Source organism: Listeria booriae, assembly GCF_000766865.1.
In the GTDB taxonomy this organism is placed as follows: Bacteria; Bacillota; Bacilli; order Lactobacillales; family Listeriaceae; genus Listeria_A; species Listeria_A booriae.
Map to the genome: position 1 here is coordinate 1 of NZ_JNFA01000029.1, position 191,146 is coordinate 191,146.

A 191,146-nucleotide genomic window follows, 5' to 3' on the forward strand; every position below is an offset into this window, starting at 1 on the left:
CTTTCTTATCTAGTTTTGAGAGAACAGCGTTCTTTCGAATCACATTGTCTGGTGATGATGGCGAAGAGGTCACACCCGTTCCCATCCCGAACACGGAAGTTAAGCTTTTCAGCGCCGATGGTAGTAGGGGGCTTCCCCCTGTGAGAGTAGGTCGTCGCCGGGCAGTGTACATATTTTTAGGGGGCTTAGCTCAGCTGGGAGAGCATCTGCCTTACAAGCAGAGGGTCAGCGGTTCGATCCCGTTAGCCCCCATTTATAGCAAGCCGGCTTAGCTCAGTTGGTAGAGCAACTGATTTGTAATCAGTAGGTCGCGAGTTCGACTCTTGCAGCCGGCACCATATTTCTCATAGTATAACCAATGTTTGTATTGTGAGCCGTTAGCTCAGTTGGTAGAGCATCTGACTTTTAATCAGAGGGTCGATGGTTCGAGCCCATCACGGCTCATTTTGCGGGTGTGGCGGAATTGGCAGACGCACCAGATTTAGGATCTGGCGCCGCGAGGCGTGAAGGTTCAAGTCCTTTCACCCGCACTCTTTATGCGGAAGTAGTTCAGTGGTAGAACATCACCTTGCCAAGGTGGGGGTCGCGGGTTCGAACCCCGTCTTCCGCTCCAAATAAACATGCCATTATAAAGTTTCTAACGCCGGGGTGGCGGAACTGGCAGACGCACAGGACTTAAAATCCTGCGGATAGTGATATCCGTACCGGTTCGATTCCGGTCCTCGGCACCATATACTTATATAATGCGCCCGTAGCTCAACTGGATAGAGTACTTGACTACGAATCAAGCGGTTAGAGGTTCGAATCCTCTCGGGCGCGCTTTTCGGGAAGTAGCTCAGCTTGGTAGAGCACTTGGTTTGGGACCAAGGGGTCGCAGGTTCGAATCCTGTCTTCCCGACCATTAAAAAGTTATCCTACTATTTTATTGGGGCCTTAGCTCAGCTGGGAGAGCGCCTGCTTTGCACGCAGGAGGTCAGCGGTTCGATCCCGCTAGGCTCCACCAATATGTTTTTATGAGATTTAAAGGTAACGTTGTATTTTAATATGGCGGTGTAGCTCAGATGGCTAGAGCATTCGGTTCATACCCGAAAGGTCGTGGGTTCGACTCCCTCCGCCGCTACCTTTAATTTGGACCTTTAGCTCAGTTGGTTAGAGCAGACGGCTCATAACCGTCCGGTCGCAGGTTCGAGTCCTGCAAGGTCCACCTATCACTATTATATTAATACCATGGAGGAATACCCAAGTCTGGCTGAAGGGATCGGTCTTGAAAACCGACAGGCGGGTAAGACCGCGCGGGGGTTCGAATCCCTCTTCCTCCTTTTTCTTCTTAGTGATTTGTGGATAATTTAATATCGTCGCGGGGTGGAGCAGTCTGGTAGCTCGTCGGGCTCATAACCCGAAGGTCGCAGGTTCAAATCCTGTCCCCGCAATTAGTGGTTCCGTGGTGTAGGGGTTAACATGCCTGCCTGTCACGCAGGAGATCGCGGGTTCAAATCCCGTCGGGACCGCTTTACTTATGGCTTGGTAGCTCAGTTGGTAGAGCACTTGATTGAAGCTCAAGGTGTCGGCAGTTCGATTCTGTCCCAAGCCACCATATGATTTTAATTAGTATCTTAAGCCGGCTTAGCTCAGTTGGTAGAGCAACTGATTTGTAATCAGTAGGTCGCGAGTTCGACTCTTGCAGCCGGCACCATATTTAGCGATAGCGGCGGCTATGGCGAAGTGGTTAACGCACCTGATTGTGGTTCAGGCACGCGTGGGTTCGATTCCCACTAGCCGCCTTTTTAGGTAGTTTTGGATGATGCGGGTGTAGTTTAGTGGTAAAACTACAGCCTTCCAAGCTGTTGTCGTGGGTTCGATTCCCATCACCCGCTCTTTATATTTTTCAATTGGGGCCTATAGCTCAGCTGGTTAGAGCGCACGCCTGATAAGCGTGAGGTCGATGGTTCGAGTCCATTTAGGCCCACCATATGATTATTCCACAGTAGCTCAGTTGGTAGAGCAATCGGCTGTTAACCGATCGGTCGCAAGTTCGAGTCTTGCCTGTGGAGCTTGTAAGTTTTTATATTGGGGAAGTACTCAAGTGGCTGAAGAGGCGCCCCTGCTAAGGGTGTAGGTCGTTAACGCGGCGCGAGGGTTCAAATCCCTCCTTCTCCGCCAGTATAAAAGATGCGATTAATATTTGTATAAAGGCCCGTTGGTCAAGCGGTTAAGACACCGCCCTTTCACGGCGGTAACACGGGTTCGAATCCCGTACGGGTCATCGCTGATTATAAAGAACAATGTCGATATTAGGCATTGTTCTTTTTAAAGGATCGGTTTAAGTTTTGGATTTTGACGGTGGTCGTTGCTATATCGGGATTGTCGCAAGGGCTATTGTTGCCGCTGATTTCGATTATATTTGAGGAGCATGGGATTTCTGCGGGGATTAATGGGTTTCATGCGACGGGGATTTATATTGGGGTGTTGTTGGTTTCGCCGTTTATTGAGGCGCCGCTACATCGCTTTGGTTATAAACCGATTATTATTGTTGGTGGCGGGATTGTAGCGCTGGCTTTATTGTTATTTTCGTTGTGGTTTAATTTGTACTTTTGGTTTGTGCTGCGGCTTTTGATTGGTGTGGGGGATCATATGCTGCATTTTTCTTCGCAGACTTGGATTGGAGCGATGAGTCATCCTTCGAAACGGGGACGGAATATGGCTGTTTATGGGTTATTCTTCTCGCTCGGATTTGCGATTGGGCCGCAGTTGGTAAACTTGATGGCGATTAATGTGAATTTGCCGTTCTTTATTTCGGGACTGATGGTCGTTATTGCTTGGGGACTTGTTTGGTTTTTGCGGAACGAGTTTGTGGCAGAGAGTGCTGTCATTCGGGAAATTTCGTTTTTTGGTAGTTTGAGACGGTTTTCGGATGTGTTTAAATTGGCTTGGATCGCGATGATTCCGCCATTTGTGTATGGGATACTGGAGACGGCGCTTAATGCGACTTTTCCGATTGTGGGGCTTCGGGACGGGATTCCGCAGGCCATGGTTGTGACGATTATTTCTTCTTTTTCGGTGGGGACGATTTTGTTTCAGGTACCGATTGGGATTTTGAGTGATAGAATGGGACGGGGGAAAGTTTTGCCGTTGTTTGTTGGTATCGGGGCTGTTGTATTTTTTGTGACGGCGTTTGTTTCGAATAGTTTTGTGTTAATCGGGATGTTTTTTGTGCTGGGGATTTTCTTGGGGTCGATGTATTCGTTGGGGCTTTCTTATATGACGGATTTGACACCGCTTGAGCTTTTGCCTGCGGGGAATATTTTGGTTGGGATGAGCTTTAGTTTGGGGAGCATTCTTGGTCCTTCGGCATCGGGAATTATGATTGGTTTGTTCGGGAACGATGTGTTTTATTTTGTTATTACTGGACTGCTGGTGTTGGCTTTTATAGCGCTGTTTTTCGGGAAAAAGGGGAGACAGGAAAAAATAGTTTAATTTTTTTAGTTGACAGGAATTTGGTGGGATGGTAATATAAATTCAATACATTCGAACTGGATGTAATTTCAATTTCATATGAAACTCTTATTGTGAGTGGTAGAGGGACTGGCCCTGTGAAACCCGGCAACCTTTCAATTTTTTGAAAAGGTGCTAAATCCTGCAAAGTGTGATGCTTTGAAAGATAAGAGAGTGCATGCATGTTCGTTCTTTCGGATATTCGTAACCTCTCTGGTCACTAGCTAGAGAGGTTTTTTGTATGAAAAATTAATAAGGGAATGGTGATGTGAAATGGCAAATGTTCAAAGTTCAAATTTAGGGTATCCGCGTCTTGGTGAGAAACGGGAGTGGAAGAAAGCGTTAGAGAATTACTGGAACAATAAGATTTCAGAAGAGCAATTACTTTCTGAAACTAAAGAATTGCGTTTACATGCTTTGAAGAAACAGCAGGACAAAGGGATTGATTTGATTCCTGTTGGGGATTTCTCATTTTACGATCATATTCTGGATACGAGTATTACATTTGGTATTGTGCCGAAGCGCTTTGCTTATGATGGCGGGAAGGTGCCGATTGATACATATTTTGAGATAGCGCGTGGTAAGGATGATGCGGTGGCTTCGGAGATGACGAAGTGGTTTAATACGAATTATCATTATATCGTGCCAGAGCTTGAGGGTGCGAAGCCGCAATTGACGGAGAATCGGGCGTTGTTTTATTACGAAGAGGCGAAACAGGAGCTTGGTATTGATGGGAAGCCAGTGCTTGTTGGGCCGATTACGTATTTGAAGCTGGCGAAGGGGAATGCTGATTTTAAAGGATTGCTCGATCAGTTGGTTCCGCTGTATGGTCAGGTTTTAAAGGAATTACAAGATGCTGGCGCGACGTGGGTGCAGATCGATGAGCCTTACTTAGCAACAAGTTTTGATAAGAGTGAGTTGGCGCTTTTTGAAGAGGTGTACGCGAATTTTGCTAAAGTTGCACCTGATTTGAAAATTGAATTGCAAACCTATTTCGAAAGTCTTGATTATTTTGAAGATGTTGTGAAACTTCCGGTTGCTGCGATTGGTGTCGATTTTGTGCATGATCATGGGGAATCGATTGAGGCGCTTGAGAGATTTGGCTTCCCGGCGGATAAGGTTTTGGCGGCTGGGGTAATTGATGGCAGGAACGTGTGGCGTGCGGATTTGGATGCGAAGTTAGCATTATTAGAGCGTATCGCAAAAGTAGTTCCTAAGGAGCGCTTGATTGTGCAGCCTTCTAGTTCGTTATTGCATGTGCCGGTGACGAAGCTGAGTGAGCCTGATTTGGACGGGGTTTTGCTTGGTGGGTTATCGTTTGCGGATGAGAAGTTAGTGGAATTGGTAGCTTTAGCAAAAGCGCTGAACGGGGAAGATGTGAAGGCTGTATTTGCGGATGCGAAGGCGGGGCTGGATGCGATTAATGGTTCGCATCACCGAAATAATGCGGAAGTGCAAGAGGCGATTCGGAATTTAGAAAACGTGGAAGTAAAACGTGATTTACCGTTTGCTGAGCGGATTAAGTTGCAGCATGAATGGTTGCAGTTGCCGTTATTGCCAACGACGACAATTGGTAGTTTTCCGCAGTCTCCTGAGGTTCGGAAAAAACGTTCGGACTGGTTGAAAAAGGTGATTACGGATGCGGAATATGAGAAGTTTATTGAGGAAGAAACGGAGCGCTGGATTCGAATTCAAGAGGACTTGGATTTGGATGTGTTGGTGCATGGTGAGTTTGAAAGAACGGACATGGTGGAGTATTTTGGCCAGAAGTTAGATGGGTTCCAAGCGACGAAGTTTGGCTGGGTGCAGTCTTATGGATCGCGTGCGGTGCGTCCGCCATTGGTTTACGGGGATGTGGCGTTTACGGAAGCTATCACGGTGAAGGAAAGCGTGTATGCGCAGTCGTTGACGGATCGTCCTGTGAAGGGGATGTTGACGGCGCCAGTGACGATTATCAATTGGTCGTTTGTGCGTGATGATGTGCCGGATTATGTGGTTGCAAATCAAGTTGGATTGGCATTGCGTAAAGAGGTAGAGGCGCTTGAGGCTGCTGGCATTCGAGTGATTCAAGTGGATGAGCCGGCGCTTCGTGAAGGGTTACCGCTAAAACGTTCGAGATGGCAAAAATACTTGGATGATGCGGTGTATTCCTTCAAGTTAACGACGACTTCCGTGAAAAATGATACGCAAATTCATACGCATATGTGTTATGCGGAGTTTGAAGATATTATTGATACGATTAGCGCGCTGGATGCGGATGTTATTTCGATTGAAACGTCTAGAAGTCATGGTGAAATTATTGAAACCTTTGAGAAAGTGGGATATGACAAAGAGATTGGCTTGGGTGTTTATGATATTCATAGCCCGCGTGTCCCAACGACTGGTGAGATTCAAGACAATATCCGCCGTGCGTTAAAAGTCATTGATGCGCGTCAGTTCTGGGTAAATCCAGACTGTGGTTTGAAAACGCGTAAGGAAAAAGAAACAGTGGCGGCGCTTCGTGACATGGTAAATGCGACGAAGGAAATTCGCGAAGAGTACAAAGTAACTAAATAAGTGAGAAACAGGCGCTAGGAACGGCATCATGTTGCTACTCCTAGCGCTTTTTAAATTATTGGAGGGGATTGGATTGACAAAATTACAAAAAGAAACGATTGTAGCGCAAATTGGAAATCGAAAAAGTGGAGCGACTGGTGCTGTCAATATGCCGATTTATTTGTCGACTGCATACCGTCATGAAGATCTTGGTGTGTCAACGGGATATGATTATACGAGAACGGGAAATCCGACGCGGGAAGTTTTGGAAGAGGCGCTTGCGACTTTGGAAAATGGGACGGCTGGTTTTGCGACAAGTTCAGGTATGAGTGCGATTCAGTTGATCTTTACGCTTTTTGGAAGTGGGGATCATATTATTTCTTCGCGGGATTTATATGGTGGTACATATCGTTATTTTGAGCTGATTGCGAAGAAGTATCGGGTTGACTTTTCGTATTGGGAGACAACAGATATTGCGGATTTGGAGAGTTTGCTGAAGCCGGAGACGAAGGCGGTGTTTATTGAGACGCCGACCAATCCGTTGATGGTGGAAACGGATCTTGTGGAAGTGGTTGCTTTTGCGAAGAAGCACGGGTTGCTTGTTATTGTGGATAATACGTTTTTGACGCCGGTTTTGCAGCAACCGCTTGATTTGGGTGTGGATATTGTGTTTCATAGTGCGACGAAGTATTTAGGTGGGCATAATGATGTGCTTGCGGGTGCTGTGATTGTGAAGGATGAGGCGTTAGCGGTGCAGTTGCGTGATTTCCATAATTCGATTGGGGCGGTGCTTTCGCCGTTTGATAGCTGGCTTTTGATTCGTGGATTGAAGACGCTTGTTTTGCGGGTAGAGCAACATCAGAAAAATGCGCGCAAAGTGGTGGCGTTTTTGGAAGGGCATGAGGCGGTCACAAAAGTGTTGTATCCTGGAAAAGGCGGGATGGTGAGCTTCTTGATTAAGGATGCTGGACTTGTTTCGCCGCTGTTGCGGAGTTTGGAACTGTTTACTTTTGCGGAGAGTCTTGGTGGTGTGGAGAGTTTGATTACGTATCCGGTGACGCAGACGCATGCGGACGTGCCGCGGGAGCTTCGGGAATCTTACGGTTTGACGGATGAGTTGTTGCGGATTTCTGTAGGAATTGAAAATAGTGATGATTTGATTGCAGATTTGGAGCAGGCTTTTGCGAGTGTTTTGAAGGAAGGGGTGAGCGTGCATGAGTGAGGAAATTTCTTTTCGGACGAAGGTTGTGCATGCGAGTTTGGGGATTGATGAGGCGACGGGGGCTTTGAATACGCCGCTGCATTTATCTTCGACGTTTCACCAGCCGGATTTTGATAATTATCATGCGTTTGATTATGCGAGATCGGGGAATCCGACGCGTCAGGCTGTGGAAGAAGCAATTGCAAAATTGGAAAATGGGACGCATGGTTTTGCGTTTGCGACTGGGATGGCGGCCATTTCGGCAGCGCTACTTACGTTGTCACAAGGAGATCATTTTATAATTTCGGGCGATGTGTATGGCGGGACGTTTCGGTTGACGGAGCAGGTTTTGCCGCGGTATGGGATTACGCATACGTTTGTTGATATGGGTGATTTGGATGCGGTGGCAGCGGCTTTTCAGGAGAATACGAAATTGGTTTATGTGGAGACGCCTTCGAATCCGTTGATGCGTGTGACGGATATTGCGGCGGTGGCGCGACTTGCGAAAGAGCATGATTGTTTGACGTTTGTGGATAATACGTTTTTGACGCCAGTTTTGCAACGGCCTTTGGATTTGGGCGCGGACTTGGTTGTGCATAGTGCGACGAAGTTTCTCGGTGGCCATAGTGATATTTTAGCGGGGCTTGTTGTGACGAATAATGAGGAGCTTGCCAAACAAGTATATTTCATGCAAAATTCGACGGGCGGTGTTCTCGGTGTGCAGGATTGTTGGTTGCTACTGCGTGGTTTGAAAACATTGGCAGTGAGGATGAATGTAGGCACGGAGTCGGCGCAGCGTGTGGCGGAATTTTTGGAAGCGGATGAGCGGGTTGCGGCGGTGTTTTATCCTGGTTTGTCGTCACATCCTGATTATGCGTTGCAGCAGGTTCAGGCAGAGGCGGCGGGCGCGGTATTGTCGTTTGACCTGGGTAGTGAAGAGGCGGCGCGCCAATTTGTGAATCATGTGCAGTTGCCAGTTTTTTCAGTGAGTTTGGGCGCGGTGGAGAGTATCTTGTCTTATCCTGCGCGGATGTCACATGCGGCGATTCCTGAGGCAGAACGGTTGAAACTTGGTATTACGCCAGGATTATTACGCTTTTCGGTGGGGCTTGAGGATGTGGATGATATCATTCAAGATTTCAAGCAGGCACTTGCGTATACGGTTGAAAGGAGTGCTCGTTGATGAATTTACGCCGCGATTTGAGTGAGAAGGTTTTAATTGCTGATGGTGCAATGGGTACACTGCTTTATTCTTACGGGGTTGATCGTTCCTTTGAAGAATTAAATTTATCGCATCCAGATGATATCGTTGCGATCCACCGGGCTTATATCGAGGCGGGTGCAGACATTATTCAAACAAACACGTATAGTGCGAATTATATTAAATTATCGCGCTACGGGTTGCAAGATGATATTAAAAAAATTAACCAAGCGGCTGTGCGCCATGCGAAAGAGGCAGCCCGCGGGACGGGTGTTTATATTTTTGGTACGATTGGCGGGATTAATGGCGCGAATGATGCGCGGATTTCGGCGCCCAGCATGGAGGAGATTAAGCGTAGTTTTAGAGAGCAGCTGTATTGTTTGTTGCTTGAGGGCGTGGATGCGATTTTGCTGGAGACGTATTATGATTTAGATGAACTGAAAACGGTGCTGAAAATTACGCGGGAAACGACGGACTTGCCGATTATTGCGAATGTGTCGATGCATGAACCGGGTTTGCTACAAAGTGGCCAGACGCTTGCCTCGGCTTTGCAGGAATTGGCGGATCTTGGTGCCGATGTTGTTGGCGGTAACTGTAGGTTGGGCCCGTATCATATGGCGAAGGCGCTAGAGAGTGTGCCGATTTTGGAAAATGCGTATTTGTCGGCGTACCCGAATGCAAGTTTGCCGCAGATGGATGAAGGAAAAGTGGTTTATCAGACGGAAACAGATTATTTTGAGCAATATGGTGAGATTTTCAGGCAGGAAGGTGTGCGCTTAATTGGTGGGTGCTGTGGCACGACGCCAGATCATATTCGAGCGTTACGCAAAGGCTTGAAATCGCTAGAGCCGGTTACTTCAAAAGTAGTGCATCCGATTTTGGAATTAGCGGAATTGGAGTCAGCAGAGGACGTTGGCGTGCGTTTGACTGACAAGGTGAAAGAGGCATTTACCGTGTTGGTAGAGCTTGATCCGCCGCGTACTTTTGATACGGATACGTTTTTTGAAGGAGCGAAAGCGCTGGATGATGCGGGGGTTGATGCGATTACGATTTCGGATAATTCGCTTGCGACACCGCGGATTAGTAATATGGCGCTGGCCGCGATTTTGAAGCAGGAATATAATATTAGACCGCTGATTCATTTGACGACGCGAGATCATAATTTGATTGGGATGCATTCGCATATTATGGGTTTTCATAAGTTGGGAATTCTGGATGTGTTGGCGGTGACGGGAGATCCGAGTAAGGTTGGTGATTTTCCGGGGGCGTCTTCGGTGTTTGATTTGCGCTCGGTGGAATTGGTGCAGCTGATTAAGAAGTTCAATGACGGGATTTCGTATACGGGGAAATCGTTGAAGGAGAAGGCGCGCTTCCAAGTAGCTGCGGCGTTTAATCCGAATGTGCTGAAGCTCGACAAAGCGGTCCGCCTGATTGAACGGAAAGTGGAATACGGCGCGGATTACATTATCACACAGCCAATTTATGATACGGAAAAAGCAGTACAGCTAAAAGAAGCGCTCGATGCGGCGGGAATTACGGTGCCGATTTTTGTTGGTGTAATGCCGTTACTTTCTAGCCGGAATGCGGAGTTCTTGCATAATGAGGTGCCTGGTATTCGGTTGACGGACGAGGTTCGTGAGAGGATGCGTGAGGCGGAGCAGGCGGGTACGGCGCGCGAAGAAGGAATGGCGATTGCGAAGGAAATTATCGATGCGATTTGCAAACATTTCAATGGTGTCTACATTATCACACCGTTCTTGCGCTACGACTTGTCGATTGAGTTGACGAAATATGTGCAGAGTAAACAAGAAGTTGCAGAACAAATCATATCGCAAAATTAAAAAAGTACCAGCGAGCCATTAACGGTTCACTGGTACTTTTTAATTATTAAAAATCAATCATATTCGCGCTTAGTAAGCTGATTAAGAAGGCGATGGCTAGTAGTAAGCCGAAGAACGTAAGCGCCTTGCTCGTTGCTTTCATCGCGGGGACCATTGTAATTGGTACGCTTTTGCCGATGAAGCGGCGAACGGCTTTGATAGCTTCGGGAACGCTTAGAAGAATGATTAAAATCCACGGCGTTGCTTCCACTGTGAAAATTAAGGCGATTTCCCATGCGTACGCGAAAATAAATGCGGCAGTGAATAAAACAAGTGCGCCTTTACGACCGAGTAGAATCGCTAACGTGAGGCGTCCGTTTGCTTTGTCGGGTTCTAAATCGCGGATACTGTTTGCGAGCAAGAGGTTGCCGACTAAGACCATCACTGGAATCGATACGTATACAATGAACGAACTAATAAATCCGGCTTGAATATAGAAGGAAATGTACGTAATGATTCCTCCCATGAAAAAACCTGCCATGATTTCGCCAAACGGTGTGTAGGCGATTGGATAAGGGCCGCCAGTGTATAAATAACCAACGAGCATCGATATAATACCGAGTAACCCGATCCACCAGTTATTTACGTCCATGCATAAGTAAACACCGCCAAGAATCGCTAGTACATATAGAAAAATGGCAAGGAATAAAATAAATCCTGGTTTCATCCCGTTCCTAACAATTGCGCCGCCGTTTCCTACTGTATGCTCATCATCTTGTCCTTTTTTGTAGTCATAATATTCATTGAAAAGATTTGCTGACGTTTGGATGAGGAAGCAGGAAATTAACATTACGAAAAAGCGCGTAAAATGAAAACTTTCATAGCTCATTGCGACAGTAGTTCCTAAAAATACAGGGACGAATGATGCGACCAGTGTGTGTGGACGGAGTAACATCCACCATTTATGGAAACCAGAGTGCCGTACAATGGCTGATTTTGTGCCGTGTGCCATTTGTTTCTCTCCTTTTTTTAAACCTTTATACTTGTTTAATTTTAGGGAAACTTGAGCCATTAGTCAATTAAATAGGATAATTCTTTTTGAAATGGCGGTTGTAGTTGTTTTGTAAAGTGTCTAAAGGTGTAAAAATAACGGGCTTTTGTTATAATGAGGAGGTGAGTTAAGGCAATGAAGGAGAGATGAGTAATATGGGACTAACATTGCCGGTAGAGCTATTTGAGCAGGCAAAGCGGACCATGGATTCGCAAAAAGAGCAGGTGTTGCTAAGTTGGGTAAGCGAACTGACAGACATGACTGCAAAGCAACTATTTGATCAGGCAGAGACTTTTAAGGGAGAACGATTCTTTTGGCAAAATAAAGAACGGTCCTTGCGACTTGCTGGATTTGGCGTGATGGATCAGTTACGAATGGAGCCCGGAGGCGATCGGTTTTCGGCATTACATACGAGAAAAGAGCAGGTGCTCCGCAGAACGGTGACGAACAGTGAGGAAAGCGCTTGTGGTGCGGTTTATTTTGGTGGATTTCGCTTTGATGCGCAAAGTGATGTGGCGCCGGAATGGGAATCGTTTGGGCAAGGACTTTTTTATTTGCCGCTGTTTCTGGTGACGGAAAAGGAAGGACATCGTTATTTGTCGGTGAATATTTGGTTATCGGCAGACGATGGGTATGATAAAGTAGAAGCTGTGATGGCGCAGTGGGAACGGATTTGTGACACGACGCCTAGCAGTGATGCGACCCCAGATTGTATTTTGGAGGAGCGATTGGCTGAGGATGCTTGGCTTGCGGCTGCGACGGACGTTGTGGCGTTACTGCAGGACACGGAACATTTGCAAAAAGTAGTACTGGCGCGGCGCATGCGACTGGGTTTTGATGGCTTTTTGTCGAGTAGTCGGATTATCGCGAATATGGAGGCGCAGCAGGGGAATAGTTATTGTTTCGTGTTGGAAAATGGGACGCGGACTTTCTTTGGGGCAACGCCGGAGCGGTTAGTATTGGCGGATGAAACGCGGATGGAGTCGGCTTGTGTGGCTGGTTCGATTGGACGCGGGACGACGGATGCCGAGGATGAGGCGCTCGGGGCAACGTTACTCAATGATGCGAAGAACTTAGCGGAACATCATTTTGTTGTGGAGATGATTGAGGAGACAATGGCGCGCTTTTGCGAGGATGTGGAAGTGTCGGCGAATCCGGAATTGCTTAAAAATCGGGATATTCAGCATCTGTATATGACGGTTGCTGGGAATCGGGGTTCGGCGAAGTTACTGGACGTGGTTCGGGCGCTTCATCCGACGCCAGCGCTTGGTGGTTGGCCGCAGGAAGATGCGATGACAGTGATTCGATTGAAGGAAGCGATGGATCGTGGGCTTTACGGGGCACCGATTGGCTGGATTGACGCGAAGGATCGTGGTGAGTTTGTGGTCGCGATTCGTTCGGCGCTTACGATAGATACGGATGCGTTATTGTATGCTGGATGCGGTATTGTGGCGGATTCAGTGCCAGTAGATGAACTTGCGGAGACGGCGATGAAATTCCAGCCGATGTTACGCGTATTAGGAGGTAAAGTACATGAACGATCATAGACAAGTCATGACGGAATATTTGGCAGCTTTTGTAGAGGAACTAGTACAGGCTGGCGTGAAGGAAGCGGTAATTAGCCCAGGCTCGCGCTCGACGCCGATTGCTTTACTTATGGCAGAACATCCGACGCTAAAAATTTATGTGGATGTGGATGAACGCTCGGCGGGATTTTTCGCGTTGGGAATTGCGAAGGCTTCGAAAAGACCGGTTGTTCTTTTGTGTACATCGGGAACGGCGGCGGCGAATTATTTTCCTGCGGTGGCAGAAAGCAATTTGTCACAGGTGCCGTTGCTTGTTTTGACGGCGGATCGGCCGCATGAATTGCGAAATGTTGGGGCGCCGCAAGCGATGGATCAGGTGCAGTTATTTGGGACGCATGTGAAGGACTTTACGGATATGGCGTTGCCGGAAAATTCGACGGAAATGTTGCGTTTTGCAAAATGGCACGGCTCGAAGGCTGTGGATATTGCGATGAATGCGCCACGTGGACCGGTACATTTGAACTTCCCGTTACGTGAGCCATTGATGCCAATTTTGGAGCCGTCGCCGTTTGCTGTAACGGATAAGAAGCGCCGACATGTGCATATTTATTATACGCATGAAGTGTTGGAAGACGCTGTCATTACACAGATTATTGAGGCGTGTGCTGGCAAGCGTGGTGTTTTTGTGGCGGGGCCTCTAGATAAGAAGGCTTTTTCGCCGAAAATTGTGGCGCTTGCAGAGCAGATTGGTTGGCCGATTTTGGCAGATCCGCTTTCGCAGTTGCGCAGTTACGGGGCGTATAGCGATGTCGTGATTGACCAGTATGATGCGATTTTGCAAGAGGAGGCGGTGCGCGTGGCGTTGCAACCGGAAGTCGTGATTCGTTTTGGTGCGATGCCGGTGTCGAAGTCGCTTTCGAAATGGTTGGAGGCATTGGAAGACGTGATGTTTTATGTGGTGGATCCTGGTGCTGCTTGGAAAGACCCGATTAAAGCGGTGACGAATATGATTCATTGTGATGAGCATTTCTTGGTGCAGGCATTGACGGAAGGCTGGCAGGAGAAGACGACGCCAAGTTGGACGAAGATGTGGCATGATTTGAATGGGAAAGTGCAAGCGGTGATGCGAGAACATATGGCGGAGCTTGAGCAATTGGATGAAGGTAAACTTGTGTATGAGCTGCGTGAATGGATTCCGGAACGTGCGGGACTGTTCATTGGGAATAGTATGCCGATTCGTGATGTGGATACGTATTTTGCGCAAATTAATAAGCAGGTACGGATGCTTGCGAATCGGGGCGCGAATGGGATTGATGGTGTGGTTTCTTCTGCGCTTGGTGCGAGTTTGACGGAACAGCCGATGTATTTGCTGATTGGTGATTTGTCGTTTTATCATGATATGAACGGACTTTTGATGGCGAAAAAGTATGGTCTGAACTTGACGATTATTGTGGTGAATAATAACGGCGGCGGGATTTTCTCGTTTTTACCGCAGGCAAAAGAACCGAAGTATTTTGAGACGTTGTTTGGAACGGGAGCGGATCTTGATTTCCGTTATGCGGCGGCGCTTTATGAAGGGGATTTCCATGAGGTGAAGGATTGGGATGAGTTGCATGATGCGCTAGATAAGGCGCAGTTCCACAAGGGACTCGATATTATTGAGGTGAAGACGAATCGGTATGAGAATGTTGACGGGCATCGGGCTTTGTGGGAGCGGATTGCAACGGAGATTCGTGAGGAGTTGGCTAAATGATGCGGATTCGTGATGTGGAATACCATGTCGTGGAGACGAATCGGGCGCTGATGGGACGCGGAACGTTGCTTTTGTTGCATGGCTTTACGGGTTCGCACGCGACGTATGATGGCGTTTTGCCGATGTTGGCTACGGATTGGCATTGTGTGACGGTGGATTTGTTGGGGCATGGGAAAACGGATGCTCCGCGGGACGCCGCGCGGTATGCGATGCGTGAACAGACGGCGGACTTGATTGCGATTTTGGACGGGCTTGGTGTAACGGAAGCCATGGTGTTAGGATACTCGATGGGAGGCCGTTTGGCGCTAGGCTTGGCGGTGGAATATCCGAATCGGGTGCGGACGCTAGTGCTTCAAAGTGCTTCGCCAGGTCTTGAGAATGCGCAAGATCGGCAACTGCGCGCGGCTCGTGATGCGGAACTTGCGATGCGGATTGAGACGGATGGTGTCGCCGATTTTGTTGCTGGGTGGGAACGATTGCCACTTTTTGCAACGCAGGCGAGTATTCCGGAGACACAACAAGTGAAAATTCGTGAGGAGCGCTTAAATCAGCGTGCTAGCGGGTTGGCAGGAAGTTTGCAAGGAATGGGGACGGGGGTTCAGCCTTCTTTTTGGGAGGATTTGCCGTCGCTTGCTATTCCGACCTTGCTTTTAGCGGGGCATGAGGACCAGAAATTTTGCGGGATTGCGCGGGATATGAAAGACGCGTTACCTGATGCAAAATATATAACATTTTCCAATGCGGGGCATACGATTCATCTGGAACAACCTGAATGTTTTGGCTATGCGGTGCGCAATTGGCTACGAATTAGAGGAGGAACGAAATAATGGGTTTTGATTGGAAGAAAGAGAAGGATTACGAGGAAATTAAGTACGAAACATACGAAGGTATCGCGAAAATTACGATTAACCGTCCGCAGGTTCACAATGCGTTTACTCCAAAAACAGTGATTGAAATGATTGATGCGTTTACGATTGCGCGTGAGGATGCACAAGTTGGCGTCATTATTTTAACAGGAGAAGGCGAGAAGGCGTTCTGTTCTGGTGGCGATCAGAAGGTTCGCGGAAACGGTGGTTATGTTGGCGATGACAATATTCCTCGTTTGAACGTGCTTGATTTGCAACGTTTGATTCGTGTGATTCCAAAACCGGTCATTGCGATGGTCGCTGGCTGGTCTATTGGTGGCGGAAATGTGTTGCAACTTGTGTGTGACTTGACGATTGCGGCGGACAACGCGAAATTTGGTCAAACAGGACCGAATGTTGGTAGCTTTGATGCGGGTTATGGTTCTGGTTACTTGGCGCGCGTTATCGGTCACAAAAAAGCGAAAGAAGTTTGGTTCATGTGTCGTCAATACACGGCGGCTGAAGCGCTTGAAATGGGCTGGATAAACACAGTTGTGCCGCTTGCCGAACTTGAAACAGAGACGGTTGCTTGGGCGAAAGAAATGTTGAAGAAAAGTCCGACGGCGCTTCGTTTTATTAAGGCTGCGTTCAACGCGGATACAGACGGTCTTGCCGGCATTCAACAACTAGCGGGCGATGCGACATTGCTTTATTATACGACGGATGAAGCGAAAGAAGGACGTGACGCGTTCAAAGAAAAACGTGATCCCGATTTCGACCAATTCCCGAAATTCCCTTGAGGTGACAATGATGGAACTAACCAATTGGTTGGAAAAACGAGTGCGGCTTTCTCCAAAGAGGACCGCGCTTGTTTTTGATGGTAAGCAAGAAACATTTTCAGAGATATATGACGCTGTGCAAAAAGTGGCTGGGCAACTGGCTTCTTTTGGTGTGCGTGACGGGATGTTCGTGGCATTGCTCGGTAAAAATGACCGCGATACTTTTCTGATGCTTCATGCGTTGCAGCAACTAGGGACCAAGACGGTGTTTTTGAATAACCGGCTGACCGCGACGGAAATGGGATACCAAATTCGAGATGCGCGGGTAGAACGGTGTTTGTATGCGGCGGATTTTGCGGATGTGATGGCGAATGCGGCAGGGGATGTGCGGGCAGTGGCTTTTACGGAAGTTATGATGGCGGAGTCTTCTGGCGTGACGCAAGCCGTTTCTCATTTTCCAATGGAGACGGTGGCTTCGATTATGTATACGTCAGGCACGACGGGCAAACCAAAAGGCGTGATGCAAACATTTGGCAACCATTGGTGGAGCGCAACGGGGTCGATGCTGAATCTCGGTTTACAAGAGGGCGACAGTTGGCTTTGCGCAGTACCAATTTTTCATATTAGCGGCTTGTCGATTTTAATGCGCTCGGTGATTTACGGAATACCTGTATACCTAGAGGAACATTTCGATGCAAAACGTGTCGATCAATTTCTGCGTAGTGGCGAAGTAACCATCATCTCCGTTGTAACAACGATGGTTCAGCGCCTGCTAGATACATACACAAAATCTTACCATCCGAAATTCCGTTGCATGTTGCTCGGCGGAGGCCCTGCTAGCAAAGCCATTTTAGAATCTTGTTTTGCAAAAGGCATCCCGCTCATTCAATCGTTCGGCATGACAGAAACCGCTTCGCAAATCGTAACACTACCACCAGAAGACGCACTACAAAAAATCGGCGCATCAGGCAAGCCTTTATTTCCTGCAGAAGTGAAAATCAGCGATCAAGATGAAATTTTGCTAAAAGGTCCTAATATAACGGCAGGCTATCTGCATAATGAAGCGGCGACACAGGCTGCCTTTGATGCTAACGGCTGGTTTCGAACGGGAGACATTGGCTACCTCGATCAAGATGGCTTCTTATTCGTCCAAGAACGGCGCTCGGATCTCATTATTTCGGGCGGTGAAAACATCTATCCTACAGAAATCGAGCACGTTCTGCTTGAATACCCAACTGTTCTAGAAGTAGCCGTTGTGGCAAAACAAGACGACAAATGGGGAGAAGTTCCCGTCGCCTTCCTGGTTACTACCAAAGAGACATCGGAAGAACAATTACATCAATTCTGTGAAGAAAGACTAGCCAAATATAAAATTCCGCACCAATTTCACTTTCTTGATGAATTACCAAAAACAGCTTCACAAAAAATTCAGCGACATAAATTAAAAAAACTATAATCAAGGCAACAAAAAGAATCCAAACAAAGGAGGTTTCCCTCTCATGTTTGGATCCTTTTTCATACATTTAATAATTCAACGCCGTCTTCAATGCCGCCAAGTTATCTTTCATAATCGACATATAATCACGTTTTGCATCTATATCTTTTTGTGTCAGTGTTTCTAAGTTATGCAGTTTCAATGTTTTCGTATCGGTTTCTTTCTGAATAACATCAGCGATTTTAGAGTTTGTGTTTTGTTCTAGTAAAATGTAAGGGATTTTCTCGCTTTTAATCGTGTTTACAATCGTAGTTAATTTCTTTTGGGAAGGCTCATCGCTTGTGGAGATGCCAGCAATCGGAATTTGTTTCAAGCCATATTCCTTTTCCCAGTAGCCATACGCTGCGTGTGCTGTTACGAAATCTTTATGTTTTGCTGTGTCTGCCATTGTTTTATAGTCTGTATTTAATGTTTTTAGCTGGGATACGACTTTTTCGTAGTTTTTGTTGAAGGTTTCTTTTTGGGCTGGGAGTTCTTTGCTAAGGTTGTCGCGAACGGTTGCGGCCATTGTGATCATATAGTTCGGGTCAAGCCAAACGTGGGGGTTAATATCGCCATGATCGTGCCCATCTTCGTCTTCCTCGTGCTCATGGTCTTCTTCTTCATGAGACATCGTTGGCAAATGCAAATTATCCGTTGTTACGACGAACTTCACGTTTTCATTTTTCAAAGATTGTTTCGCTTTATCGACAAAACCTTCCATGCCAAGACCGATATAGAAAAATAAATCGCTATCGGCAATGTTCATCATGTCTTTTTGTGTTGGGTCAAAGCTGTGGGCATCAGAGCCTGCGGGATAGACGGAATGCGCATCCACATATGTACCGCCAATTTGTGATGCTAAGTATTGTAAAGGATACACGGTTGTATATACTGTTAATTTGTCGTTGTCTTTCTTCTGCGCGTCGCTATTGTCACCGCATCCTGCCAGGAACACAGCCGTAACTAATAATGTACTAAGTAAAAAAGCTAATTTCTTCAAAAATGGAAACCTCCTAAATCGAAATGATTCTTATTTGATGTGTAAAAATAATAAATCGTAGTCGTTACGATTTAACATCAGAAATTTATAATACCGCATCTGGAATGAAAAAACAAGCCTTAGCATGAATTTTTTCAAAAAAAATAGGAGGGGTCTACGCGTTCCTTGCACCGACTCCTACTTTTCATTATAATGGTGATGATGGTGGTGAGCTTTGTCATCACATTTAAGAGGCACTAAATCAACGCCGCCTTTATGCAGTGGATGACATTTGGAAATTCGCTTAATAGTAAGCCAGCCGCCTTTTAGCGCACCGTGTTCTGTAATGGCTTCCATGCCGTATTGGGAACATGTCGGATAGAAGCGGCACGTACCGGGTTTTAGAGGCGAAATATATTTGCGATAAAGTTGAATACCGCCCAACATAATTTTCTTCATTTTGCTAATCACCTTCGTTAAATAGAATATAATTATCGTACCACAAATTTGAAAAAAAGAAAGGGAAGAAGCATGTATACGTATCAAGATTCGCTAGGTAATGCCGTTTCGATTCAATTTAATGCGACAAAAGAAGCAGATGATGTACTTGTCATTGCGCGATTTCATGATGCGTGGTTGTTTACGTCGCATAAAACGCGAGGTATTGAGTTTCCTGGTGGTAAGGGTGAGCGCGGGGAGACCAATGAGGTAGCTGCAAGACGTGAAACAATGGAAGAAACAGGCGCCAAATTGGACAAGTTACATCGAATAGCGCAATATGAAGTAAAGACGGCAGAACGTATTTTTAGCAAACGGGTCTTTTTTGCGAATGTGACGGGTTTTGTCAATCAGGTGGACTATATGGAAACGCATGGCCCGATTCTTATCGCTGGAGATTTAAGAGATATTGTAAAAGCCGAGTCATTTAGTTTTTTCATGCGTGATGAAGGAATGCAGGTCGTGATTCAGGAAGTTATGCGCCAAATGCAAATAAACAATTGGAGGTAGAAAAAGATGGGAATGCCATTAGAAGTCAATACAATGATCGTAACAAAGGGCAAGGAAAAGCGAATTGAAGGAAACTTTTTTGAATTGCAGAAAGAAGGCTATCGTATTTATCCGATTGATGTGCCGGTGGAAGTGCGAACGACGAAGGAAAGCGAAACAAATGGAATTGCTGTGCCATCGAAGCTGATTTGGGAAAATAATACGACGATTATTACATATGAGCTCGTGTCGCTAAATTCAAGCAACTAAGGAGGAAATGATTTGACTCGGAAAGTTGGAATTATTGGGGTTGGAAATGTTGGTTCGCAAGTGGCTTTTTCGCTTTGTACGCAGGGCATTTGCGATTCTCTTGTTTTAATTGACAAAAATGCAAAAAAAGCGCAGAGTGAGGCGTTTGATTTATTGGATATGGCGGCGTACACGCATCCGGTTTCGATTACAACGCAAGATTACGACGCGCTAGATGATGCAGATGTCGTTATTTTGGCGGCAGGTCCGGAAATGATGGCGCAGGAAGATCGACTCAGTGAGCTGGATGAAACGCTAGCGATTTTAGACGATGTTTTGCCAAAACTGCTGCACACGGCTTTTCGTGGGATTTTTGTAGTGATTACGAATCCTTGTGATGTGGTGACGCATTTTGTGCAGGAGCGGACTGGCTGGGATAAGCAGCGTGTGTTTGGAACGGGAACGGCGCTTGATACGGCGCGAATGAAGCGAATGGTTGGCTCTGTTTTGCATGTGTCGCCAAGCTCTGTGGAAGGCTTTGTCCTTGGGGAACATGGTGATTCGCAATTTGTGGCATGGTCGACGGTGAGTATTGCTGGAAAGGCTGTGACTGATTTTGCGGTTTTGGACGGAGATAAAATAGAGCAGGAAACGCGAGATGCGGGATGGGCCATTTTGCAAGGGAAAGGTTGCACGAGTTTCGGCATTGGAACAACGGCGGCTATGGTGATGCAAGCGATTTTGACGAATGAACAGCGAATAATTCCTGTGTCAACATTTGATGCGAAAACAGGCGTGTATATTGGCTTGCCTGCGCTCGTTGGACGTGATGGCGCAACAACGTACTATCCGAAGTTAAACAGCGCTGAGAAAGAGCGTTACGATGCTTCTGTAGCAGTGATTAAACAAGCAATCGAAAGTAAGTCCACCAAATTAAAAAGTTGAGCCCTTCATCAAGGACCCAACTTTTTTACGCTTCTTTATTTTTGGCGGATAATCGACGAATCCAGGCCACGATACTGATAATAAGTGAGAAAATGTATTCACCAAGCGTTGCGATAAAGATGGAAATCGCGATTTCGGCTTGAGAAACACCGCCACCATAAAAGCTAATAAAGAAAACAATAGCACTTGCAATCAAGCCCATTGTTGCTAGAAAATACTTGAACCAGCGCCATTTTAAAATAAATTCAAAAATGCACACAGCGACGATAAAAATCGCAAAAATAATCAAAGTTAACGTTGAAAATATCATAGTTTCTTCTCCTTTGGTGAACCGAGCGTTCGTGTAGTATGAGACAAATCCCAGACTATAAAAACATTCTACCATAGTTTTGTCAGAATGATAAGCGGGAAACGAGATTTTAGGAGGTAAGTTCTCATGAAAGATATTGTATTGTATGATGGTAATTGCCGTTTTTGTAAAGCCAGCAAACGTTTATTTGAAAAACTAGACTGGATGCATGTCGTGGATTGGCAAGCATTGCAGAGCGTGGATGTGCCAGGTTTTTCACAGGAAGAATTAATGCGGGAAATCCATCTGATTACGCCAAAAGGAGAGGTTAAAAAAGGCTTCTTCGCGATTCGGCGGATGTTGCTACGCTTTCCATTAACCGGCCTGATTGGTCTTATTTTACACTTGCCATTTCTAAAACCGGCTGGTCGATTCGGGTATAAAGTTGTCGCAGATAATCGAACGTGTACACTTCGTAAAAAATAATGTTTTTTTGTGCGTGACAAGGACGAGGAAACATGTTACAATAACGTGAAAACTAAATTAAACTCTTATCCAGAGCGGTAGAGGGACTGGCCCTTTGAAACCCGGCAACCTACAGTAATGTAAGGTGCTAACCTGTGGCAGGAAGTGATTTTCCTGATCGATGAGAGCGAAGGTATTGTAAATAGTAGCCTTTTCTCTAGTTCCGCGCGCAATTGGCAAATTAGAGGGAAGGCTTTTTGTTTTTGTTATTATTTTAACGAAACAAAGCCGCAACTTCGCGATGGAGAAGAATAAAGGAGGAAACAAGAAATGGCAAGAAATCGTCATTTATTCACATCAGAATCAGTTTCTGATGGACATCCAGATAAGATTGCGGATCAGATTTCTGACGCAATTTTAGATGCAATTTTAACAAAGGACCCAGATGCTAGGGTTGCCTGTGAAACGACGGTAACAACAGGACTAGTACTAGTAGCAGGGGAAATTACAACATCCACATACGTAGACATTCCGAAAATTGTGCGAGACACGATTAAAGAAATTGGTTATACGCGTGCAAAATATGGTTTTGATGCAGAAACATGTGCCGTTTTAACAGCGATTGATGAGCAGTCGCCTGATATCGCGCAAGGTGTAGATGTAGCGCTAGAATCTCGTGATAATGAAGATGCAGCGATTGACGCAATTGGCGCAGGAGACCAAGGCTTAATGTTCGGTTTTGCAACAGATGAAACGCAAGAATTAATGCCACTTCCAATCTCACTAGCACACGCCTTATCTCGCAAAATTGCCGAGCTACGCAAAAATAAAGTGTTAACATACCTACGCCCAGATGCGAAAACACAAGTGACAGTCGAATATGATGACAATAATCAACCAGTTCGTGTCGATACGATTGTCATTTCAACACAACATCACCCCGACGTTACCCAAGAACAAATTGCAGCAGATTTGCATCAATTAGTCATTGAAGAAGTAATCGATGCTAACTTGCTTGATTCTGAAACAAAATACTTCATCAATCCAACAGGACGCTTCGTTATCGGCGGACCTCAAGGTGATGCAGGTTTGACAGGTCGTAAAATCATCGTGGATACGTACGGAGGTTACGCACGTCATGGCGGCGGCGCATTTTCCGGTAAAGATCCAACAAAAGTCGATCGTTCAGGCGCTTACGCCGCGCGTTATGTGGCTAAAAACATCGTCGCAGCAGGACTTGCAAAAAAAGCAGAAGTCCAATTAGCGTACGCAATCGGTGTCGCCCATCCGGTATCCATTTCTATCGATACTTACGGCACGAGCGAATACAGCGAGCAAGACTTAATCAATGCTGTGAATCAATTTTTCGATTTACGTCCTGCAGGGATTATTCAAATGCTTGACTTGCGTCGCCCAATTTATCGCCAAACAGCGGCATTCGGTCATTTTGGACGTCTTGATTTAGACTTACCATGGGAACGCACAGATAAAGCCGCGCAAATGAAAACCTTTTTACAAGAAACAGCAAGCGTTAAATAAAGAAGGAGAAACTAGCTTTGGCAATTGTCAAGCTAGTTTTTTTGAGAAAAAGTAATATTTTTTAAGTGTTTATGGAAATTCCGTCACAAAAAATACACACACAAATGAACCGTTATGTAATATAATAATTAAGTTACTTAACGAAGGGAGTTTTCATCATGAAAACAAAATTATTAGCAGCATCAGCAATCGCGGCATCACTTGTTCTTGTAGCAGGATGTGGCAATAGCGACGCAAGCGATTCAAAAAAAGAAGAGAGCAAGAAAACAGAAACAGCAGCAAAACACGAAGATCACTTAGATTATCATGATCAAAAATCGTGGCAATTTGAAGCAGGAGACACACAATCACCAATTAACATCGAAACAGCGAAAACAACGAAGATGGAAGACGAAGGTGCTATTGAATTAAATTACAATCAAAAAGTAACAGACGAAGTTGATAATGGCCATAGCATCCAAGTTGATGACGGTGGTACAGCAGTTATTAACGGTCGTAACTTTGAATTAAACCAATTCCACTTCCATGCAGAGAGCGAGCACACAATTGATGGGAAACATTACCCAATCGAAGCTCACTTTGTAAATGAAAGCCAAGATAGCCGTTTAGCAGTTATCGGCGTGTTCTTTAAAGAAGGAAAAGCAAATCCAGCTTTTGAAACAATCCTATCTAACATTAAAAAAGGTGAAAAAACAACCGTTAGTGAGCCAATCAATGTTGCGGCACTACTTCCAACAAACAAAACATACTATCACTACCTAGGTTCATTAACAACACCACCACTATCTGAGAACGTAGAATGGTATGTCATGGCAAATCCAGTAGAAGTTTCTAAAGAACAAATCGCTGAATTCAACAAATACTACGACGGCAACAACCGTAAAGTACAACCATTGCATGATCGTCCAGTATTGAAACATACAGACTGATAAAGCTATTTAAAGAGAGTTTGGAGGCAACTTCAAACTCTTTTTTTGCGCGATGCTGTTCAAACAAACCCTATTTATGATATGATAGACGTTGTTGAAAAAGAGAACAAGACTAGTATAATAATAGAGGAGAAATGTGACGATGTGTGGATTTATTGGATGCGTGCATGACCGCATTGCTGAAATTACCGGCGAACAAAAAGAAACATTTAAACAAATGAATGATATGATTACCCACCGTGGCCCTGATGATGAAGGGTTTTTTACAGACGAGCATGTTCAGTTTGGTTTCCGTCGCCTAAGTATTATTGACGTAGAGAACGGTCATCAGCCACTGACTTATGAGAATGAGCGTTATTGGATAATTTTTAATGGTGAAGTGTATAACTATGTGGAGCTGCGCGAGAATTTAATCAAAGAAGGCATGACTTTCGAGACAAGCAGTGATACAGAAGTTATTATTGCTACATATGCCAAATATAAAGAAAAAACAGCGGAACAATTACGCGGTATGTTTGGTTTTGTCATTTGGGATAAAGAAGAACAGACCGTCTATGGCGCGCGCGATCCATTCGGTATCAAGCCATTTTTCTATGCAGAAGAAGATGGCAAACTGTACATGGGTTCCGAGAAGAAATCGATTTTACACGCGTTAAAATCAACAAAATTAGACGAAGTATCTTTACAAAACTACATGACATTCCAGTTCGTTCCAGAACCTGATTCCTTAACACAAGGCGTGAAACGTCTAGAACCAGGCCACTACTTCACGAAAAAAATCGGTGGAGAAATGCAAATTAGCCGATACTGGAAAGCGCAATTCCAACCTGTAAGTAAATCGGAAGATACATTCATTAAAGAAATTCGCGATGTTATGTATGATTCTGTGAAAATGCATATGCGCAGTGACGTGCCAGTTGGTTCGTTCCTGTCAGGCGGTATTGATTCTTCTATCATTGCAGCCATTGCAAAAGAGTATCATCCAGCAATTAAAACTTTCTCCGTAGGCTTTGAGCGCGATGGTTTCAGTGAAGTCGACGTTGCCAAAGAAACTGCCGAGAAATTAGGCGTAGAAAATATTAGTTATATCATTACACCGCAAGAATATATGGACGAATTACCGAAGATTGTTTGGCACATGGATGATCCGTTGGCTGATCCAGCTGCGATTCCGTTGTATTTCCTATCTCGCGAAGCACGAAAGCACGTAACAGTTGCTTTGTCCGGAGAGGGCGCTGACGAGCTGTTTGGCGGTTATAACATCTACAACGAGCCGAACTCGCTCTCCATGTTCAACAAGATGCCAGGCGCTTTAAAATCGATGCTACGCGGTGTTGCGAATGTAATGCCAGAAGGAATGCGCGGCAAGAGCTTCCTAGAACGCGGAACAACACCGATGGAAGAACGCTACATCGGAAATGCCAAAATGTTCACCGAAGCCGAGAAAAAGATTTTGCTACCAAAATATCAATCCGGCCACGACTATACAAAAATCACAGATCCACTATACGCAGAAACAGTTGGCTATAACCCTGTAGAACGCATGCAGTACATCGATATCCACACATGGATGCGTGGTGATATTTTACTAAAAGCAGACCGTATGACGATGGCAAACTCACTAGAAGTCCGCGTACCTTTCTTAGATAAAGAAGTATTCCGCGTGGCAAAAGATATCCCAGCATCTATGAAAACAACAAATGGCACAACGAAATATGTTTTGCGTAAAGCAGCAGAAAGCTTTGTACCAGATCACGTACTAAATCGCCGCAAATTAGGCTTCCCAGTACCGATTCGTCACTGGCTAAAAGATGAGATGAACCAGTGGGTGAAGGACTTAATCCGCGATTCAGGAACGGATCATCTTATCAATAAGAAATATGTATTACAATTATTAGAAGATCATTGTGCTGGTAAACATGATTATAGCCGTAAGATTTGGACGGTTGTTATCTTTATGATTTGGTATGATGTGTATGTAGATAATAAATATGATTTTGGCAAGTAGTCTAAAACGATTAAAATCCTTACATGGGTTTTAGTCGTTTTTTCTTCAATAACTGTTTTTATTCATATACCTGTTTTTTAATATAAGGAATATTCAGACCTAAGAAAGCGATTTCTCAAATCAAAATACGCAAGTTTGATAGATTTTTTCGCAAAAAAACATACTGAATATGTATATATTGTGAAATAAAATAGAAGGGGTTGTATGTATATAATCTTGAATGTATAATTGGTTTTAGAATTAAATGAGTCAGCCAGAACAATTGAATAATTAATGTTGGAGTGAGGAGGAACTTATTTTATACATACATCGGGATAATTATTAATTGTTGGCATCAATTAATTTCTGAATAAGATGATAAACTATTAATTACAAGTTTATGTAGTGGGGGGGAAAGCATTGATATTAACAACAGAGAATGAAGCAAAGGAGCCGCCATATAGGAGAATTGAAACGCTGTGGTCGCGCTTGCTATTTTTAGCAATTATTGCTATTTGTTGCATGTTTATTTTTTACATTTTTGTGGTGGTTTTTTCAAATTGGGGTGCAGTAGTAAGTATGTTAATGGCAATTCCGCTGTTGTATGTTTTGCTGAAATTATTTTTATCATTATTTTATAGACCATATCGTGATGAGTCAAAAACGGTGCAAAAGGTAAGTGTTATCATTCCATCCTTCAATGAGTCTGCCGAAAGTATTTCGAATTGTATTCATTCCATTTTGGCACAAGAATACAAAGTACATGAGATTATTTTTGTTGACGATGGTAGTTCGAAATCTGAAGGTTTTAAAAAGAGTGAAGAAATTGCGAATTATGTTAATAATAATCCACTTATCACAACAAAAATGATTGCACATCAATTTGAAAAGAATCAAGGAAAACGCGAGGCTCAGAAATGGGCATTTGAAAGAGCGACTGGTGATTTCGTGATGATAATTGACAGCGACAGTTATTTCTTTAAGTCAACCATCAAAGAAATAATGAAGCCGTTCGTAAAAGATGATATTTGGGGAGTAACTGGCCATGTCAGAGCTCGAAATAAAAATCGGAATATTTTGACTATGTATCAAGACGCGCTATATGATCGTGCTTTTTATGTGGGTCGCGGAGCTCAAAGTTTGTCTGGAGATGTACTAGTATGTTCAGGGGCATTAAGTGTTTTTCGGCGACATTTTATTATGGAAAATATCCAAGATTTCACACGGACGACATTTGGTAAGAAAAATTCGATTGGGGATGATCGTAGGCTAACCAACATGGCACATTCAGGCGGAGGCCGTATTGTGTACCAAGCAACTGCACAATGTTTAACAGACGTTCCGACGACTCCTAAGAAATTTTTGAAGCAACAAACAAGATGGTCAAAGTCATTCTTTATTGAGAGTATTCGAGCATATCAATTTGCCTGGAAGCGACCGATATTTTTATTTTGGCTAACATGTGAATTGTTGTTATGGTTGTATTTCTTGATTGCGCTGCTACTCCATATGGATAGCTTAATGAATTATTTTAGCTGGAACTTTCTTCTGTATCAGAGTCTTTATATTATTATGATTGGATTTATATGTAACGCGTACTATGCACGTCAGAATTTCTTATCATTTTGCTTATCACCAATTTATATTATTATGCACGCGATATGGCTTATACCTGTAAGGGTTTTTGCCTTGTGTACACTCAATAATGCAAATTGGGGTACACGCTAGTAAACTAAACGGGAATAGGAACTTAAAATATGGAAAAATTAGAAGAATTGAAATATAAATTAAATAATAAAAAAGCTATAATTGCGATTATGGGGCTTGGCTATGTGGGATTACCACTGGCTGTGTCATTCGCAGAAAAAGGTTTTCAAGTCATAGGCTATGATCCGAGTGAACGGAAAATCGATTTAGTCAATCGCGGGGAATCGGATATTATGGATATCTCCTCGGAGCGCCTGAAGCAATTAGTAGACGCGAAAAAATTAGAAGCAACATTGAATCCAGCGGAATTAAAACGTGCGGATGCCATCATTATTTGTGTACCGACGCCGCTAACGAAGTCATACGAACCCGATATTTCGTATATTGTTAGTGCCGTGGATACAATTCGGGAGAACATGTCTAGCAATACAATCGTCGTGTTGGAAAGCACCACGTATCCAGGAACATCAAAAGAACTCATCTATGCACCAATTGCGAGTGATGGTTGGAAGCTGGATGAAGATTTCTATGTTTGTTATTCACCAGAGCGCGTTGATCCAGGGAATCAGACATATCAAACCGTGAACACACCAAAAGTTTTAGGTGGTATGACACCACATGCTATGGATTTAGGAACTGCTTTGTACGGGCAAGTCATTGATCAAGTTATTCCAGTTGCATCGACAGAAGTGGCCGAAATGAGTAAACTGCTCGAAAATACGTTCCGCAGTGTCAATATTGCTTTTATAAATGAAATGGCGATGCTATGCGAAAAGCTGAATATCGATGTATGGGAAACAATTGAAGCTTCAAGCACAAAACCGTTCGGATTTATGCGATTTAATCCAGGTCCAGGTATTGGCGGGCATTGTATTCCACTTGACCCGATTTACTTGTCATGGAAAGCCAAGGAATCCAACTTTTTCAGCCGATTCATTGAGCTTGCACAAGAAACGAACCAACAGATGCCTGAAAACGTTGTAACGAAAGCGATGAAAACACTGAACGGTCAACAAAAATCGTTAAATGGGTCTCGTGTGTTACTTTTAGGGATGGCGTATAAGGAAAATATTGATGACTTGCGCGAATCGCCGAGCATTCCAGTGTTTGAAAATCTGCGAAAAGCTGGCGCAATTGTGTCCTTTTGCGACCCATTTGCCACGGCATATCGAGCGGAAGACGGCGAAATTCATAACACAATTCCACTCGTTTATGAGGATTTTGGCATGTATGATTTAGTTATTGTACTTACTTGTCATGATGTTTTTGATAAAGAGCAAATCATGACACATAGCCAACTTATTCTGGATACGAAAAATGTGATGGGGCAAAGTTCGAACAAAGTGGTGAGATTAGGCAGTGGAAACGGGTTGCATCAGTTAAAGGCAGAAAATTTGTTATTGGTATAAAAGGATATTTGAAGTGAGGTTGGGACAAAACTCAAGATAAAGCGAAATCATCTATCCCGTTACTTTGGGTAGGATGAAAAATTTCGCTTTACACAAATCGAGCGAAAGCGTTTGTATTCAGGGGATTTGGTGGAAGCCGGAAGCGGAGCATACTGGTGTATGTGAGAACCGGAAGTCCGCTAAATCCCCTGAATGCGAGCGCTTGTCGCCGATTTATTTGGGTTATGTCCCAAACTCCTTTTTTTGTGAATTAATGATGAACACCTTCCAAATTACAACTATTTTTTATTAATATGGATAAATATGTGTATAATCAGAAATTCCCTAAACGACCTAAAAAATGCATTGAATATGTATATATTGTGAAATAAAAGAGAAAGCCTTGTATTCATAAAAGAATGCTTGTATAATTTGTTTTGTATTAGGAGGTGCATTAACGGACAAGCTAATGAATTTTATCAGAAAAACAAGATTCTATTTTTATACAAAATGAAGTATAATTATGAATTTTGCGTTTTCACAATTTCAATTTATACAACTGACTCTTTCTTGAAAATATGTTTGTAAGATACATTAGAAATTCATCTTTGTTTCTAAAAACATCAAATACAAAGGATTTTCAAGAATATACGGCTACACAAGCTTCCATTCTATTGAATATTCTCAGCAAATAATTGTAAAATAAAATTCGTAAATCCGAGTAAAAGCATTGGGAATATGTATTTACTGTGAAATAAAAGAGAATCCCTTGTATTTGAAAAATATTGGTTGTATAATTTGTCATGTAATGGAGGCGTATTGCTAGGATAGCTAGTAAAACCTATTTGTGAAATAGAGAGTAGCTTTTGTGAAATTGTTTAGTTATTTTACGGATTTATGTAGCGAATTTTAAACAGCTGCTACATTTGTGAGATGCTTTTTTCATTTTTCTATCTGAATCTAGTTATTTTATACAAAATCGTTGGAAATGTGTAAATAAGGTGAAAGATGATAGAAACTATTGAATAAATAGATGTCGCTGTGCAATAATGAAAAGCGTGCAGTAGATATGTTAGTATGGCATTTCTTTACCGACTGGAGATAACTGAATAGATTGTCCAGGTTGTATGAAGGGCAGTAATAACATCGCTTGTGCTGTGACATAGCCGATAGTGTTTGATTTTACTTCTGCAGGTAGGTCTTTGCGGACTATACTAATCTCGCCTTGATATCGACCGAATAATACGTTATCAACTGTAATGGTGCCGGCTGATCTTGTGTTTTTGTTGATGGGTTGGATTTCTAAATGGCTTAGCGCTGGGCGTGAATTTTCTAGACGGATAAGATCACGAGCAGGGTCCATACGGTTCCTATCAAGTGAAGTGAGCTGTTTCATTAGTTCGGGTGCTAGTGTTTCTGTCACGACACACTCAAGCAAAATCGTACCATCTTTCGCGTAGGTCGCAAATTGCTGCGTTGTTTCAGGACGTAAAGCTGAATCACCAATATACACATGGTCCACGCCAAGGCTTTCTAATTCTAGAGCGGCGGTAAAAGGTTGGCAAGTGCGATGTTTCTCTAAGGTTGGTAGTCCTTCAAATAATGGTTGTCGAAGCTCTCCATCACCTGGAACGAAGGCTGCGATTTTCAAACCATACTCGTGAAGGAAATCATTCGTTTGCTTGAAAAATACCGTATCTAAACCAGTATGCGGTTTTGGATAGTAATTATGAAACGCCTCAACTTGCGCTATATCGACCCCGGCTTGCAAAAGTTCTTCTAAAAATGGTCGGTTAATCGTACTAGCGTTTAGAAAAACTTTAATTTTCGTTGCCAGTTCGGCGATTTCTAGTGTAGAGAGACCATAATCAACGCGCAGTCCTGTGACTCCGAGCGTTGTTAGTTGGTCAGCTTGGCTAATAGTTAGGTCAAGGTTTTCTAGTGATTTTGCGGAAATATCAAGAATGAGTTGCATATTGTTTTTCTTAGCGGCATTGGCAAGTCTCGTTAATAAATGCTTATAATTCGCTGGATTTTCTTCGGGAATATGTAGGGAACTGAAAATGAGTGAGAAATGATTTTTTGCAGCGCTTTCAATGGTTGCTTCGAAGTCGTTATTTTCGGAAAGATATATGGAAATACCAAACATAAGTAAAACACCTAACTTTCTTTTATTTTAACTTAATTATACCATCATGAAATTTTATTTCAAATAGTAGGTGAAATGATTTCATGTTCAATATAAGGGTTTTAACAATTCGGAAAATTAGTTTTATTTCCGTTTATTTTTAAAAGAGAAAAATCTAAATGTTAGTTTAATTATATTTTTCGGATATAACATTTTTTATTTTCGAAAATTTAATATAAAAACACTTTCATAATTTTTTTAAGTGTTATGAAAACGGGAAGGTGGAGATTTGATGGAAAAAGTTATTACTTACGGTACTTTTGATTTACTACACTGGGGGCATATTCGTTTGTTGGAACGAGCGAGGGCACTAGGAGATCATCTTACCGTTGTTTTGTCTACGGATGAATTCAATAAACTAAAAGGAAAAGAAGCTTTTCATAATTTTGAACAGCGTAAATATTTACTGGAAGCTATTAAGCATGTGGATGTAGTGATTCCTGAAACAGCATGGGATCAAAAAATAACGGATATTCAATCAAATGAGATTAATATTTTTGTGATGGGAGACGACTGGGAAGGGCAGTTTGATTTTTTGACGCCTTACTGTGATGTCTGCTATTTAGAGCGAACAAAAGATATATCAACAACCTATATCAAAGAACAATTAGCTCAAGCCTGACCTTTAGTCGACCCTATGAAAATATTTTTCTTGAGAAAGCAAGGAGCTATGAATCATGAAAGTTGGAATAATCGGATTTAATATTTTTTCGCCAGGTGGAACAAGTAGGAGTAATTTGAATTTAACAAAAGAGTTCAATCAAGAAAAGGTGGATGTTGTTATTTATAATGCGCGACCGTTTTCTGCAACTGATATACTTACGCTTCGCCATCAGGAAAAATTGAGTAATCGCGTAACTTTCCAGATGATTCAGGAAATAGGAAAAGATCAGACAATCGATGTGTTCATTATCACACGGGAAACTTTCTTTGTTTTAGGGCAGCTGATTAAACAACATTGTCCACACGCGATGGTAATTGGTGAAATTCACGCACCAATGAGCTTGCTTCCAGAAAATTTAGCACAAGATTTGTATGGCTTAGATTGGGTACGGGTTGCGACGGAATCTATTAAAAAAGAATTCGAGGCGAAATATAATTATTCGTCTATATTAGTGCATCACGTCAGCACGCATCATCTGACACTTCCTGAGAGCAAGATGCAAAATGAGACGAGTAATTTATATGTGCTTTCTCGTTTTGAAGATGATGTGAAAGATATTTCTTATGCGATTCGTCTGTTAGATTATTTGGTACATTATTGTGACGCGAAGCATATGAAGCTGTATATTGAGGGTTATGGTCCATCAGAGATGCTATACCGTAATTTGATTAATGATTATGGTTTGCACGCCAATGTTTTCTTTAATCAAGGGACGCCGGTGGATTATATTTATTTCTCTACATCGCGGTATGAAACGTTTGGCTATTCTATTATTGAAGCTTTAGCGAAAGGCAAGCGGGCGATTTTGTATCCGGGAGAGGACGGGGTGCTTCGAGAAATTTATGGTAACCCGAATAATATTCAATGGATTTCAAAAGATGTTCAAAAAGATGCGATGCGCATACTTCGCTTTGTCGATGCGGTGCAAAAAGTTAATTATCGTCAAGCGCTCTCGTTCATTGCTAACCCGAGAAACTATGTGGCACTTTATGAGCAAACATTGCAGCAATTTAAAACACAGAAGCAGCCAAGTTGGAAAGTTTTACGAAGTGAAGAAGAGATTTGGGCAAATGTCTTGGCGGATCAAGTAGAACGGATTCCGCTTATTTATAAACTTTATAACAACATGAAAGACAAGCCGTTTATCGGGCCGTTAGTGACTAGTGCGCCTGTCAAAAAAACGATGAAGTCATTTTTCGATTATATACAAGAACGAAAGGATAATCGGAAACAAAGCCTAGAAGTGCAAGAGGACATGTTTTTTATTGAATCATTTCATGGTAAATCTTTTTCGGGAGATCCGAAGTATATCGCGCTTTGGGTAAAGAAAAATAGACCAAATGCGAAGATTTTTGTTAGTTCGGTAAATCAGTTAGTCGATATGGAAGTTCGGCACTTTGGCATGGAATCGGTGCGTCTTGGTAGCTTGCGTTATCAACAAGTATTTCGCAAAAGTAAATACGTTATCGTCAATGGCAATACGCTAGACAAAGTCGGGAAGGCGCCAAATCAGGTCATTATTCAAACATGGCACGGCTTACCTTTGAAGAAAATGGTAGCAGATTTGGAAGATCCGAAGCATCGGAAGCAAGAACTGACCGCCTTTTTGCCGAGAATGAAGAAATGGGATTATCTTCTTAGCTCGTCTTCTTTCAACACGGAGCTATTTACCTCGGCGTTTGCGCTCTCAGAAAATCCAGAATTGAAAATACTAGAGTTAGGCGCACCACGAAATGCTTACCTCATTCAAAATAGAAGCTCATATGGAGAGAAATCACGAATTCATATGAAATATTTTAATCGTCCATTTAATCCGAAAAAGAAGTACATTTTGTTCTGTCCAACGTGGCGTAAGCAAGAGCGGGATGAGATAACAAGTGTGGATTTAAAGGAATTGATAAACTTGTTGCCAGAGGAATATGAAATCATCGTAAAATTGCATCCTTTAGAGACAAAATTACGCAGATTTTATAAGTCGTTAGATCCGAGAGTTCATTGTTTCTTTAATGAACTTGTAGATATTCAGGAGCTTTTTTTGCTGGCTGATGTATTAATTTCAGACTATTCTTCTGCGATTTTTGATTATGCGCATTTGAACAAACAGATTATCATTTTGCAAGAAGATTCGGAGAAATACGCTAAGAAGGTTGGCTGGTATTTTGATATGAAGCAAACCTGTCATTTAGAAGGCAAATCATATACGACAAAAACATTAGCAAACGTAATTTTGAAAAATGATTCGCAAGTGCTTAGTTATTGCCATGCGATTCAAAGACGTATGCTAAGTAATGATAGTGTCACGTTAAACGACATTTTACTACATCAATTATTTTCTTAAGAAGGGCTGTGAAGAGATTTGTCAACAAATAATGACATAGAATTTACGGATATTTATAAATTTCAATGTGGATTTGAAAAAATGAAAGTGGTTGTTAAAACGTTCTCCAATAAGAATATTTTGGAACTAGCACGGGAAACGCAACCTATTTTAGATATGTATAAAGAAATTTTAGCGCATGATTATGTACTTTACATGCATGTTGGGCAGTCTTCTTATTTCATTCGTCGCCAAGATGTGCACTCGATTTGGCAAAGAAAAGATTTAATTCAGTACGGCGATTTATTTTATTCGCTAAACTCGGTGCTTGCTGAAAAAGAGAACAAACTTGCGCCGAAGCGGTTAGTTGTTATTTTTTCGCCGATGCCAGGCAAGGATGAGTATCACAGCGCGAATGTTGCGCATCGTTGTTTTACGCCATCTTTTCCGAGTATTCAAAAGCATTTAGTGAAGAATACGCTGGTGATGCGAATAATGGACTTGAATTTATCGTATGGTAGTCATTATGTGAATACGTTTAACTATACGAATATGGAAGATGATATTCAAGGTGCGATTCGTTTTGTCATGGAATCAAATCATGTGGATGCGGATGATGTTGTGTTGTACGGCGGTTCTAAAGGTGGGACTGGGGCGCTATATCACAGCATGCTTGGGGATTATAACTCGGTAACTGTCGACCCGATTATTAGTACGGAGCAGTATAACCAAGAGAACGATCTTCATTTCTTACGAGATTTCCGTAAAAAGAGCCTCTTGAATGATTTGAAACGACTAGCAAATAAAGAAACGGTGCGCCGAAGAATTATTTTTGGTTGTCCGCTGATTTCTTTTAATTATAATTTATATACGCAAATTCCATCGGATTCTATCGAGATTCGCAATGTGTTTGATTCTGCCGTGCATAAACATGCGGATATTTCGAGGAATACGATTATTGAGCAAACAACATGTATCAACGAATTATTGCTTACATCGAAGAATTTAATTAACACGGTAGATCAAATAGCCGCATTGACGGAGTAGAGGAGACGAGTAAGATTACACTTACAAAAATCGCAATTGTAGGTTCCTGTATTACACGAGATAATTTTAATACATTGTTTAATCCGACGTATAAGGAGGATTTTGAATGTGTTTTGCATCAGCATCAATGTAGTATGCTGAGCCTGATGTCTCCTGTTTTATCCATACCAGAAGACGTAGCCATGGACCAGATGAACGCTTTTACGAGTTGGCACTATCGTACGGAGCACACAAAAGAATTTTTATCGCAGCTGCATGCACGTCAGCCAGAATATTTGTTGTTAGATTTATATGCGGACATTTATTTAGGGGTTGTGGAAACTGCAAATGGATATTTTACGTATAATCCAAAGTTTGCCGCGTTTCCTCCTGTTTCTAATCAGGAGGGCAGATTTACTTTAGATGGGGAGTTTGAACGATATTTGGCGGTTTGGAAAGAGCATGTGGGCCGATTTTTTGAGCATGTACAACAGGTTGCGCCATCGTGCCAAGTTATTCTTGTGAAAGCACGATTTGTCGATGTTTTTGCAGATGGTAGTTCGCTTAATGCTTGGCGAGAAAGCCGCAAGTATCCGACGGTGGATACGGAATTGTTGAACGCGCTTTGGAATGAACTCGATTGTTATATAGAAGAAAATTTTCCAGTGCGTGTATTAGACATGAGTAAAGACGCCTACACGCTAAACGCCGAACATCCTTGGGGTTCTTTTTACGTACATTATACAGCCGATTTTTATCATGATTTTTTAGCGCGACTGATTACGTTAACAAAATGAACAAAACAAAAACCAGTTCCGTTAATGAACGCGAGCTGGTTTTTGTGTGCGTTTTTCGATGGCAATGACGAACGGCGGGTTGTTGCGTTGGTTGGTGAAACGGTATTGTAGTACATGGAATTCGTCTTGTGGGAGTTGTTCGGTGTACGTTAAGATCGCGTTTTTTTCGGTTTGACCTTCTGGATGGCCGTGGTAGATGACTAGGATGACAATGCCCCCGACGGAAAGTAGGGATAGCGTTGCTGTGATGGCTTCGATGGTCGAATCGGCGAGTGTGGTGATTGTTTTGTCGCCTCCTGGTAAGTAACCAAGATTGAAAATGGCTGCCTTGATGACTTGGGAATCGAGTTTATTTGCTATATTGGCGTGTGATTCTTGAAAAAGCGTGACTTGTTGCTTTAGCTTCTTTTCGGTGAGGTTGCGTGTGGTTGCTTCTATCGCTTCTTGTTGAATATCAAAGCCGTAAACATGTCCGTTAACGCCGACTAGTTCTGCTAGAAAAGCTGTGTCATGGCCATTTCCGACGGTTGCATCGACGACCGTATCGCCAGGCATGACAATTCGTGTTAATAGATCATGACTAAATGGCAAAATTGCTTTTAAGTTCATGCTTGTTCACCAACTTTGGCTGTGTTGTAAAACTTGCCTTGCCAACTATCTCGGCGCACCAGTTCGGCGTCGATGGAATTGAGAACTTCCCATTTATTTAAGCTCCAAATGGGTCCGATTAAGTCGTCGATGGCACCGTCTCCTGTGATGCGATGAATCACCATTTCAGGTGGCAAAATCTCAAGCTGATCGCAAACAAGGCTCACATAATCGTCTTTTGTTAAAAATTTGAGTTCGCCGTTTTGGTACTGTTGCACCATTGGCGTGCCTTTTAGTAGATGCAATAGGTGAATCTTAATGCCCGCCACACTGCTTTCCACGACTTTTTGTACGGTTTGCATCATCATTTCTGGTGTTTCGCGAGGTAGGCCGTTAATGATATGCGTGCAGACCCGAATGCCACGAGCGTGTAGTTTTTCCACACCTTCGATATAGCAGTCATAATCGTGTGCGCGGTTAATTAAAACACCTGTCTCGTTGTGCGCGCTCTGAAGGCCTAATTCGACCCATAAATAAATTCGGTCGTTCAGCTCAGCTAAGTAGTCTACAACGTCGTCTGGCAAGCAATCTGGACGTGTAGCAATCGATAAACCGACAACGCCGGGTTCATTTAATACAGATTCGTATTTCTCGCGAAGTTCGGCGACAGGGGCATGTGTATTCGTAAATGCTTGGAAATAAGCCATGTACTTGCCATCTTTCCATTTCGTATGCATTTTTTCTTTAATCGTATGAAACTGGGTTTGCAAATCGTCCACGCGGTCCCCGGCGAAATCACCAGAACCCGCTGCACTGCAAAAAGTACAACCGCCATGTGCTACTGTACCATCACGATTCGGACAGTCAAAACCACCATCTAGCGCAACTTTAAATACTTTATAACCAAAATGGTCGCGCAGGCAGTAGTTCCAAGTGTGGTAACGTTTATTGTCATTGGAATATGGAAATGGATTCATCGTTTGTCAATCTCCTTCAATTATAAAAATCATCATCCTTGCTATTTTATCACATTTTTTCGGAGTTGCGGTGATGGATTCGTTGTGCTATGATATAAAAATACTTTAGTTTGGTAATGTGTTAAACTTATTTTGGAGGCAGAAGTGATGAGTAAAGCAAATAAGAAAATGGGCTATCTTGTATTAACGTCCCTTGTTGTAGGGAATATGATTGGATCGGGGATTTTCATGTTGCCGCGACAAATGGCAGCAGTGGCGAGTCCGCTTGGAATTATGTTGGCGTGGATTTTAACGGGAACAGGGGTGTTAATGATTGCTCTTGTATTCGGAAATTTGGCTGTGCGACGACCAGACTTGACAAGTGGTGCGCAAAGCCATGCATTCGAACTATTCCGTAATCCAAAATGGAAACGGCTTGCGGGATTTATCGCGGTTTGGAGTTATTGGGTCGCAAATTGGGCGGGTAATGTTTCGATTATCACGTCGTTTGCCGGTTATTTATCGGTGTTTTTCCCTGTTTTAAATAGTAAGCGAATTGTGTTTTCGCTAGGGTCTTATACGCTTGGGCTCGGGCAATTATTGACGTTTATCATTTGTTCGCTGCTACTTTGGGGCGTTTGTTTGATTATTATTCAAGGTGTCGGTGGTGCTGGACGGATTAATTTCGTTGCTACTGCTGCCAAAATTATCGGATTCTTTTTGTTTATCGTTGTCGGCTTGTTTGCTTTTCAGTCGTCGGTGATGGGGGAATGGTATCATCCGGTGGTCGACACGAGTGGTTTGGAACATGGCTTGTTGTCACAAGTGAACAGTGCGGCGATTGTGACATTGTGGGCGTTTATTGGGATTGAGTCGGCAATGATGTTTGCTGGACGTGCGAAATCTGGAAAAACGGTTCGGGCGGCTACGATTTCAGGGCTAATTATCTCGGTTTGTTTGTACACGACGATTACGATTTTGGCGTTGGGGCTTATTCCTAAGTCGAAGTTGCTACATTCGGCGAGTCCGCTTGCTGATGCGTTGAACGTTGTGACGGGGAGTGGTGGCTCGGCTGTGATGGCGTTGCTTGCGCTTGTCTGTTTGTTTGGTTCGGCGATTGGCTGGATTATGATGAGTTCAGAAGCACCGTATCAAGCGGCTAAAAATGGACTTTTCTTGCCGTTTCTGGCGAAGGTGAATAAGAATGGGACGCCGGTTCTTGTGTTGATTTTGACATGCTGTGCGTCGCAGTTGTTTATTTTGTCGACATTGTCGGGGAACATTGCGACGGCTTATGATTTCGTCGTGAAAGTGTCGACGCTTGCGTTTCTCGTGCAGTATTTCATTTCCCCACTTTTCCAATTGAAGCTAACGATCACTGGCGCAACGTATGAGGCCAATTCGGTTGCCAAACGATGGTTTGATGGTTTCATCGCTTCACTAGCGCTGACGTATGCGTGTTGGATTATAAAAAGTGGAACGGAAGATTGGCATGTTTTTGTGCTAAGTATTGGCTTATTTTTGTTAGGCTTCTTACTTTATCCTTTGATGAAGTATAAACGTGCATAATACGGCTTATTTTCGTTGCTTTATTCGCATAACTATGCTATTTTTTAAGAAGACTTTGGGAAATGTGAAAGAAGTGGGAGAATGATAATTTTATATCTGGTTTTGGCGATTCTTTGTTTGATGGTTGCCACTGCTTTTTACGGGAAATTTAATATGAAGAAACATTGGATTGGTGTCGCGGCACTTGTTTTGCTGGCGGGGCTAATGGCGGTGTTTTTTAGACAGACGTTTTTTGTGACCGGGAGTCCTTATTATGAGATTCATAAGCAAGTCGCGTCTACAGATCTTTCTTCGGAATCGGTGGAAGGGACGAAAGTGAATCAGGTATTGGATGAAAAGACGCAGAAAAAAGACTTTACTTCAAAGCCTGTGACGGATAAATCGCTTGCGAAACAGATTAAAGTTTTGGTGCCTAAAAAAGGAAAGAAAGCAACTTATTGGGTGTCGATAGAAGATGCGGATAAGAATCGTGTTATTCATATCGAGTATGCGAGTGATAATTTAAAAACGGGTCGCGGCGTTGGTTTTGGCGATTCGGTAGATCAGGTGACGAAAGCTTATGGTTCGGCGTATCGTGATTTAACGAAATCGGATCGGTTCGAGCAGGAACTCGTTTATGAAGATAAGGATAACAATATTGAATTACGTTTTGGTTTTTGGAATGACAAAGTGGAGATGATTTGGTTGACTTCACTTGATAAAGCGCCTATTTAAAGGGTTGTCAAAGCGGTTTTTATAGGCTACAATAGAGCTATTGATTCGCGAAGAAGAGGAGTAGTAGTGCGATGGATTCGTGTTTAGAGAGGTGACGGTTGCTGCAAGTCACACACGATGGCGCATGAACTTGCCTTGGAGCATAGATGTGGTTTTAGACCGCCGTATTATCTGCGTTAAAGATATTGAGTTGAGTGGACACACTAATTTGGGTGGTACCGCGGGAGCTGGATACTCTCGTCCCATGGCATTTTTTTGCTATGGGATTTTTTGTTTACCTCCTCATAGCACGATTACGAAAGGGAGTTTTGAATAATGACGTTTAATCACAAAGAGTTGGAGCCGAAATGGCAGAAGAAATGGGAATCTGAGAAGATTTTTAAAACAACGGAGGACGCGGATAAAGCGAATTTTTACGCACTCGATATGTTTCCTTATCCATCGGGAGCTGGGCTTCATGTAGGGCATCCGGAAGGCTATACGGCGACGGATATTTTGTCTCGTATGAAGCGGATGCAAGGCTACAACGTGCTTCACCCGATTGGCTGGGATGCGTTTGGTTTGCCTGCTGAGCAGTATGCGATTGATACGGGGAATGATCCTGCTGAATTTACGGCGCATAATATTGCGAACTTTACTCGCCAAATCAAGGCGCTAGGCTTCTCGTATGACTGGGATCGTGAAATTAATACGACCGACCCGAGTTACTATAAATGGACACAATGGATTTTTACAAAACTTTATGAAAAAGGCTTAGCGTATGAGGCCGAAGTTGCGGTGAACTGGTGTCCTGCGCTTGGAACGGTGCTTGCGAATGAGGAAGTTATCGACGGCAAAAGTGAGCGTGGCGGCTTCCCGGTTTTCCGTAAGCCAATGCGTCAATGGATGTTGAAAATTACGGCGTATGCGGATCGTTTGTTGGACGATTTGGATTTGGTAGACTGGCCGGAGAATATTAAAGATATGCAGCGCAACTGGATTGGGCGTTCGGAAGGTGCGGAAGTGTCTTTCCAAGTGAAGGATAGTGATGCGGACTTTACGGTGTTTACGACGCGTCCTGACACGCTTTTTGGGGCAACGTATGCGGTGCTTGCGCCGGAGCATGATTTGGTAGAAAAAATCGTGACGGCAGATCAAAAAGAAGCGGTTGCGGCGTACCAGAAACAAGTCGAGCTAAAGAGCGAGCTAGAACGGACGGACCTTGCGAAAGATAAGACGGGCGTATTTACGGGGGCGTATGCGATTAATCCAGCGAACGGGGAAAAAATGCCGATTTGGATTGCCGATTACGTGTTGATTCAATACGGAACTGGTGCGATTATGGCGGTACCTGCACATGATGAGCGCGATTACGATTTTGCGAAACAGTTCGGTTTGCCAATTAAAGCGGTACTTGCTGGTGGCAATGTGGACGAAGAAGCCTACACTGGCGACGGCGACCATATTAATTCTGCGTTTTTGGATGGACTAAATAAAGACGATGCGATTGCCAAAATGATCACTTGGCTAGAAGAAAACAAAGCCGGTACGCGCAAAATCAGTTTCCGTCTGCGCGATTGGTTATTTAGCCGCCAACGCTATTGGGGCGAGCCGATTCCTGTGATTCATTGGGAAGATGGCGAAACAACGACGATTCCAGAAGCGGAATTGCCACTACTGCTTCCAAAAGCAACGGAAATCAAGCCGTCTGGAACTGGTGAATCACCACTTGCTAACCTAACAGATTGGGTGAATGTGACGGATGCGAATGGCCGCAAAGGCGTGCGCGAAACCAATACAATGCCGCAATGGGCTGGCTCAAGCTGGTACTTCTTGCGCTATATCGACCCTGAAAACACAGAAGAACTTGCCGATAAAGCAAAATTGGAAAAATGGCTTCCAGTCGATGTGTATATCGGTGGCGCGGAGCATGCCGTATTGCACTTGCTTTACGCTCGTTTCTGGCATAAATTCCTATACGATATCGGCGTTGTTCCAACAAAAGAACCGTTCCAAAAACTGTTTAACCAAGGGATGATTTTGGGCGGCAACAATGAAAAAATGAGTAAATCTCGCGGCAATGTTGTCAATCCGGATGACGTTGTCGAACAATACGGTGCTGACACGCTACGCCTTTACGAAATGTTCATGGGTCCTCTAGAAGCGTCGATTCCGTGGAATGCCAATGGTCTAGAAGGAGCGCGGAAATTCTTGGATCGGGTTTGGCGTTTGTTCATTGAAGAAGAAACAGGCGAAATTAACGCGAAAATCACGCCAGAAGCCAATGTTGACCTTGAGAAATCGTATCACCAAATGGTTAAAATGGTTACCGAACACTACGAAAACCTGCGTTTCAATACGGGTATCTCGCAATTGATGATTTTTATTAATGATTCCTACAAAGCGACTACCGTGCCGAAAGCTTACGCAGAAGGATTCGTACAACTGCTTTCACCAATCGCGCCTCACTTGGCCGAAGAACTATGGCATCGTCTAGGTCACACGGAAACCATTACGTATGAAGCGTGGCCATCATTTGATGAGTCAAAACTAGTCGAAGATGAAGTAGAAATCGTCTTGCAAGTAAACGGCAAAGTAAGAGCGAAAGTCACAGTTGCTAAAGACCTAAGCCGCGAAGCTTTGGAAGAACTAGCACGTGATAACGATAAAATCAAAGAAGAAATCACTGGCAAAACAGTGCGTAAAGTCATTGCTGTGCCTGGAAAACTAGTCAATATTGTTGCGAACTAAGCAGCATACCGAACCACTTTTTCGCCTTGATGGGAGGAAGTGGTTTTTTTGATTTTTAAAGAATTCTTAAAGGTTTCGTTTTTGTCAATTTCACGTCACAAATGTATGATATGATAATGAAAACGATGCATTAGGATGATGAAGATGAATGTACTTATTGCCGATGATCAAAAAGACATGTTAAAAATATTATGTGCCTATTTTGAAAAAGAAGGTTTTACCGTCTTTCAAGCAGAAACTGGCGAGGAAGCATTAACGATATTTTATGAAGAAAAACTAGATTTAGCAGTACTTGACTGGATGATGCCGGGCATTAATGGTATCGAAGTTTGTAAGGAAATGAAGGCGTCAAGCGGACTGAAAATAATGATGTTGACCGCTAAAAGTGAAGGCGAAGATGAATATTTCGCGTTAGAAGCAGGTGCCGATGATTACGTGAAGAAACCGTTCTTCCCAAAAGCGTTACTTGCGCGGGCGAAGAATTTAACAGGATTTCATAATACGATTCAAATTGCGGACATCACCATTGATACATACGCCAAAAAGCTATACAAAAATAACAGTGATTTAAACGCAACGAAAACCGAATATGAATTGATGCGCGTTTTATGCCAAAATAAAGGCGGGATTTTAAATCGAACGCAGCTGTTAGATCTTGTTTGGGGCATTGATTATGAAGGCGAGGAACGGACTGTTGACACACATATTCGCAGGCTCCGTGAAAAAATAGGTGATTCGCTCATTAAAACACATCGCGGAATGGGGTATAGCCTCGAGGTTTCGGATGAGTAGGCTTGGCAGGAAGCTAACATGGCGAATTTCTGCTGTCGTGATTGGCGTCTTTGTGTTATCGATTCTTTTGAACCAATTCTTCTTGCCGAAATATTATTTTCATGAGATGAACCAGCGGGTGACACAGGCGATGAAAGATGTAGAGCGCTGGGATAAGCGGGAAATTGAGACAGATATGGCGCAGCTGGAGAAGAAGTATGATGTCACGATTGTTGCAGAACCGCTTGGTACGAGCGTCGATAGCCTCAATGAGATGCTAGGTCTAGCGTTGTCGCGCAAGCAAATCGCGTTGAACCGATTTTGGGTTACTGCCGAGACGGTGGAGCAGCTAAAAAACGGGGCAATCGTGAATAAATTGTACGATCAAGGGAAGCAGAAATCGAGCTTTCTTGTGAGTTTGAATGAGAAGGACGGTTTGCTTGTTTTGGCGGGTGTTTCGATCGCGGATTACAACGAAACGGCGAAAATCATTAATGAATTCAACTTCATGATTATGTTGTTTGGCACGATTTTAGTCGTCGCACTCACGGGTTTCTTTTCTCGGAAAATCACGAAGCCGCTGGAAGAACTTCGAATTGTCGCGGATCATATTTCGAAATTGAATTTTGAAAAAGTGGCGATTGATACGAAGGATGAGCTGGAGGACTTGGCGACGAGTATTAATGTGATGAGTGATGATTTGAAGACGGCGCATCATGAGCTGTTGCGGCGGAATAAAGATTTGAAGTATTTCATGGCGGATTTGACGCATGAATTGAAGACGCCGCTTGCTTTAATTAAGGCTTATAGTATGGGCATCGAGGACGGTTTGGACGACGGGACGTATATGAAAACGATTGTGAAGCAGACGGATCAGATTGGCTTAATCATCGAGGAGCTACTACGGTTTTCCAAAATGGAAGCAGACCCGTTAAATATCGAAAAGTTAGAGGTTCGGGCGTTATTTGACGGCTTACTCGCGAATTATCAAGATATGATGGACGTCGATGTGCGAATAAAATCAGAAGCAGACCCGAAAATCATGATTTTAGCGGATCGCGTGAAAATGGAAATGGTGTTCAATAATTTGCTGACAAACGCGATGAAATATGGTGTGACAAAGCAAATTAAAATAGAGTGGCAAGAGCAAGACGGCAAACTTTACTTTTTGATTCAAAATAAGACAACCATTCGTGATGCAGCTGTTTTAGAACACCTTTGGAAGCCGTTTTACGTACGCGAAGCATCGCGCAATAAGAATTTTTCTGGAACAGGGCTAGGCCTTGCGATTGTTCAGACTGTGATGGAGCAACATAAATATGACTTTGGCGCCACATTACAAGATGACTGGATTACATTTTATCTTATTTTTGATAAAGCTTGAATAAGGAGAGGGGAAGCAAGTATGAAAACAAAAAACATTATAACAAGCATGGTACTTGTGTTACTTGTCGCCATCGTACTGATGGTATGGATATGGAAACCAGAGGAAACAATGCAAGCTGCGAATTTACTACATTATCACTTGAGAGGTTAAGGTTATGAAAAGAGAGACATTTATTTTTATATTGGGTGTATTGGCTAGTTGCGCGCTCGTGTTTCACTTTTATCAAGTGCATCAGGAACGCGCGGAAATGATGACGATGATTACCGAAACAGCAAAAAAACATGATATTCCGGCGTGGATTCCACTATCCATTGCGGAAACAGAAAGTGGCTTTGATTCTAAAACAATCGGAGACCAAGGCAGCTCATTTGGCTTATTTCAACTACATCGCGGCGGTTTAGCTCCAGAAGAATGGAACGATGACGACTTACTAGATCCAGCAAAAAATATCGAAGTCGCAATTACAAACATGACGAGAGCTTACGAACGCGCACAAGGCAAAGGTTTAGAAGGCATTCAAATGCTAACCTATATCGCGAACACATCTGGCTGGCCAACGCAACGCGGCACAGATTGGACGGATCAAAACACGAATTATAATATAAAACTGGCAAAGAATTTTAAAAAACATATTAAAGTAAAAGAATTAGCAAATGAAGAATGGCTTAGCAACTGATGCTAGGCTGTTTTTTTGCTTGCTAATGAAATTTTATTTCAAAATATAAAAATAAATATTGAAATTTAATTCCGAGTGCGGTACAATGAACTCATGAAAGAGGTGTTCTTAAATGTTAGAGAATTTATCCACGGAAAAGCGAAATGAAAAAACGGCATCTTTAGATACGCTATCAGTAAAAGAAGCGTTGCACATTATGAATGATGAAGATGCGAAAGTGACAGGCGCGATCGCGACAAATCTTGCGTCAATTGAAACCGTTATCAAAGGTGTGATTGCAAGTTTTAAAAAAGGTGGCCGATTGGTTTATGTTGGTGCTGGAACGAGTGGCCGTCTTGGTGTACTTGATGCCGCAGAATGTGTTCCGACGTTCGGTGTTCCCGCGACAATGGTAGTTGGTTTAATTGCAGGGGGCGAGAAAGCGTTTTTACAAGCAATCGAAGGTGCTGAAGACTCGGTGATTTTGGGTAAAGAAGACTTGGAGGGCATTGCGCTAACGGCAGATGATTATGTGCTAGGCATTGCGGCAAGTGGTCGTACGCCTTACGTTATCGGTGCGCTAGATTATGCGAAAGAAGTCGGCGCCAAAACAGGCGCGTTGTCTTGTAATACAAATGCGGCGATTTCCGCGCATGCTGATACAGCCATTGAAGTGGATTGTGGCCCTGAAATTCTTACTGGTTCCACACGTTTGAAAGCGGGTACAGCTCAGAAGCTCGTGCTAAACATGATTTCCACAGTTTCGATGATCGGCATCGGCAAAGTCTACAAAAATTTGATGGTTGATGTGATGCCAACGAATGAAAAACTAGTGGAACGGTCGAAACGAATCATCATGGAAGCGACAGAATGCGATTACGATACAGCAGCAAACTATTACGAATTGGCAAATCAACATGTGAAAACGGCAATCGTCATGATTTTAACGAAAACAGACTTTGCGACAGCCACAGAAAAGTTAGCAGATGCAGACGGTTTCATCCGACGGACATTATAAGGGAGTGAACGAACATGACAAAAGAACAAGACTTAGGTCAAAAGATTTTTGAAGAAGTTGGCGGCATGGGAAACGTTTCTAAAATCGCGCATTGTATGACTCGCGTGCGTTTAGGAATTAAAGATACAAGTAAAGTGAATGTGGAAGGTCTTAAAAAAGCACCAGGCGTTCTAGGCGTAGTAGAAGACGATACACTGCAAATCATCGTTGGTCCAGGCTTTGTAAATAAAGTAGCTGGCGCGATGTGTGACATGGCTGGTGTGAAACTGGGCGAAGTGTTACCTGATAATCTTGACAGCGCGATAACAGGCGACGATACAACGAAAACAGGGAAACAACTCGTAGAAGAAAAAGCAGCAGCAACAAAAGCAAGCATGAAACAAAAACAAAATAATACATCAGGCTTTAAACGTTTATTAAAATCAGTAGCCAATATTTTTGTCCCATTAATTCCGGGTTTTGTTGGAGCGGGTCTGATTGCTGGTATCGCGGCGATTCTGTTTAACAATATTCAAGCAAAAAACCTAGACGCGGACACTTGGATGCAATATGTAACGATTTTAAATGTAATTAAAAATGGTATTTTCTCATATCTCGTTATTTATGTTGGTATTAATACAGCGCAAGAATTCGGTGGGACGCCAGTGCTTGGTGGCGCTATCGGTGGGGTTACCTTATTGATGGGTGTGACGCCTGAGACGCCGATTAAGAACATTTTTAATGGCAGTGATATGGTTGCAGGACAAGGCGGTATTATCGGGGTACTTTTAGCGGTTTACTTGCTTTGTGTATTGGAGAAATTTTTACGTAAATGGATTCCGAATTCGTTGGATATTATTTTAACTCCGATGATTGCGTTGCTTATTATTGGCTTGTTTACGATATTCATTATTATGCCGTTTGCCGGTGTTATTTCGACGAGTCTTGTTGGTAGCATCAACTGGATTATCGCAAAAGGTGGACTGTTCGCTGGATTCGTTCTGGGGACGCTGTTCTTGCCGATGGTAATGCTCGGGTTACACCAAGTATTAACGCCGATTCATGTCGAAATGATTGCGCAAAATGGGTATACAATCTTGCTTCCAATGCTTGCGATGGCAGGTGGCGGACAAGTCGGCGCGTCGGTTGCACTTTGGATGCGTTGTCGGAAAAATAAACCTTTAGTGAACATGATTAAAGGTGGCTTGCCTGTAGGTATTCTAGGTATTGGTGAGCCGTTAATCTACGGTGTTACAATTCCGCTAGGTCGTCCGTTCATTACGGCGTGTCTAGGCGGTGGTATTGGTGGGGCAGTCATTGGCTTCTTCGGAAACGTTGGCGCGATTGCTATTGGTCCATCTGGCGTGGCGTTAATTCCGCTTATCGCTAATAATACATGGTTGGAGTATGTCATTGGTTTACTTGCCGCTTACATCGGTGGTTTCATCCTTACGTATTTGTGGGGCACGCCAAAAGATGCAATGGAAGCAGTAGAAGAGTAACAAGAAGTGAAGTGGGGCGAGTTTTTCGTCTCACTTCTTTTTGCGATTCATGCTATAATTGAACTATGGAGTACATAATAACGGAGGTGGCAACGTATATAATGGGAAGTGTCATTAATCGCATTCAAGGGATGCTAGAAGAATTGCCGAAATCAGAGGCAAAAGTGGGACGCGCCATTTTGGACGACCCTAGCAAAATTGTAAAAATGTCCATTCATGAATTGGCGGAATGTTCTGGTGCTAGTGGAGCTGCGGTCATTCGGTTTTGCCATTCGATGGGGCTAGAAGGTTTTCCAGAGCTGAAAATGAAGCTTTCAGTGGAGCTTGTGAAGCCTGAGAAAACGGGCTATTACGATATCGAGCCAAATGAAGACTTTGAGGAAATTACGCGTAAACTAGTATCCAATACGGTTCAGACGTTGAATGATACAGTGGGACAATTGGATAAGGAAAAAGTATGGCTAGCTTGCGATATGTTGCAGCAGGCGGACACGATTTATGCGTACGGTGTCGGCGCTTCTTGGTTGATTGCCGAGGATATTGCACAGAAATGGATGCGCGCTGGGAAACACGCTGTGGCGATTGCTGACCCGCATATTTTAGCGATGGCTTTTGCCGCTGGTTCCAAAAATGCGTTGTTCTTCGCGATTTCAAATAGTGGCGAGACGAGCGCAGTGTTGCAATTGGCAGATGAAGCGCAAAATAATGGCTTGCAACTGATTAGCTTAACGCGTTTCGGTCAAAATAAACTAAAGCAAAAAGCAGATGTGGCATTGGAAACGTCGCGTGCGCCAGAAACAGAGTTGCGAAGTGCGGCGACAAGTTCCAGACAGGCACAATTTTTGGTGATTGATATTCTATTTTATTTCTACGCATCGCATCATTATGAGGATATGATTGAGCAAATCAGGGCATCACGCGCGGCAACAAACCGATTTAGAGAATCGTGAGTGACATAGGCTCGCTATTTTCTGAAAAGAAGTGCTTGACTTCTGGCGAAATATCCGCTATCATAAATCCTATATTAAATCTTGCGTTGATGAAGAGTAAGTAACATGATGGACGTTTTTTAGAGAGCTGATGGTTGGTGCGAATCAGTAGCGGAAATGATGTGAATGGACTTCGGAGCGACTAAGCTGAACGGGAATTCTCCTCAGTAGGAGTTAGCGATTAGGCCTTATCGTTACACAAGGCACCCCATAGTTATGTGGGATTGAGTGAATCGTTTTTTCGATTAATGAAGGTGGCACCACGGGTCTCCCGTCCTTATCTAATTTTATTAGGTATGGAGGGAGGCCCTTTTTTGTTGGGGGCGTTCGAACAAAGTGAGTTACGCCCCCAATATACATTCGAGCAAAGCGAGAATGTAGTAACGAAGCGTGGCAAGATGAAAACCAAGATCGACCATAAAACCAAAACATGAAGCAAGAAGAGTAAGCAAAAATGATTTTTCTAGAGAGTCAGTGGCTGGTGTGAACTGATAAAATCCTTTTGCCGAAGTGGTCCTTGCGCGTGTGGCTTTGAACGAAGAAGTAGGAGCTGCCGGGTTCTCCCGTTAACGAGATAGAGTATGAACGTGTACTCGAATGAGATGGAACTTTGTTAGTTCTAATATGAGGTGGTACCGCGAATTTTCGCCCTCTAAAGATACAGTGTAGGATGCTGTTGTCTTTAGGGGGCTTTTTGTATATCGAAATGGAGGAATGGAAGATGAGATTAGTGAAAAAAATGCAGGCTGATACGATTACGGCGATTTTGGCGTATGAACGTTTAGATGGGAAAAATAAAGCGTTGTTGGAAGGCGCGGCGCGGGATGCGGATGCGGGGCGTTATTCGATTATTGCGATGGACCCGGTACACGAGATTGCGATTCACGGGACGCGGTTTGTGATGGATGGTGTGGAGAGGGAAGTGACGGACCCGTTGTTGGAACTGGATCGGGTGATTCGGACGGATAGCGTGGCGGAGTCGGGTTTACCTTTTGAGGCTGGGGCGATTGGGTATGTTGGGTATGATACGATTGCGCTATATGAGGATTTGGGCGAGATGCCTAGTGAGACGCGTGCAGGATTAGCGGATAGCCATTTTATGTTGTATGAGTCATTTTTGATTATGGATCATCAAGCGGAGGAAATCATGCTGGTGCAGGATAATTGTTATACGGGGCGTGCGGAAAGTGAGATGGAGCGCGCGATGGTGTTGATGCGGGAGCAGTTGGTGACGCCGAATGAGCGGGAGTTGCGTGATTTGATGGTGGCGCCGATGGAATATTCGAGCAATACGACGAAATCTGAATACATGGCGTTGGTGGAACGTGCGAAGGCGCATATTCGTGACGGGGATTTCTTTCAAATTGTGTTGTCGCAACGTTTAGAGGCGAATTTTACGGGAGATGCGTTTGATTATTACCGGAAATTGCGATTGTTGAATCCGTCGCCGTACTTGTTTTTTGTGGATTTTGGTGAGACGAAGTTGATTGGGTCTTCGCCGGAGAGTTTGGTGAGTGTAACGGGGGACGTTGTGGTGACGAATCCGATTGCGGGGACGCGTAGACGGGGGGAGACGAAGCAGGAAGATGAGCGTTTGGCGGATGAGCTGCTACACGATGAGAAGGAGTTGGCGGAACATCGGATGCTTGTGGATCTTGGACGGAATGATATTGGGAAGGTTGCTGTGACGGGGACGGTGAGTGTTCCGGTGTACTTGACGATTGAGCGGTATCGCTTTTTGATGCATTTGGTGTCAGTCGTGGAAGGGCAGCTGAAACTGGGATTGACGGCAATGGATGCGCTGAAGTCGGTGTTGCCAGCTGGGACGGTCAGCGGGGCGCCTAAGATTCGCGCGATGGAGCGGATTTATGAATGGGAAAATGTAAAACGGGGGCCTTATGCGGGTGCTGTTGGCTATTTGACGCATCGTGGGGATTGTGATTTTGCGCTGGCGATTCGGACGATGGTGTTGCATAACGGAACGGCTTATGTGCAGGCGGGCGCGGGTGTCGTGTATGATTCGGACCCTGAGAGTGAGTATTTGGAGACGCTGCAAAAAGCAAAAGCGTTACTGGAGGTTGGAAAATGATTTTACTAGTGGATAATTATGATTCGTTTACGTATAACTTGGAGCAGTATTTGATGGAATATGCGAGTGAGGTCGTTGTGAGACGGAATGATGCGGCGGATTTGATGGAAGTGGCGGAGCGCGCGACGGGGATTGTGTTGTCACCGGGACCTGGGAAGCCGAGTGAGGCTGGGTTACTGGAAGAGGTTGTACGGGTGTTCGCGAACCAAAAGCCGATGTTAGGTATTTGTTTGGGACACCAAGCGATTGGCGAAGTGTTTGGTGGGACGGTGAGCCAAGCGGAGAAAATTAGACACGGTAAAGTTTCGATGATGAAACAGAGTGGTGGCGCGATTTTTGCTGGACTGGGTGAGGAACTGGAAATTATGCGGTATCATTCGCTTATTGTAGAGCAGGCAGATTTTCCGGAAGATTTAGAAGTTTTGGCACGATCGCTCGATGATGATGAAATTATGGCGATGCAGTTGCGTGATTACCCAGTTTATGGGTTGCAGTTTCATCCGGAATCGATTGGAACGCTTGACGGAAAACAAATGATGGCCAATTTTGTAGCGATAGTAGAGAAGGAGGGGAAGCATGATGGAAGCATATTTGCAAAAAGTATATGACCAACAAAATTTAACGCGAGAAGAAATGCGTGATGTAGCGACAGCCATTTTTGCAGGGGAATTGACGCAGGCACAGATGGCGGCTTTCCTGATGGCTTTGAAAATAAAAGGGGAAACGATTGAGGAAATGCAGGCAATCGCAGAAACGATGCAAGGAGTGGCGATGCAGTTGCCGATGGACGGCGCGAATACGATGGATAACTGCGGAACTGGCGGCGACAAGTCGATGAGTTTTAATGTGAGCACGACGTCTGCCTTTGTGTTGGCAGCAGCTGGTATTAAAGTCGCAAAACACGGCAATCGCAGCATTTCAAGCCGGTCGGGAAGCGCGGATGTGTGTCAGGAATTAGGCATAGATATTTCGCTTCAAGCAAGCGATATGGTATATTTACTGGAGAATGCTGGTATTGCTTTCTTATTCGCACCACATGTTCATCCAAATATGAAATACGTGATGGGCGTAAGACGCGAACTGAATACACCGACAATTTTTAATTTAATCGGACCGTTAACAAATCCTGTGCAACTTGAAACGCAGCTGATGGGCATTTACCGCCGTGATTTATTAGAACAAACGGCTACCGTTCTTGGGAAATTAGGTCGGAAACGCGCGGTTGTCGTGAACGGTGGGGGCTTTACAGACGAGGCCTCTCTTGCAGGTGAAAATCATTACGCACTACTCGAAAATGGCGAAGTGACGCTACACACGTTTACACCAGAAGATGTAGGTATGGAAAGTCGTGATTTGGAGGCAATCAAAGGCGGCGATGCGAAACGAAATGCAGAAATTTTGCTATCCGTTTTAAAAGCAGAACCAGGCGCTTATTACGATACCGTCGTTTTAAATGCAGGACTAGGTTTGCTCGCTCACGGAAAAGTCGCAACATTAGAAGCAGGACTGGCGATGGCAAAACAATTAATTGATAGCGGCACGGCATACGCCAAATTAACGAAATTACTAGAATGCCAAAAGGAGCGATTAGTAGGATGACATTTTTAGAAGAAATTTTAGCGAAAAAAGCGCAAGAGGTGGCGGATATGCCATTAGAAAAAGTCGAATTGGACCGCCAAAAACCGTATTTTTATAATTTTTTACAAGCGAATAAAGAGGCAGTCCAACTCATCGCGGAGGTAAAACGAGCATCTCCGTCCAAAGGTGCGATTAACTTGGATGTTGATCCGGTTGCACAGGCGAAAAGTTACGAAAAAGCAGGAGCTGGCGCGATTTCGGTTTTAACAGATCAGGCGTTTTTCAAAGGAGATATTGAGGATTTGCGAGCTGTTGCGGAAGCTGTGTCGATTCCTGTGTTATGCAAAGATTTTATCATCAGCGAAAAACAATTAATTCGTGCGAAAAATGCTGGGGCTTCTATCGTTTTGCTAATTGTCTCGGCGTTATCAGAAGACGACTTGGCAACGCTGTACAAACAGGCGGTTGCACTTGATTTGGAAGTACTTGTCGAGGTGCATAATGAGGTGGAATTGGAAGTTGCGGAACGTTTAGGCGCGAAATTAATCGGCGTGAACAATCGCGATTTACATAGTTTTGTCGTCGATATTGCGGTTAGTGAGCGCGTTGCCAAGCAATTTTCACGGACGGATGCTTGTTACATTAGTGAAAGTGGGATTCGCGAACCTGCGGATGTCGCCCGTGTTGCGAAGAACTACCAAGTGGTGCTAGTCGGCGAAGCGTTAATGCGTGCAGAAAACGTGGAGCAAGCAGCGAGTAAATTGAAGGTAAGTCGCGTATGACACAGGTCAAGATTTGCGGTTTGAAATACCGTACAGACGTCGACGTTGCAGTAGCCTATGGCGCGGATATGATCGGTTTTGTTTTCGCAAGAAGCAAGCGCCAAGTCACGGCAGATCAGGCACATATGCTCGCCAAAAACCTCCCAAGCACAGTCAAAAAAGTAGGCGTTTTTGTGAATGAAAGCCCGTCCGAAATCAATCGCATCGCAGCAACAGTACCACTTGATATCGTGCAATGCCATGGCCAAGAAACCCCAGAAGAAGTCGCTAAAATCAACTATCCAACCATCAAAGCCTTCCAAGTGAAAGATAGCAAAATCAGCGGTAACATCGAAGCGTACCCAAATAGCCTCTTGTTGCTTGACGCACCAGCTTCCGAATACGAAGGCGGCAGCGGTGAAACGTTTGACTGGGAAAGCCTCAACGATACCATTTTGCCACAAGAAAAAATCATCATCGCAGGCGGACTAAACGCAGAAAATGTCCAAACAGCAATCGCAAAATTTCATCCATTCGCCGTCGATATCTCATCTGGCGTCGAAACAAACGGCACGAAAGACCCTGAAAAAATCATCACATTCATCCAAAAAGCAAAGGAGACGAAATAAATATGAGTTACAATGCACCGAACAAAGCTGGATTTTACGGCAATTATGGCGGACAATTCGTCCCAGAAACATTAATGAAAGCAGTCACAGAACTAGAAGTAGCCTACGAGCAATCCAAAAAAGATGAGGCGTTCCAAAAAGAACTAAACTACTATTTACGCGATTACGTCGGTCGTGAGTCACCGCTTTATTTCGCGGAACAACTAACCAAACATGCAGGCGGCGCCAAAATTTACTTAAAACGCGAAGACCTCAATCACACGGGTGCACACAAAATCAATAACTGCATCGGCCAAGCCTTACTAACTCGCCAAATGGGCAAAAAGAAAGTCGTCGCAGAAACAGGCGCAGGCCAGCATGGCGTCGCAACAGCAACCGTAGCGGCTCTGTTCAATCTTGAATGTACGATTTTTATGGGAGAAGAAGACATTCGCCGTCAGCAGTTAAACGTTTTTCGAATGGAACTACTCGGCGCAAAAGTCGTCAGCGTTTCAGGTGGTAACGGCACGCTCAAAGACGCCGTCAACGAAGCTTTGCGTTATTGGGTTGCTAACGTGGAAGACACGCATTACATCATGGGTTCTGTCCTAGGGCCACATCCATTCCCGCAAATTGTCCGCGATTTCCAAAGCGTCATCGGCAAAGAAGCTCGCGCCCAACATCTTGAAAAAGAAAACCGCCTTCCAGAAGCAATCGTAGCTTGTATTGGCGGAGGCAGCAATGCGATGGGACTTTTCTATCCTTTCGTGAACGATAAAGCAGTCAAAATGTACGGCGTTGAAGCAGCAGGCTCCGGTCTTGATACTGCTTTTCACGCAGCGTCCTTAACGAAAGGCGAAATCGGCGTCCTGCATGGCGCAATGATGCACATTTTACAAGACGATGCCGGTCAAATCCAAGAAGCCTATTCGATTTCCGCAGGGCTTGATTATCCAGGAATCGGTCCAGAACATAGCCATTTCCGCGATGAAGGTCGCGCCGAATACGCCTCGGTAACAGACGATGAAGCCGTCGAAGCGTTTCAATTACTTTGCCGCACAGAAGGCATCATTCCAGCACTGGAGAGCTCGCATGCAATCGCTTTTGCCGTAAAACTAGCAGCCGCAATGAACTCTGAAGAAAGCATGATTGTTTGCCTGTCCGGCCGCGGAGATAAAGACGTGGATCAAATCCGCGCACGTTTGAAAGGAGATAACAAAAAATGAAATTACAACAAGCAATCGAAAATGCACATGTAGCCGTTGTCCCATACATGATGGCAGGCGACGGAGGCCTTGACCAATTAGAGTCTCAGATGCAGCTTCTAAGCGATGCAGGCGCGACAGCTATCGAAATCGGCATTCCTTTTTCCGATCCAGTAGCAGACGGCCCAGTGATTCAAAAAGCAGGCTCCCGCGCACTAGAAGCCAACATCAGCTTAGAACAAATTCTAAACCAACTAGCAACAAGCAAAATCGACATTCCACTCGTTGTTATGAGTTATTTCAACCCAATCTACCATTTAGGCGTAGAAAAATTCATCGAACTAGCACAAAAAACACCGATTAAGGGGTTAATTATCCCTGATTTACCATATGAACATCGCGACCTAGTCCAACCATACCTTGAAAACACAGATATCGCGCTCATTCCACTCATCTCACTAACCAGCCCGAAAGAACGTATCGAGCTCATCGCCAAACAAGCACAAGGCTTTATCTACGCAGTCACAGTAAACGGTACAACCGGAGAACGCGCTGTATTCGGAGACACGATTGACGAGACGTTAACTTTCTTAAAACAAGTCAGCCCAGTCCCCGTACTAGCCGGATTCGGAATTTCGAATTTAGACCACGTCGCTCGTTTTGCGAATGTTTGTGATGGTGTGATTGTTGGTAGTAAAGTGGTGCAGTTATTGCATGAAGGCAAACATGACGAGCTTAGCGAATTTATAACAGGAGCGAGTCAGCTCACAAGATAAAAAGCGAATATTTTCGCTTTTTTTTTGATATTTTTCAACTAATGATTGCAAGCTTGTGCAAGAAGGAGTAAACTAAAATTTAGTTGTGTTTTCTTTTTACACTAAAAACGGCTCCAATTTGAGCACTTTATAATAAAGGACGAGATCTATGTCTTCTTCAAAACTACTACGTGGCACATTTATTTTAACATTAGGAACGTTTATTTCTAAATTTCTAGGTCTATTCTATGTCATCCCTTTCTACTGGATTATGGGTGGCGCAGGTCCGATGACATTGTACAACTTCGGTTATGTACCGTATCAAATCTTTCTCGGAATAGCAACAGCAGGGGTTCCGCTTGCGGTCGCGAAATATGTCGCCAAATATAATGCTATTGGTGAATACGAGATTGGGCGTCGCTTGTTTAGAACGGGCGTGTACTTAATGCTTGTAACCGGTATTTTGAGTTTCATCGCGATGTATGCTTTAGCGCCAGTGCTTGCAGGCTTGCAATCTATCGAAGGCAGTGGGTATACAGTGGCGGATGTGACAACGGTTATTCGAGCGGTCAGCTTTGCTTTGATTGTTATTCCGGTCATGAGCTTGATTCGTGGCTTTTTCCAAGGCTATCAATCGATGGGGCCTTCTGCGGTTTCTCAAGTCATTGAACAAATCGTGCGCATCGCCTTCTTGCTTGCTGGTTCGGCTTTCGTCTTGTATGTCATTCATGGCACGATCGCGAGCGCTATTAGCTTGGCGACATTCGCTGCCTTTATCGGCGCGCTAGCCAGCCTTATCTGTTTGCTATGGTACTTCTTCAAACGCAAAAAAGGACTCGATGCCTTGCTGCGAACAAGTAAAGGAGAAGTCACCGTTTCGCTTCCTTCGATGTATAAAGATATTTTCATCACCGCGATTCCGTTCGTTGTCGTAGGGATTGCAAGTTCCCTGTATCAACAAATCGACCAATTCACATTCGGACGTATTTTAACATGGATTGGCTACAGCGGACATGAAGCCGAGAATTTACTCGGTATTGTTAACTTCAGTGCGCAAAAATTAGTTATCATCCCAGTCAGCTTGGCGACGGCATTCTCGATGACGATTGTGCCACTTGTTACAGCTGCCTACATGCGCGGCGAACAAGAAAATGTGAAAAAACAATTAAACGATGTTTTCCAAGTTTTACTTTTCATTACGCTACCGGCTTGTATCGGTATGTCACTTCTAGCTGAACCGCTTTACACCGTGTTTTACGAACATGATCCAGCAGGAATTCAGATTTTAGCGGCATATGCACCAGTTGCGATTTTACTATCTTTATTCAGTGTGACGGCTGCGATTCTACAAGGAATTGACCAACAGCGTTTCACGATTTTAAGTTTATTGCTCGGTTTGCTGACGAAATCCGTGTTCCAAATGCCACTAATGATGTGGATGGGCGCGCGCGGTTCTGTTATGGCAACCGGATTAGGTTACACGGTTTCCGTTATTTTCGCAATGATTATTATTCGGAAATACGCCAACTATAATTTCAGCGTTATTTTAAGAAGAACGGTACTTATGTTGATGTTAAACTTAGCAATGGCAATCGTTGTCTTGCTTGCTTACTACGGTTTCACATTCTTCATCAACCCAGAATCGAAATTTGGTTCCATGTTGTTGCTTATTCTCTGCGGCGGACTAGGAGCAATCGTCTATAGTTATCTAAGTCTGCGCCTACGGTTATTCGATAAAGTATTCGGACCAAGAGCAGCATCCATCAGGAGAAAACTGCATATTAAAGCCTAACGAAAAAAGTTTGCGAGCCAAAAATCGGCTTTGCAAACTTTTTTTGTTTAGAAAATGGCTTTTTCAGTAGAGGAAAAAATCAAATGGGTGGAAGATTTGCCGTATTTAATCGCATCATCAATAAACAGCTCCAAAGCTTCCATACTGACCGAACTGATTTTAACAAGGTAGCTAAATTGTCCAGCTAAACGATGACATTCCAACACATCCGGTTGTTTCACACAAAAATCGTAAAAAGCTTTGCAATCATGTGTTTCAAATAAGATGAAAGCAGTCATGATTCGTCCAAGTGCAGCAAGCGATATGTTAGCAGTATAGCCAGTAATAACCCCTTTTTCTTCTAATTTCGTGACCCGTTCTTTTGTGGCGGGAGGGGTTAGCATGACGAGCTCGGCTAGTTCTTTCATCGAAATCCGCGCATTTTTTTCTAGAATGGATAGGATTTTGATATCTGTATTGTCCATTTTATACCTCGTTTCATTAAATAAATATTTTGAGACGATAAACTTTGTTTTTAATAGTATAACATAGAAAATTGGTTAGATAATATATGTAAATTCGTTTTTCATTTCGTTAAAATAAGGATAGGAAAAGGAGGTTTTCGAGATGACAAAAAGAATTATGATGTTGCTTGCAGATGGGTTTGAGGCGGTAGAAGCCAGTGTTTTTACGGATGTACTTGGTTGGAATCAGTTCGAAGGAGCAGGGGGAACGGAGCTGGTGACGGTTGGTTTGCGTGAGCAATTGAGGTGTACGTGGAATTTCACAGTAGTTCCAGAGTATACGCTGGATCAAGTAGATCTTGCTAGTTTTGATGCGTTGGTGATTCCTGGTGGTTTTGAAGAAGCTGGGTTTTATGAAGATGCGTATGATGAGGCGTTTTTGGACGTGATTCGGTATTTTTATGCGCAGGATAAATGGATTGCTACGATTTGCGTTGCGGCGCTGGCACTTGGAAAAAGCGGGATTTTGCAAGGAAAGAAAGCGACGACGTATAACGGTGTTGGCAGTGTGCGACAAGCGCAGTTGCGGGAATTTGGCGCGGAAGTATTGCAAGACCCAATCGTAATGGACGGCAAAATTATCACATCTTACAATCCATCAACAGGCTTTGATGTGGCATTCTTGGTTTTGGAATTGCTGACGAATGCGGAAAACAGACAACATGTTGAACGGTTAATGGGATTTCGCGACTAAAAAAGAACTAAAAGGCATAAAAAACCTCTTAGTTCCAGTGATTAATAAGGATTGTCATCCGTTTCGCTGAATTTCTTCAAGTAATACGGAATTTGTTCAGCGACTTCGGTTGGCAAGACAACGTATTTCTTTTTCGCCAATGTTTCGCCAATATAACTGTGCAAAAATACAGCGGTTAAAACGGCATGTTTCGGCGTTTCAAGTTGACCGAGCAAGCCTGCAATCATGCCTGCCAATGTGTCTCCCATGCCACCAGTTGCCATCGCAGGTGTACCGTATATGTTTTGCCAAATATCATCCTCGATATAAACGCGCGTGCGATGATCCTTCAACACAACAATGGCATGCAATTCATCCGCGAAATCTTGATTTTTCGCGTCATCCAAGCTCTCCGTGTTCGTGTGCGTCAGCCGCTCCCATTCTTTGCGGTGCGGAGTGAAAATCAGCGTCGCGTCCGGCGTCGGGTACTCCCCATTCGCATACAACGTAATACCGTCACCATCCACAATCACGCGCTGCTGGGCATGCGTATGCTCACAAACAAGATGCAGTAACGTTTGCGCCGTCTCGTCCAAGCCAAGTCCTGGTCCAATCAAAATCGCATCAAACTGCGGCAAAACTTCCATCAAGTAATCCGTATCGCTCGAATCAATAAACATCGCTTCCGGAAGCCTAGCGTGAAGTGCAGATCGGTTCACATGATGCGTCGCCACAGAAACAAGTCCAGCACCACTATGAATCGCACCTTGCGCAGCCATAATAATCGCGCCACCTAACCGTTCATTGCCACCGATTAATAAAACACGTCCATAATCGCCTTTATTCGTCTCATCGTCCCGCTGTTTAATCCACGCACAAACCACTTTTGGCGTAATTTTTTTCATGATATATCGTCCTTTCTTCTATTTTTCGTATGTAATTGCGCTTTTTCTTGCTTAATTGTTCAATATAGTATAACCTATCCACAAAAGGAGTGAAAGTAATATGAAACCGATTTTTCCGGCAGTAAAAGCAGTTATTGTACATAAGGGTCATTTTCTTGCCTTAAAGAAGGCGGACGCGGACGGGGATGTCTGGGAGCTGCCTGGTGGCAAGATGAACTTTGGTGAGACAAAAGGTGAGGCGTTATTCCGCGAAGTGCTTGAAGAAACAGGCTTACAAGTCCAGCCATTTATTTTGTATGATACGTGGGAATTTTTCCAACCAGAGTATCAAATTACCGGCGTGATTTATTTGTGTGAAAAACCAGAAGGCGAAGTTCGAATTTCGAGTGAACATAAAGCGTACGAATGGTTTCCACTGGAAGCAAGCAGCCTGGAACGAATGGATGTCGTCTTTGCGTCGCGCATGGTTCGCTGGGATTTTGATGCGATTAAAGGATTTATGGCGTAATTCACCTCAAAATGCTTTCATGTCGCAACAAAAGAGTATACAATAGGGGAGTAAATATATAATTTGAAGGGATTGTTAGGAATATGAGTACAATCAATTGGCAAGAAGAAGCGGAAAAACGTCGCGAGGATTTCAAACGTGATTTATTCGCCATTTTAAGCATTCCAAGTGTTCGCGATGATTCCAAAGCGACAGAAGACGCACCATTTGGTCCAGACGTGAAAAAAGCATTGGATTTTGCTTTAGAATTGGCCGAAAAAGACGGCTTTGCGATTAAAGAAGTTGGCAATGTAGCGGGACACGCGGAGTTTGGACAAGGTGAAGAACTTGTGGCAGCGCTAGGTCACGTTGATGTTGTACCAGTTGGCGATGACTGGTCACACGATCCATTTGATCCAATTTTGAAAGATGGGAAAGTATTTGCCCGTGGCTCAGCGGACGATAAAGGCCCAGCAATGGCGGCATACTATGCGATGAAGATTATTAAAGAATTAGAGTTGCCATTATCACGCCGTGTGCGGATGATTTACGGTTCGGATGAAGAAAGCGGCATGTCTTGTGTGGAGCGTTATTTTGAAACAGAAGAACAACCAACAATGGGCTTTGTGCCAGATGCTGAATTCCCGATTATTCACGCGGAAAAAGGTATTTCTGAGTTGGATATTTCGTTCAAAGATGGCGAAAAAGACGGCAATGCAGACTTCCGTTTAATCAGTTTTGAATCTGGCGCACGTTACAACATGGTTCCAGACCACGCGAAAGCTGTTTTGGAAGATGTTAAAGATGTGGCCCAGCTTACAAAACAATTCGACGCTTACAAAAAAGAAACAAAGCTTGCTGGTGAACTTGTAGAATCTGGTAATCAAGTAACGGTTTCTCTTATCGGTAAAGCAGCGCATGCGATGGAGCCAAACAATGGGATTAACGCAGGTCTGCATTTAGTTGCGTTCCTTGGCAAATTCACATTGACTGGTGCGGCGAATGATTTCGTGATGTTCGGTAAAGATTACTTATACGGCGATTCACGTGCGATGAAACTAGGTATCCGTTACGAAGATGATGAAAGCGGCGAATTGACAATGAACGTCGGCGTGATTCGTTACAGCGTCAGCGAAGGCGGTCGTTACGGCCTCAACTTCCGTTACCCAGTGACAGCAAACATGGATAAGCTAAAACTAAAAATGGAAACAGTAGTAAACGAATACAGCGGTCAATACACGCACTACGATGATTCCAAACCACTATTCGTACCAAAAGACCATAAATTAATCAAAGTGTTGCAAGAAGTATACACAAGCCAAACAGGCGAAGAAGCAACATTGCTTGCTATCGGTGGCGGAACTTATGCGCGTCATATGGAGACAGGTGTTGCCTTTGGAGCCCTATTCCCAGGCCGCGAAGACACGATGCACCAAAAAGACGAATTCGCGTATTTCGACGATTTAGTAAAAACAATCGGAATTTACGCAGAAGCGCTTTACAAATTAGCGAAGTAAGGTATATAATTGAAAAAAATTAAATGAAAGCAGAGATGCGGAAAAAAGGAGGAACTTGCTGTCAAGCGACCCTTTTTTCCGTCACTGCTTTGATTTGAATTTTTAGATAGTTGCAAAAATAGGTAATAAAGGAGTGCTAACAATGAAAGTATTAGTAAACAATCAATTAATAGAACGCGTAGAAGCAAAAATTGATATAGAAGATCGGGGATATCAGTTCGGAGACGGTGTATACGAAGTTGTTCGTGCTTATAATGGCCAATTCTTTACATACGAGGAGCACATTGATCGCCTGTACGCCAGTGCGAATAAGATTGATCTTGTTATTCCTTTTGAAAAAGCAGAATTACGTGAATTACTGGAAGGGTTACTAAAAGCAAACAATATTGGGACAGGAAATGTGTATTTGCAAGTTACTCGCGGTATTCAATCGCCTCGAAACCACGTTGTTCCAGAACTTCCATTAGAAGGTGTGTTGACGGCTTCTGCAAGTGAAGTGCCGCGTGACACGACGCTATTTGAACAAGGACGCAAAGCGATTTTGGAAGAGGATGTTCGTTGGTTGCGTTGCGATATTAAGAGCCTGAACTTGCTTGGCAACACGATGGCGAAGAACAAGGCGCACCAAGCTGGGGCTTTTGAAGCGATTTTGCACCGCGGCGAGGAAGTGACGGAAGGCTCGGCGACCAATGCGTATATTATTAAGGACGGTACGTTGATGACACATGCAGCGGATAATCTGATTTTGAGCGGGATTACACGCCAAGTTATTCTACAAGTAGCGCGCGATATCGGTGTTCCGGTTGCGGAAACTGGCTTTACGCTTACGGATTTAGCGACGGCTGACGAGGTCTTCATCTCCAGCACGACGATTGAAGTAACGCCAATCATCGAAATTGATGGCAAACAAGTGCGCGACGGCAAACGTGGCCCAATTACGAAAAAAATTCACGACGCTTTCACAGCAGAAGTTCTAAAACAATGCGGCGAATTAGCATTTAGTTAAATTTTTAAAATCGGATGAGTCTTTTGCGGACTTGTCCGTTTTTTTTGGAGGTGTCTACGATGGATCAAGATTTAAAAGCGCTTTTGCAAAACCAAGAAGAACAGTTGCTTCGTCCAGAAATCCGAACATCGAAAGAGGCGCTTAGCCAATTGCTCGCTGCTGATTTCTTTGAATTTGGAAGTTCTGGTCGAGTTTTATATCGTGAGGAAGAAATAGATGAAACGGGGATTGGCGTTGTCGATATGCAACTCAGTGATTTTGAAATCAAGCCATTAGCTGCGGATGTTGTCCTTGCGACATATCGTATTTTCAACGTAGAACAAAAGCAGTCGTCCCTTCGAAGCTCTATTTGGAAATTCCAGAACAATCGCTGGCAACTTGTCTTTCATCAAGGTACAAAAACTATGTAACTAATTACATATAAAAAAATAATTGACGAATACGCCCAATGTTATCGTTTTCAGGAAAAAATAGGCTTGACAACGATAAAATTAGGCGTATAATTGCTATTGTTAATAGTTCGTATGCGAATCTTTCGCTCTTGAACATTAAAGGAGGGGAAGTAAATATGGATGAGAAGTTGATACGAGAAGTGGTGCTATCCTTTCGATCGGTACAGCGCAAAATACACCAATACTTGCAAGAAGAGGCCGCGAAACGTGACATCACAACGGTGCAACTTTTTTCATTAGGAACGTTAAAAAGGGAACCGCACTTAACGCTTGGCGAACTAGCTGAACGGGTGCAGGTGAACAAAAGTACGATGAGCGGTATTGTGGACCGTCTTGTCAAAGCCAATTACTTAACACGCGGACGTGAAGAAGGAAATCGTCGCGCGCTTAATTTACAACTAACTGCTGAAGGCTTGGCTAAAGTCGATGAAACATATGATTTGTTTTTCAATCGATTGGAGCGTGTTTTGGAAATTGAAACAGAAGAGCTAGAAGCGATGTTAGACACACACAAGAAAATGATTGCGTTATTGGAGCGAAAGGAGTAAGAAAGAATGAACATGAAAGCAGCAACGAGTGGTATTAAAACAAACGGTATCTTGATTGTTATGCTTATGGGAGCATTTGTTACGATTTTGAATCAAACATTGATGAACGTAGCACTGCCAAGCATTATGACGGATTTCAATATTACAGCAAGTCAAGGTCAATGGTTGACGACTGGATTTATGTTAGTCAACGGCGTCATGATCCCGATGACTGCTTTTTTAATTGAACGATTCACAACGAGACAACTTTATTTATTCGCGATGATTACATTTGCGATTGGAACAACAATTTCCGGTTTTGCTGGGGATTACACGGTATTAATTATTGGGCGGATGGTACAAGCGATAGGTGCAGGTATTGTTATGCCGCTTCTAACGGTCGTTGTACTGAACTTATTCCCTATGGAACGACGCGGACGGGCGATGGGGCTTATCGGGCTTGCCATGAACTTCGCGCCAGCAATTGGACCAACGCTATCTGGATGGATTGTCCAAGAATACGATTGGCGGAACTTATTTTATATTATTATTCCTTTTGCGATTTTGGACGTAGTAGTTGCCTTCTTCTTATTAAAAAATGTCGGCAAACGTACTTTTCCAAAATTGGACTTTCTCGGGGTTATTTTATCGACCATCGGGTTTGGTAGTTTATTACTAGGATTTAGTAACGCGGGAGATCATGATTTCTTATCCGCAAAAGTTATCGGTTTTGTCCTATTAGGATTCGTTGTATTAGCGGTATTTATTTGGTATCAAGGCCGTGCAAAAGCGCCTTTACTTAACTTCAAAGTTTTCCAACACCGCACGTTTACATTGACAACAACAATCAGCTTTTTCGTGATGATGGGGCTTTATGGCGGTATGCTATTATTCCCAATCTTCTTGCAAAGCGTACGGCACTTCACACCGCTAGAATCAGGGCTTGTCTTATTGCCGGGTGCAGTGATGACCGCAGCGCTTTCGCCAGTGACTGGTATACTATTTGACCGTTTTGGCGCTAAGTATTTGTCCTTGATTGGGCTTATTATCATGGCAGTAACGACGTTCATGTTTACAGACTTAACTGAAAGCACGACATTGACATATATCGTTATTGTGCAAACGGTTCGGGCAAGCGGTATGGCAATGGTAATGATGCCACTACAAACCGCAGCGCTCAACTCGTTGCCATTATCGATGGCAGCACACGGCTCGGCGATGTTCAATACCGTCCGGCAAATCGCAGGCTCACTTGGTACAGCTTTACTCATCACTACGATGTCAAAAAGCGCTTCAAGCTATGCTAAAAATATGGGAGCTGCCGATGTTGTTGGTAAAACAAAAGAACAAATCGCCAACCATGTCTTGATTCACGGAATTGAAACAGCGTTCCTCGTATCGTCTATCCTTTCCGTTATCGCGGTGATTCTAGCATTATTCATTAAGAAAAAACAACAATCACTAGCACCAGTCGTTAAGAAAACAGAAGTAATGGATAGCTAAAATGAGAAACTTTGTGCGCAGGATGAACTTCTTGTGTGCAAAGTTTTTTTCATGTTAAAAAATCCAAACAGAGCATGACAGTTTTGTACCAAATGTATTATTTCAAAACCGAACATATGTTGACTTGACGTAAGGCGGGAAGAGAAGTAAAATTTAAAAGGTAGCTATTGGTGTAATGGCTCTTTTTTTATCCATCTTTCTAACATACATAGAAGACAAGAAGACCAATTCGTCTTAAGCAAAAGATTGATGTAATAAAGGCGAGTTCCATACGAAGTGAAGAGTGATAGACGACGCAATGTAAGCGAAGGTGAATGTAGGATGAAAGATAATTTGTTTGGAGAAGATTGGGAAATAGAACCAGCTGGTGGCGAGACGGGGAAAGCCTTTGTAGCTGTTCATGAAGACGAGAAGTTCTTTTTAAAGAGAAATTCATCGCCTTTTTTAGCTGCGCTTTCTGTAGAAAATATCGTTCCTAAGCTTATCTGGACAAGACGTGTGGAAAATGGGGATGTTATTACCGCGCAGAAATGGATTGATGATAGCCAAACGCTCGATGCCGAAAATATGCGTGAACCGCGTGTTGCCAAGCTACTAGGGCGGATTCATCGCTCGGAACATTTGCGGGATATGTTAGGCCGAATTGAGAAAAAAGATTATTCCTGTGTGTATTTATTGGATCAAGTAACGACGGATATTCAAACGACGTCTTACAATGACGCTTTAATTTTAGAGGCGCAACGCTATTTAGCTGAAAATATGGATACGTTAGAGGAAGCGCGTCATGTTGTTTGTCACGGAGATGTCAATCATAACAATTGGTTGCTTTCAGGAGAGGATTCGCTTTATTTAGTCGATTGGGACGGGGCGATGCTTGCTGATCCGGCGAATGATGTCGGAGTTTTGTTATATCAATATGTTCCGTTTGCTGAATGGAAAAATTGGTTAGCAGAATATGGCCAGGAGTTGACACCCGCTTTTTACAAACGGCTGAAATGGTTTTCGATTTGTCAGGTTTTAATGGCAATGAATTGGCAATATGAACGCGGGCGCGAACCAGAACGCTTGCGCTTAGAACAACTTTTGAAAAAAATATTAAGAGATAATGAGGTGTACGCAACGTTATGCGAGTAAAACATAAACCGTGGGCGAGAGAGAAAATCTTGGCTCATCCAGAAGTGTGTGTGGCAAACCCCGAAGATTGGAAAGGGAAATGGCACGAACTATTTGGAAATGAAAATCCGATTCATATCGAAATCGGAACTGGAAAAGGGCAATTCGTCACTGGCATGGCAACAAAACATCCAGATATTAACTACATCGGCATTGAAGTGGTGGAGAGTGTCTTGATTACGGCGCTGGACAAAGCATTGACTGCGGGCATTCCGAACTTACGTTTACTATCGGTGGACGGAGCAGATTTATTAGAATATTTCGAGCCTGGTGAAGTGGCGCGCGTCTACTTGAACTTCTCCGATCCGTGGCCGAAGAAACGCCATACGAAACGTCGCTTAACGAATCCGCGTTTTTTAGATATTTATAAAGTATTGCTGCCAGCAGATGGCGAGATTCATTTTAAGACGGACAATCGTAGTTTGTTTGAATATTCATTAGTCGCATTTTCGGAGTATGGCATGTTGTTGCATTACTTGTCGCTTGATTTGCATCACAGTGATTACGAAGGCAATATCATGACAGAGTACGAAGAGAAATTTTCCGCACAAGGTTTTCCGATTTATCGTTTAGAAGCAACTTTTAAAGCATAACAAGAGGCTGGAGCATACATGGCTCTGGCTTTTTTTCATAAAGGAGGCAAAAATGATGGATACATTGCAAGTAGGGGAGATAAAAATTCATTGGTTACGAGGTGGAATCGCGCATTTCGATGGTGGCGCGATGTTCGGCGTGGTCCCCAAAGCCCTCTGGCAGAAAAAATACGAACCGAACGAAAAAAATCAGATTCGCTGTACGACAGATCCGATGTATTTCGAATATCAAGGTAAGCATTATTTAATCGATGCAGGAATTGGCGCTGGGCGTCTGACGGAAAAACAGCGTCGGAATTTCGGTGTGATAGAAGAATCCTTCGTGCTGGAAGATTTGGCGGAATTAGGCGTTGCTCCAGAAGCCATTGATGTGATTTTAATGTCACATATGCACTTCGATCACATTGTTGGTTTAACGGACACGAGTGGCGCGAGCTTGTTCCCGAATGCGACGATCTACACGACAGAAACCGAGTGGGAGGAAATACGCCGTCCTAATATTCGCTCCAAAGCAACTTACTGGCCGGAGAATTGGCAGGGGATTGCGAATCAAGTGAAGACCTACAAAGAGAAGTTAACATTAAACGATGCCATTTCTTTAGAGAAGACGGGCGGACATAGTAATGGCCATGCGGTAATTCGAATTGATAGTCTTGGCGAGTCGGCGATTCATATGGCTGACATCTTTCCAACACGCGCTCACCAAAACGTACTCTGGGTCACCGCATACGACGACTACCCAATGGACTCCATTTTTGCCAAAGAACGATTGCGCGATGAGTTAAATGGAACTGGAAAATGGTTACTGTTTTATCATGATTCATTTTACCGTGCTTTGCAGTTTGATAAGGATGGAAATACAACAAATTCGGTGCAGTTGAATCGCGAAAATTAATCATACCCCTATATGGTATTATGGTTTGTATCCCTATATGGGGGTTATATAAATGCTTTTATATAAACGTTACTTTCTATTTAATAAAATTTCATATTTTTTATAACAGGGGGTATAAGAATGTCAGAAGTTCGTAAAGCAGTTTCCAACAGGCTGGCTAAAATCGAAGGCCATGTCAAATCCATCAAAAAAATGACCGATGAAAATCGATCTTATGATGATATTATGCTACAAATGGCCGCCGTCAAAAAAGCGTTACAAAGTGCCGAAAAAGTCATTTTCAGCGAACAAATGAAAGAAATGGTGGAACAAGGAGAATTCAACCAAAAGCGCGTAGACAGCTATATTAAATAAATGAAAAATCGTACCACAGTCGCTACAGCTATCTGGTACGATTTTTTATCTTTCGGATAGGAAATTAAAAGCTAAGATGGAAATGCTTTGCATGGCTTTGACAGAAAGTGAACACATCGTTACTCAGCGTATAGCCTTTTTTGTCAAGTGTATTTTTATTGATATTTCGAATGTTATTGGGGCGCAGTGTGATAATATAAGGCTTATCTTCTTTATAAAAGATAGAAACCAGCGTGTCCGCCTCCAATTGATGGAGTGCTTTAAATAATATTTTTTCAGGTGTTTTAGGATATAATGTCGTAAAAGTGTCGATGAAAAATGAAGCATTGTTTTTTTGGAAGTAACTTAAAGACATGTGAATAAACATTTCGTTCGCTAATGTAGCTATTTGCATATATGTTTGCCTCCTTTTCTAGATTGTAGCAAGAAATGGAAAAATAAGCGGTGGACAAAAAATGTATTTTCAATAAAATAAATACATTAGATAGCGCTTACAATCTATTTTTGTAAGTTACTGCACGACAAATCACTTTACTTAGAGTGAGCTTCAAGGTTTATACTGATTTTATAGAAAAGGAGAGGAATATAAATGATTGAAAAAGACTTAAAACAAAGCGTTGTTTTCCCGGTTGGAGAAAAAATTGAGAACGATTATTTCGTGGGAGATGCTTACCTTTCGATGCTTACCGCGCAATCGAATCCAATCGGAAATGTTACTTTCGCGCCGAATGCAAGAAACAATTGGCATGTGCATGAAGGTGGTCAGATTTTACTTGTGACTGGCGGCGAAGGTTATTATCAAGAGGAAGGCAAAGTGGCGCAACGCTTGAAGGCGGGAGATGTCGTTGAAATCGCAGCGGAAATTAAACATTGGCATGGCGCTGCGTCAGATAGCTGGTTTGTTCATCTGGCGATTGTTCGTGATCCGAGCAAAGGGGAAACAAACTGGCTAGAACCAGTGTCCGAAAGCCAGTATCAAGAAGCGAATCAGTCGAAATAAAGTGCACAACGCGAAAAAACTGCAAGTCACAATTTATGCGACTTGCAGTTTTTTAATTTTAGGCTAAGTAAACATCGATAACCGTTCCGGTCGTGGCGTCTGCGATAAACTCGAATTGCTTGCGTTCGCCGTCACGAATGGCGGTAATTCCACCGTGATAAACGAATGTGTCCATCGCGAACTTCTTGTAATGTTGCTTTTTAAGTTGAATCCACGAGCCTTCGATTGGGCCTTCTTGTTTGAACGCTTCTTTCACGTTCTCTAAAATGACATCACCCGATATTGTTTTAGGCTCAAGTAGATAATGATTGATAAAATGACCTGCCGCAGCCCCTGCTACAACACCTGTAATAAATACTTTCCAGTTCATTGTTTGCCTCCCTAAATCTTACTTTTTATATCTTGAAAAACGTTTGTTGTGTTTTATTATAACGCTTAATCTGGAAATATAAAAGCCTTTACATGTTTTTATAGTTTTTTCTTAGGCGGATGCTTTTAAAAGTGATATAATGTGGGAGATATCTCGGGAAAAGGACGGGTGCTAAATGGAAAAAGAAACGTTAGAACTATTTAAAACATTAACGGAACTGCCAGGAACTTCTGGAAGCGAGCAGTTTGTGCGTGATTTTGTGAGACAAGAAATTACGCCGGTGTCAGATGAAGTTATTCAAGATGGATTGGGTGGTATTTTCGGTGTGCGTCATGGCGCAGAAGGTGGGCCGCGGATTTTGGTTGCTGGTCATTTGGATGAAGTTGGCTTTATGGTGACGCGCATTACGGATAACGGCATGATTGCTTTTCAAACGATCGGTGGTTGGAATCCGCAAGTGCTTCAGGCGCAACGTGTGCAAGTGATTACGGAGAATGGCCCGGTCATTGGTGTCGTTGCTTCTGTGCCGCCGCATTTGTTGACGGAAGCAGAACGTAGCAAGCCGACAGATCCGAAGAATTTACTCATCGATATCGGTGCGGACGACAAGAAGGACGCGCTGGCAATTGGTGTGAAACCTGGGCAACAAATCGTTCCTGTCACAGAATTCACGCCGCTAGCTAATCCGAAAAAAATTATGGCTAAAGCTTGGGATAACCGTTACGGTGTCGGGCTTGCGATTGAATTACTTAAAGCAGTAAAAGATGAGCAGTTACCGAACACGTTGTATGCAGGCGCCAATGTTCAAGAAGAAGTAGGGCTTCGTGGTGCGGGTGTGAGTGCGCATATGATTCAACCGGATATTTTCTTTGCGCTAGATGCTAGTCCTGCAAACGATACGACGGGAGACAAGACGCAGTTCGGTCAAATTGGGAATGGCTTCCTGATGCGTATTTTCGATCGGACGATGATTATGCATCGCGGTATGCGTGAATTCTTGCTAGATACAGCCGAATCTAATCAAATTCCGTATCAATATTTCACATCGCCAGGCGGAACGGATGCTGGAAAAGTGCACACATCTAATAGTGGGATTCCGAGTGCGGTCATTGGTGTGCCAGCGCGTTACATTCACTCATCCAACACGATTTTGCACGTAGATGATTACGCGGCGGCCAAAGAAATGATTACAACTGTGATTCGCAACCTTGATAAAACAACGTACGAGACGATTCGCGATAATGCGTAATTTATGGCGTTCCCCGGTAGTTTTGACGGGCAACATCATGGCGATTTCTGCATTGGTATTTTTGCTTGGCTATGTATTGCGAGTACCTTATTTCAAAAATGCAGAATTAGGCTGGATTATAACGACGTTCATTGGTGCTGCGATGGTTCTTGGTTTCGGTTACCTCTGGTCGTGGAAAGATAGTGTGAACACGAAGAAGCGCCTGAAATAGTCGGGCGCTTCTTTTTGAAATTTATGCGAAAATATAATCAATCACTTGTGCGGCTTGTTCAATCGTGTCCACCGTCACATTTGCCTTCTCGGACAGTTCTTTGAGCGGGTGGTGTAGCGCTTCTGGGCGGATGATGATAGTTGGTTTGCCGAGCGCGATGGCTGTGGCTGCATCTGTCGCTGTATTCCACTGTTTGAATTTCTCGCCGAATAAGGCGATAACCAAGTCTGCTTTTTTCAAATGTAATTCTGTGCGTAAGTTATTGATTTTTGATGCTTGTAAGTCTTTGTAAATCGCATTTGGTTGTTCGCCAAGGACGTGCTCGCCAATCGCATCGGAAAGGTCGTGATTTTCCTGCGGTCCCCAAAAATGAAAAGTGATACCAGGTTTGGCTTGGATGCTTGCTCGCAGCTGGTCGCGCCAATCCGAATGAATTTCTCCGGCTAAATAAATATGATACTCCATAAAAAAACGCCTCCTTGTCTGCAATGATAGAAGAAAATGACGGGAATGGCAACTTTTTTGAGCGTAATTCTTTACTAATTTTGGTGGGAGCTTTAGGATTGACTTAGGAACGAAGAAGGAGTCGAGAAATAATGAAACATTTAGAGTCAGTGGAAGAATTTAATGAACTAAAAGATAATGGAAGAACGATTTTTATGTTTAGTGCGGACTGGTGTGGTGATTGTAAATTTATCGAGCCGGTGATGCCTGAAATTGAAGCGGCGCATGAAGATTTTACTTTTTCGCATGTGGATCGTGACCAATTTATTGATTTGTGCGCGGATTTAGCGATTTTTGGCATTCCGAGTTTCTTGGCATTTGAAGATGGTGAGGAAATCGGGCGTTTTGTAAGCAAGGATCGCAAAACGAAAGAGGAAATTAATGATTTTATCGATGCGTTATAAGGAAGAGGGGAGGGCTTTGCTTTGAAAATGACAACGATGAAGATGAAAGAACGGCTGGAAAAAGAGCTTGGACACCCGAATCGTGCATTTAGTTATGATCGTGAGAAGGATACGTTGAAAGTGACGGAAGCTGGCAATTCTATCACGCTATCTATTCCGCAAATTATTGCGAATTGGGAAGAAAATGGCGATGTTGCGGTGGAGAAAATCGTGTATTATGTCGTGGAAGGTTTGAAGGCTTCGCAGCATACTTTGAATCTACGCGATAGTTTAGCGCAAGTTTATCCGGTCATTCGGGCGACTTCGTTTCCGCGTGAGACGAAGGACGGTAAGGCGTTGTTGGTGGAAGAGCATACGGCTGAGACGGCGATTTTTTATGTAGTGGATATTGGGTCGTCATACCGATTTATTGAAGAAGATGCGCTACAGGACGGTTTGACGCTAGATGATGTCCGGCTGGCGGCTTTAGCTAATTTACGGCAACGAAAGACGCCAACGAAGAAGGATTCGGTAGCGGGGAATGATTTTTATTTTGTGCGAACGAATGATGGTTATGACGCGAGTCGAATTTTGAATGAGGCGTTTTTGCAGGAAATGCGAGCGCAGCTAGAAGGCGAAATGGTGCTTGCAGTGCCGCATCAGGATGTTTTGATTGTGGCGGATATTCGAAATAATACGGGCTATGATGTGTTGGCGCACATGACGATGCAGTTTTTTGCAGACGGGCTTGCACCAATTACCTCTTTACCGCTAGTGTATAATGATGGTAAACTAGAACCGATCTTTATTATGGCCAAAAACAGACCAAAGGAGTAGTTAACGTGATTGTAAATGCATTTTATAACGAAAAAGGAGTAGGGGACACACTTTTAGTCCACCTAAATGATGTAGAAAAAACAAACAATGAATCAAAAGGCAATGTAACGCGTATTTTTGACGCAGAAACAGGCGAAACGGTAGCGATCAATATCTTCGAAGTTTCGAAAAAACGCCAATTCGATGCAAATGGTAAAGTGAATTTGACAGAAGAAGACGTAGCGTTCATTAATCAAGAATTAGCGGACAATGGCTTTGATTTCGTCGTGGAGGCAGATCTTTCGCCAAAATTCGTCGTTGGATATGTTGCTTCGAAAGAAAAACATCCAAACGCAGATAAACTAAATGTATGTCAAGTGGATTTAGGCGATAAAACCGTTCAAATCGTATGCGGCGCACCAAATGTAGAAGCGGGCCAAAAAGTCGTTGTCGCAAAAATCGGCGCGGTAATGCCAAGTGGTTTAATTATTAAGCCTTCTAACTTGCGCGGAGAAGACTCGTTCGGCATGATTTGTGCGGCACGTGAACTCGCGATTCCTGACGCGCCACAAGAAAAAGGCATCATGGTTTTAGATGATGGCTATGAGACTGGTGCGGTATACCCAGTAACATTTTAAGAAGGAGGCATCTCTTGGTAATCGAGAGATGTCTTATTTTTCTTGTTTTTAGTATACAATTACGTTTGGAATTGTACTTATAGAGGCTGTTTTCGTCGTCATAAGTTTAAGTTATAGCAGTTGAAACACTGATATAAAGCGATTTGCAAGACTTTCATAGTTCTTGATAGCTTTATCTAAAATTCTCTGTTAGAATCATTAAAAGACACGGTCAAAAAATAATTTAGGTAGTGATATAAATGGGATGGTTTAAAGATTTTTTCTTTGCCGATCGAGAAGAAGCATATGAGGAAGTACAAATAGCTAAGCCAAAAGAACAGGCACCAGCGCAAGTCCAGCCGATAAAAATAGTACCAGAACCGCAACCAAAACAAGTTGCAGTAAGGCGCCCAAGTCAAGCGTCAACGAAACAAGTACGCGAAATCCATACAAAGATGGTATACCAATATCCAAAGGGCGAATTCCGTTTTCCGCTCATTCCAGATCAACCGAGACAAGCGCAGAATCAAGTAACTATACATAGTGAACCAAAAAGAATCGTATCGCCAAAAAATTCTGTGACACAACCAGTTATCGAGAAGAAACGTCCGTTCAAACCGACAGATGTTCCGTCACCAGTTTTTGCATTCCAGAAAAGACCGAGCCGTTTTGAATTCGATGTCACAAAAGAACAAGAAGTGATGGAGCCAAGCCGTGATTTAGTAGGTGAGGCCATTGAGATTATTCAAGGCAATGTTTTGGTAGAAAGCGAACCTATTGTAGAGGAAGTCGCCCAACCAGAACCGGTAGTTGAGTTGGAAGAAGTAGTAGAAGAGCCAGAAAGCATGGAAGATGTGGCGGTAGTAGAAGAAGTAGTGGCAATCGAAGAACCACAAGTCGAAGAGATACCAGAAGAAATAGAGCCAGAGCAGACGCCCGCTCCCGAACGAATCACATTGATTCACGAAACACCGGAAGCAGAAGAATCACCTCGCGAAAGAAGTGCACCACCAAAGACGAGAATCCCATTCAACGTCATGATGGTAAATCAAGACAAAAAGCAACAAGCCAAGCCTGAAACTGTAAAACAAGAAGAAGTCGCAACAGAAAAACCAGCCACCATTGCACCCGTTTTCCAAAGCAACAAAACCGCAGACGAGTCCACTAATGGCTATTATTTCCCATCACTAAATTTACTCAAGCCGCCCGTTTTTGAAAATGAAGACGCTGAATGGCTAGAGTTCCAAGAAGAACTTTTAAACGAAACACTTACGAACTTCAATGTATCCGCAAAAGTGGTCAATGTTACGCAAGGCCCCGCTGTTACCAGATTCGAAGTACAACCAGAAAAAGGCGTCAAGGTCAGCAAAATCACTAATTTAACCGATGATATCAAGCTAAACTTAGCCGCAAAAGATATCCGTATTGAAGCGCCAATTCCAGGGAAAAGCACTATCGGCATCGAGATTCCAAACGAAACGAGTCGTCCAGTCATGCTTTCCGAAATTATGAACAGTCAAGCTTTTCAGTCCAGTAAATCACCGTTAACGGCAGCGCTTGGCCTTGATATTTCAGGCGTTCCAATCGTAACAGACCTCCAGACGATGCCTCACGGTTTAATTGCCGGGGCAACAGGTTCTGGTAAGAGTGTCTGCATCAATTCCTTGCTGATTAGTTTGCTATACAAAGCGACGCCGGACGAATTGAAATTACTACTTATCGATCCAAAAATGGTAGAATTAGCGCCGTATAATCGTATCCCACATCTTGTAAGCCCAGTTATCACCGATGCAAAAGCAGCAACAGCCGCGTTGAAATGGGCCGTCGACGAAATGGAACGCAGATACCAGCTATTTTCTCATGCGGGTGTTCGAAATATGGAGAAATTCAATGAATATTCTTCGCATCCTGAACATTCCGGTGAAAAACTGCCGTACATTTTAATTATCATTGACGAGTTAGCCGACTTAATGATGGTCGCGCCAAACGACGTAGAAGAAGCGATTAGCCGAATTGCGCAAAAAGCCCGGGCTTGTGGTATTCATATGATTGTAGCGACGCAGAGGCCGTCTGTGGACGTTATAACCGGTTTGATTAAGGCGAACATCCCGACGCGCGTTTCTTTCTCTGTGTCCTCGCAAATCGACTCTAGAACGATTATCGATACGGCAGGTGCCGAGAAACTACTTGGAAAAGGGGACATGCTCTTCTTACCGAGCGGTTCTTCCAAACCAGTCCGCCTGCAAGGAACGTATGTCGGTGACCAAGAGATTGACGCTGTTATCGCTCACGTTAGAAACCAAGCAGAGCCGAATTATCTTTTCAAACAAGAAGAACTGCTGGAACGTGAAATTGCTAAGGAAGACAAAGATGACCTTTTTGACGAGGCGTGTGATTTTGTTCTATCGCAAAATGGCGCGTCGACGTCACTTTTACAACGACATTTCCGCATTGGCTATAATCGTGCCGCCAGATTAATGGAGTCGCTAGAGCAACATAATATCGTCTCAGAAACGAATGGCTCGAGACCACGAGATGTCATTATTACGCGTGAGCAGCTAGAAAAGATACGTGATATATAATACACCCGTAGTTCCATTAGCGTACACAACGGCGCAAAAACATACGCAAAACCTTGAAAAACTAAGTCCTTAGATATAAATTTCCTATTGGCGATTTCTAAATAGCTCATAAAGTGGTATAATATCTTAGTGAGTTTTTACAACGAAGAATGAGAGTACAACAAACACATGGTTCAAAATTTAAGAAGATGTCTAGAAATAATAAAAATAATGAAAATGCTCGTTCCAAGAATTAGCAACACACTATTTTTTAGGCTACCTCTTCAAAGATTAAAATTCTGGGGGTTCAATTAATGACGACGTATCATTTTGTTGGGATTAAAGGAGCAGGCATGAGTGCACTGGCTCAAATTATGTTCGATAAAGGCTTTTGTGTGCAAGGTAGTGATGTTGAGAAATATTTCTTCACACAAAAAGCACTGGAAGATGACGGGATTACGATTCTACCTTTTTCTGAGGACAATATTAAAGAAGGTCTAACTGTTATTGCAGGGAATGCATTCAAAGACGACCATCCTGAAATTAAGAAAGCGATGGATATGGATTTACCAGTCATCCGCTATCACAAGTTTTTAGGTCAATTGATTGAAGGCTATACAAGTGTTGCTATTACTGGTTCGCATGGTAAGACATCGACTACTGGTTTACTTTCTCATGTGCTAGAAGAGTTGCGCCCGACATCTTTCTTAATCGGCGACGGAACTGGGAAAGGAAACCCCAACGCGGAGTATTTCGCTTTGGAAGCTTGTGAGTATCAACGCCATTTCCTTGCTTATTCACCAACATATGCCATCATGACAAATATTGATTGGGATCATCCGGATTACTTTAAGAGTGAGGATGACGTATTTAGTGCGTTTGAATCTTTCGGTAAACAAGTGAAGAAAGCCGTGTTTGCCTTAGGTGACGATCGACAATTGCGCCGTTTAGAGCTAGAAGTTCCTGTGATTTATTTCGGTTTTGACGAGGGCAACGAATTCCAAGCTAAGAATATCGTGAAAGAAACGACTGGTTCGACGTTTGATGTGTATCATAAAGGCGAGTTCCACGGTACTTTCATTATTCCAACATACGGTGACCATAATGTATTGAACGCGCTAAGTGTCATCGCATTGTGCCACTATGAAAGCATTCCAACTGCTGACGTTGCAAAAGAATTACGCACATTTGAAGGCGTTAAGCGCCGTTTCAGCATTACGGAGAAAAAAGACCAAGTGCTAGTAGACGATTACGCGCACCATCCATCAGAGATTCGCGCGACAATCAACGCAGCACGTCAAAAATACCCGAATCGCCAAGTTGTAGCAGTATTCCAACCGCATACATTTACGCGTACACAAGCCTTTTTACAAGGTTTTGCGGATAGTTTAAATTTAGCGGACGAAGTATATTTATGCGATATTTTCGGATCAGCCCGTGAAAACCGTGGCACGCTTACTATTCAAGACTTAGCAGCCAAAACAAAAGGCCAACACGTGATTCAAGAACAGCACACTGAAGCGCTACTCGACTACAAAGACGCTGTCATCCTATTCATGGGCGCAGGCGACGTACAAAAATTCCAAGCTGCATACGAAAATATTCTTGATATGGACGTAATTGAAGAAAAGCGAGCAGTAAATTAAATAAACCAAAATAACTACCAGCCGGTAGTTATTTTTTTGCGATGTTGGGACAAAACTCAAGATAAAGCAAAGCCGCCGAGCCATTTACTTTGGGTAAGACGAAAAATTTTGCTTTACACAAATCGAGCGAAAGCGTTTGCATTCAAGGAGTTTGGTGGAAGCCGGAAGCGGAGCATACTTGTGTATGTGAGAACCGGAAGTCTGCCAAACTCCTTGAATGCGAGCGCTTGTCGCCGATTTATTTAGGGTATGCCCCAGACTCTTTGTGCAAAAAAACCAGCAAGCTGACGCCAACTGGTTTCTCAATGCATTATTAAGCTAGATTTTCAGGGTTTAATTTCTCAAGTTCAGGCAGTACAAAGCGGCCGTCTTTGCGAATTAATACGTCATCAAAGTAAATTTCGCCGCCACCGTATTCAGGGCGTTGAATATTTACTAGATCCCAGTGAATCGCGGAATGGTTGCCGTTCGGCGCTTCGTCATAACTTTGACCAGGCGTGAAGTGGAAACTTCCTTCGATTTTTTCATCAAAAAGAATGTCTTGCATTGGTTCGTGAATGAACGGGTTTACCCCAATCGCAAATTCGCCAATGTAACGCGCACCTTCGTCTGTATCCAAAATTTTGTTAATGCGTTCTGTATCATTCGCTGTTGCCTTCACAATTTTACCATTTTCGAACGTAAACGACACATTTTCAAAAACAAAACCTTGGTAAGGTGATGGTGTGTTGTATGTGATTGTTCCGTTTACAGAGTCGCGTACTGGCGCTGTATACACTTCACCATCAGGAATATTTGCTTCACCGGCACATTTAATTGCAGGAATATCTTTAATCGAAAATTGCAAGTCTGTGCCAGGTCCAACGAGGCGAACGCGATCTGTTTGGTTCATCAAGTTCACTAAGTCTTCCATTGCCTCAGCCATTTTGCTGTAGTCCAGGTTACATACTTGGAAATAGAAGTCTTCAAAACCTACCGTACTCATTTTCGAAAGTTGCGCCATAGAAGCGCTTGGGTAGCGTAAGACAACCCATTTTGTTTGCTTCACGCGGATGTCTGTATGCATTTTACCAACAGATTCGCCGTTTATTTTCATTTTGTCAGCTGGAACATCGGAAAGTTCGTTGATGTTATCGCCAGCGCGAAGGCCGATGTAAGCATCCATTTCCTTCATGACGTTGCCTTCAAATTCCGCGATTTTCGCATATTGTTCGGCGCTAGCGCCAAGCAACATTTCACGGTCTACTTGAGGTTCTTTCAAAGATACGAACGGGAATCCGCCTGCTTTATAAGCTTCAGCAACAAGAGAAGTTACTAATTCTTTTTGTAAGCCAAAGTTTTCAATAAGTACTTTTTCGCCTGGTTGTAGTTTTACAGAGTAGTTGATTAAGTTATAGGCTAGTTTTTCAATACGTGGGTCTTTCAAGAAAATCACTCCATTTCGTTTTATCCGCTTGATTCGCGGCACCTATCTATTTTACTCCAAATTAGCGAAATATGCTTCCGAAAAGAGTTCCGATTGTTTTTTGCTTTCCTTTTTCGGCTAATATTGCTAAAATGAAGACAGCCCGTACTTTGTTAAATGGTCGTTTTACATAGACGCATTGGGGGTAAAGTGCTAGATATATGTGGAGGTGTAAAGAAGGTGGAAATAATTTTGTATATTGCGGCTCTAATCGCTGCAATCGCGTTACTTGTCATTGCGGTTTACCTTGGTATGACACTTCGGTCGACTTCTAAAACAATGGATGAAGTAGCCAAATCGCTAGAAGAAATGACGGGTGAGGTCAAAGGAATCACTGACCAAGCCGAGAAATTAATGGGCAAGACGAATGATCTTCTCGAAGATATTAACGGGAAGGTGGCTAAAGTAGATCCAGTATTCGATGCGGTAGGGGATATCGGCGTATCATTACTAGGACTTAGCCAATCGGTTCGCGAATTAGCAACACTTGCGACCAATAAAGTAACAGCCAATGAACAAAAGATTGTCCAAGCTGTATCATTCAGCAATTCTATTTTGTCGTTCCGCGATAAGATGAAAGCGAATAAAGCAGCGAAACAAGCTGCTGCAGAAGCACAAGAAGAAGCAGCGCAATTATAAAAAAACGAATGTGGAGGGAATATATATGTCTGAAAAAGATGGAATTAATGTAAAAGATTTTCTAATCGGTGGTCTAATTGGTGGAATCGTTGGTTCAGTAACAGCGCTTTTACTAGCTCCTAAATCAGGAAAAGAACTACGTGGTGACTTAAACGAACATGTGGATGTTCTAAAAGAAAAAGGCACACAATGGAAAGACGTTGCCTACGAAAAAGGAATCGAAATTGGCAATGTAGCCAAAGAAAAACGTGATTCTATCTTGGACTCAACATCTGGATTCGTAGACGTTGTTAAAGATAAATCAGGTCAATTATACGAAAGCGTTTCTAAACAAACAAAATCTGTGAAAGAAACTGCTAGCGCTGGCTTAGAAGCAACAAAACAAGCGGCACAAAAAGCTGGCGATACATTCAAATCAGAAGCGAAAGATGCGAAATCAGACGTAAAAGACGCTGCTGAAAAAACAAAAGAAGAAGTAAAAGAAGCTTCTAAAACCGCGAAAGACAAAACAGAAAAAATCGCAGACGACGCGAAAAAAGAATTGAAAAAATAAAATCTGTCTAAGAAAGATCCGGATGCAAGTTATGCGTGAAAATGCGTAGCTTGCGTCTTTTTTTGCAATAACTAGGTAAATGGAACGGTTATCATAAAAAAGAAGCTTGCAATTAGAAGCAAGTAATGTTAGTATTGTATTATTCACTTTAACACTTAAAAGCGCTTAAGTAGAAAAGCGACATGGTGACAAATAATTATTTTTCATCTATAATGAATAAATATACTGTACAAAGACAGGCAGAGAAATTGGAGAGGTGGCAAAAAACATGGGAAACCCAAATTTAGAAGAGTTGCGCGCACAAGTAGATGCTTTAAACATTGAGGTGTTAGAAGCAATCAACAAACGAGCGAACTTAGTGCAAGAAATCGGTAAAATTAAAGGAATGCAAGGCGTTATTCGTTTTGATCCAGTTCGTGAACGTCAAATGTTAAATGCGATTACGGATGCGAATAAAGGTCCTTTTGAAGATAGCACGATCGAAAAGCTATTTAAAGAAATTTTCAAAGCTGGTTTGGAATTACAAGAAGACGATAATTCAAAAGCATTGCTTGTTTCGCGTAAGAATAAGAAAGAGGATACAATTGTTCCAGTAAATGGCGTGCCAATCGGTAACGGAACTCCAACATTTGTATTCGGTCCATGTTCGGTAGAATCGTATGAACAAGTAGCAACGGTTGCTGGTGCGGTTCGTGATAAAGGCTTGAAATTACTTCGTGGCGGCGCGTTTAAACCACGTACAAGCCCATATGATTTCCAAGGCTTAGGTGTAGAAGGATTACAAATCTTGAAGCGCGTAGCAGACGAATTTGGTCTTGGCGTTATTAGTGAAATCGTAACACCACGCGATATTGAAGTGGCACTTGACCATATCGATGTTATCCAAATCGGTGCGCGTAACATGCAGAACTTCGAACTTCTAAAAGCTGTTGGACAAGTAGACAAGCCAATTCTATTAAAACGTGGCCTATCAGCAACGATTGAAGAATTTGTCGGTGCTGCGGAATACATTATGGCGCAAGGAAACAGCCAAATCATCCTTTGCGAACGCGGTATTCGTACGTACGAGAAAGCAACGCGGAATACACTAGATATCTCTGCTGTTCCAATTCTAAAACAAGAAACACATTTACCAGTGATGGTGGATGTAACGCATTCTACAGGACGTAAAGATTTACTACTTCCATGTGCCAAAGCAGCTCTTGCAATCGGTGCGGACGGCGTAATGGCAGAAGTACATCCAGATCCAGCAGTCGCTCTTTCTGACGCAGCACAACAAATGAACTTGAAAGAATTTGACGCTTTCTGGGAAGAAATTTTGAAATCAAAATTAGTACCAGAGAACATTCAATAAATGTATGAAAGAGAGTAGTTAGGAAATCATTTCTAGCTACTTTTTTTATGGCTATTTTTAGGTGAGTCACCATTTTGTTAAAAAAATGCACCCGTTTGGATTGTTGCTATGACTTGTTTTTGACGATTTTGACTGAATTTGACTCGATAAAACGTTTTCTTCTGAATTTTTAGTAATGTAAATAATAAGTGAAAACAATTGCATAACGAAAAAAACTATCGTATTATAAAGTGTAAGCACGAATGTGTACGTTTACAATAGTGGCATATGGCTAACTATTAAAAATAATTTAATTTTGGAGAGTGAAATAGATGAATGTGACAATTTATGATGTGGCGCGCGAAGCAAATGTATCGATGGCGACCGTTTCTCGTGTCGTTAACGGAAATCCGAACGTAAAACCAATTACTAGAAAAAAGGTACTTGATGTTATCAAACAATTGGGCTATCGTCCAAACGCGGTTGCCCGTGGTCTAGCAAGTAAGAAAACAACGACAGTCGGCGTAATGATTCCGGATATTTCGAACGTATTTTATGCAGAATTAGCACGTGGTATTGAAGATATCGCGACGATGTATAAATACAATATTATTTTGAGCAACTCCGATGAAAATGAAGACAAAGAGTTGCAAGTACTTAACACCTTGTTAGGCAAGCAAGTCGACGGTATTATTTACATGGGTGAACGCATTTCAGAACAGTTACAAGAAGAATTCGATCGTTCGCCAGCACCAGTCGTTTTGGCAGGCTCTGTAGACGCAGCAAACAAAATCGCATCGGTTAACATCGATTACAAACAAGCAAGCTACGAAGCAGTATCACGCTTTACAAAAAATGGCCGTAAGAAAATCGCCTTCATCAGCGGTTCTTTAGACGAGCCTGTAAACAGTGAATTGAAGCTTGGTGGTTATCGCGAAGCCTTGAAAGAAGCGAAAATCAAGTTCAACGAAGACTACGTATTAGAATCAGCGTATAATTACGAAGCTGGAGTGAAAGCTTGGGAGCAATTAAGCAGCTTGAAAGCAACACCAGACGCGATTTACGTAGCAGACGACGAACTAGCAATGGGCGTATTAAATGCCGCATTAGATGCAGGCGTGAAAGTACCCGAAGACTTGGAAATCGTTACATCTAACAATACAAAACTAACATTGATGGCGCGTCCGCAATTATCAACGGTCGTACAACCACTTTATGATATCGGCGCCGTAGCCATGCGTTTACTAACGAAATTGATGGCAAACGAAGAAGTCGAAGAAAAAACAGTTATCTTACCACACAGTGAAAAAATGCGCGGAACAACACGCTAAATTTTCAATTCCATTTGACAAACAATACAAACCTATGTTAAAAATAGAAATACAAGTTTATATCGAAAAGCTATGAACGGACGAAGTAGTCGCTTATCCCTGTATCAAGAGAGCTGGTGGGAGCTGAGAACCAGTACAAATAAGTGAGACGAATTACATCCCGGAGCATATTTGCATTTGCAAACGGTAGTATTTGCCGTTATCTTAATGAAGCGAGGAAGATTTTTTTCCTAAGTTGGGTGGTACCACGTATATTTTGCGTCCCTTCGTCTATGACGGGGGGACTTTTTGTTGGGGCTGTATGAAACAAAGTGAATTACAGCCCCAATATAAGCGTGAGCAAAGCGATGGGTTAATCCACTAAAAAGAAACATCGCGTTCCCACGTTATAAAGTACGGGCTGTAACTCAGTTGCTAGTTTTACAGTCCAATACAAGCATGAATCAATCCATCTAAAGCCCATCACATCAAAAAACACCAAATAATAATAAAAGTAAGGAGCCAAAAAAATGAATATTATCGATGAACTAGAATGGCGCGGCGCAATTTACCAACAAACAGACGAAGAAGGACTTCGCGAATTAACAAATAAAGAATCAATCTCACTATACTGCGGCATTGACCCAACAGGCGACTCGATGCATATCGGCCATTTAATCCCATTCATGATTTTACGCCGTTTTCAAAATGCAGGACATCGCCCAATCGTTGTCGTAGGCGGTGCAACAGGATCCATCGGTGACCCAAGTGGCAAGAAAGAAGAACGCCAACTGCAATCCATCGAACAAGTGAATAAAAACGTCGAAAGCTTACGTGGTCAGCTAGAAACGATTTTTGATTTTTCCGGTGAGAACGGTGCGATTATGGTGAACAACTATGATTGGACGAAGGATTTGACGGTGCTTGATTTCTTGCGCGATTACGGGAAGAACTTCAACGTGAACACAATGCTTGCAAAAGATATCGTCGCGAATCGTTTAGAAGTCGGAATTTCGTTTACAGAATTCGCATACCAAATTTTACAAGCGATGGATTACAATGAGTTGTATGAAAATCACAATTGTCGTTTGCAAATCGGTGGTAGCGATCAGTGGGGAAATATTACGGCGGGTCTTGACCTAATCCGCAAAAAACAAGGCGAAGGTGCAAAAGCTTTCGGTTTGACGATTCCGTTATTGACGAAAGCCGATGGAACAAAATTTGGTAAAACAGAAGGTGGCGCGATTTGGCTAAACGCTGAAAAAACAACGCCATATGAGTTTTACCAATTCTGGATCAATACAGATGACCGTGATGTTGTGAAATACTTGAAATACTTCACGTTCTTAAATCAAGATGAAATCAATGACTTGGAATCCGCGGTCAAACTAGAACCACATCGTCGCGCAGCGCAACGCTCTTTAGCAGCAGAAATGACGCGTTTTATTCATGGCCAAGAAGCATTAGACCAAGCGATCAAAATTTCCGAAGCATTGTTTAGCGGAGACGTAAAAGCGTTGACAGCAGACGAAATTGAGCAGGGTTTTAAAGATGTTCCAACGTTCACGGCAAGTCAAGACGAGGCGTTGCTAGTTGATTGGCTAGTAGAACTGGGTATCGAGCCTTCGAAACGCCAATCACGCGAGGATATCGGCAATGGCGCCATTTACATCAACGGAGAACGCGTCCAAGACTTAGAAAAAGTGGTGACAAGCGCGGATCGTGTCGAAAATCGTTTTACAATCGTGCGTCGTGGTAAGAAAAAATATTCCTTGGTGCGCTATGCCTAATGTGCATCTGGAATTGATGAAACAGGCAGATTTTGCGGCTTTCTCGGAAAATTTGAGTATTGCTTATGCGGAAGATAAAGTGGAGGCGGGGACATGGCTTGCTTCTGAAGCTTTGGCAAATGCGAAACAAAGCATGAGAGACACGCTTCCAAATGGCGTAAATACACCGAATCACTTTATTTGGGACGTTATACGTTCACATGAAAAAGTTGGCACGTTGTGGGTTTGTCAGGAGGAGCAATCTTATTTTATCTATGACATTATTATTTTCGAGGCGTTTCAGAATCAAGGGCTAGGTAGTGAGTTGTTAGCCGTGCTTGAAGAGGAAGCACAGGCGCAAGGGATTACGGAAATCAGTCTTCATGTGTTTGGGCATAATAAACGCGCGATTCATGTTTATGAGAAGATGGGTTTCGAAACAACCGATATTTCCATGCGGAAAAGGATCTAAAAAAGTTTGGCGAACAGTCGCCAAACTTTTTTGTTGCACAAAAAAAACCTCGAGTGCCCTGCACTCGAGGTTCTGATAGCAATGATTAACGTGAATAGAATTCTACGATAAATGCTTCGTTGATTTCAGCATGAAGTTCTGAACGTTCTGGCAGGCGGTTTAATGTACCTGTCAATTTTTCAGCGTCGAAAGTTAGGTATTCAGGCACGAATGCTGCTACATCTAAGCTTTCAGCGATTGCTGATAATTTTAGAGATTTTTCGCGAACGCTGATCACTTGGTTAGGTGATACTTGGTAAGATGGGATATCTACGCGTTTGCCGTCTACTAAAATGTGACCGTGGTTTACTAATTGACGTGCTGCACGACGTGTGCGAGCAAGACCTAAACGGTAAACCAAGTTGTCAAGGCGTTGTTCTAGTAAGATCATGAAGTTCTCACCGTGTTTACCTTGTAATTTACCAGCTTTAACGAACGTGTTTTTGAATTGACGTTCTGTTAAGCCGTACATGTGACGCAATTTTTGTTTCTCTGCTTGTTGTAAACCGTACTCAGAGATTTTCTTACGTTGTGTCGGACCGTGTTGCCCTGGAGCGTACGGACGACGTTCTAATTCTTTACCTGTTCCTGAAAGTGATAATCCCAAACGACGGGAAATCTTCCAGCTTGGACCTGTATAACGAGCCATTGATTGACTCCTCCTTTATATTTGTTTTGGCATAAAACAAACAAGTGTGAACAACCAAATACGTGCAGTTTATCTTCATGTATCTTCGCCCTTGCAGCAGCAGGTTACAGGATACACCACGAAAATTCGGGGATAAACAACGGTCATATTCATCATCACTCAAGCTGCATTTTACACGCTTTCTAGTATAGTACATTTGTAGTGCTGTTGTCAACTTAAATTATAATGTGTTTGTTAGTATCGAAACAACTTGTTCTAAGTAAGCTTGATCGGTTTCATCAAATCGGTCAAAAGAAGGGCTGTCCACATCTAGTACGCCGAGCAATTGTCCGTTGTGCACGATGGGTACGACGATTTCAGATTTTGATGCAGCGTCGCATGCGATATGTCCAGGGAACTCATTGACGTTTTTAACAAGGTAGGTGGTTTGTTCGGCAGCTGCAGAGCCACAGACGCCGCGTCCTAGTGGAATGCGAATACATGCGGGTAAGCCTTGGAATGGACCGAGAACGAGCTGATTCGAAGTTTCTTCATATAAATAAAAGCCAACCCAGTTAATATCAGTTAGGGCTTGATTTAATAACGCGGAAATGTTGCTCAAGTTGGCAATGAGATTCGGTTCGCCAGCAATCATTGCTTCGACTTGTTTGACGCATAATTGGTAATTTTCTGCTTTACTTCCTGTGAATTTTGGAATTTCAATCATTTTTTTCACCACTTTTTCATTATTTTTGGTTTTAAATAAGGCAAATACAGAAGAATCGTGTTAGAATGGTTTATGTGTATAATGAGTTAGTATAGCATGAAATTCTAATTTTTACTTAGATGCGTGTTTGAAAAATAGAGATATAAAGAATAGTAGGAGGTAACGATATGTTTGTTTGGTATTTACTCGGCTTTGTCGTGCTGGTAGCAGTGATATTTACAGTCGGATACATAATGAAGAAAAAGCATTATCAACGAATTAATGAATTAGAAGCGCAAAAAATTGAATTGATGGAACGCCCGGTTATTGACGAGTTAACGAAGGTGAAGAAATTGAAGCTAACTGGCCAAACAGAGGCTTTGTTTGAGTCATGGCGCGATTCATGGGATGAGATTGCGACGAAGCTGTTTCCCGATTTGGAAGAGTATATTTTAAATGCTGAGCAACACACGGATCGTTACCAGTTCCGCCAAGCAACGCAAATGGAAAACCAAGTCGAGCAAGTGATTCATGATATCGATACGCAAATGAAACAGATTTTGCGCGGGTTAAAAGAGTTGTTAGCTAGTGAAGAACGCAATGCCCAAGATATTCGTATGGCAAAAGATAAGTTCACGATGATTCGCCGCGATGTGCTCAGCAATGGTTATAAGTTAGGTGAGGCACTTGGTGGTGTGGAAGGTGAGCTTGATGCGATTGCAGAAAGCTTGAATCGCTTTGATATGTTGACGGATCAAGGAGATTACTTGGAAGCGCGGGAAACGGTGCTTAACGTGCAACACAATTTAGAGAAACTTGGCATGAAAATGGAGAAGATTCCTGGTTTGTTACGGGAAAGCGATATTATTTTGCCAGATGAAATGAGTAAATTGCAAGCGGGCTATGATGAAATGGTGCAACAGGGCTATTATTTAGAGCAATTGCAACTTGCGGCGGAATTAGAACGGATGAGCGAGCGCGTGGCGGACTTGAAAGTGAAGATAGTTGACGGCGAGCTTGAAGCTGTTGAAAATGGTGTGGCGGAGCTGCATACAGAAATTAATTTATTTTATGATACGCTGGAACATGAAGTGGAGGCGCGTCATTTTGTGAAGGAAAACCGGATTGTGGTGGAAGCGAAGTTGGAGAAACAAGTATCGGTTTCTGACGCGCTAGCCGAGCAAATCAAAGAAGTGAAGCAGACGTATCATGTGTCAGAAGACGAACTAGCGACGTATTTAAAAGTTGCGAGTCAATTAGAAACGCAGAAAGAGCAATTGGTATCCGTGACAGAGCGCTTATCAGAAGTGAAAATCGCGTATTCAGCGGCGGAAGATACGTTAAAAGAGATTGACGCGATTGTATCGAATATTTCGGTGGAGCAAGATACCTTTGCTGAAGAATTGCGTTCGCTACGAAAAGACGAGCTGGAGGCACGTGAAGATGCGGATAGAATGCGTCGTGCTGTTGTGAACTTAACTCGGAAATTAGACCGTGAGCGCCTTCCTGGCAAGCCAGAGGAGTATGTCGCGCTTAGTGAACATATGGAAGAATCGATTGTGAAGTTAGAAGAACGGCTGGAAGAAAAGCCGTTGAATATGAAAGCAATCAATCACGAATGGCGAGTTGCCAAAGAAAACCTCGATCATTTAACAGAGAAAGCGGAAGAAATGATTGTGAACGTGCATTTAGTGGAGCATGTGATTCAATATGCGAACCGTTACCGTTTGCGTAACCCAGAGCTTGCCGAGGAATTGCGCAAAGCAGAGGATCATTTTTATAAGGACTTTTTGTATAATAAGGCTTTGGAGATTGCTGTGACGGCTTTGGAGAAAGTGGAGCCGAGTGCGTTTAAGAAGATTGAGAAAGCGTATGAGATGCAAATTAATGTAGACGAAGTGGAATAAAAAAGTTTTTGAAAGCAGAAATTTTGTCTTAGGAAAGAGGAGACGCTATTTCTGCTTTTTTTGCTTGACATGTGTGGTAAAATGTTTAGGTAGAGAATTGGTAATGGAGGCTTTGAAGGATGATTTATTTTGATAATAGCGCGACGACGAAGCCGCTGGATGCTTGTATTGAAACGTACGGAAAAGTAGCGGCGAATTATTTTGCGAACCCGTCTTCGTTGCATCGTTATGGCACGAAAGTCAATGAATTGCATGAACAGGCGCGGACGCTTGTGGCGAATAAGATGGGCGTTTTGGCGGAGGAAGTTATTTTTACATCGGGTGGTACGGAAGGAAATAATATGGCGATTAAAGGTGTTGCGGGATTTTATAGCAACCGCGGGAAACATATTATTACGACGGCGATTGAACATCCTTCTGTGCAAAATACGATGGATGCTTTGGAGGCGCAAGGCTTTGAAGTGACGCGTTTGCCTGTCGATGCGACGGGTGTTGTTTCGGTGGATGTGCTGATGGAGGCGTTACGCCCGGACACGATTTTGGTGTCGGTGATGCATGTGAATAATGAGGTTGGATCGGTGCAGCCTATACGGGAAATTGCGGATGTGTTGGCAACGCGGAGTCAGACGTTTTTTCATGTGGACCATGTGCAGGGGTTAACGAAAGTGCCGCTGGATGTGACGGGGATTGACTTGGTGACGGTTTCGGGACATAAAATTCATGGCTTGAAAGGAACGGGCGTGCTGCTTAAGAAGAAGCATGTGTCGTTGATGCCGCTGTTAGATGGCGGTGGGCAGGAGTTTGGCTTGCGGAACGGGACGGAGAACACGGCGGGTGCTGTTGCTTTTGCGAAGGCGTTGCGGATTGGCTTTGAGGAGCAGTCGGCGAAACTTCCCGAGTTGCTTGCGATTCGTGATTATTTGCTAGAGACGCTTGGTGCGATGCCGGAAGTTTCGGTGCATACGGACAGAAGTCATGCGGCTCCGCACATTTGTTGTTTTTCGGTTGTGGGACATCGCGGGGAAGTGCTCGTGCATGCTTTGGAGGAGTATGATATTTATGTTTCGACGACCAGTGCTTGTTCTTCGCGTGCCAAACTTGCCAGTAGTACGTTAAAAGCGATGCAAGTAACGGATGACGAGGCAGTTGGCGCCGTTCGTGTCAGTTTATCATACCAAAATACGATGGCCGAAGCGCAGCGTTTTATAGAAGCAATTCGAGTTGTTATAAAAAATCTAAATGAAGTGGTGAAATAATGAAATATGATCGCATAGTCGTAAGATACGGCGAATTATCAACTAAAGGAAGAAATAGAAAACAATTTATTAAAAAGTTAGCGCATAACGTGAAGCGGGCCATTGCTGATTTTCCGGAAGTGAAGGTTTTTGGTGAGCGTGATCGGATGTACTTGTTACTAAATGGTGCGGATGACCAGGTAATTTTAGAACGGTTGCAGCCGATTTTTGGGATTCAGTCGTTTAGTCCTGCGGTTCGTGTGCCACAAGATGTGGAAGAAATGAAGCGGGCTGGCCTTGAGTTAGTGCGTGCGATGCATCAGCCTGGTGGTAGTTTTAAAGTGAATGCGCGTCGTTCGGATCGTTCGTTTGAACTGGATACGAATGGGGTGAATCACGAGCTTGGCGGTTATATTTTACAAAATATCGATGATTTGCATGTCAATGTGAAAACGCCGGATGTGAAGTTGCTCGTGGAAGTTCGGAGTGAGGGCGTGTTCTTGTCGTGTCAGACGATTCAAGGCGCAGGTGGTTTGCCGGTTAGTTCTTCTGGTCGCGCGATGTTGATGCTTTCTGGCGGGATTGATAGTCCTGTGGCGGGATATTTGGCGATGAAACGCGGAGTTGAAATTGAAGCTGTGCATTTTCATAGTCCGCCATATACGAGTGAGCGCGCGCGTCAAAAAGCTGTAGATTTGGCTGGGAAACTCGCGAAGTATAGCGGTCAGGTGCAAATGCATGTCGTGCCGTTTACCGCGATTCAAGAAATGATTAAAAAGCAGATTCCAGAAGGTTTTACGATGACAGTTACGCGGCGTTTAATGCTACGGGTTACAGATGAATTGCGCAAACGTCGGGAATGCTTGGCGATTGTGAATGGTGAAAGCTTAGGGCAAGTAGCGAGTCAAACGTTGGAAAGTATGCTTGCTATTAACGCGGTGACAACAACGCCGATTATTCGCCCGGTCGTATCAATGGATAAAAATGAGATTATTGATATTGCGCAACGTATTGATACGTATGAAATTTCTGTGCGTCCTTTCGAGGATTGTTGCACGATTTTCACACCACCATCTCCAAAAACACGTCCGAAATTGGAAAAAGTCGAGCATTATGAGAGTTTTGTTGATTTTGAGGCGATGGTACAAGAAGCGGTGAATATGACAGAGACGTTTTCCGTGGATATTGCAGATGTAAATAAAGTGCAGGATGAGTTTTCAGACCTGTTTTAATGAGAGAGACGATGCCGAATGTGGTGTCGTCTTTTTTATGTGAATTGATAGGTGTATAAAAAACGGCATTAATATACATGAATGGTGCATAAAATAGTTTTATAATTTATAAAAAACCATTTGACATTATAAATATACAAGTTTATAATAAGTTTTATCATTTAAAAATAAGAAGGGTGGGAAAATCATGAAAGTTTCGATTATTGGAGCAACGGGTTACGGAGGGCTTGAATTACTCCGATTATTGCATCAGCATCCGCACGTTGAGATTGCGTCATTGCACAGCTTTTCGGCACAGACGGAGGACATTTCACGTTTTTACCCACATTTACATACGGTGTATCATCAAGCGTTAGCTGAGATTGATGCGGTGAAAATTGCGGAGGAGAGCGAGGCGGTGTTTCTGGCGACGCCGAGCGGTGTGGCAAAGGATGCGGCGCAACCTTTTATTGATGCGGGAATGAAGGTCATTGATTTGTCGGGCGACTTCCGATTGTCAAAGGAAGGCTATGAGAAGTGGTATAACAAGGACGCGGCGCCGGATGCTTATTTGGAGCAGGCGGAATACGGATTGGCAGAGTGGCGAACGGGGACGGATGCGACGTTTATTTCGAATCCGGGGTGTTATGCGACGGCGACATTGCTTGGTTTAGCGCCACTTGTGATGCAGTATTTGGTTGTGGAGGATTCGATTATTGTAGACGCGAAATCGGGTATTTCTGGGGCGGGCAAGACGCCGAGTGAGAATACGCATTTTCCGGAGACGAATGAGAATATGACGCTGTATCGGATGAATAAGCATCAGCATATTCCGGAGATTATGAGACAGTTGCAGGTTTGGAATGAGAATATTGATGCGATTACGTTTTCGACGTCGCTGATTCCAGTGACGCGAGGCATTTTTGCAACGATTTATGCAAAGGCAAAAGCGGGGACAACGACGGAGGAACTTTTGGCATTATATCGGGAAAGTTATGACGGGAAGCCATTTGTGCGAATTCAGGCGCAGGATGTGTATCCGACGCTAAAACAAGTGACGGCTTCGAATTTTTGCGATATTGGGCTTTGCTACAATGAGCGCACGAATATGATTACGATTGTTGTCGTGATTGATAATTTGGTCAAAGGGGCTGCGGGACAAGCGATTCAGAATTTGAATTTGATGGCTGGGTTCGATGAAACGGCTGGGCTTGATTTTATACCAGTCTATCCGTAATTAGGGGGAATTAGGATGGAAAAAATATTGGAAAAAGAAGATTGGATAATGATTCCAGATGGTACGATTGCAACGCCGCTCGGTTTTTCAGCGGATGGCGCGCATTGCGGTCTCAAATATAAGAAGAAGGACATCGGCATTATTTTTTCGGAAGTTCCAGCACAAGCCGCGGCGGTTTACACGATGAACCAGATGCAGGCAGCACCGATTTTTGTAACAAAGGACAGCTTGGCGAACGAGCAAACGTTGCAAGCCATTGTCGTGAATAGTGGTGTAGCCAATGCGTGTACTGGGAAGCAAGGTTTGGAAGATGGCTTTGCAATGCGGACTTTAACGGCACAACATTTAGGTGTTGCGGAACAAAGCGTTGCGATTGCATCGACAGGCGTGATTGGCGAATATTTACCGATGGACAAAGTGACAGCAGGAATCGCAGAACTCGATTTACAATCAGGCATGAGCAGCTATTTTCACGAAGCTATTTTAACGACAGATACCGTTCAAAAAGAATTGACATTACAAGCCGAAATTGGCGGGAAAACCGTGACGATTTCAGGTGTCGCGAAGGGTTCAGGAATGATCCATCCAAATATGGCAACGATGCTATCTTTCATTACGACCGATGCAGATGTTCCAGCCACTCTATTGCAAAAATTGCTAAAACAAAAAGTAGACCAAACCTTCAATCAAATTACAGTAGACGGAGACACGTCCACGAATGATATGGTCGTTGTGATGGCGAATGGTTGTGCGGGGAACAACACGTTTTTAGAAGGTACACCGGAGTTTGGCCAATTTGCAAACATGTTTTACGCGGTTTGTCAGCATTTGGCGAAAAGCATTGCAAGAGATGGAGAAGGCGCGACGAAATTGATTGAAGCGCAAGTCAATGGCGCAACATCACGAGAAGATGCAAGAATGATTGCGAAACAAATCGTGTCCTCTAGCCTTGTGAAGACGGCAATGTTCGGGGAAGATGCCAACTGGGGACGGATTATTTGTGCCATCGGATATAGCGGCGGTCGTTTTTCACCAGACCATATTACGATAAAAATTGGCGACACGACGATTCTTGAAAAAAGCGAAACAGTAGCGTACGATGCGGTGGCGCTAGCCGATTATTTGCAGCAAGAAAAGATCGTGATTGCAGTTAATTTGCATAGCGGTTTAGAAACAGGAACAGCTTGGGGCTGCGATTTGAGCTATGATTACGTCAAAATAAACGCATGTTACCGGACGTAATAGAAAAGGGGGCGCAAAAAGATGAATGAAATCATTGTTGTCAAAATTGGTGGCGTCGCGGGAAGCCATTTACATGAAAGTTTTTTCAATCAAATCAAAGCGTGGCAGGAACAGGGCAAACAAGTCGTACTCGTCCACGGTGGCGGAGTTCAAATCAATAAAATGATGGAAGCCTTGCAAATTCCAGTTGAAACAAAAGCGGGCTTGCGCGTGACGACGAAAGAAACGCTCGCTGTGACGAAAATGGTTTTAATCGGTCAAGTACAGCCCGAAATCGTGACGGCGCTTGATCAAGAAGGCATTTCCGCTGTTGGTTTACACGCTGGTGATGCAGGATTGATGCACGCCGAACAACTCGCGGACAAAGAACTTGGTTTTGTAGGCGAAATTACGGAAGTACAAACCGATTTGATTCAGAGTTTAACGGAGCAACAAATCGTGCCAGTCATTGCACCACTCGGATTGACAACAACAGCACAATGGCTCAATGTAAACGCTGATTTAGCAGCTTGCGCGATTGCCGGAGCACTCGAAGCCGAGCAACTCATTTTACTCACGGATGTAGCAGGCGTTTTAGAAGAAGGCAAAGTCATGGCGCAAATCGATACAGCAGATCTCGAAACACTGTTCGCCAAAGAAATCATTACAGGTGGCATGATTCCAAAACTCGCAAGTGCCAAAAACGCGGTAACACAAGGTGTAGGCCAAGTCATTATCACAAACGAAATCACAAAGCAAGGAACAATAATAAGCGATGGGGTGAAAGTAGGATGAGCAATTTATTTCCAACATATGCAAAATTTCCAATCGAAATTGTCGAAGGAAAAGGAACAGTTGTCAAAGATGCAAACGGTAAAGAATATCTAGATTTCACCTCTGGCATTGCAGTTTGTAATCTCGGTCATTGCAACGAAGCCGTTTTGACCGCCGTACAACACCAACTCACACAAATTTGGCATACGTCCAACCTATTTGAAAGCAGTATCCAAGAACAAGTCGCCGACAAGTTAACCGCAGGCTCCAAACGTGCCGTTTTCTTTTGTAACAGTGGCGCAGAAGCGAACGAAGCGGCCTTAAAATTAGCAAAAAAACATACCGGATGCGATGAAATTATCACATTCCAGCAATCTTTTCACGGTCGAACTATCGCGACCATGACCGCAACAGGCCAAGGCAAAATTCACGATGGCTTCGGCACACTCCTTCCAGGTTTTACATACTTGCCATACAATGATTTGGAAGCTCTAGAACAAACCATTTCAGAACAAACTGCAGCGGTTATGCTAGAAGTCATTCAAGGCGAAGGCGGTGTAATCCCAGCAACGACAGAATTTTTACAAGGCGCTTCGGCATTATGTGCGAAATATGGCGCTCTGCTCATCATCGACGAAGTGCAAACTGGTATGGGACGCACAGGAAAGCGTTTTGCCTTTGAACACGCAGGAATCGAACCAGACATTTTTACCTTAGCAAAAGGGCTTGGCAATGGTTTACCAGTCGGGGCAATGATTGGCAAAGCAGAACTTGCCGAAAGTTTTGGACCAGGCGTGCACGGTTCTACATTTGGTGGTAATAAAATCGCGATGGCAGCAGCGGATGTCGTTATTGATCATATTTTTAAGGAAGCATTTTTAGCTGAAGTGACTGAGAAAGGCGCGTATTTCCAAGCTTTATTAGCGGAACAATTGCCAGGAGTCGTTATTCGAGGTAAGGGTTTAATGTTTGGCATTGAGCTGGAAACAGAAGCTGTGGAAGTCGTGAAGTCGCTCCAAGAAGCCGGCGTACTCACATTAACCGCAGGCCCGAACGTCTTGCGAATCCTACCGCCACTAACCGTAACGAAAACCGAACTCGAACAAGTCGCTGAAAAATTAGCAGTTGTACTGAAAAAACAAGAAATGGGGATGAAAATATGATGTACCATAAAGAAACAACTAAAGGGAAAGATATGCTTAGCTTACTAGAGTGGAGCAATGAAGAAATTGAAGAACTAGTGCAGTTAGCGCTTGCGATTAAGACGAATCCAGCGCATTATAGCCACACATTAAGCGGTCAAATTTTAGGAATGATTTTTGATAAGCCATCGACGCGGACACGTATTTCTTTTGAGGCAGGTATTTTGCAATTGGGTGGACAAGCGATTGTGATGTCGTCTAAAGAGTTGCAAATTGGGCGTGGGGAGCCGATTAAAGATACAGCGCATGTGCTGAGCGAGTATATTAATGCAGTGATGATTCGGACGTTCAGCCATGAAGGCGTTGAAGAACTAGCAGAGCACGCATCGATTCCGATTATTAACGGTTTGACAGACCTGCATCACCCTTGCCAAGCGCTCGCAGATTTATTAACCATTTTTGAAGTGAAAAATACATTTGAAGGCATCAAACTTGCCTATATCGGAGACGGAAACAATGTGTGTCACTCGCTGTTGCTAGCAGCTGCAATGGTTGGCCTCGATATTTCATGCGCAATGCCAGCGGGGTATGAGCCGGATGAAACGGTGCTAAAAGAAGCTCAACAAATCGCCGCAAAAACCGGAGCAAACATTCAAATCACGACAGATCCAGTTATTGCGGCAGCGGACGCTGATTTTGTGTATACAGACGTGTGGACAAGCATGGGACAAGAGGAAGAAAACGCGAAACGCTTTGCTGATTTTGAAGGCTACGCCGTGACGAGCGAATTAGTAGCACATGCCAAAGCTGATTATCACTTCCTGCATTGTTTACCAGCACACCGTGAAGAAGAAGTCACAACAGCCGTTATTGATGGGAAGCAGTCATTAGTCTACCAACAAGCAGGAAATAGACTCCACGCGCAGAAAGCATTACTCGTTATGATTTTAGGATAATAATTGGAAAAATTGTTTTCACACAAAATAAGCAGAAAGCCACAAGTCCCTTTTTTCGGGTAAGACGTGAATTCTGCTTTACACAAATCGAGCGAAAGCGTTTGTATTCAGGGAGTTTGGTGGAAGCCGGAAGCGGATCATACTATTGTATGTGATGACTGAAAGCAGGGAGGGAGTATTATCCCCGACCATGCGAGAAGTTAAGCGTAGCGTATGCGAAGCAGAACCGGAAGTCCGCCAAACTCCCTGAATGCGAGCGCTTGTCGCCGATTTATTAGAGCTATGTTCCAAACGTTTGTATATTATTTGACAGTGCTTACATTGCGCGGTAAGATGGAAATGGATGGAATTGTTGTTGTATCCTTTTAATTTTTAGAATGTTACAACGATAAAAGAAAGGTGGGACTTTGCATGGAGCGTATTGTAGCAGTTTTCAAACGCTTCCAAATACACACGAACTATTCTACTATTCTGAATGAAATTGGAAGTATCAGACTCAAAGTACAAGATGACAAGATACCTAGATTTATTCATACGATAAACACAGAAACAGACTGCAGGGCATCGCTTAGCCCAACGGCAGAGTATGTGGAGATTAAACGAAATGGGTGAGATATGGCCAGCAAAAATGATCTTGGGGAGTGGTAAACTTTCTAAGATTATTTTTATGGAGAAATTTTATGTTATCCTGGCCGAATTTATGGTACCATTAGCATATAAGAAAAGTATGTAGGAGCGTGTTGAAATGGAAATAAAAGTGAAATATGCAGCGAATCAAGAATCACGATTAAGCAAAATTGAACAAGGGGATTGGATTGATTTGCATGCCAACGAAGAAGTTCACCTAGCATCTGGAGACTACAAATTAATCGAACTAGGCTTAGCGATGGAATTACCGAAAGGCTATGAAGCGCATGTTGTCCCGCGTTCAAGTACATATAAACAATTCGGAGTTATCCAAGCAAACAGTATGGGCGTTATCGATGAAAGCTACTGCGGCGACAATGATTTCTGGAAATTCCCAGCCATTGCATTACGCGACACAGTCATTGAAAAAGGCGACCGCATTTGCCAATTCCGAATCATGGAAAAAATGCCTGAATTACAAATAACAGAAGTGGAGAGCTTAGGCAATGATGATCGCGGAGGATTTGGATCCACAGGGAAGAAATAAGCGAACTGCGAGGGGATTAGTGTATGAAAGGGAGACGCATTGTTTTTATAGCACTGGGTGTGGCACTGTTTCTATTAGCAGGATGTTCTACTAATAGCGACACTCCCAATCCAACTAAAGAAGACGCAAAAGTACTGTTTGAAAATCGAGACACATATGTTGGTGACAACAGCGCGGTTTCAACAATTTTACAACATCTCTATTTACAAAAATATAAGCAGGAATTGCAATTGCAAACACAGAAGCAACCGTATAGCATGAAGGTAACATATGGATTGCCAGATGCATATAAAACAGAAGATATACGTAACATGCTAGAAAAAAATGCTGCCGTCCTATTTGCATTGATTCCAAACGTAGATAAAGTCACATTCCAGTTTGATGCGTCCAGCAATGATTCTAGTTTGAACACAACGTATGAACGATCTACTATCGAAAAAGTCGTGTTGGCAAAACTAGCAGATATTACGAAAAGTCAGGATGATTTGGCTTCGTTTTTGAATGTTGGAAGTAAATAATTGATTTGAAGGATGGGAGAGACATCTATGGTGACTGCAGAAGAATGGATTTGGATTTTAATCATTATTTATGCAATCTTGCTTAGATACTGGATACGAAAGAAGGTACCTATTTCCAGAATCATTTTTAGCACTACGATGTATGTGTATCTAGCTTGCGTTGCGGGTTATACAATACTTCCTGTTAGAATAGATCCTGGGCTAACTGAGGGCGGAAATTGGTACTTAGGAATTAACTTAATTCCGTTCGCCAGTATTTATGATACGTATGTAAATACGGTTTATATGGGCATGAATATTCGTATTGGTATATCACAAATAGTAGGAAATATAATTATGTTTATCCCTCTAGGTTGTTTATATCCATTGTGTTCCAAGTATCATGTGACATGGAAACGAATGCTCTGCACTGCTTTCGTATTATCGTTATCTATTGAAATTTGTCAGCTGCTCCAAAATATATTCTATCAAGCGGCATACAGATCTGCAGATGTGGATGATCTCATATGGAACACAACTGGCGGACTTGTTGGATACGCGTTATTTTTACTATGCAAACCAATCTTCAAAAAACTCAAAGTTTATCATTTCTAACCACGCAAAAACAGGGACAAGCCAACCAGCTCATCCCTGTTTTTTCAATTCCTACAAGAAATTCCGTTTCACTTTATCCCAGAATGAATTATTATGCAGTTTAATAATATTTACAAAGCGATCGCCAACTTCTAACTTGATTTCTTCTACGTGTTGAATGCTAAGCGCCTCGGAGTCCATGCCCATAATTGGGAAATCATTCACGCCGTTTGCGCGCATATCTAAACGCAATTTACGTTTCGGGCTCAAAATGAATGATGAACCAAGCGTACGGAAACGGTTATTGTTAATAGAAGCAAGCTCACTCACTTGCATCGATGGCAACAATGGATCAACAATCGAGCCGTTAATCGATTTGTTATAAGCGGTACTTCCCGTCGGTGTTGAAATAACCATGCCATCCCCGCGGAACGTTTCAAACAGGCTGTCGTTAATATACACATCAATTTGCAATGTGCGGATAATCGACGAGCGAATATTAAATTCATTCAATACATAAAAAGCTTTCGAGTTGTTAACCGTCCCGTAAATCGTTGGGTAACGGCGAACAAGCCAGCGATCTTCTGCCGCAGCTTTAATAATTTCATCAATTTGGTGTACGTGGAAATCACAATATTGTCCAAGTTGCTCTGTTAACGCAATACCTGCATAAAGGCAATCCGAACGGAAACCAGTCTCACGTACAGATTTAAGGAAAGCCCCGTCTCCACCAATACTAATAATAGCAGTTGCTTTCGTAAAGTCATCCGTTACTTCAAAGCCATATTCCTTCGTTACTTTCTTTAGTTCGTCTGCATGTTTTTGTAACTCTTCTGTTTTACGATAGGAAAAATAAAAAATTGTTTCCGCCATACTTAAAACCTCCAGTGTTCTTAGTTAAATTCAATCTACCTCCTCATTATAACACGAATGCTCACCACTAATCTTGTGAAAATAATAATTTTTCATGTTTTACTGTAAAAAGGCACGATTTTCCGTTATGATAGTTCTATGGAATGAAAAAGGGGGAAACAATGTGAACGCAAAAAGATGGATTGCACTTGGGATTGTAGTAGCATTACTAGTCGTGAGTGGCATTACCAAAATTACGAGTACACTTTTAGCAAGTGATGAGGAAACGATGTCTCTGACTGACTCGCTAATGGCGATAGACTCGGATGTAACAGAAATGGTCTTAGAAGATGGAGATGTGAACAATCGAATTGCCGTCCTAACGATTAACGGCGCGATTCAAGATACAGGATCAAGTGACTCGTTGCTTGGTGGTAGTGAAGGGTATAACCATACGGATTTCATGGATCAATTGGAAATGATTCGCGAGGACGACACGGTTGCTGGTGTGCTGCTTAACGTGAATTCACCAGGCGGCGGTGTTGTCGAATCAGCACAAATCCGTGATAAAATTTTACAAATCAAAAAAGAGAAGAAGTTGCCGGTCTATGTTTCATTTGGTAGCATGGCAGCATCTGGCGGTTATTATGTGTCCGCGCCAGCCGATAAGATTTTTGCGAGTCCAGAGACGTTAACTGGTTCCATCGGTGTCATTATGCAAGGATACGATTTCAGCGAGTTGATGAAGAAGGTCGGCATTTCAGACAATACGATTAAAAGCGGCGAGTTCAAAGACATTATGAGCTCCACACGCCCAATGACCGCCGAAGAAAAAGCGATTATGCAGTCGATGATTGACGATTCCTACGGTCAATTCGTAAAAGTCGTGGCACAAGGTCGTCACATGACCGAAGCCGAGGTTCGCAAAATTGCCGATGGACGTATTTACGACGGACGCCAAGCCAAGGCAAACGGACTTATTGACGCATTTGGCTACGAAGAAAACGCACTCGATGCTTTGAAAAAAGACAAGAAGCTAAAAGATGCCGAAGTTTTTGAATATGATACATCAGGTGGTGGTCTTGCGTCGTTATTCTCATCCTCTGTAAGCCAAGTTATCGGCAAGAAGAGTGAAGCAGAACAAGCGATGCAACTCATGAACATGATGGGCGCACCACGCTTAATGTATATGTATGGGAAATAAAGGAGGAGTTCAAATGGAACAAGAAACAATGACGCCAACGCAGCGTCCCGTGTTTAAATATGAGCCTCCGACGGAAGAAAAGACCGGTTTTCCAGCACAATATTATGCAGGTTTTTGGATTCGTTTCATGGCTTACTTGATTGATTTAATCGTAACAACGGCGCTTTCAGGCATTTTAATAAGCCCAGTGTTCCGTTTAGCGAATTGGAAAATGGACAGCTCCTTTTTCGCCATATACGGCGCACTAGTCACGATTGTCTTTCTAGCCTATTTTATCATCATGACAAAATTCTGGAGCCAAACGCTTGGCAAAATGATCTTCGGAATCCGCGTCATTTCACTAAAAAACGACCGACTAACATGGCCCACCGTCATTTTCCGCGAAGGAGCACTTCGTTTCGTCACTTACATCGTTTGGGGACTCTACATCATCTGCGCTTTCACACCAAAAAAACAAGGCATCGCAGACCTGCTAGAAAGCACCGCTGTCGTCCACGAAGGCTATTTAAAACTCGACAACAACTGGCAATAAATTAAAATCTGAGCTTACAGGCATTGCTTGTAAGTTCTTTTTGATAGGCAAAAAAATAGAACAACGTGGCCGACTCCGATAGAATAGAGGATGTAGAAAGAAATCAAAGGAGGAAAAAACACATGGCAAATGTAACATTTAAAGGGAACCCAATGACGTTAATTGGGAAAGAGGTAAAAGTTGGCGACACAGCGCCAGATTTCACGGTGTTAAATCAAGGCTTAGAACCAGTAACATTAGCTGATTATGACGGGAAAGTAAAAATAATTAGTGTGATTCCATCGATTGATACAGGCGTTTGTTCTCAACAAACCCGCAAGTTCAATGAAGATGCTTCCGGTTTAGAAAATACAGCAATACTTACAATTTCTGTAGACCTACCATTCGCGCAAAAGAAATGGTGTGCTGCAGAAGGGTTACCAAATGTTATTACATTATCTGATCACCGCGACCTTTCATTTGGTGAGGCATACGGCGTGGTCATGAAAGAATTACGCTTACTAGCTCGTTCTGTATTCGTTGTCGATAGCACTAATAAAGTCGTACACGCAGAATACGTTGGGGAAGGCACAAACCACCCAGACTATGATACAGCTATTGCAAAAGCAAAAGAAGCTAAATAAGATAGAGTCTGGGACATAACCCGAATAAATCGGCGACAAGCGCTCGCATTCAGGAAGTTTGGCGGACTTCCGGTTCTCACATACACAAGTATGCTCCGCTTCCGGCTTCCGCCAAACTTCCTGAATACAAACGCTTTCGCTCGATTTGTGTCAAGCAAAATTTTTCGTCCTACCCAAACTGAATGGCTCGGCGGTTTTGCTTTATCTTGAGTTTTGTCCCAGTCTCAATAAGAGATAGAGGCTAGCGAATCATGAACGGTTCGCTAGTTTTTCACTGTTATAGTAACAGGACGACTGCTGAGTATAACAGTACATAGCGCAGTATGAAGCCATTGTTTCACAATCGATAATTATCATTTTTCCACAGTAGAAAATGCTATCATCTTAGCTGAAAATGCTGTATAATATTTAATTGGTGTTAGAAATGAAGGAATTCGAGGTGTTCACTTTTGACAAATGCAACAGTTGAGGAATTATTCCGTGTTCTCGATGATACAGCGATTATTATCCAAAACGCACTCGAGATGAGTTATTTGGAAGCAGTATACGAGACAGGCGAGAATTTATTTCAGAAAGAGGTACTTCAAAAGGATGAACTTTCTGCTGAAGCAGTTCTAAATCTGGAAGAACGGTATGGTTCGATTCAGTTGGACGAGTTTGCGAAAGAAGATATCCGTAAGAGTTATCAACTTGCACTCTTAAAAGGTATGAAGCATGGTATTCAAGTCAATCACCAAATGACGCCTGATTCGATTGGTTTTATTTTGGGCTATTTGGTCGATAAGGCTTTTTCTGGTGCGAAACAGATTCGTTTGCTAGATCCAGCATGCGGGACAGGTAATTTAATCGCAACGATTGTGAATCAATTGGAAGGCAAATTAGAACTCGATGCTACAGGTGTAGATGTTGATGATTTGCTCATTTCGCTTGCTTACGTCGGTGCCGATTTAGAGCGCCTGCCAATCAATCTTTTGCATCAAGATGGGTTAGGTAATTTGCTCGTAGACCCGGTGGACGTGGTTGTTAGTGACTTGCCGGTTGGATACTATCCGAACGATACGCGTGCTGCGGAATTTGAGTTGCATCGCGAAGACGGGCATTCTTTTGCGCACTATTTATTTATTGAACAAGGGATGCGCTACACGAAGGCAGGAGGCTATTTATTCTTCCTCGTACCAAGCGCCATGTTTGGAACGGCTGATTTTGCGAAAGTCGATCGCTTTATTAAAAAACATGGACATATTCAAGGCATTATTCAACTTCCAGAAACGCTTTTTGCTTCAGAGAGTGCTAGAAAAAGTATTCTTATTTTGCAAAAAGCAGCAGATAACGTCGTACCGCCAAAAGAAGTATTGCTTGCTAATTTGCCGAACTTAAACGAACCAAAGGCAACGGCAAACGTACTTGCCAAAATCGAAAACTGGTTTAACGAAAACAAGTAAGTGGAAGGGAATGGATTAAGAAACATGGAAAAAACAATTGCAATTAACGCTGGGAGCTCGTCACTTAAATTCCAACTTTATGATATGCCATCTGAAACTGTCATTACAGCAGGAATCGTAGAGCGTATCGGTTTGAAAGACTCAATCTTCACAATCTCTGTAGGCGATGAAAAAGTGAAAGAGGTAACAGATATTCCCGATCACGAAGTCGCAGTACAAATGTTACTTGATAAATTAATTTCGCATAACATCATTAAATCGTATGATGAAATTACAGGCGTTGGCCACCGTGTCGTACATGGCGGCGAAAAATTCACGGAGTCTGTTTACATTGACGATCAAGTTATCGCAGACATCGAAGCACTTTCTGAACTTGCGCCATTGCACAATCCAGCAAACGTAACTGGTATTCGCGCATTCCGTAAAGTTTTGCCAGATATCGTGTCTGTAGCCGTTTTTGATACAGCATTCCACCAAACAATGCCACAATCAAGCTACTTATACAGCTTGCCATACAACTACTACAAAGAATACGGCATCCGTAAATACGGTTTCCACGGCACAAGCCATAAATACGTATCTGAGCGCGCAGCAGATTTGCTAGGTCGTCCAGTTGACGAATTACGCTTAATCACGTGTCACTTAGGTAACGGAGCTAGTATCGCGGCTATCGAAAGCGGTAAATCAATGGATACATCGATGGGCTTCACACCACTAGCCGGCGTATCTATGGGAACTCGTTCAGGAAACATTGACCCTGCACTAGTACCATTCATCATGGAGAAAACAGGAAAATCTGCAGAACAAGTACTAGACGTTCTAAATAAAGAATCAGGTATGCTAGGCGTTTCTGGTATTTCCAGTGACCTTCGCGACCTCGAAAGTGAAGCTGCAAAAGGAAATGACCGTGCTGAACTAGCGCTGGACGTTTTCGTTGATGGCATCCACAAATACATCGGTTCGTATGCTGCTCGCATGAACGGCGTCGACGCGATTATTTTCACAGCCGGTATTGGCGAAAATAGTTCTTACATCCGCGAACGCGTACTTCGTGGCCTTGAGTTCATGGGCGTCTATTGGGACCCAGCATTGAACCAAGTGCGCGGCGTTGAAGCATTCTTGAACTATCCACATTCTCCAGTAAAAGTAATCATTATTCCAACAAACGAAGAATTAATGATTGCAAGAGACGTTGAAAAAATTCGTGCACAGCGATAAATAATAATATTAGAAAAGTAGGTTTCCTGAATAGAGGGGCCTACTTTTTTTTGCATAGAAAAACCCTTCCGAATCAGCGAATAGATTCGGAAGGGTTTCCACTATCTCTTATTTGTCGTCTTTATACACAGGGTCTTCATTTCTTACAACCAATACGTCGCATGGTGAATGACGGATGATGTACTCGGAAACACTACCGATAAGTAAGCGTTCCACGGCATTCAAACCAGTTGCACCACACATGATTAAGTCCGCTTTGAAAGCTTTGGCGGCTTCTTTTGTGATGGCTGTTTTTGGAGAGCCATATTCGATGTACGTTTCGACGTTTGTTACGCCTTGTTTTAATGCGTCGTCTTTGTAGCCGTTTAATAATTCATCCGCATATTCTGTAGCTTTGTCAGCCATTGATGTGTCGTAGTTAGCGACAGACGAGAATGCACGCGTATCAATAACATGGACAAGTCCAAGCGAACCTTCATTTCTTTTGGCGACTTGAATTGCTTTTTGGAATGCACTTTCTGCTTCTTTTGATCCATCAACTGCGACTAAAACTCTTTTGTATTGTTGTAACATACAAAATCCCTCCCATTTGGAATATCTTTTTATACTTTTATTGTACCCCTTTTTTGGAAAAACAACCATCAAAAGCATTGCGAAATTTTTCAACCCGTATATTTTTACAATTTGGGTCATATGTGGTATTCTTGTTTTGTAAGCGGATACTATATGTGTTTTTTGGGTAATAATACTTATAAAGGGGAGATTCATGTGTTAATAGGAGTACCGAAAGAGATTAAAAACAACGAAAATCGGGTAGCAATGACGCCAGCGAGTGTGTTATCTTACGTACACGCGGGTCACAAAGTCCTAGTGGAGCAAGGTGCTGGTATCGGATCGGCATTTCCAGATGAGGATTATGTCAAAGCAGGCGCAACGATTGTAGCAACGGCGGCAGAAGCATGGGCTGCTGACATGGTAGTCAAAGTTAAAGAACCAATTGCCTCAGAATATGGTTATTTCCGCGAAGGCTTATTATTATTCACGTACTTGCATTTAGCAAATGAGCCAGAACTGGCTAAAGCATTGACGGAGAATAAAGTGAACAGTGTGGCGTATGAAACGGTGGAATTAGACGATCGTTCGTTACCGCTACTTAGCCCAATGAGTGAGGTTGCTGGTCGAATGGCAGCGCAGATTGGGACGCAATTTTTACAACGGAATAACGGTGGTCGCGGTATTTTACTTAGCGGTGTGCCGGGCGTGGAACGTGGCGAAGTCGTGATTATTGGCGGTGGTATGGCAGGAACAAACGCGGCGAAAGTGGCGATTGGACTTGGTGCTAACGTGACAATTCTTGACTTGAATTTACATCGTTTACGCGAATTGGATGATATTTTTGGAAATCAAATTACGACATTGATGAGTAATGCTTTTAACATCGAAACTGCTGTGAAAAAAGCGGATCTAGTTGTTGGAGCTGTGCTAATTCCAGGTGCTCGTGCGCCGAAACTAGTGAAAGAAGACCTTGTGAAGCAAATGAAGCAGGGTGCAGTCATCGTGGACATCGCAATTGACCAAGGTGGTATTTTTGAAACAACGGATCGGGTAACAACGCATGATGATCCGACGTATGAAAAACATGGCGTGGTGCATTATGCCGTGGCGAATATGCCAGGTGCGGTGCCAAGAACTTCAACCATTGCGCTTACCAATGCGACATTGCAGTTCGGTCTGACGCTTGCTAATAAAGGGCTTGCAGATGCAGTACTTGGAAATCTGTCACTTTATAAAGGCGTGAATACAGTCGGTGGTTATGTGACGTACAAAGCGGTAGCAGACGATTTAGGCTACGAGTACAAAGCTGTCGAAGAAGCATTAGCATAATCGAAAAAAGAGCGGGGATTTAGTTCTCTGCTCTTTTTCATGTTATATTAGGATAAATAAAATTCCCAGCGGTGTCCGCGAAAAGAAGATTCTGATTGTAATATTGACCAGTGCTTTTCAAAATGAGGGCAGTTGTTTTAGGATTAAAATCGATGGTGAGCGCCTCTTCTAGAAAAACGGCGGTCCATTTCTTGATGAGAATTGGGCCGAGGTTGGATGTGAATTCGATGTCTTCTGAGGTGGGTTCAGTCACTAGTCGGAGTCTGAAAATGCCACTGTTTTCGCATACGCAGCCTTCTGTACTGTAGTCAAGATGGAGTCTGCCAGGTAAGTAGCCGCGAAGAAGTTCGATTCGGCGGATAGCTGCAGGGGTAAATGTTAAGTTCATGGGATTCACCTCTTTTCGTCTTTATTGTAAATCGGAAATAGGGTGTTTGGGAAATGTATTGCTCGTAATAAGGAGGTTTTTAGATGCAAGGATTGAGTCATATGACGTTTATTGTACATGATTTGGAAAAGGCAACGTTGTTTTTTGAGACGATTTTGGATGCGAAGGAAGTTTATGCGAGTAGGGATGAGACGTATTCGCTATCTCGAGAGAAGTTTTTCTTGATTGGGGATTTGTGGATTGCGATTATGGAAGGGGAAAGTTTGCCGAGTCGTACGTATAATCATATTGCTTTTAAAATTGAGAATGATGCGTATGATATGTATTTGGAGCGAATTGAGCGTTTAGGGTTAGAGGTGAAGGACGGGCGAGCAAGAGTAGATGGGGAGGCGAGGTCGATTTATTTTTATGATTTTGATAATCATTTGTTTGAGTTACATACTGGGACGCTTGCGGAAAGGTTGCGTGAATATGAAAAAGAGTAGTTCCGTGGTGTGTAGAACTACTCTTTTCCTTATGCTGTATTATTATGGTGTTACTCTCACTGTTTCACCTTGTGTGATGACTTTATTCGCTGAATTGAAGCCAATAAATTCTAAGCGGTCGCCTGCTTTGAATTTGCTAGGGTCAACGTAGTAGCGGAATTCAGTACCAGTAAACTCACCTCGTAGTGTTTCTGGGTTGCCATTAATTACGAGTAATCCTTTGGTAACAGCGCCAGTGAAAGTACCTCTGACATAGGAGCTACCTACTTTAATGGCGGATGGTGTAACGCTTCCAGTAACTCGGGGAGTTTCAAGGTGTTCACCGAAATAATGATGCTCTGTTCTGGCATGCATAAGTCCCATAGCATTAGATGTTTGAGCAACATCCATTCTAATTTCATAGTTGCCATTTGCATTAACGATAGCTTCTTCTCTTGCGTAGGTTGTGTAATCTCCAAGTTCAATCTTTTCGCCTGGAGAGCCGTTACCAAAGACAACAGCATGAGTATCCGTCTTGTAAACAATTGGAGTAGTCCATGTGGCGGGTGCAAGAACAGTTGTTTTTGTTTCTATGCTTGTTTCGTTATTTTTGGATTGTACAATACTGAGTATTGTACCTGATGTTTGTTTTGGTATTGTTAGCGCATACTGTCCCCATTGATTAACTAATACTTCACCTAGTGTTTGCGTCCCTTTTTTGAGTGTAATCTTCGCATCAGGTATGCCGTATCCTGTTACGACTGTACTATCGGTAGTTACTAGTTGGTTCATAATTGGGGCATACAGTTTTTTACCAATTGTAATCTCAAGACCTTCTTCTGTCCATAATTTCGAATCATTTGCAGTGGCAACATCGAGAGGATAATCAAATGATACTTTTCCCTGAGCATTAGTCCAGATGTTATGGGATTGTCCCCTTCCAAATGGGGGCATCAAACCAATAGGACTGCCCACCACAAAATTGCATACATCTACTTGCACACGCGTGAGTGAGTACCTCAACTCAGATATTACATAAGATGGAAAGAATTGCTTTGGTGTGACTTGAACTTGTGTTGCTGCACTAGCAGAATCAACGATAGGTGTGTATTGGCTAGCTATTGGAGAGAGAACAACTCCGGCAGATAGAGCTCCAATTAGTACTTTTCTTTTTTTCATATTTCTCAAATCCCTTCTTAATTTCTATTAGTCTTCACTTTCAGATTAAGTGTAGCAAGAAAACATTGGAATTGCTGTATACAAAAAAAGAATTTTCCGAAAAAATCCTCCCTTTTGAAAACGTTTTCAAAAAGATATATAAGGAATTTGTGGATGTAAATATACATGAAAAAGCAGCCCAGCTTGTTGGACTGCTTAGATAACTTATTTATTTCACGTGCACTAATTCTTTCGGATACTCTGTCAAAATCTCATAGCCATCTTTCGTTACGACAATATCATCTTCAATCCGCACGCCTGCAACGCCTGGGACGTAAATACCAGGTTCGATTGTGAAAACCATATTTTCTTGCAATGGCATGTCATTTGTTTCCGTAATCGACGGGAATTCGTGGACGCTTGCGCCTAGGCCGTGGCCGAGTCGATGTGGGAAATAGTCGCCGTAGCCCGCGTCTTTGATGATGTTTCGCGCAGTTAGGTCGACGTCTTTTGCTGGAACGCCGGCTTTTACTTGTTCGATAGCTGCGAGTTGGGCTTTTAGGACGGTGTTGTAGATTTTTTCTTGTTCGGCGTTGATTTCGCCGTATGCGACGGTGCGCGTGATGTCAGAGCAGTAGCCTTTATGGACAACGCCTAAGTCGAATAGGACAAGGTCGCCTTTTTTGATTTTTGTATCGCCTGGTGTGCCGTGTGGTAGGGCGCCGTTTGTTCCTGTTAATACCATGGTGGAGAAGGACATGTCGGACACGCCTTTTTTCTTCATTTCATATTCGATTTTCGCTACGATTTCGGCCTCGGTTTTGCCTTCTGCGATTTCGTCGACACCAACTTGGACGGCGTAATCAGCAAGTAAGGCTGCTTCTTTTAGAATGGCAAGTTCTTCTGGTGTTTTAATAAGGCGAATCATTTGGATTTTTTGTTCGATGGAAATGAATGTGGCGTCTGTTAAGTACTTGGAAAGGACTTCGAAACGATCAACGCTCATATGTGATTTCTCGATGGCGAATTTCTTCACGGTTGGGACGCGCTTTGTGATTTCGGTGACGATGATTTCCCAAGGGTTTTCAATGTCGCTGTAGCCATATGCTGGGTGCGCCCAATCACTGTTTTTTACGTCTTCCACTTCTAGTCCTGGTGTGAATAGGAATGGCTCTGCTTCGGCAAAAACGGCTAGGCCCAGTACGCGTTCGTGTGGATCGCTATGGTAGCCTGTGAAGTAGGCAATGTTTTCTGGATCGGTGATAAAAGCGACTTCTGCTTGTTGTTCTTTAAGCCAGCTTTGTAAAATATCGATATTTTTTTCCATCATACAACCTTCTTTCTTTGTCTCATCTGCTATATCATAACACGAAAGAGGGCGGAAATTAAATATTTACCACGGGATAATGCCGTCGCGATTAATAAAAGTACCAGTTGGCCCGTTGTGATCGATGGTAGCCATTTGAACGATAGCGTCGGTACCTTCTTGGACGGTTTGATGTCCTTGACCTGTTAGACCCGTTTTAGTTGGACCAGGATCAACGGCATTGATACGGATAGTTGGAAGTCCTTTCGCGTATTGCACTGTCAACATCGAAACCGCGGCTTTGGAAGAGCTGTAGACTAGTGGATTTAATTTGGATTCGATTTGTTCTGGGTTTAGCACTTGACCGAACGAGCCTAAGCCACTGCTCACATTGACGATAACGGGATGCGCGGATTTTTCTAGTAATGGTAAGAAGTGATGCGTAACGCGGACGACGCCAAAAACATTTACTTGAAAAACTTGTTCCATCATGTCTGGCGTAATTTCTTCTGGTGTGGCGAACGGACCTGAGATACCTGCGTTGTTAATGAGTACATCGAGATGGCCTTCTTGTTCGGCGATTATTTTAGCGGCTTGTGCAACGGTTGCTTCGTCGGTAACATCGAGTTTTACGAATTGTACGCCTAGTTCTGCGGCGGCTTCTTTGCCTCGTACTTCATCGCGAGCCCCGATATATACGTTATGTCCTAATGTTTTCAATCGTTTTGCGGTTTCAAAGCCCAATCCAGCGTTTCCGCCTGTAATGAATGTTGTTGTCATGATTTTTATTCCTCCTTTTAATAGTCGCCCTTACTAAGTTGCATCTTGTCGATTTTCTTCGCTTTTAAAAACCAGTATTGGTGGTAATCGCCTTTTAAAGCCGTGAAGGGAACTGCTGTTTTGCCTGATTTCTTGATTTGTTGTTCTAAAAATTCTTTGAGAATCCACGGGTCTTCGATGGATTGCTGTTCTAAATGTAAAATACGGTTGATTTTTTCTGAACTCGTTTGTAGTTCTGTGGCAATTTGGTCGACGCTCCATTCTGATATGGCTAGGTTTTGTTGGAATTCACGAATTGTATCGGTTACTTGTTGTTGTGTTAATGACATGGGATTGCCTCCTTGATATAGTTGTTTTTAATACAGTTGTAATTAAAACTATTTTTGATAAACTGAATTATACGCTTTTGCCAAATAGTTGTCAATTGAATTGTTTTAGATTAAACTGTTTAGGAGATGTGAAGGAGGGAAGGCCTGTGATTTTGGGTGAAAATGAGCTGTCTGAAAAAATTTATACGTTGAGTTTATTGCAACAAGACTATATTTCCAAGCGATTGAAGGGGATTCACTTAAATGTCCTGCAAGCGAAAAGTTTGAACTATGTTTCAGTAAATTCGGGGACAATTCAGAAAGACTTGGCGAATTATTTAGGAAAGCAAAATGCGACAGTGACGAATATTTTAAAAGAGTTAGAAAAGAAGCAATTGATTTACCGCGAAATTCCGAAAGATAATGAACGACAGAAGAAGATTTTCCTAACATCTGGTGGTGAGCAATTAGTAGGCGAGGTGCAGCAGGCTTTTGCGGATTTGAATCGGGAAATGGAACAGATTATTTCGGCAAAAGAGAAGGCGCAGATTGTTGCTGGACTGGAAAAATTGATTGCGGATTTCAAGTGAAACAGATGTATTACCAACGATTTGAATGTAAATAAAGTGCCAAAATAAATGGAATGCCTTATAATGAAAGTAGTTTATAAAGAGAAGGGAAGTCATAATATGAAAGTTTCATTTCACGGACAATCTTGTATAAAAGTAGTAACAGAGAAGGGTATTACGATTCTTGTGGACCCATTTATTTCGGGAAATGCGAAATGTGATTTAGTTGTTGCGGAGGAAAATCCGGATTATATTATTGTGACACACGGCCACGATGATCATGTTGGTGACACGGTAGCGATTGCGCAACAGTCTGGTGCGACGGTGATTGCGAATGTGGAGTTGGCGACTTTTTTAAGTATGCAAGGTGTGGAGAATTTAGCGCCGCTACATATTGGCGGGAAACGTCCGTTTGACTTTGGAACAGTGAAGTTAACGCAAGCGTTTCATGGTTCTTCAACAGTGCAGGACGGCAAAATTATTAATCTGGGGCTGCCGACGGGATTTGTTTTATCAGTGGATGGCAAGCATTTATACCATTCGGGAGACACGGGCTTGTTTTCAGATATGAAGTTAATCGGTCAGTTAAATCCGCTGGACATTGCGTTTTTACCAATTGGTGATAATTTCACGATGGGACCGGAAGATGCTGCGATTGCGGCGGAATTTTTACAGGCGAAGGTAGTTGTGCCAATGCATTACAATACATTTCCGTTAATCGCGCAGGACCCGCATGCGTTTGTGGCGAGCTTGAACCCAGAATTACGTGGAAAAGTGTTAGAAATTGGCGAATCAATGACAATTTAGAGGGATAGGTGAGTGGCTTGGCGACGAAGCATGAACAGATTTTGAAATATATTGAAGAGCTTGCGGTAGGCGAAAAAATTTCCGTTCGTAAAATTGCGAAAAACTTGCAGGTCAGCGAAGGAACGGCGTATCGGGCCATCAAGGACGCGGAGATTGTTGGTTTTGTGAGCACGATTAAGCGCGTTGGGACGATTCGAATTGAGCGGAAACAAAAAGACAGTATTGAGAAATTGACCTACGCTGAAATCGTGAATATGATTGATGGTCAGGTGTTAGGCGGCCGCGCTGGGCTTCATAAATCGCTAAATAAGTTCGTGATCGGAGCGATGACGCTTGAAGCGATGGAGCGCTACACCGATGCGGGGAACTTGGTAATTGTCGGGAACCGGGTTGGCGCGCAGGAATTGGCGCTAGAACGCGGCGCGGCGGTATTGATTACGGGTGGTTTTGATACGGATGACTCGGTGAAGCAGTTGGCGGATGAGAAGGAGTTGCCGATTTTATCGACGACTTATGATACGTTTACGGTGGCGACGATGATTAACCGGGCGATTTTTGACCAGTTAATTAAGAAGGAAGTCGTTTTTGTCGAGGATATTTTGACGCCGATTGAGAAGACGGCTTATTTAGTGAACTCGGATCGGGTGGAAGACTGGTATAAGAAGGAGACCTCGACGGGGCACAGCCGTTTTCCAGTAGTGAACAAGTCGATGCGTTTGCTTGGGATGATTACGAGCAAAGACGTGATTGATAAAAATTTATCGCTTTCGCTGGAACGGGTGATGACGAAAAATCCGCTAACCGTGGGGCCAAAAATGAGCGTTGCATCTGTGTCGCATATGATGATTTGGGAAGGTATCGAGGTTATTCCAGTTGTAAAGGATGACTTGACGCTCATCGGGATTGTGAGCCGGCAAGATATTTTGAAATCGCTACAAATGATTCAGCGACAGCCTCAAATCGGGGAGACGATTGATGATACGATTACAAATCAATTGCTGGAAAAGACGAATGATGACGCGGAACTCGATTTCCAGTTTACGGTAACACCACAAATGACAAACAATATCGGGACGCTGTCTTACGGCGTATTTACGCAAATTGTATGTGATGTGGTGCAACAAAAACTGTTTTCTATGAAAAAACGGAATGTCGCGATTGAAAATATTTCCATTTATTTCTTGAAACCGGTGCAAATGGACGCGACCATTGTGATTAAACCGCGGATTCTCGAAATGGGACGTAAAGCTGGTAAAATTGATGTGGAACTTTATTTAGAAGGTATTTTAGTCGGTAAAGCGATTGTAGCTTGCCAAATGATGGAACGTTAAAGATTGGTGGAGACATGATGAAACGAGCAATTTTAGATGTAATTAAGGAATATGAAACGATTGTTATACATCGGCACGTGCGGCCAGATCCGGATGCGTATGGTTCGCAAATGGGGCTTGCGGCAATTTTGAAAGGTAATTTTCCGGAGAAAAAAGTGTATTGTGTCGGGGAAGATGAGCCATCACTTCGTTTTTTAGGGGAGGTTGATGTGATTGCGGATTCGGTTTATGATGGGGCGCTTGTGATTGTTTGTGATACGGCGAACACGGAACGAATCGATGATGGGCGGTATGCGATGGGTGCGAAGTTGGTGAAAGTGGACCATCATCCGAATGAAGATGTGTACGGTGATTTGGCGTGGGTGGATACGGGTGCTTCGTCTTGTAGTGAGATGATTGCAGCATTTGTAGAAGCGTTTCCGAAAGAATTGATGCTAAATGAAACAGCAGCGCGATTGCTTTACGCAGGCATTGTTGGTGATACAGGGCGTTTCTTATTCCCGAATACGACGCCGAAAACATTGCGCTATGCAGCCGATTTAGTCACATTTCCATTTGACCGCACCGAAATTTTCACAAAAATGTATGAAACACCGCTGAATGCAGTAAAATTATCAGGTTATATTCTGCAAAACTTTCAAATGACGGAAAACGGCGCGGCGCATATTTATATTAATCAGGCCTTGTTGGAAGAATTTGAAGTGACTGCGCGTGATGCGTCACAATTGGTGAACCGAATAGATAGCGTTATCGGCATTAAAGCTTGGATATTGTTTGTCCAAGAAGGTGACATCATTCGTGCACGACTACGTTCTAAAGGTCCTGTTATCAATGGGTTAGCGAAAGAATATCGCGGCGGCGGACATCCTTTAGCATCTGGTGCGACACTTATTTCAGAGTCAGAAATTCCAGAAATGGTCGCGAAATTAGAACAATTATGTAACTAATAAAAAGAGCAGTAAACCGTTCTCGAAACAGCGGTTACTGCTCTTTTTTTAGGCCTTCAACCCGATATGAATGAAGATAGAACCATCTGGTAAATATTCCTCGTAATCAAATACATAACTACGATCAAACGGCAACTTCCAAATTTCCTGCCACGTAGCAAAAACATCATTTTCTACAGGGAAAACATGATATTGCTGTTGTGGGATAGCGATTGTATCTGCTCCGAGAAAAGCCTGATAATCCGTTGCAACGCGCACTGTATAATCTCCAGAAAAATCGCTTTCATAATCCATATAAATCCCATAAAACGCCTGATTTTCTTGTTGATATTGCTTCGCTTCCTCCCACAGCGCCCCGATTTTATCAGCGACTTGTGAATCATTAAAATTGTTCGTACGCACCTCGTTAACAATAAATAGTTGCTTCTCCATTTTAAAACCTCCATTTCTTAGTCTAGCTTACAATATTTCATTGACTACATCATGTCATATTTCATGCTATCATAAAAGAAAAAAAGGTGGTGCACTATGAAAATTGACCGTTTATTAGAAATTTTAATCCTATTGATGAATCGAAAACATATTCAAGCAAAAGAACTGGCAAGTCGTTTTGAGGTCTCCACGCGAACCATTTATCGGGACATTGAGACGCTATCACTTGCCGGGATACCAGTCCAAATGACTCGCGGCAGATCAGGTGGAATCAGCCTTATGTCACATTTTACCCTTGCCAAGATTCCCGTTACACCAAAAGAGAAACATGTGATTCAACTCGCACTGCAAAATCTAAAAACCACACATTTCCCAGAAATCAACCCCTTAATGCAGAAATTCACAGCACTTTGGGAAGCCGAAGAGCATGACTGGATTGTAATTGATCCCGCCGAATATGGCGCTCCGCCAGAACGAAATGAACTTTTTGACCTGATGAAATATTGTATTTTAGAGCAGCGGAAATTAGCTTTTACGTACCACAATAGCAACCGGGAAACGACAACACGGGAAATAGCCCCGATAAAGTTATGGTACCGAGGAAACGCTTGGTATGTCTTTGGTTATTGCTTCTTACGCCAAGCTTATCGGTTATTTCATGTTCACCGTATTTCTGATCCACATGTCACCACGCATTTTGAACCAATGAATGCAGAAAATATTTTTACGACATTTCGCGAGCAAGCAACTACTCCTGCACCAAAAATCGATGTCACTCTCGAATTTAGTAATGCGGTTTATTACCGCTTACTTCCCATTTTTCCAGTAGACATATTGGAGCAAAAATCCGGACACATTCAAGTCAAAACGAAGATACCAAAAACCGATTGGCTGTATTCTTTCCTGCTATCGTTTGGTCCCGACGTAAAAATCGTTGCGCCAGATGAACTTCGAGTAGAAATCCAAACTAATTTAGAAAAAGCCATTCAGAATTATCAATCATGAATGCGTTTAAAACATTGAATTAGTGCTCTTTTTCACAAGAATAATGCCAAACATAGCACAAATGTAAAAAGTATAAATAAACACTAAATCATTCGTAAAAAGCCAAATAAAACACATAAAAAATGAACATAAAACCAAAAATATAGCGATTTTGTGACTTTTCGACTTATCGCTAGACGACACGTTGCCGGAGTGCTAGAATTAGTCCCATTAATCGACAAATACTTTAGTCGGTTAAATTATTTTGAATGTAGAGAGGAAGTCTGGATCATGAATTTAACAGCCAAGGAACAAGAGAAATTACTCATTGTCGTTGCGGCGGATTTAGCTCGTAGAAGGCGAGATCGTGGGCTGAAGCTGAACTATCCAGAATCGATTGCGCTAATCACGTATGAAGTTCTAGAAGGAGCGCGTGACGGGAGAACCGTTGCAGAGTTGATGCAATACGGGGCAACAATTTTGACGGTAGATGATGTAATGGATGGTATCGCGGAGATGATTAGTGATATTCAGGTGGAAGCAACATTCCCAGATGGCACGAAGCTTGTCACAGTACACCAACCAATCCGCTAAGCGAAGGAGGAAAACAGCAAATGAAACCAGGAGAAATTATTTTATATGGTGAAGATATCGCATGTAACGTAGGACGCGATACGGTAGAAGTAGAAGTGACAAATACGGGAGATCGCCCAGTTCAGATTGGGTCGCATTATCATTTTTTTGAAATTAATAGTGAACTTGCTTTTGATCGTGATAAAGCATTCGGTTATCGCTTAAATATTCCAGCAGGAACGGCGGTGCGCTTTGAACCACAAGATAAGAAAACGGTGGAACTTGTTGCACTTGCAGGAGAACGTAAAGTATTCGGCTTAAACAATAAAACAAATGGATCACTAGACTAAGGAGCGATTAGGATGAGTTTAAACATACCTCGTAAACAATATACAGATTTATATGGACCAACTGTCGGTGATGTCGTGCGGTTGGCGGATACAGATTTACTTATCGAAATTGAAAAAGATTACACAAATTACGGCGATGAAGTCGTATTCGGTGGTGGGAAAGTCATTCGTGAAGGCATGGGCATGCATCCAACAGCAACACGCGATGAAGGAATTCCTGATTTAGTAATTACAAACGCTACGGTTATCGATTACACAGGTATTTTCAAAGCTGATATTTCCGTAAAAGATGGCAAAATTGCAGCGATTGGCAAAGCCGGAAACCCATTAGTAATGGACAATGTAACGATTCCAATTGGTGCTTCCACAGAAATCATCGCTGGTGAGAATAAAATTTTGACAGCTGGCGGTATTGATACACATATTCACTTTATTTCACCACAACAAATTGAAACAGCAGTGAACAGCGGTGTTACAACATTAATCGGTGGTGGAACAGGCCCAGCAGAAGGAACAAACGCAACAACCGTAACACCTGGTGCTTGGAATATTGAACGGATGTTACAAGCTGTAGACGGCTTACCAGTAAATGTAGGCCTACTTGGAAAAGGACATGCAGCGGCAAATGCTCCAATCGCAGAACAAATTGAAGCAGGAGCCATGGGTCTGAAAATACATGAAGACTGGGGTGCCACTTTTGCGTCTATCGATCATTCGTTGCAAGTAGCGGACGAGTACGATGTGCAAGTTGCTATCCATACAGATACACTAAATGAAACGGGATTTGTTGAACGCACAACCGAGGCGTTTAAAGATCGCGTTATTCATACGTACCATACAGAGGGTGCTGGGGGTGGACATGCGCCGGATATTATTCGTTTAGCAGGTCTTCCAAACGTTTTACCATCATCGACAAACCCAACATTGCCATTCACGGTAAACACGATTGATGAGCATTTGGACATGTTAATGGTTTGTCATCACTTGAACCCTGACATTCCGGAAGATTTAGCATTTGCTGATTCACGGATTCGCGAAGAAACGATTGCAGCAGAAGATGTTTTGCAAGATATGGGCGTTTTCAGTATGACAAGCTCAGATTCACAAGCAATGGGTCGGATTGGTGAGGTCATCATTCGTACGTGGCAAACGGCGGACAAAATGAAAGCACAACGCGGCGCACTTGCTGGCGATACAGAAAAAAGCGATAACACACGTGTGAAACGCTACATTTCTAAATATACAATTAATCCTGCGATTACGCATGGTATTGCGGATTATGTCGGTTCTATTGAAGTTGGCAAAATTGCAGACTTAGTACTTTGGGAACCAAAATTCTTCGGCGTAAAACCGGATAAGATTTTGAAAAACGGAATGATTTCGAATAGTGTCATGGGTGATCCGAATGGCTCGATTCCAACGCCACAACCAGCGCTTTATCGTCCAATGTTCGCATCCATCGGAACAGCACTTGCGAAAAGTTCTTTCACATTCGTTTCTCAAGCCGCACAAGACAATAACGTTCGCGAAAAATACGGCTTGCAAAAAGAAACATTGCCAGTCAAAGGTGTGCGTCATTTGACGAAAAAAGATATGAAGTGGAACGATGCAACACCTGAAATCGACGTCAATCCACAAACGTATGAAGTAAAAATTGACGGCGAATTAATTACGTGTGAAGCTGCGGACAAACTTCCGATGGCGCAACGCTACTTTTTATTCTGAGGTGACGATATGATTATAGAGAAAGTGATTGGCAATATAGACGATTTTACCGAACAACAACTAGGTACGTATCATATCGAGCGCATTTACATTGAAAATGAATCTTTAGCAAAACGGATGCATTTGGTGGAAACAGACCACGGGCGTGAAGTCCGCGTTCGCTTGGCACAAGGTGAGCATTTGCACGTTGGTGATATTTTAGTACAAGAAGACGGCAACCTTGTCGTCGTAGATGTGCTAAGTGAAGATGTGCTGACGATTATGCCGCGCTCGATTCATGAGATGGGCGAAATCGCACATGCCCTTGGAAATCGCCATTTACCAGCGCAATTTGTAGATGAGACGATGATTGTGCAATTTGATTATTTAGTGGAAAACTTGTTAAAAGAAGCAGGCATTCCGTTCAAACGTGAAAATCGTTATTTGAAAGAGGCATTCCGCCATATTGGTCACAGCCATGACGAATAAGATGCTAACTTTTTTTCAACTCTGTGATTCTAATTTTCCGACGGGGGCTTTTAGTCATTCGTTCGGGTTTGAAACGTATATGAATGAGGAAGTAATTCAAGATGCTTCCTCATTCGGAGCGTGGTTGAAAGTATTTTTACAAGAGCAGCTTGTGTATTCAGAAGGTTTGGCGGCGCGATTCGTGTATGATTCGTTGGAAAATGGTGATGAGACAGAACTGATTCACCGTTCGCAAGCATTGACGGCGCAGATTTTACCGCGTGAGATTCGTGTAGCTAATCAGAAAATGGGCGAACGATTCCTTGTCTTAGGCAGAGAATTATTCGATATTCATGCGCTAGACACATACCATCAAGCTGTGAAAAACAAAGAAACCGATGCGCATTCCGTCGTTGTTTTAACGATTATTGCGCATCATTTGACGCTCACAAAGCAAGAAGCGATTGAAGCTTTTTTGTATTCGACGATCTCGACGATGGTGCAAAATGCCGTTCGTGGTGTCCCAATTGGTCAGACAGCAGGGCAAAAATTATTGCTTGCTTTTCAGGCGGAAATTCATCAGGCATTTTTACGAATTGAGCAGTTGTCTGAGGCTGATTTTGGTTCCACGCCTCCAGGACTTGAAATTGCGCAAATGCGTCACGAGTTGTTGTTTGCACGGAACTTTATGTCGTAGTATTTTTGGATGAAAGAAGGAAATAGGATTATGGGAAATTCAATAAAAATTGGCGTTGGCGGCCCGGTTGGTGCTGGAAAAACGTTTCTTGTGGATCAGTTAACACGGATTTTGAAAGATGAAATCAGCATGGCGGTCGTAACGAATGATATTTATACGAAGGAAGACGCGAAATATTTAGTCGAAAATGGTGTATTGGACAAAAACCGGATTATCGGTGTGGAAACGGGTGGTTGCCCGCATACTGCGATTCGTGAAGATATTTCCATGAACGTTTCGGCGATTAATGAACTAGAAGAGCTTCATCCTGATGTGGAATTGATTTTTGTCGAAAGTGGTGGCGATAATTTGGCGGCTACGTTTAGTCCAGAATTAGTGGACTTGTCGATTTACATTATTGACGTGGCGCAAGGGGAAAAAATTCCGCGTAAAGGCGGTCAAGGCATGATTAAATCGGATTTATTTATTATTAATAAAATTGATTTGGCGCCCTATGTACATGCGGATTTAGACGTTATGGCGAGCGATACGAAGCAATTCCGTGGCGATAAAAAACCAACGATATTTACGAACTTACAAGATGGCACAGGCTTGAATGATGTTGTGGCGTGGATTCGAAAATATGCGTTTCTGGATGCGAAATAGATGGAGAAGTTAACGGGAACATTGGCGCTTGCGATTGCGGAAAGAGATGGGAAATCGGTGCCTGCGAATACGTATTTCCAAGGGGCACTCAAAGTGATGCGACCGCAGTATTTGGATGATTCGGGGCAAGTGGTTTACTTTATTTTGAATCCGGGTGGCGGTTATGTTGGCGGGGATGTCTACAAAATCAATGTGACGCTTGCGGATAATGCGGAGTTGCTTTTGACGACGCAATCAGCGACGAAAGTATATGAGACGCCGAACAATGAGGTGCGTCAGGAAACAGAGATTACGCTTGGGAAGAACAGTTTGCTGGAATTTATTTCGGACCCTGTCATTGCGTATGAGAAAGCGCGTTATGTGCAGCAACAGGTTGTGCATATGGATAAGACGGCGAGCCTGTTTTATAGTGAGATGATTACGCCGGGATGGGCGCGTGAGCAGGACGGATTTCGTTATGAGCAGTTGCTACTGAAAAATCAAGTGTATATCGACGGGAAACTTGCTGTGATTGACGCGTTTCGATTGACGCCGGCAGACGGTGTTTTGCACGATATTGGCATGTTGGAAAGCTTCTCGCATGTAGGTTCGTTACTTGTTGTGACGCCAAGCATTGATGAGACATTTGTGCATGATTTTCAAGAGGTGTTAAAGCAGGAATTTGCGGATTTACGATTCGGGATTTCGCTGCTTAATGTACACGGTTTTTCGGCACGTATTTTGGCGAATTCGACGCAGGAATTGGAGCAATTTATCGATTTTTGCCATCGCTATGTTCGCCAGCATTGTTTTGAAAAAAGCCCACTGCTACTGAGAAAATATTGAGGAGTGAAGATGTGTGGGGGAAAATAATATAACGGTTGCTTTGAAAAGTGTCTTAAAAGGCGTGTCGCAAGTGCTGTTGATTGATAACGCGTGGAGCGGGTTGCTGATTCTGATCGGACTTTCCTTAGCATCTTGGGACGTTGGTCTGACGGCATTTGTGGCGAGCTGTTTAGGAACGGCAACGGCTTATTATATCGGTGCAAATCGTGACAAAATCAAGCATGGTCTGTATGGCTTTAGTTCCGTTTTGACGGGCATTGCTTGTTTGTTATTTTTGGATGGGGATTCGAAGTATGTTGCGGCGTTGATTGGGGCGGTTATTGCAGTCTTTTTCACGATAGCCTTCAATCGATTAGCTGGACATTTCGGCTTGCCGTCACTTACTTTTCCATTTATTGCGGTGACCTGGTGCATTATTTTAGCGAGTTATGCGATGACGCACGTTCATTTGAGCGATGCTGTTGCAGTGACTCCTATTGAAAAATTAACAAGTGGCCAGCAGGATATTGACTTTTTCGGGGCGCTAATTAAAGATTTTGGCGAGGTATTTTTACAAGATAGTTATATTTGTTCGCTCTTTATTTTGGCGGCGATTGTCATTTCTGGGTGGCGCAACACAGTGATGGCAGGCGCGGGGGTAGTGATTAGTATTGCGGTCGTGTATATTTGCGGGCTGAACTTGCATAGTTTGGAGATGGGATTGTATTCGTATAATACGATTTTGACGATGATTGCACTTGGCTCAGCGTTTTACACGAAAGTTCGTGGTGGTTATGTTTATGTCGTGATCGGCGGGATTTTGACGGTATTGTTAACGCCTGTCGTGAAGATTGCGCTAGAACCGCTTGGCTTACCCGCCTTAACGATGCCTTTTGTCGCAGTGACATGGCTTTTCTTAGTCATTGCCGAAAGCATGAAAAAAGGAGAATATTAACATGAAAAAGGAACTGCTTTTCGAGATGAAAAGTGGTTCCTTTTTTAGCTTGTTTGTTTAAGGACATCGGATGGTGGAAAGCCGTAATATTTTTTGAAAAGTTTGCTGAAATAAAAGGCATCGTTGTATCCGACGAGTTTTGCGGCTTCTTTTACAGTGACGTCTTGGGAAGTTAGCAAGTCATGCGCGCGTGATAGACGGATTTTGATGAGGTAATTGATTGGTGATTCGCCTGTTTCTTCTTTGAAAACTTTGGAAATATAAGTTGGGCTGATGTACATCGTTTGCGATAGGCTGGATAGCGTGACGTCTTCGGTGTGATGTTTTTCCATGTAATGAATGATTTCGTTGACGAGTGTTTGTTTTTCTTGGGCTTCGGTGGAGAGCTTGAAGCCGTTGTTTTCGAGTTGTTCTGGGTCGGCGTCGCGCAGGATGTAGATGATAAGGTGCATGAGCAATGCTTTTAACATAAGATCGTAGCCGGGTTTTTCATGGTATTTCTCGGCGAGTAGTTGGGTGCAGGTTTCCATGAATTTGGTTTTGTTTTCGTGAAGGCGGATGACAGATGTTTTGAATGGGAATGTGTCGCGCGGATAGCCTTCTAGCGAGAAATGACGGAAGCCGATGTGTATTTGCGTGTTCTCGGTACCATCTTCGGAAAATTCGAAATGGTCGATGCCTGGGTTGAATAGTAGGACATCGCCGGCTTTTAGGTGGTAGATTTGGCTGTCGATGTTGTAGTTGACGCTTCCAGAATAGATGATGCTCATTTCGAGGAAGTCGTGGTGGTGTTTTGTGCCGGTGCTCGGTTCGTTTGTGTAGCAGTCGGCGATGTATAGGATTTGGGGGTTGAAGGTTGTTGTGTTGATTTTTAGCATGGTGGTGCCTCCTTTTTTTGTAAGCGTGTGCATTTTTGAGTTTTTTTGAAGTTAGATTGGTGGGTGTGGTGGGCCTTTTTTTGATTTTCCTTTGTTTGATTGGGTGGAAGCTGTGTTTTTTTGGTTTGGTTGCTGGTTCTGGGGTGGTGGTTTTTCTTTGTTGGGTGTGTCTTTGTTTCGCGATCCAGCTGAAACAGCCAGCCCTTCGGAAACTTCAGGCCCTCCACAAAAATCAAAAGAGGATTTTTATTGCGGCCACTCCAGTTTCTGTCAGGGTGATCGTGTTTGGCGGGAATACTTGGGTTTGATGCGTATCTTTGTTTCGCGATCCAGCTTCACGGGCTAGCTCCTCGAAAACTTCACGCCCTCCGCAAAAACCAAGAGCGGGTTTTTACTGCGGCCGCTCCAGTTTTTTTCGGAGCTGGGCGAGCCCGTTCAGCTTTTCATTCATTATACAACATTCTCCATCATAAACCCTAACATACACCATTCTTTTTTTTGTTGGGGGGAGTAAAATAGATGGGTGAATAGGTTGGAATGGGGTGGTATTGTGGGTAGTTTGCAGTGGATTTGGCAGTATACGAAGGGGAAGCGCGGGTTTGTTTGGGTTTCGGTATTTTTTATTGTTATTGCGTCGCTTCTTAGTGTGGTGTATCCAATTATTGGTGGTAAGGTGATCGATGATGTGATTCATCAAGGGAAAATGAATTGGTTATTGCCGCTTCTGTTCATTATGATTGGGACGACGGTTTTGCGGACGATTTTTCGTTATACGTATCAAATTATGTTTGAGCGTGTGGGGCAGAACGCGTTGTTTCAAATTCGGGAAGACTTGTATAAAAAATTGCAATCGCTTGATTTTGCGTTTTTTAATAATACGCGGGTCGGAGATATTATGGCGCGGATGACGGGGGACACGGATGCGATTCGGCATTTTGTTTCTTGGGTGGTCTATAATATTTTGGAAAATGCGTGCTTGTTCTTGTTTGCGATTATTGTGATGATGCGGATCGATTGGAAGTTGACGTTGGTATTGCTTATTGTGACGCCGTTTATTGCCTTTTTTACAATCAAAATGTCCAAGTATGCGCAACCGGTTTTTTATGAGATTCGGGAGAGCTTTTCGCGGCTGAATTCGATGGTGGAAGAGAATATTAGTGGAAACCGGGTTGTGAAGGCATTTGCGCGTGAGGATTATGAGATTGAAAAATTTAAGGCACATAATGAGGATTTTAAAAAGCGAAATATGGATTCTGCGGCGGTTTCGAAACGCTATTTACCTGTGTTAGATTCGCTTGCTGGGATTCTTGTTGTGATTACGCTGATCTATGGTGGCTTTCTGGTCATTAAAGGGCAGATGACATTGGGGGATTTAGTAGCTTTTAACGGATTTTTGTGGATGCTAAATGGGCCGATGCGGATGAGTGGCTGGTTGATTAATGATGCACAACGCTTTGTTGCTTCCTCTTTTAAAATTCGAGATATGCTCGGGACGGAGACGAAAATTCCGATTCAGGCGGAGAAGGCAGCGCCAGAGTTGAAGGGTTTTGTGGAGTTTCAGAATGTGTCGTTTTACTTTGAGGATGATCCGGACACGGCAGTTTTGACGGATATTACGTTTAAGGCTTCACCTGGTGAGACGGTCGCGATTCTTGGTGAGACGGGATCTGGGAAGTCGACGCTAGTGAACTTGATTTGCCGATTTTATGATCCGACGGCGGGCGTTGTGTTGATAGATGGTGTGGACGCGCGAAAATGGCATGTTCGGGAGTTGCGAAATCATATTGCGACGGTAATGCAAGATATTTTCTTGTTCTCGGATACGATTGAGGGCAATATTGCGTTCGGAGCGCCGGATGCGACGGCAGAGGATGTGCGGCGAATGGCGCGGATTGCGGATGCGGATCATTTTATCGAAACGATGCCAGAACGCTACGACACGATTGTGGGAGAGCGCGGTGTTGGTTTGTCTGGTGGACAGAAACAGCGGATTTCGCTAGCTCGGGCGTTGCTGAAAGACCCCGCAATTTTAATTTTGGATGATACGACTTCTGCGGTTGATATGGAAACGGAAGTGAAAATTCAAGAGGAATTAAACAAAATCACGCATGACAAGACGACTTTTATTATCGCGCACCGGATTTCTTCCGTGAAGGACGCGGATGAGATTTTAATTTTAGATCATGGAAAAATTATTGAGCGGGGTACGCATGAATCGTTACTTGCGGCGAAAGGTTATTATTATGACACGTATCGTAAACAGTTAGGGTTGGAGGTGGATATGGATGGCGCGCAATAAGTTCAATGTTGACGAGGAACTGGAAGCAGAATTTGATATGACGCATTTAAAACGCATTATGGTGTTTGTTAAACCGTATCAAAAATCGATTTATATCACGCTATTCGTTATTTTGCTGGCTAATGTAGCGACAATGTTAGGACCCTATTTGACAAAAGTAGTCATCGATACGGCGATTCCGCAAAAAGACATGACGTTACTCGCATGGCTTGGTGTTGCTTTCGTTGCTTCTGTTATTGTTACGGGGTTATGTATGTGGTACCGAATTGGTGCTATTACACGAATTGGGCAAGATATTTTAAAAGATATGCGCTTCTCTATATTCGAACATTTGCAAAAACTTCCATTCGCGTATTTTGATAGCCGCCCGCATGGTAAAATTCTTATTCGGGTGGTCAATTATATCAATACGTTAAGCGATTTGCTCTCAAATGGGCTAATTAACTTGATTTCGGATATTTTAAGTGTCGTTGTGACTTTAGCGTTTATGTTCGCCATTGATGTTAAAATGACACTTTACAGTTTAATCTTGATTCCTGTGTTATTCGTCATTGTTATGGTTATAAAAAATGCGCAACGACGCGCGTACCAACAATTGAGCAATAAGCAGTCGAATTTGAACGCGTATATTCATGAAAGTATCGCAGGTATTAAGGTGACGCAATCGTTTTCAAGAGAAACGGAGAATCATGAAATTTTTACAGAAGTGAGCGATGCTTACCGTGAATCTTGGATGAAGGCTGTTAAAATTCAGTTTTTGCTTTGGCCGGGTGTGCAGAACATCGCGGTTATTACGACCTGTTTAATTTATTTTGTCGGGATTAAAGGGCTCGGTGTCGAGGTTTCTACGGGTACACTTGTTGCTTTCGTTGGTTATGTCGGGAACTTCTGGAATCCGGTCATTAATATTGGGAATTTCTATAATTCGTTAATTACGGCGACGGCTTATTTAGAGCGGATTTTCGAAACGATGGATGTGGAGCCGGATATTATTGATGCACCGAACGCGCGTCAAATGCCGACAATTAAGGGGAATGTGCGCTTTGATAATGTGTATTTCCGCTATGAGGAAGGTAAAAACATTTTGAAAGGCATTTCTTTTGATGTGAAAGCTGGTGAAAGTATTGCGCTCGTTGGTCCGACGGGGGCTGGGAAAACGACAGTCATCAATTTGCTAAGTCGTTTTTATGATATCAATGAGGGCGAGATTTCGGTAGATGGCGAAAATATTGCGGAAGTGAAATTGCGATCTTTGCGTGAGCAGATGGGCGTGATGTTGCAGGATACGTTCATTTTTTCCGGGACGATTTTAGAAAATATTCGTTATGGTAAATTGGATGCGACGGAAGAAGAAGTTATCGCAGCGGCGAAAGTTGTGCGGGCGCATGATTTCATTTCTGCGTTAAAAGATGGCTATCATGCAGAAGTAAAGGAACGTGGCAGCACGCTTTCTGCGGGACAACGGCAACTCATTTCATTTGCAAGAGCGCTTTTAGCAGACCCGAAAATTCTGATTTTGGATGAGGCGACGTCAAGCATTGATACGCAAACGGAAATGTTGCTACAAGAAGGGCTGGAAAAATTGCTGGAAGGACGAACTTCATTTATTATCGCGCATCGACTTTCCACAATTAAGAACAGTTCGCGAATTTTTTATATCGATAATGGCCGCATTCAAGAATCGGGTAGTCATGATGAACTAATGGCAAAAAAAGGCTATTATTATCAGTTGTACCAATCTCAATTTGATATGCTCCAAGCGTTGTAATCGCAGGATTTAAGCGTATGTCTGGTTTTCTTCAAACAAAACCGAACATACGCTTTCTTTTTTGGAGAACAACCGATATAATAGAGAAGAGAATATTTAAAGGAGAGAAGGATAATGGGATTTGTTCATTTACAAGTGGCGAGTGCATACGATTTGCTTTCAAGTACCGCGGCCATCGACGGAATTATCGAGAAAGCACAACAATTTCATTATCCTGCTGTTGCTATTACCGATCATAATGTGATGTATGGCGTTATTGAGTTTTACCAGAAATGTAGAGCGGCGGGCATTAAGCCAATTATTGGCATGACGATTTCGGTGGAAGGCGTAACCCAGCCGTTAGAAACATTCGAACTGCTTTTACTAGCAAAAACAACCCAAGGCTACCGCAACCTGCTCAAAATTTCCAGTGCCATTGAAACGCGCGAAGAACAAGTATTGCCGCTAAAATGGTTGGAGTCCTATCAGGAAGGCTTGCTTTTCTTCTCACCAGGCGAAACGGGTGAAATCGAGCGCTTAATCCGTCAAGGCATGATAGAAGACGCTAGAATCGTTGTCTCCAAATGGCAAGAAATCGCTGGCGAATCTGGTTTTTATATGACGTTGCAGAAAGAAAATCCAGCGTATGAGGCGATTCGTGATTTCTGCGAGAACGAGCAATTGCCAGCAGTAGCTACGAAGAATGTGCAGTACTTGGAGCCAAAAGGGGTTCGGAGTACGGAGATTTTGCGTGCGATTCGAGATAATGAAACGGTTGCATGGCATAACTTACCGACGGCTGGTGGGGCTTATTTTGCTGGACCAGAGGAAATGGAACAGTTATTTGTGACGCCATTTGAGCAAGAGGCGTTGTATCGTGCCGGTGAAATCGCGGAGATGTGCCATGTGGATATCGCGATGGACCAACATTTATTACCGAAATTCCCACTAGCTCCTGGTTTTGAAGCAGGGCCGGTTTTGAAAGATTTATGTCATGAAGCGCTTCTAAAACGGGTGGCGAATCCTGATGCGGTTTATTGGGAGCGGCTGAATTATGAATTGAAGGTCATTCAAGATATGGGATTCTCTGATTATTTCTTGATTGTGTGGGACGTGATGAAATATTCGCGTGAGAACGGGATTTTGACGGGACCTGGGCGTGGTTCGGCGGCGGGCTCGCTCGTGTCTTATGTGCTACAGATTACAGATGTGGACCCGATTCAATACCAGCTTTTGTTTGAGCGGTTTTTGAACCCAGAGCGGATTACGATGCCGGATATTGACTTGGATTTTCCTGATAATCGGCGCGACGAAGTGATTTCTTATGTCGTTTCGAAGTATGGGACGCAACATGTGGCGCAAATTGGAACGTTCGGGACGCTAGCTGCGAAGGCTGCGGTTCGTGATACAGCGCGGACTTTTGGTTTAAATGCCACGCAACTTGCCGACTGGTCGAAATTGATTCCGCGTGAACTGGGCATTACGTTGACGCGTGCCCATGAGCAGTCTTCTGCGTTGCAACGCCATATTATTAGTTCCGAGCAGAACCAACTTATTTGGGAGATTGCGACGGAAATTGAAGGTTTGCCGCGCCATATTTCGACACATGCTGCCGGTGTGGTGATTAGTGATAGCCCACTTGTAGACCAGATTGCCCTTCAAAAAGGGAGTGGCGACGCGCTTTTGACGCAATTTGCGATGGGGGAATTAGAACAAATCGGCCTACTCAAAATGGATTTCTTGGGCTTGCGAAATTTGACATTGCTTGACCGGACTTTAAAAAATGTCAATTATACACGCAAAACATCGCTTACTTTACAAGACATTCCGTTAGACGACGCCAAGACGTTGCAAATTTTTCAAAAAGGGGACACAACGGGGATTTTCCAATTCGAATCAGACGGTATTCGGCGTGTGTTGAAACATTTGCGCCCGACTTCGTTTGAAGACATTGTCGCGACAAACGCCTTGTATCGCCCAGGTCCAATGGAACAAATCGACACGTTCATTGCGCGCAAACACGGCAAACAAGACATTGTTTATCCACATCCGGATTTAGAGCCAATTTTAGGTGTCACGTATGGCATTATCGTATATCAAGAACAAATTATTCAAGTCGCCTCACAAATGGCGGGTTTCTCACTTGGCGAAGCAGATTTATTGCGCCGAGCAGTGAGTAAGAAAAAGGCCGATGTTTTGGAGCAAGAACGCATTCATTTCGTGTCTGGTGCAAGTGCAAAAGGCTACACAGAGGCAAGCGCCAATCAAGTGTACGACCTCATTGTCCGCTTTGCGAATTACGGTTTTAACCGAAGCCATGCCGTAGCTTATTCCAAAATCGCCTTCCAATTAGCCTACTTAAAAGCCAACTATCCAGCAGCTTTCATGGCCTCACTTCTTAGCGCTGTTATTGGCAACGACGACAAAATCAGTCAATATATCACAGAAGCCAAGAATTATGGCATCAAAATGCGCGGCCCATCCATCAATCAAAGCTACTACCATTTCCAAGTGGAAGGCGATGCGATCCGCTTTAGCCTGCGCGTCATCCGCAAAATTCCAAGCAAGTTCGCGCTGGCCATCGTAAACGAACGCAAAAACGAGCCATTCCGTGATTTCTTCGATTTCTGCGAACGCATGCCACAAAAACAATTAACCAAACAAGTGCTTGAGGCACTCATTTATGCTGGCTGCTTCGACGAATTTGGCAAAGACCGCGCAACCTATATCGCCTCTATGGACGCGGCGCTTCAATACGTTAGCCTACTTGGCGATGACGAAAAAGGCATCAATTTATTCACAACCGACGACGAACTTTTCAGCAAAATGAAACCGAAGTACCGCGAATCAAGCCCGTTACCTCTTGATGAAAAATTGGAAAAAGAAAAAGAGTACGTTGGCCAATATGTATCCGCGCATCCCGTCACATTTTACCAAGAAAAGCTTCGCGCACTAGACATCACAGCTCTCTCACAAATCAAAGTCGGTAAAACCTATCAATTAGCCGTCTACGTGCACGCCATCAAAACAATCCGCACCAAAAAAGGCGAATCGATGTGTTTCCTAACCTTAAGTGACGACAGCCGCGAAATAAGCGCCGTCATGTTCCCTGAAACCTACCGAAAATACACAGACCTAGCACAAAAAGGTCTTATCCTACTCATTCAAGCCAAAGTCGACCAACGAAACGGCGAATTACAACTCGTCATCCATAAAGCAGAAAACGTAAAAGACGTTGAAACACCGAAGCGCGCCTTCCTACGCGTCAAAACAGCAAGCCAGTTCGAAACACTAAAACCAATCCTGCTCGCTAACAGAGGCGATATCAGCGTTATTTTACACGACGAAGCAACGAAAAAAACGACCCAACTCCAACCGAAGTTCAGCATTAACGGTAGCCCTGAAACCGCAAAAGCAATCACCGAACTTCTCGGCGAAGGTAATTTTATCATTCGTTAATCTTTTAAAAGTGTACCTAGATATGATATAGTAATGGGATGAGGCGGCTAGTTTTGCTATAGGCATAAAATAAATAAGACAAATGCGTTAAAAAATGCTACTATTGTTAAGCAAGAATATAAACTACCATAACAATGCGCACAAGTACGGCTATTATTTATTATTTTTTCGCGCTGGTAGGAAAAGAGATTGTGTTTTAAGGGGGTTCATCCTTTGTTAGGAGATCTATTTACAAAACCGAAAAAGAGGAAGTATGCAACAATTCCTTCAGATGGCACAAAGCCTGATGTTCCGGAAGGTATTATGACAAAATGTCCTTCATGTAAAAAAATTATGTACTCCAAAGAGTTACAGAAAAACTTGAAGGTATGTAGTTACTGTGGCTATCATCATTCACTTAGCGCGCAAGAACGTGTCGCTTATTTAGTTGACGAAGAATCATTCCACGAAATAGATGGGAACTTAACGACCGCAAACCCACTTCAATTTGAAGACTACATGGATCGCATTGCCAAAGATAAGAAGAAGACAGACCTAAACGAGGCGATTCTAACGGGAACTGCGACCATTGCGAAACTACCATTTGTCGTAGCAGTGATGGATTCACGTTTCCGCATGGCGAGTATGGGTTCCGTTGTCGGCGAGAAAATTTTGCGTGGCGTTGAAAAGGCGGACGAACTAGGCGTTCCATTCATTATTTTCACCGCATCAGGTGGTGCCAGAATGCAAGAAGGAATGGTTTCCTTAATGCAAATGGCGAAAACATCCGCAGCGTTCAAGCGCTTTAGTAATCACGGAGGTTTAGCGATTTCCATCATGACCCATCCTACAACAGGTGGCGTTTCTGCAAGTTTTGCGTCGCTAGGCGATTATAATTTTGCAGAACCAGGGGCGTTAATTGGCTTTGCAGGACGTCGCGTTATTGAACAAACGGTTCGCGAAGACTTACCAGAAGACTTCCAAACCTCAGAATTTCTGCTCAAACACGGCCAACTAGACGATGTTATCTCACGCCTCGATATGCGCGAAACATTGCGCTTCCTTCTAGACATCCACACCAAAAAGGAGGTCGCATCCGATGGCGAATGAACTCGAATTTGAAAAACCAATTTTAGAATTACAAACAAAAATTGCCGATCTCAAAGAATACAACGAGAAGTCTGACGTGGACTTAACGAAAGAAATTGTGAAACTAGAGATTCGTTTAGGCAAATTAGAAGACGCGATTTACGGCAATATGTCGGCTTGGGACAAGTTTCAAGTAGCGCGTCACCCAGAACGTCCAACGACACTCGACTATATTCCGCTGATTTTCGACCAGTTTATGGAGTTGCATGGCGATCGTTATTTTGGCGATGATGCAGCGATTGTTGCTGGAATAGCAACTTTTCATGGCACGCCAGTCACAGTTATCGGTCACCAACGCGGAAAAGATACGAAAGATAATTTACATCGTAATTTCGGCATGCCACATCCAGAAGGGTTTCGTAAAGCGCTACGCCTGATGAAACAAGCGAATAAATTTGGTCGCCCAATTATTTGTTTTATCGATACAAAAGGTGCGTATCCAGGTCGTGCTGCAGAAGAACGCGGACAAAGCGAAGCGATTGCACGTAATCTATACGAGATGAGCGATATGACCGTGCCGATTATTTCTGTAGTCATCGGTGAAGGCGGAAGTGGTGGTGCATTAGCTCTTGGTGTCGGAAACCAGATTTACATGCTGGAAAACGCGGTTTATTCCGTTATCTCACCAGAAGGCGCCGCAGCAATTCTATGGAAAGACGCGAGCCTTGCCAAACAAGCAGCCGAATCCATGAAAATTACCGCCGCTGACCTATTTGATTTAGGCATTACAGATGGCATTATTCCAGAAATCCGTGGTGGTGCACATCGCAATGTCGAAGAACAAGCAGCACTTATTTCAACGGTTATTCGTAAAGGCTTAAACGCTATGTCTGCACTTAGCGGCGAACAATTAGCCAATCAACGATACGAGAAGTTCAAAAAAATCGGTGTTTACGAGGAATTATAACCAAAAACCAGCTTTCAGGGCTGGTTTTTGTTTGCGTTTCATATGAATTCAGAGCGCTTTTTAAGATACATGCGACGTTCCTTGAATGTGTTATACATAAAAAATACCAAAAGCAATGAACAAAGACACTGCAATATATTTTGCCAAAATAGCGATATCCGAGAAAGCAAAAGCAAAAAATTTAACGAAGCCTGCTCTAATCGCGAACAAGAAATGATGCTGGGACAAACTCAAGATAAAGCAAAACCACCGAGCCATTTACCTTTGAGTAGGACGAAAAATTTTGCTTTACACAAATCGAGCGAAAGCGTTTGTATTCAGGAAGTTTGGTGGAAGCCGGAAGCGGAGTGTACGACTGTACATGAGAACTGGAAGTCCGCCAAACTTCCTGAATGCGAGCGCTTGTCGCCGATTTATTTGGGTTATGCCCCATATTATTCCAACTATGTTTGGTATACATCTTCATAGGGTAATAAACCAGTACCGATTCCGATTAAACGAGAATTGGTCTACACCATTTGAGCGCATAATTAATGAAAAGTTTCACAAAACATGAAGAAAGGACTAGATTCGTGCTTTCATTTTTGGGAAAAGTGATGTAGAATGTAACCATGTGATGAAAAATAATATTCATTGTTTGAGGTGGGATTTTGATGAAACGTATTGCAGTTTTAACAAGTGGTGGAGATGCACCAGGAATGAACGCCGCGGCTCGTGCCGTTGTTCGTAAAGGTATTTATGAAGGTCTAGAAGTATACGGTATTGACTATGGCTTCTTAGGTCTTGTCAATGGTGATATTCATAAATTGGACCTAGGTTCTGTTGGTGATTTACTTCATCGTGGAGGAACGTTCTTATATTCTGCGCGTTACCCTGAGTTCGCGACAGAAGAAGGACAACTGAAAGGTATCGAACAACTGAAGAAATTCGGTATTGAAGGTCTTGTTGTTATCGGTGGAGACGGTTCTTATCACGGCGCTGAAGCCCTTACAAAACGCGGCTTCCCAACAGTTGGTATTCCAGGAACAATCGATAATGATATTTCTGGTACTGATTTTACAATTGGCTTTGATACAGCATTAAACACTGTTTTAGACGCACTAGATAAAATTCGTGATACAGCGACAAGTCATGAACGTACTTTCATTATCGAAGTAATGGGTCGTGACGCTGGGGATATCGCGCTTTGGTCTGGTCTAGCAGGTGGTGCTGAAGCTATCATCGTTCCAGAACATAATTTCAAAATGGAAGATGTTGTGGATCGCTTGAACAAAGGTCTAGCACGCGGTAAGAAACATAGTATTATCGTTGTTGCAGAAGGTGTTATTTCAGGAAATGAATTTGCAACACAATTAGCGGAGTTTGGCGATTATCATGCACGCGTAACTGTTTTAGGTCACGTGCAACGTGGTGGTAGCCCAACAGCATTTGACCGCGTATTGGCAAGTCGTTTAGGCGCACGTGCCGTTGATTTATTAATCGAGAACCGCGGCGGACTTGCTGTAGGTATCAAGAATAATAAAATCGTTGAGAACGACATTACAGAAGTTTTGAAAGAAAAACACGTTATCGATAAAGAAATGTTCGATTTAGCAACGATTCTTTCGATTTAATACGACTATGACAGAGGTTTCTAATTCAATCATGTTAGAAGCCTCTTAATACGGATTAAAATGAAAATCAAGTGCTGTGTAACAACAAAAATGCTACATACACAATTGCCCAAAAAGACATCAAAAGTTTAGTCAACATGCATATGAATTCACAAGCCCCTTGTTTACTAGTGCAGTTACTGGTAAAATGGAGCCGATGAGTTTATAATAAATAACGAATGAATAGGTATTCTTAGGAGGAGTATAAAAAATGAAAAAAACAAAAATTATTTGTACAATCGGACCAGCAAGTGAAACGGTGGAAACATTAGTACAATTAATCGAATCAGGTATGAACGTTTGCCGTCTTAACTTTTCACATGGTGATTATGAAGAACATGGCGCGCGTATCAAAAATATTCGTGAAGCAGTTAAGATTACAGGAAAACAAGTAGCTATCTTACTTGATACAAAAGGTCCTGAAATTCGTACAAATGATATGGAAAACGGGAAATTAGAATTTGCTAAAGGTGACGTTGTTCGCGTAGCAATGCAAGAAGTTCTAGGAACGAAAGAGAAATTCTCCGTAACATATACAGAACTATTTGACGATGTTGAAATCGGATCTGTTATTCTTTTAGATGACGGACTAATCGGTCTTGAAGTAACAGAAAAAGACGCTGCAAACCGTGAACTAGTAACACTTGTTCAAAACCCAGGCGTACTTAAAAACAAAAAAGGCGTGAACGTACCAAACGTATCTATCAACCTACCAGGTATCACAGAAAAAGATGCCAATGATATTCGTTTTGGTCTAGAGCAAGGCATTGACTTCATCGCAGCATCATTCGTTCGTCGCGCAACAGACGTTCTTGAAATTACTAAAATCTTAGAAGAAAACAATGCAACACACGTTCAAATCATTCCTAAAATCGAAAACCAAGAAGGCGTGGACAACATCGATGAAATTTTACAAGTTTCTCACGGTTTAATGGTTGCTCGTGGAGATCTTGGTGTTGAAATCCCAGCAGAAGAAGTACCTATCGTTCAAAAAGAATTGATTAAGAAATGTAACAAGCTTGCGAAACCTGTTGTAACAGCGACGCAAATGCTTGATTCTATGCAACGCAACCCACGTCCAACACGTGCCGAAGCAAGTGACGTAGCCAATGCCATTTTTGATGGTACGGATGCAATCATGCTTTCTGGTGAAACAGCGGCTGGGGATTATCCTGTAGAATCTGTACAAATGATGTCTAAAATTGCACTACGTACAGAAGAAGCATTAGTTGCACAAGATAAATTTGCACTTAAAGCACACTCTAATTCTGATATGACAGAAGCAATCGGCCAAGCAGTAGGTCACACAGCGCGCAACCTTAACGTACACACAATCGTTGCAACAACGCAAAGTGGTCACACAGCACGCATGATCTCGAAATACCGTCCAAAATCACACATCTTAGCAGTGACATTCGACGAACAAGTATGTCGCGGATTATCTCTTGCATGGGGCGTATACCCACGTCTAGCAGAGCCAATCTCAAACACAGATGAAATGTTCGACCTTGCAGTAAAAGAATCACTAGCATCAGGCTTAGCAAAACAAGGCGACCTAATCATCATTACAGCTGGTGTACCAGTAACTGAATCCGGTACAACAAACTTAATGAAAATCCAATTAATCGGTGACAAAGCAGTATCAGGTCACGGTATTGGTTCAAGCTCCGTTATCGGAAAAGCAATCGTTGCGAAATCCAATAAAGAAGCTCTAGAAAAAGCAGAAGAAGGCGGCATCTTAGTTGTTAAAACAACAGACAAAGAAATGCTACCAGCTTTCGAAAAAAGCGCAGCAGTAGTCGTTGAAGAAGGCGGTCTAACAAGCCACGCAGCAGTAGTAGGCATCACACTAGGCATTCCAGTAATCGTAGGCGCAACAAACGCTACAGACCTAGTAAAAGACGGCGAAACAATCACAGTAGATGCTCGCCAAGGCAATGTCTACAACGGTAAAACAGCAACACATTAAGAAAAAAGCGAAACACACCTGTATAGCCCTGACAGAAACTGGAGCGGTCGCAGAAAAAGTCAAAAGAGGACTTTTTCTGCGGGTGTGTGCAACTAAATCGCGAAACAAGCTACACAATCAAAACCAATATTTAGGCTCGAACTCAGCAAACAAAGCTTCGTAAGACTCTAAACAAAACACCAGATCACTAATCCCGCCAAATTCATCGGAGGGACAGCATGATCTGGTTTTTTATCACATAAGAAAGGTGGCGACACCCCAATGCGAAAAATCACATACTACTGGGCCGCATACGGTCTCATCGAACTACTCACCTATATTTTGCTCTTTTTCTGGATCGGATTTTGGCCACTGTTCCTCATCCAAATCGCCTCCAGTCTTTTCGGTATTTTCATCGTAAAACGACTATGGCGCGGCATCGGCCAAAACCTAAACGAAGGCAGAACCATCACACCGTACTTGCTTGATATGTTCTGTTTCTTCTTAGCAGGAATCCTACTTATCATTCCTGGCATCATTACCTCCATCGCAGGTTTACTATTTTTTCTTCCATTCGTACGAACTTGGATCAAACCACGCCTCAGCAGGTGGGTACAACAACGAATCAATCAGGGGAACTTCACGTATTTTGATATGAAATAAAGAGTCATTGGGTTTTCTTATCTATTTTTAGATATACAATAAGTATCGCTTTACACACAGGGGTACAGGTGTGCTATAATAGTTCTACTGCGACCAAAATAGATAGAAGACAGCAACTGGCTCAAAAAAAGACGGTCATTCAGGCAGAAAGGTTGTGTCTTTTTGTTTACAGAAAGCATGCTATTTTTATTACTATTTCTTTTACTCGGGTTGCTAGCCAAGAATAATTCATTGATTATAGCAGTGGCAGTCGTTATCTTGCTAAAACTTTTCCATGTGGACGGAAAAATAATGGAAACGATTCAATCACGAGGCATCAATTGGGGCGTGACAGTCATTACTGTTGCGATTTTAATACCGATTGCGACGGGACAAATAGGTTTTAAAGACTTAATAGACTCCTTCAAGTCAGCGGCGGGCTGGATTGGTTTAGGCGCGGGAATCGCGGTTTCCATTTTGGCAAAGAAGGGCGTTGGCTACATGGCTGTTGATCCACAAGTAACGGTATCGCTTGTATTTGGTACCATTTTAGCGGTTGTGCTATTCCGTGGTGTGGCGGCTGGACCAGTCATTGCAGCGGGAATTGCGTACGTACTTATGCAAGGTGTCGCTCTATTCAAATAACTTACATAGCAAAAGATGCTAAATTCATATTGTTAGGGGGAAAACAGGATGACAGTTTCAAAAGGATTAGAGAATGTATATGTGGCGGAAACGTCCATTAGTTCGATTTTAGACGATATGTTAACGTATGTTGGCTACGGCATTGATGATTTAATGGAGAGTAACGCAACATTTGAAGAAGTTATTTATTTACTATGGCATTTACGTTTGCCAGATGCAGAAGAACTGGTGAAATTCACAGGAGAAATCCGCGAAAATATGGCCGTTTCAGAATCAATTATTACAAGTTTGCGCTTACAACACCACCAAAAATTACATCCGATGAGCGTTTTGCGAACAACCGTATCGATGCTTGGCGTTTTTGATACAGAAGCAGAAATGGATGACGGAGAAGCAGTGTACCGCAAAGGGATTCGCTTACAAGCCAAAATGCCAACCATTGTTGCTGCATTTTCACGGATTCGCCGTGGTTTAGATCCAATTCCGCCGCGTGATGATTTAAGTATGGCTTCTAATTTCTTGTACATGGTAACAGGAGAAGAAGCTGGCTATTTGGCGGAAGAAGCGATGAACAAAGCACTTGTCTTGCATGCTGATCATGAATTCAATGCTTCCACCTTCACAGCCCGCGTATGTGTTGCGACTTTATCCGATGTATATTCTGGCGTAACAGCTGCGATTGGCGCTCTTAAAGGCCCGTTACACGGTGGTGCGAACGAACGCGTCATTGACATGCTAGAAGAAATCAAAGAAAAAGGCAATGCCCGCGAATATATTCAAAACAAAATTGACCGCAAAGAAAAAATCATGGGCTTCGGACACCGCGTTTACCAAGGCGGCGACCCACGTGCTAGCCATCTGAAAGAAATGTCCGAGAAATTAACCGCAAAAAGTGGCGAACCAGAATACTATAACATTTCTGCAGAAGTAGAAGAAGCGGTGTGGGAGTTCAAGCATCTGAAACCAAATGTCGATTTTTATTCCGCATCTGTATACCATGCGTTAGGCATTGACCATGACTTATTCACGCTTGTTTTTGCGATGAGTCGTGTATCGGGCTGGTTGGCGCACATTTTTGAACAATATCGTGATAATCGATTGATTCGTCCACGTGCCATTTACGTTGGTCCAGAATCACGCGAATATATCCCTGTTACTGAACGGGACTAAAATAGAAGGAGGAAATTGATTTGACACAAGGTGAAAAAATTCAAGTTGTAGACGGCGTGTTACAAACACCAAACAATCCAGTGATTCCATTTATTGAAGGAGACGGCACAGGCCCAGATATTTGGCGTGCATCTAAGCGCGTACTAGACGAAGCTGTGAAAAAAGCATATAACGGCGAAAAAGCCATTGCCTGGAAAGAAGTTTTGGCGGGTGAAAAAGCATTTAATGAAACTGGAGAATGGTTGCCACAAGCGACTTTAGATACGATTGATGAATTTCTTATTGCTATCAAAGGACCACTGACAACACCAATCGGCGGCGGAATTCGTTCGCTTAATGTGGCGTTACGTCAAGAATTAGATTTATACGTGTGCTTGCGTCCAGTTCGCTATTTCACTGGTGTGCCTTCCCCTGTGAAGCGCCCAGAAGATACGGATATGGTGATTTTCCGTGAGAATACAGAAGATATTTACGCGGGAATCGAGTTCAAAGAAGGTAGCGACGAAGCGAAGAAATTAATCGACTTCCTAAAAACAGAATTTGGCGTAAATAAAATCCGTTTCCCAGAAACATCAGGAATCGGTGTGAAACCTGTTTCTAAAGAAGGAACAGAACGCCTCGTTCGCGCGGCGATTGAGTACGCAATCAAAGAAAACCGTAAATCCGTGACGCTTGTGCATAAAGGCAACATCATGAAATTCACGGAAGGCGCATTTAAAACATGGGGCTACGAGCTTGCAGAACGCGAATTTGGCGATCAAGTATTCACTTGGGCGGAATATGACCGTATTGTGGAAGCAGAAGGCGCAGACGCGGCGAACGCGAAACAAGACGCGGCCTTAGCTGCTGGGAAAATCCTTATCAAAGATTCCATCGCGGATATTTTCTTGCAACAAATTTTGACACGTCCTGCTGAATTTGATGTTGTCGCAACAATGAACTTGAACGGCGATTACATTTCCGATGCATTAGCTGCTCAAGTTGGCGGTATCGGTATCGCACCAGGCGCTAACATCAACTACCAAACAGGTCATGCTATTTTTGAAGCGACACATGGTACAGCACCAAAATATGCGAACCTCGACAAAGTAAACCCATCCTCCGTCATTCTTTCTGGTACATTATTGCTAGAACATATTGGCTGGGGCGAGGCAGCAGACCTTATTATCAAATCCATGGAAAAAACAATCGCTGACAAAACGGTCACATACGACTTTGCTCGTTTGATGGACGGCGCAACAGAAGTAAAATGTTCCGAATTTGCCGATGCGCTAATTCGTAATTTCTAAAAAGCAAAAACCGTGTTTTCGTTCCGACGAGACGCGGTTTTTATTTGTGCGGAATGCCTTCCTAAGTACGGGCGAATTCCAAGTAACTATGGTAAAATGGACATAATGAGCGCAAAATTTGGAGGAGGAATCCCTATGAATAAATTAGTATTAATCGATGGAAATAGTATCGCGAATCGTGCCTTTTACGCTTTGCCACTTTTGAGCAATGATAAAGGCGTGTACACGAATGCTGTGTACGGTTTTGCGATGATGTTAATGAACGTTTTAGAAAGAGAACAACCAGACCACGTATTAGTCGCTTTTGATGCGGGGAAAACGACTTTTAGACATAGCCAATATAAAGAATATAAAGGTGGCCGCCAAAAAACGCCGAGCGAGCTATCCGAACAATTCCCGTTCATTCGTGAACTTTTAGACGCGTATTCCATTCCGCGCTATGAACTTGTGAATTACGAAGCTGATGATATTATTGGTACGCTAACAAAAGAAGCCGAAAAAGCGGATTTAGAAGTCGTTGTCATTACCGGAGACCGCGATTTAACACAACTCGCGAGCCCCAAAACCACCGTTTTCATTACTAAAAAAGGGATTACTGACATGGAGGAAAACACACCAGCGAGCCTCAAAGAAAAATATGACCTAACTCCCGAGCAAATCATTGATATGAAAGGCTTGATGGGTGACTCATCGGATAACATTCCCGGCATTCCAGGCGTTGGCGAGAAAACAGCATTAAAACTATTACACCAATTCGGCACAGTGGAAGAAGTTTTGGCGAATGCGGACCAAATATCAGGCAAGAAACTCCAAGAAAAGGTACAAGACAACAAAGAATCAGCCATCATGAGTAAAGAATTAGCAACGATCAACACCGACTCACCACTAGAAATCAAGATTACCGATACGAAATATAACGGCTACGATACCGAAAAAGTCATTCCACTACTGAAAGAACTCGGTTTTGCGACACTGTTAAAAAATTTGCAAGGCGATGTTGCTGAGCCTGACAAAGCACTGGAAAATATCCCATTTGAAATCGTGCCAGAGATTACAGACGCACATTTAGAGGATACAATGGCGCTCTACGTAGAATTAGACAATGATAATTACCATACGGCGCCATTTATCGGCATCGCGGTTCATTCCAAAAAAGGAGTCTATTTTGCCAACGAAGAAGCTGTTAAACAATCACCAGCCTTCCAAACATGGCTAGAAGACGAATCAAAAGAAAAAACCGTCTATGACGCTAAAAAAACAATTGTCGGCCTGTCAAAATTCGATATTGCCGTTGCAGGAATAACATTCGACATCATGCTTGCTTCCTACTTACTAAACCCGTCAGACACTATCGATGACTTCGCAAGTGTAGCCATTAGCCACGATTATGACGCGGTGAACACAGACGAATCCATTTACGGCAAAGGTGCTAAACGAGCCATTCCAGCAGAAGAAATCGTCGCCGAACATCTTGCCAGAAAGGTAACCGCAGTCGCAGAACTCGAGAAGAAAATGCGCACGGAATTAGAAAATAACGAGCAATTAGCACTTTTTGAAGACCTAGAATTACCGTTATCCAAGGTCCTCGCGAAAATGGAAATGTACGGCGTAAAAGTCGATATTGCACGTTTAGAAGATATGAAAGTCGAACTCGCAGGCCGCCTGAGTGAACTGGAGAAAACCATTCACGAATATGCCGGCTCCGAATTCAACATTAATTCACCGAAACAATTAGGCGTTATCCTTTTTGAAAACCTCGGATTACCAGCAGAAAAGAAAACGAAGACGGGCTACTCTACATCCGCTGACGTCTTAGAAAAGCTTTCAGGCGCGCATCCAATTATCGAAAGCATCTTAATGTACCGCCAATTGGGCAAACTACAATCCACCTACATCGAAGGCTTGCTAAAAGTAACACATCAAGATACGCAAAAAGTCTACACACGTTTCAACCAAACATTGGCGCAAACAGGTCGTTTAAGCTCTGTAGACCCGAACTTGCAAAACATTCCAATCCGCCTAGAAGAAGGCCGCAAAATCCGTCAAGTATTCGTTCCATCTGAACCAGGTTGGAAAATCTTTTCCGCGGATTACTCGCAAGTCGAACTTCGCGTCCTAGCCCATATTTCTGGTGACGAGAACTTACAATACGCCTTCCAACACGATTATGATATTCATACAAAGACGGCAATGGATGTATTCCATGTGGAGCAAGAAGAAGTTGATTCTCTCATGCGCCGCCAAGCCAAAGCCGTGAACTTTGGAATCGTGTACGGCATCAGCGACTATGGCTTATCGCAGAATCTAGGCATCACCCGCAAAGACGCACGCGATTTCATCGATCGTTATTTTGCGAGTTATCCAGCCGTGAAAGAATACATGGAAGAAATTGTGCGCTCTGCCAAAGAGAAAGGCTATGTGGAAACGATTTTGCATCGCCGTCGTTACATTCCTGAAATCACAAGCCGTAACTTCAATGTGCGCGGATTTGCAGAACGGACAGCGATGAACACGCCAATCCAAGGTAGCGCCGCCGATATCATTAAGAAAGCGATGATTTTAATGAGCGACCGCCTCATCGAAGAGAAGCTCGAAGCACGCCTTTTATTGCAGGTGCATGATGAATTAATTTTTGAAGCACCAGAAGCTGAAATTGCAAAACTCGAAGAAATCGTGCCGGATGTCATGGAAAACGCCGTTAAACTCGCGGTTCCACTGAAAGTCGATAGTGCATTTGGCGATACATGGTACGACGCTAAATAACAGAAGCAAGGAGTTAAAAACATGCCTGAATTACCAGAAGTAGAAAACGTTCGCGCAACGCTAGCAGAACTCGTCATTGGTAAAAAAATCGACCGCGTTTCTGTCGGTGTTCCCAAAATGATTGTAGGAATGCCAGCCGAAGCATTTATAGATAACATGATAGACCAACAAATCGAAGCCGTACGCCGTCGCGGCAAATTCTTACTTATCGATACGACAGACGGCACGCTTTTATCACATCTACGAATGGAAGGGAAGTATCGTCTAAACAACGCAAGCGACCCTGTAGACAAGCATACCCATGTCATTTTCCATTTCACAGATGACACCGAACTGCGCTATCTCGACGTCCGCAAATTCGGCACGATGGAGCTCGTTCCAAAGCACCAAGAAGACACAACGAAATCGATTCAAAAATTAGGACCCGAACCACTTTCTTCAAACTTCGAAAAGAAAGCATTCGGCACAAAACTGCAAAAATCCGGACGCGCCGTCAAAACGGTATTATTGGATCAAAGCTTAGTAGCAGGCATCGGCAACATTTACGCGGATGAAATATGCTTCCAAGCCAAAGTCCTGCCAGAACGACCAGCGAACACGTTAAAACCAGCCGAAATCACAAGACTTTACGAAAGCACAAAAGCCATCATGACCGAAGCCGTCGCACTTGGCGGCTCCACCATCCGAACATACGTTAACTCACAAGGAAAAATCGGCGGTTACCAAGAGAAACTCCAAGTCTATGGCGAAAAAGGAAACCCATGCCCACGATGCGGCACACCGATTATAAAAATAAAACTAAACGGCAGGGGCACGCATTTTTGCCCGAAATGTCAAAAGTAGGTGAATCCCATATGGCAACAATTATAGGCCTCACAGGCGGCATTGCAAGCGGCAAGAGCACTGTTAGTAAAATGCTACAAGACGCAGGCTACCCAGTCGTAGATGCTGACATAGCCGCCCGTGAAGTTGTCAAAAAAGGCAGCCTCGGCGCACAACAAATCAAAGAAGCGTTCGGCACGGAAGTTTTTCAAGCAGACGGGGAGTTAGATCGCCCCAAATTAGGCAATATTATTTTCCATGACGCCGAGAAACGAGAAACATTAAATGCCATTGTACATCCGTTAGTAAAACAATGGATGCTCGCCGAACAAGAACGGCATATCGCAAATGGTGCCAAAACAATTATTTTAGACATCCCGCTCCTTTTTGAAAGCCAATTAGAAGACATGGTCCAGCAGATTATCGTTGTGTCCGTAGACGAGAACACCCAACTATCTCGCCTAATGGAGCGTAATAAGTTAACCAAAACCGACGCCAAAGCACGCATGGCAAGTCAAATGCCACTACATGAGAAAGCAAGGCGCGCCGATGTGGTCATTGATAATGCTGGCAGTTTAGCAGAAACAAAGCAGCAAGTAGAAGCGCTCGTGCAAACTTTTGAAAGTAGAAGCTAGCGTAGTAGTCGTGGTATACTAAGAAAAAGACGAATAAGGAGTGGATGAAAATGAGATGTCCATCATGTAAAGGCAACGGCTCACGTGTTGTTGATTCACGACCAGCTGATGACGGCAATTCCATTCGACGACGCAGAGAATGCGAAACATGTGGCTTTCGCTTTACCACTTTTGAAAAGGTAGAAGAAAGTCCGTTAATCGTCGTGAAAAAAGATGGTGTGCGCGAAGAATTTGCCAGAGATAAAATATTGCGCGGTCTTATTCGTGCTTGTGAAAAACGACCAGTTTCCGTCGAACAATTGGAAGGCGTCGTCAATGAAGTAGAACGCGAACTGCGAAGCATTGGAGAAAGTGAAGTTTCCTCGCATTTAATCGGTGAGAAATTGATGGATAAATTAGCAACATTAGACGAAGTTGCCTATGTCCGCTTTGCCTCCGTGTATCGCCAGTTTAAAGATATCAGTGTATTTGTAGAAGAACTAAAAGAACTCATGGATCGTACTAAAAACGACTAGAAAGGTGAGAAAACGTGGCAGAATTTTGGATGGAGTTACAGCCAGTAGATAGTTATCAAGTCAAAGCAAGCGGTATACTATCACCGAACGACCGCAAAATCTTGACATTTCTGTATCAGCCTTTGATGGGCGCAGAATGCTTGGCGCTATACGATACGCTGACAACAGAAGTCGAAGAAAATCGCCTTTGGTCGGAAAGTCATAGTCATACGCAGTTGCTAAATCTGCTCGGGATTAGTCTGTCCAACTTGTTTCAAGCACGTTTGAAGCTGGAGGGGCTAGGCTTGTTGCGCAGCTTTGTTCGCACAACCGGCGAGTCCCGCCATTACATATATGAAATCGCAGCACCACTTTCGCCAGAACAATTTTTCTCCGACGGCCTGCTAAACATTTATTTGTACAGCAAAATTGGGAACGCGCAGTATCAGCGTTTACGCCGTTTTTTCTCTGATGAACCGCGGGAAGAAATCGGTTTTGATGAAGTGACGCGATCATTTCAAGATGTTTTTGAGACATTTAACGGTAGCGAATTACCAGTGAGTGCCCCAGAAATCGGCGAGCCAGTAGGACGTGCGGCATCACAAGGCATTTCTTTGGACGATAAAAGCTTTGATTTCTCGGTAATGTTGCAAAGTTTGTCGCCGACGATGCTATCCCGACAAGCGATAAACGAGGAAGTACGCGCTTGTATCTTGAAATTGCATGCGATTTACGCGATAACAGAGCTTGATATGGTGCATTATTTATATCGTTCCGTGCAATCTGATGGCTCACTAGACCTAGATTACTTACGAAAAATCGTTCGTGATGGTTACCAATTGCAGAACCAACGCTTGCCAGAACTTAAAGTAAGAACCGAGAAACCCGTAGTAAACAAAGAGCAACCACACGTATCAAGACCAGAAGACACCGCTGACATTGAAGCACTTCAGGCTTACCTTGATACCATCACTCCTTATCAATTATTAGTCGACATAAGCGAGGGTGCAGTTCCCGCCGAAACTGATTTAAAAACGGTCGATGAAGTCATGACACAGCAAAACTTACCAATTCCAGTCATGAATGTCCTCATCGAATACGTCTTACTCCGCCTAGACGGGAAAATCGCCAAGAACTTCATGATGACCATAGCGGCTCATTGGAAACGCAAGAAAATCCAAACCGCAAAAGAAGCGATGGAACTTGCTTGGGCAGAACATGAGAAATACAAGAAACTCCAAGAAGAAGGCACAAAAGCAACCCCTGCAAACAATCGCAAATTTAATAAAACTGGAAGAAAAGAAGTGCTACCAGACTGGTTTGACAAAGAAGAAGTGGCTCCCGCACAGCAAGCGATGACAACGCGCGAGAAATCAACACTCGACAAACAAGTAGCCGAAATGAAAAAACGACTAAAAGAAGGTAGGTGACACGTATGGATAAAATCGAACGAACACTAGGCCAATTATTTCAAGGCCGCGACTTTGAAAAACAATACGAGGCGTTAAAACAGCAAGTTTTCGCCTATGAGCCAGTCAAAGCATTTTTACAAGAAAATCAGTCCGATTTAAATGAACAAATCGTCAACCAAAACCTATCCAAACTATATGAATTCATGACAGAACATCAAAAATATCAAGACAAACAAGATACCTTAATGCCTGGCTATGCACCAAGGCTTAGCTTGGACGGAGAATACATCACCGTGACATATTATCCAACAGAAGAAAAAATCCAAGCAGACCGCCAGCGTGCCATCGAAAAACGAATCCGTTCGCTATACATGCCAAAACAAATCATGGAAGCAACATTAGACGACTTCACAATCGATAACGAATCGCGTAGCGCTGCCTTTTTATCAGCCGGCGAATTTCTAAGCACATACCAACAAGGCGCGACAGGCATGCAAAAAGGGCTGTATATTCACGGTAGTTTCGGTACAGGAAAATCATTCTTACTTGGCGCTATAGCAAAAGATTTGGCACTAAAAGGCGTCTCTTCCACATTGGTGTATCTACCAGAATTCATGCGCGAAATCAAGCAGTCCATTGCAGATAACAGTGTCGGCGAGAAAATCCAATTTGCCAAAGAAACGGATATTTTGATGTTAGACGATATCGGTGCAGAATCCATGACAACATGGACCCGCGATGAAGTCCTTGGCGCGATTTTGCAATTTAGAATGCAAGAAGAACTACCCACATTTTTTTCTTCCAATTACAGCATGGAGCAACTAGAAACCCACTTGATGTTCTCCAATAACGGTAACGAAGAACGAATGAAAGCACGCCGAATCATGGAGCGAATTCGCTACTTGGCAACAGAAGTAGAATTGGACGGCAGAAATCGGCGCTATTAATTTTTTTAGTAGAAAAGCTTGCCATTTCACAAAATCCGTTTTATAATACTAGTAATGATGAAACAAGTATTGATAAGGACAACATTTTATTCGAGTCTGATTCACAGAGAAGGAGGCATTGCTGCGAACCTCCCAATTAGCCAATAAAGTGACCCCCTTTGAACTTTCCATTCGAAATTTGAGTAGTTTGGAACGGATCACACCGTTATATGTGACAAGAGTAGAACTTTTTTATCGTTCTTAAATCTTGGGTGGAACCACGTGTTGAAAGACTCGTCCCTTGCATAAGCTTGGGATGGGTCTTTTTTTGTTCCCGAGCCGTAAAGTCCGCGTTTCGTCAAAAAATTGAAGAAGGAGTCGAAAAAAATGAAAATTACATTTCCAGATGGTGCAGTAAAAGAATTTGAGGCCGGCGTCTCAACAGCAGACATTGCAGCATCAATCAGTCCAGGTCTTAAGAAAAAAGCGTTAGCAGGTAAAGTAAACGGAACGCTGGTAGACCTAGTGACACCAATCCATGAAGACGCAAAAATCGAAATTGTGACTCCCGACCATGAAGACGCATTACAGATTTTGCGACATAGTTCGGCGCATTTACTAGCCCAAGCACTAAAACGCTTATATCCAGACATCACTTTTGGCGTTGGTCCAGCAATCGATTCAGGTTTCTACTACGACGTGGATACAGAAGTAGCTATCAGCGAAGAAACATTCCCAGTCATCGAAAAAGAAATGCAAAAAATTATCCGCGAAAACTTACCAATCACTCGAGAAGAAGTATCGCGTGAAGAAGCTATCAAACGATTCAAAGCCATCGGTGACAACTACAAACTAGAGCTAATCGAAGCAATTCCAGCCGATGAAACAGTAACAATCTACACACAAGGCGAGTTCTTTGACTTATGTCGCGGTATTCACGTGCCATCTACAGGCAAAATTCAAGTATTCCAATTGCTAAGCGTTGCAGGAGCCTACTGGCGCGGCGATAGCAATAACAAGATGTTACAACGCATTTACGGTACTGCATTCTTCGACAAACAAGGCTTGAAAGAATTTTTGCGTATGCAACAAGAAGCGAAAGAACGCGATCACCGCAAATTAGGTAAAGAACTAGAACTATTTACAAACAGTCAAGAAGTTGGCCAAGGCTTGCCGCTGTGGCTTCCAAAAGGCGCGACAATCCGCCGCGTTATCGAGCGCTACATCGTGGATAAAGAAGAACGCCTAGGTTACAACCACGTCTACACACCAATCATGGCAAACGTAGAACTATACAAAACAAGCGGTCACTGGGATCACTATCACGAAGACATGTTCCCAACTATGAAAATGGACAATGAAGAACTAGTTTTGCGTCCAATGAACTGTCCGCACCACATGATGATTTACAAAAATGATATTCACAGCTATCGTGAATTACCAATCCGTATCGCCGAACTTGGCATGATGCACCGTTACGAAATGAGTGGCGCACTATCAGGCTTACAACGTGTTCGCGGCATGACTCTAAACGACGCACACGTATTCGTTCGTCCAGACCAAATCCAAGATGAATTCAAACGTGTAGTAGAGCTAGTCCTAGCAGTTTACAAGGATTTCGATATTACCGACTACAGCTTCCGTCTAAGCTACCGCGACCCAGAAAACACAGAGAAATATTTCGATGACGACGCGATGTGGGAAAAAGCACAAGGTATGCTAAAAGATGCCATGGACGATATGGGCTTAGAATACTACGAAGCAGACGGCGAAGCAGCTTTCTACGGACCAAAACTAGACGTTATGGTAAAAACAGCAATCGGCAAAGACGAAACATTATCTACTGTCCAACTTGACTTCCTATTACCAGAACGTTTCGACCTAACTTATATCGGCGAAGATGGCGAGAAACATCGTCCAGTCGTTATCCACCGTGGTGTCGTATCCACAATGGAACGCTTCGTTGCTTACTTGATTGAAGAGTACAAAGGCGCATTCCCAACATGGCTTGCTCCAGTACAAATGGAAATCATCCCAGTTAGCATTGACGCTCATTTAGAGCACAGCAAAGCCCTACAAGACAAACTGGTATACGCTGGTTTCCGTACAGAAATCGACGAACGCAATGAAAAATTAGGATACAAAATTCGTGAAGCACAAACTAAGAAAATCCCATATGCACTCGTAATTGGCGATCAAGAAGTAGAAAACAACACAGTCAATGTACGTAAATACGGCGAAAAAGATTCAGAAACATTACCATTAGACGAATTTATCGCTCGTGTACAAGCAGAAGTCTCCCAATTATAAGTAAAGAAGAAAGGTTCTCCCATTCACGGAGAGCCTTTTTGCTTAATTTGGCTAATTCCGTTATACTTAAAAAAGAATTATTTTAAATAAAGGTGGACAATAATGAATATAAATAATGTAGAACTTGTAATTAGCGCTGTTTGGAAAGAACAGTATCCAGAAGGAGATTTACCCGAATTTGCACTTGCTGGCCGATCGAACGTTGGGAAGTCATCATTTATCAATACGATGATTCGCCGCAAAAGCATGGCTCGCATTTCACAAAAGCCCGGCAAAACGCAAACATTGAACTTTTATAAAATCGAGGATTCCTTTTATTTTGTCGACGTTCCCGGTTACGGTTTTGCGAAAGTCTCGAAGAAAGAACGCGAGAAGTGGGGCGAAATGATCGAGACATATATGACAAGCCGTACTCAGTTAAAGGCAGTCATTCAAATTGTGGATTTGCGCCATAAACCAACAGAAGACGACTGCACCATGTACGAATTCTTGAAATACTACCAAATTCCAGTAATCGTCATTGCAACGAAAGCTGACAAAATCCCACGAAGCAAATGGCACAAAAACATGAAAGTTGTCAAAGAAACACTCGATTTTGATCCAGAAGACGGATTTGTCATGTTCTCATCCGAAACAAAGATGGGCAAAGAAGAAGCGTGGGAACTTATCGAAAAAGCAATGCAGTAACCAGCTAGAATTCACAAGCGAACAAGTTGGAACCACTCTAAAAAAGTGATAAAATGAACTTTGCATTCAATAAACAAGGAGGCATCTTAATGTACATTCTCTCTGTAGGGTTAAACCATACGAGCGCACCAATTGAAATTAGAGAACGACTTGCTTTCCATACCGAAGAAGAGGAAATGGCATTAGTTTCCTTGCATCAAGAAAAAAGCATTTTAGAAAACGTTATTATCTCAACCTGCAATCGGACGGAAATATTTGCGGTTGTGGACCAGCTTCACACCGGACGTTACTATATTAAACGATTTTTAGCTAATTGGTTCCAAATGGATATGCAATTATTGGAGCCTTATTTGCTGTTTTTTGAAGAAGAAGCGGCTGTAAAACATATTTATCGCGTAACGAGCGGACTCGATTCCCTTATTATCGGTGAAACACAAATTTTAGGCCAAGTAAAAGAGGCTTTCTTAAGTGCGCAAACCATTGGCACAACAGGAACAATTCTAAATCAACTACTTCGCGATGCAATCCATTTCGCCAAAAACATGCATCATACCACCAAAATTAATGAAAATGCCGTTTCCATCAGCTATGCAGCAGTGGAAGTCGTCAAGAAAACACATGCTGACGTTTCCAATAAAAAAACAGTTGTCATCGGTGCTGGGAAAATGGGGACTCTGGCTATTCAAAATATGACTGGCGCTAAAATCACAGATATCACGCTCGTAAACCGTACAGATCAGCGCGCCAAAGAAACAGCGCAACAGCTAGGCATTCAGTGGCGTTCCAATCAAGAACTAGCAGCAGAAATCCAAGAAGCAGAAATTATTATCACATCAACCTCAGCCGCAGCGCCGATTATTTCGAAAGAAGCCATTACGAACATCATGGCGACACGTGAGAAACCACTGACCCTTGTTGATATCGCTTTGCCGCGTAATATTGAAGCATCATGTGCAGACGTTCCCAATGTAACATTGTTTGATATTGACGACCTAGGCGACGTTATCCAAGAAAATACCGAGCAACGCCAAGCCCTAGTTGCAGAAATTGAGCAGCATCTAGATTTGGCCTGTGCGCAATTTTTTGAATGGGAAAAACAACTAGGCGTGGTACCAATCATCAAAGAATTACGCCAAAACGCGCTAGATATCCAAGCTGAAACAATGGTGAGCTTAACAAATAAACTACCAAATCTAACGGACCGCGAACAAGTCATCATTGGCAAGCACATGAAGAGCATCATTAATCAACTATTGAAACAGCCAGTCTCCGAACTAAAGGAAATGGCAACAAACGAAGATGCCGCATCCCAAATTGAACTGTTCCAAAAAATATTTCATTTAAAAGACAATGAGGAAGAAATAGCACCTCAAATAACGACAGAAAAAGTTGGTGAAAAAGCATGACTCGGAAAATAATCGTTGGTTCAAGACGTAGCCAACTTGCATTAACACAAACAAAATGGGTGATTTCTAAGCTTCAAGTACAGTTTCCAGAAGTGACTTTTGAGATTGAAGAAATCGTTACAAAAGGCGATCGAATTCTAGATGTAACATTAAGTAAAGTTGGTGGAAAGGGCTTATTTGTGTCGGAAGTCGAAGATGCCTTACTCGATAAACGCATTGACTTTGCTGTACATAGCATGAAAGACGTTCCATCCGAATTAGCAGCAGGTTTAGTAATTGGCGCAATTCCAAAACGTGAAAATCCACTGGACTGTCTTATTTTTAAAACAGCCACTGATTTAGAAAACCTGCCAGAAGGTGCGATTGTAGGAACGAGTAGCCTAAGGCGCGCTGCCCAGTTACTTCATATTCGTCCTGATTTGCAAATGAAGCCAATTCGCGGGAACATCGATACACGTCTACGAAAGCTTCAAGAAGAAGATTTTGACGCTATTGTTTTAGCTGTAGCAGGATTGAAACGAATGGATTGGCTAGATAAATTACAACACCCGTATGTCTTTTTAGACGAACAAACTTGTCTGCCGGCAGTTGGTCAAGGAGCGCTTGCAATCGAATGCCGCGACGGGGACACTTTTGTTCAAGAAATACTGCAAACACTGCAAGATGACGAAACAAGTAACGCGGTCATAGCCGAACGAACATTGCTAAAAGCACTAGACGGCGGTTGTGAAATCCCAATTGCAGGTTACGCGACTATCAAAAATAATGAAATAACACTAAGAGGCATTGTAAGCTCTGTAGACGGACAGATTTCTCATCAAATCAAAGAATCCGGCCAAAATCCCCATGAACTCGGCCTGAAAGTAGCTCAGAAACTGATTGACTTAGGAGCTAAAGAAATTATCCAAGGACTCCGTAATAATGGCTAAGCATGTCTTGTTGACACGTGAAAAAGCTAAAAACCAGCCATGGGCAGACATTCTGCGGGAAGCAGGATTTCAAGTTTCAGAAGTTCCAATGATTGAAACGGTGGCCAAGGAAATGAGCTGCGAAGCGGACGATTACGACTGGATTATTTTCACAAGCGCTAATACGGTTGATCACTTCTTGCGCACCAATCAGCTAAGCCCCAACATCCACATAGCCACGATAGGCGCAAAAACAACAGAAGCCCTGCAAAAAAGAAATTTCACAGCACACTTCCAACCGAGCGCATATACAACCGATGTTTTCATCGAAGAATGGCTAGACTTAAAATTACAAAATCAGAAAATCCTACTACCTAAAAGTGATAAATCCCGAAATGAAATTGCCCAACAGCTCACTAAGAAAGGGCATGAAGTCACAGAAATAATTAGTTACGAAACAAAATTACCAAATGAAGCCAAGCAAATGCTATCTCGTGCATCAAAGGAGCACCCAATTGATATTGCTATTTTTGCGAGTCCCTCTGCGTGGCATCATTTTTTAGCATGTTATACAAGAACTATTTCAGAGATAGAAATCGCCTCGATTGGACCTGTGACGACTCAAGCGATACATGATTCTGGATATGATGTATTTTATGAGGCAGAGGTTTATACGATGCAATCACTATGCGAGCAATTAATAAGGAGGAATTAAGATGTTAGACAAGCATTTTGACAGACACCGTCGTTTAAGAAGCAGCGCTACAATGCGTGACCTTGTACGCGAAACGGTGCTACATAAAGAAGATTTGATTTATCCAATTTTCGTGAAAGAAGAGAACACGCCAAAATCCGAAGTAACATCTATGCCAGGCGTTTACCAATATCCACTACATGAACTTGAAAGCGAAGTAAAAGAACTACTCGACTTAGGAATCAAGGCTGTGATCCTTTTCGGGCTCCCAGATGATAAAGATGACGTAGGTTCAGGAGCTTATCACCAACACGGGATTGTTCAAGAAGCAACGCGAGTTATAAAAAAATTGGCCCCAGAGATGCTCGTTATTGCAGATACATGCCTTTGTGAATTCACGGATCACGGACATTGCGGTGTTATCAAAGAAGGTTCTGTGCTAAACGACGAGTCACTAGAACTGCTTAAAAAAACTGCGGTTAGCCAAGCTGAAGCGGGTGCAGATATTATTGCCCCATCTAATATGATGGACGGTTTTGTAAAAGTTATCCGTGAAGGTCTAGACGAAGCCGGATTCTATGATATTCCAATAATGTCTTATGCGGTTAAATATGCCTCTGCTTTTTACGGACCATTCCGCGAAGCTGCCAATAGTGCCCCACAATTCGGCGATCGAAAAACATATCAAATGGATCCCGCTAACCGTCTAGAAGCACTCCGTGAAGCAGCAAGCGATGAAAAGGAAGGCGCCGATTTCTTAATCGTCAAACCATCACTTTCTTACATGGATATTATTCGTGACGTGCGCAATCAAACGAATCTCCCTGTAGTTGCATATAACGTAAGCGGTGAGTATGCCATGGTTAAAGCAGCAAGCGCTAACGGCTGGATTGACGAAAAACGCATAGTCTTAGAAATGTTAACAAGTATGAAACGTGCAGGTGTCAGCTTGATTATTACCTATTTTGCAAAAGATGTTGCGACTTATTTAAGGGAGGATGCATAAATATGAGACAGTTTTCCAACTCAATAAAAGCCTTTAAAGAAGCAAATAAAGTGCTACCTGGTGGCGTAAATAGCCCTGTACGAGCGTTTAAATCAGTAGATGCCGATCCTGTTTTTATGAAGCAAGGAAAAGGAGCATACTTAACAGATATTGACGGAAATGAATATATTGACTATGTCTTATCATGGGGGCCATTGATTTTAGGTCACGCAAATGAGAATGTCGTAAAAGCAGTAACCGATGCGGTAGCACTTGGAACGAGTTTTGGAACGCCAACAGAAATTGAAACAGAATTGGCGAAATTAGTCGTTGAACGCGTACCGTCTGTAGATATCGTTCGTATGGTTTCGTCTGGAACCGAGGCGACAATGAGTGCAATTAGACTAGCTCGTGGCTATACGAAACGAAATAAAATTCTAAAATTTGAAGGAAGTTACCATGGACACGGTGATTCACTTTTGATAAAAGCAGGTTCAGGCGTTGCTACACTAGGTTTACCAGACTCTCCAGGCGTTACGCCAGGTCTTGCAGCAGATACTATTGCCGTTCCATATAATGATTTAGAAACAGCTCAACTTGTATTTGAAAAATATGGCGAAGAAATCGCAGCTATTATTGTAGAACCAGTTGCCGGAAACATGGGTGTTGTTCCGCCAATCGAAGGCTTCTTAGAAGGGCTTCGCGAAGTGACAACGAAATATGGTAGTCTTCTAATTTTTGACGAAGTAATGACTGGATTCCGAGTTGATTTCTATAGTGCGCAAGGCCTTTACGTGGTTACTCCAGACATCACTTGCCTAGGAAAAGTAATCGGTGGCGGCTTGCCAGTTGGAGCCTATGGTGGTAAAAAAGAAATAATGGAACACATTGCACCAGCCGGAAATATATATCAAGCTGGAACACTATCTGGTAATCCAGTTGCGATGAACGCTGGTTTTGCAACATTAAGCCAATTAACACCACACCATTATGACGCTTTCAGAGCTCGCATCGACCAAATGGAAGAAGGTCTAACCATACTCTCAGAACAATATGAAGTTCCATTATCTATTAATCGCGCAGGGTCTATGTTCGGATTCTTCTTCACAGATCAAAAAGTAATCAATTATGACACAGCGAAAACATCAGATTTAGCTTATTTCGCTAACTACTACCGTGAAATGTTACAAAATGGTATCTTCTTACCACCTTCACAATTTGAAGGACTATTCATTTCAACAGAACACACAGAGGTAGAAATAGCGAAAACCCTAGAGGCAATCGAAACTTCTATGAAAGCACTACGTTGACGACTACCGCTTTATTTGATACAATAAACCCATTCTAATATTTGTAAACGTGAAGACGAGGAAGAGTAGAATATTTTTTCTTTCCAAGAGAAGAGACGGTTGGTGCAAGTCTCTAAGAAAAGTATTTGAACGTAGCCTCTGAGCAATATTCCTGAACTTAGAGTAAGGAATATCGGGAAACTTACTCTCGTTAAAAGAATGAAGTGCCGTATTTTTGCGTACGGTAAAAAGGTGGTACCGCGGAATACTCTTTTCGTCCTTTATTAGGATGAGAAGAGTTTTTTTGTATTCCAAAATCGATTTAGGAGGAAAAAAGATGACAGAATTAAATATGCCAACAAAATATAATCCCCAAGATATTGAAAAAAATCGCTATGATTGGTGGATTGAGCAAGAATTTTTCAAAGCAGACGGTAAAAATGAAAAGCCAGCATACTCTGTTGTAATCCCACCACCAAACGTAACTGGAAAGCTACATCTAGGTCACGCTTGGGATACAACATTACAAGATATTTTAACACGCATGAAACGGATGCAAGGTTACGACACATTGTATCTGCCAGGAATGGATCACGCAGGTATTGCAACCCAAGCTAAAGTAGAGGCGAAATTACGAGAAGACAACATTTCACGCTATGATTTAGGTCGCGAGAAATTCCTAAAACAAGCTTGGGACTGGAAAGAGGAATACGCAGCCGTCATCCGCGAGCAATGGAAAAAGATTGGCTTAGGATTAGACTATTCAAGAGAACGTTTTACATTAGATGAAGGTTTATCCGATGCTGTAAAAAAAGTGTTTGTCACTTTATATGAAAAAGATTTAATCTACAGAGGACAATATATCATTAACTGGGACCCCGTTGCGAAAACAGCGTTATCCGATATTGAAGTTATTCACCAAGACGTTGAAGGCCAGTTCTATCATTTAAAATACCCATTAACAGATGGTTCAGGTTTCTTAGAAGTTGCTACAACAAGACCTGAAACAATTCCAGGTGACACAGCGGTCGCAGTGCATCCTAAAGACGAGCGCTATCAAGAGTTTATTGGAAAAACAATTACCTTGCCAATCATCGGCCGAGAAATCCCAATTGTTGCCGATGATTATGTAGAACGCGAATTTGGTTCAGGTGTAGTAAAAATAACACCAGCCCACGATCCCAACGATTTTGAAGTAGGAAACCGTCACGACTTGCCACGAGTAATTGTAATGAATGAGGATGCGACAATGAACGAAGCCTCAGGCAAATACAATGGCATGGATCGTTTCGAGGCGCGAAAAGCAATTATAGAAGATTTCAAAGAACTAGGATTGTTCATCAAACAAGAACCACATTTGCATTCTGTTGGGCATTCAGAACGAACTGGCGCAGTGGTAGAACCATATCTTTCTATGCAGTGGTTTGTAAAAATGGCACCATTAGCAGAACAAGCCGTGAAACTACAAGAAAGTACAGACGATAAAGTAAGCTTCATTCCAGATCGTTTTGAAAAAACATACCTATCTTGGATGGAAAACATTCATGACTGGTGTATTTCACGCCAATTATGGTGGGGTCATCGTATCCCAGCTTGGTATCATAAGGAAACTGGTGAACTATACGTGGGCGAAGAAGCACCTTCTGATATCGAAAATTGGAATCAAGATGAAGATGTTCTGGATACATGGTTTAGTTCTGCATTATGGCCATTCTCTACTATGGGCTGGCCTGATGAAACAAATCCAGACTACAAGAAATTCTTCCCTACAAGTACATTGGTAACAGGTTATGATATCATCTTTTTCTGGGTATCTAGAATGATTTTCCAATCTGTTGAATTTACAGGAACAAGACCGTTTAAAGATACGTTAATACACGGATTAGTCCGAGATGCAGATGGTAAAAAAATGTCTAAATCTCTTGGAAATGGTGTCGACCCAATTGAAGTCGTAGAGAAATACGGAGCTGACTCATTACGCTATACATTATCTACAGGAACTTCCCCAGGACAAGATTTGAAATTCAGCTTTGAAAAAATAGAATCAACATGGAATTTCATCAATAAAATTTGGAATGCCTCTCGTTTTGCACTAATGAATATGGAAGGTATGCAATATGAAGCAATCAATTTAACAAATGTTACAGAAGTTAGCGACAAGTGGATATTGACTCGATTGAACGAAACAATTAACACTGTGACTAATTTAGCTGAGAAATACGAATTCGGTGAAGTAGGTCGGACACTTTACAACTTTATTTGGGATGATTTCTGTGACTGGTACATTGAAATTGCAAAAATATCATTGTACGGCGATGATATGGAAGCTAAACAAACAACGAGATCAGTTTTAGCTTATGTTTTAGATAATACAATGAGACTATTACATCCATTCATGCCTTTCGTAACAGAAGAAATTTGGCAAAACCTACCTCATGATGGTGTATCAATTACAGTTGCAGATTGGCCAACAGTAGATCCAAGTCAAGTAGATGAAGAAGCATCTGAATCAATGAAGCTGCTAGTAGAAGTTATACGCGCTGTTCGTAATATTCGCGCTGAAGTTAATACGCCACTAAGTAAACAAATCAAACTACAAATCAAGCCTAAATCAGATAGTCATAAAGCTATTTTAGAGAATAATATCTCTTACATCGAACGTTTCTGTAACCCCGAAACAACGACAATTTCATTTGATATAGTACCATCTAAAACAGCCATGACAGCAGTTGTATCAGGCGCAGAAATCTATTTGCCTTTAGAAGGATTAATCAATATTGACGAAGAAATTGAGCGTCTAGAAAAAGAACTTTCAAAATGGAAAAAAGAAGTTTCACGTGTACAAGGGAAATTATCCAATGAAAAATTCATGGCTAAAGCCCCGGAAAAAGTAATTGAAGAAGAACGAGCAAAAGAAAAAGACTACATGGAGAAAAAATCTTTAGTAGAAGAACGCATCCAATCTTTAAAAAATAATTAATAAAAAAGTGAGCGTGGATCTTCAATTGTGAGAGAAGCGCTTCATTTTATGGAGGTTTGTTATGGACTTCAAGGATTATGAAAGTGCTATATCATGGATTCACGGCACATTACGTATGGGTATTAAACCAGGACTTCAACGGATGGAGTGGATGCTTGCTAAACTAGACAATCCGCAAAACAAGAATAAATGGGTACATATAGCAGGGACAAATGGCAAAGGATCTACATTAACATTTATTCGCAATGTATTAGAGAATGCGGGATACAGAGTAGGGACATTCACTTCCCCATATATAGAGCAATTCAATGAACGCATCTGTATTGATGGAACTCCCATTTCAGATGAAGCTATTATTTCTTTATGCAATCAAATTAAACCGCTAGCTGACGAGCTTGGAAACGAGAGCATTGGGCATCCATCTGAATTTGAAATTATTACAGTTATGATGTTTCTTTACTTCGCTGAGTATGCATCAATAGACATAGGCATCGTGGAAGTTGGTTTGGGCGGCAGACTTGATTCTACAAATGTTATTACACCGCTAGTTTCTGTTATTACAACTATAGGAATGGATCATATGGAATTCTTAGGGAATACAATTGAAAGTATCGCATCTGAAAAAGCCGGAATCATGAAACCAGATGTCCCTGTGGTCAGCGGAGTGCTACAACCAGAAGTTCGGACATTGTACAAAAAACGAGCCGATGAAATGAATTTGAAGATATTCCAGCTAGAAGGAAATTTTCACGTAGAAATACTTGGTGGACAACAATTTAATTATTTGTCCTCTCACACCAATATAGATAATTTAGAAGTCGGATTAATCGGCGATCATCAGTTAAACAATGCAGCAGTGGCTATCCAGACAACAGAACTATTGAATCAAGTTGGATTTATAACGACTGCAGAAAATATCAGAATAGGGTTGAAGAATGCCAGCTGGCCTGGACGTATGGAAAATGTTCATGAAAAGCCAACGATATACTTAGATGGCGCGCATAACATAGAAGGAATCAAAGCTTTAGTTAATACAACAAAAAGATTCCCTGACCAACCAGTAAAGTTATTATTTACAGCAATGCGAGATAAAGAATTTGTAGATATGATAGCATTATTGAAACAAATAAATCATGCTGATATTTACATCACAACCTTTGACTATCCAAGGGCGCTAACAAAAGAGGAAGTACAGAAAATCGCTATAGAAAATAATATAAATGTGGTTTCTGATTGGGAGAAATGGTTAATTAGCGAGAGACAAAACTCAGACGTAATTATTTTGGTAACAGGTTCACTTTACTTTATCTCTGAAGTGAGAAAATTTTTATTATCTTAATACGTTTTACAAAACTGGGCTCATGTTGATGAGTCTTTTTTGTATGTTACCTTTTTTTGCGTAGATTGTAAAACAGCTAAAAAATAAATTTAGAACTAACTTTGTATAAGAAAATAGTTTTTTACCTAAAACTAAAAACCATTGTTTGGAATGTATTGTTCGTCATAATGCTTTTTTGATCATATGACATATTTCTATTTGCGTGATATATTGCATTAACTAGGAGGCGAGCAAATGATTTATTTTCACTTAGTTGTATACAGTACTATTTTTGCATCTTTTTTACATGTTGTTGGAATGAATGTACCATTAAGAAATTCATTTATTCTAAGAGTGTCTTCTCAATGTGATTTTTGTGGTAAAAAGTTAGAAGTGGGGCAGATGATACCAATTCTGTCTTTTATTTTACAAGGTGGGAAAAGCGCCTGTTGCCATAAACCGATGAATAAAACCTATATAGCAGTGGAGCTTATGTCACCATTCTTTGTTTGCTTACTCTATGCACTATATGGTTTTACCGCTCCATTTTATTTGTATATCACAATCTATTCGCTATTACTTATTTTATTTGTGAGTGATGTATTGTATTTGTGTATTCCTGATGGTATTTTACTTAGTTACTTTGTCATCTTTGCTATCCTTTACTTATATCAAAATCCATCTACATTTTTAAGCCACCTATATCAATTAATAATAGGCTTATTTTTATTTCTTTTGCTATATTTGATTGTAAGAAATGGGTTTGGATTTGGAGATATAAAATTGTTAATTTTACTATGTTTTTTACTCAGTTTTAAAGAAGTAGTATTAGTCTTTATTATCGCAGTCTTTTCTGGACTATTGGTTATAACTCTGGTCTCGTTATTTAATCGAAAGTTCAGAACGCAAAAAATACCATTTGTTCCGTTTATACTAATAGGCTTTATATTTAATGTATGTACCGGAGATTTATTTTGGAATTTGATTTTATAACTGGGAGGTAAGGTAATGTTTATGAAAGAAATGTCTTATACAGAACGACCTAGAGAGCGCCTGCAACAAAAGGGAGTATCTAGTTTATCCAATATTGAACTATTAGCCATTATTCTTGAAACTGGTAGTAAAACGGAATCTGTTGTTGATTTAGCAAACAAAGTTATTACACAGTTTCTAGAACTTTCGGAAATGAGAAATGTCACGCTTCAAGAACTGACACAAATAAATGGAATCGGAATAGCCAAAGCGGCTAAAGTGCTAGCGGCGATTGAATTCAGTAAGCGTATCGGTCAGCAAAAGGTAGTTGAATGTCCGGTTATTAGAGGTCCGCAAGATGGGGCTAACCTTGTCATGAAAGAAATGCGGTACCTATCTCAAGAACATTTTCACTGTGTTTTCCTAAGTACAAGGAATAAACTATTGCATCGAGAGACTATTTTTATTGGTAGTCTAAATAGCAGTGTCGTGCACCCAAGAGAAATTTTCAAGCAGGCGATGCGTTATTCGGCAGCGAGTATCATGTGTTTTCACAACCATCCATCTGGGGACGCAAGCCCATCTCATCAAGATGTAGCAGTTACTAAACGCCTGAAAAAAGTAGGCGAACTAATAGGAATTCCGCTGATAGATCACATTATTATCGGCAATAATACATTCACAAGTCTAAAGCAAGAGGGGTATTTCTAAAGAAAAGATAAATATTTTGTCTATCTCATCAAAAATTAATGTCTGTTCTTCTTAGTTATGTTATAATAAAGTGGTTGTTTATGTGTATCTGTTTTACATAAAACATCGAGGGATATCAGCATACCTAATTATTATAAAACAATACTTTGGGGCTGGGAATTTAAGAGCTAATATGGTTAATAGAGAGACAGCAATCATGAACAAAGTGATAACTAAAGAAGAGAAAAGGAGATTAATAAATGTTTGGATTTGGTAATAAAGATATTGGGATTGACTTAGGTACAGCAAACACTTTAGTTTACATGAAAGGCAAGAGTATCGTTTTAAGAGAACCATCTGTTGTCGCTATGAAAAAAGATACACAAGAAATTGTTGCAGTCGGTAGCGAAGCGAAAAGCATGATTGGTAGAACGCCAGGTAATATCGTTGCAATTCGACCAATGAAAGATGGTGTTATTGCGGATTATGATACAACAGCAGCGATGATGAAATACTACATTCAAAAAGCAAGTAAAGGCGCTAGTGCAAGTAAGCCTCGCGTTATGATTTGTGTACCATCTGGAATTACTGGTGTAGAAAAGCGTGCTGTAACAGATGCTACTCGTCAAGCAGGAGCTAAAGAAGCATACACAATCGAAGAGCCTTTTGCAGCGGCAATTGGTGCGGGTCTACCAGTTTGGGATCCAACAGGTAGTATGGTTGTAGATATCGGCGGTGGAACGACAGAAGTTGCAGTAATATCCCTTGGTGGTATTGTAACAAGTCGTTCAGAGCGTACTGCAGGAGACGATATGGATGATGCTATTATTAACTTTATCCGTAAGAAATATAACCTATTAATTGGGGATCGTACTGCTGAGACAATCAAGATGGAAATCGGTTCTGCAAATCCAGTTGACTTAGGTCTAGAGCCATTTAGTATTCGTGGTCGTGATTTAGTAACAGGTTTACCAAAGACAATCGAAATTTCTCCAGAAGAAATTAGTGAAGCTTTGGCAGATACTGTGGCATCTATTATTGATGCAGTAAAAAATACATTGGAAAACACGCCACCAGAACTTTCAGCAGACATCATGGATAAAGGTATCGTATTAACTGGTGGTGGAGCATTGCTACGTAATTTAGATTCAGTTATTGCGGAAGAGACAAAAATGCCAGTCATTATTGCCGAAAATCCATTGGATTGTGTTGCAATTGGTACAGGTAAATCATTAGAAAACATGGACTTATACAAAAAGAAAAAAATGAGCTAATGTGACATGTCTATTTTGTAGTCAAGAGTCTGTAGCACAACTATGAAAGAAGAGGATTGACGAGATGAGGTGTTCATTATGCCGCAGTTTTTCTTAAATAAACGTTTAATTATCTTGTTAGTATCCATTATTGTTTTAGTGGCGTTAGTAGGATATTCTCTTAGTGGCAAAAGTAAAGCTTCTTGGCCAGAGCAATTCGTAAAAGATGTAGCAGGCTTTGGAGAAAATATTGTTTCCAAACCAGTTGGCTTTGTTTCTAGTTTCTTTTCTAGTGCCAGTGATTTGAGAAATGCCTATACAGAGAATGAACATCTAAAAAAACGTTTAGAAGAATTGGCGCAACTTGAAAGTAAAGTAGCAGATTTAAGTAAAGAAAACGCAGATTTGAAGAAATCACTTGACATTGAGGCGGATTTAAGTGATTATGATCCGATTAATGCAACTGTAATTTCCAGAAACCCGGACGATTGGAATATGCAGGTTCAAATTGATAAAGGATCTGCTGATGGTGTCAAACCCAATATGGCTGTGCGTACACCAGAAGGTATGATTGGAAAAATCATGAAAACAGGTGCTAAATCTTCTACTGTGAAATTGCTCAGCTCAACAGATGACCGGAACCGAATTTCTGCCATTGTTCAAGGTAAGGCAACGGCGTACGGAATTATTAACGGTTATGATGCTGAACAACGATTGTTAGAAATGAAGCAATTACCGATAGATCAGAAATTCACTAAGGGTGAGAAAGTTGTGACTTCTGGCCTTGGCGGTATTTTCCCTTCTGATATTTTTATTGGTACAATTGAGAAGGTAGAAACAGATAAGATGGGGCTATCACAGACCGCGCTAGTTAAGCCAGGTGCAGATTTGTATGATTTGAGCCATGTTATTGTCTTGAAACGTACTTTGGAAGGCGATGACTCGGAAGGGTCTGGATCCTGATGAATACGAGGAAAGTAATCGTAATGCCACTCATTGCAATAGGAATCTTTATTTTAGAAGGGGTTGCTAGCCTTCAATTTGGGCACGCGTTTTTCGGAGATCAGAGATTTTTCATTCCGCATTTTTTAATTGTGATGCTAGTGATGATGACAACCTTTTATAACCGAAATATGACGTTGATTTATGCTTTCATATTGGGCATAGTTTTTGATATTTATTACACAGATGTGTTAGGTATCTATTTTGCGATATTCCCGTTTATTGTTTATTTGACGGATAAATTTATGAAAGTACTTCAAAATAATATTTTACTTGTTGGCTTAGTAACCGTCTTTAATGTTATGCTTACGGAGTGTTTAGTGTACGGTTTCTACGTACTTATTGGTGGGACTGATATGGCTTTCACAACATTTGCAGATCAACGTTTATGGACGACTATTTTGCTAAACTTGGCGTTCTTCCTAGTTCTTTTCTTTCCTTTTAGAAGTTTCTTATTGAAATTAAAGAAAAGTGACGGGATGTAATATTAATTCGATATCAGTCTGTTTACTAAATGTCTACGGACTGATATAGTTTAATTTAGAGCTGTGTCTTAATTCAAAAATATTAATGGGCTGTGAGGTGTGGTAAGTTGAAGAGATATATCCAAATAAAAGGGACGAAAGACGGTATTAGCATCTCTCTTAGTGATGTAGCTAGTATAGCTGAGCTTGAAAACGGTCTGATACAACACCTTAAGGAGCAGCAAACAGGAATGCAAGACCAGAAGCTAGCCGTCCAAGTACATATAGGAAATCGCCTTTTTACAGAAGAAGAAGAGCAGAAAATTAAGGCTATCATTCAAGAAAACAGCCAGATGGAAGTCAAAGGATTCACAAGTAATGTAATGACGAAACAAGCTGCGAAAAAATGGAAAGAGGCTGAACAAATATTTTCATTGGCCACAGTGGTTCGCTCTGGTCAAGTTATTAATGTACCAGGTGATTTGTTGCTTGTCGGTGATATCAATCCTGGTGGGGCCATCCGTTCAACCGGAAATGTCTATATTTTGGGAAATGTGAAAGGTATTATTCACGCTGGAATTGACGGCGATAAGAAAGCAGTTGTTACTGGGAAATTCCAATATCCATCTCAAATTAGAATTGCAGGCGAAATACGCAGCTTTGACGATGAAGAAAGTAAAAACAAAGTGGAAGAGAATATTTTAACTGCCTATTTAGACGATAAAAATGAGCTAATGATTGATAGCTTACAGATTTTAAGAAAAATTAGACCGGAAATTTCTAATTTTCAAGGAGGGCAATAATCATGGGTGAGGCTATAGTAATAACTTCAGGAAAAGGTGGCGTTGGTAAAACAACGACGACGGCCAACCTAGGAACAGCACTTGCATTGCAAGGAAAGAAAGTGTGCTTAGTCGATATGGATATCGGACTTCGAAATTTAGATGTTGTGCTTGGCTTGGAGAATCGAATTATTTATGATCTTGTGGACGTTGTAGAAGGGCGTTGCAAGTTGCATCAAGCCGTTATTAAAGATAAGCGCTTCGATGATTTGCTGTTTCTCTTACCAGCAGCCCAAACGACGGATAAGAGTGCCGTCACTGGGGAGCAAATGAAAGAGCTTATTGCGCAAATGAAGCCTGACTATGATTTTATTTTAATCGATTGTCCAGCGGGGATTGAGCAAGGGTATAAGAATGCTGTTGCTGGCGCTGATCGTGCTTTAGTTGTTACGACGCCTGAGATTTCGGCGGTTCGTGATGCTGATCGGATTATTGGTTTGTTAGAGCAAGAAGAGATTGAAGCACCAAAACTTATTATTAATCGTATCCGGACGCAGATGATGCGCAATGGAGAAGTAATGGATATTGATGAGATAACTACACATTTGTCAATTGAGTTGATAGGAATTATCATTGATGATGATGAGGTTATTAAGTCTTCCAATAGTGGCGAACCTGTCGCAATGCAAGCTAGTAACCGGGCGAGTATCGGATACAGAAATATTGCGCGTCGACTTTTAGGAGAATCTATTCCGCTGATGTCTATTGACGAGCAGAAACAAGGATTTTTCAGTAAGCTAAAAGGTTTGTTTGGTTCAAATTAATTTACAGATAACAAAAGTTGGATATGTTAATCGAGAAGCGTTTTCTTGATTAATGACCAACTTTTTTGCTACAAGGAGGAGAACTTCATGGATGAATTGGATAGAACTAGTGCACATACGATTTTGGCATTTTATAAAGGCAGGAATCCTTTGCCTCTTGAAAAACAGTCTGAACCTCGATGTTTGAAGACGATTAATCATGTTTTGATGTATACAGACTGGTTATCTGAGGATGAATGGAGGGCGGCGGTAGCAACTTCGAGTTATATGTATTTATCGCCAGCGGATAAGCAAGCTTTTTTTGATAAATTTATTGAGTCGTATAACCTGAAGAAAAGTGAACTCTATGCGTGGGAAAGAGCGATTGGTGACAGTATGGATGAGCATGTGTTTGTCGAAAGGCTACGACCTTTTAAGATAGAAGATGTTATTGCGTGTTCGAACGAGATGGCTGCGCGATATAAACCAGCAGTTGCTAGGGACATGGAGCAAATGTTACGCCAATTTTTTGATACATATCCAAAATCAATTAAAAGTAATGTAAATTATAAATCTATCGTTGGAGCAGTAGAGTATGCTGTGATTGTGAAGGGGCATCCTGAGCTAAAAGATTTTGATCAACAGGTGTTGGCGGATAGATACGAGGTTTCGAAAAACTCTATCGGTATTTGGCATCGAAATATAAAAAAATATTGTATTCGGGAGGCTTGGCATTGAGAATTATTGTTAATGCTGTTGGCAAGGAAAAACGTGTGGCATTTTTAGATGGAAATCAGTTGGTGGACTTGGAGATTATGCGACCATCAAATGAACCGCAAGTTTCAGATATTTATTTAGGCACGATTGTAAAAATAGATCAGAAGCTAAAAACAGCTTTTGTAAACATTGGCTATAAAGAAAACGCGTTTATACATTTAAAGGATATTCCAGCAACAAAGGCGGTCCATGAGGGCTTGAAACTGCCAGTGCAGGTGAAACGTGAGGGAAGCGCAACAAAGGCGGCATTATTAACCGGCATCATCGAATTATCGCAGAGCGCGCTTGTGTACAGTTATGGAAGCACATTTGTCGCGGTATCCAGGAAAATTCCGATGCCAGAAAAAGAGGCGATTCAGCAACAAATAGCGCCATTATTAAGCGAGCAAGAAGGTGTCATTATTCGTTCAGCGGCGGTTGATGTACCATTTGTAGAATTAGAGCACATGTTAAGCAAGGCGCGGCAGGAAATGCAAGGCATTATAGCTAATACGAAGGGCGCGAATCGGAAACTATATAGCGCGACGGAAAGTATTGCATCGATTCTGCACAAACATCCACTCGCAACGAGTGATGCAGAAATTATTTGTGATGACGCTGAATGTTGCCGGCAATTGAAAGCATCGTTTACGAATGTCACGCTATTTCATGAAAAAGGCGGCATTTTTTCGACATACAATTTAGAAGTTGCGATTAATCGTTTGCTGCGCCCAACTGTTTTTTTGAGCAATGGAACTTCTTTAGTCATCGAAAAAACGGAAGCCATGTGGGTTATTGATATCAATTCGGGCAATTTTAAAGGAAAAAGTGATCATGTTGCTTCGTCTGTCAATTTATCGACGGTGAGCGAAATTGGACGACAAATGAAATTACGTAATATGAGTGGTCTAATTTTAATTGATTTTATGAGCGGCATGGATAAGCAGCAGTTAGCCACTTTGCGTACGCGTATGGAGGATATGGCGGCTTTAGATCAAACAACATTGCGTGTGGAGGCTATTTCAGAGAATGGTTTGATGCAGCTGACGAGACGAAAGCGCCAGAAATCGTTGCTTGAGGAGATGCATTGTACTTGTCCAGTTTGTGAAGGGACGGGATTTGTGGCTTCCGCGCAGACGCTTATTTACCAGATGGAACGGGAGCTTCGTGGTGTGTTTGCAAGTGATCCTAGTTATGTGGCAGTGACTGTGACGATGGACGTAATGGATGCCTTTTTGGACGAAATTGTGTTTGATGGGGATATCGATTGGATGATTGCGGATGATGTAAAACCGTTTTATCGGATTTCGCAAGTAGAACATTAGAGATAGCTAGTTGACACGGGCTTTCTTTATATGGTATTATTCTAATGTTATGTTTGTAGCGCACCATGCTACAACCGCACAGAGCTGGGTTAAGTATTGCTTCGGTAATCCCCTGTGATGGCGAGTCTAAGTATATGAGGAGGTGCAAGTATGTACGCAATTATTGAAACAGGTGGAAAACAAGTTAAAGTTGAAGCTGGCCAAGAGATCTATGTTGAGAAATTAGCAGGTGAAGTTGGTGACGTGGTAACATTTGACAAAGTCGTTTTTGTTGGTGGTGACGCTGTTAAAGTTGGAGCTCCATTCGTGGAAGGTGCAACAGTAACGGCTAAAGTTGAAAAACAAGGTCGCGCTAAGAAATTGACTGTTTTCAAATATAAGCCTAAAAAGAACTATCACAAAAAACAAGGTCATCGTCAACCTTATACAAAATTAACGATTGACACAATCAACGCTTAATTTTTAAAGGGGATGATACTTATGATTCATGCAGATTTTATTCGGCGTGATGAACAAATTGTTGCTTTTGAGATGGATGGACATGCGAATTTTGCTGAGCAAGGTGCAGATTTAGTATGTGCAGGCGCGACATCGATTGCTTTTGGCATGGTAAATGCGATTAGTGAGAAGATGGGAATAGAGCCTGTGATGGAAGAAGAAGATGGTTATCTTTATTATTCCGTTCCTGAGGATTTAGAAGGTAACGAGGTCGTTCAAATATTGCTGGAGGGCATGGAGCATCAATTGATATCTTTAGCGTATAGCTATCCTGATTATATTACAATTAACTCCAAAAAGTAGGAGGTGGAATTTTCATGTTAAAATTTGATATTCAACATTTTGCCCATAAAAAAGGAGGTGGTTCTACATCCAATGGACGTGACTCCGAGTCGAAACGCTTAGGTGCTAAACGCGCTGATGGCCAATTCGTGACTGGTGGGTCTATCCTTTACCGTCAACGTGGAACAAAAATTTATCCTGGAACTAACGTTGGACGCGGCGGCGACGATACTCTTTTCGCTAAAGCTGATGGTGTTGTACGTTTTGAACGTATGGGCCGTGACAAGAAAAAAGTTAGTGTTTATCCAGTAGCACAAGAAGCATAATATGTAAGAGATCTTTCTTCGGGAAGGTCTCTTTTTTATGTTTTATTAAGAACAATGTTTATCGGTGTGCGGCGATGGGGTATAGTTCTTATAACAAGTGCAATAAAACACAAGCAAACTCATGGGAGTAAAGGGTTGACAGCGTTTTCTTGATATGGTTTAATAGCTGTAAGTTAATATTTTGTCAGGAGAAGAGATGACAATCAAAACGTGAGAAAGTCTGTGCTGTACAGGTTTTTGTTTTGGTTGTCATTCTTTTTTTGAAATAAATGAGGTATGGGTTAGTGCTACTAAGTGACAAGGGGTATTTTTCGTTGCGGAAGTGCTGACTAGAAAATCAAAAGGAGTTGAAATCAATGGACACAAGTATTGGCACACAATTTTTAGGTGAATTATTAGGTACGATGATTTTAGTGCTATTCGGTGGGGGCGTTGTGGCAGGCGTGTCATTGAAGCAATCGAAAGCAGAGGCAGGCGGTTGGGTCGTTGTTACGCTTGCTTGGGGCTTAGCTGTTACGATGGGGGTTTATGTATCCGGATACATGAGTTTGGCGCATTTGAACCCTGCGGTAACAATCGGTATGGCACTTGCGGGTAAATTTCCTTGGGCAGATGTTTTCCCTTACATATCTGCACAATTTATCGGAGCGTTCCTTGGGGCGACGCTTGTATGGCTTCACTATTTCCCACACTGGGCGAAAACAGAGGATAAACCTACAAAACTAGGCGTGTTCTCAACAGCACCAGCGATTCGTCATTATACATCGAATTTCTTTGGTGAAGCATTAGGTACATTTATTTTGATTTTCGGACTTTTATCGATTGGCGCAAACAAGTTTTCAGAAGGTTTGAATCCGCTAGTTGTTGGTGGTTTGATCGTTGTTATTGGGATGTCACTTGGTGGTACGACTGGGTATGCCATTAATCCAGCGCGTGACTTAGGTCCCCGGATTGCGCATTTTGTTTGGCCGATTGCTGGAAAAGGTGGTTCGGATTGGGCGTATTCTTGGGTGCCAGTGCTTGGACCAATTGTCGGTGGTGCGTTAGGCGGACTTGGTTACAATGCCGTGATTAACGGTGACTTTAACGTTTGGTTATGGATTTTCATAGCACTGTTCCTTGTGATTTTACTTGGAACCATGCAACTCGACAAAAAACAAAAAGCGTGACAAAATGGAACTGCGGGCACATATAATTTAAGGGGGATTTATTGATGGAGAAAAAATATATTTTAGCATTAGACCAAGGTACGACGAGTTCAAGAGCCATGATTGTAGATGAAACTGGCGAAATTATCGGCGTAGAACAAAAAGAATTCGAGCAAATTTTTCCAAAACCGGGTTGGGTGGAGCATAGCGCCAATGAAATTTGGGCATCGATTCTAGCGGTTATTGCGGGCGTTCTTTTAAAAACCAATATTTCGTCGAAGCAAGTGGCTGGTATTGGTATTACGAATCAGCGTGAAACGACGGTTGTTTGGGAAAAAGAAACGGGAAATCCGATTTATAACGCTATTGTTTGGCAATCTCGTCAAACAGCAGATATCTGTAATCAACTGAAAAAAGACGGTTACAATGATATGGTTCGCGATAAAACGGGTCTACTCATTGATGCGTATTTTGCGGGAACGAAAGCGCGTTGGATTTTGGATCATGTGGACGGAGCGCAAGAGCGTGCGGAAAATGGCGAATTACTATTTGGAACGATTGATACATGGCTTGTTTGGAAATTAACTGGCGGAAAAGCCCATGTGACGGATTATTCGAACGCGTCGCGGACTTTGCTTTATAATATTTATGATTTGCAGTGGGATGATGAATTGCTAGAAATGCTAAACATTCCAAAAGTAATGCTTCCAGAAGTAAAACAATCGTCTGAGGTATATGGCACGACGGTTCCTTATCACTTCTTCGGTGAGGAAGTTCCAGTAGCAGGTATCGCTGGTGACCAACAAGCCGCGTTATTCGGTCAAGGTTGTTTTGAAAAAGGCGAGGCGAAAAACACATATGGAACTGGTTGTTTCTTGTTGATGAACACGGGAGACAAAGCGGTTAAATCAGATACGGGCTTGCTGACAACACTTGCTTGGGGAATTGATGGCAAAGTCGAGTACGCGCTAGAAGGTAGTATTTTTGTAGCGGGTTCGGCGATTCAGTGGCTTCGTGATGGCATGCGGATGTTACGTCATTCTGGCGATTCTGAAAATTATGCGTCTCGCATTGAATCATCAGACGGTGTGTATGTCGTACCAGCATTCGTCGGTCTAGGTGCGCCATATTGGGATTCCGATGTACGCGGTGCCGTTTTCGGTTTAACACGTGGCACAGAGAAAGAACAATTTATCCGCGCGACATTAGAATCGCTAGCGTATCAAACAAAAGACGTTCTTAATGCAATGGAAAAAGATTCAGGTATTGAGCTGAAATTACTGCACGTTGATGGTGGTGCATGTGCCAATGACTTCTTAATGCAGTTCCAAGCAGACATTTTAAATGTACCGGTAGAACGTCCTGAAAATCGCGAAACAACCGTTTTAGGCGCGGCATTCCTAGCTGGCCTTGCAGTTGGCGTTTGGAAAGACAAGAAAGAAATTAAGAGACATTGGAAGTTAGATAAGAAATTTGAAGTAGAAATGAAAGATGACGAGCGTGACGAGCTATATGGCGGCTGGCAAAAGGCTGTCAAAGCGGCGCAAGCGTTCAAATAATAAGATGGAAGCACCCATTCAAGACCGGGTGTTTCTTTTTTATTTTTTGGTTAAAAACGCATCTTTAAAATAAAATATCCGAAAAAGGATGACATTTGTAGGTGAAGTTGGTTATAATGAACAGATGATATAAAATTGGACGGGAGAATGATTATGTTTATAGATCAAGTCAAGATATATGTAAGAGCCGGTGATGGCGGAGATGGAATGGTTGCATTTCGTCGTGAAAAATTTGTACCAAACGGTGGCCCAGCAGGTGGTGACGGTGGTAATGGTGGTAATGTTGTTTTTGAAGTAGATGAAGGTTTGCGGACGTTAGTCGATTTCCGTTATCAACGTCGTTTTAAAGCAGAACGTGGCGAACACGGGATGAGTAAAAGTATGCACGGTCGTGGCGCGGATGATTTAGTCGTGAAGGTACCACAAGGAACCGTTATTACAGACGTGGAAACGGGCGAAGTGATTGCCGATTTAGTTGCGCATGGTCAACAAGCGTTAATCGCTAAAGCTGGTCGTGGTGGTCGTGGGAATAAACGTTTTGCCACTCCTGCCAATCCGGCGCCTGAACTTTCCGAGAACGGGGAACCAGGTCAAGAACGTACGATTCAATTAGAGTTGAAAGTATTAGCCGATGTTGGCCTAGTAGGTTTTCCAAGTGTTGGTAAATCGACATTGTTATCAGTTGTCTCTGCAGCACGTCCGAAAATCGCGGCGTACCATTTTACAACGATTGTTCCTAATTTAGGAATGGTGGACACTGGGGATGGTCGTAGTTTTGTTATGGCGGATTTACCGGGATTGATCGAAGGGGCTAGCCAAGGTGTTGGTCTGGGGCATCAGTTCTTACGCCATATTGAACGTACGCGTGTTATCGTGCATGTGATTGACATGTCTGCTTCGGAAGGTCGCGATCCATATGAGGATTACTTGGCGATTAATAAGGAGCTTGAGCAGTACAATTTACGCTTGATGGAACGCCCACAAGTGATTGTCGCTAACAAAATGGACATGCCAGATTCAGAAGAACAACTAGCTATGTTTAAAGAAAAATTAACAGAGGATGTTCCTGTATTCCCAATTTCTGCAGTTACAAAATCAGGTTTGAACGCTTTGATTTTGTCTGTTGCTGATAAATTGGAAAATACACCGGAATTCCCGTTGGATGAACTACTAGAAAAAGAAGAAGAGGATACAGTACTGTACAAATTCGAAGCAGAAGCACCTGATTTTGAAATTTCGCGTGATCCTGATGGCGCGTATGTACTGACTGGTGAGAAATTAGAACGTCTATTTGCGATGACGAACTTCGAACGTGATGCGTCGATTCAACGCTTTTCTCGTCAACTGCGGGCGATGGGTGTCGATGATGCGCTTCGTAAACGTGGGGCACAAGATGGTGACATCGTTCGTCTATTCGATTTCGAGTTTGAATTCATCGAGTAATAAAGGGGTGGCATGTTTATGAAGGTTGGTTACTTGGGGCCTGTGGCAACATTTACACATACGGCGGCGGTGAGCGCTTTTCCTCATGATGAGGCGGTTGCTTATGCCTCGATTCCAGATTGCATTATGGCGATTGAAAAAGGACGCGTGGACGTGGCGGTTGTTCCGATTGAGAATACAATTGAAGGGACAGTGAATGTGACGCTAGATTATTTGTTCCATCAGTCGAGCGTTCCAATTGTTGCCGAAATTGTTGTTCCAATTGCGCAACACGTCATGGTTCACCCGAATAACAGCAACACATGGCAATCTGTTCAAAAAGTAATGTCACATCCGCAAGCTATCGCGCAATGCCATACATTTTTACAAACAGAGCTGTATGGCGTAGAGCGCGAAACAACGCCTTCTACGGCTTATGCGGCAGAATGGGTAAGCAAACACCCAGATGAGCTAATCGCGGCTATCGCGCCTTATATGGCGGCTGAAACGTACGGTTTAACGATTGTGCAAGAAAACGCGCAAGATATCGAACTAAATCAGACTCGGTTTGTCGTTTTAAGTCGTCATCCTGTGACCATCGCTTTGCCAGACCGCGAAGAAGAAAAAACATCGGTCAGCGTTATTTTGCCAAACAATATGCCCGGAGCGCTTCATAAAGTACTCGCAACTTTCGCATGGCGCAACATCGATATGAGCAAAATCGAATCACGCCCATTAAAAACATCACTCGGCGAGTATTTCTTCCTGATTGATCTGTTATCGGACGGAGAAGCTCAACTAGTACAAAACGCATTAGAAGAAATCGCCTTGCTAGGCGGCACAACGCGTGAATTAGGCACTTATCATGTGTATCGTTTACCAGTAAAAGTGAAATAATCTAGAAATCATGTCTCCGTAAGTGAAGGCATGATTTTTTTTGATACCCTTTTCCATTGCAGTTTTCCGCTAACTAAGCTAGACTTTTAAGTAGAAAAACGTTTGAAGGAGTGTAGAACATGGCAGGGCATTCGAAATGGAAAAACATACAAGGTCGTAAAAATGCACAAGACTCGAAGCGGGCAAAAGTGTTTCAAAAGTTAGCCAAAGAAATTTTTGTGGCGGCAAAGGCTGGGGCGGATATTAGTACAAATGCGGCGTTACGGCTTGTTGTGGATAAAGCAAAGGCAGTCAATATGCCGAATGATAATATTAAACGGGCAATCGATAAGGCGGCAGGAAACACGGCAGGCGAGCATTATGATGAAATTACGTACGAAGGATATGGCCCTGGTGGCATTGCGGTTTTAGTGCATACGTTAACGGACAATCGGAATCGGACATCTACGAATGTTCGTGTGGCGTTCAATAAAAACGGCGGGAGTCTCGGTGAAACAGGAAGTGTTGCCTATATGTTTGATCGAAAAGGCTATATTGTCATTGAGCGGGCGGATTTAGAAGTGGATGAGGATACATTCATGTTAGAAGCAATTGAAGCTGGCGCGGATGATGTAGAGACGAGTGAAGAAGCTTTCGAAGTGTACACAGAAGCCAGTGCTTTTACAGACGTGAAGGACGCGTTAAGTGAAGCTGGTTATGCTTTTGTAACAGCAGAGCTATCAATGATTCCGCAAGTTTCCAATGATATCCCCGAGGACAAAAAAGAACAGTTTGAGCGGATGATTGATGCGTTAGAAGATGACGATGATGTACAAGAAGTATACACGAACGCGATTGGCTATTGAATTGCCTTTACACAAGGCTTAGGATAGTGTAGGCTTAGGGGATAATAAAATGTGAAGGAGAACAAGATATGAACAGAACAGCAGAATTTATATTAGGCTTAATTGGCGGTATTACAGGTGTCATTGCTTCATGCACAGCGCTGATTTCAGGCTTAGTGCTAACAGGAATTGGTGCCTTCGATGCGGATCCAATGTTTGCTAATTATTACGGGCTAGGTTTACTTTTCGCAAGTATCGTCGTATTTTTTGTAGCCGTATTTGGTATCGTTGCAGCATGCCTATTAAAAAGGAATCCAAAAGTCTGGGGAATCCTGCTAATCATCGCAGGCGGAATTGGTTTTGTCCTCATTCAACTACTTTGGATTGTACCAGGCGTACTATTAATCATTTCCGGAATCATGTGCGTATCGCGCAAAACATCGCCATATGATGATTTCTAAACCAAAGTTTAATATAAACCATATTTTAACGCAAAATAAGTAAGGAATCGTGTTTCCCTTTTTCTGGGTAAGACGAGATTTCTGCTTTACGCAAATCGAGCGAAAGCGTTTGTATTCAGGGGATTTGGTGGAAGCCGGAAGCGGAGCATACTTGGGTATGTGAGAACCGGAAGCCCGCCAAATCCCCTGAATACGAGCGCTTGCCGCCGATTTATTTGGGTTATACACCTTTTCTTTTTTTTGTGTCAAAATTGTAAGGTATAAGTCATCTAAATCGAGGGAATCTCAAGCGCCATATTGGTAAGATAAATACATAAATAAGGCGATTGGAGCGATTGATATGAAGAAATTAATAATTACAGGTGCGGTATTAGGAACTTTGTTATTAGGATTAACGGGGTATTTTGCTTACCAAATGCATGGCGTGATTGCGAGTGCTGATTTGGTGAAAGTGGAGAATTTGCAGAAATAATCTAAAATAGCACTTTTCTTTCGGTTTGATTCTGTGTAAAATGGGAACTAGATTGTAAGGAAGGTGATTTCATATGAAGCCTAGAAAAGTAATGATTATTGGTGCTGGGAACGTCGGTTCAGCGGCAGCACATGCGTTTGTGAATCAGAATATTTGCGAGGAATTGGTGCTCGTTGATTTGAATACAGAACGTGTGGAAGGGCATCGCAAAGATTTAGCGGATGCAGCGGCTTTCACGCACGGCATGATGAAGATCAGTGTTCGTGAGGCAAAAGATTGCAAAGATATCGATATCGCGGTAATTACCGTGACGGCAGGAGCTTTGAAAGAAGGTCAAACAAGACTTGACGAGCTAAAAAGTACATCGCGAATCATTGCGAACATTGTTCCAGACATGATGAAAAATGGATTTGAAGGTATTTTCTTAGTGGCGGCGAATCCAGTGGATATTATTACGTATCAAGTTTGGAAGTTATCCGGGTTACCTCGCCATCGCGTGCTTGGAACGGGCGTTTGGCTTGATACGACTAGATTACGTCGTTTGCTTTCTGAAAAATTAGATGTGGCGCCACAAAGTATTGATGCTTTTGTACTCGGTGAACATGGCGACTCGCAGTTTCCAGTGTGGTCCCATTCTTCTGTTTACGGGAAATCGATTAATGCGTATAGCAAACAAAAATTCGGAACAGAGTTTGATTTGAAGGCTATTGGAGAACGGGCGCGAGATACTGGTTTTGAAATTTATCATCAAAAAGGTTGTACGGAGTATGGTATTGCTGGAACGATTGTGGAAATTTCTCGCAACATTTTCAGCGGTAGTCATCGCGCTTTGGCGGTTTCGTGCATATTGGAAGGTGAGTACGGTAAGTCTGGCATCGCAATTGGCGTTCCGGCTGTACTAGCGCAAGATGGCGTGAAGGAGATTATCGAGCTTGAATTAAACGAACTAGAGAAGTCACAATTTGATGCTTCAGCTGCTGTTATCGCAGAGAATATTGGGCACTTGGGATAAATAAATAAATAGATAGCAAAAACAGCGATTCGGCGTTATGAATCGCTGTTTTTCATCGTGATTTCGGATTGTTTTGATCTTCTTTGTCAAGTTGTTTTAATTTTTGTTGGATTTCGTAATTGGAGGTGGAACGGCTTGCTGGATTGAGTGCCGAGGCTGCGAGATGTACGAATTTTTTAAGTGATTTTGTGATGGTTTTTTCTGTCATGGTTACGCCTCCTTTCTTTTATTGTATGCGATTTCATGAATTTTCACAAGATGGTGCGTGTGGAATTCTCGGAATATAGCTTTTTTGATAGTACAAATGTTCTTTTTTATGCTATCATGGAAGGAGTGAATTTAATTTGATGGAGGGCATTTTCTTTGTATGAGTATATAAAAGGTACGGTGACGGATATTTCTCCAGAGTACATCGTGATTGAGACAGGTCAGATTGGTTATCAAATTATTACGGGAAATCCTTTTTCTTTTTCGAGCCTAGAGGGGCAGGAGACGAAGGTTTATTTATATCAGCATGTGCGCGAAGACAATATTTCTTTATTCGGCTTCCAAACAGCAGAAGAACGCTATTTATTTAAAAAATTGCTCGGCGTGTCGGGCATTGGACCAAAGAGTGCGTTAGCGATTATTGCAGCGGGCGATCCAGTTCCGCTTATTTCGGCGATTGAAGCGGAAGATGATGTGTATTTAACGAAATTCCCGAGTGTTGGGAAAAAAACGGCACGCCAAATTATTCTTGATTTAAAAGGAAAACTGGCCGATGTCGCGGCGGATCAAATTACGGTACAAAAAGCGACGAAAGATATTTCTGATGGCTTGCCACCGGCGCTTGAAGAGGCTGTACTGGCTTTGGAAGCACTTGGTTACAGTACGCGTGAATTGAAGAAAGTATTGCCGAAATTGGAAAAAGAAGTATTGACGAGCAATGACTATATTAAACTGGCATTGCAGCTCATGACGAAGTAAGGAAGGGGAATGTGACATGGAAGACCGCATCGTTTCTGGTGAAAATGTGAATCAAGAGGAAATTTCCTTCGAGAAGAGTCTTCGCCCACAGACCTTGGCACAATATATCGGGCAAGAAAAGGTAAAGCATAATTTAGAAGTGTTTATTGAAGCGGCGAAACAGCGGGAAGAGGCGCTGGATCATGTGCTTTTGTACGGACCTCCTGGGCTTGGGAAGACGACGCTTGCGATGGTGATTGCGAATGAGATGGGGACAACGATGCGCACGACGAGTGGTCCAGCGATTGAGCGACCGGGGGATTTGGCGACGATTTTGACGACACTTGAACCTGGCGATGTGCTGTTTATTGATGAAATACATCGTTTGAATCGCTCAATCGAGGAGATTTTATATCCGGCGATGGAGGATTATTGTTTGGATATTGTGATTGGGACGGGTCCTACGGCGCGATCGGTGCGCTTGGATTTGCCGCCATTTACGCTGATCGGTGCGACGACGCGTGCTGGACAGTTATCGGCGCCTTTGCGGGATCGGTTTGGCGTGATTGATCATCTGGAGTTTTATTCGGAGGAGCATTTGACGGAGATTGTGACGCGGACGGCGGATATTTTGGATACGGAAGTGGACAAATACGGGGCGGTAGAAATTGCGAGACGGTCTCGTGGGACGCCGCGTATTGCGAATCGGTTGTTAAAACGGGTGCGTGATTTTGCGCAAGTTCGTAGCGATGGTTTGGTGACGGAGAGTTTGGCGCGGGAAGCGTTGACATTGCTACAAGTGGACCCGCGTGGTTTGGATACGATTGATCAGCGGTTGTTGACGACGATTATTCACTCGTTTCGCGGTGGGCCGGTTGGCTTAGACACGATTGCGGCAAGCATTGGTGAAGAACGGGAAACGATTGAAGATATGCAAGAACCGTATTTATTACAAATTGGCTTTTTGCAGCGGACGCCACGGGGACGATTAGTGACGGACGCGGCTTATGCCCATTTAGGTTTAACGAAAAGTGAATGAAAAGGTGTGTCGGGATGAGAGTAGAAGATTTTGATTTTGAATTACCAGAAGAGTTAATTGCGCAGACGCCATTGCTTGATCGGACGTCGAGTCGTTTAATGTTAGTAAATAAGGAAACGGGCGCTATTGAAGACGCTCATTTTCCTGCGATTTTGGAACAGCTGCATGCGGGAGATGCGCTTGTATTGAACGATACGCGTGTGCTTCCGGCGCGACTTCACGGGGAAAAAGCAGAGACGGGTGCGCATATTGAAGTGCTGCTTTTGAAGCAAAAGGAAGGCGATGCTTGGGAGACGCTAGTTAAGCCAGCGAAACGGATTCGAAAAGGGATGCGTATTCAGTTTGGTGACGGCGAACTTTCTGCGGTTTGTTTGGAAGAGTTAGAACATGGCGGTCGGATTTTGCAGTTTGAATATAGCGGGATTTTTTATGAAATTTTGGAGCGTCTTGGGGAAATGCCTTTGCCGCCTTATATTAAAGAGCAATTAGAGGATCAAGATCGCTACCAGACGGTGTTTGCGCGGGAAAATGGTTCTGCGGCGGCTCCGACAGCGGGCCTTCATTTTACGCAAGATTTGTTGGAAGAAGTGCGTGCTAAAGGTGTCAAAGTGGTCTTTCTGACGCTACATGTTGGCTTGGGGACGTTCCGACCGGTAGATGTGGAAGATACGGCAAATCATAAGATGCACTCGGAATTTTATCGGTTAACACGTGAGGCAGCGCAAGAGCTAAACGCGGTGAAAGCGGCGGGTGGCAAAATTGTGGCAGTCGGCACGACTTCGATTCGGACGCTGGAAACAATTGCGACGAAGTTTGACGGGCAATTGCAGGAAGATAGTGGCTGGACGGATATTTTTATTTCGCCAGGTTATACGTTTAAAGCAGTGGATGCATTAATTACGAACTTCCATTTGCCGAAGTCGACATTGATTATGCTTGTTAGTGCGCTGGCGAGTCGCGAGAACATTATGGTGGCATATGAGCATGCGGTAGCAGAACGATATCGCTTCTTTAGTTTCGGCGATGCAATGTTTATTTATGCCTAATTTTTATTTTTTACTAGAAAACACTTGTTTTTCGGTGCTTTTTTAGATATGCTATGGATTGGATATAATGAAATAGAAAGAGGTAGAAAATGGCTGCGATTACCTATGAACTAATAAAAACAGATAAGCAAACAGGTGCCCGTCTTGGTAAAATTCATACGCCACACGGTTCTTTTGATACGCCAATGTTTATGCCAGTTGGAACGCTTGCAACGGTCAAAACAATGTCGCCAGAAGAGCTTAAAGCGATGGGTTCGGGTATTATTTTGAGCAATACGTATCATTTGTGGTTACGACCAGGGGAAGACTTAATTGAAGAAGCTGGCGGTCTCCATAAATTTATGAACTGGGATCAGGCAATTTTAACGGATTCGGGTGGTTACCAAGTGTTTAGCTTGAGTGATATGCGCGATATTAAAGAAGAAGGCGTGCATTTTCGCAATCATTTGAACGGTGATAAGTTATTCCTATCTCCTGAAAAAGCGATTCAAGTGCAGAACTCGCTCGGTTCGGATATTATGATGTCCTTTGATGAGTGTCCGCCGTATCCAGCAACACATGAATATATGAAAAAATCGATTGAACGTACATCTCGCTGGGCAGAACGTGGTTTGAAAGCACACGCTCGTCCGCATGATCAAGGGCTTTTTGGAATCGTGCAAGGGGGTTCTTACAAAGATTTGCGGGAACAAAGTGCGCGTGATTTAGTATCGATGGATTTTCCGGGTTATTCGATTGGCGGTTTGTCCGTTGGTGAGCCGAAAGATATTATGAATGAGGTATTGGAATATACAACGCCGCTACTTCCAAGCAATAAACCGCGTTATTTAATGGGAGTTGGTTCTCCTGATGCGCTGATTGATGGTGTTATTCGCGGTGTAGATATGTTTGACTGTGTGCTACCTACGCGTATTGCTAGGAACGGCACATGTATGACAAGCCAAGGTCGTTTAGTTGTTCGTAACGCTAAGTTTGCGCGTGACTTTAGACCACTTGATGAGGCATGTGATTGCTACACATGTAAAAATTACTCGCGTGCCTACATTCGTCATTTGCTTCGTTGCGATGAAACGTTTGGCATTAGACTTACTACTTATCATAATCTACATTTTCTGTTACACTTAATGGAGCAGGTTCGCGGTGCTATTATGAATGACCGCCTTGCTGATTTCCGGGAAGAATTTTTTGAGCAATATGGTCTTAACGGTCCGAATGCGAAAAATTTCTAATATAGACTAATAACGAAAGGAGCTGAATAAACACATGGCAATGTTAATCCCATTATTACTTATGATTGTATTGTTCTACTTCTTGCTTATTCGTCCACAACAAAAACGTCAAAAAGAAGTCAATGCAATGCAAAGTGGTTTATCGAAAGGTGATAAAATCATTACTATCGGAGGATTGCACGGAACAGTTGTAGCAATTGAAGATGGCAATGTTGTACTTGATTGTGCTGGCAGCGAGCTAACTTTTGATCGCAATGCAGTTCGTACTGTATTAGCGAAATCAGACGCAGTTGAGGAAGAAGTTGTGGAAGCGGAAGTTGAAGAAGTACCAACAACGGAAGTAGAAACAAAGGAAGACGTAAAATAATAGGTTGATAAAAACAAGCCATGAATGAAAATTCCTTGCATTGGCTTGTTTTTTCTTGTTTAGATATGGGTATATAAGAACTATGTTTTGGTGGATTTTTAGGTTGTTAACCGTTTTCTTGGACACATTTGGCAGAAAGATTTGTTTTTTTCGTAGATTATGCTTCCCATTTCCTAGATAATTAGATAAAATGAATCTATGTTGTTTGAAAAAAGAAGGTGTAAGGAATGAGAGAGGGATTCAACAAGGAATGCTATGACCAAATAGAACCAGCCATTTTAATTCGAGTAGAAGATTTTCAACTCATGGGGTATCGCGAAATTAAAGCGGAACACATCTGGTCTTTTTTGAATGAAGTCGTTTGGAAAGATCAAGAAAACCCACCACTACATCAACGCATTCACGACATTTTACAAATGAAAATAGCATCACTCATGGATTTCATAACCATGGGACCGCCGCAAGAAGCACCGATAGAAGAAATCATAGAAGTGCTTCCGGAAGGTCAAGAGTAGCAGTCTACATAGCGTAATGGCGCCTACAAAGGTGTCTGTTGTTAGTAGATGAGGGAGGAATTAGAAAGAAATGATAAAGAAAAGTAAGCTAATCACGTTTTTCCTTGTCGTGGCAATTATTTTCGGAACGGTTATTTTTACAGCAAAACCGGTTCTAGATAAAATAAATCTTGGCCTCGATTTACAAGGTGGTTTCGAGGTTTTATACCAAGTGAAGCCAGCCGATGGGAAAAGCGAAGTAACCAATGATGTACTAAAAGAGACGGTGGCAACGCTGGATCAACGTATTAATGCTTTGGGGGTTAACGAACCTGTCATCACGATTGAAAGTGGTAACCGGATTCGTGTACAACTAGCGGGTGTTACCGATCAAAATGAAGCACGTAAAATCCTATCAACACAAGCAGTCTTATCGTTCCGTGATGCGAATGACAAGCTGATGATGGACGGTAGTGACCTCGTGCCAGGCAGTGCAAAAGCTGTCACAAACGACAAGAACCAAGCCATTGTTACACTAGAACTAAAAGATAAGAGCAAATTCGCTAGCGTAACGAAAACAGTTGCCGGAATGGCTCCAGACAATCAATTAGTTATTTGGTTGGATTGGAAAGAAGGTTTGAAATACAAAACCGAACGTTCCAAAGAAAAACCAGCGTTTCTTTCTGCGCCTAACGTAGACCGAGAACTGGACACGAAAAAAGTAGAGATTTCTGGTAGCTTTACGATGGATTCTGCGAAAGAATTGGCGAACTTGCTGAATTCTGGAGCGCTTCCTGTTAAATTAACGGAAGTTTACTCTACATCTGTTGGTGCGCAATTTGGTCAAGACGCATTAGCGGAAACCATTTTGGCAGGTATTATTGGTGTGGCTGCTATCTTTATTTTCATGATGGCTGTCTATCGTTTACCTGGTGTTGTTGCATCGATTACATTAGTTGCATATACGTATATTGTCTTATTAATTTTAGGTTTATTAAATGCAACCCTTACACTACCAGGTATTGCCGGGCTGATTCTCGGTATAGGTATGGCGGTAGATGCCAACGTTATTACCTACGAGCGGATAAGGGAAGAACTCAAGGTTGGTAAGTCCACGAAAACAGCATTCGATACAGGTGGAAAAGAATCCTTCAGAGCGATTTTTGATGGAAATATTTCGACACTGATTGTTGCTGGGGTTCTTTTCTACTTCGGTACAAGCTCGATTAAAGGTTTTGCGACGGTATTGATTATTAGTATTTTAGTAAGTTTCTTAACAGCGGTTTGGGGTTCAAGAGCGCTTATGGGGCTTCTTGTAAGTAGTAATGCCTTGAACAATAAACCTGGATTGTTCGCTGTTCGTCGTAAGGATATTCATGACCTACACGAAGGTAAGCAAACGTTCGACTTGAAAACGCATTTTGATAAATATGATTTTGTTAAACACCATCGTGCTTTCTTGACGACATTTGCAGTGATTGTCGTTATTGGTATTGTGATACTTTCTGTGTTCAAGTTGAACCTTGGTATTGACTTTGCTAGTGGTACGCGTGCTGAGATTACGGCAACGCATGCACTGACGGAAGAACAGATCAATAAAGATTTGAAATCGATTGATATGCCTTCGGATGATGTCAATTTCCAAAACAACAATAAAACAGCGGTTGTTAGTTATAAAGGTGCGCTAACACAAAGCGAAGTTGCTAAATTTAAAGAGCACTTCAAGAAAGAGTATGGCGAGGATCCGAATATTAGCACGGTTACGCCAACAGTTGGACAGGAGCTCGCGAAAGATGGTTTATGGGCACTGGCAATTGCGTCTATCTTGATTGTCATTTATATTGCTTTCCGATTTGAAATGTCGATGGGGATTGCGACGATTCTGTCACTCCTATTCGATGCATTCGTGATTTTCATCTTCTTTAGTATTTTCCGACTGGAAGTTGATTTAACGTTTATCGCGGCGGTGCTGACGGTTATCGGTTATTCGATTAATGATACGATCGTTACGGCAGACCGGATTCGCGATGTTTCTTACAAAATGGGACGCTTTAAGAAACCGGAAGATATTGCTTTTGCAGTCAATCACGGGTTGCGTCAAACATTTATCCGTTCGATTAATACGATTTTGACTGTGTTATTCACGGTTGTCGCTTTAATTATCTTTGGTAACGAGTCGATTCTGAACTTCTCGATTGCGCTATTAGTTGGATTAGTATCTAGTGTATTCTCATCCATCTTCATGGCAATGCAATTGTGGTATGTATTCAAGAAACGCGAACTGAAGAAAAAAGGCGTTATCCAAACACAGAAGAAGAAAAAACGCGCTAGAAATGATCAACCTGTCGTTTAATCTTTCGGCAAGATAAGCTATGTTTCGTGCCGAATGTCTATCCAATCTGAGCAATCAGGTCGGGGTAGGCATTCGGCATTTTTAATACGTGAGAAGGGTACGATGAAAAAGCATGATTTGGCAGATTTTATTGATAGCATTAGGTGGTGGCATCTTTGTTTTCGGATTATTTTACCCGAAGAGATGGCATAAAGGTTGGCTAGACGGAGGATGGCCTGATTTTGACGGAGTGGATTCATTTATCATTTCGGTCGTACTCGGTATTGTTGCGTTTATTTTGATGATTTTGCCGTGGTATGTGATGAAAACGTTACTTATTTTAGGTGGTTTGACGCTTATTTATATGGCAGGTTGGGTATTTACTTTTTAAGGAGATGGTTGGTGTGAGAAGGTATTGCAAGAAATAGAAAAATCGCTCGTCCTCAGATGACTATGTTTGAAATGAGGAGATTTTGATGGACAGAGAGATTTTAGAGCGGCTATTGAAAAATGCGCTGAAAAGGCAGACGATTGTGTTTATTTATAATGACACGACGAGAAAAGATGAGCGGTATACTGGTTTTGTATATTTGCTGACGAAGGATTATGTTGTTTTGCGGAAGGTTTCTAGTGAGTCGCGTGCTGCTGGATATGTTGTGATGACGCTTTCGACGATTTTTCGGGTGGATGATGGTGGACAGATTGCCAGACGGACGGAAAAGTTGTATGCTTTACATGCGGAACGACATCAAGATTTGGAATTGCCGATGTTTGGTGATTTATTTGTGAATATGCTTCGTTTAGCGTTGGCGCAGAAAATACCGCTGGGAATTTATTTAGATCAAGATGACGAACGTGAAATGTTAGAGGGATATGTACGGCATTTCGTTGATAATCATGTGGTTTTTGAGGATTTGGATGAGAACGCAGAATCTTATGGTGAAGTTCATTTTGAGCTGGCGGCGATCTTGGATATTCAAATGGGGACACGTGATTTGGCGAATGTAGCGATGCTGTACGAGAATAAGTAGGGAGGTCTTGAAGATGAAAGTACAATGGCAAGTGATTGTAGGTATTATTTTGGCAATTGTTATTGCAGTGTTCGCGATTGTGAACGTGGACGGGGTCGAGGTCAATTTCTTGTTTGCAAAAGCGGAATGGCCACTGATTCTGGTGATTTTAGGATCAGTTTTAGTGGGCTGTCTGATTTTCTTCTGTCTGAACATCGTGCGTGTAAATGCGCTTAAAAAACAAGTGAAGACATCGGAAAATGCGAAACGGGAATTGGAACGTCAATTAGCTGCTGAAAAATCGCGTAAAGTGAAAGTTTCAGAAGTAGAAGTGGCGGACAAACCGGAACAACCAACACCAACAATTTGATAATCAGGAAGGATCGCTATTTTTAGCGGTCTTTTTTGTTTCATGTACTTTTTAGGATTTTTTCGGTATAATGGGTAAGGTTGAGGGGGGCTTAAGAGCATGATTCATTCGAAATATAAATGGCAGCTGGAAACGGCGGACGAGAAAGCGATGGAGCAGGTGGCGCAAGCGTTGCAATGCACGTTGCCGATGGCGGAATTATATGCGCGCCGCAAAGTTACGACTGCTGGTCAATTAGATAAATTTCTACATCCAGATAAATATGAGGCGTATGATCCGTTTTTACTTGCGGAGATGGAGCTTGCGGTAACGCGAATTAAGCAGGCGATTGATGCGGGGGAACAAATTCTCGTGTTTGGGGATTATGATGCGGACGGCGTGACGAGTGTGACGGTGTTGTTAAAAGCACTTCGCAAACTCGGTGCGGAGGCTGAATTTTATATTCCGAATCGGTTTACGGAAGGTTATGGGCCGAATAAGGCGGCGTTTACACAGGCGAAAGATGCAGGTGTTGGATTGCTGATTACGGTGGATAATGGGATTGCGGCGCTGGATGTGATGGCGCATGCGAAAGAGATTGGGTTGGATGTGATTGTGACGGATCACCATGAGGCGAAGGAGACGATGCCTGAGGCGGTCGCTGTGATTCATCCGCGGCACCCGGAATCGAATTACCCATTCCCTGATCTAGCGGGCGTAGGCGTGGCTTATAAGCTGGCTCACGCGTTGTTAGGTGAGGAACCGACGGAATTATTGGATTTGGTGGCGATTGGGACGGTGGCCGATTTGGTGTCGCTAACGGATGAAAACCGCCTATTTGTGCAAAAAGGACTGCGAATCTTGCGGGATAATCCGAATATCGGTGTGGCTGCGCTTGCCAAACTCGCTAGTACGAAGCTTTCGGAAGCTACGGAAGAAACGATTGGCTTTACGATTGCGCCGCGTTTGAATGCAGTTGGGCGTCTTGGCCCGGCAGATCCAGCGGCGGACTTGTTGCTAACGGAAGACCCGGAGGAAGCGGTGTTTTTGGCGGAAGAAATTGATGAGGCGAACAAGGAACGGCAAGCGATTGTGACGCAAATTACTGAGGAAGCGATTGCGATGATTGAAGCGGAATTTCTTGGTGACGGGAACGAGGTTTTCATGCTCGGTAAAGCGGGATGGAATCCTGGTGTTGTAGGAATTGTGGCTTCACGATTGGTGGATCGCTATGCGAGACCTGTGATTGTACTTGGTATTGATGATGTGACGGGACTTGCGAAAGGTTCTGGACGGAGTATTGAGGCGTTTCATTTGTACAAGGCGCTTGATGCGAATCATGAATTGTTAACGGCGTTTGGTGGTCACCCGATGGCTGCTGGTATGACGCTTAATGTGGCGGATATACCGGCTTTGCGTGCTAATTTAGCGAAGCGTGCTCGCGAAACGTTGGCGCCAGAAGATTTTGTTTCTGTGCTGCGCGTGGAAGAGGCGATTCCTGTTGAGTCAGTGACGCTTGAATTTATCGGTCAGCTAAATAAGTTGGCGCCGTTTGGGACGGATAATCCGAAGCCAGTTTTTGCGTTAGAAGGTGTGAAGCTGGATGGCACGAAACGAATCGGCGCGGACAAGACGCATCTGAAAACGGCAATTACTTCTGAATCAGGCGCGGTGCTTGATGCGGTTGGTTTTGGTACTGGTGAATTAGTTGAAAAAATTTCTCCGATGGCGCGTGTTGACATTGTCGGCGAACTATCGATTAACGAATGGAACAATATGCGAAAACCCCAACTGCGTATTGTTGATTTGAAAATTGGTCATTGGCAACTTTTTGATGTGCGTAGTCGTGGTGAATGGGAAAAGCTATTGCAAGCTGGCGGAACTAGTGATAAAGTATTTATTTGTTTCCAACAGGCAACACGTGATGCGTTACTTGCGGCGAATCCGGCACTTATTTGTGCGCAAGTGAAGACAGCGAGGGATTTTGCGGATGATTTGGCAACGAAAGATGTTATTTTTGCAGATATGCCGGAAGATGTGGCGGTATTAGAAGCAATTGTTGCCAAAACACAGGCGCAGCGCATTTACTTACATGTTGCATCGGAAAATGGAAACGCGATTGCTTCCATGCCAAGTCGACAACATTTTGCCCAGTTTTATGCGGTGCTAAAAAAACACCAACCATTCCCGCTACAGCAAAACATGGCAAGGCTTTGTAAGCAGTTTAGTTGGACAAGTGAGCAAGTAGATTTTATGTCTCGCGTGTTTTTTGACTTAAATTTTGCTACAATGGAAGATGGCGTGGTTCGATTGAATGACGTGCAAGAAAAGCGCAATTTGGAAGACTCACAAGTGTATAAAGTGAGAGAATATCGAATGGCGATGGAACAGAAGTTACTCTATTCTAACTACAACGAGTTGTATGCGTGGATTGAGAAGTTGATGAATTCGAAGGGGAATTCAATTTTGGAGGAAATAGTACAATGAACTTAGAAGAATTAAGAAGTTATGTAGCGATTGTAAACGATTGGCCGAAGGAAGGGATTGTCTTTAAAGATATTACCCCACTGATGAGTCATGGTGAAGCTTACAAATTTGCAACGGATCAAATTGTAGATTATGCGAAGAAATTAGGCGTGGATGTCATTGTTGGACCAGAAGCACGTGGCTTTATTATTGGTTGTCCAGTGGCTTATTCGCTTGGCATTGGCTTTGCGCCAGTTCGTAAACCGAATAAATTACCGCGTGAAACAGTGGATATGGAATACGATTTGGAATACGGTACGAATAAACTTTCGATGCATAAAGATGCGATTAAACCGGGTCAACGCGTATTAATCACGGATGACTTATTAGCAACTGGTGGCACGATTGAAGCCACGATTAAACTTGTGGAAGAACTAGGCGGCGTTGTTGCTGGCTGTGCGTTCTTAATTGAATTAACAGAGCTAGAAGGCCACAAGAAATTAGCGGGCTATGATCGCCTTATTTTAATGGATTTCTAAGTAATGGCTATAGAATTGTGTTTTTTAAGGCATAATGCAACAAAATTACTTTGTTAGCCGTCCAAAACATGATATAATACCAAATAAGAATCATTTTAAAAAGCACTCATTTGCGTGGGTGCTTTTACATACTTATAATAGCTGGGATGAAAAGGGTGTGAGGGGATTATGGCTAAAGAACAAAATTTAACAGCGGATCAAGTAATTGAACTGGCTTCTCATTACATGAATGAGGAGCATCTTGCGCTTGTCAAAAAAGCCTGTGATTACGCACGGGAAGCGCATAAGGATCAATTCCGTAAATCGGGGGAACCTTATATCATTCACCCAATCCAAGTTGCAGGAATTCTCGTTGAACTTGAGATGGACCCAGCAACGGTCGCGTCAGGCTTTTTGCATGATGTTGTGGAAGACACGCCTGTTACTATTCAGGATTTGGAAGAAGCATTTACACCAGAAATCGCAATGATTGTGGACGGTGTAACGAAATTGGGGAAAATTAAATATAAATCACATGAAGAACAACAAGCGGAAAACCACCGTAAAATGTTCATCGCGATGGCACAAGATATTCGTGTTATGCTCGTGAAATTGGCCGATAGACTGCATAATATGCGTACATTAAAGCATTTGCCAGTCGAGAAACAGCGCCGGATTGCGAACGAGACGCTAGAAATTTTTGCACCGATTGCGCATCGTTTGGGGATTTCGCGTGTGAAGTGGGAGTTAGAAGACACGGCGCTGCGCTATTTGAATCCGCAACAATATTACCGCATCGTGCACTTGATGAAGCAGAAACGGGATGAGCGTGAGCGTTATTTACGTGATGTCATTGATGGTGTGAACGAGAATTTGGATGAATTGCATATTAAGGCTGACATTTCAGGACGCCCGAAGCATATTTATTCGATTTATCGTAAAATGTCAGAGCAACACAAGCAGTTTAACGAAATTTATGATTTGTTAGCGGTCCGGATTATTGTCGATAGTATTAAGGACTGTTACGCGGTTTTAGGTATTATTCATACGCGTTGGAAGCCGATGCCTGGCCGTTTTAAAGATTATATTGCGATGCCGAAGTCAAATATGTATCAATCGCTTCATACGACGGTAATCGGGCCACAAGGTGAGCCTTTGGAAGTGCAAATTAGAACGCTTGAAATGCATCAAATTGCAGAGTACGGGGTTGCGGCGCACTGGGCTTACAAAGAAGGAAAAGTCATCAACTCGAAGACTTCTTTTGATAATAAAATGAGCTGGTTCCGTGAAATTATTGAGTATCAGAATGAGTCTGAGAATGCCGAAGAATTCATGGAATCGTTGAAATTAGATTTATTTACAGATGTGGTGTATGTTTTCACGCCAAAAGGTGACGTTTTTGAGTTGCCGAATGGTTCGGTGCCGCTTGATTTTGCTTACCGGATTCATACTGAGATTGGAAACAAGACGATTGGTGCGAAAATTAACGGTAAAATCGTGACGTTGGATTATAAATTGAAGACGGGCGATATTATTGAAATTTTGACGTCGAAGCATTCGTATGGACCAAGTCGTGACTGGTTGAAACTCGTGCAGACCTCGCAGGCCAAGAACAAGATTCGCCAATTCTTCAAACGCCAAGCGAAGGAAGAGAATGTCGAAAAAGGCCGTGATATGGTCGAAAAAGAGTTGCGCCAGCTTGATTTTGAGCCGAAGAAAGTGATGACGACGGAGAATATTAATAAGCTAGCAGAACGGTTGAATTTTAGTCACGAAGATGATTTGTTTGCGGCTGTGGGCTATAACGGTATTACGGCCTTGCAAGTAGCGAATCGTTTAACAGAGAAGGAACGCCGAGAACGCGAGCTGGAGGAGCAAACGGAGAAACTTTTAAATAAAGTGGAAACGAAAGCGAAGAACCCAACGGATAGCAATAATGAACGCCTGAAAATTAAACATAATGCGGGCGTGGTCGTGCAAGGTGTCGGCAATCTGCTGATTCGTTTATCGCGCTGTTGTAATCCGGTTCCAGGTGACGAGATTGTTGGTTACATTACGAAAGGCCGCGGGATTTCGATTCACCGTAAGGACTGCCCGAATGTCACTGGCCCTGATGTGGAACGCTTGATTGATGTGGAGTGGGAAGATGCGGATATGACCGCTAAAACGGACTACAACGTCGATATCGAAGTGTTTGGCTATAATCGCAATGGCATGCTAAATGATATTTTGCAGGTCGTAAACAGCCTGACAAGCAATATTAACGGTGTCAACGCAAAAGTGGATAATAACAAAATGGCGACGCTCGTACTAACATTGCAAATTCATAATATTAATCATTTACAACGTGTTGTTGACAAAATTAAACAAATTCCAGATGTATATACGGTGCGTCGTCTAATGAATTAGCAGGAGGGTGTTTACATGCGAGTGGTGGCACAGAGATGTTATGAAGCTAGTGTAACGATAGATGGTGAAAATGTGGGAGAAATCGCTAGCGGGCTTTGTTTGCTTGTTGGCTTTACCCATGAAGATACGGCAGAAGACGTAGCATATATTGCGAAAAAAATTGTTGGCTTGCGGATTTTTGAAGATGATGCGGACAAGATGAATTTATCGATAAAAGAAGCTGGTGGCGCGATTTTAAGTGTTTCGCAGTTCACGTTATATGCGGATGTGAAGAAAGGGAGACGTCCTAGTTTTACGAAATCGTCTTCTCCGGATGAGGCGTCGAAGTTATATGATTTGTTTAATGAGATGTTAGCAGCAGAAGGGCTTGTTGTGGAGACTGGGGTTTTCGGCGCTTTTATGGATGTTCGGATCGTGAACCATGGGCCGATTACGATTATTTTAGATTCGCAGGAGCTTTTGGGGAAATAGCGGTTTTATGTAAATTATTAAGTCAAAAGGAGTTGGCAGTTGTCAGCTCCTTTTTCATGTGCCTAAATAGCTTCCTAATTATGTCCAAAAATACACAAAGATTCGCTAAAAAGTAC

General features: G+C 42.8%; 181 protein-coding genes, 22 tRNA genes, 1 rRNA gene, 1 pseudogene, 2 riboswitches and 7 other annotated features. Of the genes and pseudogenes, 180 read left to right on the plus strand and 25 right to left on the minus strand.

Going from position 1 to position 191,146, the window contains the following annotated elements; translation table 11 throughout:
• Positions 1-47 precede the first annotated feature (47 nt).
• The 28 genes from rrf to EP57_RS13815 all read left to right on the plus strand — a co-directional run bounded on the left by rrf (position 48) and on the right by EP57_RS13815 (position 10,270).
• A 5S ribosomal RNA gene (gene rrf / locus EP57_RS13680) occupies positions 48-163 on the plus strand.
• A gap of 16 nt (positions 164-179) precedes the next feature.
• Positions 180-252, plus strand: a tRNA-Val gene (locus EP57_RS13685).
• Positions 253-262: 10 nt separating this feature from the next.
• Positions 263-338: transfer RNA gene (locus EP57_RS13690), tRNA-Thr, on the plus strand.
• 33 nt (positions 339-371) lie between these two features.
• Positions 372-444: transfer RNA gene (locus tag EP57_RS13695), tRNA-Lys, on the plus strand.
• Positions 445-448: 4 nt separating this feature from the next.
• Positions 449-530: transfer RNA gene (locus EP57_RS13700), tRNA-Leu, on the plus strand.
• 8 nt (positions 531-538) lie between these two features.
• Positions 539-613 (plus strand) — tRNA-Gly (locus EP57_RS13705).
• 29 nt (positions 614-642) lie between these two features.
• Positions 643-731: transfer RNA gene (locus EP57_RS13710), tRNA-Leu, on the plus strand.
• A gap of 14 nt (positions 732-745) precedes the next feature.
• A tRNA-Arg gene (locus EP57_RS13715) sits at positions 746-819 on the plus strand.
• A 5-nt stretch (positions 820-824) separates the two neighbouring features.
• Positions 825-901 (plus strand) — tRNA-Pro (locus EP57_RS13720).
• A gap of 26 nt (positions 902-927) precedes the next feature.
• Positions 928-1,003 (plus strand) — tRNA-Ala (locus EP57_RS13725).
• A gap of 43 nt (positions 1,004-1,046) precedes the next feature.
• Positions 1,047-1,120, plus strand: a tRNA-Met gene (locus EP57_RS13730).
• 10 nt (positions 1,121-1,130) lie between these two features.
• Positions 1,131-1,204, plus strand: a tRNA-Ile gene (locus tag EP57_RS13735).
• Between the two features lie 25 nt (positions 1,205-1,229).
• A tRNA-Ser gene (locus tag EP57_RS13740) sits at positions 1,230-1,319 on the plus strand.
• Positions 1,320-1,356: 37 nt separating this feature from the next.
• A tRNA-Met gene (locus EP57_RS13745) sits at positions 1,357-1,430 on the plus strand.
• Positions 1,431-1,435: 5 nt separating this feature from the next.
• Positions 1,436-1,508: transfer RNA gene (locus EP57_RS13750), tRNA-Asp, on the plus strand.
• A gap of 10 nt (positions 1,509-1,518) precedes the next feature.
• A tRNA-Phe gene (locus EP57_RS13755) sits at positions 1,519-1,594 on the plus strand.
• A gap of 23 nt (positions 1,595-1,617) precedes the next feature.
• Positions 1,618-1,693: transfer RNA gene (locus EP57_RS13760), tRNA-Thr, on the plus strand.
• A 15-nt stretch (positions 1,694-1,708) separates the two neighbouring features.
• A tRNA-His gene (locus EP57_RS13765) sits at positions 1,709-1,781 on the plus strand.
• 22 nt (positions 1,782-1,803) lie between these two features.
• Positions 1,804-1,874: transfer RNA gene (locus tag EP57_RS13770), tRNA-Gly, on the plus strand.
• An 18-nt stretch (positions 1,875-1,892) separates the two neighbouring features.
• Positions 1,893-1,969 (plus strand) — tRNA-Ile (locus tag EP57_RS13775).
• A gap of 9 nt (positions 1,970-1,978) precedes the next feature.
• Positions 1,979-2,051 (plus strand) — tRNA-Asn (locus tag EP57_RS13780).
• Between the two features lie 18 nt (positions 2,052-2,069).
• Positions 2,070-2,160 (plus strand) — tRNA-Ser (locus EP57_RS13785).
• A 31-nt stretch (positions 2,161-2,191) separates the two neighbouring features.
• Positions 2,192-2,263, plus strand: a tRNA-Glu gene (locus tag EP57_RS13790).
• 35 nt (positions 2,264-2,298) lie between these two features.
• Positions 2,299-3,474 carry an MFS transporter gene (locus EP57_RS13795; protein ID WP_036087596.1) on the plus strand — a complete coding sequence of 392 codons (1,176 nt, stop codon included), beginning with the start codon at positions 2,299-2,301 and terminating at the stop codon, positions 3,472-3,474.
• An 84-nt stretch (positions 3,475-3,558) separates the two neighbouring features.
• Positions 3,559-3,665, plus strand: a riboswitch (SAM riboswitch).
• Positions 3,666-3,765: 100 nt separating this feature from the next.
• Positions 3,766-6,048 carry a 5-methyltetrahydropteroyltriglutamate--homocysteine S-methyltransferase gene (metE, locus tag EP57_RS13800; protein WP_036087598.1) on the plus strand — a complete coding sequence of 761 codons (2,283 nt, stop codon included), beginning with the start codon at positions 3,766-3,768 and terminating at the stop codon, positions 6,046-6,048.
• A 73-nt stretch (positions 6,049-6,121) separates the two neighbouring features.
• Entirely contained in the window at positions 6,122-7,249 is a 1,128-nt protein-coding gene (locus EP57_RS13805) for an aminotransferase class I/II-fold pyridoxal phosphate-dependent enzyme (RefSeq protein ID WP_036087901.1), read from the plus strand.
• Entirely contained in the window at positions 7,242-8,411 is a 1,170-nt protein-coding gene (metC, locus tag EP57_RS13810) for a cystathionine beta-lyase (RefSeq protein ID WP_036087599.1), read from the plus strand. The genes EP57_RS13805 and metC overlap by 8 nt, the downstream gene beginning before the upstream one ends.
• Positions 8,411-10,270 carry a bifunctional homocysteine S-methyltransferase/methylenetetrahydrofolate reductase gene (locus tag EP57_RS13815; RefSeq protein ID WP_036087600.1) on the plus strand — a complete coding sequence of 620 codons (1,860 nt, stop codon included), beginning with the start codon at positions 8,411-8,413 and terminating at the stop codon, positions 10,268-10,270. Before metC ends, EP57_RS13815 begins: the two co-directional genes overlap by 1 nt.
• Before the next feature lie 46 nt (positions 10,271-10,316).
• Here EP57_RS13815 and EP57_RS13820 read toward each other — a convergent pair whose 3' ends face one another.
• On the minus strand, positions 10,317-11,261 hold the full coding sequence (locus EP57_RS13820; RefSeq protein WP_036087602.1) for a 1,4-dihydroxy-2-naphthoate polyprenyltransferase: 945 nt from the start codon (positions 11,259-11,261) through the stop codon (positions 10,317-10,319).
• 194 nt (positions 11,262-11,455) lie between these two features.
• On the opposite strand from EP57_RS13820, the gene EP57_RS13825 reads away from it, so the two are divergent.
• Genes EP57_RS13825 through EP57_RS13845 form a run of 5 tightly spaced genes read left to right on the plus strand, consistent with a single transcriptional unit; the run spans position 11,456 to position 17,659 of the window.
• Positions 11,456-12,847 (plus strand): isochorismate synthase, encoded by a 1,392-nt coding sequence (locus EP57_RS13825; protein ID WP_036087605.1) that lies wholly within the window; start codon positions 11,456-11,458, stop codon positions 12,845-12,847.
• Complete coding sequence (gene menD, locus EP57_RS13830; RefSeq protein WP_036087607.1) at positions 12,834-14,579, plus strand: 2-succinyl-5-enolpyruvyl-6-hydroxy-3-cyclohexene-1-carboxylic-acid synthase; 1,746 nt, start codon at positions 12,834-12,836, stop codon at positions 14,577-14,579. Before EP57_RS13825 ends, menD begins: the two co-directional genes overlap by 14 nt.
• Positions 14,579-15,406: a 2-succinyl-6-hydroxy-2,4-cyclohexadiene-1-carboxylate synthase gene (menH, locus tag EP57_RS13835; protein ID WP_036087902.1), complete on the plus strand. Its 828-nt coding sequence runs from the start codon at positions 14,579-14,581 to the stop codon at positions 15,404-15,406. The genes menD and menH overlap by 1 nt, the downstream gene beginning before the upstream one ends.
• Positions 15,406-16,224 (plus strand): 1,4-dihydroxy-2-naphthoyl-CoA synthase, encoded by an 819-nt coding sequence (gene menB / locus EP57_RS13840; RefSeq protein ID WP_036087609.1) that lies wholly within the window; start codon positions 15,406-15,408, stop codon positions 16,222-16,224. Before menH ends, menB begins: the two co-directional genes overlap by 1 nt.
• Positions 16,225-16,234: 10 nt before the next feature.
• Positions 16,235-17,659, plus strand: coding sequence for an o-succinylbenzoate--CoA ligase (locus tag EP57_RS13845; protein WP_036087611.1), 1,425 nt, complete (start codon positions 16,235-16,237; stop codon positions 17,657-17,659).
• A 67-nt stretch (positions 17,660-17,726) separates the two neighbouring features.
• On the opposite strand, the gene EP57_RS13850 is transcribed toward EP57_RS13845, so the two are convergent.
• Both EP57_RS13850 and yidD read right to left on the minus strand, forming a co-directional pair.
• Positions 17,727-18,680 carry a metal ABC transporter solute-binding protein, Zn/Mn family gene (locus tag EP57_RS13850; RefSeq protein WP_036087614.1) on the minus strand — a complete coding sequence of 318 codons (954 nt, stop codon included), beginning with the start codon at positions 18,678-18,680 and terminating at the stop codon, positions 17,727-17,729.
• Positions 18,681-18,857: 177 nt separating this feature from the next.
• Positions 18,858-19,118 carry a membrane protein insertion efficiency factor YidD gene (gene yidD / locus EP57_RS13855; protein ID WP_036087618.1) on the minus strand — a complete coding sequence of 87 codons (261 nt, stop codon included), beginning with the start codon at positions 19,116-19,118 and terminating at the stop codon, positions 18,858-18,860.
• Positions 19,119-19,190: 72 nt separating this feature from the next.
• Between yidD and ytkD the strand changes: the two genes are divergently transcribed.
• The 3 genes from ytkD to EP57_RS13870 are packed head-to-tail and all read left to right on the plus strand — an operon-like array spanning position 19,191 to position 20,840.
• On the plus strand, positions 19,191-19,667 hold the full coding sequence (gene ytkD / locus EP57_RS13860) for an RNA deprotection pyrophosphohydrolase (RefSeq protein ID WP_036087620.1): 477 nt from the start codon (positions 19,191-19,193) through the stop codon (positions 19,665-19,667).
• A gap of 6 nt (positions 19,668-19,673) precedes the next feature.
• The gene (locus EP57_RS13865; RefSeq protein ID WP_036087621.1) at positions 19,674-19,916 is read left to right on the plus strand and encodes a DUF2584 domain-containing protein; all 243 of its coding nucleotides are present in this window, start codon (positions 19,674-19,676) and stop codon (positions 19,914-19,916) included.
• Between the two features lie 12 nt (positions 19,917-19,928).
• On the plus strand, positions 19,929-20,840 hold the full coding sequence (locus tag EP57_RS13870; protein ID WP_036087624.1) for an L-lactate dehydrogenase: 912 nt from the start codon (positions 19,929-19,931) through the stop codon (positions 20,838-20,840).
• A 25-nt stretch (positions 20,841-20,865) separates the two neighbouring features.
• Here EP57_RS13870 and EP57_RS13875 read toward each other — a convergent pair whose 3' ends face one another.
• Positions 20,866-21,150, minus strand: a complete 285-nt coding sequence (locus tag EP57_RS13875; protein ID WP_036087625.1) for a hypothetical protein — start codon at positions 21,148-21,150, stop codon at positions 20,866-20,868.
• 126 nt (positions 21,151-21,276) lie between these two features.
• Here EP57_RS13875 and EP57_RS13880 point away from each other — a divergent pair, with 126 nt between their 5' ends.
• The 6 genes from EP57_RS13880 (at position 21,277) to EP57_RS13905 (ending at position 29,165) form a co-directional block, all read left to right on the plus strand.
• Positions 21,277-21,615: a thiol-disulfide oxidoreductase DCC family protein gene (locus EP57_RS13880; RefSeq protein WP_036087626.1), complete on the plus strand. Its 339-nt coding sequence runs from the start codon at positions 21,277-21,279 to the stop codon at positions 21,613-21,615.
• A gap of 62 nt (positions 21,616-21,677) precedes the next feature.
• A riboswitch (SAM riboswitch) is annotated at positions 21,678-21,782 on the plus strand.
• Between the two features lie 142 nt (positions 21,783-21,924).
• Complete coding sequence (gene metK, locus EP57_RS13885; RefSeq protein ID WP_036087627.1) at positions 21,925-23,133, plus strand: methionine adenosyltransferase; 1,209 nt, start codon at positions 21,925-21,927, stop codon at positions 23,131-23,133.
• A 158-nt stretch (positions 23,134-23,291) separates the two neighbouring features.
• The gene (locus EP57_RS13890) at positions 23,292-24,062 is read left to right on the plus strand and encodes a carbonic anhydrase (protein WP_036087628.1); all 771 of its coding nucleotides are present in this window, start codon (positions 23,292-23,294) and stop codon (positions 24,060-24,062) included.
• Between the two features lie 142 nt (positions 24,063-24,204).
• Entirely contained in the window at positions 24,205-26,070 is a 1,866-nt protein-coding gene (gene asnB, locus EP57_RS13895) for an asparagine synthase (glutamine-hydrolyzing) (protein ID WP_036087629.1), read from the plus strand.
• 399 nt (positions 26,071-26,469) lie between these two features.
• On the plus strand, positions 26,470-27,777 hold the full coding sequence (locus tag EP57_RS13900; protein WP_052167703.1) for a glycosyltransferase: 1,308 nt from the start codon (positions 26,470-26,472) through the stop codon (positions 27,775-27,777).
• A 29-nt stretch (positions 27,778-27,806) separates the two neighbouring features.
• Positions 27,807-29,165 (plus strand): nucleotide sugar dehydrogenase, encoded by a 1,359-nt coding sequence (locus EP57_RS13905; RefSeq protein WP_036087630.1) that lies wholly within the window; start codon positions 27,807-27,809, stop codon positions 29,163-29,165.
• Positions 29,166-30,216: 1,051 nt separating this feature from the next.
• Here EP57_RS13905 and EP57_RS13910 read toward each other — a convergent pair.
• Positions 30,217-31,293: a MupG family TIM beta-alpha barrel fold protein gene (locus tag EP57_RS13910; protein ID WP_036087631.1), complete on the minus strand. Its 1,077-nt coding sequence runs from the start codon at positions 31,291-31,293 to the stop codon at positions 30,217-30,219.
• Positions 31,294-31,564: 271 nt separating this feature from the next.
• Between EP57_RS13910 and tagD the strand changes: the two genes are divergently transcribed.
• The 4 genes from tagD to EP57_RS13930 all read left to right on the plus strand — a co-directional run bounded on the left by tagD (position 31,565) and on the right by EP57_RS13930 (position 36,136).
• Positions 31,565-31,954 carry a glycerol-3-phosphate cytidylyltransferase gene (tagD, locus tag EP57_RS13915; RefSeq protein WP_036087632.1) on the plus strand — a complete coding sequence of 130 codons (390 nt, stop codon included), beginning with the start codon at positions 31,565-31,567 and terminating at the stop codon, positions 31,952-31,954.
• Positions 31,955-32,009: 55 nt separating this feature from the next.
• Positions 32,010-34,334: a CDP-glycerol glycerophosphotransferase family protein gene (locus EP57_RS13920; protein ID WP_036087635.1), complete on the plus strand. Its 2,325-nt coding sequence runs from the start codon at positions 32,010-32,012 to the stop codon at positions 34,332-34,334.
• An 81-nt stretch (positions 34,335-34,415) separates the two neighbouring features.
• Positions 34,416-35,360, plus strand: a complete 945-nt coding sequence (locus EP57_RS13925; protein ID WP_149028043.1) for an XcbB/CpsF family capsular polysaccharide biosynthesis protein — start codon at positions 34,416-34,418, stop codon at positions 35,358-35,360.
• A gap of 35 nt (positions 35,361-35,395) precedes the next feature.
• Positions 35,396-36,136, plus strand: a complete 741-nt coding sequence (locus EP57_RS13930) for a DUF6270 domain-containing protein (RefSeq protein WP_255309326.1) — start codon at positions 35,396-35,398, stop codon at positions 36,134-36,136.
• A gap of 21 nt (positions 36,137-36,157) precedes the next feature.
• Here the strand turns inward: EP57_RS13930 and mnmM are convergent, their stop codons facing one another.
• Together mnmM and mnmL are read right to left on the minus strand one after the other, a co-directional pair.
• Positions 36,158-36,745, minus strand: a complete 588-nt coding sequence (gene mnmM / locus EP57_RS13935) for a tRNA 5-(aminomethyl)-2-thiouridylate-methyltransferase MnmM (RefSeq protein ID WP_036087637.1) — start codon at positions 36,743-36,745, stop codon at positions 36,158-36,160.
• Positions 36,742-37,701 carry a tRNA modification radical SAM protein MnmL/YtqA gene (mnmL, locus tag EP57_RS13940; RefSeq protein WP_036087638.1) on the minus strand — a complete coding sequence of 320 codons (960 nt, stop codon included), beginning with the start codon at positions 37,699-37,701 and terminating at the stop codon, positions 36,742-36,744. The genes mnmM and mnmL overlap by 4 nt, the downstream gene beginning before the upstream one ends.
• 147 nt (positions 37,702-37,848) lie before the next feature.
• Here mnmL and EP57_RS13945 point away from each other — a divergent pair, with 147 nt between their 5' ends.
• The 17 genes from EP57_RS13945 (at position 37,849) to EP57_RS14025 (ending at position 57,782) form a co-directional block, all read left to right on the plus strand.
• Positions 37,849-39,249, plus strand: coding sequence for an amino acid permease (locus tag EP57_RS13945; RefSeq protein ID WP_036087641.1), 1,401 nt, complete (start codon positions 37,849-37,851; stop codon positions 39,247-39,249).
• 81 nt (positions 39,250-39,330) lie between these two features.
• The gene (locus EP57_RS13950; protein WP_036087642.1) at positions 39,331-39,963 is read left to right on the plus strand and encodes a hypothetical protein; all 633 of its coding nucleotides are present in this window, start codon (positions 39,331-39,333) and stop codon (positions 39,961-39,963) included.
• 41 nt (positions 39,964-40,004) lie between these two features.
• Positions 40,005-40,211, plus strand: a binding site (T-box leader).
• 67 nt (positions 40,212-40,278) lie between these two features.
• Entirely contained in the window at positions 40,279-42,693 is a 2,415-nt protein-coding gene (gene leuS / locus EP57_RS13955; protein ID WP_036087644.1) for a leucine--tRNA ligase, read from the plus strand.
• 144 nt (positions 42,694-42,837) lie between these two features.
• Positions 42,838-43,485, plus strand: coding sequence for a response regulator transcription factor (locus tag EP57_RS13960; protein WP_036087646.1), 648 nt, complete (start codon positions 42,838-42,840; stop codon positions 43,483-43,485).
• Positions 43,478-44,848 (plus strand): sensor histidine kinase, encoded by a 1,371-nt coding sequence (locus EP57_RS13965; RefSeq protein ID WP_036087648.1) that lies wholly within the window; start codon positions 43,478-43,480, stop codon positions 44,846-44,848. The genes EP57_RS13960 and EP57_RS13965 overlap by 8 nt, the downstream gene beginning before the upstream one ends.
• A gap of 157 nt (positions 44,849-45,005) precedes the next feature.
• The gene (locus EP57_RS13970; protein WP_036087651.1) at positions 45,006-45,527 is read left to right on the plus strand and encodes a transglycosylase SLT domain-containing protein; all 522 of its coding nucleotides are present in this window, start codon (positions 45,006-45,008) and stop codon (positions 45,525-45,527) included.
• A gap of 112 nt (positions 45,528-45,639) precedes the next feature.
• Positions 45,640-46,524, plus strand: a complete 885-nt coding sequence (gene murQ / locus EP57_RS13975; protein WP_036087652.1) for an N-acetylmuramic acid 6-phosphate etherase — start codon at positions 45,640-45,642, stop codon at positions 46,522-46,524.
• A gap of 14 nt (positions 46,525-46,538) precedes the next feature.
• Positions 46,539-48,005 (plus strand): PTS transporter subunit EIIC, encoded by a 1,467-nt coding sequence (locus EP57_RS13980; RefSeq protein WP_036087654.1) that lies wholly within the window; start codon positions 46,539-46,541, stop codon positions 48,003-48,005.
• Positions 48,006-48,106: 101 nt separating this feature from the next.
• Positions 48,107-48,955: a MurR/RpiR family transcriptional regulator gene (locus EP57_RS13985; RefSeq protein ID WP_036087657.1), complete on the plus strand. Its 849-nt coding sequence runs from the start codon at positions 48,107-48,109 to the stop codon at positions 48,953-48,955.
• A 77-nt stretch (positions 48,956-49,032) separates the two neighbouring features.
• Positions 49,033-49,276: a binding site (T-box leader), on the plus strand.
• A 140-nt stretch (positions 49,277-49,416) separates the two neighbouring features.
• Positions 49,417-49,650 (plus strand) — a binding site (T-box leader).
• 65 nt (positions 49,651-49,715) lie between these two features.
• Positions 49,716-51,083 (plus strand): anthranilate synthase component I, encoded by a 1,368-nt coding sequence (trpE, locus tag EP57_RS13990; RefSeq protein ID WP_036087658.1) that lies wholly within the window; start codon positions 49,716-49,718, stop codon positions 51,081-51,083.
• Positions 51,080-51,691, plus strand: a complete 612-nt coding sequence (locus EP57_RS13995) for an anthranilate synthase component II (protein ID WP_036087661.1) — start codon at positions 51,080-51,082, stop codon at positions 51,689-51,691. The genes trpE and EP57_RS13995 overlap by 4 nt, the downstream gene beginning before the upstream one ends.
• A complete protein-coding gene (gene trpD / locus EP57_RS14000; protein ID WP_077916874.1) occupies positions 51,663-52,682 on the plus strand; it encodes an anthranilate phosphoribosyltransferase in 1,020 nt (339 codons plus the stop codon). Before EP57_RS13995 ends, trpD begins: the two co-directional genes overlap by 29 nt.
• On the plus strand, positions 52,679-53,443 hold the full coding sequence (gene trpC / locus EP57_RS14005) for an indole-3-glycerol phosphate synthase TrpC (RefSeq protein WP_036087666.1): 765 nt from the start codon (positions 52,679-52,681) through the stop codon (positions 53,441-53,443). Before trpD ends, trpC begins: the two co-directional genes overlap by 4 nt.
• Positions 53,440-54,051, plus strand: coding sequence for a phosphoribosylanthranilate isomerase (locus tag EP57_RS14010; protein WP_036087668.1), 612 nt, complete (start codon positions 53,440-53,442; stop codon positions 54,049-54,051). The genes trpC and EP57_RS14010 overlap by 4 nt, the downstream gene beginning before the upstream one ends.
• Positions 54,052-54,053: 2 nt before the next feature.
• Complete coding sequence (gene trpB, locus EP57_RS14015; RefSeq protein ID WP_036087671.1) at positions 54,054-55,256, plus strand: tryptophan synthase subunit beta; 1,203 nt, start codon at positions 54,054-54,056, stop codon at positions 55,254-55,256.
• Positions 55,253-56,011, plus strand: a complete 759-nt coding sequence (gene trpA, locus EP57_RS14020) for a tryptophan synthase subunit alpha (protein WP_036087672.1) — start codon at positions 55,253-55,255, stop codon at positions 56,009-56,011. Before trpB ends, trpA begins: the two co-directional genes overlap by 4 nt.
• Before the next feature lie 148 nt (positions 56,012-56,159).
• The gene (locus EP57_RS14025; RefSeq protein WP_036087675.1) at positions 56,160-57,782 is read left to right on the plus strand and encodes a putative polysaccharide biosynthesis protein; all 1,623 of its coding nucleotides are present in this window, start codon (positions 56,160-56,162) and stop codon (positions 57,780-57,782) included.
• 47 nt (positions 57,783-57,829) lie between these two features.
• On the opposite strand, the gene EP57_RS14030 is transcribed toward EP57_RS14025, so the two are convergent.
• Positions 57,830-58,246, minus strand: coding sequence for an Lrp/AsnC family transcriptional regulator (locus EP57_RS14030; protein WP_036087678.1), 417 nt, complete (start codon positions 58,244-58,246; stop codon positions 57,830-57,832).
• 142 nt (positions 58,247-58,388) lie between these two features.
• Here EP57_RS14030 and EP57_RS14035 point away from each other — a divergent pair, with 142 nt between their 5' ends.
• Positions 58,389-58,979, plus strand: coding sequence for a DJ-1/PfpI family protein (locus EP57_RS14035; RefSeq protein ID WP_036087680.1), 591 nt, complete (start codon positions 58,389-58,391; stop codon positions 58,977-58,979).
• Positions 58,980-59,020: 41 nt separating this feature from the next.
• On the opposite strand, the gene EP57_RS14040 is transcribed toward EP57_RS14035, so the two are convergent.
• Positions 59,021-59,863 (minus strand): NAD(P)H-hydrate dehydratase, encoded by an 843-nt coding sequence (locus EP57_RS14040; protein WP_036087682.1) that lies wholly within the window; start codon positions 59,861-59,863, stop codon positions 59,021-59,023.
• 100 nt (positions 59,864-59,963) lie between these two features.
• On the opposite strand from EP57_RS14040, the gene EP57_RS14045 reads away from it, so the two are divergent.
• The 10 genes from EP57_RS14045 (at position 59,964) to EP57_RS14090 (ending at position 68,370) form a co-directional block, all read left to right on the plus strand.
• Positions 59,964-60,371, plus strand: coding sequence for an NUDIX hydrolase (locus EP57_RS14045; RefSeq protein WP_036087684.1), 408 nt, complete (start codon positions 59,964-59,966; stop codon positions 60,369-60,371).
• Between the two features lie 83 nt (positions 60,372-60,454).
• Complete coding sequence (pepV, locus tag EP57_RS14050) at positions 60,455-61,867, plus strand: dipeptidase PepV (RefSeq protein ID WP_036087687.1); 1,413 nt, start codon at positions 60,455-60,457, stop codon at positions 61,865-61,867.
• A gap of 142 nt (positions 61,868-62,009) precedes the next feature.
• Positions 62,010-62,873 (plus strand): D-amino-acid transaminase, encoded by an 864-nt coding sequence (gene dat, locus EP57_RS14055; RefSeq protein ID WP_036087689.1) that lies wholly within the window; start codon positions 62,010-62,012, stop codon positions 62,871-62,873.
• Positions 62,874-62,932: 59 nt separating this feature from the next.
• Positions 62,933-63,283: a nuclear transport factor 2 family protein gene (locus tag EP57_RS14060; protein ID WP_036087691.1), complete on the plus strand. Its 351-nt coding sequence runs from the start codon at positions 62,933-62,935 to the stop codon at positions 63,281-63,283.
• A gap of 158 nt (positions 63,284-63,441) precedes the next feature.
• On the plus strand, positions 63,442-63,873 hold the full coding sequence (locus EP57_RS14065) for a MarR family winged helix-turn-helix transcriptional regulator (protein ID WP_036087693.1): 432 nt from the start codon (positions 63,442-63,444) through the stop codon (positions 63,871-63,873).
• A gap of 6 nt (positions 63,874-63,879) precedes the next feature.
• Positions 63,880-65,355: a multidrug efflux MFS transporter MdrM gene (gene mdrM, locus EP57_RS14070; RefSeq protein ID WP_036087694.1), complete on the plus strand. Its 1,476-nt coding sequence runs from the start codon at positions 63,880-63,882 to the stop codon at positions 65,353-65,355.
• A gap of 321 nt (positions 65,356-65,676) precedes the next feature.
• A complete protein-coding gene (locus EP57_RS14075) occupies positions 65,677-66,489 on the plus strand; it encodes a phosphotransferase family protein (RefSeq protein ID WP_036087695.1) in 813 nt (270 codons plus the stop codon).
• Entirely contained in the window at positions 66,480-67,121 is a 642-nt protein-coding gene (gene trmB, locus EP57_RS14080; protein ID WP_036087696.1) for a tRNA (guanosine(46)-N7)-methyltransferase TrmB, read from the plus strand. Before EP57_RS14075 ends, trmB begins: the two co-directional genes overlap by 10 nt.
• Before the next feature lie 55 nt (positions 67,122-67,176).
• The gene (locus tag EP57_RS14085; RefSeq protein ID WP_036087697.1) at positions 67,177-68,016 is read left to right on the plus strand and encodes an MBL fold metallo-hydrolase; all 840 of its coding nucleotides are present in this window, start codon (positions 67,177-67,179) and stop codon (positions 68,014-68,016) included.
• Positions 68,017-68,136: 120 nt separating this feature from the next.
• Entirely contained in the window at positions 68,137-68,370 is a 234-nt protein-coding gene (locus EP57_RS14090; protein WP_036087698.1) for a metal-sensing transcriptional repressor, read from the plus strand.
• A gap of 64 nt (positions 68,371-68,434) precedes the next feature.
• Here the strand turns inward: EP57_RS14090 and EP57_RS14095 are convergent, their stop codons facing one another.
• Positions 68,435-68,764, minus strand: a complete 330-nt coding sequence (locus tag EP57_RS14095; RefSeq protein ID WP_036087700.1) for a hypothetical protein — start codon at positions 68,762-68,764, stop codon at positions 68,435-68,437.
• A 195-nt stretch (positions 68,765-68,959) separates the two neighbouring features.
• On the opposite strand from EP57_RS14095, the gene EP57_RS14100 reads away from it, so the two are divergent.
• On the plus strand, positions 68,960-69,370 hold the full coding sequence (locus EP57_RS14100; protein WP_036087701.1) for a cupin domain-containing protein: 411 nt from the start codon (positions 68,960-68,962) through the stop codon (positions 69,368-69,370).
• 58 nt (positions 69,371-69,428) lie between these two features.
• Here EP57_RS14100 and EP57_RS14105 read toward each other — a convergent pair whose 3' ends face one another.
• Positions 69,429-69,740, minus strand: coding sequence for a PepSY domain-containing protein (locus EP57_RS14105; RefSeq protein WP_036087704.1), 312 nt, complete (start codon positions 69,738-69,740; stop codon positions 69,429-69,431).
• A 175-nt stretch (positions 69,741-69,915) separates the two neighbouring features.
• On the opposite strand from EP57_RS14105, the gene EP57_RS14110 reads away from it, so the two are divergent.
• Together EP57_RS14110 and EP57_RS14115 are read left to right on the plus strand one after the other, a co-directional pair.
• Positions 69,916-70,989, plus strand: a complete 1,074-nt coding sequence (locus EP57_RS14110) for a M42 family metallopeptidase (protein ID WP_036087706.1) — start codon at positions 69,916-69,918, stop codon at positions 70,987-70,989.
• Complete coding sequence (locus tag EP57_RS14115) at positions 70,982-71,200, plus strand: hypothetical protein (RefSeq protein ID WP_036087708.1); 219 nt, start codon at positions 70,982-70,984, stop codon at positions 71,198-71,200. Before EP57_RS14110 ends, EP57_RS14115 begins: the two co-directional genes overlap by 8 nt.
• Positions 71,201-71,221: 21 nt before the next feature.
• On the opposite strand, the gene EP57_RS14120 is transcribed toward EP57_RS14115, so the two are convergent.
• Positions 71,222-71,665: a YtoQ family protein gene (locus tag EP57_RS14120; RefSeq protein WP_036087710.1), complete on the minus strand. Its 444-nt coding sequence runs from the start codon at positions 71,663-71,665 to the stop codon at positions 71,222-71,224.
• 122 nt (positions 71,666-71,787) lie between these two features.
• On the opposite strand from EP57_RS14120, the pseudogene EP57_RS14125 reads away from it, so the two are divergent.
• The 5 genes and pseudogenes from EP57_RS14125 to murC form a co-directional block, all read left to right on the plus strand.
• Positions 71,788-72,108: pseudogene (locus EP57_RS14125) on the plus strand (thioredoxin family protein); the annotation flags it as partial.
• A gap of 27 nt (positions 72,109-72,135) precedes the next feature.
• Positions 72,136-72,924, plus strand: coding sequence for a DUF1444 domain-containing protein (locus EP57_RS14130; RefSeq protein WP_036087909.1), 789 nt, complete (start codon positions 72,136-72,138; stop codon positions 72,922-72,924).
• Positions 72,925-72,929: 5 nt separating this feature from the next.
• Positions 72,930-73,541: a YtpR family tRNA-binding protein gene (ytpR, locus tag EP57_RS14135; protein WP_036087714.1), complete on the plus strand. Its 612-nt coding sequence runs from the start codon at positions 72,930-72,932 to the stop codon at positions 73,539-73,541.
• A gap of 239 nt (positions 73,542-73,780) precedes the next feature.
• A complete protein-coding gene (locus EP57_RS14140) occupies positions 73,781-76,102 on the plus strand; it encodes a DNA translocase FtsK (RefSeq protein WP_036087716.1) in 2,322 nt (773 codons plus the stop codon).
• A 293-nt stretch (positions 76,103-76,395) separates the two neighbouring features.
• The gene (gene murC / locus EP57_RS14145; RefSeq protein ID WP_036087718.1) at positions 76,396-77,727 is read left to right on the plus strand and encodes a UDP-N-acetylmuramate--L-alanine ligase; all 1,332 of its coding nucleotides are present in this window, start codon (positions 76,396-76,398) and stop codon (positions 77,725-77,727) included.
• A 313-nt stretch (positions 77,728-78,040) separates the two neighbouring features.
• On the opposite strand, the gene EP57_RS14150 is transcribed toward murC, so the two are convergent.
• Positions 78,041-79,153 carry an aminopeptidase gene (locus EP57_RS14150; protein WP_036087719.1) on the minus strand — a complete coding sequence of 371 codons (1,113 nt, stop codon included), beginning with the start codon at positions 79,151-79,153 and terminating at the stop codon, positions 78,041-78,043.
• 219 nt (positions 79,154-79,372) lie between these two features.
• Here EP57_RS14150 and EP57_RS14155 point away from each other — a divergent pair, with 219 nt between their 5' ends.
• The 6 genes from EP57_RS14155 to EP57_RS14180 all read left to right on the plus strand — a co-directional run bounded on the left by EP57_RS14155 (position 79,373) and on the right by EP57_RS14180 (position 85,268).
• Positions 79,373-79,831: a DUF948 domain-containing protein gene (locus tag EP57_RS14155; RefSeq protein WP_036087720.1), complete on the plus strand. Its 459-nt coding sequence runs from the start codon at positions 79,373-79,375 to the stop codon at positions 79,829-79,831.
• Between the two features lie 25 nt (positions 79,832-79,856).
• Positions 79,857-80,384: a YtxH domain-containing protein gene (locus EP57_RS14160; protein WP_036087721.1), complete on the plus strand. Its 528-nt coding sequence runs from the start codon at positions 79,857-79,859 to the stop codon at positions 80,382-80,384.
• A 268-nt stretch (positions 80,385-80,652) separates the two neighbouring features.
• Positions 80,653-81,738: a bifunctional 3-deoxy-7-phosphoheptulonate synthase/chorismate mutase gene (locus tag EP57_RS14165; protein ID WP_036087722.1), complete on the plus strand. Its 1,086-nt coding sequence runs from the start codon at positions 80,653-80,655 to the stop codon at positions 81,736-81,738.
• A 311-nt stretch (positions 81,739-82,049) separates the two neighbouring features.
• The gene (gene ccpA, locus EP57_RS14170) at positions 82,050-83,048 is read left to right on the plus strand and encodes a catabolite control protein A (protein ID WP_036087723.1); all 999 of its coding nucleotides are present in this window, start codon (positions 82,050-82,052) and stop codon (positions 83,046-83,048) included.
• 63 nt (positions 83,049-83,111) lie between these two features.
• Positions 83,112-83,317 (plus strand) — a binding site (T-box leader).
• A gap of 240 nt (positions 83,318-83,557) precedes the next feature.
• The gene (gene tyrS / locus EP57_RS14175; RefSeq protein ID WP_036087725.1) at positions 83,558-84,817 is read left to right on the plus strand and encodes a tyrosine--tRNA ligase; all 1,260 of its coding nucleotides are present in this window, start codon (positions 83,558-83,560) and stop codon (positions 84,815-84,817) included.
• A gap of 16 nt (positions 84,818-84,833) precedes the next feature.
• Positions 84,834-85,268, plus strand: coding sequence for a GNAT family N-acetyltransferase (locus EP57_RS14180; RefSeq protein ID WP_241480732.1), 435 nt, complete (start codon positions 84,834-84,836; stop codon positions 85,266-85,268).
• 85 nt (positions 85,269-85,353) lie between these two features.
• On the opposite strand, the gene rpsD is transcribed toward EP57_RS14180, so the two are convergent.
• Together rpsD and EP57_RS14190 are read right to left on the minus strand one after the other, a co-directional pair.
• Complete coding sequence (gene rpsD / locus EP57_RS14185; protein ID WP_036087726.1) at positions 85,354-85,956, minus strand: 30S ribosomal protein S4; 603 nt, start codon at positions 85,954-85,956, stop codon at positions 85,354-85,356.
• 220 nt (positions 85,957-86,176) lie between these two features.
• Positions 86,177-86,662, minus strand: a complete 486-nt coding sequence (locus tag EP57_RS14190) for a GAF domain-containing protein (protein WP_036087728.1) — start codon at positions 86,660-86,662, stop codon at positions 86,177-86,179.
• Positions 86,663-86,829: 167 nt separating this feature from the next.
• Between EP57_RS14190 and EP57_RS14195 the strand changes: the two genes are divergently transcribed.
• The 12 genes from EP57_RS14195 to EP57_RS14250 all read left to right on the plus strand — a co-directional run bounded on the left by EP57_RS14195 (position 86,830) and on the right by EP57_RS14250 (position 98,610).
• Positions 86,830-88,548, plus strand: coding sequence for a septation ring formation regulator EzrA (locus EP57_RS14195; RefSeq protein ID WP_036087731.1), 1,719 nt, complete (start codon positions 86,830-86,832; stop codon positions 88,546-88,548).
• A 119-nt stretch (positions 88,549-88,667) separates the two neighbouring features.
• Positions 88,668-89,804 carry a cysteine desulfurase family protein gene (locus tag EP57_RS14200; RefSeq protein ID WP_036087734.1) on the plus strand — a complete coding sequence of 379 codons (1,137 nt, stop codon included), beginning with the start codon at positions 88,668-88,670 and terminating at the stop codon, positions 89,802-89,804.
• Positions 89,804-91,015, plus strand: a complete 1,212-nt coding sequence (gene thiI, locus EP57_RS14205) for a tRNA uracil 4-sulfurtransferase ThiI (RefSeq protein WP_036087737.1) — start codon at positions 89,804-89,806, stop codon at positions 91,013-91,015. The genes EP57_RS14200 and thiI overlap by 1 nt, the downstream gene beginning before the upstream one ends.
• 187 nt (positions 91,016-91,202) lie before the next feature.
• A complete protein-coding gene (argC, locus tag EP57_RS14210; protein WP_036087739.1) occupies positions 91,203-92,231 on the plus strand; it encodes an N-acetyl-gamma-glutamyl-phosphate reductase in 1,029 nt (342 codons plus the stop codon).
• A 45-nt stretch (positions 92,232-92,276) separates the two neighbouring features.
• Positions 92,277-93,473, plus strand: a complete 1,197-nt coding sequence (gene argJ, locus EP57_RS14215; protein ID WP_036087913.1) for a bifunctional glutamate N-acetyltransferase/amino-acid acetyltransferase ArgJ — start codon at positions 92,277-92,279, stop codon at positions 93,471-93,473.
• A gap of 21 nt (positions 93,474-93,494) precedes the next feature.
• A complete protein-coding gene (argB, locus tag EP57_RS14220) occupies positions 93,495-94,247 on the plus strand; it encodes an acetylglutamate kinase (protein WP_036087743.1) in 753 nt (250 codons plus the stop codon).
• Positions 94,244-95,389, plus strand: a complete 1,146-nt coding sequence (locus tag EP57_RS14225; protein ID WP_036087744.1) for an acetylornithine transaminase — start codon at positions 94,244-94,246, stop codon at positions 95,387-95,389. The genes argB and EP57_RS14225 overlap by 4 nt, the downstream gene beginning before the upstream one ends.
• On the plus strand, positions 95,386-96,324 hold the full coding sequence (argF, locus tag EP57_RS14230; RefSeq protein ID WP_036087748.1) for an ornithine carbamoyltransferase: 939 nt from the start codon (positions 95,386-95,388) through the stop codon (positions 96,322-96,324). Before EP57_RS14225 ends, argF begins: the two co-directional genes overlap by 4 nt.
• A gap of 411 nt (positions 96,325-96,735) precedes the next feature.
• On the plus strand, positions 96,736-96,936 hold the full coding sequence (locus EP57_RS14235; RefSeq protein ID WP_036087751.1) for a hypothetical protein: 201 nt from the start codon (positions 96,736-96,738) through the stop codon (positions 96,934-96,936).
• Between the two features lie 133 nt (positions 96,937-97,069).
• The gene (locus EP57_RS14240; protein ID WP_036087753.1) at positions 97,070-97,498 is read left to right on the plus strand and encodes a dUTP diphosphatase; all 429 of its coding nucleotides are present in this window, start codon (positions 97,070-97,072) and stop codon (positions 97,496-97,498) included.
• A gap of 23 nt (positions 97,499-97,521) precedes the next feature.
• Positions 97,522-98,016 carry a DUF4825 domain-containing protein gene (locus EP57_RS14245; RefSeq protein WP_052167705.1) on the plus strand — a complete coding sequence of 165 codons (495 nt, stop codon included), beginning with the start codon at positions 97,522-97,524 and terminating at the stop codon, positions 98,014-98,016.
• A 27-nt stretch (positions 98,017-98,043) separates the two neighbouring features.
• Positions 98,044-98,610 carry a VanZ family protein gene (locus EP57_RS14250; RefSeq protein WP_036087755.1) on the plus strand — a complete coding sequence of 189 codons (567 nt, stop codon included), beginning with the start codon at positions 98,044-98,046 and terminating at the stop codon, positions 98,608-98,610.
• Positions 98,611-98,661: 51 nt separating this feature from the next.
• Here the strand turns inward: EP57_RS14250 and EP57_RS14255 are convergent, their stop codons facing one another.
• On the minus strand, positions 98,662-99,462 hold the full coding sequence (locus EP57_RS14255; protein ID WP_036087756.1) for an NAD kinase: 801 nt from the start codon (positions 99,460-99,462) through the stop codon (positions 98,662-98,664).
• A gap of 163 nt (positions 99,463-99,625) precedes the next feature.
• Here EP57_RS14255 and sppA point away from each other — a divergent pair, with 163 nt between their 5' ends.
• The 5 genes from sppA (at position 99,626) to EP57_RS14280 (ending at position 104,460) form a co-directional block, all read left to right on the plus strand.
• The gene (sppA, locus tag EP57_RS14260; RefSeq protein ID WP_036087757.1) at positions 99,626-100,645 is read left to right on the plus strand and encodes a signal peptide peptidase SppA; all 1,020 of its coding nucleotides are present in this window, start codon (positions 99,626-99,628) and stop codon (positions 100,643-100,645) included.
• A 13-nt stretch (positions 100,646-100,658) separates the two neighbouring features.
• The gene (locus EP57_RS14265) at positions 100,659-101,177 is read left to right on the plus strand and encodes an RDD family protein (protein WP_036087758.1); all 519 of its coding nucleotides are present in this window, start codon (positions 100,659-100,661) and stop codon (positions 101,175-101,177) included.
• 122 nt (positions 101,178-101,299) lie between these two features.
• Entirely contained in the window at positions 101,300-101,800 is a 501-nt protein-coding gene (tpx, locus tag EP57_RS14270; protein ID WP_036087759.1) for a thiol peroxidase, read from the plus strand.
• A gap of 449 nt (positions 101,801-102,249) precedes the next feature.
• Positions 102,250-103,242, plus strand: coding sequence for a class I SAM-dependent methyltransferase (locus tag EP57_RS14275; RefSeq protein ID WP_036087760.1), 993 nt, complete (start codon positions 102,250-102,252; stop codon positions 103,240-103,242).
• Between the two features lie 24 nt (positions 103,243-103,266).
• Positions 103,267-104,460, plus strand: coding sequence for an acetate kinase (locus EP57_RS14280; protein ID WP_036087761.1), 1,194 nt, complete (start codon positions 103,267-103,269; stop codon positions 104,458-104,460).
• A 108-nt stretch (positions 104,461-104,568) separates the two neighbouring features.
• On the opposite strand, the gene EP57_RS14285 is transcribed toward EP57_RS14280, so the two are convergent.
• A complete protein-coding gene (locus EP57_RS14285) occupies positions 104,569-105,033 on the minus strand; it encodes a universal stress protein (RefSeq protein ID WP_036087763.1) in 465 nt (154 codons plus the stop codon).
• Positions 105,034-105,228: 195 nt separating this feature from the next.
• Here EP57_RS14285 and ald point away from each other — a divergent pair, with 195 nt between their 5' ends.
• On the plus strand, positions 105,229-106,344 hold the full coding sequence (gene ald, locus EP57_RS14290) for an alanine dehydrogenase (RefSeq protein WP_036087765.1): 1,116 nt from the start codon (positions 105,229-105,231) through the stop codon (positions 106,342-106,344).
• A gap of 37 nt (positions 106,345-106,381) precedes the next feature.
• Here the strand turns inward: ald and EP57_RS14295 are convergent, their stop codons facing one another.
• Positions 106,382-106,732: an iron-sulfur cluster biosynthesis family protein gene (locus EP57_RS14295; protein ID WP_052167706.1), complete on the minus strand. Its 351-nt coding sequence runs from the start codon at positions 106,730-106,732 to the stop codon at positions 106,382-106,384.
• An 83-nt stretch (positions 106,733-106,815) separates the two neighbouring features.
• On the opposite strand from EP57_RS14295, the gene fosX reads away from it, so the two are divergent.
• On the plus strand, positions 106,816-107,217 hold the full coding sequence (gene fosX / locus EP57_RS14300; protein WP_036087766.1) for a FosX/FosE/FosI family fosfomycin resistance hydrolase: 402 nt from the start codon (positions 106,816-106,818) through the stop codon (positions 107,215-107,217).
• Positions 107,218-107,259: 42 nt separating this feature from the next.
• Here the strand turns inward: fosX and EP57_RS14305 are convergent, their stop codons facing one another.
• The 4 genes from EP57_RS14305 to EP57_RS14320 form a co-directional block, all read right to left on the minus strand.
• A complete protein-coding gene (locus EP57_RS14305; RefSeq protein WP_036087768.1) occupies positions 107,260-108,375 on the minus strand; it encodes an Ig-like domain-containing protein in 1,116 nt (371 codons plus the stop codon).
• 208 nt (positions 108,376-108,583) lie between these two features.
• A complete protein-coding gene (locus EP57_RS14310; RefSeq protein WP_036087769.1) occupies positions 108,584-109,681 on the minus strand; it encodes a M24 family metallopeptidase in 1,098 nt (365 codons plus the stop codon).
• 66 nt (positions 109,682-109,747) lie between these two features.
• Positions 109,748-110,443, minus strand: coding sequence for an SDR family NAD(P)-dependent oxidoreductase (locus tag EP57_RS14315; protein WP_415821054.1), 696 nt, complete (start codon positions 110,441-110,443; stop codon positions 109,748-109,750).
• A gap of 14 nt (positions 110,444-110,457) precedes the next feature.
• Entirely contained in the window at positions 110,458-110,769 is a 312-nt protein-coding gene (locus tag EP57_RS14320; RefSeq protein ID WP_036087772.1) for a DUF2316 family protein, read from the minus strand.
• A gap of 146 nt (positions 110,770-110,915) precedes the next feature.
• Here EP57_RS14320 and EP57_RS14325 point away from each other — a divergent pair, with 146 nt between their 5' ends.
• The 4 genes from EP57_RS14325 (at position 110,916) to EP57_RS14340 (ending at position 114,402) form a co-directional block, all read left to right on the plus strand.
• Positions 110,916-111,338 (plus strand): MarR family winged helix-turn-helix transcriptional regulator, encoded by a 423-nt coding sequence (locus EP57_RS14325; RefSeq protein WP_036087774.1) that lies wholly within the window; start codon positions 110,916-110,918, stop codon positions 111,336-111,338.
• A gap of 99 nt (positions 111,339-111,437) precedes the next feature.
• Positions 111,438-112,124, plus strand: a complete 687-nt coding sequence (locus tag EP57_RS14330; RefSeq protein ID WP_036087776.1) for a metal-dependent hydrolase — start codon at positions 111,438-111,440, stop codon at positions 112,122-112,124.
• Positions 112,125-112,141: 17 nt separating this feature from the next.
• Positions 112,142-113,455 (plus strand): CBS-HotDog domain-containing transcription factor YtoI, encoded by a 1,314-nt coding sequence (gene ytoI, locus EP57_RS14335; protein WP_036087917.1) that lies wholly within the window; start codon positions 112,142-112,144, stop codon positions 113,453-113,455.
• A gap of 17 nt (positions 113,456-113,472) precedes the next feature.
• Complete coding sequence (locus EP57_RS14340; protein WP_036087919.1) at positions 113,473-114,402, plus strand: DHH family phosphoesterase; 930 nt, start codon at positions 113,473-113,475, stop codon at positions 114,400-114,402.
• A gap of 48 nt (positions 114,403-114,450) precedes the next feature.
• Here the strand turns inward: EP57_RS14340 and EP57_RS14345 are convergent, their stop codons facing one another.
• On the minus strand, positions 114,451-114,834 hold the full coding sequence (locus EP57_RS14345) for a GyrI-like domain-containing protein (RefSeq protein ID WP_036087777.1): 384 nt from the start codon (positions 114,832-114,834) through the stop codon (positions 114,451-114,453).
• Between the two features lie 96 nt (positions 114,835-114,930).
• Here EP57_RS14345 and EP57_RS14350 point away from each other — a divergent pair, with 96 nt between their 5' ends.
• The 9 genes from EP57_RS14350 to EP57_RS14390 all read left to right on the plus strand — a co-directional run bounded on the left by EP57_RS14350 (position 114,931) and on the right by EP57_RS14390 (position 122,014).
• Entirely contained in the window at positions 114,931-115,839 is a 909-nt protein-coding gene (locus tag EP57_RS14350) for a helix-turn-helix transcriptional regulator (RefSeq protein WP_036087778.1), read from the plus strand.
• 270 nt (positions 115,840-116,109) lie between these two features.
• A complete protein-coding gene (locus tag EP57_RS14355; protein WP_036087779.1) occupies positions 116,110-116,412 on the plus strand; it encodes an urease subunit gamma in 303 nt (100 codons plus the stop codon).
• Positions 116,413-116,432: 20 nt separating this feature from the next.
• The gene (locus EP57_RS14360) at positions 116,433-116,741 is read left to right on the plus strand and encodes an urease subunit beta (RefSeq protein ID WP_036087780.1); all 309 of its coding nucleotides are present in this window, start codon (positions 116,433-116,435) and stop codon (positions 116,739-116,741) included.
• Between the two features lie 12 nt (positions 116,742-116,753).
• Positions 116,754-118,466 (plus strand): urease subunit alpha, encoded by a 1,713-nt coding sequence (gene ureC, locus EP57_RS14365; RefSeq protein ID WP_036087782.1) that lies wholly within the window; start codon positions 116,754-116,756, stop codon positions 118,464-118,466.
• Positions 118,467-118,475: 9 nt separating this feature from the next.
• Positions 118,476-118,934 carry an urease accessory protein UreE gene (locus tag EP57_RS14370; protein ID WP_036087784.1) on the plus strand — a complete coding sequence of 153 codons (459 nt, stop codon included), beginning with the start codon at positions 118,476-118,478 and terminating at the stop codon, positions 118,932-118,934.
• Position 118,935: 1 nt separating this feature from the next.
• Entirely contained in the window at positions 118,936-119,610 is a 675-nt protein-coding gene (locus EP57_RS14375; protein ID WP_159106438.1) for an urease accessory protein UreF, read from the plus strand.
• A 30-nt stretch (positions 119,611-119,640) separates the two neighbouring features.
• The gene (gene ureG, locus EP57_RS14380) at positions 119,641-120,255 is read left to right on the plus strand and encodes an urease accessory protein UreG (RefSeq protein ID WP_036087788.1); all 615 of its coding nucleotides are present in this window, start codon (positions 119,641-119,643) and stop codon (positions 120,253-120,255) included.
• Positions 120,256-121,080: an urease accessory protein UreD gene (locus EP57_RS14385; protein ID WP_036087789.1), complete on the plus strand. Its 825-nt coding sequence runs from the start codon at positions 120,256-120,258 to the stop codon at positions 121,078-121,080. It begins immediately after the preceding gene.
• Positions 121,081-121,093: 13 nt separating this feature from the next.
• Positions 121,094-122,014, plus strand: coding sequence for an urea transporter (locus EP57_RS14390; RefSeq protein ID WP_036087790.1), 921 nt, complete (start codon positions 121,094-121,096; stop codon positions 122,012-122,014).
• 44 nt (positions 122,015-122,058) lie between these two features.
• Here EP57_RS14390 and EP57_RS14395 read toward each other — a convergent pair whose 3' ends face one another.
• Entirely contained in the window at positions 122,059-122,892 is an 834-nt protein-coding gene (locus tag EP57_RS14395; RefSeq protein ID WP_036087791.1) for a helix-turn-helix domain-containing protein, read from the minus strand.
• 550 nt (positions 122,893-123,442) lie between these two features.
• Between EP57_RS14395 and EP57_RS14405 the strand changes: the two genes are divergently transcribed.
• The 46 genes from EP57_RS14405 (at position 123,443) to EP57_RS14625 (ending at position 176,355) form a co-directional block, all read left to right on the plus strand.
• Positions 123,443-125,191 (plus strand): ABC transporter ATP-binding protein, encoded by a 1,749-nt coding sequence (locus EP57_RS14405; RefSeq protein ID WP_036087920.1) that lies wholly within the window; start codon positions 123,443-123,445, stop codon positions 125,189-125,191.
• Positions 125,178-126,959 carry an ABC transporter ATP-binding protein gene (locus EP57_RS14410; protein WP_036087793.1) on the plus strand — a complete coding sequence of 594 codons (1,782 nt, stop codon included), beginning with the start codon at positions 125,178-125,180 and terminating at the stop codon, positions 126,957-126,959. The genes EP57_RS14405 and EP57_RS14410 overlap by 14 nt, the downstream gene beginning before the upstream one ends.
• Before the next feature lie 114 nt (positions 126,960-127,073).
• On the plus strand, positions 127,074-130,397 hold the full coding sequence (dnaE, locus tag EP57_RS14415) for a DNA polymerase III subunit alpha (RefSeq protein WP_036087796.1): 3,324 nt from the start codon (positions 127,074-127,076) through the stop codon (positions 130,395-130,397).
• Between the two features lie 213 nt (positions 130,398-130,610).
• Complete coding sequence (gene accD / locus EP57_RS14420; RefSeq protein ID WP_036087797.1) at positions 130,611-131,486, plus strand: acetyl-CoA carboxylase, carboxyltransferase subunit beta; 876 nt, start codon at positions 130,611-130,613, stop codon at positions 131,484-131,486.
• Complete coding sequence (locus EP57_RS14425; protein WP_036087800.1) at positions 131,476-132,432, plus strand: acetyl-CoA carboxylase carboxyltransferase subunit alpha; 957 nt, start codon at positions 131,476-131,478, stop codon at positions 132,430-132,432. Before accD ends, EP57_RS14425 begins: the two co-directional genes overlap by 11 nt.
• Before the next feature lie 653 nt (positions 132,433-133,085).
• Positions 133,086-134,045 carry a 6-phosphofructokinase gene (gene pfkA, locus EP57_RS14430; RefSeq protein ID WP_036087803.1) on the plus strand — a complete coding sequence of 320 codons (960 nt, stop codon included), beginning with the start codon at positions 133,086-133,088 and terminating at the stop codon, positions 134,043-134,045.
• Positions 134,046-134,295: 250 nt separating this feature from the next.
• Positions 134,296-136,053, plus strand: coding sequence for a pyruvate kinase (gene pyk, locus EP57_RS14435; RefSeq protein ID WP_036087804.1), 1,758 nt, complete (start codon positions 134,296-134,298; stop codon positions 136,051-136,053).
• Positions 136,054-136,314: 261 nt separating this feature from the next.
• Positions 136,315-136,695 carry an FxsA family protein gene (locus EP57_RS14440; RefSeq protein WP_036087806.1) on the plus strand — a complete coding sequence of 127 codons (381 nt, stop codon included), beginning with the start codon at positions 136,315-136,317 and terminating at the stop codon, positions 136,693-136,695.
• A gap of 162 nt (positions 136,696-136,857) precedes the next feature.
• Positions 136,858-137,319, plus strand: a complete 462-nt coding sequence (locus EP57_RS14445) for a DUF441 domain-containing protein (RefSeq protein WP_036087809.1) — start codon at positions 136,858-136,860, stop codon at positions 137,317-137,319.
• Between the two features lie 48 nt (positions 137,320-137,367).
• Positions 137,368-138,489: a citrate synthase gene (citZ, locus tag EP57_RS14450; RefSeq protein ID WP_036087811.1), complete on the plus strand. Its 1,122-nt coding sequence runs from the start codon at positions 137,368-137,370 to the stop codon at positions 138,487-138,489.
• Positions 138,490-138,509: 20 nt separating this feature from the next.
• Positions 138,510-139,778, plus strand: a complete 1,269-nt coding sequence (gene icd, locus EP57_RS14455; RefSeq protein WP_036087812.1) for an NADP-dependent isocitrate dehydrogenase — start codon at positions 138,510-138,512, stop codon at positions 139,776-139,778.
• A gap of 135 nt (positions 139,779-139,913) precedes the next feature.
• Positions 139,914-142,541, plus strand: a complete 2,628-nt coding sequence (polA, locus tag EP57_RS14460; RefSeq protein WP_036087814.1) for a DNA polymerase I — start codon at positions 139,914-139,916, stop codon at positions 142,539-142,541.
• Positions 142,542-142,562: 21 nt separating this feature from the next.
• A complete protein-coding gene (gene mutM / locus EP57_RS14465) occupies positions 142,563-143,384 on the plus strand; it encodes a DNA-formamidopyrimidine glycosylase (protein ID WP_036087815.1) in 822 nt (273 codons plus the stop codon).
• Positions 143,385-143,395: 11 nt separating this feature from the next.
• A complete protein-coding gene (coaE, locus tag EP57_RS14470; RefSeq protein ID WP_036087816.1) occupies positions 143,396-143,998 on the plus strand; it encodes a dephospho-CoA kinase in 603 nt (200 codons plus the stop codon).
• A gap of 50 nt (positions 143,999-144,048) precedes the next feature.
• Positions 144,049-144,513 carry a transcriptional regulator NrdR gene (gene nrdR / locus EP57_RS14475; RefSeq protein WP_036087818.1) on the plus strand — a complete coding sequence of 155 codons (465 nt, stop codon included), beginning with the start codon at positions 144,049-144,051 and terminating at the stop codon, positions 144,511-144,513.
• A gap of 14 nt (positions 144,514-144,527) precedes the next feature.
• Entirely contained in the window at positions 144,528-145,922 is a 1,395-nt protein-coding gene (locus tag EP57_RS14480; protein ID WP_036087820.1) for a replication initiation and membrane attachment family protein, read from the plus strand.
• Positions 145,923-145,927: 5 nt separating this feature from the next.
• Entirely contained in the window at positions 145,928-146,851 is a 924-nt protein-coding gene (gene dnaI / locus EP57_RS14485) for a primosomal protein DnaI (RefSeq protein WP_036087822.1), read from the plus strand.
• 60 nt (positions 146,852-146,911) lie between these two features.
• Positions 146,912-147,135: a binding site (T-box leader), on the plus strand.
• An 82-nt stretch (positions 147,136-147,217) separates the two neighbouring features.
• The gene (gene thrS, locus EP57_RS14490; RefSeq protein ID WP_036087824.1) at positions 147,218-149,140 is read left to right on the plus strand and encodes a threonine--tRNA ligase; all 1,923 of its coding nucleotides are present in this window, start codon (positions 147,218-147,220) and stop codon (positions 149,138-149,140) included.
• A 102-nt stretch (positions 149,141-149,242) separates the two neighbouring features.
• Positions 149,243-149,827 carry a ribosome biogenesis GTP-binding protein YihA/YsxC gene (gene yihA, locus EP57_RS14495; RefSeq protein ID WP_036087825.1) on the plus strand — a complete coding sequence of 195 codons (585 nt, stop codon included), beginning with the start codon at positions 149,243-149,245 and terminating at the stop codon, positions 149,825-149,827.
• An 89-nt stretch (positions 149,828-149,916) separates the two neighbouring features.
• Positions 149,917-151,233: a glutamyl-tRNA reductase gene (gene hemA / locus EP57_RS14500; RefSeq protein ID WP_036087827.1), complete on the plus strand. Its 1,317-nt coding sequence runs from the start codon at positions 149,917-149,919 to the stop codon at positions 151,231-151,233.
• Positions 151,230-152,162 carry a hydroxymethylbilane synthase gene (gene hemC / locus EP57_RS14505; RefSeq protein ID WP_036087828.1) on the plus strand — a complete coding sequence of 311 codons (933 nt, stop codon included), beginning with the start codon at positions 151,230-151,232 and terminating at the stop codon, positions 152,160-152,162. The genes hemA and hemC overlap by 4 nt, the downstream gene beginning before the upstream one ends.
• A complete protein-coding gene (locus EP57_RS14510; RefSeq protein WP_036087831.1) occupies positions 152,155-152,856 on the plus strand; it encodes a uroporphyrinogen-III synthase in 702 nt (233 codons plus the stop codon). The genes hemC and EP57_RS14510 overlap by 8 nt, the downstream gene beginning before the upstream one ends.
• Position 152,857: 1 nt before the next feature.
• Positions 152,858-153,841, plus strand: coding sequence for a porphobilinogen synthase (gene hemB / locus EP57_RS14515; RefSeq protein WP_036087834.1), 984 nt, complete (start codon positions 152,858-152,860; stop codon positions 153,839-153,841).
• A 2-nt stretch (positions 153,842-153,843) separates the two neighbouring features.
• Positions 153,844-155,130: a glutamate-1-semialdehyde 2,1-aminomutase gene (hemL, locus tag EP57_RS14520; protein WP_036087836.1), complete on the plus strand. Its 1,287-nt coding sequence runs from the start codon at positions 153,844-153,846 to the stop codon at positions 155,128-155,130.
• Positions 155,131-155,173: 43 nt separating this feature from the next.
• Positions 155,174-155,394, plus strand: a binding site (T-box leader).
• A 52-nt stretch (positions 155,395-155,446) separates the two neighbouring features.
• Entirely contained in the window at positions 155,447-158,089 is a 2,643-nt protein-coding gene (locus EP57_RS14525; RefSeq protein WP_036087837.1) for a valine--tRNA ligase, read from the plus strand.
• Between the two features lie 61 nt (positions 158,090-158,150).
• A complete protein-coding gene (locus EP57_RS14530; RefSeq protein ID WP_036087839.1) occupies positions 158,151-159,428 on the plus strand; it encodes a bifunctional folylpolyglutamate synthase/dihydrofolate synthase in 1,278 nt (425 codons plus the stop codon).
• Between the two features lie 234 nt (positions 159,429-159,662).
• The gene (locus EP57_RS14535; protein WP_036087841.1) at positions 159,663-160,400 is read left to right on the plus strand and encodes a prepilin peptidase; all 738 of its coding nucleotides are present in this window, start codon (positions 159,663-159,665) and stop codon (positions 160,398-160,400) included.
• 15 nt (positions 160,401-160,415) lie between these two features.
• A complete protein-coding gene (gene radC / locus EP57_RS14540) occupies positions 160,416-161,090 on the plus strand; it encodes a RadC family protein (protein WP_036087842.1) in 675 nt (224 codons plus the stop codon).
• Between the two features lie 239 nt (positions 161,091-161,329).
• A complete protein-coding gene (locus EP57_RS14545; RefSeq protein ID WP_036087843.1) occupies positions 161,330-162,343 on the plus strand; it encodes a rod shape-determining protein in 1,014 nt (337 codons plus the stop codon).
• A 78-nt stretch (positions 162,344-162,421) separates the two neighbouring features.
• Positions 162,422-163,285 carry a rod shape-determining protein MreC gene (mreC, locus tag EP57_RS14550; RefSeq protein WP_036087844.1) on the plus strand — a complete coding sequence of 288 codons (864 nt, stop codon included), beginning with the start codon at positions 162,422-162,424 and terminating at the stop codon, positions 163,283-163,285.
• Positions 163,285-163,809, plus strand: coding sequence for a rod shape-determining protein MreD (gene mreD, locus EP57_RS14555; RefSeq protein WP_036087845.1), 525 nt, complete (start codon positions 163,285-163,287; stop codon positions 163,807-163,809). Before mreC ends, mreD begins: the two co-directional genes overlap by 1 nt.
• 107 nt (positions 163,810-163,916) lie before the next feature.
• On the plus strand, positions 163,917-164,591 hold the full coding sequence (gene minC / locus EP57_RS14560; RefSeq protein ID WP_036087846.1) for a septum site-determining protein MinC: 675 nt from the start codon (positions 163,917-163,919) through the stop codon (positions 164,589-164,591).
• A 2-nt stretch (positions 164,592-164,593) separates the two neighbouring features.
• Entirely contained in the window at positions 164,594-165,394 is an 801-nt protein-coding gene (gene minD / locus EP57_RS14565) for a septum site-determining protein MinD (RefSeq protein WP_036087848.1), read from the plus strand.
• Positions 165,395-165,481: 87 nt separating this feature from the next.
• On the plus strand, positions 165,482-166,111 hold the full coding sequence (locus EP57_RS14570; protein ID WP_036087850.1) for a hypothetical protein: 630 nt from the start codon (positions 165,482-165,484) through the stop codon (positions 166,109-166,111).
• Positions 166,108-167,454 (plus strand): ribonuclease E/G, encoded by a 1,347-nt coding sequence (locus EP57_RS14575; RefSeq protein WP_036087852.1) that lies wholly within the window; start codon positions 166,108-166,110, stop codon positions 167,452-167,454. The genes EP57_RS14570 and EP57_RS14575 overlap by 4 nt, the downstream gene beginning before the upstream one ends.
• Positions 167,455-167,516: 62 nt before the next feature.
• Positions 167,517-167,592, plus strand: a sequence feature (ribosomal protein L21 leader region).
• 12 nt (positions 167,593-167,604) lie between these two features.
• Positions 167,605-167,913, plus strand: coding sequence for a 50S ribosomal protein L21 (gene rplU, locus EP57_RS14580; protein ID WP_036087854.1), 309 nt, complete (start codon positions 167,605-167,607; stop codon positions 167,911-167,913).
• Positions 167,914-167,934: 21 nt separating this feature from the next.
• A complete protein-coding gene (locus EP57_RS14585; protein ID WP_036087856.1) occupies positions 167,935-168,255 on the plus strand; it encodes a ribosomal-processing cysteine protease Prp in 321 nt (106 codons plus the stop codon).
• Between the two features lie 14 nt (positions 168,256-168,269).
• Positions 168,270-168,560, plus strand: coding sequence for a 50S ribosomal protein L27 (gene rpmA, locus EP57_RS14590; RefSeq protein ID WP_036087858.1), 291 nt, complete (start codon positions 168,270-168,272; stop codon positions 168,558-168,560).
• Positions 168,561-168,916: 356 nt separating this feature from the next.
• Positions 168,917-169,729: an MIP/aquaporin family protein gene (locus tag EP57_RS14595; RefSeq protein ID WP_036087860.1), complete on the plus strand. Its 813-nt coding sequence runs from the start codon at positions 168,917-168,919 to the stop codon at positions 169,727-169,729.
• Positions 169,730-169,773: 44 nt separating this feature from the next.
• A complete protein-coding gene (gene glpK / locus EP57_RS14600) occupies positions 169,774-171,267 on the plus strand; it encodes a glycerol kinase GlpK (RefSeq protein WP_036087862.1) in 1,494 nt (497 codons plus the stop codon).
• 153 nt (positions 171,268-171,420) lie between these two features.
• Positions 171,421-172,710 carry a GTPase ObgE gene (gene obgE / locus EP57_RS14605; protein ID WP_036087866.1) on the plus strand — a complete coding sequence of 430 codons (1,290 nt, stop codon included), beginning with the start codon at positions 171,421-171,423 and terminating at the stop codon, positions 172,708-172,710.
• Positions 172,711-172,728: 18 nt separating this feature from the next.
• On the plus strand, positions 172,729-173,586 hold the full coding sequence (pheA, locus tag EP57_RS14610; protein WP_036087868.1) for a prephenate dehydratase: 858 nt from the start codon (positions 172,729-172,731) through the stop codon (positions 173,584-173,586).
• A gap of 119 nt (positions 173,587-173,705) precedes the next feature.
• Positions 173,706-174,431, plus strand: coding sequence for a YebC/PmpR family DNA-binding transcriptional regulator (locus tag EP57_RS14615; protein ID WP_036087871.1), 726 nt, complete (start codon positions 173,706-173,708; stop codon positions 174,429-174,431).
• Positions 174,432-174,499: 68 nt separating this feature from the next.
• Positions 174,500-174,871 (plus strand): DUF4064 domain-containing protein, encoded by a 372-nt coding sequence (locus tag EP57_RS14620; protein ID WP_036087873.1) that lies wholly within the window; start codon positions 174,500-174,502, stop codon positions 174,869-174,871.
• A gap of 340 nt (positions 174,872-175,211) precedes the next feature.
• Positions 175,212-175,343 (plus strand): hypothetical protein, encoded by a 132-nt coding sequence (locus EP57_RS17290; protein WP_255309241.1) that lies wholly within the window; start codon positions 175,212-175,214, stop codon positions 175,341-175,343.
• A 73-nt stretch (positions 175,344-175,416) separates the two neighbouring features.
• Positions 175,417-176,355 carry an L-lactate dehydrogenase gene (locus EP57_RS14625; RefSeq protein ID WP_036087874.1) on the plus strand — a complete coding sequence of 313 codons (939 nt, stop codon included), beginning with the start codon at positions 175,417-175,419 and terminating at the stop codon, positions 176,353-176,355.
• A gap of 52 nt (positions 176,356-176,407) precedes the next feature.
• Here EP57_RS14625 and EP57_RS17020 read toward each other — a convergent pair whose 3' ends face one another.
• Entirely contained in the window at positions 176,408-176,563 is a 156-nt protein-coding gene (locus tag EP57_RS17020; protein ID WP_159106439.1) for a hypothetical protein, read from the minus strand.
• A 155-nt stretch (positions 176,564-176,718) separates the two neighbouring features.
• Between EP57_RS17020 and ruvA the strand changes: the two genes are divergently transcribed.
• From ruvA to dtd, 14 genes are all read left to right on the plus strand, one after another.
• Positions 176,719-177,321: a Holliday junction branch migration protein RuvA gene (gene ruvA / locus EP57_RS14630; protein ID WP_036087877.1), complete on the plus strand. Its 603-nt coding sequence runs from the start codon at positions 176,719-176,721 to the stop codon at positions 177,319-177,321.
• 16 nt (positions 177,322-177,337) lie between these two features.
• A complete protein-coding gene (ruvB, locus tag EP57_RS14635) occupies positions 177,338-178,339 on the plus strand; it encodes a Holliday junction branch migration DNA helicase RuvB (RefSeq protein WP_036087880.1) in 1,002 nt (333 codons plus the stop codon).
• A gap of 14 nt (positions 178,340-178,353) precedes the next feature.
• Complete coding sequence (gene queA / locus EP57_RS14640; protein WP_036087882.1) at positions 178,354-179,385, plus strand: tRNA preQ1(34) S-adenosylmethionine ribosyltransferase-isomerase QueA; 1,032 nt, start codon at positions 178,354-178,356, stop codon at positions 179,383-179,385.
• An 89-nt stretch (positions 179,386-179,474) separates the two neighbouring features.
• Entirely contained in the window at positions 179,475-180,614 is a 1,140-nt protein-coding gene (tgt, locus tag EP57_RS14645; RefSeq protein ID WP_036087883.1) for a tRNA guanosine(34) transglycosylase Tgt, read from the plus strand.
• Between the two features lie 34 nt (positions 180,615-180,648).
• Positions 180,649-180,981, plus strand: a complete 333-nt coding sequence (gene yajC, locus EP57_RS14650) for a preprotein translocase subunit YajC (RefSeq protein WP_052167707.1) — start codon at positions 180,649-180,651, stop codon at positions 180,979-180,981.
• Between the two features lie 227 nt (positions 180,982-181,208).
• Complete coding sequence (locus EP57_RS14655) at positions 181,209-181,496, plus strand: post-transcriptional regulator (protein ID WP_036087884.1); 288 nt, start codon at positions 181,209-181,211, stop codon at positions 181,494-181,496.
• Between the two features lie 70 nt (positions 181,497-181,566).
• On the plus strand, positions 181,567-183,828 hold the full coding sequence (gene secDF / locus EP57_RS14660; RefSeq protein ID WP_036087886.1) for a protein translocase subunit SecDF: 2,262 nt from the start codon (positions 181,567-181,569) through the stop codon (positions 183,826-183,828).
• Positions 183,829-183,940: 112 nt separating this feature from the next.
• Positions 183,941-184,198, plus strand: a complete 258-nt coding sequence (locus tag EP57_RS14665) for a hypothetical protein (protein WP_036087887.1) — start codon at positions 183,941-183,943, stop codon at positions 184,196-184,198.
• An 85-nt stretch (positions 184,199-184,283) separates the two neighbouring features.
• Positions 184,284-184,838 (plus strand): hypothetical protein, encoded by a 555-nt coding sequence (locus tag EP57_RS14670; RefSeq protein ID WP_036087888.1) that lies wholly within the window; start codon positions 184,284-184,286, stop codon positions 184,836-184,838.
• Positions 184,839-184,851: 13 nt separating this feature from the next.
• Positions 184,852-185,187, plus strand: coding sequence for a LapA family protein (locus tag EP57_RS14675; protein WP_036087891.1), 336 nt, complete (start codon positions 184,852-184,854; stop codon positions 185,185-185,187).
• A gap of 99 nt (positions 185,188-185,286) precedes the next feature.
• Complete coding sequence (gene recJ / locus EP57_RS14680) at positions 185,287-187,653, plus strand: single-stranded-DNA-specific exonuclease RecJ (protein WP_036087893.1); 2,367 nt, start codon at positions 185,287-185,289, stop codon at positions 187,651-187,653.
• A complete protein-coding gene (locus EP57_RS14685; protein WP_036087895.1) occupies positions 187,650-188,171 on the plus strand; it encodes an adenine phosphoribosyltransferase in 522 nt (173 codons plus the stop codon). Before recJ ends, EP57_RS14685 begins: the two co-directional genes overlap by 4 nt.
• 168 nt (positions 188,172-188,339) lie before the next feature.
• Positions 188,340-190,559 carry a RelA/SpoT family protein gene (locus EP57_RS14690; protein ID WP_036087896.1) on the plus strand — a complete coding sequence of 740 codons (2,220 nt, stop codon included), beginning with the start codon at positions 188,340-188,342 and terminating at the stop codon, positions 190,557-190,559.
• Between the two features lie 15 nt (positions 190,560-190,574).
• On the plus strand, positions 190,575-191,030 hold the full coding sequence (gene dtd / locus EP57_RS14695) for a D-aminoacyl-tRNA deacylase (RefSeq protein ID WP_036087899.1): 456 nt from the start codon (positions 190,575-190,577) through the stop codon (positions 191,028-191,030).
• The last annotated feature ends 116 nt before the right edge of the window (positions 191,031-191,146 follow it).

Bases quoted from the DNA above. Each gene is read 5' to 3' on its own strand.
- metE (WP_036087598.1), top strand. From the start codon at position 3,766: ATGGCAAATGTTCAAAGTTCAAATTTAGGGTATCCGCGTCTTGGTGAG.
- metC (WP_036087599.1), top strand. From the start codon at position 7,242: ATGAGTGAGGAAATTTCTTTTCGGACGAAGGTTGTGCATGCGAGTTTG.
- EP57_RS13815 (WP_036087600.1), top strand. From the start codon at position 8,411: ATGAATTTACGCCGCGATTTGAGTGAGAAGGTTTTAATTGCTGATGGT.
- EP57_RS13820 (WP_036087602.1), bottom strand. From the start codon at position 11,261: ATGGCACACGGCACAAAATCAGCCATTGTACGGCACTCTGGTTTCCAT.
- EP57_RS13825 (WP_036087605.1), top strand. From the start codon at position 11,456: ATGGGACTAACATTGCCGGTAGAGCTATTTGAGCAGGCAAAGCGGACC.
- menD (WP_036087607.1), top strand. From the start codon at position 12,834: ATGAACGATCATAGACAAGTCATGACGGAATATTTGGCAGCTTTTGTA.
- menH (WP_036087902.1), top strand. From the start codon at position 14,579: ATGCGGATTCGTGATGTGGAATACCATGTCGTGGAGACGAATCGGGCG.
- menB (WP_036087609.1), top strand. From the start codon at position 15,406: ATGGGTTTTGATTGGAAGAAAGAGAAGGATTACGAGGAAATTAAGTAC.
- EP57_RS13845 (WP_036087611.1), top strand. From the start codon at position 16,235: ATGGAACTAACCAATTGGTTGGAAAAACGAGTGCGGCTTTCTCCAAAG.
- yidD (WP_036087618.1), bottom strand. From the start codon at position 19,118: ATGAAGAAAATTATGTTGGGCGGTATTCAACTTTATCGCAAATATATT.
- ytkD (WP_036087620.1), top strand. From the start codon at position 19,191: ATGTATACGTATCAAGATTCGCTAGGTAATGCCGTTTCGATTCAATTT.
- EP57_RS13865 (WP_036087621.1), top strand. From the start codon at position 19,674: ATGGGAATGCCATTAGAAGTCAATACAATGATCGTAACAAAGGGCAAG.
- EP57_RS13875 (WP_036087625.1), bottom strand. From the start codon at position 21,150: ATGATATTTTCAACGTTAACTTTGATTATTTTTGCGATTTTTATCGTC.
- EP57_RS13880 (WP_036087626.1), top strand. From the start codon at position 21,277: ATGAAAGATATTGTATTGTATGATGGTAATTGCCGTTTTTGTAAAGCC.
- metK (WP_036087627.1), top strand. From the start codon at position 21,925: ATGGCAAGAAATCGTCATTTATTCACATCAGAATCAGTTTCTGATGGA.
- EP57_RS13890 (WP_036087628.1), top strand. From the start codon at position 23,292: ATGAAAACAAAATTATTAGCAGCATCAGCAATCGCGGCATCACTTGTT.
- asnB (WP_036087629.1), top strand. From the start codon at position 24,205: ATGTGTGGATTTATTGGATGCGTGCATGACCGCATTGCTGAAATTACC.
- EP57_RS13905 (WP_036087630.1), top strand. From the start codon at position 27,807: ATGGAAAAATTAGAAGAATTGAAATATAAATTAAATAATAAAAAAGCT.
- EP57_RS13910 (WP_036087631.1), bottom strand. From the start codon at position 31,293: ATGTTTGGTATTTCCATATATCTTTCCGAAAATAACGACTTCGAAGCA.
- tagD (WP_036087632.1), top strand. From the start codon at position 31,565: ATGGAAAAAGTTATTACTTACGGTACTTTTGATTTACTACACTGGGGG.
- EP57_RS13920 (WP_036087635.1), top strand. From the start codon at position 32,010: ATGAAAGTTGGAATAATCGGATTTAATATTTTTTCGCCAGGTGGAACA.
- EP57_RS13925 (WP_149028043.1), top strand. From the start codon at position 34,416: ATGAAAGTGGTTGTTAAAACGTTCTCCAATAAGAATATTTTGGAACTA.
- mnmM (WP_036087637.1), bottom strand. From the start codon at position 36,745: ATGAACTTAAAAGCAATTTTGCCATTTAGTCATGATCTATTAACACGA.
- mnmL (WP_036087638.1), bottom strand. From the start codon at position 37,701: ATGAATCCATTTCCATATTCCAATGACAATAAACGTTACCACACTTGG.
- EP57_RS13945 (WP_036087641.1), top strand. From the start codon at position 37,849: ATGAGTAAAGCAAATAAGAAAATGGGCTATCTTGTATTAACGTCCCTT.
- EP57_RS13950 (WP_036087642.1), top strand. From the start codon at position 39,331: ATGATAATTTTATATCTGGTTTTGGCGATTCTTTGTTTGATGGTTGCC.
- leuS (WP_036087644.1), top strand. From the start codon at position 40,279: ATGACGTTTAATCACAAAGAGTTGGAGCCGAAATGGCAGAAGAAATGG.
- EP57_RS13960 (WP_036087646.1), top strand. From the start codon at position 42,838: ATGAATGTACTTATTGCCGATGATCAAAAAGACATGTTAAAAATATTA.
- EP57_RS13965 (WP_036087648.1), top strand. From the start codon at position 43,478: ATGAGTAGGCTTGGCAGGAAGCTAACATGGCGAATTTCTGCTGTCGTG.
- EP57_RS13970 (WP_036087651.1), top strand. From the start codon at position 45,006: ATGAAAAGAGAGACATTTATTTTTATATTGGGTGTATTGGCTAGTTGC.
- murQ (WP_036087652.1), top strand. From the start codon at position 45,640: ATGTTAGAGAATTTATCCACGGAAAAGCGAAATGAAAAAACGGCATCT.
- EP57_RS13980 (WP_036087654.1), top strand. From the start codon at position 46,539: ATGACAAAAGAACAAGACTTAGGTCAAAAGATTTTTGAAGAAGTTGGC.
- EP57_RS13985 (WP_036087657.1), top strand. From the start codon at position 48,107: ATGGGAAGTGTCATTAATCGCATTCAAGGGATGCTAGAAGAATTGCCG.
- trpE (WP_036087658.1), top strand. From the start codon at position 49,716: ATGAGATTAGTGAAAAAAATGCAGGCTGATACGATTACGGCGATTTTG.
- EP57_RS13995 (WP_036087661.1), top strand. From the start codon at position 51,080: ATGATTTTACTAGTGGATAATTATGATTCGTTTACGTATAACTTGGAG.
- trpD (WP_077916874.1), top strand. From the start codon at position 51,663: ATGGAAGCATATTTGCAAAAAGTATATGACCAACAAAATTTAACGCGA.
- trpC (WP_036087666.1), top strand. From the start codon at position 52,679: ATGACATTTTTAGAAGAAATTTTAGCGAAAAAAGCGCAAGAGGTGGCG.
- EP57_RS14010 (WP_036087668.1), top strand. From the start codon at position 53,440: ATGACACAGGTCAAGATTTGCGGTTTGAAATACCGTACAGACGTCGAC.
- trpB (WP_036087671.1), top strand. From the start codon at position 54,054: ATGAGTTACAATGCACCGAACAAAGCTGGATTTTACGGCAATTATGGC.
- trpA (WP_036087672.1), top strand. From the start codon at position 55,253: ATGAAATTACAACAAGCAATCGAAAATGCACATGTAGCCGTTGTCCCA.
- EP57_RS14025 (WP_036087675.1), top strand. From the start codon at position 56,160: ATGTCTTCTTCAAAACTACTACGTGGCACATTTATTTTAACATTAGGA.
- EP57_RS14030 (WP_036087678.1), bottom strand. From the start codon at position 58,246: ATGGACAATACAGATATCAAAATCCTATCCATTCTAGAAAAAAATGCG.
- EP57_RS14035 (WP_036087680.1), top strand. From the start codon at position 58,389: ATGACAAAAAGAATTATGATGTTGCTTGCAGATGGGTTTGAGGCGGTA.
- EP57_RS14040 (WP_036087682.1), bottom strand. From the start codon at position 59,863: ATGAAAAAAATTACGCCAAAAGTGGTTTGTGCGTGGATTAAACAGCGG.
- EP57_RS14045 (WP_036087684.1), top strand. From the start codon at position 59,964: ATGAAACCGATTTTTCCGGCAGTAAAAGCAGTTATTGTACATAAGGGT.
- pepV (WP_036087687.1), top strand. From the start codon at position 60,455: ATGAGTACAATCAATTGGCAAGAAGAAGCGGAAAAACGTCGCGAGGAT.
- dat (WP_036087689.1), top strand. From the start codon at position 62,010: ATGAAAGTATTAGTAAACAATCAATTAATAGAACGCGTAGAAGCAAAA.
- EP57_RS14060 (WP_036087691.1), top strand. From the start codon at position 62,933: ATGGATCAAGATTTAAAAGCGCTTTTGCAAAACCAAGAAGAACAGTTG.
- EP57_RS14065 (WP_036087693.1), top strand. From the start codon at position 63,442: ATGGATGAGAAGTTGATACGAGAAGTGGTGCTATCCTTTCGATCGGTA.
- mdrM (WP_036087694.1), top strand. From the start codon at position 63,880: ATGAACATGAAAGCAGCAACGAGTGGTATTAAAACAAACGGTATCTTG.
- EP57_RS14075 (WP_036087695.1), top strand. From the start codon at position 65,677: ATGAAAGATAATTTGTTTGGAGAAGATTGGGAAATAGAACCAGCTGGT.
- trmB (WP_036087696.1), top strand. From the start codon at position 66,480: ATGCGAGTAAAACATAAACCGTGGGCGAGAGAGAAAATCTTGGCTCAT.
- EP57_RS14085 (WP_036087697.1), top strand. From the start codon at position 67,177: ATGGATACATTGCAAGTAGGGGAGATAAAAATTCATTGGTTACGAGGT.
- EP57_RS14090 (WP_036087698.1), top strand. From the start codon at position 68,137: ATGTCAGAAGTTCGTAAAGCAGTTTCCAACAGGCTGGCTAAAATCGAA.
- EP57_RS14095 (WP_036087700.1), bottom strand. From the start codon at position 68,764: ATGCAAATAGCTACATTAGCGAACGAAATGTTTATTCACATGTCTTTA.
- EP57_RS14100 (WP_036087701.1), top strand. From the start codon at position 68,960: ATGATTGAAAAAGACTTAAAACAAAGCGTTGTTTTCCCGGTTGGAGAA.
- EP57_RS14105 (WP_036087704.1), bottom strand. From the start codon at position 69,740: ATGAACTGGAAAGTATTTATTACAGGTGTTGTAGCAGGGGCTGCGGCA.
- EP57_RS14110 (WP_036087706.1), top strand. From the start codon at position 69,916: ATGGAAAAAGAAACGTTAGAACTATTTAAAACATTAACGGAACTGCCA.
- EP57_RS14115 (WP_036087708.1), top strand. From the start codon at position 70,982: ATGCGTAATTTATGGCGTTCCCCGGTAGTTTTGACGGGCAACATCATG.
- EP57_RS14120 (WP_036087710.1), bottom strand. From the start codon at position 71,665: ATGGAGTATCATATTTATTTAGCCGGAGAAATTCATTCGGATTGGCGC.
- EP57_RS14130 (WP_036087909.1), top strand. From the start codon at position 72,136: ATGACAACGATGAAGATGAAAGAACGGCTGGAAAAAGAGCTTGGACAC.
- EP57_RS14140 (WP_036087716.1), top strand. From the start codon at position 73,781: ATGGGATGGTTTAAAGATTTTTTCTTTGCCGATCGAGAAGAAGCATAT.
- murC (WP_036087718.1), top strand. From the start codon at position 76,396: ATGACGACGTATCATTTTGTTGGGATTAAAGGAGCAGGCATGAGTGCA.
- EP57_RS14160 (WP_036087721.1), top strand. From the start codon at position 79,857: ATGTCTGAAAAAGATGGAATTAATGTAAAAGATTTTCTAATCGGTGGT.
- EP57_RS14165 (WP_036087722.1), top strand. From the start codon at position 80,653: ATGGGAAACCCAAATTTAGAAGAGTTGCGCGCACAAGTAGATGCTTTA.
- ccpA (WP_036087723.1), top strand. From the start codon at position 82,050: ATGAATGTGACAATTTATGATGTGGCGCGCGAAGCAAATGTATCGATG.
- tyrS (WP_036087725.1), top strand. From the start codon at position 83,558: ATGAATATTATCGATGAACTAGAATGGCGCGGCGCAATTTACCAACAA.
- EP57_RS14180 (WP_241480732.1), top strand. From the start codon at position 84,834: ATGAAACAGGCAGATTTTGCGGCTTTCTCGGAAAATTTGAGTATTGCT.
- rpsD (WP_036087726.1), bottom strand. From the start codon at position 85,956: ATGGCTCGTTATACAGGTCCAAGCTGGAAGATTTCCCGTCGTTTGGGA.
- EP57_RS14190 (WP_036087728.1), bottom strand. From the start codon at position 86,662: ATGATTGAAATTCCAAAATTCACAGGAAGTAAAGCAGAAAATTACCAA.
- EP57_RS14195 (WP_036087731.1), top strand. From the start codon at position 86,830: ATGTTTGTTTGGTATTTACTCGGCTTTGTCGTGCTGGTAGCAGTGATA.
- EP57_RS14200 (WP_036087734.1), top strand. From the start codon at position 88,668: ATGATTTATTTTGATAATAGCGCGACGACGAAGCCGCTGGATGCTTGT.
- thiI (WP_036087737.1), top strand. From the start codon at position 89,804: ATGAAATATGATCGCATAGTCGTAAGATACGGCGAATTATCAACTAAA.
- argC (WP_036087739.1), top strand. From the start codon at position 91,203: ATGAAAGTTTCGATTATTGGAGCAACGGGTTACGGAGGGCTTGAATTA.
- argB (WP_036087743.1), top strand. From the start codon at position 93,495: ATGAATGAAATCATTGTTGTCAAAATTGGTGGCGTCGCGGGAAGCCAT.
- EP57_RS14225 (WP_036087744.1), top strand. From the start codon at position 94,244: ATGAGCAATTTATTTCCAACATATGCAAAATTTCCAATCGAAATTGTC.
- argF (WP_036087748.1), top strand. From the start codon at position 95,386: ATGATGTACCATAAAGAAACAACTAAAGGGAAAGATATGCTTAGCTTA.
- EP57_RS14235 (WP_036087751.1), top strand. From the start codon at position 96,736: ATGGAGCGTATTGTAGCAGTTTTCAAACGCTTCCAAATACACACGAAC.
- EP57_RS14240 (WP_036087753.1), top strand. From the start codon at position 97,070: ATGGAAATAAAAGTGAAATATGCAGCGAATCAAGAATCACGATTAAGC.
- EP57_RS14245 (WP_052167705.1), top strand. From the start codon at position 97,522: ATGAAAGGGAGACGCATTGTTTTTATAGCACTGGGTGTGGCACTGTTT.
- EP57_RS14250 (WP_036087755.1), top strand. From the start codon at position 98,044: ATGGTGACTGCAGAAGAATGGATTTGGATTTTAATCATTATTTATGCA.
- EP57_RS14255 (WP_036087756.1), bottom strand. From the start codon at position 99,462: ATGGCGGAAACAATTTTTTATTTTTCCTATCGTAAAACAGAAGAGTTA.
- EP57_RS14265 (WP_036087758.1), top strand. From the start codon at position 100,659: ATGGAACAAGAAACAATGACGCCAACGCAGCGTCCCGTGTTTAAATAT.
- tpx (WP_036087759.1), top strand. From the start codon at position 101,300: ATGGCAAATGTAACATTTAAAGGGAACCCAATGACGTTAATTGGGAAA.
- EP57_RS14280 (WP_036087761.1), top strand. From the start codon at position 103,267: ATGGAAAAAACAATTGCAATTAACGCTGGGAGCTCGTCACTTAAATTC.
- EP57_RS14285 (WP_036087763.1), bottom strand. From the start codon at position 105,033: ATGTTACAACAATACAAAAGAGTTTTAGTCGCAGTTGATGGATCAAAA.
- EP57_RS14295 (WP_052167706.1), bottom strand. From the start codon at position 106,732: ATGAACTTAACATTTACCCCTGCAGCTATCCGCCGAATCGAACTTCTT.
- fosX (WP_036087766.1), top strand. From the start codon at position 106,816: ATGCAAGGATTGAGTCATATGACGTTTATTGTACATGATTTGGAAAAG.
- EP57_RS14305 (WP_036087768.1), bottom strand. From the start codon at position 108,375: ATGAAAAAAAGAAAAGTACTAATTGGAGCTCTATCTGCCGGAGTTGTT.
- EP57_RS14310 (WP_036087769.1), bottom strand. From the start codon at position 109,681: ATGGAAAAAAATATCGATATTTTACAAAGCTGGCTTAAAGAACAACAA.
- EP57_RS14320 (WP_036087772.1), bottom strand. From the start codon at position 110,769: ATGTCATTAACACAACAACAAGTAACCGATACAATTCGTGAATTCCAA.
- EP57_RS14330 (WP_036087776.1), top strand. From the start codon at position 111,438: ATGAAAGTTTCATTTCACGGACAATCTTGTATAAAAGTAGTAACAGAG.
- EP57_RS14340 (WP_036087919.1), top strand. From the start codon at position 113,473: ATGAAACGAGCAATTTTAGATGTAATTAAGGAATATGAAACGATTGTT.
- EP57_RS14345 (WP_036087777.1), bottom strand. From the start codon at position 114,834: ATGGAGAAGCAACTATTTATTGTTAACGAGGTGCGTACGAACAATTTT.
- EP57_RS14350 (WP_036087778.1), top strand. From the start codon at position 114,931: ATGAAAATTGACCGTTTATTAGAAATTTTAATCCTATTGATGAATCGA.
- EP57_RS14355 (WP_036087779.1), top strand. From the start codon at position 116,110: ATGAATTTAACAGCCAAGGAACAAGAGAAATTACTCATTGTCGTTGCG.
- EP57_RS14360 (WP_036087780.1), top strand. From the start codon at position 116,433: ATGAAACCAGGAGAAATTATTTTATATGGTGAAGATATCGCATGTAAC.
- ureC (WP_036087782.1), top strand. From the start codon at position 116,754: ATGAGTTTAAACATACCTCGTAAACAATATACAGATTTATATGGACCA.
- EP57_RS14370 (WP_036087784.1), top strand. From the start codon at position 118,476: ATGATTATAGAGAAAGTGATTGGCAATATAGACGATTTTACCGAACAA.
- EP57_RS14375 (WP_159106438.1), top strand. From the start codon at position 118,936: ATGCTAACTTTTTTTCAACTCTGTGATTCTAATTTTCCGACGGGGGCT.
- ureG (WP_036087788.1), top strand. From the start codon at position 119,641: ATGGGAAATTCAATAAAAATTGGCGTTGGCGGCCCGGTTGGTGCTGGA.
- EP57_RS14385 (WP_036087789.1), top strand. From the start codon at position 120,256: ATGGAGAAGTTAACGGGAACATTGGCGCTTGCGATTGCGGAAAGAGAT.
- EP57_RS14395 (WP_036087791.1), bottom strand. From the start codon at position 122,892: ATGCTAAAAATCAACACAACAACCTTCAACCCCCAAATCCTATACATC.
- EP57_RS14410 (WP_036087793.1), top strand. From the start codon at position 125,178: ATGGCGCGCAATAAGTTCAATGTTGACGAGGAACTGGAAGCAGAATTT.
- dnaE (WP_036087796.1), top strand. From the start codon at position 127,074: ATGGGATTTGTTCATTTACAAGTGGCGAGTGCATACGATTTGCTTTCA.
- EP57_RS14425 (WP_036087800.1), top strand. From the start codon at position 131,476: ATGGCGAATGAACTCGAATTTGAAAAACCAATTTTAGAATTACAAACA.
- pfkA (WP_036087803.1), top strand. From the start codon at position 133,086: ATGAAACGTATTGCAGTTTTAACAAGTGGTGGAGATGCACCAGGAATG.
- pyk (WP_036087804.1), top strand. From the start codon at position 134,296: ATGAAAAAAACAAAAATTATTTGTACAATCGGACCAGCAAGTGAAACG.
- EP57_RS14440 (WP_036087806.1), top strand. From the start codon at position 136,315: ATGCGAAAAATCACATACTACTGGGCCGCATACGGTCTCATCGAACTA.
- citZ (WP_036087811.1), top strand. From the start codon at position 137,368: ATGACAGTTTCAAAAGGATTAGAGAATGTATATGTGGCGGAAACGTCC.
- polA (WP_036087814.1), top strand. From the start codon at position 139,914: ATGAATAAATTAGTATTAATCGATGGAAATAGTATCGCGAATCGTGCC.
- mutM (WP_036087815.1), top strand. From the start codon at position 142,563: ATGCCTGAATTACCAGAAGTAGAAAACGTTCGCGCAACGCTAGCAGAA.
- coaE (WP_036087816.1), top strand. From the start codon at position 143,396: ATGGCAACAATTATAGGCCTCACAGGCGGCATTGCAAGCGGCAAGAGC.
- nrdR (WP_036087818.1), top strand. From the start codon at position 144,049: ATGAGATGTCCATCATGTAAAGGCAACGGCTCACGTGTTGTTGATTCA.
- dnaI (WP_036087822.1), top strand. From the start codon at position 145,928: ATGGATAAAATCGAACGAACACTAGGCCAATTATTTCAAGGCCGCGAC.
- thrS (WP_036087824.1), top strand. From the start codon at position 147,218: ATGAAAATTACATTTCCAGATGGTGCAGTAAAAGAATTTGAGGCCGGC.
- yihA (WP_036087825.1), top strand. From the start codon at position 149,243: ATGAATATAAATAATGTAGAACTTGTAATTAGCGCTGTTTGGAAAGAA.
- hemA (WP_036087827.1), top strand. From the start codon at position 149,917: ATGTACATTCTCTCTGTAGGGTTAAACCATACGAGCGCACCAATTGAA.
- hemC (WP_036087828.1), top strand. From the start codon at position 151,230: ATGACTCGGAAAATAATCGTTGGTTCAAGACGTAGCCAACTTGCATTA.
- EP57_RS14510 (WP_036087831.1), top strand. From the start codon at position 152,155: ATGGCTAAGCATGTCTTGTTGACACGTGAAAAAGCTAAAAACCAGCCA.
- hemB (WP_036087834.1), top strand. From the start codon at position 152,858: ATGTTAGACAAGCATTTTGACAGACACCGTCGTTTAAGAAGCAGCGCT.
- hemL (WP_036087836.1), top strand. From the start codon at position 153,844: ATGAGACAGTTTTCCAACTCAATAAAAGCCTTTAAAGAAGCAAATAAA.
- EP57_RS14525 (WP_036087837.1), top strand. From the start codon at position 155,447: ATGACAGAATTAAATATGCCAACAAAATATAATCCCCAAGATATTGAA.
- EP57_RS14530 (WP_036087839.1), top strand. From the start codon at position 158,151: ATGGACTTCAAGGATTATGAAAGTGCTATATCATGGATTCACGGCACA.
- EP57_RS14535 (WP_036087841.1), top strand. From the start codon at position 159,663: ATGATTTATTTTCACTTAGTTGTATACAGTACTATTTTTGCATCTTTT.
- radC (WP_036087842.1), top strand. From the start codon at position 160,416: ATGTTTATGAAAGAAATGTCTTATACAGAACGACCTAGAGAGCGCCTG.
- EP57_RS14545 (WP_036087843.1), top strand. From the start codon at position 161,330: ATGTTTGGATTTGGTAATAAAGATATTGGGATTGACTTAGGTACAGCA.
- mreC (WP_036087844.1), top strand. From the start codon at position 162,422: ATGCCGCAGTTTTTCTTAAATAAACGTTTAATTATCTTGTTAGTATCC.
- mreD (WP_036087845.1), top strand. From the start codon at position 163,285: ATGAATACGAGGAAAGTAATCGTAATGCCACTCATTGCAATAGGAATC.
- minD (WP_036087848.1), top strand. From the start codon at position 164,594: ATGGGTGAGGCTATAGTAATAACTTCAGGAAAAGGTGGCGTTGGTAAA.
- EP57_RS14570 (WP_036087850.1), top strand. From the start codon at position 165,482: ATGGATGAATTGGATAGAACTAGTGCACATACGATTTTGGCATTTTAT.
- rplU (WP_036087854.1), top strand. From the start codon at position 167,605: ATGTACGCAATTATTGAAACAGGTGGAAAACAAGTTAAAGTTGAAGCT.
- EP57_RS14585 (WP_036087856.1), top strand. From the start codon at position 167,935: ATGATTCATGCAGATTTTATTCGGCGTGATGAACAAATTGTTGCTTTT.
- rpmA (WP_036087858.1), top strand. From the start codon at position 168,270: ATGTTAAAATTTGATATTCAACATTTTGCCCATAAAAAAGGAGGTGGT.
- EP57_RS14595 (WP_036087860.1), top strand. From the start codon at position 168,917: ATGGACACAAGTATTGGCACACAATTTTTAGGTGAATTATTAGGTACG.
- glpK (WP_036087862.1), top strand. From the start codon at position 169,774: ATGGAGAAAAAATATATTTTAGCATTAGACCAAGGTACGACGAGTTCA.
- obgE (WP_036087866.1), top strand. From the start codon at position 171,421: ATGTTTATAGATCAAGTCAAGATATATGTAAGAGCCGGTGATGGCGGA.
- pheA (WP_036087868.1), top strand. From the start codon at position 172,729: ATGAAGGTTGGTTACTTGGGGCCTGTGGCAACATTTACACATACGGCG.
- EP57_RS14615 (WP_036087871.1), top strand. From the start codon at position 173,706: ATGGCAGGGCATTCGAAATGGAAAAACATACAAGGTCGTAAAAATGCA.
- EP57_RS14620 (WP_036087873.1), top strand. From the start codon at position 174,500: ATGAACAGAACAGCAGAATTTATATTAGGCTTAATTGGCGGTATTACA.
- EP57_RS17290 (WP_255309241.1), top strand. From the start codon at position 175,212: ATGAAGAAATTAATAATTACAGGTGCGGTATTAGGAACTTTGTTATTA.
- EP57_RS14625 (WP_036087874.1), top strand. From the start codon at position 175,417: ATGAAGCCTAGAAAAGTAATGATTATTGGTGCTGGGAACGTCGGTTCA.
- EP57_RS17020 (WP_159106439.1), bottom strand. From the start codon at position 176,563: ATGACAGAAAAAACCATCACAAAATCACTTAAAAAATTCGTACATCTC.
- ruvB (WP_036087880.1), top strand. From the start codon at position 177,338: ATGGAAGACCGCATCGTTTCTGGTGAAAATGTGAATCAAGAGGAAATT.
- queA (WP_036087882.1), top strand. From the start codon at position 178,354: ATGAGAGTAGAAGATTTTGATTTTGAATTACCAGAAGAGTTAATTGCG.
- tgt (WP_036087883.1), top strand. From the start codon at position 179,475: ATGGCTGCGATTACCTATGAACTAATAAAAACAGATAAGCAAACAGGT.
- yajC (WP_052167707.1), top strand. From the start codon at position 180,649: ATGGCAATGTTAATCCCATTATTACTTATGATTGTATTGTTCTACTTC.
- EP57_RS14655 (WP_036087884.1), top strand. From the start codon at position 181,209: ATGAGAGAGGGATTCAACAAGGAATGCTATGACCAAATAGAACCAGCC.
- secDF (WP_036087886.1), top strand. From the start codon at position 181,567: ATGATAAAGAAAAGTAAGCTAATCACGTTTTTCCTTGTCGTGGCAATT.
- EP57_RS14665 (WP_036087887.1), top strand. From the start codon at position 183,941: ATGATTTGGCAGATTTTATTGATAGCATTAGGTGGTGGCATCTTTGTT.
- EP57_RS14670 (WP_036087888.1), top strand. From the start codon at position 184,284: ATGGACAGAGAGATTTTAGAGCGGCTATTGAAAAATGCGCTGAAAAGG.
- EP57_RS14675 (WP_036087891.1), top strand. From the start codon at position 184,852: ATGAAAGTACAATGGCAAGTGATTGTAGGTATTATTTTGGCAATTGTT.
- recJ (WP_036087893.1), top strand. From the start codon at position 185,287: ATGATTCATTCGAAATATAAATGGCAGCTGGAAACGGCGGACGAGAAA.
- EP57_RS14685 (WP_036087895.1), top strand. From the start codon at position 187,650: ATGAACTTAGAAGAATTAAGAAGTTATGTAGCGATTGTAAACGATTGG.
- EP57_RS14690 (WP_036087896.1), top strand. From the start codon at position 188,340: ATGGCTAAAGAACAAAATTTAACAGCGGATCAAGTAATTGAACTGGCT.
- dtd (WP_036087899.1), top strand. From the start codon at position 190,575: ATGCGAGTGGTGGCACAGAGATGTTATGAAGCTAGTGTAACGATAGAT.